This window comes from Arthrobacter sp. YD2 (assembly GCF_030410475.1).
Classification (GTDB): domain Bacteria; phylum Actinomycetota; class Actinomycetes; order Actinomycetales; family Micrococcaceae; genus Arthrobacter_B; species Arthrobacter_B zhangbolii.
In genome coordinates, this window is sequence record NZ_JAUHHB010000001.1 from 669,222 (window position 1) to 895,361 (window position 226,140).

General features: G+C 66.0%; 214 protein-coding genes, 5 tRNA genes, 1 pseudogene and 1 riboswitch (1 of these 221 cut by a window edge). Of the genes and pseudogenes, 140 read left to right on the forward strand and 80 right to left on the reverse strand.

Annotated features, from left to right (window positions below; translation table 11 throughout):
- Positions 1-1,845: the 5' portion of a choline BCCT transporter BetT gene (betT, locus tag QWJ37_RS03335; RefSeq protein WP_227902574.1), read on the reverse strand. The gene continues 264 nt to the left of window position 1, outside the view; the window shows 1,845 of its 2,109 coding nt (coding positions 1-1,845); the start codon lies at positions 1,843-1,845; its stop codon lies beyond the left edge, outside the window.
- A 437-nt stretch (positions 1,846-2,282) separates the two neighbouring features.
- On the opposite strand from betT, the gene QWJ37_RS03340 reads away from it, so the two are divergent.
- Positions 2,283-2,879 (forward strand): SRPBCC domain-containing protein, encoded by a 597-nt coding sequence (locus QWJ37_RS03340; protein ID WP_290244077.1) that lies wholly within the window; start codon positions 2,283-2,285, stop codon positions 2,877-2,879.
- A gap of 173 nt (positions 2,880-3,052) precedes the next feature.
- A complete protein-coding gene (gene clpB, locus QWJ37_RS03345; RefSeq protein ID WP_227902568.1) occupies positions 3,053-5,677 on the forward strand; it encodes an ATP-dependent chaperone ClpB in 2,625 nt (874 codons plus the stop codon).
- Positions 5,678-5,788: 111 nt separating this feature from the next.
- Here clpB and QWJ37_RS03350 read toward each other — a convergent pair whose 3' ends face one another.
- A complete protein-coding gene (locus tag QWJ37_RS03350) occupies positions 5,789-8,095 on the reverse strand; it encodes a septum formation family protein (RefSeq protein WP_290244080.1) in 2,307 nt (768 codons plus the stop codon).
- Positions 8,096-8,371: 276 nt separating this feature from the next.
- Between QWJ37_RS03350 and QWJ37_RS03355 the strand changes: the two genes are divergently transcribed.
- Positions 8,372-8,605, forward strand: coding sequence for a DUF3073 domain-containing protein (locus tag QWJ37_RS03355; protein ID WP_227902565.1), 234 nt, complete (start codon positions 8,372-8,374; stop codon positions 8,603-8,605).
- Between the two features lie 149 nt (positions 8,606-8,754).
- On the opposite strand, the gene purM is transcribed toward QWJ37_RS03355, so the two are convergent.
- From purM to QWJ37_RS03380, 5 genes are read right to left on the reverse strand one after another with little or no spacing between them, the layout of a single operon-like run.
- A complete protein-coding gene (gene purM / locus QWJ37_RS03360; RefSeq protein ID WP_227928555.1) occupies positions 8,755-9,873 on the reverse strand; it encodes a phosphoribosylformylglycinamidine cyclo-ligase in 1,119 nt (372 codons plus the stop codon).
- Complete coding sequence (gene purF / locus QWJ37_RS03365) at positions 9,870-11,438, reverse strand: amidophosphoribosyltransferase (protein ID WP_290244084.1); 1,569 nt, start codon at positions 11,436-11,438, stop codon at positions 9,870-9,872. The genes purM and purF overlap by 4 nt, the downstream gene beginning before the upstream one ends.
- A 50-nt stretch (positions 11,439-11,488) precedes the next feature.
- On the reverse strand, positions 11,489-11,833 hold the full coding sequence (locus tag QWJ37_RS03370) for a hypothetical protein (RefSeq protein WP_227902559.1): 345 nt from the start codon (positions 11,831-11,833) through the stop codon (positions 11,489-11,491).
- 9 nt (positions 11,834-11,842) lie between these two features.
- Positions 11,843-12,205 carry a sterol carrier family protein gene (locus QWJ37_RS03375; RefSeq protein WP_227902557.1) on the reverse strand — a complete coding sequence of 121 codons (363 nt, stop codon included), beginning with the start codon at positions 12,203-12,205 and terminating at the stop codon, positions 11,843-11,845.
- Between the two features lie 4 nt (positions 12,206-12,209).
- Positions 12,210-13,214 carry an asparaginase gene (locus QWJ37_RS03380; protein ID WP_227902554.1) on the reverse strand — a complete coding sequence of 335 codons (1,005 nt, stop codon included), beginning with the start codon at positions 13,212-13,214 and terminating at the stop codon, positions 12,210-12,212.
- A 324-nt stretch (positions 13,215-13,538) separates the two neighbouring features.
- Here QWJ37_RS03380 and purD point away from each other — a divergent pair, with 324 nt between their 5' ends.
- Both purD and QWJ37_RS03390 read left to right on the forward strand, forming a co-directional pair.
- Entirely contained in the window at positions 13,539-14,864 is a 1,326-nt protein-coding gene (gene purD / locus QWJ37_RS03385; protein ID WP_227902553.1) for a phosphoribosylamine--glycine ligase, read from the forward strand.
- A complete protein-coding gene (locus QWJ37_RS03390) occupies positions 14,861-15,763 on the forward strand; it encodes a phosphoribosylaminoimidazolesuccinocarboxamide synthase (protein ID WP_290244088.1) in 903 nt (300 codons plus the stop codon). Before purD ends, QWJ37_RS03390 begins: the two co-directional genes overlap by 4 nt.
- A gap of 145 nt (positions 15,764-15,908) precedes the next feature.
- Here QWJ37_RS03390 and QWJ37_RS03395 read toward each other — a convergent pair.
- The 3 genes from QWJ37_RS03395 to QWJ37_RS03405 all read right to left on the reverse strand — a co-directional run bounded on the left by QWJ37_RS03395 (position 15,909) and on the right by QWJ37_RS03405 (position 19,425).
- A tRNA-Pro gene (locus QWJ37_RS03395) sits at positions 15,909-15,985 on the reverse strand.
- Between the two features lie 162 nt (positions 15,986-16,147).
- A complete protein-coding gene (locus QWJ37_RS03400) occupies positions 16,148-17,089 on the reverse strand; it encodes a metallophosphoesterase (RefSeq protein WP_290244090.1) in 942 nt (313 codons plus the stop codon).
- On the reverse strand, positions 17,089-19,425 hold the full coding sequence (locus QWJ37_RS03405; RefSeq protein ID WP_290244092.1) for a transglycosylase domain-containing protein: 2,337 nt from the start codon (positions 19,423-19,425) through the stop codon (positions 17,089-17,091). The genes QWJ37_RS03400 and QWJ37_RS03405 overlap by 1 nt, the downstream gene beginning before the upstream one ends.
- Before the next feature lie 35 nt (positions 19,426-19,460).
- Here QWJ37_RS03405 and QWJ37_RS03410 point away from each other — a divergent pair, with 35 nt between their 5' ends.
- Genes QWJ37_RS03410 through QWJ37_RS03420 form a run of 3 tightly spaced genes read left to right on the forward strand, consistent with a single transcriptional unit; the run spans position 19,461 to position 21,002 of the window.
- Positions 19,461-19,619: a DUF4177 domain-containing protein gene (locus QWJ37_RS03410; RefSeq protein WP_227902544.1), complete on the forward strand. Its 159-nt coding sequence runs from the start codon at positions 19,461-19,463 to the stop codon at positions 19,617-19,619.
- Complete coding sequence (locus tag QWJ37_RS03415; protein ID WP_227902541.1) at positions 19,616-20,098, forward strand: RidA family protein; 483 nt, start codon at positions 19,616-19,618, stop codon at positions 20,096-20,098. Before QWJ37_RS03410 ends, QWJ37_RS03415 begins: the two co-directional genes overlap by 4 nt.
- Complete coding sequence (locus QWJ37_RS03420) at positions 20,091-21,002, forward strand: NUDIX hydrolase (protein WP_227902539.1); 912 nt, start codon at positions 20,091-20,093, stop codon at positions 21,000-21,002. Before QWJ37_RS03415 ends, QWJ37_RS03420 begins: the two co-directional genes overlap by 8 nt.
- A 99-nt stretch (positions 21,003-21,101) precedes the next feature.
- On the opposite strand, the gene QWJ37_RS03425 is transcribed toward QWJ37_RS03420, so the two are convergent.
- Positions 21,102-21,779: a Crp/Fnr family transcriptional regulator gene (locus QWJ37_RS03425; protein ID WP_146360700.1), complete on the reverse strand. Its 678-nt coding sequence runs from the start codon at positions 21,777-21,779 to the stop codon at positions 21,102-21,104.
- A gap of 224 nt (positions 21,780-22,003) precedes the next feature.
- On the opposite strand from QWJ37_RS03425, the gene QWJ37_RS03430 reads away from it, so the two are divergent.
- Positions 22,004-23,185: a MarP family serine protease gene (locus QWJ37_RS03430; protein ID WP_227902538.1), complete on the forward strand. Its 1,182-nt coding sequence runs from the start codon at positions 22,004-22,006 to the stop codon at positions 23,183-23,185.
- 54 nt (positions 23,186-23,239) lie between these two features.
- On the opposite strand, the gene aroQ is transcribed toward QWJ37_RS03430, so the two are convergent.
- The 3 genes from aroQ to QWJ37_RS03445 all read right to left on the reverse strand — a co-directional run bounded on the left by aroQ (position 23,240) and on the right by QWJ37_RS03445 (position 25,736).
- Positions 23,240-23,701: a type II 3-dehydroquinate dehydratase gene (aroQ, locus tag QWJ37_RS03435; protein WP_290244097.1), complete on the reverse strand. Its 462-nt coding sequence runs from the start codon at positions 23,699-23,701 to the stop codon at positions 23,240-23,242.
- A gap of 7 nt (positions 23,702-23,708) precedes the next feature.
- The gene (locus QWJ37_RS03440; protein ID WP_227902534.1) at positions 23,709-25,049 is read right to left on the reverse strand and encodes an MFS transporter; all 1,341 of its coding nucleotides are present in this window, start codon (positions 25,047-25,049) and stop codon (positions 23,709-23,711) included.
- Between the two features lie 90 nt (positions 25,050-25,139).
- Positions 25,140-25,736: a TetR/AcrR family transcriptional regulator gene (locus QWJ37_RS03445; RefSeq protein ID WP_290244101.1), complete on the reverse strand. Its 597-nt coding sequence runs from the start codon at positions 25,734-25,736 to the stop codon at positions 25,140-25,142.
- A 141-nt stretch (positions 25,737-25,877) separates the two neighbouring features.
- Between QWJ37_RS03445 and QWJ37_RS03450 the strand changes: the two genes are divergently transcribed.
- Positions 25,878-26,300 (forward strand): organic hydroperoxide resistance protein, encoded by a 423-nt coding sequence (locus QWJ37_RS03450; protein WP_227902531.1) that lies wholly within the window; start codon positions 25,878-25,880, stop codon positions 26,298-26,300.
- A 79-nt stretch (positions 26,301-26,379) separates the two neighbouring features.
- Here the strand turns inward: QWJ37_RS03450 and acs are convergent, their stop codons facing one another.
- Positions 26,380-28,365: an acetate--CoA ligase gene (gene acs / locus QWJ37_RS03455; protein ID WP_227928568.1), complete on the reverse strand. Its 1,986-nt coding sequence runs from the start codon at positions 28,363-28,365 to the stop codon at positions 26,380-26,382.
- Between the two features lie 300 nt (positions 28,366-28,665).
- On the opposite strand from acs, the gene QWJ37_RS03460 reads away from it, so the two are divergent.
- The 4 genes from QWJ37_RS03460 (at position 28,666) to QWJ37_RS03475 (ending at position 33,745) form a co-directional block, all read left to right on the forward strand.
- Positions 28,666-29,919 (forward strand): hypothetical protein, encoded by a 1,254-nt coding sequence (locus tag QWJ37_RS03460; protein ID WP_290244104.1) that lies wholly within the window; start codon positions 28,666-28,668, stop codon positions 29,917-29,919.
- Between the two features lie 74 nt (positions 29,920-29,993).
- Positions 29,994-30,791 (forward strand): endonuclease III, encoded by a 798-nt coding sequence (gene nth, locus QWJ37_RS03465; protein ID WP_227902527.1) that lies wholly within the window; start codon positions 29,994-29,996, stop codon positions 30,789-30,791.
- On the forward strand, positions 30,788-31,471 hold the full coding sequence (locus QWJ37_RS03470; protein ID WP_227902525.1) for a CoA pyrophosphatase: 684 nt from the start codon (positions 30,788-30,790) through the stop codon (positions 31,469-31,471). The genes nth and QWJ37_RS03470 overlap by 4 nt, the downstream gene beginning before the upstream one ends.
- A gap of 153 nt (positions 31,472-31,624) precedes the next feature.
- Positions 31,625-33,745 (forward strand): acyltransferase family protein, encoded by a 2,121-nt coding sequence (locus tag QWJ37_RS03475; protein ID WP_290244109.1) that lies wholly within the window; start codon positions 31,625-31,627, stop codon positions 33,743-33,745.
- Positions 33,746-33,751: 6 nt separating this feature from the next.
- Here QWJ37_RS03475 and QWJ37_RS03480 read toward each other — a convergent pair whose 3' ends face one another.
- On the reverse strand, positions 33,752-35,470 hold the full coding sequence (locus QWJ37_RS03480; RefSeq protein WP_290244111.1) for a bifunctional 3'-5' exonuclease/DNA polymerase: 1,719 nt from the start codon (positions 35,468-35,470) through the stop codon (positions 33,752-33,754).
- Positions 35,471-35,579: 109 nt separating this feature from the next.
- On the opposite strand from QWJ37_RS03480, the gene QWJ37_RS03485 reads away from it, so the two are divergent.
- Entirely contained in the window at positions 35,580-35,840 is a 261-nt protein-coding gene (locus QWJ37_RS03485; RefSeq protein ID WP_290244113.1) for a hypothetical protein, read from the forward strand.
- A gap of 104 nt (positions 35,841-35,944) precedes the next feature.
- Here the strand turns inward: QWJ37_RS03485 and QWJ37_RS03490 are convergent, their stop codons facing one another.
- Complete coding sequence (locus QWJ37_RS03490) at positions 35,945-38,377, reverse strand: alpha/beta fold hydrolase (RefSeq protein WP_290244115.1); 2,433 nt, start codon at positions 38,375-38,377, stop codon at positions 35,945-35,947.
- A 363-nt stretch (positions 38,378-38,740) separates the two neighbouring features.
- On the opposite strand from QWJ37_RS03490, the gene ssd reads away from it, so the two are divergent.
- The 7 genes from ssd (at position 38,741) to QWJ37_RS03525 (ending at position 44,300) form a co-directional block, all read left to right on the forward strand.
- Positions 38,741-39,793, forward strand: a complete 1,053-nt coding sequence (gene ssd / locus QWJ37_RS03495) for a septum site-determining protein Ssd (protein WP_290244117.1) — start codon at positions 38,741-38,743, stop codon at positions 39,791-39,793.
- 41 nt (positions 39,794-39,834) lie between these two features.
- A complete protein-coding gene (locus tag QWJ37_RS03500; RefSeq protein ID WP_356881500.1) occupies positions 39,835-41,082 on the forward strand; it encodes a TadA family conjugal transfer-associated ATPase in 1,248 nt (415 codons plus the stop codon).
- Complete coding sequence (locus QWJ37_RS03505) at positions 41,070-41,816, forward strand: hypothetical protein (RefSeq protein ID WP_290244119.1); 747 nt, start codon at positions 41,070-41,072, stop codon at positions 41,814-41,816. The genes QWJ37_RS03500 and QWJ37_RS03505 overlap by 13 nt, the downstream gene beginning before the upstream one ends.
- A complete protein-coding gene (locus QWJ37_RS03510; RefSeq protein ID WP_290244121.1) occupies positions 41,813-42,496 on the forward strand; it encodes a hypothetical protein in 684 nt (227 codons plus the stop codon). The genes QWJ37_RS03505 and QWJ37_RS03510 overlap by 4 nt, the downstream gene beginning before the upstream one ends.
- A 157-nt stretch (positions 42,497-42,653) precedes the next feature.
- Positions 42,654-43,151 carry a DUF4244 domain-containing protein gene (locus tag QWJ37_RS03515; RefSeq protein ID WP_290244122.1) on the forward strand — a complete coding sequence of 166 codons (498 nt, stop codon included), beginning with the start codon at positions 42,654-42,656 and terminating at the stop codon, positions 43,149-43,151.
- 242 nt (positions 43,152-43,393) lie between these two features.
- A complete protein-coding gene (locus QWJ37_RS03520) occupies positions 43,394-43,738 on the forward strand; it encodes a TadE family type IV pilus minor pilin (protein WP_227902506.1) in 345 nt (114 codons plus the stop codon).
- Between the two features lie 94 nt (positions 43,739-43,832).
- Positions 43,833-44,300, forward strand: coding sequence for a hypothetical protein (locus tag QWJ37_RS03525; RefSeq protein ID WP_290244124.1), 468 nt, complete (start codon positions 43,833-43,835; stop codon positions 44,298-44,300).
- Between the two features lie 154 nt (positions 44,301-44,454).
- Here QWJ37_RS03525 and QWJ37_RS03530 read toward each other — a convergent pair whose 3' ends face one another.
- Positions 44,455-46,794, reverse strand: a complete 2,340-nt coding sequence (locus QWJ37_RS03530; RefSeq protein WP_227928587.1) for a DEAD/DEAH box helicase — start codon at positions 46,792-46,794, stop codon at positions 44,455-44,457.
- Between the two features lie 81 nt (positions 46,795-46,875).
- Positions 46,876-47,529, reverse strand: a complete 654-nt coding sequence (locus tag QWJ37_RS03535) for a GNAT family N-acetyltransferase (RefSeq protein WP_227928588.1) — start codon at positions 47,527-47,529, stop codon at positions 46,876-46,878.
- An 85-nt stretch (positions 47,530-47,614) separates the two neighbouring features.
- Between QWJ37_RS03535 and QWJ37_RS03540 the strand changes: the two genes are divergently transcribed.
- From QWJ37_RS03540 to proC, 7 genes are all read left to right on the forward strand, one after another.
- Positions 47,615-48,508 (forward strand): rhodanese-related sulfurtransferase, encoded by an 894-nt coding sequence (locus QWJ37_RS03540; protein ID WP_227902498.1) that lies wholly within the window; start codon positions 47,615-47,617, stop codon positions 48,506-48,508.
- A 163-nt stretch (positions 48,509-48,671) separates the two neighbouring features.
- Complete coding sequence (locus QWJ37_RS03545) at positions 48,672-50,531, forward strand: FAD-binding protein (protein ID WP_227902496.1); 1,860 nt, start codon at positions 48,672-48,674, stop codon at positions 50,529-50,531.
- Positions 50,532-50,570: 39 nt separating this feature from the next.
- The gene (locus QWJ37_RS03550) at positions 50,571-52,193 is read left to right on the forward strand and encodes a methyltransferase (RefSeq protein WP_290244132.1); all 1,623 of its coding nucleotides are present in this window, start codon (positions 50,571-50,573) and stop codon (positions 52,191-52,193) included.
- Positions 52,194-52,370: 177 nt separating this feature from the next.
- A complete protein-coding gene (gene topA / locus QWJ37_RS03555) occupies positions 52,371-55,106 on the forward strand; it encodes a type I DNA topoisomerase (protein ID WP_227902492.1) in 2,736 nt (911 codons plus the stop codon).
- A gap of 27 nt (positions 55,107-55,133) precedes the next feature.
- Positions 55,134-56,180, forward strand: coding sequence for a Ppx/GppA family phosphatase (locus tag QWJ37_RS03560; protein ID WP_227902491.1), 1,047 nt, complete (start codon positions 55,134-55,136; stop codon positions 56,178-56,180).
- Positions 56,181-57,008, forward strand: a complete 828-nt coding sequence (locus tag QWJ37_RS03565; RefSeq protein ID WP_227928593.1) for a sugar phosphate isomerase/epimerase — start codon at positions 56,181-56,183, stop codon at positions 57,006-57,008.
- A 57-nt stretch (positions 57,009-57,065) separates the two neighbouring features.
- On the forward strand, positions 57,066-57,911 hold the full coding sequence (gene proC / locus QWJ37_RS03570) for a pyrroline-5-carboxylate reductase (RefSeq protein ID WP_290244136.1): 846 nt from the start codon (positions 57,066-57,068) through the stop codon (positions 57,909-57,911).
- 100 nt (positions 57,912-58,011) lie between these two features.
- Here the strand turns inward: proC and QWJ37_RS03575 are convergent, their stop codons facing one another.
- Together QWJ37_RS03575 and QWJ37_RS03580 are read right to left on the reverse strand one after the other, a co-directional pair.
- Positions 58,012-58,680 (reverse strand): TrkA family potassium uptake protein, encoded by a 669-nt coding sequence (locus QWJ37_RS03575; protein WP_227902487.1) that lies wholly within the window; start codon positions 58,678-58,680, stop codon positions 58,012-58,014.
- Positions 58,673-60,082: a potassium transporter TrkG gene (locus QWJ37_RS03580; RefSeq protein WP_227902485.1), complete on the reverse strand. Its 1,410-nt coding sequence runs from the start codon at positions 60,080-60,082 to the stop codon at positions 58,673-58,675. The genes QWJ37_RS03575 and QWJ37_RS03580 overlap by 8 nt, the downstream gene beginning before the upstream one ends.
- A gap of 151 nt (positions 60,083-60,233) precedes the next feature.
- Between QWJ37_RS03580 and QWJ37_RS03585 the strand changes: the two genes are divergently transcribed.
- The 5 genes from QWJ37_RS03585 to QWJ37_RS03605 all read left to right on the forward strand — a co-directional run bounded on the left by QWJ37_RS03585 (position 60,234) and on the right by QWJ37_RS03605 (position 64,128).
- On the forward strand, positions 60,234-61,442 hold the full coding sequence (locus QWJ37_RS03585; protein ID WP_290244138.1) for an acetoin utilization protein AcuC: 1,209 nt from the start codon (positions 60,234-60,236) through the stop codon (positions 61,440-61,442).
- A 53-nt stretch (positions 61,443-61,495) separates the two neighbouring features.
- Positions 61,496-61,975: a metalloregulator ArsR/SmtB family transcription factor gene (locus tag QWJ37_RS03590; protein WP_227902482.1), complete on the forward strand. Its 480-nt coding sequence runs from the start codon at positions 61,496-61,498 to the stop codon at positions 61,973-61,975.
- 107 nt (positions 61,976-62,082) lie between these two features.
- A complete protein-coding gene (gene gdhA, locus QWJ37_RS03595) occupies positions 62,083-63,423 on the forward strand; it encodes an NADP-specific glutamate dehydrogenase (RefSeq protein ID WP_227902480.1) in 1,341 nt (446 codons plus the stop codon).
- Between the two features lie 212 nt (positions 63,424-63,635).
- Positions 63,636-63,848: a helix-turn-helix domain-containing protein gene (locus tag QWJ37_RS03600; RefSeq protein WP_227902479.1), complete on the forward strand. Its 213-nt coding sequence runs from the start codon at positions 63,636-63,638 to the stop codon at positions 63,846-63,848.
- Between the two features lie 181 nt (positions 63,849-64,029).
- The gene (locus tag QWJ37_RS03605) at positions 64,030-64,128 is read left to right on the forward strand and encodes an AURKAIP1/COX24 domain-containing protein (RefSeq protein WP_003792170.1); all 99 of its coding nucleotides are present in this window, start codon (positions 64,030-64,032) and stop codon (positions 64,126-64,128) included.
- 188 nt (positions 64,129-64,316) lie between these two features.
- On the opposite strand, the gene QWJ37_RS03610 is transcribed toward QWJ37_RS03605, so the two are convergent.
- Positions 64,317-65,129: an HAD-IB family hydrolase gene (locus QWJ37_RS03610; RefSeq protein WP_227902478.1), complete on the reverse strand. Its 813-nt coding sequence runs from the start codon at positions 65,127-65,129 to the stop codon at positions 64,317-64,319.
- 66 nt (positions 65,130-65,195) lie between these two features.
- Here QWJ37_RS03610 and QWJ37_RS03615 point away from each other — a divergent pair, with 66 nt between their 5' ends.
- The gene (locus tag QWJ37_RS03615) at positions 65,196-65,447 is read left to right on the forward strand and encodes a glutaredoxin family protein (RefSeq protein ID WP_290244143.1); all 252 of its coding nucleotides are present in this window, start codon (positions 65,196-65,198) and stop codon (positions 65,445-65,447) included.
- On the forward strand, positions 65,447-66,205 hold the full coding sequence (locus QWJ37_RS03620) for a redox-sensing transcriptional repressor Rex (RefSeq protein ID WP_227902474.1): 759 nt from the start codon (positions 65,447-65,449) through the stop codon (positions 66,203-66,205). The genes QWJ37_RS03615 and QWJ37_RS03620 overlap by 1 nt, the downstream gene beginning before the upstream one ends.
- Here the strand turns inward: QWJ37_RS03620 and QWJ37_RS03625 are convergent.
- The 3 genes from QWJ37_RS03625 to QWJ37_RS03635 form a co-directional block, all read right to left on the reverse strand.
- A complete protein-coding gene (locus QWJ37_RS03625) occupies positions 66,202-67,473 on the reverse strand; it encodes a hypothetical protein (RefSeq protein WP_290244145.1) in 1,272 nt (423 codons plus the stop codon). The genes QWJ37_RS03620 and QWJ37_RS03625 overlap by 4 nt on opposite strands.
- 602 nt (positions 67,474-68,075) lie before the next feature.
- Positions 68,076-68,741 (reverse strand): hypothetical protein, encoded by a 666-nt coding sequence (locus QWJ37_RS03630; protein WP_290244146.1) that lies wholly within the window; start codon positions 68,739-68,741, stop codon positions 68,076-68,078.
- A gap of 231 nt (positions 68,742-68,972) precedes the next feature.
- Positions 68,973-69,512, reverse strand: a complete 540-nt coding sequence (locus tag QWJ37_RS03635; protein ID WP_290244149.1) for a YceI family protein — start codon at positions 69,510-69,512, stop codon at positions 68,973-68,975.
- A 161-nt stretch (positions 69,513-69,673) separates the two neighbouring features.
- On the opposite strand from QWJ37_RS03635, the gene QWJ37_RS03640 reads away from it, so the two are divergent.
- The 5 genes from QWJ37_RS03640 to ccsB all read left to right on the forward strand — a co-directional run bounded on the left by QWJ37_RS03640 (position 69,674) and on the right by ccsB (position 74,644).
- Positions 69,674-70,336: a histidine phosphatase family protein gene (locus tag QWJ37_RS03640; protein WP_227902466.1), complete on the forward strand. Its 663-nt coding sequence runs from the start codon at positions 69,674-69,676 to the stop codon at positions 70,334-70,336.
- 125 nt (positions 70,337-70,461) lie between these two features.
- Positions 70,462-71,025, forward strand: coding sequence for a TlpA disulfide reductase family protein (locus QWJ37_RS03645; RefSeq protein ID WP_227902682.1), 564 nt, complete (start codon positions 70,462-70,464; stop codon positions 71,023-71,025).
- Positions 71,026-71,029: 4 nt separating this feature from the next.
- Positions 71,030-71,827 (forward strand): cytochrome c biogenesis protein CcdA, encoded by a 798-nt coding sequence (locus tag QWJ37_RS03650; RefSeq protein ID WP_290244151.1) that lies wholly within the window; start codon positions 71,030-71,032, stop codon positions 71,825-71,827.
- A gap of 160 nt (positions 71,828-71,987) precedes the next feature.
- On the forward strand, positions 71,988-73,613 hold the full coding sequence (locus tag QWJ37_RS03655; protein ID WP_290244827.1) for a cytochrome c biogenesis protein ResB: 1,626 nt from the start codon (positions 71,988-71,990) through the stop codon (positions 73,611-73,613).
- Entirely contained in the window at positions 73,613-74,644 is a 1,032-nt protein-coding gene (gene ccsB, locus QWJ37_RS03660) for a c-type cytochrome biogenesis protein CcsB (protein ID WP_290244153.1), read from the forward strand. Before QWJ37_RS03655 ends, ccsB begins: the two co-directional genes overlap by 1 nt.
- A 142-nt stretch (positions 74,645-74,786) precedes the next feature.
- Here ccsB and QWJ37_RS03665 read toward each other — a convergent pair whose 3' ends face one another.
- Complete coding sequence (locus QWJ37_RS03665; protein ID WP_227928602.1) at positions 74,787-75,167, reverse strand: PLD nuclease N-terminal domain-containing protein; 381 nt, start codon at positions 75,165-75,167, stop codon at positions 74,787-74,789.
- Positions 75,168-75,252: 85 nt separating this feature from the next.
- On the opposite strand from QWJ37_RS03665, the gene QWJ37_RS03670 reads away from it, so the two are divergent.
- Positions 75,253-75,558: a DUF4229 domain-containing protein gene (locus tag QWJ37_RS03670; RefSeq protein ID WP_227902462.1), complete on the forward strand. Its 306-nt coding sequence runs from the start codon at positions 75,253-75,255 to the stop codon at positions 75,556-75,558.
- Positions 75,559-75,624: 66 nt separating this feature from the next.
- Here QWJ37_RS03670 and QWJ37_RS03675 read toward each other — a convergent pair whose 3' ends face one another.
- From QWJ37_RS03675 to QWJ37_RS03685, 3 genes are read right to left on the reverse strand one after another with little or no spacing between them, the layout of a single operon-like run.
- Positions 75,625-76,509, reverse strand: a complete 885-nt coding sequence (locus QWJ37_RS03675) for a 1,4-dihydroxy-2-naphthoate polyprenyltransferase (RefSeq protein ID WP_227902461.1) — start codon at positions 76,507-76,509, stop codon at positions 75,625-75,627.
- 39 nt (positions 76,510-76,548) lie between these two features.
- Positions 76,549-77,685 carry an AMP-binding protein gene (locus tag QWJ37_RS03680; RefSeq protein ID WP_290244159.1) on the reverse strand — a complete coding sequence of 379 codons (1,137 nt, stop codon included), beginning with the start codon at positions 77,683-77,685 and terminating at the stop codon, positions 76,549-76,551.
- A 7-nt stretch (positions 77,686-77,692) separates the two neighbouring features.
- The gene (locus QWJ37_RS03685) at positions 77,693-78,646 is read right to left on the reverse strand and encodes a 1,4-dihydroxy-2-naphthoyl-CoA synthase (RefSeq protein ID WP_290244161.1); all 954 of its coding nucleotides are present in this window, start codon (positions 78,644-78,646) and stop codon (positions 77,693-77,695) included.
- 127 nt (positions 78,647-78,773) lie between these two features.
- On the opposite strand from QWJ37_RS03685, the gene QWJ37_RS03690 reads away from it, so the two are divergent.
- The 9 genes from QWJ37_RS03690 (at position 78,774) to QWJ37_RS03730 (ending at position 89,842) form a co-directional block, all read left to right on the forward strand.
- Complete coding sequence (locus QWJ37_RS03690; RefSeq protein ID WP_290244163.1) at positions 78,774-82,493, forward strand: nitrate reductase subunit alpha; 3,720 nt, start codon at positions 78,774-78,776, stop codon at positions 82,491-82,493.
- Complete coding sequence (narH, locus tag QWJ37_RS03695) at positions 82,493-84,286, forward strand: nitrate reductase subunit beta (RefSeq protein ID WP_227902457.1); 1,794 nt, start codon at positions 82,493-82,495, stop codon at positions 84,284-84,286. Before QWJ37_RS03690 ends, narH begins: the two co-directional genes overlap by 1 nt.
- Positions 84,283-84,981 carry a nitrate reductase molybdenum cofactor assembly chaperone gene (gene narJ, locus QWJ37_RS03700; protein WP_290244166.1) on the forward strand — a complete coding sequence of 233 codons (699 nt, stop codon included), beginning with the start codon at positions 84,283-84,285 and terminating at the stop codon, positions 84,979-84,981. Before narH ends, narJ begins: the two co-directional genes overlap by 4 nt.
- Positions 84,981-85,793: a respiratory nitrate reductase subunit gamma gene (gene narI, locus QWJ37_RS03705; RefSeq protein WP_227902680.1), complete on the forward strand. Its 813-nt coding sequence runs from the start codon at positions 84,981-84,983 to the stop codon at positions 85,791-85,793. The genes narJ and narI overlap by 1 nt, the downstream gene beginning before the upstream one ends.
- A 35-nt stretch (positions 85,794-85,828) precedes the next feature.
- Complete coding sequence (locus QWJ37_RS03710) at positions 85,829-87,061, forward strand: MFS transporter (RefSeq protein ID WP_227902455.1); 1,233 nt, start codon at positions 85,829-85,831, stop codon at positions 87,059-87,061.
- Positions 87,062-87,122: 61 nt separating this feature from the next.
- A complete protein-coding gene (locus QWJ37_RS03715) occupies positions 87,123-87,863 on the forward strand; it encodes a histidine phosphatase family protein (RefSeq protein WP_290244168.1) in 741 nt (246 codons plus the stop codon).
- Positions 87,844-88,725 carry an NAD(P)H-hydrate dehydratase gene (locus QWJ37_RS03720; protein ID WP_341482028.1) on the forward strand — a complete coding sequence of 294 codons (882 nt, stop codon included), beginning with the start codon at positions 87,844-87,846 and terminating at the stop codon, positions 88,723-88,725. The genes QWJ37_RS03715 and QWJ37_RS03720 overlap by 20 nt, the downstream gene beginning before the upstream one ends.
- An 84-nt stretch (positions 88,726-88,809) precedes the next feature.
- Positions 88,810-89,571, forward strand: a complete 762-nt coding sequence (locus QWJ37_RS03725; RefSeq protein WP_227902452.1) for a CPBP family intramembrane glutamic endopeptidase — start codon at positions 88,810-88,812, stop codon at positions 89,569-89,571.
- Positions 89,572-89,671: 100 nt separating this feature from the next.
- Positions 89,672-89,842, forward strand: coding sequence for a hypothetical protein (locus QWJ37_RS03730; protein WP_290244171.1), 171 nt, complete (start codon positions 89,672-89,674; stop codon positions 89,840-89,842).
- A gap of 47 nt (positions 89,843-89,889) precedes the next feature.
- On the opposite strand, the gene QWJ37_RS03735 is transcribed toward QWJ37_RS03730, so the two are convergent.
- The 4 genes from QWJ37_RS03735 to QWJ37_RS03750 form a co-directional block, all read right to left on the reverse strand.
- On the reverse strand, positions 89,890-90,324 hold the full coding sequence (locus QWJ37_RS03735; RefSeq protein ID WP_290244173.1) for a VOC family protein: 435 nt from the start codon (positions 90,322-90,324) through the stop codon (positions 89,890-89,892).
- Between the two features lie 80 nt (positions 90,325-90,404).
- Positions 90,405-90,836, reverse strand: coding sequence for a hypothetical protein (locus tag QWJ37_RS03740; RefSeq protein ID WP_290244175.1), 432 nt, complete (start codon positions 90,834-90,836; stop codon positions 90,405-90,407).
- Between the two features lie 15 nt (positions 90,837-90,851).
- Positions 90,852-90,984, reverse strand: a riboswitch (SAM riboswitch).
- A 263-nt stretch (positions 90,985-91,247) separates the two neighbouring features.
- Positions 91,248-91,541, reverse strand: a complete 294-nt coding sequence (locus QWJ37_RS03745; protein WP_227928614.1) for a hypothetical protein — start codon at positions 91,539-91,541, stop codon at positions 91,248-91,250.
- Positions 91,542-91,586: 45 nt separating this feature from the next.
- Complete coding sequence (locus tag QWJ37_RS03750) at positions 91,587-92,606, reverse strand: LLM class flavin-dependent oxidoreductase (RefSeq protein WP_227902679.1); 1,020 nt, start codon at positions 92,604-92,606, stop codon at positions 91,587-91,589.
- Between the two features lie 91 nt (positions 92,607-92,697).
- Here QWJ37_RS03750 and QWJ37_RS03755 point away from each other — a divergent pair, with 91 nt between their 5' ends.
- The 4 genes from QWJ37_RS03755 to QWJ37_RS03770 all read left to right on the forward strand — a co-directional run bounded on the left by QWJ37_RS03755 (position 92,698) and on the right by QWJ37_RS03770 (position 95,161).
- Positions 92,698-93,249 (forward strand): alpha/beta hydrolase, encoded by a 552-nt coding sequence (locus QWJ37_RS03755; RefSeq protein ID WP_227902447.1) that lies wholly within the window; start codon positions 92,698-92,700, stop codon positions 93,247-93,249.
- A gap of 10 nt (positions 93,250-93,259) precedes the next feature.
- Positions 93,260-94,327 (forward strand): ATP-dependent DNA ligase, encoded by a 1,068-nt coding sequence (locus QWJ37_RS03760; RefSeq protein ID WP_290244179.1) that lies wholly within the window; start codon positions 93,260-93,262, stop codon positions 94,325-94,327.
- A 70-nt stretch (positions 94,328-94,397) separates the two neighbouring features.
- Positions 94,398-94,853 (forward strand): hypothetical protein, encoded by a 456-nt coding sequence (locus QWJ37_RS03765; RefSeq protein WP_227928618.1) that lies wholly within the window; start codon positions 94,398-94,400, stop codon positions 94,851-94,853.
- Positions 94,853-95,161, forward strand: a complete 309-nt coding sequence (locus QWJ37_RS03770) for a transcriptional regulator (RefSeq protein ID WP_227902444.1) — start codon at positions 94,853-94,855, stop codon at positions 95,159-95,161. Before QWJ37_RS03765 ends, QWJ37_RS03770 begins: the two co-directional genes overlap by 1 nt.
- Before the next feature lie 53 nt (positions 95,162-95,214).
- Here the strand turns inward: QWJ37_RS03770 and QWJ37_RS03775 are convergent, their stop codons facing one another.
- Positions 95,215-96,207 carry an SGNH/GDSL hydrolase family protein gene (locus tag QWJ37_RS03775; RefSeq protein ID WP_290244182.1) on the reverse strand — a complete coding sequence of 331 codons (993 nt, stop codon included), beginning with the start codon at positions 96,205-96,207 and terminating at the stop codon, positions 95,215-95,217.
- Between the two features lie 297 nt (positions 96,208-96,504).
- On the opposite strand from QWJ37_RS03775, the gene paaZ reads away from it, so the two are divergent.
- The gene (gene paaZ, locus QWJ37_RS03780) at positions 96,505-98,577 is read left to right on the forward strand and encodes a phenylacetic acid degradation bifunctional protein PaaZ (RefSeq protein WP_290244183.1); all 2,073 of its coding nucleotides are present in this window, start codon (positions 96,505-96,507) and stop codon (positions 98,575-98,577) included.
- 1 nt (position 98,578) lies between these two features.
- Here the strand turns inward: paaZ and QWJ37_RS03785 are convergent, their stop codons facing one another.
- Together QWJ37_RS03785 and QWJ37_RS03790 are read right to left on the reverse strand one after the other, a co-directional pair.
- Positions 98,579-98,719, reverse strand: coding sequence for a hypothetical protein (locus tag QWJ37_RS03785; RefSeq protein ID WP_290244185.1), 141 nt, complete (start codon positions 98,717-98,719; stop codon positions 98,579-98,581).
- Entirely contained in the window at positions 98,716-99,348 is a 633-nt protein-coding gene (locus QWJ37_RS03790) for a TetR/AcrR family transcriptional regulator (RefSeq protein ID WP_290244187.1), read from the reverse strand. Before QWJ37_RS03790 ends, QWJ37_RS03785 begins: the two co-directional genes overlap by 4 nt.
- Positions 99,349-99,601: 253 nt before the next feature.
- On the opposite strand from QWJ37_RS03790, the pseudogene QWJ37_RS03795 reads away from it, so the two are divergent.
- The 6 genes and pseudogenes from QWJ37_RS03795 to QWJ37_RS03820 form a co-directional block, all read left to right on the forward strand.
- A pseudogene (locus QWJ37_RS03795) lies at positions 99,602-100,282 on the forward strand (VTT domain-containing protein); the annotation flags it as partial.
- 1,104 nt (positions 100,283-101,386) lie between these two features.
- Positions 101,387-102,688, forward strand: coding sequence for an extracellular solute-binding protein (locus QWJ37_RS03800; RefSeq protein ID WP_290244189.1), 1,302 nt, complete (start codon positions 101,387-101,389; stop codon positions 102,686-102,688).
- A gap of 108 nt (positions 102,689-102,796) precedes the next feature.
- Positions 102,797-103,756, forward strand: a complete 960-nt coding sequence (locus QWJ37_RS03805; RefSeq protein WP_227902438.1) for a sugar ABC transporter permease — start codon at positions 102,797-102,799, stop codon at positions 103,754-103,756.
- Positions 103,753-104,700: a carbohydrate ABC transporter permease gene (locus tag QWJ37_RS03810; RefSeq protein WP_227902437.1), complete on the forward strand. Its 948-nt coding sequence runs from the start codon at positions 103,753-103,755 to the stop codon at positions 104,698-104,700. Before QWJ37_RS03805 ends, QWJ37_RS03810 begins: the two co-directional genes overlap by 4 nt.
- Positions 104,697-106,157, forward strand: coding sequence for a GH1 family beta-glucosidase (locus tag QWJ37_RS03815; protein ID WP_290244192.1), 1,461 nt, complete (start codon positions 104,697-104,699; stop codon positions 106,155-106,157). Before QWJ37_RS03810 ends, QWJ37_RS03815 begins: the two co-directional genes overlap by 4 nt.
- Positions 106,154-107,206 carry a LacI family DNA-binding transcriptional regulator gene (locus tag QWJ37_RS03820; RefSeq protein ID WP_341482206.1) on the forward strand — a complete coding sequence of 351 codons (1,053 nt, stop codon included), beginning with the start codon at positions 106,154-106,156 and terminating at the stop codon, positions 107,204-107,206. The genes QWJ37_RS03815 and QWJ37_RS03820 overlap by 4 nt, the downstream gene beginning before the upstream one ends.
- A gap of 82 nt (positions 107,207-107,288) precedes the next feature.
- Here QWJ37_RS03820 and QWJ37_RS03825 read toward each other — a convergent pair whose 3' ends face one another.
- Positions 107,289-109,466, reverse strand: coding sequence for a S9 family peptidase (locus QWJ37_RS03825; protein ID WP_290244193.1), 2,178 nt, complete (start codon positions 109,464-109,466; stop codon positions 107,289-107,291).
- A 147-nt stretch (positions 109,467-109,613) separates the two neighbouring features.
- On the opposite strand from QWJ37_RS03825, the gene QWJ37_RS03830 reads away from it, so the two are divergent.
- Entirely contained in the window at positions 109,614-110,036 is a 423-nt protein-coding gene (locus tag QWJ37_RS03830; protein ID WP_290244195.1) for a hypothetical protein, read from the forward strand.
- 2 nt (positions 110,037-110,038) lie between these two features.
- A complete protein-coding gene (locus QWJ37_RS03835) occupies positions 110,039-110,242 on the forward strand; it encodes a helix-turn-helix transcriptional regulator (RefSeq protein ID WP_290244197.1) in 204 nt (67 codons plus the stop codon).
- Between the two features lie 4 nt (positions 110,243-110,246).
- Here the strand turns inward: QWJ37_RS03835 and QWJ37_RS03840 are convergent, their stop codons facing one another.
- On the reverse strand, positions 110,247-110,852 hold the full coding sequence (locus QWJ37_RS03840; RefSeq protein WP_227928633.1) for a hypothetical protein: 606 nt from the start codon (positions 110,850-110,852) through the stop codon (positions 110,247-110,249).
- Between the two features lie 147 nt (positions 110,853-110,999).
- Here QWJ37_RS03840 and paaA point away from each other — a divergent pair, with 147 nt between their 5' ends.
- The 7 genes from paaA to QWJ37_RS03875 all read left to right on the forward strand — a co-directional run bounded on the left by paaA (position 111,000) and on the right by QWJ37_RS03875 (position 115,950).
- Positions 111,000-111,929, forward strand: coding sequence for a 1,2-phenylacetyl-CoA epoxidase subunit PaaA (gene paaA / locus QWJ37_RS03845; protein ID WP_290244200.1), 930 nt, complete (start codon positions 111,000-111,002; stop codon positions 111,927-111,929).
- Between the two features lie 2 nt (positions 111,930-111,931).
- Positions 111,932-112,312, forward strand: coding sequence for a 1,2-phenylacetyl-CoA epoxidase subunit PaaB (paaB, locus tag QWJ37_RS03850; protein WP_290244202.1), 381 nt, complete (start codon positions 111,932-111,934; stop codon positions 112,310-112,312).
- A complete protein-coding gene (gene paaC / locus QWJ37_RS03855) occupies positions 112,309-113,127 on the forward strand; it encodes a 1,2-phenylacetyl-CoA epoxidase subunit PaaC (RefSeq protein ID WP_290244204.1) in 819 nt (272 codons plus the stop codon). Before paaB ends, paaC begins: the two co-directional genes overlap by 4 nt.
- Before the next feature lie 5 nt (positions 113,128-113,132).
- Positions 113,133-113,636 carry a 1,2-phenylacetyl-CoA epoxidase subunit PaaD gene (gene paaD, locus QWJ37_RS03860; RefSeq protein ID WP_227902428.1) on the forward strand — a complete coding sequence of 168 codons (504 nt, stop codon included), beginning with the start codon at positions 113,133-113,135 and terminating at the stop codon, positions 113,634-113,636.
- A gap of 3 nt (positions 113,637-113,639) precedes the next feature.
- Positions 113,640-114,770: a 1,2-phenylacetyl-CoA epoxidase subunit PaaE gene (paaE, locus tag QWJ37_RS03865; RefSeq protein WP_290244209.1), complete on the forward strand. Its 1,131-nt coding sequence runs from the start codon at positions 113,640-113,642 to the stop codon at positions 114,768-114,770.
- A 9-nt stretch (positions 114,771-114,779) separates the two neighbouring features.
- Entirely contained in the window at positions 114,780-115,547 is a 768-nt protein-coding gene (locus QWJ37_RS03870; RefSeq protein ID WP_290244211.1) for an enoyl-CoA hydratase/isomerase family protein, read from the forward strand.
- 154 nt (positions 115,548-115,701) lie between these two features.
- Positions 115,702-115,950 (forward strand): DUF6480 family protein, encoded by a 249-nt coding sequence (locus QWJ37_RS03875; protein WP_227902425.1) that lies wholly within the window; start codon positions 115,702-115,704, stop codon positions 115,948-115,950.
- Between the two features lie 90 nt (positions 115,951-116,040).
- Here the strand turns inward: QWJ37_RS03875 and QWJ37_RS03880 are convergent, their stop codons facing one another.
- From QWJ37_RS03880 to QWJ37_RS03890, 3 genes are all read right to left on the reverse strand, one after another.
- Positions 116,041-116,280, reverse strand: coding sequence for an SDR family oxidoreductase (locus tag QWJ37_RS03880; protein ID WP_290244214.1), 240 nt, complete (start codon positions 116,278-116,280; stop codon positions 116,041-116,043).
- Positions 116,280-116,759, reverse strand: coding sequence for an SDR family NAD(P)-dependent oxidoreductase (locus QWJ37_RS03885; RefSeq protein WP_290244215.1), 480 nt, complete (start codon positions 116,757-116,759; stop codon positions 116,280-116,282). The genes QWJ37_RS03880 and QWJ37_RS03885 overlap by 1 nt, the downstream gene beginning before the upstream one ends.
- A gap of 107 nt (positions 116,760-116,866) precedes the next feature.
- Positions 116,867-117,316: an Lrp/AsnC family transcriptional regulator gene (locus tag QWJ37_RS03890; RefSeq protein ID WP_227902423.1), complete on the reverse strand. Its 450-nt coding sequence runs from the start codon at positions 117,314-117,316 to the stop codon at positions 116,867-116,869.
- Between the two features lie 188 nt (positions 117,317-117,504).
- On the opposite strand from QWJ37_RS03890, the gene pdhA reads away from it, so the two are divergent.
- The 5 genes from pdhA to QWJ37_RS03915 all read left to right on the forward strand — a co-directional run bounded on the left by pdhA (position 117,505) and on the right by QWJ37_RS03915 (position 123,667).
- Positions 117,505-118,677, forward strand: coding sequence for a pyruvate dehydrogenase (acetyl-transferring) E1 component subunit alpha (gene pdhA, locus QWJ37_RS03895; RefSeq protein WP_290244216.1), 1,173 nt, complete (start codon positions 117,505-117,507; stop codon positions 118,675-118,677).
- A 23-nt stretch (positions 118,678-118,700) separates the two neighbouring features.
- Positions 118,701-119,888, forward strand: coding sequence for a transketolase C-terminal domain-containing protein (locus QWJ37_RS03900; RefSeq protein WP_290244217.1), 1,188 nt, complete (start codon positions 118,701-118,703; stop codon positions 119,886-119,888).
- A 2-nt stretch (positions 119,889-119,890) separates the two neighbouring features.
- On the forward strand, positions 119,891-121,444 hold the full coding sequence (locus QWJ37_RS03905; protein ID WP_290244828.1) for a dihydrolipoamide acetyltransferase family protein: 1,554 nt from the start codon (positions 119,891-119,893) through the stop codon (positions 121,442-121,444).
- A gap of 61 nt (positions 121,445-121,505) precedes the next feature.
- A complete protein-coding gene (locus QWJ37_RS03910; protein ID WP_227902419.1) occupies positions 121,506-122,366 on the forward strand; it encodes an MBL fold metallo-hydrolase in 861 nt (286 codons plus the stop codon).
- A 41-nt stretch (positions 122,367-122,407) separates the two neighbouring features.
- Positions 122,408-123,667 (forward strand): MFS transporter, encoded by a 1,260-nt coding sequence (locus tag QWJ37_RS03915; protein WP_290244219.1) that lies wholly within the window; start codon positions 122,408-122,410, stop codon positions 123,665-123,667.
- Here QWJ37_RS03915 and QWJ37_RS03920 read toward each other — a convergent pair.
- A complete protein-coding gene (locus QWJ37_RS03920; protein ID WP_227928658.1) occupies positions 123,633-124,541 on the reverse strand; it encodes a phosphatase PAP2 family protein in 909 nt (302 codons plus the stop codon). The genes QWJ37_RS03915 and QWJ37_RS03920 overlap by 35 nt on opposite strands.
- Positions 124,542-124,627: 86 nt before the next feature.
- On the opposite strand from QWJ37_RS03920, the gene QWJ37_RS03925 reads away from it, so the two are divergent.
- A complete protein-coding gene (locus QWJ37_RS03925) occupies positions 124,628-125,653 on the forward strand; it encodes an o-succinylbenzoate synthase (protein ID WP_290244222.1) in 1,026 nt (341 codons plus the stop codon).
- A gap of 169 nt (positions 125,654-125,822) precedes the next feature.
- On the opposite strand, the gene QWJ37_RS03930 is transcribed toward QWJ37_RS03925, so the two are convergent.
- Positions 125,823-126,269, reverse strand: coding sequence for an ACT domain-containing protein (locus QWJ37_RS03930; RefSeq protein ID WP_290244223.1), 447 nt, complete (start codon positions 126,267-126,269; stop codon positions 125,823-125,825).
- 262 nt (positions 126,270-126,531) lie between these two features.
- Here QWJ37_RS03930 and QWJ37_RS03935 point away from each other — a divergent pair, with 262 nt between their 5' ends.
- The 3 genes from QWJ37_RS03935 (at position 126,532) to menD (ending at position 131,212) form a co-directional block, all read left to right on the forward strand.
- Positions 126,532-127,869 (forward strand): amidohydrolase, encoded by a 1,338-nt coding sequence (locus tag QWJ37_RS03935; RefSeq protein ID WP_290244225.1) that lies wholly within the window; start codon positions 126,532-126,534, stop codon positions 127,867-127,869.
- Between the two features lie 36 nt (positions 127,870-127,905).
- On the forward strand, positions 127,906-129,477 hold the full coding sequence (locus QWJ37_RS03940; RefSeq protein WP_290244227.1) for a solute carrier family 23 protein: 1,572 nt from the start codon (positions 127,906-127,908) through the stop codon (positions 129,475-129,477).
- 64 nt (positions 129,478-129,541) lie between these two features.
- Positions 129,542-131,212, forward strand: coding sequence for a 2-succinyl-5-enolpyruvyl-6-hydroxy-3-cyclohexene-1-carboxylic-acid synthase (gene menD, locus QWJ37_RS03945; RefSeq protein WP_290244229.1), 1,671 nt, complete (start codon positions 129,542-129,544; stop codon positions 131,210-131,212).
- Between the two features lie 64 nt (positions 131,213-131,276).
- Here menD and QWJ37_RS03950 read toward each other — a convergent pair whose 3' ends face one another.
- The 5 genes from QWJ37_RS03950 to QWJ37_RS03970 form a co-directional block, all read right to left on the reverse strand.
- The gene (locus QWJ37_RS03950; RefSeq protein WP_227902411.1) at positions 131,277-132,026 is read right to left on the reverse strand and encodes an amino acid ABC transporter ATP-binding protein; all 750 of its coding nucleotides are present in this window, start codon (positions 132,024-132,026) and stop codon (positions 131,277-131,279) included.
- A 5-nt stretch (positions 132,027-132,031) separates the two neighbouring features.
- On the reverse strand, positions 132,032-132,817 hold the full coding sequence (locus tag QWJ37_RS03955; RefSeq protein ID WP_227928667.1) for an amino acid ABC transporter permease: 786 nt from the start codon (positions 132,815-132,817) through the stop codon (positions 132,032-132,034).
- 71 nt (positions 132,818-132,888) lie between these two features.
- Positions 132,889-133,677, reverse strand: a complete 789-nt coding sequence (locus tag QWJ37_RS03960; RefSeq protein WP_227902409.1) for a transporter substrate-binding domain-containing protein — start codon at positions 133,675-133,677, stop codon at positions 132,889-132,891.
- A 154-nt stretch (positions 133,678-133,831) separates the two neighbouring features.
- Positions 133,832-134,614, reverse strand: a complete 783-nt coding sequence (locus tag QWJ37_RS03965) for a transporter substrate-binding domain-containing protein (protein ID WP_290244232.1) — start codon at positions 134,612-134,614, stop codon at positions 133,832-133,834.
- A gap of 186 nt (positions 134,615-134,800) precedes the next feature.
- Positions 134,801-136,150, reverse strand: a complete 1,350-nt coding sequence (locus QWJ37_RS03970; RefSeq protein ID WP_290244234.1) for an isochorismate synthase — start codon at positions 136,148-136,150, stop codon at positions 134,801-134,803.
- A gap of 120 nt (positions 136,151-136,270) precedes the next feature.
- Between QWJ37_RS03970 and QWJ37_RS03975 the strand changes: the two genes are divergently transcribed.
- The 4 genes from QWJ37_RS03975 (at position 136,271) to QWJ37_RS03990 (ending at position 140,541) form a co-directional block, all read left to right on the forward strand.
- Positions 136,271-136,969: a demethylmenaquinone methyltransferase gene (locus QWJ37_RS03975; protein WP_227902406.1), complete on the forward strand. Its 699-nt coding sequence runs from the start codon at positions 136,271-136,273 to the stop codon at positions 136,967-136,969.
- An 8-nt stretch (positions 136,970-136,977) separates the two neighbouring features.
- Positions 136,978-138,306: a geranylgeranyl reductase family protein gene (locus QWJ37_RS03980; protein WP_227928683.1), complete on the forward strand. Its 1,329-nt coding sequence runs from the start codon at positions 136,978-136,980 to the stop codon at positions 138,304-138,306.
- A gap of 49 nt (positions 138,307-138,355) precedes the next feature.
- Entirely contained in the window at positions 138,356-139,411 is a 1,056-nt protein-coding gene (locus QWJ37_RS03985) for a polyprenyl synthetase family protein (protein ID WP_290244237.1), read from the forward strand.
- 155 nt (positions 139,412-139,566) lie between these two features.
- A complete protein-coding gene (locus QWJ37_RS03990; RefSeq protein WP_290244239.1) occupies positions 139,567-140,541 on the forward strand; it encodes a hypothetical protein in 975 nt (324 codons plus the stop codon).
- Here the strand turns inward: QWJ37_RS03990 and QWJ37_RS03995 are convergent.
- From QWJ37_RS03995 to QWJ37_RS04010, 4 genes are all read right to left on the reverse strand, one after another.
- Positions 140,538-141,023, reverse strand: coding sequence for an HIT family protein (locus QWJ37_RS03995; protein WP_290244241.1), 486 nt, complete (start codon positions 141,021-141,023; stop codon positions 140,538-140,540). The two genes, QWJ37_RS03990 and QWJ37_RS03995, sit on opposite strands and share 4 nt — an antisense overlap.
- A 7-nt stretch (positions 141,024-141,030) precedes the next feature.
- On the reverse strand, positions 141,031-141,459 hold the full coding sequence (locus QWJ37_RS04000; protein ID WP_227902401.1) for a hypothetical protein: 429 nt from the start codon (positions 141,457-141,459) through the stop codon (positions 141,031-141,033).
- A gap of 94 nt (positions 141,460-141,553) precedes the next feature.
- Entirely contained in the window at positions 141,554-142,183 is a 630-nt protein-coding gene (locus tag QWJ37_RS04005) for a putative glycolipid-binding domain-containing protein (RefSeq protein WP_227928687.1), read from the reverse strand.
- Positions 142,184-142,205: 22 nt separating this feature from the next.
- Positions 142,206-143,615: a PucR family transcriptional regulator gene (locus tag QWJ37_RS04010; protein ID WP_290244245.1), complete on the reverse strand. Its 1,410-nt coding sequence runs from the start codon at positions 143,613-143,615 to the stop codon at positions 142,206-142,208.
- 148 nt (positions 143,616-143,763) lie between these two features.
- On the opposite strand from QWJ37_RS04010, the gene QWJ37_RS04015 reads away from it, so the two are divergent.
- The 3 genes from QWJ37_RS04015 (at position 143,764) to QWJ37_RS04025 (ending at position 148,424) form a co-directional block, all read left to right on the forward strand.
- The gene (locus QWJ37_RS04015) at positions 143,764-145,194 is read left to right on the forward strand and encodes a gamma-aminobutyraldehyde dehydrogenase (protein ID WP_227902398.1); all 1,431 of its coding nucleotides are present in this window, start codon (positions 143,764-143,766) and stop codon (positions 145,192-145,194) included.
- Between the two features lie 48 nt (positions 145,195-145,242).
- Entirely contained in the window at positions 145,243-146,598 is a 1,356-nt protein-coding gene (gene gabT / locus QWJ37_RS04020) for a 4-aminobutyrate--2-oxoglutarate transaminase (protein ID WP_290244247.1), read from the forward strand.
- A gap of 179 nt (positions 146,599-146,777) precedes the next feature.
- The gene (locus tag QWJ37_RS04025) at positions 146,778-148,424 is read left to right on the forward strand and encodes a CAP domain-containing protein (RefSeq protein WP_290244249.1); all 1,647 of its coding nucleotides are present in this window, start codon (positions 146,778-146,780) and stop codon (positions 148,422-148,424) included.
- A 127-nt stretch (positions 148,425-148,551) separates the two neighbouring features.
- Here QWJ37_RS04025 and QWJ37_RS04030 read toward each other — a convergent pair whose 3' ends face one another.
- Positions 148,552-150,405: a DUF222 domain-containing protein gene (locus QWJ37_RS04030; RefSeq protein WP_290244251.1), complete on the reverse strand. Its 1,854-nt coding sequence runs from the start codon at positions 150,403-150,405 to the stop codon at positions 148,552-148,554.
- Between the two features lie 157 nt (positions 150,406-150,562).
- Positions 150,563-151,420, reverse strand: coding sequence for an EamA family transporter RarD (gene rarD, locus QWJ37_RS04035; protein ID WP_290244829.1), 858 nt, complete (start codon positions 151,418-151,420; stop codon positions 150,563-150,565).
- Positions 151,421-151,804: 384 nt separating this feature from the next.
- Between rarD and QWJ37_RS04040 the strand changes: the two genes are divergently transcribed.
- Both QWJ37_RS04040 and QWJ37_RS04045 read left to right on the forward strand, forming a co-directional pair.
- Positions 151,805-153,226: an FAD-dependent oxidoreductase gene (locus QWJ37_RS04040; RefSeq protein WP_290244253.1), complete on the forward strand. Its 1,422-nt coding sequence runs from the start codon at positions 151,805-151,807 to the stop codon at positions 153,224-153,226.
- A 219-nt stretch (positions 153,227-153,445) separates the two neighbouring features.
- Positions 153,446-154,843 carry a GAF domain-containing protein gene (locus tag QWJ37_RS04045; protein WP_290244830.1) on the forward strand — a complete coding sequence of 466 codons (1,398 nt, stop codon included), beginning with the start codon at positions 153,446-153,448 and terminating at the stop codon, positions 154,841-154,843.
- On the opposite strand, the gene QWJ37_RS04050 is transcribed toward QWJ37_RS04045, so the two are convergent.
- Positions 154,840-156,555, reverse strand: a complete 1,716-nt coding sequence (locus QWJ37_RS04050; RefSeq protein ID WP_290244254.1) for a DHA2 family efflux MFS transporter permease subunit — start codon at positions 156,553-156,555, stop codon at positions 154,840-154,842. The genes QWJ37_RS04045 and QWJ37_RS04050 overlap by 4 nt on opposite strands.
- Positions 156,556-156,726: 171 nt before the next feature.
- Between QWJ37_RS04050 and adh the strand changes: the two genes are divergently transcribed.
- From adh to QWJ37_RS04085, 7 genes are all read left to right on the forward strand, one after another.
- Entirely contained in the window at positions 156,727-158,250 is a 1,524-nt protein-coding gene (adh, locus tag QWJ37_RS04055; RefSeq protein WP_227902391.1) for an aldehyde dehydrogenase, read from the forward strand.
- 59 nt (positions 158,251-158,309) lie between these two features.
- Positions 158,310-159,329 carry an alcohol dehydrogenase AdhP gene (gene adhP / locus QWJ37_RS04060; RefSeq protein WP_290244257.1) on the forward strand — a complete coding sequence of 340 codons (1,020 nt, stop codon included), beginning with the start codon at positions 158,310-158,312 and terminating at the stop codon, positions 159,327-159,329.
- Positions 159,329-159,742, forward strand: coding sequence for a DUF779 domain-containing protein (locus QWJ37_RS04065; RefSeq protein WP_227902389.1), 414 nt, complete (start codon positions 159,329-159,331; stop codon positions 159,740-159,742). Before adhP ends, QWJ37_RS04065 begins: the two co-directional genes overlap by 1 nt.
- 96 nt (positions 159,743-159,838) lie before the next feature.
- Positions 159,839-160,189 (forward strand): hypothetical protein, encoded by a 351-nt coding sequence (locus QWJ37_RS04070; protein WP_227902388.1) that lies wholly within the window; start codon positions 159,839-159,841, stop codon positions 160,187-160,189.
- A gap of 289 nt (positions 160,190-160,478) precedes the next feature.
- Complete coding sequence (locus QWJ37_RS04075; RefSeq protein ID WP_227902387.1) at positions 160,479-160,778, forward strand: DUF4193 domain-containing protein; 300 nt, start codon at positions 160,479-160,481, stop codon at positions 160,776-160,778.
- A 118-nt stretch (positions 160,779-160,896) separates the two neighbouring features.
- Complete coding sequence (locus QWJ37_RS04080; protein ID WP_290244259.1) at positions 160,897-161,511, forward strand: nucleotidyltransferase family protein; 615 nt, start codon at positions 160,897-160,899, stop codon at positions 161,509-161,511.
- 143 nt (positions 161,512-161,654) lie between these two features.
- Entirely contained in the window at positions 161,655-162,845 is a 1,191-nt protein-coding gene (locus QWJ37_RS04085; RefSeq protein WP_227902385.1) for a TerC family protein, read from the forward strand.
- A gap of 123 nt (positions 162,846-162,968) precedes the next feature.
- Here QWJ37_RS04085 and QWJ37_RS04090 read toward each other — a convergent pair whose 3' ends face one another.
- Positions 162,969-163,610 carry a hypothetical protein gene (locus QWJ37_RS04090; protein WP_227902384.1) on the reverse strand — a complete coding sequence of 214 codons (642 nt, stop codon included), beginning with the start codon at positions 163,608-163,610 and terminating at the stop codon, positions 162,969-162,971.
- A gap of 89 nt (positions 163,611-163,699) precedes the next feature.
- Between QWJ37_RS04090 and QWJ37_RS04095 the strand changes: the two genes are divergently transcribed.
- Complete coding sequence (locus QWJ37_RS04095) at positions 163,700-164,485, forward strand: glycosyltransferase family A protein (RefSeq protein WP_290244263.1); 786 nt, start codon at positions 163,700-163,702, stop codon at positions 164,483-164,485.
- Here QWJ37_RS04095 and idi read toward each other — a convergent pair.
- On the reverse strand, positions 164,476-164,997 hold the full coding sequence (gene idi, locus QWJ37_RS04100; RefSeq protein ID WP_290244266.1) for an isopentenyl-diphosphate Delta-isomerase: 522 nt from the start codon (positions 164,995-164,997) through the stop codon (positions 164,476-164,478). The genes QWJ37_RS04095 and idi overlap by 10 nt on opposite strands.
- Positions 164,998-165,074: 77 nt before the next feature.
- On the opposite strand from idi, the gene QWJ37_RS04105 reads away from it, so the two are divergent.
- Genes QWJ37_RS04105 through QWJ37_RS04130 form a run of 6 tightly spaced genes read left to right on the forward strand, consistent with a single transcriptional unit; the run spans position 165,075 to position 170,281 of the window.
- Positions 165,075-166,100, forward strand: coding sequence for a polyprenyl synthetase family protein (locus tag QWJ37_RS04105; protein WP_290244268.1), 1,026 nt, complete (start codon positions 165,075-165,077; stop codon positions 166,098-166,100).
- 3 nt (positions 166,101-166,103) lie between these two features.
- The gene (locus QWJ37_RS04110) at positions 166,104-167,024 is read left to right on the forward strand and encodes a squalene/phytoene synthase family protein (protein WP_290244270.1); all 921 of its coding nucleotides are present in this window, start codon (positions 166,104-166,106) and stop codon (positions 167,022-167,024) included.
- Positions 167,021-168,694 (forward strand): phytoene desaturase family protein, encoded by a 1,674-nt coding sequence (gene crtI, locus QWJ37_RS04115; protein ID WP_227902379.1) that lies wholly within the window; start codon positions 167,021-167,023, stop codon positions 168,692-168,694. Before QWJ37_RS04110 ends, crtI begins: the two co-directional genes overlap by 4 nt.
- The gene (locus QWJ37_RS04120) at positions 168,694-169,032 is read left to right on the forward strand and encodes a lycopene cyclase domain-containing protein (RefSeq protein ID WP_227902378.1); all 339 of its coding nucleotides are present in this window, start codon (positions 168,694-168,696) and stop codon (positions 169,030-169,032) included. The genes crtI and QWJ37_RS04120 overlap by 1 nt, the downstream gene beginning before the upstream one ends.
- A complete protein-coding gene (locus tag QWJ37_RS04125; protein ID WP_227902377.1) occupies positions 169,029-169,394 on the forward strand; it encodes a lycopene cyclase domain-containing protein in 366 nt (121 codons plus the stop codon). Before QWJ37_RS04120 ends, QWJ37_RS04125 begins: the two co-directional genes overlap by 4 nt.
- Positions 169,395-169,432: 38 nt before the next feature.
- Positions 169,433-170,281 (forward strand): prenyltransferase, encoded by an 849-nt coding sequence (locus tag QWJ37_RS04130; RefSeq protein ID WP_231709953.1) that lies wholly within the window; start codon positions 169,433-169,435, stop codon positions 170,279-170,281.
- Between the two features lie 124 nt (positions 170,282-170,405).
- On the opposite strand, the gene QWJ37_RS04135 is transcribed toward QWJ37_RS04130, so the two are convergent.
- Both QWJ37_RS04135 and QWJ37_RS04140 read right to left on the reverse strand, forming a co-directional pair.
- Positions 170,406-171,896, reverse strand: a complete 1,491-nt coding sequence (locus QWJ37_RS04135) for a catalase (RefSeq protein WP_227902375.1) — start codon at positions 171,894-171,896, stop codon at positions 170,406-170,408.
- A 53-nt stretch (positions 171,897-171,949) separates the two neighbouring features.
- Positions 171,950-172,405 (reverse strand): Fur family transcriptional regulator, encoded by a 456-nt coding sequence (locus tag QWJ37_RS04140; protein WP_227902374.1) that lies wholly within the window; start codon positions 172,403-172,405, stop codon positions 171,950-171,952.
- Positions 172,406-172,578: 173 nt separating this feature from the next.
- Between QWJ37_RS04140 and QWJ37_RS04145 the strand changes: the two genes are divergently transcribed.
- Both QWJ37_RS04145 and QWJ37_RS04150 read left to right on the forward strand, forming a co-directional pair.
- On the forward strand, positions 172,579-173,385 hold the full coding sequence (locus QWJ37_RS04145; protein ID WP_290244275.1) for an alpha/beta fold hydrolase: 807 nt from the start codon (positions 172,579-172,581) through the stop codon (positions 173,383-173,385).
- 65 nt (positions 173,386-173,450) lie between these two features.
- Positions 173,451-174,140, forward strand: a complete 690-nt coding sequence (locus QWJ37_RS04150) for an alpha/beta hydrolase (protein ID WP_290244277.1) — start codon at positions 173,451-173,453, stop codon at positions 174,138-174,140.
- A 40-nt stretch (positions 174,141-174,180) separates the two neighbouring features.
- Here QWJ37_RS04150 and QWJ37_RS04155 read toward each other — a convergent pair whose 3' ends face one another.
- On the reverse strand, positions 174,181-174,933 hold the full coding sequence (locus tag QWJ37_RS04155) for an MBL fold metallo-hydrolase (RefSeq protein ID WP_356881133.1): 753 nt from the start codon (positions 174,931-174,933) through the stop codon (positions 174,181-174,183).
- A 134-nt stretch (positions 174,934-175,067) separates the two neighbouring features.
- Between QWJ37_RS04155 and QWJ37_RS04160 the strand changes: the two genes are divergently transcribed.
- From QWJ37_RS04160 to QWJ37_RS04170, 3 genes are all read left to right on the forward strand, one after another.
- Positions 175,068-176,339 carry an MFS transporter gene (locus tag QWJ37_RS04160; protein ID WP_290244279.1) on the forward strand — a complete coding sequence of 424 codons (1,272 nt, stop codon included), beginning with the start codon at positions 175,068-175,070 and terminating at the stop codon, positions 176,337-176,339.
- Between the two features lie 163 nt (positions 176,340-176,502).
- Positions 176,503-177,375, forward strand: a complete 873-nt coding sequence (gene htpX / locus QWJ37_RS04165) for a zinc metalloprotease HtpX (RefSeq protein ID WP_227902369.1) — start codon at positions 176,503-176,505, stop codon at positions 177,373-177,375.
- 41 nt (positions 177,376-177,416) lie between these two features.
- Positions 177,417-178,094: a histidine phosphatase family protein gene (locus tag QWJ37_RS04170; protein ID WP_290244282.1), complete on the forward strand. Its 678-nt coding sequence runs from the start codon at positions 177,417-177,419 to the stop codon at positions 178,092-178,094.
- A gap of 99 nt (positions 178,095-178,193) precedes the next feature.
- Here QWJ37_RS04170 and QWJ37_RS04175 read toward each other — a convergent pair whose 3' ends face one another.
- Entirely contained in the window at positions 178,194-178,685 is a 492-nt protein-coding gene (locus QWJ37_RS04175) for a YajQ family cyclic di-GMP-binding protein (RefSeq protein WP_227902367.1), read from the reverse strand.
- Positions 178,686-178,800: 115 nt separating this feature from the next.
- On the opposite strand from QWJ37_RS04175, the gene QWJ37_RS04180 reads away from it, so the two are divergent.
- The 6 genes from QWJ37_RS04180 (at position 178,801) to QWJ37_RS04205 (ending at position 183,672) form a co-directional block, all read left to right on the forward strand.
- A complete protein-coding gene (locus QWJ37_RS04180; RefSeq protein WP_290244285.1) occupies positions 178,801-179,178 on the forward strand; it encodes a hypothetical protein in 378 nt (125 codons plus the stop codon).
- Positions 179,179-179,294: 116 nt separating this feature from the next.
- Positions 179,295-179,376, forward strand: a tRNA-Tyr gene (locus tag QWJ37_RS04185).
- Between the two features lie 95 nt (positions 179,377-179,471).
- Positions 179,472-179,939, forward strand: a complete 468-nt coding sequence (locus tag QWJ37_RS04190; protein WP_227902365.1) for a MarR family transcriptional regulator — start codon at positions 179,472-179,474, stop codon at positions 179,937-179,939.
- A 34-nt stretch (positions 179,940-179,973) separates the two neighbouring features.
- Positions 179,974-180,375, forward strand: a complete 402-nt coding sequence (trxA, locus tag QWJ37_RS04195) for a thioredoxin (RefSeq protein WP_227902364.1) — start codon at positions 179,974-179,976, stop codon at positions 180,373-180,375.
- 209 nt (positions 180,376-180,584) lie between these two features.
- A complete protein-coding gene (gene fdhA / locus QWJ37_RS04200) occupies positions 180,585-181,805 on the forward strand; it encodes a formaldehyde dehydrogenase, glutathione-independent (protein ID WP_227902363.1) in 1,221 nt (406 codons plus the stop codon).
- 274 nt (positions 181,806-182,079) lie between these two features.
- The gene (locus QWJ37_RS04205) at positions 182,080-183,672 is read left to right on the forward strand and encodes an ammonium transporter (RefSeq protein ID WP_290244289.1); all 1,593 of its coding nucleotides are present in this window, start codon (positions 182,080-182,082) and stop codon (positions 183,670-183,672) included.
- A gap of 1 nt (position 183,673) precedes the next feature.
- Here the strand turns inward: QWJ37_RS04205 and QWJ37_RS04210 are convergent, their stop codons facing one another.
- Entirely contained in the window at positions 183,674-183,964 is a 291-nt protein-coding gene (locus QWJ37_RS04210) for a putative quinol monooxygenase (protein ID WP_227902361.1), read from the reverse strand.
- Between the two features lie 117 nt (positions 183,965-184,081).
- On the opposite strand from QWJ37_RS04210, the gene QWJ37_RS04215 reads away from it, so the two are divergent.
- Complete coding sequence (locus QWJ37_RS04215) at positions 184,082-185,731, forward strand: AMP-binding protein (RefSeq protein ID WP_290244292.1); 1,650 nt, start codon at positions 184,082-184,084, stop codon at positions 185,729-185,731.
- A gap of 61 nt (positions 185,732-185,792) precedes the next feature.
- On the opposite strand, the gene QWJ37_RS04220 is transcribed toward QWJ37_RS04215, so the two are convergent.
- Positions 185,793-186,797, reverse strand: a complete 1,005-nt coding sequence (locus QWJ37_RS04220) for a 3-methyladenine DNA glycosylase (protein WP_290244294.1) — start codon at positions 186,795-186,797, stop codon at positions 185,793-185,795.
- A 125-nt stretch (positions 186,798-186,922) separates the two neighbouring features.
- Between QWJ37_RS04220 and QWJ37_RS04225 the strand changes: the two genes are divergently transcribed.
- Positions 186,923-188,302 carry a cystathionine beta-synthase gene (locus QWJ37_RS04225; RefSeq protein ID WP_227902358.1) on the forward strand — a complete coding sequence of 460 codons (1,380 nt, stop codon included), beginning with the start codon at positions 186,923-186,925 and terminating at the stop codon, positions 188,300-188,302.
- An 87-nt stretch (positions 188,303-188,389) separates the two neighbouring features.
- Positions 188,390-189,535 carry a cystathionine gamma-synthase gene (locus QWJ37_RS04230; RefSeq protein WP_227902357.1) on the forward strand — a complete coding sequence of 382 codons (1,146 nt, stop codon included), beginning with the start codon at positions 188,390-188,392 and terminating at the stop codon, positions 189,533-189,535.
- Here QWJ37_RS04230 and QWJ37_RS04235 read toward each other — a convergent pair.
- Together QWJ37_RS04235 and QWJ37_RS04240 are read right to left on the reverse strand one after the other, a co-directional pair.
- On the reverse strand, positions 189,532-190,002 hold the full coding sequence (locus tag QWJ37_RS04235) for a hypothetical protein (RefSeq protein WP_227902356.1): 471 nt from the start codon (positions 190,000-190,002) through the stop codon (positions 189,532-189,534). The two genes, QWJ37_RS04230 and QWJ37_RS04235, sit on opposite strands and share 4 nt — an antisense overlap.
- Positions 190,002-191,180, reverse strand: coding sequence for an amidohydrolase (locus QWJ37_RS04240; RefSeq protein ID WP_227902355.1), 1,179 nt, complete (start codon positions 191,178-191,180; stop codon positions 190,002-190,004). Before QWJ37_RS04240 ends, QWJ37_RS04235 begins: the two co-directional genes overlap by 1 nt.
- A 163-nt stretch (positions 191,181-191,343) precedes the next feature.
- Here QWJ37_RS04240 and QWJ37_RS04245 point away from each other — a divergent pair, with 163 nt between their 5' ends.
- The 3 genes from QWJ37_RS04245 (at position 191,344) to QWJ37_RS04255 (ending at position 195,552) form a co-directional block, all read left to right on the forward strand.
- Positions 191,344-192,633, forward strand: a complete 1,290-nt coding sequence (locus QWJ37_RS04245) for a glycosyltransferase 87 family protein (protein WP_227928735.1) — start codon at positions 191,344-191,346, stop codon at positions 192,631-192,633.
- A gap of 9 nt (positions 192,634-192,642) precedes the next feature.
- Complete coding sequence (locus QWJ37_RS04250) at positions 192,643-193,299, forward strand: MOSC domain-containing protein (protein ID WP_290244299.1); 657 nt, start codon at positions 192,643-192,645, stop codon at positions 193,297-193,299.
- A gap of 351 nt (positions 193,300-193,650) precedes the next feature.
- Complete coding sequence (locus tag QWJ37_RS04255; protein ID WP_269436326.1) at positions 193,651-195,552, forward strand: DEAD/DEAH box helicase; 1,902 nt, start codon at positions 193,651-193,653, stop codon at positions 195,550-195,552.
- A 152-nt stretch (positions 195,553-195,704) separates the two neighbouring features.
- On the opposite strand, the gene QWJ37_RS04260 is transcribed toward QWJ37_RS04255, so the two are convergent.
- Positions 195,705-197,099, reverse strand: coding sequence for a GAF domain-containing serine/threonine-protein kinase (locus QWJ37_RS04260; RefSeq protein WP_290244301.1), 1,395 nt, complete (start codon positions 197,097-197,099; stop codon positions 195,705-195,707).
- Positions 197,100-197,274: 175 nt separating this feature from the next.
- Here QWJ37_RS04260 and QWJ37_RS04265 point away from each other — a divergent pair.
- From QWJ37_RS04265 to QWJ37_RS04305, 9 genes are all read left to right on the forward strand, one after another.
- A tRNA-Thr gene (locus tag QWJ37_RS04265) sits at positions 197,275-197,346 on the forward strand.
- Between the two features lie 79 nt (positions 197,347-197,425).
- Positions 197,426-197,499, forward strand: a tRNA-Met gene (locus QWJ37_RS04270).
- A 243-nt stretch (positions 197,500-197,742) separates the two neighbouring features.
- Positions 197,743-199,140 (forward strand): ATPase, encoded by a 1,398-nt coding sequence (locus QWJ37_RS04275; protein WP_227903948.1) that lies wholly within the window; start codon positions 197,743-197,745, stop codon positions 199,138-199,140.
- 181 nt (positions 199,141-199,321) lie between these two features.
- Complete coding sequence (locus tag QWJ37_RS04280) at positions 199,322-199,888, forward strand: type 1 glutamine amidotransferase domain-containing protein (protein ID WP_227903946.1); 567 nt, start codon at positions 199,322-199,324, stop codon at positions 199,886-199,888.
- A gap of 81 nt (positions 199,889-199,969) precedes the next feature.
- Complete coding sequence (locus QWJ37_RS04285; protein ID WP_290244303.1) at positions 199,970-200,920, forward strand: DUF2797 domain-containing protein; 951 nt, start codon at positions 199,970-199,972, stop codon at positions 200,918-200,920.
- A 122-nt stretch (positions 200,921-201,042) separates the two neighbouring features.
- Positions 201,043-201,273 carry a hypothetical protein gene (locus QWJ37_RS04290; RefSeq protein ID WP_227903942.1) on the forward strand — a complete coding sequence of 77 codons (231 nt, stop codon included), beginning with the start codon at positions 201,043-201,045 and terminating at the stop codon, positions 201,271-201,273.
- Complete coding sequence (locus QWJ37_RS04295) at positions 201,270-201,719, forward strand: MaoC family dehydratase N-terminal domain-containing protein (protein ID WP_227903940.1); 450 nt, start codon at positions 201,270-201,272, stop codon at positions 201,717-201,719. Before QWJ37_RS04290 ends, QWJ37_RS04295 begins: the two co-directional genes overlap by 4 nt.
- 5 nt (positions 201,720-201,724) lie before the next feature.
- Positions 201,725-202,156, forward strand: a complete 432-nt coding sequence (locus tag QWJ37_RS04300) for a MaoC family dehydratase (RefSeq protein WP_227903939.1) — start codon at positions 201,725-201,727, stop codon at positions 202,154-202,156.
- A 5-nt stretch (positions 202,157-202,161) separates the two neighbouring features.
- On the forward strand, positions 202,162-203,226 hold the full coding sequence (locus tag QWJ37_RS04305; protein WP_290244831.1) for a UDP-N-acetylmuramate dehydrogenase: 1,065 nt from the start codon (positions 202,162-202,164) through the stop codon (positions 203,224-203,226).
- Between the two features lie 52 nt (positions 203,227-203,278).
- On the opposite strand, the gene asd is transcribed toward QWJ37_RS04305, so the two are convergent.
- From asd to QWJ37_RS04345, 8 genes are all read right to left on the reverse strand, one after another.
- The gene (gene asd, locus QWJ37_RS04310; RefSeq protein WP_227928744.1) at positions 203,279-204,412 is read right to left on the reverse strand and encodes an aspartate-semialdehyde dehydrogenase; all 1,134 of its coding nucleotides are present in this window, start codon (positions 204,410-204,412) and stop codon (positions 203,279-203,281) included.
- A gap of 10 nt (positions 204,413-204,422) precedes the next feature.
- Positions 204,423-205,133 carry a dihydrofolate reductase gene (locus QWJ37_RS04315; RefSeq protein ID WP_290244306.1) on the reverse strand — a complete coding sequence of 237 codons (711 nt, stop codon included), beginning with the start codon at positions 205,131-205,133 and terminating at the stop codon, positions 204,423-204,425.
- A 10-nt stretch (positions 205,134-205,143) separates the two neighbouring features.
- Positions 205,144-205,947: a thymidylate synthase gene (locus QWJ37_RS04320; protein ID WP_227928746.1), complete on the reverse strand. Its 804-nt coding sequence runs from the start codon at positions 205,945-205,947 to the stop codon at positions 205,144-205,146.
- A gap of 19 nt (positions 205,948-205,966) precedes the next feature.
- Positions 205,967-206,791, reverse strand: coding sequence for a DUF1648 domain-containing protein (locus QWJ37_RS04325; RefSeq protein ID WP_227928747.1), 825 nt, complete (start codon positions 206,789-206,791; stop codon positions 205,967-205,969).
- A gap of 67 nt (positions 206,792-206,858) precedes the next feature.
- Entirely contained in the window at positions 206,859-207,827 is a 969-nt protein-coding gene (locus QWJ37_RS04330; RefSeq protein WP_290244309.1) for an NUDIX hydrolase, read from the reverse strand.
- Positions 207,827-210,052, reverse strand: a complete 2,226-nt coding sequence (locus QWJ37_RS04335; RefSeq protein ID WP_227903926.1) for an RNA degradosome polyphosphate kinase — start codon at positions 210,050-210,052, stop codon at positions 207,827-207,829. The genes QWJ37_RS04330 and QWJ37_RS04335 overlap by 1 nt, the downstream gene beginning before the upstream one ends.
- Before the next feature lie 94 nt (positions 210,053-210,146).
- Positions 210,147-211,115, reverse strand: coding sequence for a mycothiol synthase (mshD, locus tag QWJ37_RS04340; RefSeq protein ID WP_290244311.1), 969 nt, complete (start codon positions 211,113-211,115; stop codon positions 210,147-210,149).
- Positions 211,116-211,168: 53 nt separating this feature from the next.
- Complete coding sequence (locus QWJ37_RS04345) at positions 211,169-211,873, reverse strand: response regulator transcription factor (protein ID WP_227903923.1); 705 nt, start codon at positions 211,871-211,873, stop codon at positions 211,169-211,171.
- 143 nt (positions 211,874-212,016) lie between these two features.
- Between QWJ37_RS04345 and QWJ37_RS04350 the strand changes: the two genes are divergently transcribed.
- The 4 genes from QWJ37_RS04350 (at position 212,017) to QWJ37_RS04365 (ending at position 215,235) form a co-directional block, all read left to right on the forward strand.
- A complete protein-coding gene (locus tag QWJ37_RS04350; protein ID WP_227903921.1) occupies positions 212,017-212,760 on the forward strand; it encodes a hypothetical protein in 744 nt (247 codons plus the stop codon).
- Positions 212,761-213,034: 274 nt separating this feature from the next.
- Entirely contained in the window at positions 213,035-213,634 is a 600-nt protein-coding gene (locus QWJ37_RS04355) for an FABP family protein (RefSeq protein WP_227903919.1), read from the forward strand.
- 45 nt (positions 213,635-213,679) lie between these two features.
- Positions 213,680-214,771, forward strand: coding sequence for a folate-binding protein (locus tag QWJ37_RS04360; protein WP_227903918.1), 1,092 nt, complete (start codon positions 213,680-213,682; stop codon positions 214,769-214,771).
- Positions 214,772-214,833: 62 nt separating this feature from the next.
- Positions 214,834-215,235 (forward strand): ankyrin repeat domain-containing protein, encoded by a 402-nt coding sequence (locus QWJ37_RS04365; protein ID WP_227903916.1) that lies wholly within the window; start codon positions 214,834-214,836, stop codon positions 215,233-215,235.
- Positions 215,236-215,281: 46 nt separating this feature from the next.
- On the opposite strand, the gene QWJ37_RS04370 is transcribed toward QWJ37_RS04365, so the two are convergent.
- From QWJ37_RS04370 to QWJ37_RS04390, 5 genes are all read right to left on the reverse strand, one after another.
- Entirely contained in the window at positions 215,282-215,998 is a 717-nt protein-coding gene (locus tag QWJ37_RS04370) for a GNAT family N-acetyltransferase (RefSeq protein WP_227903915.1), read from the reverse strand.
- A 99-nt stretch (positions 215,999-216,097) separates the two neighbouring features.
- Complete coding sequence (locus QWJ37_RS04375; RefSeq protein ID WP_290244313.1) at positions 216,098-217,129, reverse strand: 6-phosphofructokinase; 1,032 nt, start codon at positions 217,127-217,129, stop codon at positions 216,098-216,100.
- A gap of 76 nt (positions 217,130-217,205) precedes the next feature.
- Complete coding sequence (locus QWJ37_RS04380) at positions 217,206-217,442, reverse strand: PspC domain-containing protein (RefSeq protein WP_227928757.1); 237 nt, start codon at positions 217,440-217,442, stop codon at positions 217,206-217,208.
- Positions 217,443-217,556: 114 nt separating this feature from the next.
- Positions 217,557-217,961, reverse strand: a complete 405-nt coding sequence (locus QWJ37_RS04385; RefSeq protein ID WP_227928759.1) for a hypothetical protein — start codon at positions 217,959-217,961, stop codon at positions 217,557-217,559.
- Between the two features lie 2 nt (positions 217,962-217,963).
- Positions 217,964-219,445, reverse strand: coding sequence for a PspC domain-containing protein (locus QWJ37_RS04390; RefSeq protein ID WP_290244315.1), 1,482 nt, complete (start codon positions 219,443-219,445; stop codon positions 217,964-217,966).
- 134 nt (positions 219,446-219,579) lie between these two features.
- Here QWJ37_RS04390 and QWJ37_RS04395 point away from each other — a divergent pair, with 134 nt between their 5' ends.
- Together QWJ37_RS04395 and QWJ37_RS04400 are read left to right on the forward strand one after the other, a co-directional pair.
- Positions 219,580-221,016 (forward strand): ATP-binding protein, encoded by a 1,437-nt coding sequence (locus QWJ37_RS04395; protein WP_290244317.1) that lies wholly within the window; start codon positions 219,580-219,582, stop codon positions 221,014-221,016.
- Complete coding sequence (locus QWJ37_RS04400) at positions 221,013-221,675, forward strand: response regulator transcription factor (RefSeq protein WP_227928764.1); 663 nt, start codon at positions 221,013-221,015, stop codon at positions 221,673-221,675. The genes QWJ37_RS04395 and QWJ37_RS04400 overlap by 4 nt, the downstream gene beginning before the upstream one ends.
- 101 nt (positions 221,676-221,776) lie before the next feature.
- Here the strand turns inward: QWJ37_RS04400 and QWJ37_RS04405 are convergent, their stop codons facing one another.
- The gene (locus QWJ37_RS04405; protein WP_227903904.1) at positions 221,777-223,000 is read right to left on the reverse strand and encodes a pyridoxal phosphate-dependent aminotransferase; all 1,224 of its coding nucleotides are present in this window, start codon (positions 222,998-223,000) and stop codon (positions 221,777-221,779) included.
- Between the two features lie 307 nt (positions 223,001-223,307).
- Between QWJ37_RS04405 and QWJ37_RS04410 the strand changes: the two genes are divergently transcribed.
- The 5 genes from QWJ37_RS04410 to rplA all read left to right on the forward strand — a co-directional run bounded on the left by QWJ37_RS04410 (position 223,308) and on the right by rplA (position 226,020).
- Positions 223,308-223,380: transfer RNA gene (locus QWJ37_RS04410), tRNA-Trp, on the forward strand.
- Between the two features lie 83 nt (positions 223,381-223,463).
- On the forward strand, positions 223,464-223,745 hold the full coding sequence (gene secE, locus QWJ37_RS04415; protein WP_227903902.1) for a preprotein translocase subunit SecE: 282 nt from the start codon (positions 223,464-223,466) through the stop codon (positions 223,743-223,745).
- A 94-nt stretch (positions 223,746-223,839) separates the two neighbouring features.
- Positions 223,840-224,640 carry a transcription termination/antitermination protein NusG gene (gene nusG, locus QWJ37_RS04420; protein WP_227903900.1) on the forward strand — a complete coding sequence of 267 codons (801 nt, stop codon included), beginning with the start codon at positions 223,840-223,842 and terminating at the stop codon, positions 224,638-224,640.
- A gap of 129 nt (positions 224,641-224,769) precedes the next feature.
- The gene (gene rplK, locus QWJ37_RS04425) at positions 224,770-225,201 is read left to right on the forward strand and encodes a 50S ribosomal protein L11 (RefSeq protein WP_146361026.1); all 432 of its coding nucleotides are present in this window, start codon (positions 224,770-224,772) and stop codon (positions 225,199-225,201) included.
- A gap of 111 nt (positions 225,202-225,312) precedes the next feature.
- A complete protein-coding gene (gene rplA / locus QWJ37_RS04430) occupies positions 225,313-226,020 on the forward strand; it encodes a 50S ribosomal protein L1 (RefSeq protein ID WP_227903898.1) in 708 nt (235 codons plus the stop codon).
- Positions 226,021-226,140: the final 120 nt, after the last annotated feature.

A 226,140-nucleotide genomic window follows, 5' to 3' on the forward strand; every position in this document is an offset into this window, starting at 1 on the left:
GTACTGCACGGGGTAGATCTGGTATTTGAAAACGCGTTCCTCGGCCATTCCCACCTGCAGGTCCAGGTGATGGATGCCGTGCGGTGCCGCCTCGCCTTCGCAGAGCGCGACGTCGGCGCCGCGTTCCTTGAGTTCGTCGTGGACTTCCTGCAGGGCAGGGCGGGCAACGGTTTCGATGAAGCGTTCCACCTGCCGCGGACCCGGGTAGGTCATCACGCGGGAGAGTCGCTGGCGCCAGCTGCGTCCGCTGCGCGCGTCCAGGCTGCGGCCGGCAATGATGCTCGGCAGGGAGGCGCGGTAACTGTCCGTCAGGGAGTTCTCCACCCGCAGGGCCTTGTATACGCCCAGCATGATGAACAGCAGCAGGATGGACAGCGGCAGTCCCATGATGATGGTGGCGTTCTGCAGGGTGGTGACACCGCCAACCATCAGCATGGCCAGGGTGAGCAGGCCGGTCACCACGGCCCAGAAGACCCGCAGCCACTTGGGGCCGTCGGAATCCGCGTCCTTGAGGTGAGAGGTGAAGTTGGCCATGACCAGGGCACCGGAGTCTGCGGATGTCACGTAGAACAGCAGTCCGGTGAAGGTGGCGATGGCCGCTGTGGCCGGCGCCCACGGGTACTGCTCCAGCAGTCCGTAGAAGGCCCGTTCGGGCTGGTTCATGGCCACTTCGCCGAATGCCGCGTTGCCGCCCATCACCAGCTCCAGGGCGGAATTGCCGAAGATGGAGATCCACAGCAGGATGAAGGCGAACGGGACAACCATGGTGCCCAGCACAAACTGCCGGATGGTGCGGCCGCGCGAAATCCGGGCCAGGAACAGGCCCACGAACGGAGCCCAGGCAATCCACCAGGCCCAGAAGAACAATGTCCAGGAGCTGAGCCACGCGTCCGGACGGTCATAGGCCATGGTGTCCATGGTCATGGCGGGGAAACGGCTCAGGACGTCACCGATGTTCTGGACAATCCCGTCGAGCAGGAAGTTGGTTTTGCCTGCGATGAGCACAAACAGCATCAGGCAGACGGCGAGGATGACGTTGAGTTCGGACAGCCGCCGGATGCCCTTCTCAACGCCGGAAACCACTGAGACGGTGGCCATGATGACGGAAAGTGCAATCAGTGCGATTTGCACGGTCAGGTTTTCGGGCAGCCCGAACATAAAGCTCAGGCCGTAGTTCAGCTGGACGACGCCGATGCCGAGGGACGTGGCGATGCCGAAGATGGTGCCGAGCAGGGCGGCAATATCCACGCCGTGGCCGAGCGGACCATCGATTTTCCTGCCGAAGATCGGATACAGGGCCGAACGGATGCTCAGGGGCAGGTTGTGCCGGTAGGCGAAGTAGCCCAGTGCCAGGCCCATCAGTGCGTACAGCGCCCACCCGGTGATTCCGTAGTGGAACAGTGTCAGCACCAGTGCCTGCCGGGCGGCCTCCGCGGTGGCGCCGTCCCCGGTGGGCGGCGCCAGATACTGGGTGACCGGCTCCGAGACCGAGAAGAACATCAGGTCAATCCCGATGCCTGCGGCAAAAAGCATGGACGCCCAGGTGAAGACGCCGAACTGCGGTTTGGAGTGGTCAGGGCCCAGCTTGGTCTTGCCCACGCGTGTCAGTGCTGTGACCAGAACAAAAACCACAACGAGGCTGACCACCAGGAAGTAGTACCAGCCCATGTTCTTGGAGACCCAACCCACCATGGAGCCGATGACCGTCTCAGCGTTGTCGGCGGCCAGCATGGCCCACAGGGCGATGGCGAGGATTCCGGTAGCTGAACCGATGAAGACCGTCTTGTTTACCCGGGTTCGCGGCACAGCGGTCTCCGCTGTCTCCGGTTCCGCAAGTTTGCTCATTGGGGGGTCAGTCCTTCGGGTTGCTTTGGGGTTGTAAAAGGCGCTCCGGCAGCCGGGAAACACTGAATGTGGCCGCGGCAGCGCACCGGCCTGCTGCAACTCTGCGGCAGGACTCACGGTGGCAGCGGCAGTGGCAAAGCACATCCGGAGGCATTTTCGAATCTATCAAAGCCCTCGACGCCCCCTCGATTCCTTAGATATGGGTCACATTCCTCCACGTCAGGGCCGTCGGGCGAAGCCCTGGTCCCGGCTGGCTCCCGGCAGCCGGTGAGCCCTGTGCACACCCTGGTTTCCCTGCTACCGTTTTTTGGAAATGGCACTTTTGTGGCCAACACCACAAGCTGCTTCCACGGGAAATTCCGGCTGACAGCCTGTCGGCGCCGACGGCTGATGCCGGCTCTGGGCGGTTGCGGGTTGTTCGAAAGAGGAGTGGGCGGATGTCCGATCTGGACATAATTCTGGACAAAACGGAACGCTCCATGGGCCGCCGGCAGATCCAGGCCGGCCATGCGCTCATGGTGGTTATGGTGCGCGAAATCGGATGGCCCATTGGGGACGTATGGTCCGCCCTGACTGTCCCGGAGCGGTTGGGGCAGTGGCTGGGTACACCTGACGGGGACCTTCGCCGGGGCGGCACCTGGAATCTCCCGGATGGTTCCCACGGTGACATTCTGCGCTGCGATGCTCCCCGCCTGATGACCGTGTCCTGGGCCCGGGGGGAGAGGCATCCGGCGGAGCTTGAGTTCCGGTTGGCGGCAGAGGACAGCCGAACGCGGATTGAGCTCCGCTACGCATCAGTGCGCAAGGGGTTTGCCCTCACCTCCGACCCGGCCGGCGGGCTGTGGACCGGAGGGGCCGGGTGGGAGTATTTCCTGGACCAGTTGGAAGAGTATGTGGAGGGCCGGGTGCCGGAGAAGGCACTGGGACTGATGCCGGACCTCAGCCCCGACGAGGCAATGGGGGAGCTGTTCGAGGCGCGGAATGCGCGGTGGCGACGGGCCGCGGATGACTTTGACCAGGAGCATGCCCTCTAGTTTTCGGCTGGGACCGGTCCGCAAAATGGCGGAACCGGAGCACCCGCAGAAAACCCCGGTCCGCCGGTGGATGTGCTGTGGATAACTTTACTTTCAAAGTTGAGCTAATTAGACTCAACTTTGTTAGAGCAGCACCGCTAAAGCTGAATCTGCCCAGGTTTTGAGGAGCCACCGTGGACACCAAATTCACGAACAAGAGCCAGGAAGCGCTCTCGGCTGCGGCCATGAACGCGAACACTGCCGGAAATCCGCAGATCGAACCCTCCCATCTGCTCAAAGCGCTGATGGACCAGCGGCAGGGCGTTGCCGTCGCGCTGCTTAAGGCCGCCGGGGTCAACGTGGACACGGTCAGTGCCGGAGCCAGCAGCGCCATCCACCAGCTCCCTTCCTCCTCCGGATCTTCAGTGGCCCAGCCGCAGTTCTCCCGTCCCCTGCTCCAGGTTATAAACGCCGCACAGCAGGAGGCGGAACAGCTGGGGGACGCTTTCGTCTCCACCGAGCACCTCCTGCTGGGGCTGTCCCTCGACAGCGGGCCGGCGGGCAAGGTTTTGCGTGAGAACAACGCGGGCCATGATGCCCTCATCGCCGTGCTTCCATCCGTAAGAGGAGATCGTAAAGTGACCAACGCTGATCCGGAGAACACCTTCCAGGCACTGGAGAAATTCAGTACGGACCTGACCGAGATGGCCCGCTCGGGCAAGCTGGACCCGGTGATCGGCCGGGATGCGGAAATCCGCCGTGTCATCCAGGTCCTGAGCCGCCGGACCAAGAACAACCCTGTGCTCATCGGCGAGCCCGGTGTTGGCAAGACCGCCGTCGTCGAAGGGCTCGCCCAGCGCATTGTGGCCGGAGACGTGCCGGAGTCGCTGAATGGCAAAACCCTGCTGTCGCTGGACCTCGGGTCCATGGTGGCCGGCGCCAAGTACCGTGGTGAGTTCGAGGAACGCTTCAAGGCCGTACTCGAAGAGATTTCCAACGCTGAAGGGCAGATTGTCACCTTTATCGACGAACTGCACACGGTGGTGGGTGCCGGCGCAGCGGAAGGGTCCATGGACGCCGGCAACATGCTCAAGCCGATGCTGGCCCGGGGCGAGCTGCGGCTGATTGGCGCCACCACCCTGGATGAGTACCGGGAGAATATCGAGAAGGACGCAGCGCTGGAGCGCCGCTTCCAGCAGGTTTACGTTGGCGAGCCCAGCGTGCCGGATACTATCGGCATCCTCCGCGGGCTCAAGGAACGCTACGAGGCACACCACAAGGTTGCCATCGCGGACTCGGCCCTTGTCGCCGCAGCCACCCTGTCCAACCGGTACATCACCGGGCGGCAGCTGCCGGACAAGGCCATTGACCTGGTGGATGAAGCCGCTTCCCGGCTGCGGATGGAAATCGATTCCGCGCCGGAGGAAATCGATGAGCTCCGGCGTGCCGTTGACCGCCTGACCATGGAGGAACTGGCCCTGGCCAACGAAACCGACCAGGCCTCCATCGAGCGGCTGGAAGTGCTGCGTGAAGACATGGCCAACCGAAAGGAGCAACTGGCTGCCCTCAATGCCCGCTGGGAAGCTGAAAAGGCCGGCCTGAACCGGGTGGGCGACCTGAAGGCCAAGGTGGACGAACTGCGCGGCCTGGCGGAAAAAGCCCAGCGCGACGGTGACCTCACCGAGGCGTCGCGAATCCTCTACGGCGAGATTCCCGCCCTGCAGAAGGAGCTCGAAGCCGCCCAGCAGGCAGAGGCGAGCAAATATGGTGACGAGGCCCAGGAGCTGATGGTCTCCGAGGAGGTCACGGCGGACGACATCGCCGAAGTGGTTTCGGCCTGGACCGGCATTCCGGCAGGCCGGATGCTGCAGGGGGAATCCCAGAAACTGCTGGACATGGAAGAAGTCATCGGGTCGCGGCTGATCGGACAGACCAAAGCGGTGGCTGCAGTATCGGATGCTGTCCGCAGGTCGCGGGCCGGCGTCAGCGACCCGGACCGCCCCACCGGCTCCTTCCTCTTCCTGGGCCCCACCGGCGTGGGCAAGACCGAACTCGCCAAGGCGCTCGCAGACTTCCTCTTTGATGATGAGCGGGCCATGGTCCGCATCGATATGAGCGAGTACTCCGAGAAGCACGCCGTGTCCCGCCTGGTGGGAGCACCCCCCGGATACGTGGGATACGAAGAGGGTGGCCAGCTCACCGAAGCGGTGCGCCGCCGGCCGTATTCAGTGATCCTGCTGGACGAGGTGGAGAAGGCGCACCCGGACGTTTTCGACATTCTGCTGCAGGTCCTCGACGACGGACGCCTCACGGACGGGCAGGGCCGTACGGTGGATTTCCGGAACGTCATCCTCATCCTCACGTCCAACCTCGGCTCGCAGTTCCTGGTGGACCCGGGCATGAATGAGGACCAGAAACGGGAATCGGTGATGGCCATGGTCAACGCCAACTTCAAGCCCGAGTTCCTCAACCGCCTGGACGATGTCATCCTGTTCGACCCGCTGAGCCTGGAGGACCTGACCCGGATTGTCGACATCCAGGTGAGGGCGCTTGCCGCCCGCCTGCACGAGCGCCGGCTGGTACTGGACGTCACCGACGCGGCCCGTGAATGGCTGGCGCTTACCGGCTACGATCCGGCCTACGGTGCCAGGCCCCTGCGCCGCCTGGTGCAGCGCGAGATCGGCGACAAACTGGCCCGGGGCATCCTGGCCGGAAAGATCAGCGACGGTGACACGGTGCTGGTGGACCGGGCCACCGACGGACTGGACGGCGACGGCCTGGTGGCCGAGACCGGACTGACAGTGGCTGCGGCCGGCTAACGGCACGCCGGTCCGGCAGGGAACGACCTTATAAAAGACGAAGGGCTGCACGGCGGGTACTCCCGCTGTGCAGCCCTTTTTGCTGTGGTTCTCTGACGCTGCTCCGACAGGTTAGCGCAGCAGGGACCCGGTGATCTCCTGGCCTTCGGGTGCAAAGACGAAGCAGTCCAGCCGCCGGTCACCGTTGGACCAGGTCTGCTCTGTAGGGATGGACTTGGTCAGCTTCAGGTCCGGGTATTCAGCTGCGGCATCCGCGAAGTCCACGGCGTCGCAGACTTCATTGACGCGCTCTTCGAGGGCGGCTGTGCCGGGGAAGGCATCCCCGTCGGGGAAACTGTCCGTGGCTACCAGCTGGGCGTCGTGCGGGGTCTCACAGCTCACGACGTCGGCCCGGGAGTTCACATCTTCCCAGTCCTGAAGACAGGCGCCGGTTTCGAGGTCCACCGGGTTGACGTTCTCCTCAATCACGCCTTCACCCTTGTCATTGAACACGAAGACAAATAGCAGGATAGCGACGACGGCGGCCAGCACGATCCCGCCGATGATCACGGCGAGGCGGGTGTTGCGACCGGTCGAGCCGCCCTGTTTGGCTGCTGCGCCCGCTGCGGAAGGCCCGGCGGCTGCAGTTCCTGAGCCCGGCGTACCCGCAGCTGTTCCGGCAGGATTCTGCCGGGCGGCTGAGGCGCCCGCAGCCTGGCTTTCGGCAAGGCGGCGGGAGCGGCGCGTGTCAGCGGCCGGTACGGCACCCGTTGCCGGAAGCGCGGCATCTGCGGAGCCGGCACTGGTGCCCTCGGCGCCCGCTGCATCCGCGGCGGACGTCGCGGAAGATTCGGGCAGGGCGCCGGTTACGGGTGCTGCGGCCGCGATTCCGTGCAGGGGGTGATCCTCGCGGCTGCCATCGGGGACGTCGGTGGCGGTTTCGCCGGCTTCCTTCTCCGTGCCGGGTTCACCGGCTTCTCTTTCAGTATCGGGTTCGCCGGCTTCCGGTTCGGCAACTTCCGGTTCGGCAACCGCGCCGGCAGTTGCGTCGTCTGTTCCTTCGCCGTCAGCGGCAGCTTCACCATCGACAGCGGGGTCTGTCTCAGCGGAGGTCTCAGCCTGAGGATCTTCCTCAGTTGCCTCGGAGTCTGTCCCGGCGGGGCGATCTGCCTCCGCAACGGCCCCGGTTCCTGCCTCGGCATCAGGGGCAATCCCGTCCGCGGTTACCTCGTCCTCGATTACCCCGTCGGCTGACCCGGCCTCCGCTGCCTCGGTATCTGCCGCGGCTTCTGCATGGCCGTCTGCCGGAGCTTCCTCTGCTGCTGCTGCGCCGTCCGCCGCAGCTTCCGGCTCCGTCGTTTCGGCATCCGCGTCGACAGGAGTTTCTGCTTTCTGAGCGACATTGGTTTCTGCTGCGGCATCAGCCTCAACGGCTTCTGCCGTGTCCTCAGGAGATGCTTCGTCCTCAGCATGTGCCGGCGTGGCGCCGGCGCCCTCCATGTTCGGGGCGGCGTTGGCCGCCGGTGTGTCCTGCTCCGCCTGTTCCGCCTGCTCGGCGTCCTGTTGTGAACCCTGCTCAGTGTCCGAACCGGCAGTGTTGTCGGCAGGTGCCGGTGCAGGAATAGCTGTCCCGGCGGTCGCGGGATCGCCGGCATCCACGGTTGCGTCGTCGCCGTCGCCGTCACCGTCGTCGTCGCTGTCACCGTCGTCGTCGTCGTCGCCGTCGCCGTCGCCGCCCACGCTGTCGTCGTCGCCGCCCTCGCTGTCGCGGTCGCCGCCCTCGCTGTCGCGGTCGCCGTCGTCGCTATCGCCGTCACCAGCGCCGTCGCTATCAGTGGCTGCTTCGTCAACGGCCGGAGGTTCTGCTGCGTCCGCGACGGCGTCCTTGCCGACCTGGATCTCCGCGCCGGCAGGGGCGGGCTCAAGTCCGGAAAGCCTGCCCGCTTCCGCCGCATTCGCTTCCACAGCGGCCGCTTCAGAGACAACTTCCTCCAGCGAGGCGGCCTCAACTGCATCACTGCTCAGGGCCGGATCGGCCAGGGCGGGTTCTTCAAGCGTCAGTTCCTCGGGCGCCACAACCACCGGTTCCGGTGGAAGCACAACGTCGTCTGGAAGCACTACGTCGTCGGCCGGGGTGATGCCCGGTTCCCGCGCGGAGTCTGCTTCCTCGCCTGCCGGGCCAGTGCCAGGAGCACTGTCGGCCGGAGCCGCGGCGGGGGAACTGCCGTCATTGGCTGTGCAGTTGCCGGCGGACTCCTCCTCCGGTGCGTTGTCCGGGTTCTCGAAGCTGCGCTCCCATAGGCCGGTGTCGTGGCTTCCGTCAGCGGAGAGCCAAGCGGGGGAGTCCGACCGGGCGCTCAGATCTGGGAAGGCCGATGACGAACCGGCCTCCTCCGGTGGCGGTGAGTCCGCTCCCGGTGTATTTTTCTGATCGCTCATGGTGAACGCCTGTCCTCCCTATAGGTGGCGCCGCGAAGCGCCCCAAAACTGTCTCTACCCCTGACTTTAGCCAATATCCGGGGGCAGGCGCAGGAAACGGGGTGTCGGGGAGCTGTACTAAGTGGTTAGGCAATAGCTCCTGTCGGGGTGCCGGGGGCACAAGGCGGCGGGAAAACATGTAACCTGTACTTACGACAAATTGACCAAATATTCCGAGGCCTCGTTCATCTGCCCGAACGACCCACCTCCGGATCGACGCAAAAAGGGGGTCACGCCATGGGGCGCGGCCGTCAAAAGGCAAAAGCAACCAAGCAGGCACGGGAAATGAAGTACTTCACCCCTGCCACGGACTACTCGGCGCTCCAGCGTGAGCTCTCAGGACCCACGAGTCGTCCATCGAGCCGATACCCTGAGGAACCGGCTGAGCCGGACTACTCGGCGTATGAGGATAAGTACGCGGATCAATTTGGCGACGAAGACGATGATGAGGGTGACCGCCGCATAAGCTAGCGGCAGCCTCAAACGTTGGCCGATTGCCACGCATTCAGCGGATCACCTTCGGGTGGATCCGCTGAATGTCGTTAACACCGGTTCTCCGGACCCGCTACGGGTCCAGGGCCCCGGACCAGGTTTCACCGGTCCGGGGGCCTTTGCCGTTCTCAGGCGTAGTCGCCAACCAGCCGCACTGAGCCGCCGTCAACACCCTTGGCGCCCTGCACAAAATCAGGGTCCGAGCCTGCCGGAGTTTCCTCGGCGTCACCGATTGTGCCCATCACCCATGCCGGGACACCGCGGGAAGCGAGTTGCCGCAGCGCCGCGTCCGATCCCGCGGCGTCGACAATGGCTACCATGCCGACACCCAGGTTCAGGGTGCGTTCCAGATCCGGCCTGGGCACGTTCCCCAGTTCGGCGACCAGCTTGAAGACGGGAGGCAGCTCCCAGGTGGAACGGTCCACTGTGGCCTGCAGGCCCTTGGGCAGGACACGTGCCAGATTGGCCGCGAGTCCGCCGCCGGTGACGTGGCTGAAGCCATGCACGCCGGCCGGCTCATGGCGGGCCAGGTCAAGGCAGTCGGCTGCGTAGACGCGGGTCGGTTCGAGCAGTTCTTCGCCGAGGGTGCGGCCGAAGTCGGGGACCTGCCGTTCCAGCTGCCAGCCCGCGTGGTGGATCACGCGGCGGACCAGGGAGTAACCGTTGGAATGGATGCCGGAGGCTGCCATACCAATCACCACGTCGCCACGGCGTACACGCTCCGGGCCGAGGAGGTTGTCGGCTTCCACAACGCCGGTGGCTGCGCCCGCGACGTCGTACTCGTGCTCACCGAGAAGGCCTGGGTGCTCAGCGGTTTCACCGCCCACCAGTGCCGTACCGGCAACCTTGCAGGCCGCCGCAATGCCGCTGACAATGCCGGCAATCCGTTCCGGCACCACCTTGCCACAGGCAATGTAGTCGGTCATGAACAGCGGCTCGGCGCCCACCACAACAATGTCATCGACAACCATCCCCACCAGGTCGAAGCCGATGGTGTCATGGATGTCCAGGGCCTGCGCAATGGCGACCTTGGTACCCACGCCGTCAGTGGAGGTAGCGAGCAGGGGCTTCTTGTAGGTCAGGAGGCGGGAGACGTCATACAGGCCCGCGAATCCTCCCACGCCGCCCAGGACCGAGGAATTGTGCGTGGCCTTCACCGCGGCCTTCATCAGTTCAACGGCTTTGTCTCCGGCTTCGACGTCCACCCCTGCGGAGGCGTAGGTGATGGAGGTGTCAGGGGCGCTCATACGGCCTCTTTCTTGTCGGAATCGTTAAGCAGGTTCTCGAATTCGCTGTCCGGACCGGGATCGCAGCCGTTGGAGCCGCTGTTCTCGGCGGGATTGGCCGTACCCTGGGTTTCCAGCAGATTCTTGCCGAGCCGGTCCGCTGAGGGCAGCTCAATCGGATACACGCCGGTGAAGCAGGCAGTGCACAGCCGCTCTCGGGGCTGCATGGTGGCATCGATCATGCCGTCTTCGGAGATGTAGGCCAGGCTGTCGGCGCCGATGGACGCGCAGATTTCCTCGACCGCAGCACCGTTGGCAATGAGTTCGGCGCGGGAGGCGAAGTCGATGCCGTAGAAGCAGGGCCATTTCACCGGGGGAGAGGAGATCTTCACATGAACCTCGACGGCGCCGGCCTCGTGCAGCATCCTTACGATGGCCCGCTGGGTGTTGCCGCGGACAATCGAGTCATCAACAACGACCACCCGCTTGCCGCGGATCACCGATTCCAAAGCGTTTAGTTTCAGCTTGATGCCCAGCTGGCGCAGGGTCTGGCTGGGCTGGATGAAGGTGCGGCCAACATAGGAGTTCTTCACGAACCCGTGGGCGAACGGAATGCCTGATTCCTCGGCGTATCCCACTGCAGCCGGGGTGCCGGACTCGGGGACGGGAATCACGATATCTGCTTCGACCGAGTTTTCACGGGCCAGCTGACGGCCCATCTCCACCCGGGATTCGTAGACCGAACGGCCCGCAATGGTGGCGTCGGGGCGGGCCAGGTATACGTACTCGAAGACACAGCCGGCCGGGGTCGGCTCCCCGAAGGTTCGGCTGCGGACACCGTTTTCATCAATGGCGATGAATTCACCGGGCTTGATTTCGCGGATGAAGCTGGCGCCCACGGTGGCCAGTGCGGACCCCTCGGAGGCCACCACCCAGCCGCGTTCCAGCCGGCCGAGGACCAGCGGGCGGACACCGTAGGTGTCCCGCGCGGCGTAGAGGGTGCCCTCGTCCATAAAGACAAAAGAGAATGCGCCGCGCAGCTTGGGCAGCAGGTCCATGGCTGTGTCTTCGAGGGAGCGTCCGTCGCTGCCGTTGAGCAGTGCGGTGACCAGGGCCGTGTCGGACGTGTTGCCCTGGGCAATTTCGCCGCTGCGGGGGCGGCCCTCCCGTTCGAGGATCAGTTCATACAGTTCCGCTGAGTTGGTCAGGTTGCCGTTGTGGGCCAGTGCCACCGTGCCGCTGGCCGTGGCGCCGAGGGTCGGCTGCGCATTCGCCCAGTGGGATGCCCCGGTGGTGGAGTACCTGCAGTGGCCCACCGCGATGTGCCCCTGCAGGGTGTTCAGTGTTGTCTCGTCAAAAACCTGGGATACCAGGCCCATGTCCTTATAGACGCTGATGCGGCTGCCGTCGCTGGTGGCGATGCCCGCCGATTCCTGCCCCCGGTGCTGCAGGGCGTACAACCCGTAGTAGGTAAGCTTCGCTACCTCTTCGCCGGGGGCCCAGACTCCAAAGACTCCACAGGCGTCCTGTGGGCCTTTCTCTCCGGGCAATAGATCATGGGAAAGCTTTCCGTCTCCGCGTGCCATGCAAGCATTCTCTCACGCGTTGTGAGCCGGGCCGCCTGTGTGCGCAACCGTTACGGCAGAGGCTTTTCCGAGGCCGCGGATTCCTGCGGTGCGGAGGCTTCGGGGGCGTCGGCATCCACGCTTTCCACGGTTGCCCGGCGGGACTTGCGGACGCTCACCCAGTCCAGGGTCAGTGCAGTCAGTGCGCCGAGGACCAGGCCCGGCATAGCGAACATCATGGTGAAGAAACCGAGCGTTGCCTCGCGCGTGAAGTTCGGATCCTCGGCGCCGCCGTAGGCAACGAAGAGTGCAGCGATAAACCCGGCGATCACGCCCAGTGCCAGGAACGGGACGAAGCGGGGGGCGCGGCGGACTGTAATCTCGCGGCGCTCGGGGCTGTGCTGCTCGGAAACCATAGGTAGATTCTACCGGCCGGGAAACAGCGGAAGCACCTCGGATAAATCGGCACGCAGACCTGAGGCGGCCACCTTTCCCGCCTGCACTGCCTCCGACCAGGACTGCCGCCCCGAGATCAGCTCAAGCCAGGTGGCGCCGTCGGTCTCGATCACGTTCGGCGGTGTGCCACGGGTATGCCGCGGCCCGGCCACGCACTGGGTGACGCCGAAGGGTGGGACACGGACCTCCACGCTGTTGCCCGGGGCCCGTTCGGCGAGCTCCTCGAGTGTGTACCGTACGGCCGTTGCGGTGGTGGCGCGGTCCGCCCCGCCCGCTGCCACGGCCTGGAGGGCCGCGCGTCCATCCGCTGCGGAAATCCGGCGCCGGGCCATCGGGTTAACCCAGCAGCGCCGTGACCGGCGCGCCCAGCCGCAGGCTCCCTACCGGCTGTCCGCCGCCCAGGACAGGCTGGACGATTTTGTCCAGCACCTTCTCTACTGCCAGCGGGTCCACGGCACCGCTGGCTGCCAGCAGGGTCAGGCCCACCAGCGACGCGGCCCGGGTGTTGCCGTCCAGGATCTTCAGTGCCACGGACGCGCCCGTCCCGGTGCCCAGCACCAGGACTCCTTCGGCTCCGTTCTTGGCAATGATCCCGAGATCTTCCATCACAACGGAGTTCTCCCGGCCGTGGCCGTGGACGGCCCAGGGGTAGTCAAGCATGGCGGTGGCCACGGTTGCCGCGCGGGCGTTGCCGTGCTTTCCCGAGGGCGCCTTGGCGAGCCGGCCGATACCGCGTGCCAGTCCGGTGAGGGACACCGCCGCCAGCGGGGCGCCGCAGCCGTCCACGGCCCAGTGCTGGATGCTTTCGCCGGTGAATTCCTCGATCACCTCGGCTATCCGGCGCTGCAGCGGGTGCTCCGGGTCCAGATAGGTGGCATGATCCCAGTTGTTTTCGGTGCAGGCCCAAAGGAACGCGGCGTGCTTGCCTGAACAGTTGAAGGCCACCCGCTGCGGGCCCTTGCCCTCACGGATCAGTTCGTTGCGCGCCTCGGTGTCCTGCGGCCAGTCTTCCGGGCACTGCAGGTGCCCCTCGGTGACACCCGCGGCGGAGAGCATGCCCCGCACCACGTCCATGTGCTCGCGCGAACCGACATGGCTCGCGGCGGCCAGTGCCACCTGCGGGCCGCGCAGCGGCACCCCTGACTGCATGGCGGCAACCGCCTGGAACGGCTTGAGGGTGGAGCGCGGGAAGATGGGCGCGGTGATGTCGCCGAGTTCCGTGACCACGGTGCCGTCTGCGGCCATCACAACGGCAGAGCCGATGTGGCGGGATTCTATGAAGCCGTTGCGTTCGAGCACGGCCAGTTCAACGGCATCGGATGCGGTAAAAGTTGCGGGCATGTCATTCAGTCTAAAGGGCGGCGGACCGCGGGGGACGAACCGGCGATGGCGGCCCCGGCACCGCCGTCGATCTGCCGCCCCCCGCTGGCCTGCGGCGCCCTGCTGCCTGGCCCGGCGTCCGCAGTTCCACTATCGGGCTACCGGCCGGTTACCTGCAATGCTGTGCTGCCGTGCGGGTACTGTTCGGCCCAAAACACCTGTGAATACGGCACACCTTCTCCGGAACCGGGCATGGCCCAGGTAGCCGCGCCGGTCCCGCGCCACCGCGTCATGTAAGCGGTGATGCTTTCAGGCCCTCCCGGCCAGCAAGTACCCTGAACTACTGTGAAGGTACTCGTTGTTGGCCCAGGTGGCCGCGAACACGCCCTTGTCCGAGCACTCCTGGCCGATCCCTATGTCCGGGAGGTCCACGCGGCCCCCGGTAACGCAGGGATTGCAGAGCTGGTTCCCGTGCACCCCGTCGATGCAGGCTCGCCGGAAGCGGTGACCGAACTTGCCACCTCGCTCGGGTCCGACCTGGTGGTGATCGGTCCGGAAGCCCCGCTCGCCGCAGGCGTGGCGGACGCCCTGCGGGAGGCCGGCATTGCCGTGTTCGGCCCGTCCAGGGCTGCCGCCCGGCTGGAGGCCTCCAAGGCATTCGCCAAACAGGTCATGGCCGCAGCCAACGTGCCCACCGCCATGGCACGCGTGGCAAAAACACCGGAGGAAGCGGCTGACGCCCTGGATACCTTCGGAGCCCCGTACGTGGTCAAGGATGACGGGCTGGCCGCAGGCAAAGGCGTGGTGGTCACCGATGACCGGGACCAGGCGCTGGATCATGCCCGGGCCTGCTTCGATGCAGGCGGCAGTGTGGTTATCGAAGAGTTCCTGGACGGCCCGGAGGTGTCCCTCTTTGTGATTTCGGACGGCCGTCATGCGGTGCCGCTGGCCCCTGCCCAGGACTTCAAACGGATTTACGACGGCGACGCCGGCCCCAACACGGGCGGCATGGGCGCCTACTCGCCGCTGGACTGGGCGCCGGCAGGTCTGGTGGAAGACGTTGTCCGCCGCGTAGCGCAGCCGACCATCGACGAAATGGCCTCGCGGGGCACCCCGTTTGTTGGGGTGCTGTACTGCGGACTGGCACTGACTACCCGGGGCATGCGCGTTATCGAGTTCAACGCGCGGTTCGGTGACCCCGAGACGCAGGCAGTGCTGGCACGGCTCAAAACCCCGCTCGGCGGGCTGCTGATGGCCGCTGCGAAGGGCGAACTGGATGCCATGGAACAGCTGAAGTGGGATCCGCGCCCTGCCGTCGCCGTAGTGGTGGCGGCGGAAAACTATCCCGACACGCCCCGCACCGGTGACAGGGTCCGCGGGCTGAAGAAGGCCGGCCGCCTGGACGGTGTGCATGTGCTGCACGCAGGCACCCGGTTGGAAAAGGACAAGGTCCGCAGCGCCGGCGGCCGGGTACTCGCCGTCGTCGGACTGGGGGAGGACCTGGTCCAGGCCAGGGACCGTGCGTATGCCGGTGTGGACCTGATCAGCCTGGAAGGCTCACAGCACCGCACCGACATTGCCCTGCAGGCCGCACGCGGAGAAGTCCGGGTGCCCCAGGGCAGCGCAGGTACCGGCCTGGCGGGCGAACCGAGTGAAAAGGACCTGGCATGAGCGGCATCGGCACGGCACCGGAACTGCCCGGGTGGCGGCACGTTTACTCGGGCAAGGTCCGGGACCTGTACGTGCCGGCGGGGGACGACGGCGCCGGCAACCGGGTGCTGGTTGTCGCCAGCGACCGGATCAGCGCCTATGACCACGTACTATCCAGCATCATCCCGGACAAGGGCCGGATCCTCACGCAGCTCAGCCTCTGGTGGTTTGATCAGCTGGGGGAAATCCCCAACCACGTCATTTCCGCCCGGGTGGGCATCCCGGCCGCGGTGGCCGGGCGGGCCATGATCTGCAAAAAGCTGGAGATGTATCCGGTGGAGTGCATTGCCCGCGGTTACCTCACCGGATCCGGTCTGGCGGAATACCGGTCCTCGCAGACGGTCTGCTCCCTGCCGCTGCCCGCCGGGCTGGTGGACGGTTCCCGGATTGAGCCGGCCATCTTCACCCCCTCGGCCAAGGCTGAACAGGGCGAGCACGACGAGAACATCACCTACGAAGCCGTCGAACAGACCGTAGGCGCAGACACCGCCGAACAGCTGCGCACGCTGACCCTGGATATCTATACCCGCGCCGAGGCCATTGCCCGGCAGCGCGGCATTATCCTGGCGGATACCAAGGTGGAGTTCGGGCTGGATCCGGAAACCGGGGATGTCACGCTGGGGGATGAGGTGCTGACCCCTGATTCCTCGCGCTTCTGGGATGCGGCCCTGTACTCACCGGGCAGGGCTCAGCCGTCCTTTGACAAGCAGTACGTGCGCGACTGGCTCACGTCCCCGGCCTCGGGCTGGGACAAGGCCTCCGACGCGCCGCCGCCTGCGCTGCCCGACGACGTCGTGCACCGCACCCGTGAGCGCTACGTGGAAGCCTATGAGCGGCTTACCGGACAGGCGTTTGTCTAACACCGGCTGAGGCGGGAAACGACGAAAGGGGCGCTGCGGCGGTAAAGCCGCGGCACCCCTTTCTTTTGTTTTTGTCCTGCGAATCTCTTTGTCGGCAGGGTTAACGCAAAAGGCTCCGGTCAGATTTCTCTGACCGGAGCCTTGCTGGTCGGGGTGACAGGATTTGAACCTGCGACCTCGTCGTCCCGAACGACGCGCGCTACCAAGCTGCGCCACACCCCGTAACCATTGTTTCCCGAGTGTTTGACCACCTCGCGAAGCAACTTTACAAGGATACTAGAGAAACCCCGATTCCGCGAAACCGGCCCCAGCGGCGGTTACGTCACAGTCGTTTTCCCGCTGCCTGGCGTCCCGAAACCGGGCGCCGGGCGGGTGCTGCCGGAGTCAGGAATCCCGGGCTGCGAGGGTCAGCAGGACGGCCTCGGGCCGGCAGGCGAACCGGACCGGGGCGAACCGGGAAGTACCGATGCCGGCCGACACGTTCAGCGGGATGCGCCGTCCGCCGTGCGCCCAGGACGTTAGGCCGCGCGCCTGCCACGTGGGCAGGTCACAGTTGCTGACCAACGCTCCGTACCCGGGAATGCACACCTGGCCGCCGTGCGTGTGGCCTGCCAGGATAATCTCCGCGCCGCCGTCGGTGAACTGGTTGAGTACCCGCCGATACGGTGCGTGGGCAACTCCGATCCGAACCTCGGGAGCGGAGGAATCCGTTCCGGCCGGGAGGTCGTCAAAGCCGGGGTATTCGTCACGCGACAGGTGCGGATCATCCATGCCGGAAAAGTTCAGGCGCAGCCCGCCCAGCTCCATCAGGGCCGTGGTGTTGGTCAGGTCCTGCCAGCCGGCATCACGAAAGGCCGTAAACAGCAGGTTCCACGGCAGCTCCCGGGGGGTGTGCTTGTGCTTGGACGGGCCGGTGAAATACGTGAACGGGTTCTTCAGCACCGGTGCGTAGTAATCATTGGACCCGGGAACAAACACACCCTGGAACCGCATCAGCGGCTTCAGCGCCTCCAGCACCGGCGGGACGGCATGCGGGTGGCTGAGGTTGTCCCCGGTGTTTACCACCAGATCAGGTTCAAGATCTGCCAGGCTCTGCAGCCACCGGACCTTGCGCTCCTGGCCGGGAACGAAGTGGATGTCGGAGAGGTGCAGGATCCGTAACGGACTGCTTCCTGCAGGAAGCACCCGGACGGTTTCTTCCCGCAGGCCGAACAGATTGCGCTCGATCAGGGACCCGTAGGCGAGCGCGGCTGCGCCCGCCCCGGCTACGCCGCCGGCCAGCCAGGCCGACTTCCGTGCAGCGGAGGCAAGTGCTGAATCAGCCACTAACCGTTCCCTCCGCCGTTGTTGGCGCCGCCTTCACCGCCACCGTTGTTTCCGGCATCCCCACCGGGGGCGCCGCCCGCGTTGTTTCCGGCATCTCCGGCGGGAGCTCCGCCTCCGTTGTTGCCCTCGCTGCCGCTGTTGCCGGGCTTATCATCCTTGTCCGCGGCCGGCTTCTCCGGCGGAGTAGCCCGGGGCGGCGGCGCGGTATTACCGATGATGCTGGGCGGCGGTGCGGTGAACGCGTTGGCCTCGTACTGGCCGGCGATGCGCTGGACGTAGTTCTTCCATGAGGGCCCCGCAATGAGTGAACCGTCAATTTCCGGGTAAACCCGGCCGCCGATCAGCTTGTCCGACATGGTGGTGTTGTTGGCCTTCCAGTTGCCGATCCAGGAGGCGGTCGCCATGCCGGTGCTGTAGCCCATGAACCAGGTCTGGGAGCGGTAGTCATTGGTTCCGGTCTTGCCTGCAGTGGGCACACCGACCTGCAGGTTCAGGCCGGAGCCGTTGGTCATTACGCGCTGGGTCGCCATGTTGACGCCCTGGGCAACTTCCTTCTTCATCACCTGTTCACAGGACTGCTGCGGCACCGGGTACTCCGTGCCGTCGGCGCCGGTCACGGATTCAAGCGCGATGGGCTCGCACTTCAGGCCCTCTGCAGCGAAGGTGGCGAAACCGGTGGCCATGGACAGCGGCGAAGCGTCGCCGCCGCCGCCGAAGGTCGACGGCGGGTCGATGGAGAGCATTTGCCGCTCGCCGTCGGCGCTCTTGCCGTTGTGGATGCCGGCAGCGAAGGCCAGCTTCTGGAAGGAGCACAGATCCAGCTGGTTGATCTCAGCCAGGGTAATCGTGTTGTAGGACTGGGCCAGGCCGTCCAGAACCGTTGTGGTCTTGTAGTTGGTGTCGCCGTAGTTGATCGGCGTCCACGGCTCCAGCGCCACATACCGGCCGCCCGGCAGGCAGCTGGCGTTCCACGTGTGCCCGGCAGGGTAGGTCCGCTTGGAGCCGTTCAGGGTGGTGTTCAGCGTTTTGCCCGCGTCCAGCCAGGCGGCGACAGTGAACGGTTTATATGTCGAGCCAGGCTGGAAGCCGCCCAGCCCGTTGAGGTACTTGTTCGGGTCGCCGTTCTGGTTCACGTCCACGTTGAAGTTCTGGACAGAGTTACCTGCGGCAATTTCCGGTGTGTAGCGGGTGTTCTGGGCCATCACGAGGATCTTGCCGGTGCCCGGCTCCACGCTGACCATGGAGTGGCCGATCTCAGCGTCGGTAGTGTCCGGGTTGGCCGTCTCGTTGATTGCCGTCTGCGCGGCGTTCTGGAACGTCGGGTTCAGAGTGGTCTTGATGCTCAGTCCGCCGCGGTAGAGCAGCTTGGTGCGGTCTTCGTCGGTGGCGCCGAAGTTTTCATCGTTCAGGATCAGATGTGTGATGTAGTCGCAGAAGTACGGTGCCTGTTCGGCGCCGACGCAGTTGCTGGGCACGGGGGTGATCTGCAGGCCCAGGTCGGTGGCCACCGCGACGTCGTAGTCCTCCTGCGTGATGCGGCCCTTGTCCAGCATGGCCGCCAGCACCAGGTTGCGGCGTTCCAGGGCGCGTTCCGGGTTCAGCTCCGGGCTGTAGAAGGTGGGTCCGTTGACCACGCCGGCCAGCAGTGCCGACTGGGCGATATTCAGGTCCTTGGCATCCACGTTGAAGAAGTAGCGCGCTGCTGCCTGGACGCCGTACGTTGTGCCGCTGAACGGGACAATGTTGAAGTAGCCCTCAAGGATTTCCTCCTTGCTGAGCTCCTTTTCCACCGCAATGGCAAGCTTCATTTCGCGCAGCTTGTCACCGACCGTTTTACCGCCGCTGAAAACAACTTCCTCGTCGTTCTGCAGGTTGGTGTCGATGATGACGTTGTTCACGTACTGCTGGGTGATGGTGGAAGCACCGCGGGTGCTGTCACTGGTGGCGTTGGAGACCAGGGCGCCCATGATGCCCTGCAGGTCCACGCCGCCGTGCTCGTAGAAGCGGTCATCCTCGATGGCCAGCATCGCGTCCACCATGTTGGGCGAAACCTCTTCGAGGGTCACCGGCTGGCGGTTTTCCTCATACAGGGTGGCGATCAGCGAACCGTCATTCGCGTAGATCTTCGACGGGGTAGCCAGTGCGCCCCGCTCCAGTTCCGAGGGAAGCTGGTCGAAGAACTGGATGGAGCCGGAAGCGGCGGTGCCGGTTGCTGCGGCCGCCGGAACCAGGAGACCGGCTGCCAGAACTCCGCAAAGAGCACTGATGCCGAAGAACGCGACGAGCTTTCCGAGAGTGGTCGCCGTGTCGAAGAACGGTGATTTGCGTGCTGCCATGCGTGACAGTCTACAAGCACGTTACCCTTTCCCTTATGACCAAATGGGAATACTTCATTACACCACTTCCACTTCACACACCCGGGCAGGTGCTGAATATGCACGGCGATGAGGGATGGGAACTGGTCCAGATTGCTCCGGCGCCCAACGGGACCGGCTCCGTGGCCTACATGAAACGCGAAAAAACGTCGTGAGCGCGACTGCCGGGGCAGTTTCGGCCGTTGAGATCCGGCTGCGGGAGCTGGGCCTGACCCTGCCCGCCGTCGCGGCTCCGGTGGCTGCCTACGTCCCTGCGGTCATCACGGGGAACCTGGTGCACACCTCGGGCCAGCTCCCGTTCGTGGACGGTGCGCTGCCGGCCACGGGCAAAGTCGGAGCGTCCGTGGATCCCGCGGACGCCGCCTCTTACGCCGCCATCTGCGCCATCAACGCCCTGGCCGCGGTGAAGTCACAAATAGGTGATCTTGATCGCATCAGCCGGGTGGTGAAACTGGTGGGCTTTGTTGCGTCGGATCCCTCCTTCACCGGACAGCCTGCCGTAATCAACGGTGCCTCGGAACTGCTTGGGAAGGTATTCGGAGAGGCCGGAAGCCATGCCCGCTCCGCCGTCGGCGTTGCCGTCCTGCCGCTGGATGCGCCCGTCGAAGTAGAAATGATCGTGGAATTTGCCTAGCTCCACCGTCCGGCTTTTTCCCGTTGCCCCGGACCAGCGGGTAGCCGCGCAAAGCTGGTTCGAACGCCCTGACCGGACGCCCCGCAAACCGCGGCTGGCGTCCTCAGTGGTGCTGTTGCGGGACTCTCCGCGCGGGACGGAAACCTATCTTGCCTACCGCCGCGGTGAGTCGCCGCTGGGCAAGGTCGCTTTCCCGGGCGGAAGCGTTGAGGAGAACGACGACGCGCAGGGAACCTGGTACGGCCCGGCACCGTCGGCCTGGGCCAAGTCGATGGGGATCAGCGATGCCCGCCTGGCCCGCCGGCACGTTGTGGCCGCCATTCGGGAGCTTTTCGAAGAGACCGGCATCCTGCTCGCAGGTCCGGATGAATCAACGCTGCTGGAAAGCAACCGCGCGCCCGAGTGGATGGCGGCGCGCACAGCCATTGCCGCCCAGGACGCGTCCTTCCTCGAGCTGCTGGGCAAGCGGGGCCTTGGCCTGCGGACTGACCTGCTGCGGCCGCTGTCCAACTGGCACAGCCCGGATTTCGCCCTTCGGCGTTTTGATACCCGTTATTTCGCTGCGGTCCAGCCGCTGGGCCAGGATGCCACGCTGCTTGAGGGCAAAGGCGTCTGGGCGGCCTGGAAACCTGCCGGAGACGTCATTGCGGCGCGGGACACCCCGGAGCTGGGCGACGAAATCGGACGCCCGGATACCCAGGGACTGACTCTGGGGGAGCTGGTGGTGCCGCCGGTGGAGATCACCTTGGAGAAGCTTGCCTCGGCGCGCGGCTGCATTGCCTACCTCTCCAGCCGCCGGCCGGCAACGGTGTACCGGCCCGAGCTGGTGGACATCGACGGCGAGCCGCGCCTGGCGGTCAGCCCGGGAGGTGCGGCCGAAGGGTCGTCCCAGCACGGACGCTGAGGTTGCCCGCCGCCCGGAAATGACGGTGACACAAACAGCAACGGCGCCGGATCCCCCAGGGGAGCCGGCGCCGTCGTCGTGTGCTGTTATTACTGACAGTTAGCGGGAACGCTGCCGCAGCCGCTGCACGTCCAGGATCACCACGGCACGGGCTTCCAGGCGGAGCCAGCCGCGCTGGACAAACTCGGCAAGGGCCTTGTTGACCGTTTCACGCGAAGCGCCGACCAGCTGGGCCAGCTCTTCCTGGGTGAGCTCGTGTGCCACAAGGATGCCATCGGTGGCGGGACGGCCGAAGCGGTCCGCCAGATCCAGCAGAGCCTTCGCAACGCGGCCGGGAACGTCGGAGAAGACGAGGTCCGCCAGCGACTCGTTGGTGCGGCGCAGGCGGCGGGCCAGTGCCTGCAGCAGCTGCACGGAAACCTCGGGGCGGGTTTCAATCAGAGCGCGGAGGTTCTCGTGCCGCAGGCCGGCAAGACGGGTTTCAGAGACCGCGGTGGCCGTGGCGTTGCGGGGGGAGGGATCAAAGAGTGCCATCTCGCCGAACAGTTCACCCGGACCCAGGATGGCCAGCAGGTTCTCACGGCCGTCCGGGGCGGACCGCCCCAGCTTGATCTTGCCGGAGACGATGAAATACAGCTGGTCGCCCTGGTCGCCTTCCCGGAAAACGGAGGCCCCGCGTGAGAGGTCGACCTCAGTGAGCTCTTCGGTCAGAGCGGCGAAGACGTCGTCTCCCAGAGAGGCGAACAACGGCGCGCGGCGCAGTACCTCGATATCCATGAAATCTCCTGTAAATAGTGTTCTCTACCTATTATCTTGCCGCACGTCACTCCCTTGTGACACCTAAAGCACGTTTGTTCGCCGATGGATGAGAAAAAGAGCCTCAGCACGCGTATGGCGGGTGGAGGCGGATAGCGGGTTCTTCAGGTTGTCCGGATAAACTCGTCAACACCGAGCGGCCTACCCTCCGCCGGGACGCCTCGACTGAACTTTTGGAGCTCTTTGTGCTCGGATTGACACTTCTGGACATCATTCTGCTCCTTGTCCTGCTCTTTTACCTGCTGGCCGGTCTGCGTAACGGACTGGTAGTGACCCTCGGCGGAATCGTGGGATTTGTTGCGGGCGCAGTGGCGGCGTTTTTCGCCATCCCCCTTGTCGCGGGCTGGGTGCCCGACAACGGCTGGCGGCTGACCGTGGTGATTGCCACGGCGGTGGTCCTGGTGCTGGTGGGGCATGCCGCAGGCGCGGCGCTGGGCGGCATGATCCGGCGCTGGCTGAATTTCCCGCCGCTGCGCTTCCTGGACCGCCTGCTTGGCGGTGCGGTGAACCTGGTGGTCGCGGCCCTGGTGATGGCAATGCTGGCGTTCAGCGTGACCACGCTGGGTGTGCCCTTCCTTTCGCAGCAGATCGCCGCGTCCAGGGTGCTGGGCACCATTGACGACGCCACACCGGAACAGGTGAAGGCCTGGAGTGCACAGATCCGCTCCTTCACGGTCTCCGAGGGGCTGCCGACCATCCTGGACAGTGCGGCTCCCCAATCGGTGGTCCCGCCCAGCGCAGAAGTGGATTCCCCGGCTTTGCGGACGGCGTCCGCCTCGGTACTGAAGATCACCGGCACGGCGTACCAGTGCGGGCAGAACCAGACGGGGTCCGGTTTCGTGGTGGCCGATGACAGGGTGGTTACCAACGCCCACGTGGTTGCCGGCGTGAATGAACCCGTGGTGGAAGTGCCGGACGGAAGCGTGCTTCCCGGCCGGGTAGTGTATTTCGATTCGGCCCGGGATCTGGCGGTTCTTGCCGTGGACAACCTGGATGCCGCGGCGCTGCCGGTAGGCGAGGAGCTGGCCGCGGGCGCCACGGCGGCCTTTGCCGGGTATCCGGCCGGCGGCCCCTTCCGGCTGCAGGCCGCCAGTGTTGAGGGACTCTCCGACGTCGCCGTGCGGGACATCTATGGAACCGCGCCCGAGGTGCTGGAGGTCTATACCCTGGCCGCGAACGTGCAGCAGGGCAACTCCGGCGGGCCGCTGCTGGACATCGACGGGCGCATAGCCGGAGTGATCTTTGCCAAGACCACGGGGGACCAGCCCATCGGCTACGCCCTCTCACTGGCTGAAGCGGGCCCCGTTATCGAGGCTGCTCCCGGTTACAGCGAGCCTGTCTCCGCGGGCCAGTGCACCAGCAAATAGCCGGTTAGCGCCAGTGCAGGGTCTGCCCCTGTGGCAGCGGGCCGCAGCCGGATCCTAGGCTTTGGCCGCGGAGAGGGTTTCAATCAGGTAGTCCACGCCCATCCGGTAGCCGCTGATCCCTGCACCGCAGATAACCACGCGGGCCACCGCCGAGACGAACGAGTGGTGCCGGAACTCCTCGCGCCGGTGGATGTTGCTCAGGTGTACTTCCACTACGGGCAGCTCCACACCGGACAGGGCATCGGCGATGGCCACGGACGTGTGGCTGTACCCGGCCGGGTTGATGACAATGCCGTCAGCAGTGCCTCGGGCGCTGTGGATCGCGTCGATCAGGTCGCCTTCGTGGTTGGACTGCACGCAGTCCACTGTCCAGCCGTGGGCTGAGGCGGCGGCCAGTGCCGCCGCCTCGACGTCCTCCAGCGTGTCGCTGCCGTAGATGGCCGGCTCACGGGTGCCCAGCAGGTTCAGGTTGGGTCCGTTGACGATCAGGAGGTTGCGGGTCTGCGCTGTAGTCATGGCTTAACTATGCCGGAGCAGATACCTCTGAAGACGGCAGGTCGGCTGTGTTACGCGGTGTCATCCGCCGCGAAAGGAGCGCGCCGGCGATGGTAATCAGGGACATCGCGGCCAGGACGACGCCGGGATGCCACCAGGCGCCGTCGGTTTGGATGCCGAACCACGCGGTGATGGACGGGGTGAACCCGGACAGGATGCCGGCGAAACTGTAGGCCAGGGACATGGCCGTGAACCCGGTGCGGGCCGGGAACAGGTCGGCCATCAGCCCGCCCAGGGCGGCCCAGGCTGCTGTCGGGGCAATACCGCCGATCAGGATGGTGAGGATGTACACCGGCTCGTTGGCCTTGCTGATGATGAAGTACAGCGGGAAGGAAATCAGCAGGGTGGCCACCGCGCCGGCCAGGACCATGCGGGCTGAGCCGATCCGGTTGGCCAGGAAGCCGAAGGCGGGGATGGTTGCCAGTTGCAGCACCGAACCCACCAGCGCAGCGTTCAGGACCGTGGATTGGGACAGCCCCAGCTCAGTGATCCCGTAGGACTGGGTGTAGGTGGTCATCAGGAAGTAGGAGCCGATGCCCAGCAGGGCGGCTGAGGCGGCCACCAGCAGCGCCAGCCACTGCGTGCGCAGCACTTCCAGGACAGGAACGCGGATGACCTGGTGTGCCTTGGCTACGCCCTTGAAGACGGGGGTCTCATCAATGGCCAACCGCATGTACAGGGCAATGCCCATAAAGGGGAAGGCGAGCAGGAACGGAATCCGCCAGACCCCCGCTTCCATGGCTTCATCGGAGACCTGGGCCAGCAGCAGGAAAATGCCGGTGACCATGATGGTGCCTACCGGGGAGCCGATCTGCGGGATGGCTGCGTACAGGGCACGCTTCCGGGGTGCTGCGTGCTCGGTGGCGATCAGGATGGAACCGCCCCATTCACCGCCTACGGCCAGGCCCTGCAGGAGGCGGAGCAGGACGAGCAGCAGCGGAGCCCAGACGCCGATGGTGTTGTAGTCCGGGAGCAGGCCCACGGCACCGGTGGCAACACCCATCAGGACAATGGTGCCGATCAGGGAGGTTTTCCGACCCACCCGGTCACCGATGTGTCCGAACAGAATGGCTCCGAGCGGACGGGCCACGAAGCCCATGCCCAGCGTGAGGAAGGAGAGCAGGGTGCCGGTCAGGGGATCCACGTCCGGGAAGAAAATCCGGTTGAGGATCAGCGCTGCGGCGGTGCCGAAGACATAGAAGTCATAGGACTCCAGTGCGGTGCCTAGGAAAGATGCGCCGGCAACCTTGCGGGCCATCTTGGCTGATGAGGGGGCGTCCGGTGTGGCCGGTGTGAGTGAAGTAGACACGGAAAGGAATTGTCCTATCCGCCGTCACTTTCGCCAAGTTCCTGAGTCCAAGGTCACATTCACGCCGTTCCGCCGAGCGGAAGCTGCCCGCTACTCCCCGGAAATCCTGGCGCGGGCGGGGGAATCCTGCGGTAGCCGGGCGAGGATCAACGCGCGGCCGGCAGCGGTCAGTGCCGGGCCTACGGCCGCTGCGTCCTGCACGTACCCGTGCACCATGGCGCCGTCGCGCAGCATCAGCAGCTGGTCCGCCAGCTGCTCCGGGTCCGGGACCCCCAGTTGGGCGAGCCGGCCGGCAACCAGGCCGTGCAGCCATTGGCGGTGCGCGGAGACCACAGCACGGACCGGATGCTCCGGATCCGGATATTCGGCGGCCGCATTTATGAAGGGACAGCCGCGGAAGTCCGGAGTGCAGGCTTCGGTGCCCATGGCTTCTGCGAGCTGGCGCAGGCCGGTGCATGGATCCGGATCCAGCTGCTCGGCCTGCCGGCGCATGCCTTCGGACTGGTCCTGCAGGTAGGCAACCACCAGATCGTCCTTGGACCGGAAGTGACGGTAAAAGGTGACCTTCGTGGTGCCGGCTGCGGCAATGATCTTGTCCGCGCTGACGGCGCGTACGCCCTCGGTGTAGAAGAGGCTTGAGGCCCGGCGAAGGATTCGTTCGCGCACATCCGACGGTTTGGCTGCCATTTCCTGTTCCCCTGCTTCCGCTGCTGCTGTGACCTGCTGTGTCCACCTCTTGTGTCCATCTCTTGTGTCCATCTGTTGCGGTAGACGTACTAGTTAGTCTACCTTGAAGGGGACCGAGTTTTCCATCACGAAGGAGTTCCCATGAGCGCTTTGTACACCGCAGCTGCCACCGCCACCGGAGACGGACGCAACGGCGAAGCCCGCACCAGCGACGGCAAGCTTGAGGTCAACCTCTCCACTCCTACCGAAATGGGCGGTTCCGGTGAGGGCACCAACCCCGAGCAGCTTTTTGCCACCGGTTACGCAGCCTGCTTCCTCTCGGCCCTGAAGATGGTTGCCCGGATGGAGAAGGCAGCCATCGCAGATGCCGCAGTGACAGCGGACGTCAGCATCTACAAGCAGGACGAAGGCGGCTTCAAGCTCGGCGTGGCCCTGCACGTGGAGATGTCCGGCGTGGACGAGGCGACGGCGGACAAGCTGGTCCAGGCCGCGCACCAGGTCTGCCCTTACTCCAATGCCACCCGCGGCAACATTGAGGTGGAGCTGGACGTCACTGTCGGCTAATCACCGGCAACTGCCATAAACGCCACAGGCGCCCTCCCCGGTCCGGGGGAGGGCGCCTGTGCTGTTATGCCGGGAGCGGTTACTTCCGCAGTGATTCGGCGATCTGCTGCATCACCGTGTTGTCGGCCAGGGTGCTCGAGTCCCCGGCTTCGCGACCTTCCGCCACATCCTTGAGGAGACGCCGCATGATCTTTCCGCTGCGGGTCTTGGGCAGTTCGGGAACCACCAGGATGTGCCGCGGCTTGGCAATGGGGCCAATCTCCTTGCCCACATGGTTGCGGAGGGTGGTGACAATATCGTCGTCGTCCTTGGCGCTGCCGCGCAGGATCACGAACGCCACCACGGCCTCGCCGGTGGTGTCATCCGCCGCGCCGACGACGGCGGCCTCGGCCACCGACGGGTGGCTCACCAGTGCCGATTCAATCTCGGTGGTGGAGAGCCGGTGCCCGGACACGTTCATCACGTCATCCACGCGGCCCAGCAGCCAGATGTCGCCGTCCTCATCCTTCTTGGCACCGTCGCCGGCGAAATACATGTTGTCGAACCGGGACCAGTAGGTTTCCTTGAACCGCTCCGGATCTCCCCAGATGCCGCGCAGCATGGACGGCCACGGCTCCTTGACCACCAGGAAGCCGCCGGAACCGTTCGGAACCGGTTCGCCCATTTCGTCCACCACGTCCACCGAGATGCCCGGCACGGCTACCTGGGCCGAGCCAGGCTTGGTGGCCGTGACCCCCGGCATGGGGGCGATCATGTGCCCGCCGGTTTCGGTCTGCCACCAGGTGTCCACGATCGGAGCCGGGTTCTCCTTCTTTCCGCCGTTCGCGCCAATGACGTTCCGGTACCACATCCAGGCCTCCGGGTTGATGGGCTCGCCCACGGTCCCCAGCACCCGGATGGAATCCAGGTTGAATTTCTGCGGGATGTCCCGGCCCCATTTCATGCAGGTGCGGATGGCGGTGGGGGCGGTGTAAAGGATGGAGACCTTGTACTTTTCCACCAACTCCCACCAGCGGCCCTGATGCGGGGTGTCCGGTGTCCCCTCGTACATCAGCTGGGTGGCTCCGTTAATCAGCGGTGCATAGGCCACGTAGCTGTGCCCGGTGACCCAGCCGATATCCGCGGTGCACCAGTACACGTCCGTCTCCGGCTGCAGGTCAAAGGTGTTCCGGTGGGTGAATGCCGTCTGGGTCAGGAAGCCGCCGGTGGTGTGCAGGATGCCCTTGGGCTTGCCGGTGGTGCCGGAGGTGTAGAGGATGAACAGCGGATGCTCCGAGTCGTGTCCGACGGCGGTGTGTTCGGTGTCCGCGGTATCCACGACCTCGTGCCACCAGCGGTCCAGGCCGTCGGTCCACTCCACGGGTTCGCCGTTGCGGCGGACCACCAGCACGTTTTCCACGGTGTGGCCGGGCGCGGCGAGGGCTGCGTCAACGGCGGGCTTGAGTGCGCTGGGCTTGCCGCGGCGGTAGGAACCGTCGGCGGTGACCACCAGTTTGGCTTCCGCATCGTCAATTCGGCTGCGCAGGGCGTCCGCCGAGAAACCGCCGAAGACCACCGAGTGCACTGCACCGATCCGGGCACAGGCCAGCATGGTGATCACGGCTTCGGGAATCATCGGGAGGTACACCGCGACCCGGTCGCCCTTGGCCACGCCCAGGGACTCAAAGGCATTGGCTGCCTTCTTGACCTCTTCCGTGAGGGCTGCGTACGTGTAGGTGCGGGTATCGCCCGGTTCACCTTCAAAGTAGATAGCCACCCGGTCCCCGCGGCCCTCCTCCACATGCCGGTCCAGGGCGTTGTAGGCGGCGTTGAGCTTCCCGCCCACAAACCACTTGGCAAACGGGGCATCGGACCAGTCCAGGGCCTGGTCGAAGTCCTGGTCCCAGGCCAGAATGCTGCGGGCCTGCCGGGCCCAGAACTCCGGACCGTCAGCCGCATCCTCGTACAGGGACGGCTGCGCCACCGCAGCGGCCGCGAATTCGGCGCTGGGCGGGAAGCTTCGGCTTTCGTGCAGCAGGTTCTCGAAGGCGTCTCCGTGCTTCTTTGCAGGGGACTGATCAGACATAGTTGAACCCTTTCACTTCGCGTCAATCCATCACATGGTGATGGTGGATGGCTGGCATCCACACTAACGCCGGTTTTCCGCTGTTGTGGCAGCGGTCACACAAAGAGTTACAAAACGGCCTGATTATGCGGTGAGCGGTATGTCACTGCCTCGGGGCGCGCCGTTGCTCGGCTAGTCTGCCTCGCCGTCGTTGATTTAGGCTGTCTGAAGGAAGTAACCGCTTTTGTGCCGTATATGCGCACCTCCCGTTATCCGCAGGCCCGCAGGGCTCCGGCGCGGAGGTCGTGAATGGAGATCAGTATGAATAACCCACCTGTTGAGAACGAGACCAGCAGCACGGCCGGCTCTTCGGAAACCGGCGGCCATCCCTCCGCAACGGCACCCGGTTCCGCGGCGCAGCCGCACACCGGGACCGCCGGCCGCAGCACGCGCGAGGCGCTCGCCGGACCGTTCGGACTCCGCGACATTGTGGTGGGTGCTTCCGCACTCGTGATGCTTGTGGGCAGCGTGCTGCCGTTCATCACCGTTTTTAACCTGGGCATTGTGCGCAACCTGAACCTGTGGAACGGGTTCTCCCTGTTCTTCGTCGGCATCGGCATCCTGCTGCCGCTGCTGGTTGCCGGCCTGTTCGCCGCACGCCGGCTGGCTCCCGGGACGAAGCTGCGCGTGGGATCGCTATCCCTCGACCAGTTCGCCTCGGTCTCGGCCGTCCTGGCGCTCGCCTTCTTCTTCATCCAGACGGTGACGGACTTCGCCGTCGGTCCGATGATTGCCCTCATCGGGTCCCTGGGCATGGTGGTTGCGACCACGCTGGCTCCGCACCTTCCGTTCTTTGCCGCGGAGTTCAAGGAACGTCCCGAGGTTCCCGCTGTTCCGGCTGCACGTGAAACCCTGCCGCTGCGGCATCGTCCGGCCCGCCCCAAGACCGAGTCCGCCAACGCATCATCGCCGGCACCCCGCCGCTTCGAGAACCCCCTCCGCCGTCACAGCGGAGCGGGAACCGATGGCCCGGTAACCGAACGCGGCACCGGTGCTTCTGCCGGCACCGCGGCCGCCGCCGGAACCGCCGTCGTTGGTACTGCAGGCGCCACCAAGGCGCAGGGAAGCCAGCCGCAGCCTGCGCAGCCGGGCAACGTCACGGCACCGGCCGCTGAACAGCCCGCGGCCGCCCCGGCCACTCAGGCACAGGATGTCCAGGCGCCCGCGGCGCCTTCCGGCGGAAGTTCAGAGCCGCTGGCAGCGACCACCGTCAACCCCGTCGTGAGCAGCTCGGAGCCTGCAGCGCCTGCGGCCGGGGAAAGCGATGCCGAACCCATCACCGCCACCCGGGATGAGTCCGAGTCTGTCGTGGAGGCCTTCTGGTTCGCCGTGGGAACACCGCGGCAGATTGTTGATGAGCGCACCGGCCTGCCGCTGTTTATGTTCCACCCCGGAGACTGGGAACTGGGACTGGAAGACCGCGGCGACGAATTCCTGGTCCAGGACAAGCGCACCGGCCGGATTGGCGTGTTGCGGGACCTGAGCAACATCGAGCGCGTGGACACCGACCAGTAAAGCGGCTCCTGCCGGCACCGGCATCAGCAACGCGCTGCCAGCAGCGCACAACCGTCAGCAGAAGGACAGCAGCATTGGCTAAGGCAACCGGTAATGATCCGTCCCTCCTCGCCCTGAAGCGGAGGGCCCGGCGGATCAACCGGATGCTGGGCGAGGTTTACCCGTATGCGGTGGCCGAGCTGGACTTTGGGAACGCGTTTGAACTCCTCGTCGCCACGGTGCTGTCGGCGCAGACCACGGACATCCGGGTGAATGCGGTGACGCCGATCCTGTTTGCCCGGTACCCGGATGCCAGGGCACTCTCCGAGGCAGACGAGGAGACGCTGCAGGAGATCATCCGACCCACCGGGTTCTTCCGGGCGAAGGCGGCGAGCGTGAAGGCGCTGTCCGCCCGGCTGGTGGATGAGTACGACGGCGAGGTGCCGAACCGGCTTGAGGACCTGGTGACACTGCCCGGCGTCGGCCGGAAAACGGCCAATGTGGTGCTGGGCAACGCCTTCGGTATTCCGGGGATCACGGTGGATACACACTTCGGGCGGCTGGCGCGCCGGTTCGGGTGGACCACGTCCAAGGACCCGGTCAAGGTAGAAGAGGACGTGGCGGCGCTGTTCGAGCCCAAGGACTGGACCCCGCTGTCCAACCGGGTGGTCTTTCACGGACGCCGGGTCTGCCATGCCAAAAAACCTGCCTGCGGCGCGTGCGCCGTCGCCCAGCTTTGTCCCTCCTACGGGGAGGGCGAAACCGATCCCGAGAAGGCACGAAAGCTCCTCAAATACGAGCTGGCCCCGGGACGCGAGGAACTGCACGCCCGGATGATGGCGGCCGAAACCCGCGCGCAGCTGCGTGCTGCCGGATACGGACTGGAAGCATGAGCGCCGTAACGGACCTGGAAACGCTGGCCGCTGCTGTCGCTGCCGGCACCACATCCTTCAACGCCAACATCAACCTGCTGCGCCGCAGCGTCGACCCGGCAACCGCACGTCCGGCCGCCGTGCTGATCCTCTTCGGCGTGCTGGATGACCGGCCGGCGGACTTTTCCGCAGACGCGGTACCGGCCGACGTCGACGTCCTGCTGATCGAGCGGGCCGCTACCCTGAACGACCACCCCGGACAGGTCGCGTTCCCCGGCGGATCGGTGGACGCGGAGGACGCCAGTGCGGTGGACGCCGCCCTCCGTGAGGCACGCGAGGAAACCGGCCTGGACCCCGCCGGCGTCCGGGTCCTCGGGTCGCTGCCCCAGATCGGACTGCCGTTCAGCAACTTCCTGGTGACCCCGGTGCTGGGCTGGTGGGACAAACCCACTCCTGTGGATGTGGTGGACTACGGCGAATCGGCAGCGGTTTTCCGGGTCCCCGTGGCGGACCTGATCAATCCCGAAAACCGCCGGACCGCAGTCCTCCCGGGCCAGGGCCGGTCAACAGGCACCCCTGCCTTCCTGGTCAATGACGTCCTCGTATGGGGCTTCACCGGCATCATCCTTTCCAGCGTCCTGGATGAACTCGGCTGGGCACAGCCCTGGGACGAGACCCGGGAGATCGTCCCGGCTCTGTAAGAGGCCAACCCCTTCATCCCGTCACAACTCTGTGTCGGGGCCCGCGTACCCTCCCGGGCAGGGCTATTCTTTAGATGCCCGAAAAATCGGGCAGAGAAGCGATCCGCCCCGTCCAGGGGAATGCCGTCCGGCTATCAGGGGGAAACTATGGCCGTGGCGGCCACACGAGCGCGGCACCGGAGCAAAGCGGCACCACCGGCGGGTAAACGGTTCCGCACCGACATCCAGGCCATGCGTGCCCTTGCCGTGGTCCTGGTCGTACTGAACCATCTGTGGCCCCAGAGACTCCCCGGCGGCTATGTTGGCGTTGACGTGTTCTTTGTGATTTCCGGGTTCCTCATTTCCTCCCACCTGGTGCGCGAAATCGAGGCCACGGGAAGGGTGCGGCTTTCCGCTTTCTACGCCCGGCGCGCCCGGCGTCTCTTCCCTGCCGCGTTCCTGGTGCTGGCGGCGTCCATGGTGCTGGCGCTGCTGGTACTGCCCTACCCACGCTGGGCCGCGACCGCCCAGGAAGTGCTGGCCAGCGTTTTTTATGCCGAGAACTGGCTGCTCGCGGCCAAAAGCGTGGACTATTCCGCCATGACCGAGTCGGCGTCCGCAGTGCAGCACTACTGGTCGCTTTCGGTGGAGGAACAGTTCTACCTCCTCTGGCCGCTGACGTTGATCCTCTTCGCAGCCCTGGCACGCCGGTTCGGCATTCCGGTGCGGCGCCTGCTGACGGCAGTGGTGCCGGCGGTGGCCGTGCTGTTCCTGGCCTACAGCATCCATGTGACGGGGAGCTCTCCTGAACAGGCCTATTTCGTCACCCAGGCGCGGGTTTGGGAATTCGCCGTGGGCGCGGCGGTAGGGCTGGCAGCAGTGGAGCTGAAATCGCTGGTTCTGCGAAACGTCCTGGCCATTGCCGGCTTCGGCCTGATCCTCTTCAGCGCCCTTACCTTTGATGCCTCGACTCCGTTCCCCGGCGCGGCTGCCCTTGTTCCGGTAACCGGCTCCGCACTGGTGATTCTGGCCGGTACCGGTGTCCGCCGGCTGGGCCATGAGGTTCTCACGGGCCTGGCGCCGGTGCAGTTCCTGGGCAAAATCTCCTACTCGCTGTATCTCTGGCACTGGCCGTTGATTGTTGTTGCCCCTTACGCCCTTCGCACCGTGCCGACTGCCCCCTACAAGCTGGCCATCCTCGCCGTCGCCATCCTGCTGGCCTGGGGCACTAAGCGGTGGGTGGAAGACATCTGGATCAAGCCGGGCTCCGGACGGACCCGTCGGCATATTGGGCGCCACGCTGCACAGGTCCCGGGATTCCGGGCACCGGTCGCCGGTATGGCGGCCGTGGCCACCCTGGCGGTTTTGCTGGGCGCCGCTGGGACTGTGAAGGAAAACCAGTCCATGGAGCTGGCTGCCGCCGGTGCCGATGGTCCCTGCTATGGCCCGGCGGCGATCGGCAACCGCGACTGTGGAGACCCGTTTGATATCCCGGTGGCGCTGCCGCATATGGATCACCACAACGCCTACGCCATGACACCCGACGAATGCGCTCTGGCCGGGGAAGGCGAACTCGCGGTGTACAACGCCCCAATCATCTGCGATTACTCAGACGGCAACCCGGAGGCGGAAACCGTATGGCTGGTCGGCGATTCACATGGCCAGCACTGGCAGCAGGCCATCCTGAAGCTGGGGCAGGAACGGGGATGGCGGGTCAAGCTCAGCTTCCTTGGCGGCTGCCCCCTGCTGGATGCACCCGTCCACTCGTTCTACGGGGCCGAAGTGGCGGCAACCGCGGTCGAAAACTGTGCACGGTGGAACCGGCTCGTCTCAGAGGCCATTGAAGCAGACACCCCGGAACGGGTGTTCGTCAGCACGTTTGTCGCCGAAGAGGTTATCGATGACGGCACGGGCGATGCACAGCAGGTTCAGTACGCGAATGCACTGCGCCGAACCTGGCAACACTGGGTTGACGCAGGAATCACCGTGGTGCCCCTGGCCGATCTGCCGCTAAACGGCTCGGTACGCGATGAGGAATGCCTTGCCTTCAACGCATCCACCCCCGCCAACTGCGCGGTGGATCGCGAACTCGCGTTGGTCCCGAATCCCTTTATCGAGGCAGCAAAGGGATTCACTGAAGACGAGGTGAAACCGGTGGATATGACCGAGTTCTTCTGTGACCTTCACAGGTGCTACTCCGCTGTGGGCGGAGTGGCAGTGTATTACGACGCCAACCACATGAACGGACTGTACGCCGGGCAGCTGGCGCCGTATCTGGGCGCCCGGTTGGACTGACCCGGGTTACTTGGCGTCGGCGTAGGAATCCACGGGAGTGACGAGTACGGGAAACTCCAGCGGAATGGAACCGAAAAGCAGCCTGGTCGCCGCGGCGGCGGCGTCGGACACCAGGGCGCTGACTTCCTCCACCCGGTCCGCCGGGACGTGGAGCATCACTTCGTCATGCAGGAAAAAGACCAGTTCTCCCGCGGGGGAAGCGGAAGAGGCCGCGCGCAGCCGGCGCCGGATCTCTGCCAGCCAGCACAACGCCCATTCCGCGGCGCTGGCCTGGACGACAAAGTTGCGGGTGAACCGTCCGCGGGAGCGGGCCAGGGATTCCGCGCGGCGCTGTTCCTCCGCGCTGGCGCTGCGCTGGGTCTGCAGCCAGCGCTCCGACGGCGGCGGGCAGCTGCGCCCAAGATGGCTGCTGACCACCCGTCCGGCCTCCCCGGCCCGGGCGCCGCGCTCCACCACGCCGATGGCCTGGGGGTAGGCGCGGGTCAGCACGGGCATCAGGCGCCCGGATTCGCCGCTTGTAGCACCGTACATGGCACCCAGCATCGCCATTTTGGCCTTGGCCCGGTCGCCGTCGAAATTAACGTCCGCGATTCCCTGATAGAGGTCCTTGCCGCGGGCGGCCGCTGCCAGCGCCGAATCCTGCCCCAGGGCAGCAAGCACCCGGGGCTCCAGCTGGGCGGCGTCGGCCACCACAAACCGGTGTCCGGGATCGGGACGGACGGCATCGCGCACGGTTTTGGGAATCTGCAGGGCGCCTCCGCCGCGGGAGGCCCACCGCCCCGACACCACCCCGCCCACCACATACTCGGTGCGGAATCGGCCGCCCTCCACCCAGGCATCGAGCCAGGTCCACCCGTTGGCCGTGAGCAGCCTGGCGAGCTTCTTGTATTCCAGCAGCGGCCCGATAGCCGGATGGTGGTGTTGCTGCAGTTCCCACGAGCGTGTGCTGCGCACTTCTATACCGGCCCGGTGCAGGGCGCGCAGAAGCTCCTGCGGTGAATCCGGGTTGAACCCGGGGTTGCCCAGCAGCCGGCGCAGCTCGTTCGCAAGATCTTCAAGTTTCTCCGGGCGCCGTCCTTCCGGCGGACGCGGACCGAGCGCGTCCATGAGCATGGCCTCGTGGAGGTCACGCCGCCAGGGAATGCCCGCGTGCTCCATTTCCACCGCGATCATGCCGCCGGTGGACTCAGCGACCGTGAGCAGGGTGAGCTTCGCCGGGGCCTCGGACCGGGCCACGGCGTGAAGCTGGTCGGCCAGCTCCGCCGTGAGCTCGGCGATGCCGTGCCGGCGCGGACCCGCTGGCACATCATCCGGGGCATCCAGGGTGTCAAAGATGGAGGTCTGGTTCGGTGACTGCCGCAGCGGCGGCAGCTGCCGGGGCGCCAGGTCCGCTTCCACGTCCGGTGCCTCGGCCCGGAGTGTTTCGATGTACGGAGTCGGCGGGGCGGACTCGGCGAAGCGGAGGATGCCGCGGACGAGGTCCAGGTCATGGCACCGCTCGACCGTGATCCCCGTGGCCAGCAACGGAGCATAGGTGCGGCGGGCAGATTCCCACACCCAGCGGACGGGACGCTGCTCGTAGTGCCTGACGGCATCGGGCAGGTCCCTGGCCGGCACGGTGACCGCCGGCGCCAACGGGGCCCCGGCGTCGTCCGTTTCCTGAAGCGTCCAGTCACCCTCCGGCAGCCGGCCCGATGCCGGACCGGGAGCGAGGACGATATACATGCCTCTATTCTCACCCGGAACCGGGCTCCGGCGGTCCCGCCGGCGGTGCACCGGCGGGTCCCGTAATGGGGGAGACTGGTAGCTCACCAACTCTCAGGGCGGAAACCACGTGATCACTCTTGCGCAGGACAATGACGGCTTCATCCGGATGGAGCGGCACTTTCCCCTGTCCGCAAGCATCCGGATCAGCTTCAGCGACGGAAGCACCGGGGTGTTCACCGGCGCGCGGGTGAATCGGGCGTACGACGACGCAGTGGCCGTGTTCCGCGCAAAGAACCATTTGGACGCCAAGGGCTTCTCCCGGACGGCCAAGCTGCCCCGGAATGCCAAGATCAATGCGGTTCCGGTTTCCCCCGACATGGGGAAGTAAGCGTCCCCGGGGCCGCCGGGAGGGGCCCCGGCAGCCGGGACCCTCGCTCGGCTGGGCCCCAGGGGCTGCCGGATGAAAACAGGCTCAGCCGGAATGACGCAGTTTCAGCCGGAGGAAGCAGCGGATGCGTCGGCGCCCAGATGCCCGGAGACGTGCCGCAGCAGATCGGGCACCACTGCCGGATGGAAGTAATGCCCCATGCCCGGGATCGTCAGCGAGCGTGCGCCCGGGATGGCCGCAGCTGTTGCCGCGCCTCCGCTTGGATGCACAATCGGGTCCTTGTCGCCGTGGATTACCAGCGTGGGAGCCTTGATCCGTGCGAGATCGCCGGTGCGGTCTGCCGAGGCATTGATCGCACCCAGCTGCCGGGCGCGGGCAGTTCCGCCGTCCGGGTAGGCACCGCGGTCCCAGGCCTGGCCGGCCAGCTCCGCTTCGGTGGACGGGTCCGCCGGGTTGGCCCGCCCGGAAAGATGCCGCATCATTCCCACCCGGGCCCGGATGAATTCCTCGCGGGTCCGCGGCGGACGGGCTGCGAACCGGCGCTTGGTGGAGAACGCCGCGGCGCCGACGTTCCGGGCACCGGTTGTGGAGATCAGCGAGGTCAGCGTGAGCACCCGGTCCGGGTGGTGGGCGGCAACCGACTGGGCAATCATCCCGCCCAGCGACATTCCCACCACATGCGCCCGCTCCACCTGCAGATGATCCAGCAGCCCGATGACGTCGTCGGCCATGTCCTCAATCCGGTAGGCGCCGGGCATTGGCCGGGCCAGAGCCTGGTGCAGCACCGTGGGGGTGGGCGTATCCATCCGGTCGGAACGTCCGGCGTCGCGGTTGTCCAGGCGGATCACGCGGTGACCGGCCGAGGTAAGGCCCGCCACGAACGGGGCGGGCCACGCGGTCAGGTCCAGCCCCAGACCGGAGAGCAGAACTACCGGCTCACCGCCCTCGGGGCCTTCCACGCGGTAGCAGAGGCGCAGCCCTGACTCCAGGGTGACGAAGCGGTCGGTACCGTCCGGCACCTCGCCGGGCACCTGGCCCTGCGGCCCGCTGAACTGCAGGTATTTGTCCACCAATGCACCTTTTTGCAGGTCCCGGCGGTCGGCCAGGAAGTTCATTGTCATCAGCCATGGCGCCGCCATTCCCTGCCGGGGGAGTTCCGCCAGGCTGCGCTGGACGTACCCGGCGCCGAAATCCAACAGCGGCCTGGTGGGCATGCCAGAAGGCGCCACCGGCACGGCCGCGGCGTACTCCTGCCGGTCCATAGCCGTGAGCAGACGGGAGAACCATCTGGTCACCAGCCCGATCTTCAAGGTCCAGGAGGCATTGGTGTAACCGATGGCGAATGCCATGTTCGGGATACCGCTGAGCATCACTCCCCGGTAGGCAACGTGGTCGGTCAGGTCCACCGGCGTGCCGTCCAGGCGAAGGTCCATGCCGCCGAAGACCTGCACAGTGAATCCCGTGGCAGTCACTACGACGTCGGCTTCCACTTCCGCCCCTGAGGCCAGACGGAGGCCGCGTTCGGTGAATCCTGTGGTCTGTCCGGTGACCATGGTGGCTTTGCCGCTGCGCAGTGCGGCAAAGAAATCGCCGTCCGGAACGGCGCATAAGCGCTGGTCCCACGGCTGATACGGCGGGTTCAGGTGCTCCCGCTCGAAACCCTCCGGAACGGCACGGGACTGGATGCCGCGGATGACCTTGCGTGCCAGCTTCGGCCAGCGCCGGCAGAAGGACCAGATGGCCAGCTGGCGGCGGGCGCTGACCTCGGCCATGATCCGGCCGGTGCGTTCGGGGCCGACGACGCCGCGCAGCCGCCGGGCCACCGGGTCCGTTGCGGGAACGGGGAGGATGTAGGTGGGGGTGCGCTGGACCATGGTGACCTGCGCACCCAGTTCCGCCAGGGCCGGAACCAGAGTGACGGCGGTGGCTCCGCTGCCGATGACGGCGATCCGCCTGCCGGCGACCTCCAGGTCTTCGGGCCAGTGCTGCGGATGCACCACCGGCCCGGTGAACTGTTCCCTGCCGGGTAAATCGGGGGCATACCCCTGGTCGTAGCGGTAATAGCCGGCGGCGTTGAAGATCCAGTTGGCTGTCAGATGAAGGATCTCTCCGCTTTCCACCGGCTCGGCGGCACCGTCCGGGCCGGCTTCCGGGGTGCGGGTGCGCTCCACGGTCACGGTCCAGCGCGCATCCCTGGTGGACCAGTCAGCGGAAAGCACCTTGTGGTGGTAGCGAATCAGGGCATCCACGCCGTACTCGGCGGCAGTGCCCTTCAGATATTCCAGAATGCTGGCGCCGTCGGCTATGGCCTTCTCTTCCCGCCAAGGACGGAAGTCATAACCGAAGGTGTACAGGTCTGAGTCGGAACGGACGCCGGGATAGCGGAACAGGTCCCAGGTCCCGCCCGGGCGGCCCCGGGTTTCCAGGAGGGCGACGGAACGGCCCGGGTGGTCTTCGCGCAGACGGCAGGCGACCCCAATGCCGCTGAGCCCGGCGCCGATGATCAACACGTCCAGATGTTCCACGCCCGAATCCATGACTCCCCGTTTCCTCTGCGGGCACGCCTTTATGCCCGGTTACCGCGACCCTATCGGAACCCTCCCACGTTATCCGGTTGGTCTAACGTTTCACCCGCCACTCACCGGGTTTTGTCAGCACCGGACGGTGTGCGGCTCTTTCCCTCCACACCGGGTCACAGGCGCCGGGTTGTCCGCATTCCCTGTCGAGGGCGCGGGCGGCGCGGTGCTGCCTGTCAGGGTGGGCCGATGAACCTAGAACATGGCGCTGGGCATACGGCGCCGCCGGGAGACAGGTATACAGACGCCGGGGGCACCGTTTCCGGACGGCTCACGGGAAGGCAGGGCCGGAGAACGCTCCAGGGCGACGGCGGCCGGCCAGCGGTGGCAGCGGTCCTCGTGTCCGGCGACCAGGGGGTACAGGACGAAGTGGCACGGGTGGGCGCAGCAGCGGGAGTGGAAATCTCACTGGCCGTGGATATCGGTACCGCCCTGGCGATGCGACCCGAAGTGCTGCTGCTGGACAGCGGCCGGCTCCGTCTCCTGCCCGGCAGGGGCGGTGCAACGGCCGGAAGCGGGGCGGGAACCCCTGACGTCATAGTCGTAGGGCTGGCCGGGGACGCGGCTGTCTGGGACGTTGCGGCCTACAGTTCCGCGGCGCGGGTTGCTGTCCTGCCGGCCGCGGCGGGCTGGCTTGCGGGTTATCTGGGCCGCAGGCGCAACAACTCCGGCGGGGGAACGGTGCTCGGCGTGCTGGGAAGCGGCGGCGCCGGCGCGTCCACAACGGCCTGCTGGCTGGCCGCCGCCGCCGTCGAAACGGGAGCATCAGTTCTGCTGTTGGAAGCAGACCCGTGGGGTGCCGGACTTGAGTGGGCACTGGATGCCGGCGACCTGCAGGGTGTCCGATGGCCGGATCTGGAGGGAATCAGCGGCAGCCTGAACCCTGTGCAGCTGGCCGCCGGCCTGCCGGCTCTGGGCGGGTTTTCCCTGCTGGCACGCGGTCCGGGGCTGCTCCCCGAGGATGAAGCGGTGACCGGTGCAGTCCTTGACGCCGCGCGCAGCGGATTTGAGCTGACCATCGTGGACCTGGGCAGCAGCACCGGTACCGAGCCGCTGCTGCACCTCTGTGAGGAGCTTTTACTGGTGGTGCCCGGCCGGGTCAGCGGCGTCCTCGGCGCCCGGTCCCTGCTGCCCCGCCTTGGCAGTGCGAAACCTCACGCGGTGGTGCGGGGACCGCTCGGAGACGGGTTGGATGAGCTCCTGGTGGCCAATGCCCTTGGACTCCCGCTGGCAGGGTATCTTCCCTTCCTGCGCGCCACTGCCCGCTCAGAGGGTTCCGGCAGGGTGCTGGCCGACGCCGGACGCCCGCGGATCCGGCGGGCTGCGCAGCGGATCCTGGCCAAAGTATCGCCGGCCCCGGCAGGGGCGGTGACGTGAGCGTCGGGGAGAACGGCGGTCCGCCCCGCGGGGCCCGGCAGCTGCCGGGCGCCGACCCTCTGCTGGCCCGGGTCCGGGACCGGATGCTGGCACACCCGGAGCCGGTGACCGGGGCACGGCTGGCCGCCGCAGTGCAGGCCAGCGGACGCCTGCTGGGGTCCGAAGGAACGCTCCATGCAGTGGACCGGATGCGCGCCGAACTGCAGGGGCTGGGGCCTTTGCAGCCACTGGCGCTGCTCCCGGGGGTCAGCGACATCCTGGTCAACGGCCCGGACCGGGTGTGGGTGGACAGCGGCCACGGACTGGAACTCACCGGTATCCGGTTTGCCGGTGACGCCGAAGTCCAGTCACTGGCAACCCGTCTGGTCGCGGCCGGGGGGCGGCGTCTGGACGACTCCTGCCCCTGCGTTGATGTGCAGCTGCCGGGATATCGGGTGCACGCAGTGCTTCGTCCCGTGTCCACCGGGTCCACACTCCTGTCCATCCGGATTCACCGGACCCGGACCTTCACCCTTGCCGAGCTGACCCGGACCGGAACACTGGATATTGAGTGCGAACGGGTGCTCCGCACAATCATCAGACACCGCTTGAACTTCATGGTCAGCGGCGCAACGGGCACCGGCAAAACCACGCTCCTCTCGACGCTTCTCTCACTCAGCGGACCCCGGGAACGGCTGGTGCTGGTGGAGGACGCAGCGGAACTGGAACCGGACCATCCCCACGTGGTGGGCCTGCAGACCCGGCATGGGAACGTGGAAGGCACCGGGGTGCTGGATCAAACCGAGCTGGTCCGGCAGGCTCTTCGGATGCGGCCGGACCGGCTGGTGGTCGGGGAATGCCGGGGAGCTGAAGTCCGTGAACTGCTGGCGGCGCTGAACACCGGCCACGACGGAGCGGGCGGGACCATCCACGCGAACTCGGCATCAGGTGTTCCGGCACGACTGGCGGCGCTGGGAGCGCTCGCGGGAATGAGCCCGGAAGCGGTGGCATTGCAGGCTGCGGCAGCGCTGGACGTTGTGATCCACCTGCACCGGGCGGCCGGTGTCCGCACTATCTCCGAAGTTGCCGTCCTCATGCTTTCGAACGGTCAGCTGACCGCTGTCCCCGCCCTCCGGCGCGAAGGAGCGACCTACCGGCGCGGGAGTGGATGGGCGGAACTCGAACGCCGGCTCCAGCTGCGCGCTGCGGAAGCCAGTGATGGACCTGCTGCGGATGGACCGGCAGCGGACAGACCCGCAGCGGACAGACCCGCAACGGAAGGACCACGCGTGACGGCATGGCAGGCCTGACCATCACCATGCTGCTCGCCGCAGCTGCAGTGCTGATGTTCGGCAGGAGACCGGACCGGCAGATTCGCCGCCGGGGAAGAGGCCCAAATGGTCCTTCCCCGGGCAAAGCCCGAAAACGCAGGGACAGGACGGATGCGGATGCGCCGGCGCTGCTGGTCCGCGAACTTGCCGGCCTGCTGGCGGCAGGCCGTCCGGCGTACCGGATCTGGGCCGACGCGGCTACGCTCTACGCGGCCGGGGCGCCGCGGAACGCACCGGCTCATCCCTTTGCCGCCGTGCTGCAGGCAGCTGCGGCGTCGGCTGCCCTGGGACTCAGTCCCGTTCCGGTGCTGGCGGCAGCGGGGCGGGCAGATGACGGCGCGTCGGATCCGTTGCTGCGGGAGCTATGGGCGGGCCTGGCCGTCTGTGTCCGCGTGTCCGAGCGCAGCGGAGCACCCTTGTCCCGAGTGCTCACCCGCTACGCCGGTCAGCTGGACGCTGCCCGCGATGCAGCCTCGGACCGAGAGAGCGCATTGGCGGGGCCGCGGGCAACCATGCGCCTGCTGACCTGGCTGCCCGGTGGCGGGATCATCCTCGGGTACCTGCTGGGCGGCAACCCGCTGCAGATTCTGACAGCGACGCCGCTTGGCTGGTCCGCCGCCGCAGCCGGAGGCGGGTTCTGGCTGGCGGGCCGCGTCTGGTCCGGGCGGCTGGTCAGGGACGCCGCAAAGCCGGCTGAGGACGTACCGGGATGACTGGGTTGCTGGTCTTTGGGTTGCTCTCCGCATCTGCCCTTTTATTCGGTGGCGCCGGCAGAATCGCTCCGCTGCAGGATTCCGGGCCGCGCAGCGAACCGCAGGAAGAAGGATCGATCGGAGACCCGGCGCTGATGCTGGACCTGGTCGCCGCGATGCTTGAAGCCGGTCAGCCACTTGCGTCCGCCCTGGGGATACTCCGGGAGGGGGTGGACCCGGGCACCGCCCGGGGACTCGAGCGTTTGCTGCGGGCACTGGAACTGGGGATGCCCTGGGACGCCGCCTGGCAGTTATCCGCCGGCGCCGGTACCGGGCGCGTCCCGTTGCAGAGTCGGAGACAGCGGCTCCGCCAGCACCCGCACACAACCGAGCCGCCAGCGTCCGGCACACCGGCCGATCTACCGGCATCGGATGTGACTGGTGTGGTTGTACCTTCTTCGGCGGCGTTCAGGGCGCTGGGTCCGGCACTGCGGTTCACGGCACTGACGGGGGCCCCATCGGCAGCTGTGCTGCATTCCCAGGCGGATGCCCTCCGCCGGCGCCGGCAGGCGGAGGGAAGACGCAGGGCTGCCGCCCTTGGGGTCCGCCTGGTGGTACCGCTGGGGTTGTGCTCCCTTCCGGCATTTGTGGCACTGACTGTCGTTCCGCTGCTGATGTCCCTGTTGCCGGGCCGGTTGTGACTGCTTCCGGCATGACGGAACCGAGCCCGCCCCCCATGCTCCCTCCACAGGCCGCTGCGCGCCCGGCCTTGTCCCCGGCTTCCCTGCTCCAGGGGCCGGGAGCCGGCATAACCGGACAGGATCAGGTTCCGGACCTTTTCATTAGGAGGAAAAGCCCATGCAAACAAACACCAGGCTCGACAAGCACCGTCCCGCCGAGCCGAATCCGGCTGTGCAACCGTTTCCGCCCAGCCAACAGTCCGGCCATATCCCGCTGGCAGAAGGGGCCCGGGAACCGAACCGCAAGCACCCAGAGCGCGCCTATTGCCCCAATCCGGAATCGGACGGAACCCACGGGCTGCATGGTCTGACGGCACGTTCCGGTGCAGCCCGGCTGGCCCTGCTGACGGGGACGCTGCCGTCCCCGTTACCGGAAAAAAGGCCGGGCCGGCTCCGGCCGCCGCGGGAGCAAAAGCCGTTTTCCGGCACAGTTCCTGAGTCCCGGCCGGAGCCGTTGGCCGGTTCCGACCGGGAAGCAGGCATGGCCACCGCCGAATACGCCATCGCAACCCTTGCAGCCGTTGCTTTTGCGGGATTGCTGGCGGTTATCCTCGGCGGCGACGAAGTCCGCTCCATGCTGGTCTCGTTGATTCGTTCCGCGCTGACATTGGGATAGGGATAACCCTTGTGGACACGTCGGGAATGCGGGACATGTCGGACATGCGGGGACACCGGACAGGCCGGGGCGGACCCGCAGGCAGGAAGCACCGGGAGTTCCGGGCAAACCGGGAGCGCCGGGAAAGCCGGGAGCAACGGGTGAACCGGGAGCGCCGGGAAAGCCGGGAGCAACGGAAGCACCGGGAGCGCCGGGTAGTTGGGGGCCGCCCGGCAGGCCTGGATCCGCCGGAGAGGGGTGCCGTGACGGCCGAGTTCGCGACGGCATTGCCGGCCATCGTTTTGGTGCTGGTGTTCGGGCTGACCGGGATATCCGCAGGCATTACCCAGCTGCGGTTGGAAGAAGCGGCCCGCGCGGCAGCACGGGAGGTGATGCGGGCTGACACCACGGCGGCGGAGGCTGCAGTTCAGCGTCTGGCAGGCGGATCAGCTCAGCTGGTGCTGACCCGGGACGGGGAGTGGACGGTAGTGGAGGTGCGCAGTTCCCTGTCGCTTCCGGTGCTGAGCCTGCTGCCCCTGGAACTATCCGCGGACGCCGTGGCCTTCCCGGGGGACGGAGGTTATCCCGTTGGCACTCCGGCCCGGTGAAAGTCCCGCTGAGGAAGGAAAGCAGGAACCTGCTGATACGCCGCATGTCCGGCCGGTAAAGGACGTGAACAACAGGGGAGCGAATGGCAGGGGAATGAACGAGAGGGGAGCAGGGACAATCGCCGCAATGGGGATCTGCCTGGCGCTGCTGGGGTTTTCCATGACTGGCCTCATACTGGCCCAGGCCTCCGTTGCTGCTGTACGTGCCGCCACCGCTGCCGACCTGGCAGCGCTCGCGGGAGCGGATGCGCTGCGCGGGTTGGGGCCGGGCGGTGCCACACCGCTTTCGGGACGGAGCGTGCCGGGAATCGCAATGCTGTCCGGGAGTCCCCCCGGCGGAGACAGGTTGACGGAAACCGGCGCCCTGGCCAGTGCCCGCGTGCGCGGGGGAGGTGATGATGGGTGCGGTGTGGCACGTCGCGTAGCCCTGCGGAACGGCGGGGTGGTCAGCACCTGTGCCGCCGATGAGGCAACAGGCATCCTCAGGGTCGAAACGGAGGTGGCCATCCCCGCCTTGCCGGTTCCGGCGACCGGCAGGGCGCGGGCGGGTCCGCCCGGCTGAGCCGTCGGGCGGGCTGCCGGGGACCCGGTGATGTGAGAATCGGGCGCATGAGGCTCCAAGACGGCAATTTCACCGGCGGGCAGGCCACTTGCGAGCCCGGCAGGTGGCGGGCCAGGCCAGCAAGCCCGCCACCTGCCCGGCGCCGGGCCTGTGCCTAGGAAGTCAGCGCCAGGGCATCAGGGGCATGCTCCAGCAGAACGTTGAGCAGCGTAACGGCCCCCTTCTTGTCCAGCGGATTGTTTTTGTTGCCGCACTTCGGGGACTGAACGCAGGACGGACAGCCGCCCTCACATTCGCAGGCACGGATTGCATCCCGGGTCGCTGTCAGCCAGGTCCGGGCGGCCTCGTAACCGCGTTCGGCAAAACCGGCACCGCCGGGATGCCCGTCGTAGACAAAAATGGTCGGCTTCTCGGTGTCCGCATGCAGGGCAGTGGACACCCCGCCGATGTCCCAGCGGTCGCTGGTGGCCACCAGCGGCAGCATGCCGATGGACGCGTGTTCGGCGGCATGCAGGGAACCTGGGAAGTCCGCCGGGGCCAGTCCGGCCGAGACGAGGAACTTCTCATCAATGACAAACCAGACCGCCTTGGTGAAGAGTTCCTTGGCCTCCAGCTCCAGCGGTTCTTCCCCAAGGATTTCGTTGGATATGAGGGCCTTGCGCTGGTAGGAGACCACCTGAGTGGTGACTTTCACCGTGCCGAAACAGGCCTGGATGCCGTTCCACTCCTCTGTGCGTTCGGTCTCCAGCACCGCAACCTGGGTGATGTCCCGGGCCTGGGTGTAGAACTCGGGGTTGGTCCGGGTCACCATGGCGCAGTGGTCGGCTTCGTTCAGTTCGTCCACCAGATACGTGGTGCCCTGATGAACGTAAATTGCCCCGGTGTGGGCCTGGTACTGGGCCTGCGGGGAGTCCATGGTGCCCAGCAGGGTGCCGGTTTCGGATTCCACAATGTTGATCGGCCCGCCGCCGGCGGCGCGCAGGTTCACCATCGATGCGGCGCTTTCCGGGTGTGTCCAGAACCAGCCGGACGGCCGTTTGCGCAGGTATCCCTGCGCCACGAGCTGGTCCAGCAGCCCGGCCGCAGCCGGACCGAACAGTTCACGCTCGTCGGGCGTCACGGGCAGCTCGGCGGCCGCGGCGCACAGATGCGGACCCAGGACGTAGGGATTGGACGGGTCAAAAACCGTCGCTTCCACGGAAATGTCGAAGATGGCTTCGGGATGGTGCACCAGGTAGGTATCCAGCGGGTCGTCACTGGCCACAAACGCGGCCAGTGCATCCTGGCCGGACCGCCCGGCCCGGCCGATCTGCTGGAACAGGGATGCCCGGGTTCCGGGCCAGCCCGCCACCAGTACGGCGTCCAGTCCGGAAATATCAATGCCCAGCTCCAGGGCGGAGGTGCTGGCAATGCCCAGCAGCTCCCCGCTGCGCAGCCGCCGTTCCAGCTCCCGCCGTTCTTCCGGCAGGTAGCCCGAACGGTAGGCGGCCACGCGGCCGGGCAGGGAGGGATGCACCTCGTCCAGCAGGCGGCGGGTGATGGTGGAAATGGTTTCCGCACCGCGGCGGGACTTGATGAACGCGATGGTGCGCACCTGTGCGGCCACCAGATTCGCGAGCAGGTCCGCGGTCTCGGCCACCACGGTGCGCCGGGACCGGGCACCGTTCTCACCCTTGAGCTCAGTCAGCTGCGGCTCCCACAGGGCCACAGTGGTGGAGCCGTGCGGTGACCGGTCCTCCGTCACGGCGGTCACGGGAGCGCCGATCAGCCGGCTGAAGGACTGTTCCGGGTCGGCGGAGGTTGCCGAGGCGCCGATGAACACCGGGTCGGACCCGTAATACCGGCAGATCCGCCGCAGCCGTCGCATGAGGTTGGCAACGTTGGAGCCGAACACCCCGCGGTAGCTGTGCGCCTCATCGATGATGACGTATTTCAGCCGCCGGAAGAAGCGGGCCCACCAGGTGTGGTTGGGCAGCACACCGAAGTGCAGCATGTCCGGGTTGGCCAGGACCAGGTTGGCGTGGTCCCGGATCCAGCGCCGCGCACCGGTGTCCGTGTCGCCGTCGTACGTTTCCGCCCGGACCGTTGGCAGCTTCAGCGAATTGACTGCCGCCAGCTGGTCCGCGGCCAGCGCCTTGGTAGGGGCAAGATAGAGCGCGACGGCGCCGCTGGGTTCCAGCGTCGCCCGGTCATCGAGGGACGTCCGGTGGATGGCGTCCAGTACCGGCAGCTGATAGGCGAGCGACTTTCCGGACGCGGTGCCGGTGGCAATGATCGTGTGGCTGCCGCTATGCGCAGCTTCGGCCGCCTCCATCTGGTGCGCCCAGGGTTCCTGGATGCCCAGATTCCGGTAGGCGGCAACGACGTCGGGATGGGCCCACCGGGGCCACGGCGCCGTGACGGCGCGGCGGGCAGGGATCTGATGGACGTGCATCAGCTGCTCCGGCTCGGCGCCGCCGCCAAGCAGCGGGATCAGGGAATCATGTAGGGCCACGTGCCCATTCTCCCACCGGCAAAACGGCCCCGGGCCATGTTCACTGCGGGGGAAACCATGTCAACGGCTCCCGGCAAAAGCTCACATTCGGGGCTCGAACATCACCACGCTGGCCAGGGATTCCCACCCCAGATACCGGTACAGTTCCTGCCCGTCCACCGAGGCGACAAGCAGCCCGGCCTCGGCGTCGTCCTCCAGGGCCACGGCGGTCAGGGCGCGCATCACGTAGCTGCCAAGGCCGCGGCGGCGGAAGGCCGGCTCGGTGAGGATGCGGTCAAAGACGGCGTACCCGTTGACCACCGCCACGCTGCCCTGCGCAACCGGCGTGCCCCCCGAGAGAACGGTCACAGATCCGATGTTGTTTGCGTGGCTGGTCTCGGTGGAGAAGTCGTCCCACGGCTGCACTGGTGCCTCCACATCCTGGCCGGACATATCGGCCACCATCAGCACCTCATCGGTGGAACGGACCTGGAGCCCGTAGACGGTGGCGGCGCCGTATATTTCATTGGCGCGCGTGGTCACGATAGTGAACAGCCGGGTGGAGCTGTGCCGGGCGGACGAGGCCAGGGCGGCGAATTCGTCGTGCGAGGGCTCGAGGGCGAAGTACTCCCAGTCATTGGTCCGGTCATGCAGCAGTGCTGCCGGAAAACGTCCCTCGCGCCGCATCCGGTAGCCACGTGCCTGTGCCCAGCCCCTGACCCAGGTCTCCAGCAGATCATCGTCCAGCGCTCTCATAGGTGAACCCTAACGGTGCCTTCGGGGGTAAAGGTATGGATGCCGGGTGAAATGCACGTCCTGCGCAGCGGTCTACCCTAGTGATGTGGCACTGAACCGAATCGCACTGTATTACGCTTTCACCCCCCTCTCCGACCCCGACGCCGTCCGGCTCTGGCAGCGCACCCTGTGCGAGAAGCTGGGCCTGCGCGGACGGATCCTGATCTCCCGGGACGGCATCAACGGAACCGTGGGCGGCCCCCTCGACGCCGTGAAGGCCTACGTAAAGGCGACGCGCGAATACCCCGCCTTCAAGAAGATGGATGTGAAGTACTCCGAGGGCTCGGCGGAGGATTTCCCCCGGCTGAGCGTGAAGGTCCGCGAGGAAATCGTGAGCTTCGGTGCACCCGGCGAGTTGAAGGTGGACGAAAACGGCGTGGTTGGCGGCGGCACCCACCTGCGGCCGGAGGAACTGCATGATCTGGTGGCTGAGAAGGAAAAGGCCGGGGAGGAAGTGGTGTTCTTCGACGGCCGCAACGCCTTCGAAGCGCAGATCGGCAAGTTCAAGGGCGCTGTGGTTCCGGATGTGTCCACCACGCACGACTTCATCAGCGAGCTGGAGTCCGGGAAGTATGACGATCTCAAGGACAAGCCCGTGGTCACCTACTGCACCGGCGGGATCCGCTGCGAGGTGCTTTCCAGCCTGATGGTGAACCGGGGATTCAAAGAGGTTTACCAGATGAAGGGCGGCATTGTCCGGTATGGGGAAACCTACGGTGACAAGGGCCTGTGGGAAGGTTCCCTGTACGTCTTCGACAAGCGGATGCACACCGAGTTCACTGATGAGGCCGTGACCATCGGCCGCTGCGTCCGCTGCGAGGCGCCCACCAGCAAGTTCGAGAACTGCTCCAACCCGTCCTGCCGCAAGCTCACACTGTACTGCGCCGAGTGCGCCTCCGATCCGTCCACCCTGCGCTGCCCGGACGGCTGCGAGGACTAGCCGCCACACTTACTTAGCCGCTGCCTAAGAAAACTATGTACTTCCGCAGACCCCGCTGCTAGTCTCCCGCACACGGGCCGACGGCCCGCGACAGGCCCGAACGGTCCCGGTTTTCGCCGGGCGAGCCGGGAACGGGCGCGGCACGAGGCGGGGATGTGTAGAAGTGGCAGAAGCAGCGGTAAGCGAAGGCAACGGAAGCAACGGAAGCAACGGTAACGGGCAGGCGGCAGCGAAGCCGTCCGCCGGGACCCGGGCACGGTCGGCGCAGGGGCAGCAGGACTGGGACCGGATAGTCGATGTCCTGGTGGTGGGAACCGGCGCGGCCGCCCTGACAGCGGCGATCAAGGCCGCCGACGAGGGCCTGGACGTCCTGGTGGTGGAGAGCACCAAACTCTGGGGCGGCACCACGTCCATTTCCGGCGGAGGGCTCTGGATGCCCAATAATCCGCTGATGAAAAAAGCGGGTGTGCAGGACAGCCGGCAGAATGCGCTCACCTATATGGAAGAGGTGATTGCCGACGTCGGGCCGGTCTCCTCGCGCGAACGCAAGCTGGCGTTCCTGGACACCATCCCTGAGGTGGTGACGTTCCTGGGAAACCTGGGCGTGCAGTGGATGCGGTCCAAGGACTATCCGGATTACTACCCGGACCGGCCCGGCGGCATGGTGGGGCGTTCCCTCGAGGTGAAGGCCTTTGATACCAAGCTGCTGGGCCCTTGGTTTAAGCAGTCCCGGCCGGCGGCCTCCGGCATCCCGGCACCGCTGGCCACCGATGATGTCTGGGAGCTTTCCCGGGCCTGGTCCACTCCCAGCGGCTTTATCCGCGGTGCCCGGTTTGTCTTCCGCACCGTCGGCGGCCTGCTGCGCGGCAAGCGGCTCTACGGGCTGGGTGGCGCACTGGCCTCCTCGCTGATGTACATCGTGCGCAACCAGCAGACGCCCGTCTGGCTGTCGGCGCCGCTGACGGATCTGGTGCAGGACGACGACGGCGCCGTGCTCGGAGCGGTGGTCCGCCGGGACGGCCGGGACATCCGGATCCGGGCCCGCAGGGGCGTGGTGCTGGGGGCCGGCGGCTTTGCCCGCAACGCCGAGTGGCGCGAGAAGTACCAGGGCCTGGAAAAGGAGTACTCCTCGGCACCGGACGGAGACCTGGGCCAGGCTATCGACATAGTGGCCGCACGCGGGGGAGCCCTCGCCCTGATGGATGACGCGTGGTGGGGGCCAACCACCGTGGGACCGAAGGGCGCGGTCACGTTTACCCTGGCCGAACGGTCCATGCCGTTTTCCCTGGTGGTTGACGCCGCCGGCAAACGCTTCCTGAACGAGTCCGAATCCTATGTGGACTTCGGCCACCACATGCTCGAAAACAACCGCAAGGTCCCCGGGGATCCGGCATGGCTGGTGTTCGATGCCCGGCACGCCCGCCGCTACCTGTTCAACGCCCTGCTGCAGGGTCGCAAGGAATGGAAGAACCAGGGGCTGCTGCTGCAGGATGAATCGCTGACCGGGCTGGCCGGAAAAATGGGCGTCCCGCCGGCCGCCCTGCAGGCCACTGTGGAGCGGTTCAACGGTTTCGCGAAGACCGGGATTGATGAGGACTTCCACCGCGGCGACACGGTGTACGACACCTATTACAGCGATCCTCGCGTGAAGCCCAACCCGAACCTTGGCCCGCTGGAAAAGGGCCCGTTCTCGGCTGTCCGCCTCTATCCGGGGGATCTTGGCACCAAGGGCGGCCTGGTCACGGATGCTGACGCGCGGGTCCTGCGGGAGGACGGCAGCGTGATCCCGGGGCTGTACGCCGCCGGCAACACCACGGCGTCGGTGATGGGCCGCACCTATCCCGGAGCGGGGGCCACCATCGCCCCCGCCGTCGTCTTCGGCTACCGGGCGGCTCAGCATGCTGCAGGGCGGTCCGGCGGGACCGGCAGTGCAGGTACTGCCGGAATGCCCGCCGCAGCCGGCAGCGCCGCCCCCGCCGCTGGCAGCGCAGCCGGTGAGCCGCTGGAGCCGGCCGCGGGCTAAGCGGGCTTCGGCGCCTGCGGCACGTCCTAGACTGGGCTGGTGAGTGATTTCTCGTTTGTGCCCTCCGCGCCCCGCAGCCGGGATACCTGGCTGCTCAAAGCGCTTGCCGCCGATCTCGGGGAGGCCGGCTACACCGTTGACGGCGTAGCCGGTTTCCTCGGCGATGATGCATCGGCTGCGCTGCAGCGGGACCAGCTGGTTCCTGCACTGCTTGCCTGCCGGGCCGAAGCGGAGGCGGAGCAGCCCAGGCGGCTGGCCCTGCCGGTCCTGCTCTGGCTGCTGGGGGAGACCGTGGAGCGTGTGCAGCTGGATGCCGCCCTGCCCCGCACCGGTACGGAAGGCCTGCTGGAGCTGGGGCTGATTGAACGCGGACGCATCTTCGGCACCTTCCGCGCCGCCGTTGACCTGCGGCCCTACGCTGCGGACGACGGCGGAGCCGGCACGGCGGAGAATCCCGGCGGTGACCTGTGGGTCGCCAGCGACCTGGGCAGCCACCAGCGGCCCGGGGTGCTGCGACGCGACCACGTGCTGGGCATCGGCCAGGCATCGCTGAGCCTGGCGCAGCTCACCGTAAGGACCCCCGTGGACCGTGCCCTGGACCTGGGCACCGGCTGCGGCATCCAGACCTTCCACCTCCTGCGGCACGCCCGGCACGTCACGGCCACGGACATCTCCGAGCGCGCCCTCGCGTTTGCCCGGTTCAATCTCCTGCTCAACGCACCCCAGCTGGGTATCGATCCGGAACAGCCCGACGAGCGCTTCACGTTGCGCCTGGGCAGCCTGCTCGAACCCGTGCAGGGGGAATCCTTCGACCTGGTGGTATCCAACCCGCCCTTCGTTATTACTCCGCGCACCGGAACCGAAACGGACGCGGACCGGTTTACCTACCGCGACGGCGGCCTGGCCGGGGACGGCATCGTGGCCGCCCTGATGTCCGGCCTCGAAACGGTGCTGGCGCCCGGCGGCACCGCCCAGATGCTCGGCAACTGGGAAATCCCCGCAGGCCGCGAGGAGGCATGGTCAGAGCGGCTGGAGCAGTGGCTGCCCGAGGGGACGGATGCCTGGGTGATCCAGCGGGAGCGCCTCACCCCGCCGGAATACGCCGAAATGTGGCTCCGCGACGCGGCCCAGGGCCGGGACCGGGAGGACTACGTGGCGGCCTACGCCGGATACCTCGCGGACTTCGCCTCCCGGGACGTGGGTTCCGTGGGCTTCGGCTCAGTGTGGCTACGCCGTCGGCAGAACCCCGGGGCCGAAGCCCTGCGGCGTTTCGAGGAAATCACCCACCCCATTGAACAGCCGGTGGGACCCCACCTGCAGGCCGCCGTCGAACGCTTCGACTGGCTTGCCGGCAGCTCCGATCTGGCAGCGGCCCACCTTCTGGTGGCCGAGGACGTAACCGAGGAACGCCACCAGCGGCCCGGCGCCGAACACCCCGGCGTCATCCTGCTCCGTCAGGGCGCCGGACTGCGGCGGACCAACCTGATGAGCACCGAACTCACCGGGTTTGTCTCGGCCTGTGACGGTGAACTCTCCGCCGGCCAGATATCGTCGGCGCTGGCAGCGCTCCTGGACCGCACCGATGCCGCGTTCGCGCCGGACCTGATGCAGGAAGTGCGTAACCTTGTCTTGGACGGCTTCCTGGTTCCGGTATCCGGATAAGCGGTGCCCGGGAGGGCGTCGGAACGTACCTTCGGTGCTTTCCGGTTACCCTAGTGCTGGGGCATCGCGCATACTGTCTGTGGATGAGCCGGACTCGATGCCCGAATCGGAGATGCGCCGGACACCCGGGATTAAAGCAGCCCCACTCATTTGAACCACCCGTTACGTAGGAGAACAGTGCCAGTTAAGGCTACGGACAAGAAGACCGGCAAGAAGAAGCTTGTAATTGTCGAGTCTCCGGCCAAGGGCAAGACCATCGCCGGGTACCTCGGCGAAGGTTTCGAGGTGACGGCGTCCATGGGACATATCCGTGACCTTCCCCAGCCCTCCGACCTGCCTGCCGAGCTGAAAAAGACGGCTGTCGGCAAGTTCGCAGTGGACCTGGATAAGGACTTTGAGCCGTATTACGTGGTGTCCGCGGACAAAAAGAAGAAGGTGGCCGAACTCAAGGCCGCCCTCAAGGACGCCGACGAACTTTACCTCGCAACTGACGGTGACCGTGAAGGCGAGGCCATTGCGTGGCACCTCCTGCAGGTGCTCAAGCCCAAGGTTCCGGTTCACCGCCTGACGTTCCCCGAAATCACCCGTGAGGCAATCCAGCGCGCTTTGCTGGAGATGCGCGACGTCGACGTCGCCATGGTGGATGCCCAGGAAACCCGGCGCATCCTTGACCGCCTGTACGGCTACGAGATTTCCCCCGTGCTCTGGCGTAAGGTTGCCCGCGGTCTTTCCGCCGGCCGTGTGCAGTCCGTGGCCACCCGGCTGGTGGTTGAGCGTGAGCGTGAGCGCATGGCGTTCCGCCCGGCGTCGTACTGGGACCTGATCGGTACCTTCGCCACCGAGGCTGCGGAGAAGTTCAAAGCCCGCCTGGTATCCGTTGACGGCGCCCGCGTGGCCACCGGCAAGGATTTCACCGACCGCGGTGAGCTGAAGTCCAAGACCGCCGTCCACCTGGATGAGGCCTCGGCCGTTTCGCTGGCCGCCGGACTGGAATCGGCAGCGTTTACCGTCCGTTCGGTGGACACCAAGCCCTACACCCGGCGCCCCGCGGCACCGTTCACCACCTCCACCCTGCAGCAGGAAGCGGGCCGCAAGCTGCGGTTCTCCTCGCGGGTGACCATGCAGGTGGCCCAGCGGCTGTATGAAAACGGCTACATCACCTATATGCGTACCGATTCCCCGGCGCTGTCGGACCAGGCGATCAACGCTGCCCGCCGGCAGGCCTCAGAACTCTACGGTCCCGAATATGTGCCCGACGCGCGGCGTATCTACAAGGGCAAGTCCAAGAACGCCCAGGAAGCCCACGAGGCCATCCGCCCCGCCGGTGATTCCTTCCGGACCCCGGCGCAGGTGGCGTCCTCGCTGCGCGGCGATGAATTCAAGCTTTACGAGCTGATCTGGAAGCGTACCGTCGCCTCGCAGATGGCGGATGCCAAGGGCTCCACTGCTTCCGTGCGCCTCGGCGCCGTCTCCACGGACGGCCGCGACGCCGAGTTCTCGGCCTCCGGCACGGTCATCACCTTCCGCGGCTTTATGGCGGCCTATGAAGAGGGCCGCGACGCCGTGCGCGAGGACGACGACGCCGAGGGCACCGAGGGCGCCCGTCTTCCGGTGCTGAAGGCCGATGACCGGCTGACCGGCACGGACATTGCCGCCAACGGGCACGAAACCTCCCCGCCGCCGCGCTTCACTGAAGCGTCCCTGGTGAAAATGCTGGAAGAGCTCGGCATCGGACGTCCGTCCACCTATGCAGCCACCATTTCCACCATCATGGACCGCGGCTACGTCACCAGCCGCGGCCAGGCGCTGGTGCCGAGCTGGATTGCGTTCTCTGTGGTCCGCCTCCTGGAGGAGCACTTCACCGACTACGTGGATTACGACTTCACCGCCGAGCTCGAAGAGGACCTGGACCGCATTGCCCGCGGCGAGGCCGGACGCGTGGAATGGCTGAACCAGTTCTACTACGGCGACCGCGTCGAGACCGGCCTGCACACCATCGTCAACGACCTGGGCGAGATTGATGCCAAGGCGATCAACTCCATCGAGATTGCCGACGGCATTGTGCTGCGCGTGGGCAAGTTCGGCCCCTACTTGGAACGCCCGCTGCCCGCCGACGCTCCGGAGGGAACCGAACCGGAGCGGGCCAACGTGCCCGAGGACCTGGCGCCGGACGAGCTGACCGCCGCCAAGGCCATCGAACTCATGGAAACGGCAGCCCCCGAGGAACGCGTGCTCGGCACCGATCCGGAGACCGGCCGCACCATCGTGGCGCGCAACGGCCGTTACGGTCCGTACGTCATTGAGCTCATTCCGGAGCCCACTGAAGAGGAACTGGCCAACCAGCCGGTGGAGTACTACAAGAACGGCAAGCCCAAGCCCCCGAAGAAGCCGGTGAAGGTCAAGCCGCGCACCGGTTCGCTGTTCAAGTCCATGAGCGTGGAAACGGTCACGCTTGAGGAAGCGCTGAAGCTGATGAAGCTGCCGCGCGTCCTGGGCACCGACGCCGAGGGCAACGAGATCACCGTGCAGAACGGGCGCTTCGGCCCGTATCTGAAGAAGGGCACCGACTCGCGCTCCATCGGCACTGAAGAGGAAATCTTCACGATCACCCTGGAACAGGCACTGGAGATCTACTCCCAGCCCAAGCAGCGCGGGGGCCGGCAGGCCGCGGCACCGCTGGCCGAGTTCGGCACCGATCCCGTGTCCGAGAAGCCCATTGTGGTCAAGGACGGCCGCTTCGGTCCCTACATCACCGACGGCATCACGAACATCACGGTGCCCCGCTCCACCGCAATCGAGGAGCTCACCCGGGAACAGGCCATCGAGCTGCTGGCGGAGAAGCGCGAAAAGGGACCGGCCAAGAAGCCGGCCCGGAAGCGTGCGGCCCCCAAGAAGGCTGCGGCGAAGAAGTAGCGTGCGGGGTAGAGCGATAATGGGAACATGCGCCTAGGCGTCCTCGACATCGGGTCCAACACCGTCCACCTGCTGCTGGTGGACGCGCATCCCGGTGCCCGCCCGGTCCCGTTCGCCTCGCACAAACGCCCGCTCCAGCTGGTCTCCTACCTGGATGCGGACGGTGCCGTCAGCGAGGCAGGCCAGCTGGAACTGATCGGCTTCGTCAACGAAGCCTGGGACTTCGCCCGCCGGCACGGTGCGCAGGACCTGCTGGCGTTTTCCACCTCGGCCATCCGCGAGGCCGCCAACGGTACCCGGGTGCTGGACCGGGTACACCGGGAAACCCCGGTGCGGCTGGAGGAACTCTCCGGCGCGGACGAAGCAGCCATGACGTTCCTGGCAACCCGGCGCTGGTACGGCTGGGGCGCCGGAACCATCCTTGACCTGGACATCGGGGGCGGCTCCTTTGAGATGGCACTCGGGGCGGATGAACTGCCGGAGATCGCCCGGTCCCTTCCGCTCGGTGCCGGCCGGCTGACCCGGGACTGGCTCCCCGAAGACCCGCCCACCCCCAAAAGCATCAAGAAGCTGCGCAAGTACATCAGGGAACTGGTCCGGGAAGCGGCCGAGGAATTCGCGCCTTTCGGCCGGCCGGACCTGGTGACCGGAACGTCCAAGACCTTCCGTTCGCTGGCCCGGATTGCCGGCGCGGCGCCGTCCGCTGCCGGTCCCTTTGTCCGCCGCAGGCTCAGCCGCGATGACCTGTCCGTCTGGACCAAGCAGCTCGGCGCGATGAGTGCCCGGGACCGGTCCAGGCTGGACGGCGTTTCCGCGCTGCGTGCCCCGCAGATGCTCGCCGGTGCCCTTGTGGCGCAGGCGGCCATGGAAGCCTTCGACGTCCCCGTCCTGCGGATCTGCCCTTGGGCCCTCCGCGAGGGCCTGATCCTGCGACGCTTCGACACCCTGCGCTTTGAAACTCCCGGCGAGCTGCCCCGAGGCCCGGCCGAAGGCGAGGAATTCCTCGTGGCCGCCGCGGCAGCGCCCGCCCCGTCAGCTGTCCACGGAATTTCCCCCAACGGAAAGCCCAGCTAAATGCCCACCTCACCACTGCCAGCGACCGAGCCCGCCACCATCCCGGTGGCGCTCTCCAGTGCGTCGGTCTATCCGCTCTCCGTGCACGATGCTTTCGCGGTAGCCAACGACCTCGGCTACGACGGCGTGGAAGTCATGGTCACCAACAGCCAGATCAGCCAGAACCCGGACACCCTCCGCGGGCTCAGCGAACGGTACCAGCAGCCGATCATGGCAATCCACGCACCTACGCTCCTGCTGACCCAGCAGGTGTGGGGGAAGGCCTGGACCAAGATTGAGCTCTCCGCCGCAATGGCCGCAGAGGTCGGCGCCTCCACCGTGGTGACCCATCCGCCGTTCCGCTGGCAGACCGGTTACGCAGAGAATTTCGCCGAAGGTGTGCGCAACATCGCGGAGCAGTACGGCGTCACCATCGCCGTGGAAAACATGTATCCGTGGCGCGTCCGCGGACGGGAAGCCAAGGCCTACCTGCCGCACTGGAACCCGGTGCCGGAACCCTACGAGCACGTGACCTGGGACTTCTCCCACGCCGCAATCGCCGGAATGGACTCCTTCGAGGAAATCCGCAAACTTGGCGACCGGCTCAGCCACGTTCACCTCACCGACGGCACGCCCAACGGCAAGGACGAGCACCTGCTTCCCGGAGAGGGAACCCAGCGCTGTGCCGAAGCGCTCTCCTACCTGGCGGACAACGATTTCAAGGGGGTGGTGGCCATTGAGGTCAGCACCCGGAAGGCCAAGGGGGCCGGGGGGCGCGAGGAACAACTCAAGCAGACCCTCGAGTTTGCCCGGGAGCATCTGCGCCCCAAGGCGCCGGTCTCCCGCTAGTGACCCGGGAACGCCCCGGGGACACTCTCCGGAGCGCCGCATGACAGAATCGAAGCCATGGACAGCGCACAGAACCCCCGACTGACATTCCTGGGCTGCGGCTCGATGAACGAAGCAATTCTTGGCGGCATCCTTGCCGGCGGGCTGGCACCGGAGCAGGTCACGGCCACGGTCCGGCGCGCGGAGCGTGCCGCGGAGCTCAGGTCGGCCCACGGAGTCACGGTGCTGGCCGGGAGCGAGGATCCGGCCGCAAACGCCAAGGCGGTGGCCGGTGCCGATCTGGTGATCGTGGGCGTTAAGCCCGTCGGTGTGGCGGACCTGCTGCGTGAGATTTCCACGGCTCTTCCCGCAACCGCCGTCGTCCTCAGTGTGGCGGCCGCCGTGCCGCTGGTGCTGATGGAAGAGCTCCTTCCCGCGGGCCAGCCCGTGATCCGGGCCATGCCGAACACACCCTCGCGGCTGGGCCGCGGCGTGGTGTCGATTTCCGCGGGCAGCTCCGCCGGCCCTGAGGCCATGGAACTGGCCCGGCAGGTCCTCTCGGCGACCGGCACGGTGGTGGAAGTTCCCGAAGACCAGGTTGATGCAGTGTCCGCTGTCAGCGGCTCGGGCCCCGCATACGCGTTCTATCTGGCCGAAGCCATGGCACGGGCCGGCGTCGAACTCGGGCTGGACCCCGACCTTTCGGCCCTCCTGGCCCGCGAAACCGTGGCAGGTGCCGGGTACATGCTCGCTGAGCCCGATGCGGACGCTCCGGCTCTGCGGCGTGGTGTCACCAGCCCCAACGGCACCACCGAAGCGGCCATCAGGACCTTCGACGAGCAGGACCTGCCCGGCATTATTGAGGCTGGTGCCCGTGCGGCGGCGGCCCGTGCCGAGGAAATCACGGCCCAGCTCACCGCCTAGGGCGGACTCACTACCCGCGCCGGCTCACTACCCGCGCCGGCTCACTACCCGCGCCGGCTCACCACCGGAGTCGGCGGCCGGCGCGGTCGCCCGCAGCAGCCTAGGGCCGTGCGGCGAAGCGTTCCAGCAGGTCCACGTGGCCGGCCACAATCAGGGTGTCGCGGCTGGAGACCTTCGTGTCCGGCTGTGCGTAGGTGAAATCCTCGCCCGGGGATTTCACGCCGACCACGGTGACGCCGTACTTGGCCCGGACGTTCGCCTCGCCCAGGGTAAAGCCCTGGGTTTCCTTGGGCGGATGCATTTTGACAATGGCGAAGCCGTCGTCGAATTCGATGAAGTCAAGCATCCGGCCGCCCACCAGGTGTGCGGCGCGGCGTCCGGCGTCGGCTTCAGGGTAAATAACGTGGTTGGCCCCGATCCGGGTGAGGATCTTCCCGTGGGCAGGGGTGATGGCCTTGACCCACAGGTGTTCAATGCCCAGGTCCACCAGGTTTACGGTGATCAGCACGCTGGACTCGATCGAAGTGCCCACGCCCACCACGGCGGCGGAGAAGTCCTCGGCGCCCAGCTGCTTGAGCGCCTCAATGTTGGTGGCGTCGGCCTGCACCACGTGGGTGAGGATGCCGGAGGCCTTCTGTACCAGCTCGGGGTCGCGTTCCACGGCCAGGACTTCACGGCCCTGGCGGACCAGCTGCTCTGCGGTGGCGGCGCCGAAGCGGCCCAGTCCAATGACCAGTACCGGGGCGTTGTGGGCGGGTCTGTCAGCCAATGATCGGCCTTTCTTCGGGGAAGTGATAAAGCGTAGTGCGCTGGCGTACTGCCAGCGCCGCGGCGAGGGTGATGGTACCGACGCGGCCGGCAAACATAAGCAGGGCAAGCACGTATTTGCCCGACGGCGGCAGTATCTCGCTGAGCCCGGTACTCAGGCCCACCGTGGCAAAGGCGGAGATCACCTCGAACAGCACCGGCTGCAGGGTCTCATCGGTAATCACCAGCAGTGCCAGGGTGGCCACTGCCACCAGAGTGGCGCCCAGGATGGTTACGGAAATGGCCACGCGCATGGCGCTCTGCGGAATGGTCCGGCCGAAGGCACGCACATCGGCATCGCCGCGCGCCTCGGCCACAATGGCGAGGAACAGGACCGCAATGGTGGTGACCTTGATGCCGCCGGCCGTTGACGCCGAGCCGCCGCCGGCAAACATCAGCATGTCCGTGACCAGCAGGGTGCTGGAGTCCAGATCGGACATGGACACCAGGTTGAAGCCGCCGGAGCGTGTCATGACGGAAGCGAAAATGGCGTGGATGATTTTGTCCCCCACGGACAGGTCACCGATGGTGCGGGTGTTGAACCATTCGAAGGCGGCCCAGACCAGGGCTCCCACCACCAGCAGGATCAGGGAGACCAGCACGGTCAGCTTGGTGTGCAGGTTCCATTTGCTGATGCGGTGCCGGGTGCTGATGAGCACCATGATCACCGGGAAGCCGAGGGAGCCGATGAAGACGCCCACCATCAGGGGGATGAGGATCCACAGGTCCTCGTCATAGGGCACCAGGCCGTCGGAGTGCGGGGTGAATCCGGCGTTGTTGAAGGCTGAGATTGAGTAAAACACGGCGTGCCAGACGGCCTGGCCGAAGGATTCGCCCAGGATCATGAAGCGGGGCGCCAGGACCAGCGCCAGTGCCAGTTCAATGATGACGGCGGTGCTGAAGACGATGCGGAGCAGGTGGCCCACCTCGCCCAGCCGGCCGGTGTTCATGCCTTCCTGGGCAAGAAGCTTTCCACGGACGCCGAGGCGTTTGTTGACGGCCAGGGCCAGAAGGGATGCCAGGGTGAGGATGCCCAGTCCGCCCACCTGGATGGCGATCAGGATCATGACCTGCCCGAAGGCGGACCAGTACGTGGCGGTGGACACCACGGTGAGTCCGGTGACGCAGACGGCGGAGACCGCCGTGAAGAACGCGTCATGCAGGGGCGCGGGCTCGCCGCTGCTGGAGGCTGCCGGCAGGCTCAGCAGTGCGGTGAAAAGGAGGATGACGAGGATGAAGACAAACAGTGCCAGCCGTGCCGGCCGGCCGCTGAACACGCCTGCAGCGAAGTCCCGGATCCCGGTAAGGACCGCGGGGCCGGTGCGTTGCTCCGTGCGCAGCGGACGCTGCGGAGGCAATGGCATATTCAAGTCGTTCCAGTTCCAGTTCTTGTCCGCAGGGAGTGCGCACGGTTGAGAATTCAGCACAACAGATGGGGCGGGTAAAACTCCTGATCCGGCGGATGCGCGCGGACACCAATATCAGGGTAACCCCCACATCGCGTAGCCTGTCTGCATGATCAGTTCCGGGCTCAGCCTTCCCGTTATGCCAACGTGCATTGTCTGGGATGAATCCCTGCTGGCCTACAACTTCGGGCAGGGGCATCCGATGGCCCCGGCACGCCTTGAACTCACCGCCCGGCTGGCCCGGGAGGTAGGACTGTTCGACGTCGAGGGGGTGCGGCTGGAACAGCCCTACGTCGCCGCCGCTGCGGACCTATTGACCGTGCACAGTTATGAATACGTCAGTGCCGTACAGGCTGCCAGTGCGGATCCGGCCGGCAGCGACCAAGGCATGGGCCTGGGCACCGAAGACACTCCGGCGTTCGCCGGGATGCATGAGGCCAGTGCGCGGCTGGTGGGCGGGTCCCTGGCTGCAGCGGATGCCGTGCTGTCCGGCAGCGTGCTGCACGCAGTGAACTTTTCGGGCGGGATGCACCATGCCGGGCGCGCGAAGGCGTCCGGTTTCTGCATCTATAACGACGCCGCGGCCGCCGTCGCACGTCTGCTGGCCAAGGGCGTGCAACGGGTGGTGTACATCGACGTCGACGCCCACCACGGTGACGGCACACAGAACATTTTCTGGGACGACCCGCGCGTGATGACCATTTCACTGCATGAAAGCGGACTGACGCTGTTCCCCGGCACGGGGTTCGCCAACGAAACCGGCGGCAAGGGTGCCGAAGGCACTGCGGTGAACATTGCCCTGCCCGCCCGCACCTCCGACGCCGGTTGGCTGCGGGCCTTCCACGCCGTCGTGCCGCAGCTCACCGAGGCCTTCGCCCCGGAAGTCATTGTCAGCCAGCACGGCTGCGACAGCCACACCGATGATCCGCTGACCAGCCTGCGGATCAGTGTCGAGGCGCAGCGGCAGGCCGCCCTGACCATCAGCGATCTGGCCGGCAGGCTGTGTGATGGGCGCTGGATCGCCACCGGCGGCGGCGGGTACAACGTGGCCTCGGTAGTGCCCCGCTCCTGGGCGCTCCTGATGTCGGTGGCCGTCAACGGCACGGTGCGCCCGGCTACCCCGCTGCCCGCCGCCTGGCGCGATTATGTGCTGGAGAAGCACGGGGTCAGGTGCGGGGAGACGATGGGGGACGGGGTGGATCTCTGGTGGCGGTCCTGGGAAGTCGGATACGACCCCAATGATGAGATTGACCGGACCGTCATGTCCACGCGTAAGGAGTTGTTCCCGCTGCACGGGCTGGATCCCTGGTTTGATTAGACCCGCGTCACACCGGTATGCCGCGCCAGACATATGCGGTTAGGGTAATTCCCATGGTCTTTGACGATGTATTTGCAGTGATCGCGGAAGGAACGCGCCGGGAGATCCTGGGCGCCCTGCGTACGGGCGACAAATCGGTGGGAACACTGGTGGAGGAACTGGAGGTCAGCCAGCCCACCGTTTCCAAGCACCTGAAGGTGCTCCGCGAAGCCGGACTCGTCACCATGCGGGCCGAAGGCCAGCGGCGGTACTACTCCCTGCAGGCCGCGCCGCTGGAGGAGCTGGCGCTGTGGCTGCGCGCCTTCAGCCTGCCCTCCATGACGGAGCAGGCGCCCCGTCTGGCCGCCGTGTCCGCCGGTCCCGCACAGAGCGCCGCCGCTGCAGCTTCAAGTGCGCTGGTATCCGGTGCAGCCGAGCCCAGGCCGCTGCCGGTCGACGCCGGTGTCCACCTCGGCCGGACCGTGGGCCGTGCGGCAGAACGTGCCGCGGACCTTCTGGGCCAGCTGCCCAAGTTCCGCCGCCGCCGCCCGTAGGCGGGACTTTTGCGCGCCTTCGTTACGCCCCGCATCGCGCCTTGGCGGACGCGGTATTAGCGTAGTGCGTACCGGGGGAGAACCAGACGCATAAGGAGCAACAGCATATGGAACGTGTACTCACACGCGTGCGCGACGACGTATTCCGCCGGAATCCGGGCGAAACGGAGTTCCACCAGGCGGTGGTGGAAGTGTTCGACTCCCTCGCCCCCGTGCTCCGCAAGCATCCGGAGTTCGCCGAAGCGGCCATTCTGCAGCGGATCTGCGAGCCGGAACGGCAGATCATTTTCCGGGTGCCCTGGGTCGATGACAAGGGACAGGTCCAGATCAACCGCGGCTTCCGGGTGGAATTCAATTCAGCACTGGGCCCGTACAAGGGCGGGCTGCGCTTCCATCCGTCCGTTTACCTGGGCATCGTCAAGTTCCTCGGATTTGAACAGATTTTCAAGAATGCGCTGACCGGCATGCCCATCGGCGGAGGCAAAGGCGGTTCGGACTTTGATCCGCGCGGCAAATCCGACGCCGAAGTGATGCGTTTCTGCCAGTCCTTTATGACCGAGCTGTACCGGCACATCGGCGAATACACGGACGTCCCCGCCGGTGATATCGGTGTGGGCGGACGGGAGATCGGATACCTGTTCGGACAGTACAAGCGCATCACCAACCGGTACGAATCCGGGGTTCTCACCGGCAAGGGCGTGAGCTGGGGAGGTTCCCTGGTCCGTCCGGAAGCAACCGGCTACGGTGCCGTGATGTTTGTGCAGGAGATGCTTAAGACCAAGGGCATGAGCCTTGACGGGCAGCGGGTTATTGTCTCCGGTTCAGGCAATGTGGCCATCAACGCCATTGATAAGGCGCAGATGCTCGGTGCCACCGTGGTGGCGTGTTCGGATTCCTCCGGTTACGTGGTGGATGAAAAAGGCATTGACGTGCCGCTGCTGCGCCAGATCAAGGAAACCGAGCGCGCACGGATCTCCGAATATGCGCAGCGCCGCGGTTCGCATGTGCGCTACGTGTCCGGCGGGTCCATCTGGGATGCAGGAGCCGGCGTCGCCCTGCCCTGCGCCACGCAGAACGAACTGAATGAAGACGATGCGCTGGCATTGATCAAATCCGGTGTGCGTGCGGTGGCCGAAGGCGCAAACATGCCCTGCACCCCCGCGGCCATCAGTGCGTTCCAAAGCGCCGGGGTGCTGTTCGGACCGGGGAAGGCCGCCAATGCGGGCGGTGTCGCCACCTCGGCGCTGGAGATGCAGCAGAATGCCAGCCGGGATTCCTGGTCCTTCGAGCATACGGAGCGGCGGCTTAGCGAGATCATGGTCAACATCCATGAGCGCTGCGCCCGTACCGCCGAGGAATACGGGTCTCCGGGGGATTACGTGGTGGGTGCGAACATCAGCGGGTTCGTTAAAGTCGCGGACGCAATGCTGGCCCAGGGTGTGATCTAGGGTCTCTTCCGCCACTTGGCGGCTGACCCGGCGGGAGGAACTTCCACTATGGTTACTTCAGCCACTACAGTAGGGACAATACGGGGACATCTGTGACATACGTCGCCGGAAGTCCGGTGAAGTGTTTCCCCACAAGATGTCCCTCAGCCTCAGGCGTTCCGCGAATGCCGCTGCTGCGGGCAGCAGCTTAATGAGCAAAGGAACAGGAATAGATGGCAGACGAGGGGAACTTCTCGGATGTGCGGTTTCTGACGGTGTCGGAAGTCGCCGACGTCATGCGTGTTTCGAAGATGACGGTGTATCGGCTGGTCCACTCCGGTGACCTGCCTGCTGTCCGCTTCGGACGCTCCTACCGGGTGCCGGAGTCGGCAGTCCAGAAGGTGCTGCGTGACGCGGTCATAGACCGGCGGTCAGACACGGCCTAGCCGTGACGCTGCACGTATCCCGCCGTTCCGGCGCTCAGGCTCCCGCTGTCAATTTCTGCAGCAACGAAGCTGTACCCTGTTAAGGAACGTTTTCAATCGCAAGTAACTGCCGGTGTTCAACCCCTGCGCCCACGGCTGCAGGGAGAGGATCCGGTGACTCCTAATAGTTTGTGAGGACTCTGTGGGTTCAGTAATCAAGAAGCGCCGCAAGCGTATGGCCAAGAAGAAGCACCGTAAACTGCTTCGCAAGACCCGTCACCAGCGTCGCAATAAGAAGTAATAACTTCTTCTCAGCGACCGCAGTCAGTTGCCGGCCCTGCCCCGCGCAGGATCCGCGCAACTGCGCAAGAGCCCGTCAGTCCCTTGTGGATAGGCGGGCTCCGGTTTTTAAGCCCCGCGCCGTCGGTGGACCACTCACGGAGATGCCACCGCTAAGCGCGGGACGGGAGCAGGCCCAGACCCGAACGGTTAGCGCGAACGGACCCAGCCCAGGCCGCGCCACAGGCCGTAGGCCGCTCCGGCGACTGTGGCCGATTTCAGGCCCAGGGTCGCGGCACGGCGGCCGGAACGGAAGTCATAGATGGGCCAGTTCCGGTCCCGGGCGTGGCGGCGGAGCCGGGCGTCCGGATTGATGGCTACGGGATGGCCCACCAGGCTCAGCAGCGGCACGTCGTTATAGGAGTCGCTGTAGGCCCAGCAGTTCTGCAGATCCAGCCCTTCCTTCTCTGCCAGGGCCCGGACACCGGCTGCCTTCGCCGGGCCGTGCAGGAACTCGCCCACAAGGCGGCCGGTATACAGCCCGTCGGTGACCTCGCTGACCGTGCCCAGGGCGCCGGTGAGGTTCAGCCGGGAAGCGATGACGGAGGCAACCTCCACGGGTGTGCCGGTGACCAGCCAGACCGGCCGGCCGGACTTCATATGCTGTTCGGTCAGGGCACGGGTGCCGGGCCAGATCTTCGAGACAATCATCTCGTCATAGACCTCTTCGCCGAGCGTCCGGACATCTTCCGAGGACAGGCCGACAGCGAAGGCCAGCGCGGCGTCCCGAACGGAATGGACGTCCTTCAGGTTCTCGCCCTGCAGGATGAAGCGCAGTTGTTTCCGGGCGAAGCCCGCGGCTTCGCGGAGGGTAAAGACTTTGCGCTGGTACATCTTGCGGCCGACGTGGAAAAGGCTTGCTCCGCGCATGAGCGTGTTGTCGACGTCGAAGAAGGCGGCCTCACCCGGTCTGCCTGCCGCGCCAGTGGTTCCGTTGGCTCGGACAGCAGTGGATCGGGGCATAATCCGAGTCTACGCAAAACGCGGCCCGAGCGCGGAAAAACGGGACTTTGGGGCTATTTTGGATTCATGAGTGAATCCGCAGCACCGGAAGTTGTCCTCCTGACCAGGCCGGGCTGCCACCTGTGCGAAGATGCCCGGGTGGTGCTTCAGCGTGTGGGGCAGGATCTGGGAGTTGCCTGGCAGGAGCGCAGCGCGGATGACGAGCCTGAACTGGCCGCCCGCTTTGGCGAAGAGATTCCCGTGCTCTTCATTGACGGCATCCAACGTGATTTCTGGACCATTGACGAGATGCGGCTGCGGCGCCTTTTGGAGGCGTGATGGATCCTGACGAGGCCCGTTCCGGCGAAGCCGCCGGGTTGCAGCCCGTAGCAGCCGGCACTGGCAGGCCAGCGGCCGGCACGGCAGGGTCAAAGAGGCATATTCCGCCGGCTTCCCTGGCCCGCCTCACCATCTACCTGCGGGCCCTGTCCGTGATGCTGACCGACGGCATTGAGCGGGTTTCCTCGGAGGAACTCGCCGAAGCAGCTGGCGTGAATTCCCCGATGCTGCGTAAGGATCTGTCCTATCTGGGCTCCTACGGAACCAGAGGAGTTGGATATGACGTCTCCTACCTGAGCGGACAGATATCCGCTGCTCTGGGGCTAACCCTGAACTGGCGGGTGGCCATTGTCGGTGCCGGCAACCTTGGCCGCGCCCTGGCCGGGTACCCCGGGTTTGGCACACGGGGTTTCGAGGTGGTGGCCCTGTTCGACGCGGATCAGACGATGATTGGCCAGGAGGTCGGCGGACTGAAGATCCGGCCCGTTTCCGCGTTGGAAGCGGAGCTCGAGAAGACCGAGGCGAATATGGCGGTTCTTTCGGTGCCTGCCGAGGTTGCGCAGGAGCTCTGTGACCGGTTGGTTGCTTCAGGAATTACCAGCATCCTCAGTTTTGCTCCCGTGGTGCTTCAGGCTCCCAAGAATGTCCAGATCCGCAAAGTGGACATGGCCACGGAGCTGCAGATCCTCGCCTATCACGCGCAGCGGGCCCAGGTATCCGAGATCGCATCGGATGCCCGCGCCCGCCTGGCACGCTAGCTGCTGCCGCGTACGGTGCCTGTCTGCAGGGTGCGCGGACGGAACCAAGGTGCCGCTCCCTTTGTGAACGTTGCCGCCGCCCCGGCCGCGGCGAGGCACGCCGCGGCGAGCTGCCATCCCGTGCCCAGGTTGATGCAGTACAAAAGCGCGACAGCGGCCAGCACGGCGGAGGCCACCCGCGCCCACCGGCGTTTGTCCCGGACCAAGGAGGCAAGCAGCATCGCAATCCCGAAAATCACCACTGCGTAGGCGACGTCCACGGCCGCAAGGATCCGGCTATACAGGGATGCGTTGAAGCCGTAGCGCTCCAACAGGCCTAGATACGGCGGCAGGGTGTCACTGCCCGGGAGCCGTGCAACGGCCGCCAGCGTGGCCATCAGGTTCATGATGCCCGCGCCGGCGATCAGGGCATACGCGGCAACTATGACTGGAACGGGGTTGCCGGTATGGGCCGGAAGCCTGCGTTGCAGGCTGCGCGCCACGGCAACAACCCGCGTCGATGCCGCGCTGGCGCCGGCATGAACCCGCGCGGCTCCGGTGCGGGCAGTGTTGGACGCGCGGACGGCAGCTGCATGGGCACCTGCACGGACGCGGACAGCTCCGGCGTGGACGTGGTTGGCGGTGGTGCGTGCGCCGGTGCGGACTTTAGCGGCTCCGGCGCGGGCGGTGTTGGAGGTGCGGACGGAGGCTGCGTGGGCGCCGTCCCGGACACGGACGGCTCCGGCGTGAACGTGGCTGGCGGTGGTGCGTGCACCGGTCTGGACCCGGACAGCTCCTGCACGGGCGGTGTTGGAGGTGCGGACGGCAGCTGTGTGGGCGCCGTCCCGGACGCGGACGGCTCCGGCGTGGACGTGGTTTGCGGTGGTGCGTGCGCCGGCCTGGACCCGGAGGGCTCCGGCGCGGGCGGTGTTGGAGGTGCGGACGGAGGCTGCATGGGCACCGTCCCGGACGCGGACGGCTCCGGCGTGGACGTGGTTTGCGGTGGTGCGTGCGCCGGCCTGGACCCGGAGGGCTCCGGCGCGGGCGGTGTTGGAGGTGCGGACGGAGGCTGCGTGGGCGCCGTCCCGGACGCGGACGGCTCCGGCGTGAATGTGGCTGGCGGTGGTGCGTGCACCGGCCTGGACCCGGACAGCTCCTGCACGGGCGGTGTTGGAGGTGCGGACGGAGGCTGCGTGGGCGCCGTCCCGGACGCGGACGGCTCCGGCGTGAACGTGGCTGGCGGTGGTGCGTGCGCCGGCCTGGACCCGGGCACCCCCGGCGCGGACCATACCGCGACCCCACAGATACGCAGCACGCGCTCCCTCGCGGAACCACGCGTAGGCACTACCCAGCCCGGCCCCAACCCAGGTAAAAGCCGCATGCAGCCCGGTCCGGAACCAGGCGAAGGCTGAGCGCAGTCCCGCGCCGATCCAGGCGAAAGCGGCCCCCAGGCCTGCACCAAACCAGAGGAATGCAGTGCGTGGTCCACCGGCCGGCCAATCCGGCAGTACAGGTTCAGTCCGCTCCGGAGCGGCAGGAGGCCGTTTGTCCCCATCCACCGGTGTCCGAAGGTGGAGCGGGCGCCTCACGGCCAGGACACCTTCCCGGTCGCGCGCGGGAGGAGCGGGAGGATCGTGCTGCTGCGGCGCGTGGGGGAGTCGGGCGTCCTCTGCCGGCGTCTGGGAGTTGGGTGCTTGAGGGTTCGGAAGCAGTGCGGCCATGGTCATCCTTCACAGCGGAACGGCACCCTCCGGTGAACTTGGCTCTCACCGGGGGAGGACATAACGCTACGCGGGCATAACCGGCATGTGACCCCTCCGGGCTGCTTCCCGGGCCTGCGGAGGTGAAAACTCTCCATCGCCCTTTTGAGTTGTTTTGGCGACCGGCACCGTCAGTACGGGTAGGGCGGTGCAGAACGGAAGTATGGTCTTGACGCGGGCAGATAGAGCAGCACAATCCCGGCGATCCCCAACAGGCTGGAGAGCAGCGCCAGGAAGCCCAGGGGGGAGCTGAAATACGTGCCGGCGGTGGTGACGATGCTGATCAGGGAGAAGGCGGCAAAGACGGTTCCCAGGATGCGGGCCCAGTTCTTTCCACGCCGCACCATCAGCCCGATCAGAATGTAGAAGCCCAGGCCGATCACGGCTACCACAATGCCAAACGAGACGAGGAAGGAATTGACGCTCTGGCCATCCATTCCGCCGTCCGTGATGGTCTGCTGCTCCTCGGGAGTCAGCAAGGACGGAAGGTCGAACGAGGTAATGACGTTGTTGATGAAGCTCAGGGCACCGGCAGCCAAAATGAGCCAGGACCCGATAAGCACCTCGCGGGGCGCCGGACCCTTTGCAGGCTTGGCGGGGAAAGACGGCGAGACGTACCCGGATGGCTGGGCGGCCTGATAGCCGTAGGGGCCTGAAGCGTATTGGCCATATTGGGGCTCCGGCCGGTTTCCAATAGTGTTTCCGGCACCGTCGGCGCCTCCCGGGGGTCCCGGGCGGGGGTCGGGCGGGACCTGCGGATTGTTCCCGGGATCAGGGTTGTTCTCTGGTGTACTCATATCCACCTGCCTGCTGGTCGGTATCGAAGAGGCGGTCCGGTGGGAAAGTGCCGTCGGCACACAGGGGCCGGGCACCCCCGCAGCCAGATATCCAGCCTAGCGCGCCCGGCCGGCAAGGGTCAGGGGCCGCGGGAAGTTCATCCCCGGCCCGGGTGCCAAAAGACATCACAAAAAGAAACAGCACAGCCCCCGGCCGGATGGCGGGGGGCTGTGCTGAAGAGGGAGTGCTGCCTACGCGGCTACGAAAGCGGCGTCCACGGTGATGGTGACCTTGTCGCCCACGAGGACGCCGCCGGTCTCCAGCGCTGCGTTCCAGGTCAGGCCGAAGTCCTTGCGGCTGATGACGGTGCTGGCGGAGAAGCCGGCGCGGGTGGCGCCGAAGGGATCCACGGCCACGCCGTTGAATTCGGTATCCAGGACCACGGTGCGGGTGATGCCCTTGATGGTCAGATCGCCGGTGACCTTGTAGGTTTCGCCGGAGCCTTCGAAGCCGGTGGCGGTGAAGGTGAGTTCCGGGAACTGCTCGACGTCGAAGAAGTCGGCGCCCTTGACGTGGCCGTCGCGGTTGGCGTCATTGGAGTTGAAGGAATCGGCAGCGATCACAGCGGTGACCGTGGTGTCTGCGATGGTTTCGCCCACAGTCAGGGTTGCTTCAACCTTGTCGAACTTGCCGCGGACCTTGCTGATGCCGGCGTGCCGGACGGTGAAGCCGACTTCGCTGTGTGAGGCGTCGAAATTCCAGGTTCCGGTGGTGAGGCCGCTGGGGATCATGTGATTGCTCCTTCTGTGACAGTGTGGTGCGGAGAAGACCCCCGCAGCATTTGCATGCATTTGCATACAGTGTTGCATGGATTGGTTAAAGGTTCAAGTGAATCCCGGAGTCTGGTTTGGGGAATTTAGCGGCTGGCGCCATCTCTGCGAAACTGGGACACATGTCCCGCTCATCCATACATCTCGTGCGCCACGGTGAAGTCTTCAATCCGGACAAGGTCCTTTACGGGCGCCTTCCCGAGTTCCACCTGTCCGATCTGGGACGCCGGATGGCGGACCGCGTGGCCGGACACTTCGATGAACGGCGCAACGACGGCGCCAATCTGGTTTATCTCGTCGCCTCGCCCCTGACCCGTGCGCAGGAGACAGCTGCTCCGATTGCCGCCGCGCTGAAGCTGGATATCGCCACCGACGAGCGCATTCTGGAAGCTGAGAACCGCTTCGAAGGCATGTCCAACATTCAGAGCAGGCTTCGGAACCCGCGCTACTGGCCGCTGCTGCGCAATCCCATGCGTCCGTCCTGGGGTGAGCCCTATGCCAAGCAGGTGGCCCGGGTGATGGCTGCCGTCGACGACGCGCGGATGCGTGCCGTGGAGCTCGGCGGAGATAACGCAGAGGCTGTCCTGGTCAGCCACCAGCTGCCCATCTGGGTGACCCGGCTCGCCGCCGAAGGCAAAAAGCTCTGGCATGATCCGCGCCAGCGGGAATGCACCCTGACCTCGGTCACCACACTGGATTTTGACGGCGCAGAACTCGTAGGCGTCCGCTACGCGGAGCCCAGTGCCGACCTCCTTCCCGGCGCAGCAAATGTCCCGGGAGCATAATAGAATTACTACGCGTTGTAGAAGTGGCTTCCCCCTGCCGCGATGAAAGCTGGAAATCCTTGAAGAAAAGTCAGAGCTCTGACGCGGCCCTCGGGCGCCGCTCCTTCCTTCGGCTCGGTGCCGGACTGGCCGTCAGCGTACCGTTTGTCGCCGCTGCTGCCGGCTGCTCCTCGGATGATCCGCTGGCAGAACAGGCCAATGCAGGAGACAACAAGAACTACATTGCCGGTGACGGCTCAGTCACGGAATACGATCCCGCCGACCGCGGCGAAGCAGTGCAGCTTTCCGGCACGCTTTTTGACGGCACCGAAGTGAGCTCCGCGGACTGGGCAGGCGCCGTCGTCGTCCTCAACTTCTGGTACGCCGCCTGCGCCCCCTGCCGCAAGGAAGCCCCCGACCTGGTGGAGCTGCACAACACCTTCGAACCCGACGGCGCGCGTTTCTACGGCGTGAACATCCGCGACGAAAAGGCCACGGCCGAAGCCTTTGAACGGAACTTCAACGTTCCGTACCCCAGTTTTTATGACAAGGACGGCGGCGTGCTGCTTGCGATGGCCAACGTGGTTCCGCCGCAGGCCGTACCCACGACCCTGGTGCTGGACCGGCAGGGCCGTGTCGCAGCGCGCATCCTCGGACTGGCGGACAAGGGCACCCTGAAGGCCCTGATCAGCGACGCGCTGGCAGCGTAGGGACGTGTCCTTCCTTACAGCAGCGGTGAACCCGGCCACGGAATCCACCGCCAATGCCTTTGCGGACACCGTACTCAACGGCTCCGTGCTGCTGGCCATCCCCGTAGCTGCCCTCGCCGGGCTGGTTTCCTTTCTCTCACCCTGCGTCCTTCCCCTGGTCCCGGGATACCTGGGGTACGTCACCGGACTGACCGGGGTGGATCTGCAGAAGCAGCGCCGGGGGCGGATGTTCGCCGGCATCGGACTGTTTGTGCTCGGGTTTTCCCTGGTGTTCGTGGCGCTCGGTGCAGGCATCGGGCAGCTCGGGGCCTGGCTGAAGGGTTCTGAACAGGAAGGGATCACCCAGGCGCTTGGCGTGGTGGTGATCCTGCTGGGCATTGTCTTTATGGGCGGCATGAGCTGGTTCCAGCGCGACCGCAAGATCGAAGCCAAGCCGCCGGCAGGCCTCTGGGGCGCTCCGGTGCTGGGAATCACGTTCGGGCTGGGATGGGCACCGTGCATCGGCCCGACGCTCTCCGCTGTACAGTTACTCTCCTTCTCCGGCAGTGACGCCAGCGCCGCCAAGGGTGCACTGCTGACTTTTGTCTACTGCCTCGGGCTGGGACTGCCGTTCCTGCTCCTGGCCGTCGGCTTCCGGCGGGGAATGGGTGCCCTGGGCGTCTTCCGCCGGCACCGTCTCGCCCTGCAGCGTTTCGGCGGCGGAATGCTGATTGCCTTGGGCGTGCTGATGGTCAGCGGCGTCTGGAACGTGTGGATCAACCAGCTCCAAGGTTGGTTGGGTAACGTGACACTGCCGATCTGATGTACGAGCGAATGAACAGTGAGAACAGACGAAGCATGAGAACACCTTGACCCCGAAACCGGATGACGTGACTGACAAAGCCAAAAAGCCCGTATCCCCGTCCCGCCCGTCCAAGGCCGGCCGGGATGACGTGGCGCTGCCCGCGCTGGGCGTGCTGGGCATGCTCCGGTGGGCCTGGAACCAGCTGACCAGCATGAAGACGGCGCTGTTCCTGCTGCTGCTGCTCGCCGTCGCGGCAGTGCCCGGTTCGCTGTTTCCGCAGCGGCCCGCCGATCCGTCGGTGGTCACGCAGTACATCAAGGACAACCCCGAGACCGGGCCGTGGCTGGACCGGTTCCAGCTTTTTGATGTGTACTCCTCGGTCTGGTTCTCCGCGATCTACCTGCTGCTGTTCATCTCCCTGATCGGCTGCGTGATCCCGCGGGCCAAGGCGCACTTCAAGGCCATGCGCTCCAAGCCGCCGCGCACCCCCAGCAAACTGTCCCGGATGCCCGAGTACGGCACCCTCACCGTTCCGGCGTCCGCGTCCCTGACCCCGGCCGACGCCGTGCGCGACGCCGCGAAGGTACTGCGCAAGCGTGGCTACCGCGTGGATGTCCGGGGGACCGACACGGACCGGCCCTCGGTCGGTGCCGAGCGCGGGTTCGCAAAGGAACTGGGCAACCTGGTTTTCCATACCTCCATGATTGGTGTGCTGGCCTGTGTGGGTATCGGCGGGCTCTTCGGCTACAGCGGACAGAAGATCGTGGTGGAAGGCGAGTCCTTCGTGAACACCCTGGTCAGTTATGACACCTTCACACCGGGCTCCAACTTCACCGAGAACCAGCTGAGCCCGTACGCGCTCACCCTGGACAAGTTCGAAGTCGAATTCGACCGCGAGTCAGAGACCCACTACGGCCAGCCGCTGGACTTTTCCGCCTACATGACCGTGAGGGAGAGCCCCGACGCCGAACCGCGCGAGGAGCTGCTCAAGGTCAACTCGCCCCTCACGGTGGGCGGCACCCGCGTGTACCTGGTCGGCAACGGTTACGCCCCCACCGTGACGGTGCGCGACGGCGAGGGCAACGTGGCGCTGCAGGGTCCGGTCGTCGCGGTCCCCACCGACGGCGTGTACACCTCGCTGGCGGTGATCAAGGCCCCCGACGCCAAGCCGGACCAGCTGGGCTTTGTCGGCTTCTTCCTGCCCACCGCCATGATCGACGAGGCAGGGGTCAGCTACTCCGGGGACCCGGATCCGATCAACCCACAGCTGAACCTGAACTCCTACTACGGGGACCTTGGCCTGGATGAGGGCGTGCCGTCCAACGTCTACGTACTGGAAACCGAAGACCTCACCCCGTTGAACAACCGTGACCTGGACGCCGGGGGCATTGTGCTCGCCGCCAACCAGACCTACGAACTGCCGGAGGGCAAGGGGTCAATCACCTTTGACGGGCTGAAGCGCTACGCGGCCCTCGACATCCACCACGATCCGGGCAAGACCGGTGTACTGATCTTCTCTGTCCTGTCCCTCTCCGGCCTGGCAGTCTCGCTGTTCCTGGCCCGCCGGCGGGTCTGGGTCCGGGCCGGCCAGCATCCGGACGGCCGCGTGATGGTTGAGTACGGCCTGCTGGCCCGCGGCGAGGATGCCCGCCTGTCCAGCGAGGCGTCCACCATCCGGGGCCTGCTTTCGGAGAAGTGGCTGGCACAACAGGACACACACGGACACAATGATGGGCGGGTCAGCGTACCCGCAAACGCAGCGGCGGAGCGCAGCACCGCCGAAGAATCAGGTAAGGACCGGTAATGCCATCCATCGATTACACCCTCGCGAGTTACAGCGAGCTGTTTATGCTGCTGGCAGCATTCGCTTATACGGTCGCGTTCCTGGCCTTTTCATGGGATCTGGCCAAGAGCAGCAAGACCATTCAGGCGGTCGAAAGCCGGCTGGAGACCAAATCCCGGGTGCGGGAAACCGTTCCGGCCGGCGCTCCGAAGAACGGCTCCGCGCGGTCCTGGGACCCTGACGGCGGGCGCGAAGCCCAGACCGCCGACGCCGGCATGGGCTACACCGGTCCGCGCCGCAACGCCGCCCGCGTCGGCGTGGCGCTGACCGTGCTGGCTGCCGCCGTGCACGCAGCGGGCGTAATCACCCGTGGCATGGCTGCCCACCGCGTGCCCTGGGGCAACATGTACGAGTTCTGCACCACGGGCGCGCTGGTAGTGACCGTAGTGTTCCTGCTGGTGCTGACCCGCCGCGACCTGCGCTTCCTGGGCACGTTTGTCCTCGGTCTGGTGCTGATTATGATGATGGCGGCCACCATCGGCTTCCCCACCCCGGTGGCGCACCTGGTACCGGCCCTGCAGAGCTACTGGCTGATCATCCACGTGTCCGTTGCCGTGATTGCCTCGGCCCTGTTTACGCTCACGTTTGCCATGTCGGTGCTGCAGCTGCTGCAGGCTGACCGGGAAACCCGCATCCGCTCCGGACGCCCGGAACGTCTGCCGTTCCTGCGGATTGTTCCCTCCGCCCAGAGCCTTGAGAACCTGGCCTACCGCATCAACGCTGTTTCCTTCGTGCTGTGGACCTTCACCCTCATGGCCGGCGCTATCTGGGCCGAACAGGCCTGGGGCCGCTACTGGGGCTGGGACACCAAGGAAGTCTGGACCTTCGTAATCTGGGTGGTCTACGCCGGTTACCTGCACGCCCGCGCCACCCGCGGCTGGACCGGTACCCGTGCCGCCTGGCTCTCGATTGTCGGTTACCTCTGCGTGGTCTTTAACTTCACCATCGTGAACATGTTCTTCTCCGGCCTGCACAGCTACGCCGGCGTCTAACCCCGCCAGTGGAAAGGCCCGCCCCGGAATACCGGGGCGGGCCTTTTTATGTCTGGAGGGGAAGCCGTATTCAGCGGACTCGTGGCGGTGGAACGCCTGCTGCGGCAGCCGGCCGCAGCCAGCCGCGCCGCGCCGCGGGAGCCTAGGCCCCGGGCTTGCCGTCGTCGCTTCGGCGGTCCTGTTGTTCTTCGCGGGCCCGAAGCTCCGCCTCGCGGGCTTTGAGCTCGGCTTCCTTCTGTTCCTGCCGGCGGCGGATTTCGAGGTTACGCAGGAAATCGGGATCGTCGTCGGGCGCTGAGGGACGGCGGGGCTGCCGCGGTCCGGACCCGCCGGAACCGCCGGACGGCCGGCCGAAGAGGAACCACAGCGCAGCACCGATCACCGGTACCAGGATGATGGCAAGCACCCAGGAGACCTTCGAAATGCTCCGCACCTCGTTCGCGCGGGACATGATGCAGTCGATGACGGCGTAAATGATCACAGCAGCGACAAGGATGACGCCGAACAACACAAGACGAGGCATAGGCCCATTGTAGTTGAGCGGCCCGTCGGCAGGCTCCGGCGCCGCCAAGGAGCCGGCCGAACCCGCGTGCGCCTAGAATGGAGGCGTGGCTTTCTGGAAATTTACTGCACTCCGCCTGGGTTTGGTGGCCGTCTTCTTCGTGATCTGCCTGTGGATGGGACTGGGCGTCCTGGTCTCGGCGCTGGCCGCTGCAGTCCTGGCCTGGTGCGTTACCTACCTGTTTGCCCGCAACATGCGCGACGAAGCGGCCCGTACGGTTCAGCGCCGCTTCACCGAGGAACGGGCACCCAAGCGCAACCGTGCCGAACTGGATGACTCAGCTGCCGAGGACGGTTTGGTTGCCGGTAACCCCGATGTGCAGATCGACAACGACCGCCGCCGCGACGTCTAAAGCGCCGCCGGGAGGCAAGCCGCGCCGCCGGCCGGTCCGGCCAGACCGGGAGCCGGCCGGGGCCCGCTAGGCCAGTAACCGGGTGATGACCAGCCCGGCAGCGTAGAGCACGCTGAAGCCCAGGTTGATCAGCCCGGTCTGCTTCAGGACCGGGATCAGGCTTCCGCGCTTTTTGCCCGTCAACATCAGCCAGCACGGCATGATGCACGCCGGCACCAGCAGAAGCACCAGCAGGATCCACGGGTAGCTGCCGGCGATCAGCAGCGGCAGCAGCAGGGCCAGGGCCAGCATCATCACGTAGCTGATCCGCGCGGGGCCGTCGCCCAGCCGCACGGCAAGTGTCCGCTTGCCTGCCTCACGGTCCGTGGGAATGTCCCGGACGTTGTTGGCCATCAGCAGCGCCATGGCGATCAGCCCGGTGCCCACCGCTCCCAGCACGGCTGCGGTGTTGATTTCCAGGGCCTGCGTGTAGGTGGTGCCGAGGGTTGCGACCAGGCCGAAGAAGACGAAGACAAACACATCGCCCAGGCCCAGGTAACCGTAGGGGTTCTTTCCCCCGGTGTAGCCCCAGGCGGCGGCCACGCAGCCGAAGCCGACCAGGATCAGGTACCAGCTCGAGGCCAGGATCACCAGGGCGAAGCCGGCCACCATCGCGGCGCCGAAGCACACGAAGGCCGCGTATTTGACCTGCTTGGGTGTGGCCAGCCGGGAACCGGTGAGCCGCAGCGGGCCCACCCGGTTATCGTCGGTGCCGCGGATGCCGTCGGAGTAGTCGTTGGCGTAGTTCACGCCCACCTGCAGCAGGATGGCCACAATGGCTGCCAGCGCGGCACGGACCGGATGGAAGGCTCCGAGGTCGTAGGCGGCAGCCGAGCCGATAATGACCGGCGCTATTGCCATCGGCAGCGTCCGGGGACGGGCGCCTTCTAACCATTGGGCGGCTGTAGCCACAGTTTCAGTCCTTAGTTCTTCGGTTACGGGAAATCAGGTTCAGTGTTTAGCCGCGGCAAGCAGCCGCAGCAGCGTCATCCGGTCCGCTTTGCCGTTAGGCAGCAACGGCAGGGATTCGAGCAGCAGGACCACCTTCGGCACGGCCGCGGCTCCCAGCCGGGAGCGGACGGCCTCGCGGACCAGCTCCGGGTCAACGCTGCCGACGACGGCGGCGCCCACCCGGGAGCCCCACTCGGCGTCGTCGAGGCCCAGCACAAAGGCCTGTTCCACGCCGGCCACGGTTTCCACGGCCCCGGCAACCGCCTGAGCCGAGATCTTGATGCCACCGCTGACGATGACGTCGTCCAGCCGGCCGGATACATGAACCCGGCCCTGATCATCCACCGTGCCGGTGTCATCGGTGCGGAACCAGCGGCGTCCGGAATTGAACCGGAAGCGGTCCCGGGTCAGTTCGGGGCGGCCCATGTAACCGTCGGCCAGCACGTCGCCGGCAATCCACAGGCGTCCCTCCTCCCGGATGACGTCGATGCCGGGCAGCGGAACACCGTTGTAGACGCAGCCGCCGCAGGTTTCGCTCATCCCGTAGGTGGTCACCACGTTCAGGCCGTGGCTGCGTGCCTTCTCCAGCAGGGGAGCGCCCGCGGGGGCGCCGCCGAGCAGGATCGCGTTGAAGCGGCGCAGCACGCGGAGGGTTTCCGGTGCCGGGTCCTGCAGCAGCCGGTGCAGCTGGGTGGGCACCAGGGAGGTAAACCGGTTGCGGTCCGTCATGTCCTCGGCCGCCCGGGTAAATACCTCCGCGCTGAACGGAACGGACAGGTCCATAAACACCGGCTGCGTGCCGGCATAGAGGGACCGGATGAGGACCTGGACACCGGCAATGTAGTTCACCGGCAGCGCAGCCAGCCACTGGCCGTCGGCTTCCAGCGCCATGGCGGTGGACATCGAGGACGCGGCCAGTGCGTCCGTGGAGAGCATGGTCTGTTTCGGGGTTCCGGTGGAGCCGGAGGTACTGATCACCAGCGCAATGTCATCATTGGGCAGTTCGCCGTCGAAGGTCTGGCCGGGATCCGTGTGCGGTGCCACGGCGGGCCCCTCGCCGGCCAGCGCATCGGCCAGCGGGGCAAGGAGCATACCCGGATCGAATCCGGGGGAGATCAGGACTGGGAGCAGTTCCAAAGCGGTCCTAGAAGTAGTAGGGGAAGGAGGACCAGTCCGGCTCCCGTTTGGCCAGGAACGCCTCTTTGCCTTCCACCGCCTCATCCGTCATGTACGCCAGCCGGGTGGCCTCGCCGGCAAAGACCTGTTGTCCGGCCAGGCCGTCGTCGGCCAGGTTGAACGCGAACTTCAGCATCCGGATGGCCTGCGGGGACTGCCGGGCAATGTCCGCCGCGTATTCCAGTGCCACCTTTTCCAGGTTTTCATGGTCCACCGCTTCATTGACCGCGCCCATGGCCACCATGTCCTCGGCGGAGTATTCGCGGGCCAGGAAGAAGATTTCACGTGCTTTCTTCTGGCCGATCTGCCGGGCCAGCAGCGCGGAGCCGTAGCCGGCGTCGAAACTGCCCACGGTGGCGTCGGTCTGCTTGAATTTTCCGTGCTGGCGGGAGGCGATGGTCAGGTCCGAGACCACGTGCAGGCTGTGCCCGCCGCCGGCTGCCCAGCCGTTGACGACGGCGATGACCACCTTGGGCATGGTGCGCATCAGCCGCTGGACTTCCAGGATGTGCAGCCGGCCGGCGCGTGCGGGGTCAATGGTTTCCTTCGTCTCGCCCTCGGCATAGCGGTAGCCGTCGCGTCCGCGGATGCGCTGGTCTCCGCCGGAGCAGAAGGAGTGGCCGCCGTCCTTGGGAGAGGGGCCGTTGCCGGTGAGCAGAACGGTGGCGACGTCGGGGGTCATCCGGGCGTGGTCCATGGCCCGGTACAGCTCGTCCACGGTGCCGGGACGGAAAGCATTGCGCACCTCGGGGCGGTTGAACGCGATCCGCACGGTCGGCAGGTCACGTATGACGGCGCCGTCGGCGTCGCGCTCCACCTGGCGGTGGTAGGTCATGTCTGCCAGGTCCTCGAACCCGGAGACGAGACGCCACTGCCGCGGGTCGAAGATATCGGACACCTGTGCTGGAAGTTCTATGCTCACAAATCGAGTTTATCGCCCGGGTCCAAACCGGCCGGACACTGCCGCCGTCCGAAAAACTACCGGGTCGGGACTGCGATATGCGGGTTCCCCCTGTTTGCGCGGGCCGCCCTGTTCCAAGCTGGTACCTATGGCTGGCTCCGCTCCGGGGATCGATGGCCCCGCATCTGACGCAATGCTCAAACTCGGCCGGTTCTTCACCCGATGGGATGAGACCGCTGACGGACGGGCCGTGTTCCGGGAAGGCGGTCGGCAGGGGGACGCCTTCTACCGGAACCGGTGGAGCCACGACAAGGTGGTGCGCTCCACCCACGGCGTGAACTGCACGGGATCCTGCTCGTGGAAGGTGTACGTCAAGGACGGGATCATCACCTGGGAGGCGCAGGAGACCGACTACCCGAGCGTGGGACCGGACCGGCCCGAGTACGAGCCGCGCGGCTGCCCGCGCGGCGCGGCTTTCTCCTGGTACACCTATTCGCCCACCCGGGTCCGGTTCCCCTATATCCGCGGGGTGCTGCTGGAAATGTACCGTGCGGCCAGGGAGCGAACCGGGGACCCGGTGCTGGCGTGGGAAGAGATTGTGAATGATCCGCAGCGCCGGCGCACCTACCAGCAGGCACGGGGCAAGGGCGGACTGGTGCGCTCCAGCTGGGCCGAGGCACTGGAGATGACTGCGGCCGCACACGTCGCCACGGTGAAGAACTTCGGCCCGGACCGCTGCACCGGGTTCTCGCCCATCCCGGCCATGTCCATGGTCTCGCACGCGGCCGGTGCCCGGTTCATCAACCTCATCGGCGGGGTGATGAACAGCTTTTATGACTGGTACGCAGACCTGCCGGTGGCCAGCCCGCAGGTCTTCGGGGACCAGACCGACGTACCCGAATCCGGGGACTGGTGGGATGCCACCTATCTGATGATGTGGGGTTCCAATATCCCGGTCACCCGCACTCCGGACGCGCACTGGATGGTGGAAGGGCGCTACCGCGGCACCAAGGTGGTCTCGGTCAGCCCGGACTATGCGGACAACACCAAGTTCGCCGATGAATGGCTCCCCGCCGCGGCCGGCTCCGACGCCGCGCTCGCGATGGCAATGGGCCACGTGATCCTGAAGGAGAACTTCGTGGACCGGCGGGTGCCGTTCTTCGAGGACTACGTGGTGCAGTACACCGATCTGCCGTTCCTCGTCGCACTGGAGCAGGGCCCTGACGGAACCGTGGTTCCGGGCAAGTTCCTCACCGCCGCGGAGCTGGGGCGGAGCGAGGCCAAAGCCGCGGACGCCGCCTTCAAGACGGTGCTGCTGGACCGCGACGCCGGCACCCCGGTTGTGCCCAACGGTTCCGTGGGCTTCCGGTACAACGAGGCCGACGCCGGGAAATGGAACCTGGACCTGCAGGGCGTGGTGCCCGCCCTGTCTGTGGCCGATGCCTCGTCCTACAGCCAAAAGGTCAGCCGGGTGGACCTGCCCGCCTTCACCGACCCGTCCGGCGTCGGAACGGTGGTGCAGCGCGGCGTGCCGGTGATGGAGGTGGCCGGGCGGACGGTCACCACCGTCTTTGACCTGATGCTGGCGCAGTACGGGGTGGGCCGGGACGGGCTGCCCGGACAGTGGGCGGCCGGGTATGACGACGCCGCCAGTCCCTACACGCCGGCATGGCAGCATGAAATCACCAACGTCAGCCCGGAAGCCGTCATCCGCACGGCCCGGGATTTCGCCGCCAACGCGGAAAAATCCAAGGGCCGGTCCATGATCATCCTCGGCGCCGGCATCTGCCAGTGGTACCACGGCGATGTGACCTACCGTGCCATTTTGGCCATGCTGATGCTCACCGGCTGCCAGGGCCGCAACGGCGGCGGCTGGGCGCACTACGTCGGCCAGGAGAAGTGCCGGCCCATTACCGGCTGGGCAGCCATGGCCTCCGCCGGGGACTGGAACCGGCCGCCCCGGTTCATGATCGGCACGGCATTCTGGTACATGCACACGGACCAGTTCCGCTCCGATGGGTATTCCTCCGATGCCATGCAGTCCCCGCTGGCCACCGGCCACCTGCGCGGCATGCACACCGCCGATGTGGTTGCGAAGTCCACCCGGATGGGCTGGATGCCGTTCTTCCCCCAGTTCGATGCGCGCAATTCCCTGGACGTCGCCGATGACGCCGCGGCGGCCGTGGCCCGCGGGGAGGCGGACACGGAGGCAGCCTGGGTGGCACGGCAGCTGAAGGAGGAGAAACTGCGCTTCGCCGTGGAGGATGTGGACGCCCCAAAGAACTGGCCGCGGACCCTGATCCTGTGGCGCTCAAACCTCCTGGGCTCCTCGGCCAAGGGGGAGGAGTACTTCCAGAAGCACCTGCTGGGCACCCTGAACAACGTGATGGGCATGGACCACGCCGAAGCCCGTCCCAAAGACGTGGTGTGGCGCGAGGAAGCGCCGCAGGGCAAGCTCGACCTGCTGGTCTCCGCGGATTTCCGGATGACCAGTTCCACGCTGCTTTCCGACGTCGTGTTCCCAGCCGCCACCTGGTACGAGAAGTACGACCTGTCCTCCACCGACATGCACCCCTACGTGCATGCCTTCACGCCGGCCATCGCCCCGCCCTGGGAAGCCAAGACGGATTACGATCTGTTCCGGCTGCTCGCCGAGGAGTTCTCCCGCCAGGCGTTGACGCACCTGGGCGTGCGCAAGGACATGGTGGCCACGGCGCTGACCCATGACACCCCCGGAGAGATCGCCCAGCCCGGCGGCCACGCCCCGGACTGGAAGGGCACGGATATTCCCGCTGTCCCGGGGAAGAACCTGCCCTCCCTGGCGGTGGTGGAACGGGACTACACGGCGATCGGTGAAAAGTTCGTGGCCATCGGACCGTTGGCGGACAAGCTGGGCCTCACCACGAAATACGTCACCTACGATGTGTCCCGTCCGCTGGTCCAGCTGGCGCGCAAGCACGGCGTTTTTGACCGGGGGGCCGCGGCCGGGCGGCCGGCCGTGGACACGGATGCCCGGATGGCCGAAGCCATCCTGCTGCTCTCGGGCACCACCAACGGGGAGCTGGCCGTGCAGGGCTTTAAAACCCTGGAAAAGCGGACCGGGGTCCCGCTGGCGGATCTGGCCGAAGGTGCGGAGGACCGGCAGATCACGTTCCGCGACACCCAGGACCGGCCCACACCCGTCATTACCTCCCCGGAGTGGTCCGGGTCCGAGACCGGCGGGCGGCGGTACGCGCCGTTCACCATCAACATCGAACGGCTCAAACCGTTCCATACCCTGACCGGTCGGATGCACTTCTTCCTGGACCATGACTGGATCCTGGACATGGGTGAGGCGCTGCCGGTGTACCGGCCGCCACTGGATATGCACCGCCTGTTCGGCGAACCGCAGCTGGGGACCCGCGGCGAGCTGTCCGTTGCCGTGCGGTACCTGACCCCGCACAACAAGTGGTCCATCCATTCGGAATACCAGGACAACCTGCTGATGCTCTCCCTCTCCCGCGGCGGGACCTCGGTCTGGATCAGCCCGCAGGACGCCGCGCTGATCGAAGTGTCGGACAACGAGTGGGTGGAGTGTGTGTCCACCAACGGGGTGCTGGTGGGCCGGGCGATTGTCAGCAGCCGGATGCCTGCCGGGGTGCTGTACGTCTACCACGCGCAGGAACGCATCATTGACGTGCCCAAGTCCGAAGCCACCGGCCGGCGCGGGGGCATCCACAATTCGGTGACCCGGATCCTGGTTAAACCCACACACATGATCGGCGGTTATGCGCAGCTGTCCTGGGCCTTTAACTACCTCGGCCCCACAGGCAACCAGCGCGACATTGTCTCCGTCGTCCGGAAGCGTTCCCAGGAGGTGGCGTACTGATGCGAATCATGGCGCAGACGGCAATGGTGATGGCACTGGATAAGTGCATTGGCTGCCATACCTGTTCAGTGACGTGCAAACAGGCCTGGACCAACCGGGCCGGCACCGAATACGTGTGGTTCAACAACGTGGAGACCCGCCCCGGGCAGGGCTACCCGCGGCGGTATGAGGACCAGGAGAAATGGAAGGGCGGCTGGGAACTGAACAGCCGCGGGAAGCTGAAGCTGAAGGCCGGCGGCCGGCTCGCCAAACTCTTCGGCATTTTCGCCAGCCCGGTCCAGCCCGAACTGAATGACTACTACGAGCCGTGGACCTACGACTACGAAAACCTGATCAACGCGCCCGCAGGCAAGGACTTCCCCGTGGCCCGGCCCAAGTCCCTGATCACCGGCGAAAACATGAACATTGAATGGTCCGCGAACTGGGACGATGACCTGGGCGGTTCGAAAAACACCGAGCAGCAGGATCCCGTGCTCCAGAAGCTGCGGAGCGAGGCCGAAGAGAAGGTCAAGGCGGACTTCGACAACACCTTTATGTTCTACCTGCCCCGGATCTGCGAGCACTGCCTGAACCCGTCCTGCATGGCTTCCTGTCCCTCCGGCGCCATCTACAAGCGCGAAGAGGACGGCATTGTGCTGGTGGACCAGGACCGCTGCCGCGGCTGGCGGCAGTGCATCACCGGGTGCCCGTACAAAAAGATGTACTTCAACCACCGCTCCGGCAAGGCGGAGAAGTGCACCTTCTGTTATCCCCGCATCGAGGTGGGCCTTCCCACCGTGTGCGCCGAGACCTGTGTGGGCCGGCTGCGGTACATCGGGATTTTCCTGTACGACGCCGACCGCGTCACCGAGGCCGCCTCCACACCGAACGTGCAGGACCTGTACGAGGCCCAGCTGGACCTGATGATGGACCCCAATGATCCGGAAGTCATTGCCGGCGCCCGGGCCGAAGGCATTCCGGAGGACTGGCTGGACGCGGCCCGGCGCTCGCCGGTCTATGCCATGGCCAAAACCTTTAGGGTGGCGCTGCCGCTGCACCCGGAATACCGGACCATGCCCATGGTTTGGTACGTCCCGCCGCTGTCCCCGATCGTGGACGTGCTGAACGAACAGGGGCACGACGGCGAGAGTGCGGACAACCTCTTCGGCGCCATCGAGGCGCTGCGGATTCCGGTGGAGTATCTGGCCGAACTGTTCACCGCCGGGGACACGGACCTGGTCACCGGGGTGCTGCGCAAGCTCGCGGCCATGCGCGCCTACATGCGCGACATCACCCTCGGTGACGCACCGGATGAAAAGATCGCCGCCGACGTCGGCATGTCCGGAGAGCAGATCGTGGCGATGTACCGGCTGATGGCCGTGGCCAAATACGAAGAGCGGTACGTGATCCCCAGCGCGCACCTGGAGGACGCCCACAACCTGGAGGAAATCGGCTGTTCCCTGGATGTGGAAGGCGGGCCCGGGATGGGCCAGACCGGCGTCTTCGGTGAGGCCTCCGGCCGGCCCACCCCCGTGGCGGTGGAAAACTTCGAGGCACTGCAGGCCCGGCAGCGCGGAGACGACCCGACAGGGAACGGCGATCTGGGCGGACGGGTCAACCTGCTGAACTGGGACGGACGGGGATCACCCAAGGGCCTGTTTCCGCGGAACAACAACCGCGGTGCTGCGGACGCCGATGCCGGTGCGGATAAGGGTGCCGGATATGACCAGGCCGCCGGTGACGGACCGGCTCCCGCGACAGGGAACAGCGACGGCGGGGAACCCCCGTCCTCCGGGCCGGGGGTACGGCAGTGAGCCTGCTCGAGAAACTGCTGGGCAAACCGGGCAAGGGCACAGTGGCCCCGGAACCTTACGCGGACGCCCATCCTGCGCGCAGCCGGGTCATCCGGCAGGCGGCGGCGCTCCTGCTCGAGTACCCGGACCGGGCGCTGATGGACGCTCTGCCTGCCCTGCGGTCCGCGCTCGCCGAAGTCGGGGCCACCGGTTCCGAGCTGGAGGACCTGTTCAGCTGGTTCACCGACACACCGCTGCGCGAGGTGCAGGCAAGCTACGTGCAGGAGTTTGATCTTTCCAAGCGGCACAGCCTGCACCTGACCTACTGGACCGACGGCGATACCCGCCGGCGGGGGGAGGCCCTGGCCGCCTTCAAGGAGGTCTACCGCTCCCACGGCGCGCTGCCGGAGGGAAGCGAACTGCCGGACTACCTGCCGCTGGTGCTCGAATTCGCCGCCAAGGTGTCTCCGGAGGACGGCTACGAACTGCTGCAGCGTTACCGGCCCTCCGTGGAACTGCTGCGCCTGGCCCTGCGGGATGACGGGCTGCCCTATGAAGGGGTGCTGACCCTGCTCTGCACCACGCTGCCCGGGGTATCTCCGGAGGACAGGGCCGAGGTGATGCGGACGGCCGGGTACGGGCCGCCCACTGAGACGGTGGGCCTGGAGCCCTACAGTTCGCGGCTGCTGCCGGTGAGTGAAAGGAACAGCCCATGATGAGCCTGCCGCTGGATGTGCCGCCCCCAGGGAATGTACAGGTAGGGCTGGATGACGTGATGCTGTGGGGCGTCCTGCCCTACCTGGTGCTGGCCATCCTGATCCTCGGCTCTATTTGGCGCTACCGGTATGACCAGTTCGGCTGGACCACCCGCTCTTCGCAGCTGTACGAGTCGCGGCTGCTGCGCATTGCCTCGCCACTGTTCCATTTCGGCATCCTGGCCGTGATTGTGGGCCACTTCGTGGGTCTGGTGATCCCCAAGACCTGGATGGATGCCGCAGGGGTAAACGAGGACACGTACCATTTCTTTGCCCTCAGCGTTGGCATTATCGCCGGGGTAGCCACCCTGGTGGGGATAGTGCTGCTGATCTACCGGCGCCGCACCACCGGTCCCGTGTTTATGGCCACCACCCGGAACGACAAGGTGATGTACATATTCCTGCTGGCCGCCATCCTCGCCGGGCTGGCGACCACGGTCTTTTCCGTCTTCGACACGAAGATCGTGAACTACCGGGACACGGTCTCACCGTGGTTCCGCTCCATCTTCATCTTCCAGCCGGACCTCGTGGGCATGACGGCAGCCTCCATGTCCTTCAAGATCCACACGCTGACGGGCCTGGTGCTCTTTGCCCTCTGGCCGTTCACTCGGCTCGTGCATGCCTTCACCGCACCGCTGCAGTACCTGTTCCGCCCCTACATCGTGTACCGCTCGCGTGGAAAGCGGCCGGCTCCGGGTGTGGGAACGCCGCGGCGGGGCTGGGACCCGGTGGGCACCCCGGACCGGGACCGGCCCGGCGTGCCTCCGAAATGATTCCCTGACGGCACTTTCTCAGAAGCGAGGACACCATGCCGGCATCCCCGGTTACCCCGGCACCAACACCGGACCTGAAATCAGGCCAGCTGCGAAACCTGGTCGTGGCCACCATTGCCTCCACCATCGGCTTTTGGGCCTGGACGGTGATCGGCCCGCTGTCCAGCCGGTATGCGGCGGACATGGACCTGGGCGCCGGGCAGACCTCGATTCTGGTGGCCATGCCCATCCTCGTGGGCTCGGTTGCCCGCATTCCGGTAGGCGCCCTCACGGACCGGTACGGCGGCCGGATCATGTTCACTGTCATCCTGGGCGTCACGGCTCCGCTGGTTCTGCTCACCGGCATCGTGGGCGGGATGGGCAACTTTCCCTTCCTGGTGGTTATCGCCTTCTTCCTGGGCATCGCGGGAACAGTGTTCGCCATCGGCATCCCGTTCTGCTCGGCCTGGTATGACCGCAGCCGCAAGGGCTTCGCCACCGGCGTCTTCGGAGCCGGGATGGTCGGCACCGCCGTCTCCGCCTTTTTCACTCCGCGCCTGGTCACCGCCGTCGGCTACATGGGCGCCCACATCACCATTGCCGCCGTCGTGGCCGCCATGGCCGTGCTGAGCTGGCTGGTGCTGCGCGAATCGCCGGCCTGGTCCCGGCCCACCGAACCGGTGCTGCCCAAGATCACCCATGCCTTCACCCTGCGCGTGACCTGGCAGCTGTGCTTTTTGTACGGGGTGGTGTTCGGCGCGTTCGTGGCGTTCTCCAACTACCTGCCCACGTACCTGGGCAACGTGTACGACTACGACGCGACGGCGGCCGGAACCCGTACCGCGGGTTTTGCAGTGGCAGCCGTCATTGCCCGGCCCATCGGCGGCACTATCGCGGACAAGGTGGGCCCGAAACTGGTCACCCTGACCTCCCTGGCCGGAACGGTGGTGCTGGCCGTGATCGTGGCGCTGCGGCCCGAGGAGGAACGGGTCTACGGCACCGCATTCATCCTGATGGCACTGTTCCTGGGGCTGGGGACCGGCGGGGTATTCGCCTGGGTTGGCCGTGCAGCACCGGCCCAGGACGTCGGGACCATCGGCGGAATTATTGCCGCGGCCGGCGGCCTGGGCGGATATTTTCCGCCCCTGGTCATGGGAGCCACCTACGACCCGGCGAACCGGAGCTATTTTGTGGGGCTGATTCTGCTGGCAGCCTTCGCCGCCGTGGCGTTCCTGCTGACCTTCACCGTGCGCAACGGCGGCCGGGTGGATGAGCGGACGCGTACCTGAGATCCTGCTGCGGACCGCGTTTCGCTCCCGTGCCGGTGCAGGCGGGAGTAAGGTCACCGGCATGGGTGCAACCGAACTGATCCTGATCCGGCACGGTGAAAGCGCAGGCAACGTGGCTGCCACCCGCGCGAGCCGAGAAGGTGCCCAGCGCATCGAGATCGAATGGCGGGACCCCGACGTCCCGCTCAGCCCGGACGGGGAATCCCAGGCAGAAGCAGTGGGCCGCTGGTTCGCCGGGTTGCCTGTCGACGAACGTCCCGACGCCGTGTGGTGCTCGCCCTACCTTCGCGCCCGGCAGACCGCCGAACTGGCCGGACTGCCCGGCATCGCCGGGCAGATGCGCATCGATGAACGCCTTCGTGACCGGGAACTGGGCGTTCTTGACCTGCTCACCTCCGCCGGAGTCGCGGCCCGCTATCCGGAGGAAGCCGAACGCCGGGCCTGGCTGGGCAAGTTCGTTTACCGGCCGCCGGGCGGGGAGTCCTGGGCAGACGTTGCCCTGCGGCTGCGTTCGGTCTTCCGGGACCTGGACGAGGAATCGGACGGCAAGCGGGTGGCTGTGGTCTGCCACGACGCGGTGATCATGCTGATCCGCTACATCTGCGAACGGTTCTCCGAGCAGGAGCTGCTGGATACGGCCGCGGCCAACAGCGTGCGCAACGGCTCCGTCACCCGCCTCGTGCGCCCGTCGGGCACCGGACCGTGGGAGGTCCGCACCTTCAACAGCGTGCTGCACCTGCAGGACAGCGGAGCACCCGTCACCGAACACGCAGGAGATGAACATGACATCCACCCGCGCTGACCTGGTTACCCCGGACCTGCTCCGCGGCTGGCAGCTCTCCACCGACACCGCCGGCAAAAAGGAACGCGGAACGGTGCTGGTGATCGGCGGGGAACGCCGCACTCCGGGTGCCGCAATGCTGACGGGCCTTGCCGCGCTGCGCGTCGGGGCCGGCCGGCTGACCATGGGACTGGCCGAGTCCGTTGCCGTGAGTGTCGCCGTCGCCGTTCCTGAAGCCGGCGTCGCGGGACTCGCTGAGTCCGGCGGCTACATCGACGGCGGTGCTGCCGGTGCGGTCCTTGCAGCAGATCTGGACTCGGCCGCCGCCGTGGTGATTGGGCCGGGCCTGGCGGACGCTGAACAGACAGCGGCGCTGCTGGTGTCCGTGGTTCCCCTGTTGGGGGAAAAGACCCAGGTGGTGCTTGATGCCTACGCGCTCGGGGTCCTGCCCGGACAGCCGGAGGTGGCCAAGGTGCTGGCTGGCCGGCTGGTTCTGACGCCGAACCGGACCGAGATCCTGCACCTGCTGGGGGAGGAGGACACTGACGAAGAGTCTTTGGACATGGCTGACGCCTCGCTGGAGGTGGCGCGGAAGTACTCGGCAGTGGTGACGGCCCAGAACCTCATCACGGCACCGGAGGGTTCCAGCTGGGAAGTACCCGCCGGCAATCCCGGTTTGGGGACCTCCGGCTCCGGGGATGTCCTGGCCGGTGCGGTAGGCGGTTTCCTGGCCCGCGGGGCGACGCCGGAACAGGCGGCATGCTGGGGCACCTACCTGCACGCCGTGGCGGGGGACCGGCTCTCGGCGTCCCGCGGACCCCTCAGCTTCCTGGCACGCGAGTTGCTGGAGGCCATGCCGCCTGTGATTGCGGAACTGAACTAGGCAGCGGGCGCGTTTTGGCGGCCGCCGTACGCGCTGAACCAAGAACGGGCTGCACGGGGCGGCACGGCCTCTTATCCTGAGGTGATGACAGCTAACGAATACCGGACCGGCCCGTCGGGGCGGGCAGCGGCACAAATCCCGTGGCTTTCCTACCGGTTCACCCGCAGCGACGGCGTCGCGGCGGGCTTTTACGTCCTGTTCCTGCTGTTGCTGAGTTTTGTGCCCATCAACATTCCCGGGCTCTCGGTGCTGATTCCGGACCCGGTGGTGGCGGCCTACGTCATCAATCTGGGCTTCTATGCGGTCGCTGGAATTCTGGCCCTTATTGCCGCCCGGCGGTATGTTGCCCGCGAGACCCGGGTCCTTGCCACCCGGCCGGTGCTGACCGCTGCCCTGATCCCGATTGGCGTAATCCTCACAATCATCGCTTCCATGGTGGGCGTGATCATCGCCGGCCAGGCCGAAACCGCCGTGAACCAGGAGGCTGTGCAGGGGCTGGTCACCGAAATGTCTCCCTGGCTGGTGGTGCCGCTGGTCGTCATCCTGGCGCCCTTCGTGGAGGAGTACATTTTCCGGCACCTGCTCATCGGCAAACTCAGCCGCTACTGGAACATCTGGGCGTGCAGCATCCTGTCCGTCCTGCTCTTCGCCTCCATCCACATTGTGGGTAAGGAATCCCTGTCACTGCCGGTCCTGATGCCTTATCTGGCCACCGGTGCCGTCCTGGTCGGGCTGTACGTATGGGCAGGAAACAACTTCATGCTGTCCTACGGCGTGCATGCTGCGAAGAACCTGCTCAGCGTGGTGCTGATCTACGCCATTCCGCCGGAACTGCTGCAGCAGTAATCTCGCCGCGGGAATGCGGCCCCGGCAGGAAGCCATGCCCTAGCATCGGTGGCAGGACCGGACCCGTCCCGGGGCCGGCACACAGAATCGGGGGATCGGCGTGTCAGTAGGCTCAGGAATCGGCGCAGTGTTCGTAATTTTGTATTTCCTGTTGGTGGTCGCAGTGGCCGTCCTTGTGGTCTGGGCCCTGGTACTCGTGATCATTTTCCTCCGGCTGCGGATTGCCCAGCTGCGCGGAGAGTTGCGCGGAGACACCGGAACGGTTAACTGACGCGGCCGGGGGCCTGCGGCCTGCGCCGCCTGTCCCCGGCAACCCCGTCAGCTGATGCAGAACTCGTTGCCTTCGGGATCCGCCATGACGTACCAGGAGTGCGGCCCCTGGCTTGCTTCGGTCAGGAAGGACGCACCCCGTTCCTCCAAGGCGGCCCGGGCCGCGTCCTTATCCTGGCCCTGGAGCCGGACATCCAGGTGAATGCGGTCCTTGACGGTTTTGGGCTCGGGAACCGGCTGAAACAGGATGCGCAACCGGTCCTTCCGGCCCACCTCGTCGGCAGGACAGATGGCGGCGCCGTCCCGCCAGACCCGGACACCGTTGTGCTCGATAACGTCCTCCGGGTTCGCCAAGCCCTGGTCCAGCATGGACGAAATGAAGTCCTGGTCCACGGGCTCGAGCGTCCAGCCCAGGGTTTCGGCCCACCAATCCGCCTGTTGGTGGGCATCGGTGCAGTCAACGCAGATCTGTATATTCGTCATGGCATTGAGGCTAGAACCCGAACAGCACGGCCGTCATTGGTATGCGGACAGATGCAGTCCGCATATTCACCGGCCGGGAATCAGGCCTGGCCGTCAATCCGCTCGGTTTCGGGAGCCCGGACCGGAGAGCCGATGCAGGGCAGCACCCGCTCCGGCCGGGCCAAGTAGAAAAAAGAGCTCCGGGCATCCGAGCCGAAACCGCCGGGCACCATCAGTGTGGAGTATCGCTGGCACCACTGTGGTGTGTCGACGGCGGCGTCCAGGGCGGCGGCCACGGCGCCCACGTTGTGGAACCACATCAGCTGCTGCGTTCCGTCGATTACGAGGTGGATGAGGTCCAGCTCCGGGTCGGCTGCGACCTCGACGTCGGACCACTGATCCCACGCCTCGAGCCGGCGGCGGTGGATCCAATGGACGTTGTGGCCGGGCGCGAAACCGGAGCAGCTGCTGCTGATGGAGGAGTTGTTGAAATCGGGGTTGAAGCCGGAGTTGCTGACACTGGACATGCTCACAGTGGGTTCCTTTTCAGGTTGTCCTTGCCTGCACCGGTTGGAGCAGGCCGCTTCGTCATCCGAACCACCCGCCGAACAGTGGGGTTGGTGTGGGGCCAGTCGGAGCTTTTATGCCCGGCGAACCGGGCGGAGGCCACATCTCGTGAAGCTAGAAACTACTGTAACCGAGGGCACCGACATTTCGACAGAGACGCAATATCAGGGTCTGGTGTGGTCGTGCGGCGTCGGGCGGCGGTGCGCCGGGCGGACCGGGACGGCGGCAACGAAAACTCCCGCTCGCAGAGCTCGCGAGAGTTAATAAAGCCGCCTTACCCGGCCCGTCCGGCACACGGCATCTCGTCTGGGCGATGGCACCCTGACTTGCCTGTCAGGCACTAGCCTCAATCACCAATTCAGCTGGCAGTCTTGAGCCTACGGGTCGTGGAAGTACCCCGTCGCGGGGTCAATGGACGAGAGGAAATCGCGAATAGCGGCCACGTGCTGTTGATGCGTGGGCGGTTCACGCCTGCCGAGGGCGTTGAATCCATAACCATTGTTGGGTCCCGAGACCCAGTCATAGAGAATCGTTCCATCCTCGTCACGCCTGCGCACTGCAAACGTCTCGCCGTCGACGGTGATTGTCCCAAGGCCCGTATAGGTACTCGTGTCCGGCGGTGCAGGGGCAAACACCCACCCCTCATCTGCGGGGTGGCGATCGCTCTCCATACGTTTGATCCTACTGAGCAGGGAGCGATTCCTCACACCGCCCCGTTACCGCCAGCCGGCGTCCGGAGCCACGAGCTTGACGATGCTTTCGAGCAGGTGCGCGTTGTAGTCCACGCCGAGCTGATTGGGCACGGTGATGAGCACGGTGTCTGCGGCCTGCACGGCAGCGTCAGCGGCCAGTTCGGCAGCGATCACGTCGGGTTCGCCGATGTAGCTCTTGCCGAACCGGGCGAGGCCCCCGTCGAGGTGGCCCACCTGGTCACGTCCCTCGGCCTGCGCGCGAAGACCGAAGTAATGCCGGTCCTCCCCGGTCACCAGAGGGATGACGCTGCGGCTCACGGAGACCCGCGGCGTGCCCTGGTGGCCGGCGTCGGCCCAGGCCTTGCGGTAGACCTCGATCTGCTCGGCCTGCAGCTGGTCGAACGGAACTCCGGTGTCTTCGGTCAGCAGGGTGGAACTCATCAGGTTCATGCCCTGCTCACCGGTCCACTTGGCCGTGGCCCGGGTGCCCGAACCCCACCAGATGCGCTCAGGCAGACCGGGAGAAAGAGGATCGATGGCCATGGGGGCGGTTGTCCCGGTCATTGCCGGATCGGACTGGGCCACCCCGGCACCGGCAATGGCGGCACGGAACACCTCGGTGTGCTGGCGAGCCATGTCCGCGTCGGTGGAGTCCGGCCCCGGCACGTAACCGAAGGACTCATAACCCCGCAGGGCAGGCTCGGGGGATCCCCGGCTGATGCCCAACTGCAGCCGTCCGCCGCTGATCAGGTCCGCCACTGCGGCATCTTCCGCCATCGAAAGCGGATTCATGTAGCGCATGTCGATCACGCCGGTGCCGAGTTCGATTTTGCTGGTCCGGGCCGCCATGGCGGCAAGCGTGGGGAACGGGGCGGAGAACTGCGGCGCGAAGTGATGTACCCGCATGTACGCGCCGTCGACGCCGATTTCCTCCGCGGCTACCGCCAGCTCGATCTGCTGCAATACTGCGTCCCGGGCACTGGGCGTCCGGGACCCCAGTGCGTTCCGGTAGTGTCCGAAGGACAGGAACCCTATTCGTTTCATATCAGCCACAGCGCCGGAGCACTCTGCGGTATTCCCGGCCGTCCAGACCCGCGGCCGGGCGCCGCGAAACCACCGTAAGGAAACAGGCACAGTGCACATCACCATGGTCCCGGGTTACAACGGCTCACCACCCGACCAGTGGCAGAGCCGCTGGGAAGCGGAGCTGCCCAACGTCACCCGTTTCGCGCCGTCGTCGTGGGATGAACCCGAGCTGGAGGACTGGATGGCGGCGCTGGACCGGGCCGCCGGAGAGCGGCACGGAGACACCGTGCTCGTGGCGCACAGCCTGGGCTGCCTGGCTGCCGCAGAATGGCTGCTGCGAAATCCCGGTGGCGCCCGCGGCGTCTTCCTCGTCAGCCCGCCTGATCCCGCCGCCGCATCCTTCCCGGCACCGGCCGGAACCTTCCGTAATCCGCGGCTGCAGGAGCTGCCCGTTCCGGCTCTGCTCGTGGCCAGCGAAAGTGACCCGTACTGTGCGTTGCCGGCAGCAGAGGCGATGGCCGGAGCATGGAGGGTTCCCGTGATCTGCGCGGGGGAACTGGCCCACATCAATGAGAAAAGCGGCGTCGGCTACTGGGAACAGGGCAGGGATTTACTTACCGCCTTCCTCGCAGGGCTGGGGGAACGGGCTCCGCTCGGATAAGAATGGGCTCATGCAACTTCCGGTGATGCCTCCCATTGCGCCCATGCTGGCCAAAGCGGTCAGTTCCCTCCCTGAGGGGGACTATCTTTACGAGCCCAAGTGGGACGGGTTCCGTTCCATCATTTTCCGGGACGGGGACGACGTCGAAATCGGGTCCCGGAACGAAAAGCCCATTACGCGCTACTTCCCCGAACTCGTGGAAGCCCTTAAAGCCAACCTCCCGGAGCGTTGCGTGGTGGACGGCGAAATTGTCATGGTGGCATCGGACGGCAAACGGCTGGACTTCGAACTGCTGCAGCAACGCATCCATCCCGCCGCCAGCCGCGTGAAACTGCTCGCGGAAGAAACGCCGGTCCGGTTCGTGGCGTTCGATCTGCTGGCCCTGGGGGATACCGACTACACGGACAAGCCGTTCGCCGAACGGCGCGAGGCACTCGTGCAGGCGCTCAAGGCAGCAAAGGCTCCGGTGTCCGTGACAGCGGCTACGGACGATCCGGCGCTGGCCCGGGACTGGTTCGAGCGCTTCGAAGGTGCGGGGCTGGACGGGGTGGTGGCCAAACCGCTGGACGGACCCTACGCGCCGAACAAGCGCACCATGGCCAAGCTCAAGCACGAACGCACAGCCGACTGCGTGCTCGCCGGCTACCGGGTACACAAATCCGGCCCGGACCTGATCGGTTCGCTGCTGCTGGGGATATACAACGACGACGGCGTGCTCACCAACGTGGGCGTGGCAGGGGCCTTTTCCATGGACCGGCGTCGGGAGCTCTTCGAGGAACTGCAGCCCCTGGTCGCTGAGGAGGACGGCCATCCCTGGGCCGCACAGGAGCAGGAGGGCGGCACCCGCACGCCGCGGAACTCCGAAGGCAGCCGGTGGAGCGGGAAGAAGGATCTCTCCTTTGTTCCGCTGCGTCCGGAGCGGGTGGTGGAGGTGAAGTATGACCACATGGAGGGTGAACGGTTCCGCCACGTGGCCCGGTTTGTGCGCTGGCGGCCCGACCGCACACCGGAATCCTGTACGTATGACCAGCTGGAGGAGCCGGTGAAGTTTGATCTGGCAGAGGTGCTCGGGGCCTGACGGGGAGAGGGATTGGCGGATTTCCGCCGGGGTCTATACTTTCCGGATTGGAAAGTCTAGAGTTGCCGATATGGAAAGTCGAGATGTCACCCCGGAGACCGCAAGACACCACCTCGAGGCGCTGGACGCCGACGGGGCGGCAGTCAGCGGGTCCACCGGAGCTCCGTTCTGGTACGTGTTGCTCCAGTCCTGCTGCATATCGGGCTTTGTGCTCTCCTTCGGCCTGGGGCCCTGGGAATCCGCAGGGTTCGCCCTTTCCGCAGTTGCCCTGGTTTTGCTGGGGATGCTGCGTCCGCTGATCACCGGAACCCGGGCTGATCCGTGGGCTTACCCTGCGTCCGTGCGCGTTGCCCTGACATTCATTGGCTGTGCTGCGCTCGCAGTAGGGATCGGCATGGTTGTCTCCAAGTCAGGAGGCTCCATGGCCCTCCTCTTCGCGGCAGCCCTGCTGACCTTCGCAGCCACGCTGGTGCTCGGACTCCGGATGGAGCGGGCCCTGGTCCGGTCCATCCACGGGCAGCCCTGATGCCGGCGGCACGTTTTGACGAGGTAGTGCACGGCCCCGTCCGGCTGCGGGTCTGCGGACTGCTCTCACGGCTGGGGAGCACCGAATTTGCGCTGCTCCGGGACACCCTCGAAGTCAGCGATCCCACGCTGAGTAAACACCTGAAGCAACTCGAACAGGCCGGGTACGTCAAGCTGAGCAAGGGGCCCGGGCTGGCCGGACGGACCCACACCTGGGCGGAGCTGACCGTCAAAGGCAGGGCGGCCTTTGACTCTCATGTGGCCTTCCTGCGCGAGGTTATTTCCGGTCCGGAGGGCGACGGCGCCTGACCGGTTTCCTGCCTCCGGCCTTCTACGGGCAGGGTGGCAGGCCGTCCGCAGGTTCAGTGCCGGCCGCGGCATCCCGGGGCGGAGAACTCGCTGCCGGCGTCCGCGAGGATCGCTGCCAGATAGCCCTCCCGGTAACCCGTTTCGTTAGGGTGGAGGTCGAACTGGCCGCCTTCGAGCCGGATCCAGGAATCCGCTGCTCCCACGCCGTGCCCGGCAAACTCGTCCACCACGTCCACAAAGATGCCGCTTTCCGGAACCTGCCCGGCAATCACTGCGTTCAGGTCATCGGTGCCGGCATTAAACAGCGCCTGTGCCTCTGCGCTTAGCGGTCCCGCCGTGCCCGCTTCGAAGAGGTAGGGGTATCCCGTGACCACCAGGGTCGCCCGTGGTGCCAGCTCCGCGATCCGTGCGAACTGGGCCGCCAGCTGGGGCGCAAGGACCGTCGATGCATAGGTATTCGCCTGTTCCAGGGCGGGTGCACACGTGGCCGGCAGCTGCTGGCCGATGCACGCGGCCACCACCGTGCCGAAACGGATGTCGTTTCCGCCGATGGTTACCGTCACGACGTCGGTCCGGGCGTTGAGCGTGCCCCGGGCTGCGGCGTCGCTGATCTGCTCCGGGAGATCCACCGGCGCATCCGCCGGGGTAGTCAGGGCAGTGGCGCCGGCGCAGGTGGCGTCGGTCTCCAGATCCACCCGGTTCAAGGCGTCCAGCAGGGCGGGGTAACCCTGTGCGGTTCGCCCGCAGGCGTCCAGCAGCGGACCGCCGCCGAACCCGGAGGCATAGGAATCCCCGAAGGCTACATAATCGATGTCTCGGCCCCGGCCGTTGCCCCCGCCGTGCCCGTTGCCCCCGCCATGCCCGCTGCCCCCGCCGTGCCCGCCCCGGTGTTCGGGGGAATGGCCGTTCCCCGCGCCGCGGTTGGCCGGACTGTCTGCGGCGGCAGGCGCCACACCGCCGATCAGCAGGGCGGATACAGCCAGGGCCAGGACGGCAAGGCTTCCGCGACGTGATGTTCGGCGGGAGGGGTGTTGGACGGGGCTCATCTTTGCGCTCCTTCGGGACAGGGGACGGTCACACCAAGGGGAGCAGTCTGTCGCACCGCCGGCCCGGCAGCAATCCAAAACCCCACATCCGTCCTGTGGGCGGGCGTTTTTGCTGCAGCTTCCCGCTCCGCCTGCCGTTTGCCCCGGACCCTTCCTGTGACCGGCGGGGGTGTCGGGAGGGGTGCCGGGACGGCCGCTCTGCGCTACGCTGGCGATATACCGACCGCCTGTTCAGTAATCCATGATGTGCAGCCCGGCAATGCCGCCGGAACGCTGTTCCCCGCGAAAGGTTCCGAGATGACGGCAACGGCCCTCGACGTCGAGTACGTGCCCAGCTATGTCCGAGACGCCTGGTGGACACCCGGCGGCGGCGCCCCCGGCACCGAGGTGCGGGATGCCAGCACCGGGGAGCTGCTCGCCCTCGTCAGCAGCGACGGACTGGATGCGGCCGCTGCCGTCGAGCATGCCCGGACCACCGGCCAGGACGAGCTGGGAAAGTACACCTTCCACCAGCGTGCCCTGCTGCTGAAGGACCTTGCCACCTTCCTCAACGGACACCGGGAGGAGCTCTATGAGGTGTCCGCGCGCTCCGGTGCCACGCGCAGGGACTCGCTGGTGGATATCGACGGCGGGATCGGCGTGCTCTTCGCCTACGGGTCCAAGGGCCGGCGCGAGCTGCCCAACGCCACCGTAATCACCGACGGTGCAGTGGAAACGCTGTCCAGGGACGGTTCCTTTCTCGGGGAGCACCTCTACACCCGGCGCCCCGGGGCGGCCGTGCAGATCAACGCCTTCAACTTCCCGGTCTGGGGCATGCTGGAAAAGCTTGCCCCGGCATTCCTCGCCGGCGTCCCCACCATCGCCAAGCCGGCCACTCCCACCGGGTACCTCGCCGCCGCCGTCGTGCGCCTGATCATGGAGTCCGGCATCCTGCCCGCGGGATCGCTGCAGCTGATTTCCGGTTCCGCGCGGGACCTGCTGGATCACTTGGACTACCGCGACATGGTCTCCTTTACCGGCTCGGCGTCCACTGCGGACAAGCTGCGCGCCCATCCGAACGTCGCGGTGGGCGGAGTTCGCTTCACGGCGGAGACGGATTCCCTCAACGCGGCGATCCTGGGCCCGGATGCCGTTCCCGGAACTCCGGAGTTCGAGGCCTACATCAAGTCGCTGGTGACCGAAGTGACCGTCAAAGCAGGGCAGAAGTGCACCAGCATCCGCCGCGCACTGGTGCCCCGTGCCCTGGTGGACGACGTCGTTGCCGCCGCCGCGGAGCGCATCCGGCAGCGCGTGGTGCTGGGTGATCCGCGCGCTGCAGAGGTGACCATGGGTGCGCTGGCTTCCCTGGAGCAGCTGGAGGCGGTCCGCGCCGCCGTACGTTCCCTGCTGGAGGCCGGCGGTGAACTGGCGCTGGGCACGCTGGACGCGCCCGACGTCGTACTCGCGGACGGCCGTACCGGTTCCGCGCCGGACGGGGCATTTATGGCACCGATGCTGCTGACCTGGCCCGATGCCGACGCGGATGCGTTGCACACGGTCGAGGCGTTCGGACCCGTCGCCTCGGTAGTGGGATATGACAGCGTGGCCGACGCCGTGCGGCTGGCAGCCCGCGGCGGCGGATCGCTGGTGGCAACGGTGTGCACCAATGACCCGCAGGTGGCGGCCGAGGTGCTTACCGGCATTGCCGGCCACCACGGGCGGGTGCTCATCCTCAACCGGGAGGACGCCGCGAGTTCCACCGGCCACGGATCACCCGTGCCGCACCTGGTCCACGGGGGTCCCGGACGTGCCGGCGGGGGAGAAGAGCTCGGCGGCATCCGGGCGGTGCTGCACTACATGCAGCGCACAGCGGTGCAGGGCTCACCCAACATGCTCACCGCCCTCACCGGGATCTGGCACTCCGGCGCAGACCAGCGGTTCGACGCCGGACATCCGTTCCGCAAGCCGCTCAGTGAACTGCGGGTCGGCGATGCGGTGCGCTCCGACCTGCGGACCGTCGCCCTTGAGGATATTGCAGCCTTTGCGGAAACCACGGGCGACACCTTCTATGCGCATACCGACTCCGCTGCAGCTGAGGCCAATCCGTTTTTCCCCGGCATCGTGGCGCACGGCTACCTGCTGCTCTCCTGGGCTGCCGGGCTGTTCGTGGATCCGGCGCCGGGGCCGGTGCTGGCCAACTACGGGCTGGAGAACCTGCGGTTCATCACCCCGGTGGCTGCCGGGGATGCCATCCGGGTCACGCTCACGGCCAAAAAGATCACGCCGCGGGAAACGGACGAGTACGGCGAAGTGGCTTGGGACGCCGTGATCACCAACCAGAACGACGAGCTGGTCGCCACCTACGACGTCCTGACGCTGGTGGAGAAGTGACTCAGCAGTCTCCGGTACGTACCACCCAGCCGCAGGCCGTTTCCGGGCTCAGCACGTCGCTGACCCACACCACGCCGTAAGCGGCCAGGGCGAGGCCGGCGACTGCCACTACGGCCCACAGCCAGCGGCGCCGGTGTCTCATGAGCCGGAAGTCCCGCGGGTATGCAGTCCGTCAAAGACCATGGTGATGATGTTGTCCGCCAGCTTGTCCGCGGGCAGCGGGCCGCCGGGCCGGTACCATTCCACAATCGAGTTGATGGTGCCGAAGAGCAGCCGGGTGGTGGTGCGCGGGTCAATGTCGCGGCGCACTGAGCCTTCGCGCCGGGCCGCGTCCACCAGATCGGCCACACGGTGGTCGAACTCGCGGCGGCGGGTCAGGGCATTGCGTTCAATTTCCGTGTTGCCGCGCAGGCGCAGCAGCAGGGTCACGAAGGGCAGGCGCTGCGTAAGCACCTCGATGGTGCCGCGCAGGACGAATTCCAGCCGCGCATCGGCGGCGCCCGTGGACGCCAGCGGATCATCCAGAACCGCCTCCAAGCCATCCAGCGCATGGTCCAGGGCCAGGCGGAGCAGATCGCCCTTGGATGGCACATGATGGTAGATCGCCGACTTCGACAGCCCCAGGTTCTCGGCCAGGATCCCCATGGACGTGGCCTCGTAGCCGTGCCGGTTGAACACATCCACCGCCACGTTCAGCACCGTCTGCTGGTCATATCCCGGGCGGCCCCGGCGGGGCGCTGCGGCAGGGGGAGTGGCGTCGGCATCTGGCATGGCGCCATTTTCCCACGTCCGCACCCGCTTCCCCGCTACGCGGTGCCCGGTTCCTGTGCAGTGTCCCACAGTGCTTATGGTCAGCGGATCCCCGTGACACCGGACCGCAACCCCGCCGGGGACATCCCGATGCCGCAGCAGCGGCCCGCAGGCTCACGCTCAGCCCTCATGCCCGGGCACGGAACAGGCAGGTCAAGACCAGGCAGGGGAAGCCCGGAGGAGATACAGGATTTCCCAGAGGACGCCGCGGGGCATGGCGTACCCTGAGGAAGTGATTCTTTCTGCGGCCGCAGCCGCCTTCGGTCCCGTGCGGCCTCCCACTTCTTCCCTCCTCCCGGAGTGGCTGGATCCGCAGGTTTTCCTGGCTGATCCTGCGCTTGGTCCGTGGGTGGTGCTGCTGGTCTGCGGCATCGTATTCGCCGAAACCGGGCTCCTCATTGGCTTTTTCCTGCCCGGTGATTCCCTGCTGTTCACGGCCGGATTGCTGGTGGCCACCGGCACCATCAACATCAACGTGTGGCTGCTCGCCCTGCTGATTTTCATCAGTGCCTTCGTGGGCGACCAGACCGGCTATTACATCGGCAAAAAGACCGGCCCGGCCATTTTCAAACGCCCCAACAGCAGGCTGTTTAAACAGGAGAACGTCCGCCGTGCGGAGGTGTTCTTCGAGCGGCACGGCGGCAAGGCCGTGATCCTGGCCCGCTTTGTGCCCGTGGTGCGTACGTTCACCCCGGTGGTGGCTGGTGTCGCGCGGATGAACTACCGCACCTTCGTGGCATTCAACGTCATTGGTGCCTTCCTCTGGGGCGTGGGAGTCACCATGCTCGGGTACGTACTGGGGGACCGCGTGCCCTTTGTCCGGGAAAACCTGGATCTGATCTTCGTGGGCGTAGTGGTGCTCTCCGTGATCCCGATCGTGTTCGAGGTGCTGCGCCAGTCCCATAAGGCCGCAACCAAGGACGACGGCGAGCCCGCCGGGTCCGTCGCTCCCGCCGAGTCGGTCGCTCCCGCCGGGTCCGTCGCTCCCGCCGAGTCGGTCGCTCCCGCCGAGTCTGCCGCTCCCGCCGAGTCTGCCGCTCCCGCCGGGTCCGCTGCCGGCAGCGGACAGGCAGCTGATGCTTCCGCTCCCACCGCTCTCAACGCAGCCGAAACCTTCGCTCCCACTACTGCATCCGGTCAGGCCGTGCGGGGGTCCGCCGGTCCTGCAGGATCCGCAGGAGAGTCCGCAGGGCGCCCGGCCCGGCATGCAGCGGCCACTGATGGCCGCCGGTTCGCCGGACCCAAACCGAAAGTCGAAGGCGCCGGTTCGGCAGACTGAGCCTGAAGCCTGAAGCCTGAAGCCTGAAGCCTGAAGCCTGAAGCCTGAAGCCTGAAGCCTGAAGCCTGAAGCCTGAAGCCTGAAGCCTGAAGCCTGAAGCCTGAAGCCTGAAGCCTGAAGCTTGAAGCCAGAAGCCCGGCCCGGATCCCTCCACACCCACCGGTTTCGCTGCCATTCGGGCCGGCTCACTGCCCTTTTGGTGCGGGCCTTTATCGGTCTCGGGCTCGAGGCAGGTTCTCGGTTGTGGTCCCCCGGGGCCCTTTTCCTGCCTGGCTGCGTGGAGCGTCGCCTTCGGGCCCGCTTGGACACCGACCGGAACGCCCTGTATCTCCCCACCCCACCCCCGCCGCAAGGTTCGGCATACCTCCGGATGCACCGTGGCCGGCGCCCGCTTCTCCCGCCATGGTCGGTGCCCCAGCGCTAGCCAACGGCTCTTTCAGCGTGTTTGCCGGTAACGATTGAATAACAGGCTGGCTGCCAATATGCCGTCTGACCTGCACGTATACCAACGCACTGTTTTTGGCCGTCGTTATGGGAGCGCTCCCACTTGACTTGTGATCTGTCACACACCAGCATTTAGGCATTGCTTGTGGGAGCGCTCCCACCAGTAGGCGTCACCGCCGATCCGGGCACACAGGGCGCATCCGTTAGGCATCGGCACGGCAGGCGCGGAAAACCGCGGACGCACTCGTGCACTCGTCACAGACAAAGGAGTCAGCAATGAGTACCAAACCGACATTGGCCGCCCGTGCGCGCCGCCGCGGTCCCGCAGTTGCCGCATCTGTTGCAGCTGCAGCCCTTCTCCTGACCGCCTGCGGCGGCGGAGATGACGGAGCAGCCGGAGAAGACGGCCAGGTGACGCTCAGCGTCAGTACCTTCAACGAGTTCGGGTACGAGGACCTGTTCGAGGAGTACATGGCCGCCAACCCCGACGTGAAGATCGTTCATGACAAAAAGGCCACGTCCAACATTGCCCGCGACAACCTGAGCACCAAGCTCGCTGCCGGCTCGGGCCTTTCGGACATCGAGGGTATCGAGGTGGACTGGCTGCCCGAGCTCAAGCAGTACCCGGACCAGTTCGCCGATCTGGCCAGCCCCGAGGTGGAAGACCGCTGGCTGGAGTGGAAAACCGAAGGCGCAACCACCGAGGACGGCAAACTCATCGGCTACGGCACCGACATTGGTCCGGAAGCCATCTGCTACCGCTCGGATCTCTTCGCCGCTGCCGGACTGCCGACCGACCGCGAGGAAGTCGCAGCCCTGCTGGAAGGCGACTGGGACCACTACTTCGAGGTGGGCGAGAAGTTCACCGCGGCCTCCGACGTCGCCTGGTATGACTCGGCCATGGCCACCTACCAGGCCATGATCAACCAGGTGGAGAACGCCTACGAGGAGAATGACGGAACCGTCATCGCCACCGAGAACCAGGAAGTAAAAGACATTTACAACCAGGTCCTGGAGAATTCCGTGGACAAGGGCCTCTCCGCCCACCTGGAACTCTGGTCGGATGACTACAAGGCAGGCTTCCAGAGCGGCGCCTTTGCCACCACCTTCTGCCCGGGCTGGATGCTGGGCAGCATTGAAGGCAACGCCGCCGGCGTCGAAGGCTGGGACATCGCCAACGTCTTCCCGGGCGGCGGCGGCAACTGGGGCGGCTCCTACCTGACCGTGCCCACACAGGGCAAGAACCAGGAAGAAGCTATCAAGCTGGCACAGTGGCTGACCGCCCCCGAGCAGCAGATCAAGGCCTTCGAAGCCAAGGGCACCTTCCCCAGCCAGACCGAAGCGCTGGAATCCGAAACCCTGCTGAGCTCCACCAACGAGTTCTTCAACGATGCGCCGGTGGGCGAAATCCTGGCTGAACGTGCCGAAGCCGTCACCGTGACGCCGTTCAAGGGCGAGAAGTACTTCCCCATCAATGACGCCATGCAGCAGGCACTGAACCGCGTAGACGTGGTCAAGACCGATGATGCGGCCTCCTCCTGGGAGAAGTTCGTGACCGGGGTCAACGCCCTGCAGTAGCCCCCAAACCTCCGGTGCCTGTGGCCGCCGCCCGCGCGTAGTCCCGCGGGAAGGGCGCCACAGGCACCGGAACCAACTTCTTTCCCCTTGAACGTTAGGAAGATAGCCATGGCTGTCGCCGTCAAGCCGCCGCCGGTGCGCACGCCGGTCCGCAGGATCGGGTTCCGCAGCAAGCTCGCCCGCTGGGACGTGAAAGTCTCCCCGTACCTGTACATCTCACCGTTCTTCATCCTCTTTGGCATTGTGGGCCTTTTCCCGCTGATCTACACGGGCTGGGTTTCACTGCACAACTGGAGCCTCATCGGCGGCAACCAGGGTTTCGTGGGCGCGGAGAACTACACGTTTATCCTGTCGCAGCCTTATTTCTGGAATGCCGTGGGCAACACCTTCAGCATCTTCCTGATCTCCGCCGTTCCGCAGATCATCATCGCCATCGCCATCGCAGCGGTCCTGGACGCGAACCTGCGCGCCAAGACCTTCTGGCGGATGGGCGTACTGGTGCCCTACATCGTGGCGCCGGTGGCTGTGGGCCTGATCTTCAACCGGCTCTTCGCCGATGATTCCGGCACCATCAATGCCCTGCTCCTGGCCGTGGGCCTGGACCCGGTGGGATGGCACTCCAACCAGCTGGCCAGCCACGCAGCCATTGCCACCATGGTGAACTTCCGCTGGACCGGATACAACGCCCTGATCTTCCTCGCCGCCATGCAGGCGGTTCCCCGGGACATGTACGAGGCAGCCATCATTGACGGCGCCAGCCGCTGGCGCCAGTTCATCTCGGTGACCGTGCCGATGCTGCGGCCCACCATCATTTTCGTGGTCATCACCGCCACCATCGGCGGTCTGCAGATCTTCGACGAGCCGCGGGTCTTTGACATCACCGGACTCGGCGGGGCGGACCGGCAGTGGCAGACCCTGACCATGTACATCTGGGAAATGGGCTGGGGCCAGCGCAGCTTCGGACGCGCCTCGGCGGTCGCCTGGCTGCTGTTCGTCATCATTGTCATCATCGCCGCCCTCAATTTCCTCATCACCAGACGGATCGCCACTCAGGGAGGACGCAGATGACTTCCGTACCCATGGTTGAACAAACCGCCGGCCGGAAGGCCGCCGACGCGGCCAAACGACGCCGGGAACGGACCGGGGCACGCCCGCCGCGGCCCGGGCGCCCGGGACGCGGCCGGAAAACCGGCGGCTACAACCGGCGGCCCGGGTTCCTGACCTACGGGCTGCTGGGAGCGGTGATCCTCGGTTCGGCGCTTCCCATTCTCTGGTCCGTCCTGGTGGCCAGCCATGACAGTGACGCCCTGGCCTCGGGCATGACCCTGCTGCCGGGCGGCAACTTCTTTATCAACGCCGCCACCGTGCTGGACAGCATTCCGTTCTGGAAGGCGCTGGGCAACAGCGTCCTGGTGTCCACGGTGACGGCAGCGTCCGTGGTGATCTTCTCCTCGCTGGCAGGTTTCGCCTTCGCCAAGCTGCGTTTCCGGGGCAGCAAGGTGCTGCTGGTGTTCGTCGTCGCCACCATGGCCGTGCCCACACAGCTGGGTGTGGTTCCCCTGTTCATCGTGATGTCGAAGCTGGGTTGGACCGGCACCATGGGGGCGGTTATCGTTCCGGGCCTCGTCACCGCGTTCGGAGTGTTCTGGATGACGCAGTATCTGCGGGACGCGCTGCCCGATGAGCTCATCGAAGCCGTCCGGATGGACGGCGCGAACATGTGGCAGGCGTTCTGGCATGTAGCCCTGCCGGCGGGCCGTCCGGCAGCCGCCATGCTGGCGCTGTTTACCTTCGTGGCCACATGGACCAACTTCTTCTGGCCATTCATTGTGCTCAACGCCCAAAACCCCACCCTGCCCGTGGCGCTGTCCCAGCTTCAGTCGGCGCGCTTCGTGGATTACTCGGTGGTGCTTGCCGGTGTGGTGCTTTCCACCATTCCGCTGTTTATTGTCTTCGCCGTCGCCGGACGGCACCTGGTTGCAGGAATCATGCAGGGAGCGGTCAAAGGATGACGCAGAACAACAACGGCCAGTTCCCCCCGGGGTTCCTGTGGGGCGCGGCCACCGCTGCCTACCAGGTGGAGGGGGCAGCCTCCGAGGACGGCAGGAAGGACTCCATCTGGGACACCTTCGCCCGGGTTCCCGGTGCCGTGGCCAACGGCGACAACGGAGACGTTGCCTGCGACCATTACCACCGCCTCGACGAGGACGTCGCGCTCATGCAGTCCCTGAACCTGGCCTCCTACCGGTTCTCGACCTCCTGGGCGCGGATCCGGCCCGACGGCGGTGCCGTGAACCCCGCGGGACTGGATTTCTACAGCCGGCTCACCGACAAACTGCTGGACGCCGAAATCAAGCCCTGGCTGACGCTCTACCACTGGGACCTGCCGCAGGCACTGCAGGACGCCGGCGGCTGGGCCAACCGCGACACCGCCTACCGCTTTGCCGAGTATGCGCTCAGCGTCCACGATGTCCTGGGGGACAGGGTGCAGGCCTGGACAACCCTGAACGAGCCGTGGTGCTCGGCCTACGTGGGCTATGCCAGCGGGGAACATGCGCCGGGGCTGCAGGACCGGTCGCAGGCCGTTGCCGCCAACCACCACCTCCTGCTCGCCCACGGGCTGGCCGCGCAGGAACTGCGGGCACGGGATGCAGCGCTGGAGCTGGGGCTGACCCTGAACTTCACGGTTGCTGATCCGCTGGATCCGCAGAACCCGGATGACGTGGACGCTGCCCGCCGCATTGACGGTCAGTTCAACCGGGTCTTTGCCGACCCGGTGTTCCGTGGCCAGTATCCCGAGGATGTGCTGGCGGATCTGGCGCCCTACGGGCTCCAGGGCCATATTCGCGACGGCGACCTGGCCGCGATCAGCACCCCCATCGACTTCCTCGGTGTGAATTATTACCACGGTGAGGCGGTGACCAAAACCGAACCGGCGGTGGCCATTACCACTGCCGCTCCCTCTGCACGGCCCACGGCCAGCCCGTATCCCGCCGCGGACGGTGTATACACCGTGCCGCGCGGGCTGCCGGTGACCAACATGGGCTGGGAAATCCAGCCTGAGGGCCTGCATCGGCTGCTGATGCGGCTGCAGCGCGAATACACCGGCCCGGCCGGCGTGAAGCTGTACATCACGGAAAACGGTGCGGCGTTCGACGACGACGAGGTGGTGGACGGCGTGGTCCGGGACGAGGACCGGCTGGGGTTTATCGAAGCGCACCTGGCCGCGGTCCAACAGGCGGCAGCGGACGGTGTGGATGTCCGCGGCTACTTTGCCTGGTCACTGATGGACAACTTCGAATGGGCCTGGGGCTACGCGAAACGGTTCGGCATAGTCCATGTGGACTATGCCACGCAGCAGCGAACGCCAAAGGCCAGCGGCCGGTGGTTCGCCGAAGTTGCCCGTGCCAACGAGTTGCCGGAACGGTCCTCCGGAGCGGGGTCCCATGTCGTATCGTCAGTAGGGTGAGCAGCTTGGACCCCGGCACCCGCACCGCGCCGGTCAAACCCCGCAGGGCCAGCCCTACGCTGGAGGACGTGGCGGCGCTTTCCGGTGTCTCCCGCTCCACTGTTTCGCGGGCGATTAACGGCGGGGCACGGGTGAGCGCCCAGACTCAGGCCGCCATTGATGCGGCCATTGGTGAGCTGGGGTTCACCCCCAACCGTGCGGCCCGGTCCCTCGCGACCAGCCGCGCCGATTCCATTGCCCTCGTCATTCCGGAACCGGACGGCCGGGTGCTGGTGGACCCCTTCTTCGCCATGACGCTGAACGGCATCACGGAGTCGCTGAAAGACACGGAAGTCCAGCTGGTGCTGCTGATTGCCCGGCAGGGCGAGAAGGAAGGGCAGATCATCCGCTACCTGCGCAGCGGACACGTGGACGGGGCCATTGTGGTCTCCCACCACAAGGCGGACGCCCTGGAAACCCAGCTGGCGGATGCACCCCTGCCGGCCGTTTTTATCGGACGCCCCTGGCAGGACCGGGACGGATTGGTGTTCGTGGATACGGACAACCGCACCGGAGGACTGCTTGCTGCCCGGCACCTGGTGGAGCGGGGCTACCGCCGCATTGCCACTGTCACGGGACCGGCGGACATGACCGCGGCCCAGGACCGGACCGAAGGATGGCGGGCAGGGCTCGCAGAAGCGGGCCTGGCACCGGCGGGAATGGAAAGCGGCCAGTTCACCACCGAGGGCGGTGCGGCCGCGGCGGCCAGGCTGCTGGACACCAATCCGGACATCGACGCCATCTTCGCGGCGTCGGATCTTATGGCCCTGGGTGTGCTGAACGTGCTGCGCGAGCGGGGTCTTTCCGTGCCCGGCGATGTGGCGCTGGTGGGCTATGACAACCACCAGCTTGCCGCGTCCAGCACCCCGGGCCTGACCACCGTCATAAACCCCATGATCGAAATGGCCCGGCGTGCCTCCGAGATGCTGCTGCAGGAAATCGAGGAGCCCGGCTCCCGGCTGGAACCGGCGGTGTACCCGCCGGAACTGGTGATCCGGCAGTCCGCCTAGGCTACCGGGACATTCCGCCGCCCTTAGACACCTCACTCGTTCCTCGCTCGGCGATGCGGGCTACGCAGAATGTCCCGTTCGCCTACGCGGCGTCCTCCCGCGCGGCCGCCGGCAGCAGGTCCCGCGCACCGAGGGCGGAGAGGATGAAGGCGTAGTCCCACGCCCGGTCCTTCCATGCCTCGTACCGGCCGGAGGCCCCGCCGTGGCCGCCGTCCATTTCGATCTTGAGCACGATGGGTTCTGACCCGGTGGAGGTTTCCCGCAGCTGCGCCACCCATTTGGCCGGCTCCACGTACAGGACACGGGTGTCATTAAAGCTGGTGACAGCTGCGATCTTCGGATAGTCCACGGCGCGGATGTTTTCGTAGGGGGTGTATTCCTTCATGTACCGGTACACCTCGGGGTCGGTGATGGGGTTGCCCCATTCCTCCCACTCGAGAGCCGAGAGCGGCAGGTCCGGATCCAGGATGGAGGTCAGGGCATCCACAAACGGCACCTGCGCCACAATGGCCCGGTATTTCTCCGGTGCCAGGTTCGCTATTGCGCCCATCAGCAGGCCGCCGGCCGAGCCGCCCATGGCGGCGATCCGGTCCGGATCCGCCCAGCCCGACGCCGCGACCCAGTCCGTGGCATCCACGAAGTCGGTGAAGGTGTTCTTTTTGTTCAGCTTCTTGCCGTCGTCGTACCAGGCCCGGCCCATCTCGCCGCCGCCGCGGATGTGGGCCACCACGTAGACCACGCCGCGGTCCAGCAGGGACAACCGGGCAACATTGAAACCGGGATCCATGCTCACTTCATAGCTTCCGTAGGCGTAAACCAGTGCCGGGTTGCTGCCGTCCCGGCGCAGATCCGCCCGGCGGATGACCGAGAGCGGAATGCGGGTGCCGTCCGCCGCCGTCGCCCATTCACGTTCGGCCACGTAGTCCTCGGAACGGTAGCCGCCCTTGACCGGCGTCTGCTTCCGCAGTTCCAGGTCACCGGTGGACAGGACGTAGTCGTAAACCCGCGGCGGGGTGAGGAAGGAGGTGTAGCTGAGCCGGATGATCGGGGAATCGAATTCCGCGTTCGCTAGGTTGGCGGTGTACAGCTCCTCGTCGAAGGCCGGTTCCACCGCAGGCGCCTGTGCGGGAGTGCCGAGGCCTTCCAAGGGGAGGATCTGAACGCGTTCCGTCGTGTCCTTGCGGACGGAGACGAGCACATGGGTCCGGGTTACGGCGGCGCCGTTGACCCGCACGGTGTCGTCGTGGGCAATGACGGTCTGCCAGTGCTGATCGGCCAGCGGCTTAGCGAATTCCTCCTCCGCAACCAGGGAAAGCATTGAGTTCAGGGCCCCGTGGTTGTGCGTGAGCAGGTACTGACGGCGCCCGTCCACAGTGAGCGGTTCGGCTTCGTAAAGAATCCGTTCACTGCGCGGAATCAGCACGCGGACGGTGTCCGCGGGATCATCAAAGTCCAGCACCCGGTACTCGCTGTACTCGGAGCTGCTGATGCCGATGAGCAGCTGCCGGCGGTCTGCGGAAAGGTCAAAGCCGGTCCACATGGCAATGTCGTCCTCCTGGTAGATGACGACGTCGTCTTCCACCGGGGTGCCGAGGGTATGGGCCTTGACCTGGTAGGGGCGCCAGGAGTCATCCACCACGGTGTAGAACACGCGGTTGCCATCGGGGGAGAACGCAAGTGAGTAGAAGACATTGGGGATGCTGTCCGGCAGCAGGTCCCCTGTGCGCAGGTCCTTGATCCGCAGGGTGAAGCGTTCATCACCGGCGTTGTCCTCGGAGTAGGCCAGCAGGTGACCGTCCTCGGTTACGGCCAGGCCGCCGAGGGAGAAGAACGGCTTGCCCTGCGCTTCCGCATTGCCGTCGATCAGGATTTGTTCGCCCTCCACCGGTACTCCGGGCAGGACCGACGGCGGAGTCCAGTCGGCGGCCAGGTCACCGGTGTCCCGGGCGGCGGTGCGGCAGTGGATCGCGTACTGCTTGCCCTCCTCGGTGCGGGTGTAATACCACCAGCCCTTCTTGCGGGCGGGGACGGAGAGGTCAGTCTCTTCGGTACGGTTCCTGATCTCCTCGAAGATCCGGTTGCGCAGCTCTTCCTGGTCTGCGGTGACCGCGGCGGTGTACTCGTTCTCTGCGGTCAGGTGCGCCACCACCTCGGGACTTTCCTTCTCCCGCAGCCACTCATAGTTATCCACAAACGTATCGCCGTGGTGGGTGCGTTCAGTAGGGACTTTCTTGGCAACCGGGGGCTGGGGAGTAGTCATGATTCGAATATATCCATCCGCGGGGCGGTGTCGAAGGGCCGCACGCCGGGCTTATGCTCGCGGCTTAGCCGGCGGGTGTCCTGCAGCGGGCACTCCGGAATGTAAAGCACCCTTTACATTCGGCGGGGTCGGTGGCAGGCTTCGGCCATGGCGACGGAAACAGCGGGCAGGCGGACCCGCGGACTCAGGATTGGATTGAGCACGGCCGGCGGTGCCGCAGCGGGAGCGGCCCTGGGCTGGGCGGTGGCGCTGAGCAACGGAGGGGACCCGGCGCTGTACGTGCCGGTGTTTGCCGCGGCAGTGGGGCCCGTGGTGGGGGTTGCCTTCTGGATGCTGGTCCTGAATTCGGCGGAAACCCGCCGGATCGAGGCCGCAGGTGCTACCGACGTCGAACGTTCCTGGTCCCGGGATGCGGCTGCCGCCGCCTTCACCGATGTGATGGTGGTGGTGTCCTTGGGGGTTGTGCTGCAGGCTGTGGCGGGCTGGACCGTCCCGCTTCCGCTCTTCTGCGCGGCCGGCCTGGCGGCCTGGGCGCTGCGCTACACCGCGGCCCGACGCCGAAACGCCTAGGAATGGAGAACCGCGTGGCGCAGGAGCGGGTGCGGCTGGGATTGTCGCAGGTGCAGCTCGCGGAACGCCTGGGGGTCTCACGGCAGACGGTCATTTCCATTGAAAAGGGCAGGTTTAATCCCTCGCTGCCCCTGGCTTTTGGCCTGGCCCGCGTGCTGGGCCGGCGGATCGAGGAACTGTTCCTGCCGGAACAATTAGAGGGCTAGAGGGTTAGTCGCCCAGCAGCAACCAGGCACAGACGGCGCCAGCCGTCAGGAAGAGCAGCCAGTTCACTGCCACGGCCAGCAGGGTGGAAGCGAAGGGCCGGGGCGGCAGTTCGCTGCGAGGGCGCAGCACCGGGTCCGGAGCCGGGCCCTTGCGGAACTGGCCCCACAGGCTGGTGCCCAGCAAAACGGCACCGCCGCACAGGGCCAGCGGCAGGGCAGGCAGTGAGAAAAGGACCAGATGCGACGCCGCCAGGAACAGTGCGGCTTCCACCAGCAGGCAGGCGGCCAGCAGGATGGCCGGGCGCCGCAGCGAGCGCAGCGTTGGACGCCGCAGGTACAGCGGACTGATTCCGGCCACCACCAGCGCGGTAAAGGCCAGCATCAGCCCCGGGGCGGTGACGGCAACCGTGGCCGCTTCCGAGGTTACGGCGGCTGCTACGGCAACAAACCCAAGCAGGCCCAGGAGTGTTGGAACAATCAGTGCCGCTGCGGAGCCGGAGTGGGGAGCGGTGGCGGTATCAACGCCGTCCTTTTCAACCGGGTCCTCCGCGGGGCGTGCGGCAAGGGCGTCCACGGCCGGCGGTCCGGCGTCGGGCTCGGGGATACCCATATGACTCCTTCTGCGCTGAGGAAACTATCCAGACCACTAGTTTTCCATAACCGCGGGCGCCGGACGGGCGGCAGCGGATCCCTTGACGGTCCCATCCCGCGTCCATATCCTGAACGAACGGTCGGTAATTATTGAACGGGGTTAGGCATGGACGGGCAAGAGCAGTTCGAGGCATTGATCGCAGCTGATGCCCGGGTGGAACCGCGGGACTGGATGCCGGAGGGATACCGGAAGACCCTGGTCCGGCAGATCTCCCAGCATGCGCACTCGGAAATCATCGGGATGCAGCCGGAGGGAAACTGGATCTCCCGTGCCCCCTCGCTCAAGCGCAAAGCCATCCTGATGGCCAAGGTCCAGGACGAAGCCGGGCACGGCCTGTACCTCTACTCCGCCGCAGAAACCCTGGGCACCCCCCGGGACCGGATGACCGAGGACCTGATTGCCGGCAAGGCCCGCTATTCCTCGATCTTCAACTATCCCGCATTGTCCTGGGCGGACATGGGCGCCATTGGCTGGCTGGTGGACGGTGCGGCCATCTGCAACCAGGTCCCGCTGTGCCGCGCTTCCTACGGACCCTACGGCCGGGCGATGGTGCGGATCTGCAAGGAAGAGTCCTTTCACCAGCGGCAGGGGTTTGAAATCCTGCTCGAACTCGCCCGGGGCACTGACGCACAGAAGGAGATGGCGCAGGATGCCATCAACCGCTGGTACGCCCCGTCCCTGATGATGTTCGGCCCGCCCGATGATGATTCACCGAACTCGCGCCAGTCCATGGCCTGGAACATCAAGCGGTTTTCCAACGATGAACTGCGTTCGCGGTTCGTCGGAATGATCGTTGAGCAGGTGCAGGTCCTCGGCCTGACCCTGCCTGACCCGGCCATCCGCTTCAACGCGGAAACCGGACGGTGGGAGCACGGGCCGCTTGACTGGGAGGAGTTCCGCGAGGTCCTGGCCGGGCGGGGGCCCTGCAATTCGCAGCGGCTGGCCCGGCGCCGCGAAGCCCATGAGGACGGTGCCTGGGTGCGTGAGGCCGCAGCGGCCTATGCGCGCCGGCAGAACGCCACGGAGGTGGCCTAGCCATGACAGGTGGATCAACAACCGGCGACGACGGCGCCCTGGCACCCACGCCTGCGGTTTCCGCCCCTGCTGCCCCCGTGCCGGACGTGCCCGCAGCGCCGTCCGCGGTGTGGCCATTGTGGGAAGTTTTTGTGCGTTCCTCCCGCGGCCTTTCCCATGTGCACGCCGGGTCCCTGCACGCCCCGGATGCGGACATGGCGGTGCGTAACGCCCGTGATCTGTACACCCGCCGGAACGAGGGCATCTCGCTCTGGGTGGTTCCGGCGTCGGCCATCATCGCCAGTGACCCGGATGCCAGGGGACGCCTCTTCGAGTCCCCGCAGGGCAAGGACTACCGGCACGCGACCTATTACACAAAGTCCGAGGGAGTGAGGCACCTGTGAGTTCGGACAGCGCCACCCGCATCACCCCCGGCAATGCGCTGCGGCCCGAGGACATTGCCGCCGCGGGCACCCGGGCACCGGCCGACGCCGCGGCATATGCCCTCCGCCTGGGCGACGACGCCCTGGTCCTGGCCCAGCGGCTGGGCTGGTGGATTTCCCGCGCGCCGGAACTCGAAGAGGACGTGGCGCTGGGCAACATTGCCCTGGACCTGATCGGCCACGCCCGGTCCTTCCTCACCTACGCCGGCAGCGCAGACGGCCGCACCGAGGATGACCTGGCTTACTGGCGGAGCGAATCGGAGTTCCGTTCCGCCCACCTGATGGAGCAGCCGAACGGCGATTTTGCCCGCACCATAGCCCGCCAGCTGGCGGTCTCCTTCTACCAGTTCGGACTGTACAGCGCGCTGCAGCACTGTGCGGACCCCACGCTGGCGGCCATCGCGGCGAAGGCGGTCAAGGAAGTGGACTACCACCGGGACCACAGCGTCCAGTGGGTGCTGCGGCTGGGCCTTGGCACTGATGAATCCCGCCGGCGGATGATCCGCGCGCTGGAGCTGACCTGGCCGTACGTCGGTGAGCTGTTCGAGGACGACGACGCGGCGGTGGCAATGGGGGACCGCGCGGTCCTTTCGTCCAGCCTGAAGCCGGAGTTTGAGCGGAGCATCACCGCCGTATTGCAGGAGGCTGGGCTTCAGGTACCTGCGGTTCAGCCGGCTCCCGGCGGCGGCAGGCAGGGACGGCACAGCGAGCACCTGGGCTACCTGCTGGCGGAACTGCAGGTCCTGGCCCGCGAACATCCCGGTGCCACGTGGTGAGCCTGATGGCATCCTCCCTGCGGCCGGCAGATCCTGCGGCGGCCGCCGCCTGGGATGTAGCCGCGACGGTGTGTGATCCGGAGATCCCCGTACTGAGCATCGAGGACCTGGGGGTGCTGCGACGGGTGGAGGTTTCCGACGCCGGCGTGCAGGTGGCCATCACCCCCACCTACTCCGGCTGCCCGGCCATGGACGCCATCCGCCAGGACGTCACGGCTGCCCTGCACGGGGCGGGGTATGCCGAGGTGCAGGTTGCCCTGGAACTGGCTCCGGCCTGGACCACTGACTGGATGACCGCTGACGGGAAGGCGAAGCTGGACGCCTACGGCATCGCCCCGCCGTCGGGCAGTGCCGCCGCCGGTCCTGTCCGCGTGGGGCTGAGCGTGAAATGCCCGCAGTGCTCCTCGCTCAACACCCGGGAGCTGACCCGGTTCGGCTCTACCTCGTGCAAGGCGCTCTGGGTCTGCCGGGACTGCCTGGAACCGTTCGACTACTTCAAGGTGCTCTGATCCATGACCGTTCTTCCCGCCGCGCCTGTACGGCGCGCCGCTTTCCATTCCCTGACCGTGGCGGCAGTGCGCCGGCTGACCGAAGACGCCGTGGAGGTCACCTTCGCGGTTCCTCCCGAACTGGCGGACGCCTATGGCTACCTGCCCGGGCAATACGTTGCCCTCCGCACGGTGCTGGAAGGCACCGAACTGAGGCGCAGCTATTCCATCTGTGCCGAACCCCGTCCCGGAGAACTGAAGGTGGCCGTCAAGCGTGACCTCGGGGGCCTGTTTTCCTCCTGGGTCAACGAGCATCTGAAGGCCGGAGACATGCTGGACGTGATGTCGCCCGCCGGCAGCTTTACCGTGCGCCCGGTGCCGGGGATGGCGGCTGAACAGGCACGCGGCCAGGTCTTCGCTGCCGTTGCAGCCGGATCGGGGATCACCCCGGTGATCGCCATTGCCCGGTCCGTCCTGGCCTCCTCGGAGCACACCCGCTTTGACCTGGTGTATGCCAACAAGGCAGCCATGGACGTGATGTTCCTGGAGGAACTGGCGGACCTGAAGGACCGTTACCCTTCGCGGTTCGCCGTGCACCATGTGCTTTCCCGTGAGCAGCGGATCTCGCCGCTGCTCAGCGGGCGGCTCAACGCAGAGAAAATCACCAGCTTCATTGACACCGTCCTTCCGGCAGACGCGGTAGATGAATGGTTTCTCTGCGGTCCGTTTGACCTGGTCCAGCTTTGCCGCGATGCGCTCGCGGAACGCGGCATTGATCCGGCCAGGGTCCGGTTTGAGCTGTTCACCACCGGCCGCCCGGACCGGCCGGAGGGCTCCGCCGGACGGCCGGTGGTTCCGGACAGTGCGGGTGCCAGCTACGACATTGCCTTCCGCCTCGACGGGCTGCAGGGAAAAGTTTCCAGCCCGGTGCATGCCCGGGAATCAGTGCTGAACGCCGCCCTCCGTGTGCGTCCGGATGTTCCCTTCGCCTGCGCCGGCGGGGTTTGCGGCACCTGCCGGGCCAAGCTCGTCACCGGGACCGTGGAGATGGAGGAGAACTACGCCCTGGAACCGGAGGAGCTGGAGCGCGGCTACATCCTGACCTGCCAGAGCCGGCCCACCAGTCCATCAGTCACCGTGGACTACGACGCCTAGGAGCACGCCATGATTGATTTGGACATACGGGACGGCATCGCCGAAGTGGTGCTGAACGCCCCGGCGAAACTCAATGCGCTCAGCGAAGAGGCACTCGGGGAGCTTTCACAGGCCTACGACGACGCCGGGGCCGCCGGCGTGCGGGCCCTGCTGCTTCGCGGCGAGGGCCGCGCTTTCTGCGCCGGTAGGGATCTGACGGGTGTGTCACCGGAAAATGATGATGCCCGGACCTATCTGGTGGATGCCCTGCGGCCCCTGCTGAAGAAAATGGCTGACTTTCCCGTGCCGACCTTCGCGGCCGCGCACGGTGCGTGCCTGGGGGTGGGGCTCGGCCTGCTGGCTGTCACCGACGTCGTTTATGTTGCCGACGACGCGAAGATCGGCTCGCCCTTCGCCAATCTGGGTGCCGCCCTGGATTCGGGCGGGCACTGGCTGTTCACTGAACGGCTTGGACCGCAGCGGACCTTGGACCTGATCTACACCGCCGAACTGATGAGCGGTGCGGACGCCGTGGCGGGGGGACTGTTCAGCCGGGCGGTTGCCCCGACGGAGCTGCTCGCGAAGACGCGCGCCGCCGTCGCCAAAGCAGCGTCCGGCCCTACCCAGGCGTTCGCGGCCTCCAGGGAGCTCGTGGGGCAGATCAGGGACCACCGTATGGGCTATTGGGATGCCCTCGATGCTGAAAACGAGGTACAGGTGCAGCTGAGTAAAACACCGGATTACGCCGAAGGATTTACCGCCTTCCTGGCCAAGCGGAAGCCTGTTTTCCGCGGCTGATCTCCGTCCGGGCAGCTTCTGCGCGGGTGAAACCTGAAGACTCCGGCTTGAGATGTGCCCGGACGGGGACTAGGTTGGAAGGCAACTCGTAAGCATGCTTAGTACGATGCTTGCCAAGGCTGGTGAACGCGCAGAGATGCCGAGGAGGCAGAACATGGCCGAGAGCTACAACCCGAACAATGACCCGGCAAATCCGGATAAGCCCAAGGACGCGCAAAAGGGTGCCGGCACGCAGGAGGGGACGGGCAACCACGCGCACAGCGAGGCGAAGGCGGACAGCCCCAACCCGGACCCCGCCGAGGGGAACATCACCGGACTGGAGCCGGGCGGCGGAGTTCCCCCGGGAGAGACCCCGCCCGCCGAAGGCCAGATGAGCAGCGACCAGGGCCACGACGAGAACTGAATCGCCGCACAACCGGACAGCACCCGCAGCAATTGCTGCGGGTGCTGTCTGCATTTGCGGGGGTTGCCGGGCGTTGCCGGGCAGGAACGGTTACCAGCGGCGGAAACCGCCCTCGGTATTGAGGACCTGTCCTACCATCCAGCGGCCTTCGTCACTGACCAGCCAGGCGATGAGCCTGGCGGGGTCGTCGGGCTCGCCGAACCGTCCGCCCGGGAAATGCGCCAGCACGCTCTTTAGTTCCGCCGACGGCCGGTCCGCCGTTTCCTCATTCAGGTAGCCGGTGTTGACCGGGCCCGGGTTGACGGTATTGAGGATGATGCCCTGACTCATCAGGCCACCACGCGCCCGCCCTCCCGGCCGTCGTGCTGCTCCGCGAAATAGCGGGTGGCCAGCAGGGTGGAGCGCGTGTTGACCTGCCAGTGGGCATCCAGGTTTTCCGGTGTCATGTCCAGCAGTCCGCCGTCGCTGCCGCTCTTGGCATGGTTGCAGCAGAGGATGTCCAGGTGGCCCAGTGCGGATTGTGCGCGCTGAATGAGTTCGGCAGCACCGGCCGCCGGCGCGAGGTCGATCCCGGCGTGTTCCACCCGGACGCCGTCGGGCAGGGAAGTCTGCAGGTCCCGGACCAGCTCCGGAATGGAATCGGCACCCCAGGGCTGCGCCTCGTCGTGGGGCACATGATGCTGCAGGAAAAGGTTGGCTCCCATTCCGCCCAGCCGCCGGGCAATGGCGAAGCCGATTCCCTGGCGGCGGCTCACCCCGGTAATAACAGCCGTGCGTCCGGACAGGGGGAGGGGAGGGTGCGTGTGCATCCGCCCATGGTAAGTGTCGGGAGCATCAGGGCACGTCCCTGTCCGCGCCGGCACGACACCCGGCAGCCGTTCGGACGGGGCACACGGGCGGCAGCGTGTCGATCCGGTCAGCGGGTGTCGCGTTCCTCGAAGACCAGGAACGTCTGGGTGTCCAGCACTCCGGGCATGGACTGCAGCTGGTCGAAAATAACCCGGCGCAGGTGGACGTTGTCCTCGGCCCGTACCAGCACAATGACGTCGAAGGACCCTCCCACCAGGGCGATGTGGTGGATTTCCGGCACCTCGCTGAGGCGGTCCTTCAACTCCCGCCAGGCGTGCTGGCGGACTTTCAGCGTCACATAGGCCGAGGAGCCCAATCCTGCCTTTTCCGGATCCACCAATGCGGTGAAGCGGCTGAGTACGCCCGATTCGGTCAGCCGGGCAATCCGCGAATAGGCATGCGCCCGAGAAATGTGTACCGCCTGCGCAACGGCCGTAAAGGATGCCCTCCCGTCGGAGCGCAGCACTGCCAGGATTTTCCGGTCTGTTTCATCCAGTACCGCCGGAGCTGCTGTCATAATGTCCACGCTTTCCCCAAGTAATCTGCGTCACATTTGCAAGGTGTCCATCAGAGTACCCGCAGCGGAGCTTTCCGTCCAAGATTTCCGGGAATGCTGGCCCCTGATGAGCGCCGGTCAGCATACTGGCTAGACAGTAGTACCCGCGTGCAAAGGTGCCGCAGGCACTCACGGACGGAGGCTCTCTGATGACCATCTCGACGCCGCGGCACACCGGGTTTCCCCCATCCCGGGGATTCGCCGCAGACACCGGACTTCTTCCGTCCCCGGTTCCCGTCCGGCTGATTGATGCCGACGGGGCGGAGCACAGCGATGAACGCTATCCGCTGCCCTCCGGCGACAGCTTGCTGGACGCCTACGCGCGGCTGGTGGCCGGGCGGCGGGTCAACGACCAGGCCAACGCCCTGGTCCGGCAGGGCCGGCTGGCCGTGTACCCGTCCTCGCACGGGCAGGAGGCATGCCAAGTGGCAGCCGCCGCCGTGCTGCAGGCCCGGGACTGGCTTTTCCCCACCTACCGGGATTCCGTGGCCGTGATGTCCCGCGGCGTGGATCCCCTGCAGGTGCTGACCCTGCTCCGCGGGGACTGGCACAGCGGGTATGACCCCTACGAACACAGGGTGGCCCCGCAGGCGACGCCGCTGGCCACCCAGCTGCTCCACGCCGTCGGCGTTGCCCACGCAGCGAAACTGAAGGGTGAAGACACCGTGGTGCTGGCCCTGTGCGGTGACGGTGCCACCAGCGAGGGCGACTTCCACGAGGCGCTGAACTTTGCCGCGGTCTTCCATGTGCCCGTGGTGTTTTTTGTCCAGAACAACGAGTACGCGATTTCCGTGCCGCTGCGCAGCCAGACCGTTGCCCCCTCCCTTGCACATAAGGCAGTGGGGTACGGCATGCCGGGAGAGCGGGTGGACGGGAACGACGTCGCCGCCCTCCTGGCCGTGCTGGGCGCTGCAGTGCGGCGGGCACGCGAAGGCGGCGGTCCGTCGCTGGTGGAGGCCCACACCTACCGGATGCAGCCCCACACAAACGCCGATGACGCCACCAGGTACCGCACGGCCGACGAGGTGCAGCGGTGGGAACCCCTGGACCCGCTGCTGCGGATCCGGACCTTTCTGCGCTCGTCGGGTCTGCTCGACGACGCCGCCGAGGCCCGGCTGGCAGCCGACGCCGAGACCGTCGCGACGGCCATGCGCGACGGGTTGAATGCCGACGTCGAGCCGGAACCGATGGCCCTGTTCGAGCACGTTTACAGCCGCCGGACTCCCCAGCTGGCGGAACAGGCCGAGCTGCTGCGCAGCGAACTGGAACGCGACGCCGCAGCCGTGGAGCCGGACACCCGCGACACCGGCGCCACGCGCTGACTCCCCACGGAAGGGCACACATCATGGCAGCAACAACAACGGAGGCGCGGCCGGGCACCCGGCAGGCCGCCGACACCGCGGACAGCACCGACAACGCGCCGCTGACGTTCGCGAAGGCACTCAATACCGCCCTCGCTGATGAGATGGCTGCCGATTCCACGGTGGTGATGTTCGGCGAGGACGTGGGGCCGCTGGGCGGGGTCTTCCGGATCACGGATTCCCTGACGGCGCGGTTCGGGGCCGAGCGCTGTTTCGATACCCCGCTGGCTGAATCGGGCATTGTGGGGATGGCCGTGGGAATGGCCATGAACGGGTTGCGCCCGGTGGTGGAGATGCAGTTCGATGCTTTTGCCTATCCCGCGTTTGAGCAGATAGTCAGCCACGTGGCCAAAATGCCGAACCGGACCAAGGCCCGGATCAAGCTTCCGATGGTGATCCGGATTCCCTATGCCGGCGGGATCGGCGGGGTGGAACATCACTGTGATTCCTCCGAGTCCTACTACGCCCACACCCCGGGCCTCACCGTAGTGGCCCCCGCCACCGTGGCGGATGCCTATTCGCTGCTGCGCGAAGCCATCCGCCTCGATGACCCGGTGATTTTCCTGGAGCCCAAAAAGCTGTACTGGACCAAGGAGAGAGTGGATCTTGCCGGCCTGCGCCGTGCGGCGGATGATGCGGTGCAGACGGGCCGGAGCGCTGCCGGCGGCATCGGTACTGCGGCGGTGGCCCGGCCGGGTACCGATGCCACACTGATTGCCTACGGACCCTCCGTATCCACAGCCCTGGCGGCAGCGGCTGCTGCCGAGGTTGAAGGCCGGTCCCTGGAAGTGATCGACCTGCGCTCGATTGTTCCGTATGACGACGCCACCGTGGACGCCTCGGTCCGACGCACGGGCCGGGCCGTGGTGATTGCCGAAGCGCCGGGTTTTGCCTCCGTTGCCTCCGAGATCGCAGCCCGTGTCTCCGAACGCTGCTTCCATTCCCTGGCCGCCCCGGTGCGGCGCGTGACCGGATTCGACGTGCCGTACCCGGCTCCCAAACTGGAACACTGGTTCCTGCCCGGCGTGGACCGGATTCTGGACGCGGTGGATGAGCTGCAGTGGGATGAACCGGGCGACGGCGCGGATGTGCTTGCCGGGGATTCCCTTGCCGGGGGTTCCCTTGCCGCGGGTACCGCGGCTGTGGATACCGGTTCGGAGGGCCACCTGTGAGCGTGCGAACCTTCCTGCTGCCGGATCTGGGCGAGGGGCTGACCGAAGCCGAGCTGGTCAGCTGGCTCGTTGCGGTGGGGGACTCCGTCGCGGTGGACCAGCCCGTGGCTGAAGTGGAGACGGCCAAATCCCTGGTCGAGGTCCCGTCGCCGTATGCCGGCCGCGTGGCGCAGCTGCACGGCAATGCCGGCGAAAGCATGGACGTTGGGCGGCCGCTTATTTCGGTGGACACTGCGCCGGCGGACACTGCGCCGGCGGACACTGCCCCGGCGGACACTGCGCCGGGCGGTGCTGCACCGGCCGCCGGGCTGGAAACCGCCGCTGCCGTGGGAACCGTGGAAGCGGCGGTGTCATCGGCAGGGGAGGCCTACCGGCAGGAGGAGAAGGCGGGTTCCGGGAACGTGCTGATCGGCTACGGGACTCCGGAAGCAGCGAAGACGGCACGCCGTACCAGGCCTCCGAAAAGTCCCCCACGGCCTGCCCTCCAGATGAATCCGCCCCAATCCGCCGCACCGCGCTGCATCTCGCCGCTGGTCCGGAGGATGGCACGTGAGTCAGGCCTGCGGCTGGCCGATCTCAGCGGCAGCGGCCCGGACGGACTGATCCTGCGCCGCGACGTCCAGGCAGCACTGCGCACGGTACCCGTCCAGGGTGAGTCGTCATTCCGGACGCCGGCGGGGGTTTCCACGACCGCGCTGGTCGGCGCCGTCTCCGGGCCGGCCGACACCACGGCATCCGGCCCGGTCGACACCACGGCATCCGCGGCCGGGACCAAGGTCTCCGGCCCGGACGGCAGCGCCGCACCCCTTGACCCGCGGACCGGGCTGCAGGTCGTTGCCCGCACCCCCGTGCGCGGCGTGCGCCGAACGGTGGCTGCGAACCTCACCCGCAGCCGTGCCCTGATCCCGGAGGCCACCGTCTGGGTGGACGTGGACGCGACGGCGCTGATGGAGCTGCGCAGCGACCTCGGACGCGGCGGCGGCGAGGTCCCCTCGCTGCTGGCCTTCCTAGCCCGCTTCACCCTGGCCGGCCTGCGCAGATTCCCGGAACTCAACACCCGATACGTTCCCGGTGGAACGGGCACTGACGGCCTTTCCGCCGATGCCCCCGACGCCGCCATAGAGGCCTTCGAGGGTATCAACCTGGGCATTGCTGTCCAGGCCGGCCGCGGACTGATGGTCCCCGCAGTCCGTCGCGCGGACAGCCTGTCCACCCGAGACCTGGACACCGAAATCCGCAGGCTCACGGCAGCGGCGCAGGCGGGCCGGGCCACCGCTGCCGAGCTGACCTCGGGCACGTTCACCCTCAACAACTACGGAGTGTTCGGTGTGGACGGCAGCGCAGCAATCATCAACTACCCGGAATCCGCAATTCTCGGCGTCGGCCGCATCATCGACAAACCGTGGGTGGTCCGGGGCGAACTGGCCGTGCGCAAGATGACGGAGCTGACTCTGGTCTTCGACCACCGGGTGTGCGACGGCGGTACGGCCGGAGGCTTCCTGCGGTACGTGGCGGACGCCGTTGAAAACCCGGGCAGGGTCCTCGCAGACCTGTAATACGTGCCCCGAATCCCTACCCGCGGTAGGTTGGAGAAGGCCGGCGAAAGGGAAAGCTGACATGACCGAAACACCGCACCAGCCCGCAGTGAGCACCGCGGGCTGGATGGAAATTGCCCCCCGGATCTGGGTGCGGCGCAACGAGGCGTACGCCGTGAACACCGGCCTGGTGATCGGCGACGAGCGTGCCCTGCTAATCGATACCGGTGCCGGCCCGGTGATGGCAGAGGAAATCCACGCGGCAGCACGGCAGCTGACGGATCTGCCGCTGTCCGCAGTGAACACGCATGCCCACTTCGACCACTACTTCGGGAACACGCTGATGCTGGCCCGCGGCGTCGAGGATATCTGGGGCACCGCCGGGTGCGCCGCAAGCATCCTTGAAAACGGTGAGGACCATCGTCCGCAGGCCGCCGACACGGAACCGGAAATGGCCTCGGCCATGGGCGAGCACACTGCCATCACCGGGCCTACCAAGCTGGTGGAAAACGCCCCGGTGGATCTGGACCTGGGTGGCATTTCGGTGACGCTTTTCCATCTGGGACGCGGGCACACGGACCACGACCTGCTGGTGGGGGCGGGCGACGTGCTCTTCACCGGGGACCTGGTGGAGCAGGGCGCCGATCCGCAGTTCGAGGATTCCTTCCCGAAGGAATGGATCCGCACCCTGGGCAAGGTCACCGCGCTGGAGGACCTGTATACGGTCTTCGTGCCGGGCCACGGCAAACCCGTCACCGTGGATTTCGTGTCCACGCAGATGAACAAAATGCGCACCGCCGTCGCCGTGACCCGCAGCGCCATGGACCAGGCGTCAGTGGACATGACCAAGGCCATTCCCATCCTGCCGTACGGCCCCGAACAGTCCCGCGCGCTGCTCACCCGGCTGCGGACCCTGGCGAAATGGAAATGGCTGAAACGGTAGTCCGGACAGGACACTGCCGGTGCGGGGGATAGTCTGAGGCCGTGCCAGCGGATGATTTCAGCCTTCGACGTATTGCCGTTCCGGCCTACGGGCCTACCCTGCTCTACGGACTGGCAACCGGAGCCATCCTGCCCGTAGTGGCACTCAGCGCCCGGGGCCTCGGCGCCACCGTAGCCCTGGCCGCCCTGGTCATTACCCTCACCGGCGTGGGATCGCTCCTGACCAACGTCCCGGCCACGGTGGTCACCACGCGGTTCGGGGAAAAGTGGGCCCTGGCGGCCGCAGCAGCGTGGTGCGCCCTCGCCATGATCCTGGCGGCATCGGTTCCCGTCCTCTGGGTCTTCGCACTCGCCGTTTTTATGACCGGTATGGCCGGATCGGTCTTCGGGCTCGCCCGCCAGAGCTACCTGACGGAGGCCGTACCGCTGCATTTCCGTGCACGGGCGCTGTCCACCCTGGGCGGGGTGAACCGGATCGGGGTCTTCATCGGTCCCTTCGCAGGTGCCGGAGCCATCCACTTCCTCGGTACCGCGGGCGCCTATTGGGTGGGGGCAGCCGCCGCCGTCGGTGCCGGGCTCCTCAGCCTCACCGTGCCGGACCTGTCCGTTCGTGGGTCCGCCAAGCGAAATGGCACCCGGCCCGGCCCCGGCACCGCCGCGGCGGCCGCGTCAGCGCCCACTCCCACCGTCCGGGCGATCCTGCGCAGCCATGCCCGGGTGTTCCGAACCATCGGCATTGGCATACTGCTGATCGCCGCGGTGCGGGCCACCCGCCAGGCAGTCATTCCGCTCTGGGGGCAGCACATTGGCCTGGACCCCACCCAGACGGCGCTGATCTACGGGCTGTCCGGCGCCATCGACATGCTGATCTTCTACCCCGCAGGCAAAGCCATGGACACCTGGGGGAGGCGTTCGGTGGCGGTGCCGTGCATGCTCGTTATGGGCGTGGGGCTGGGACTGCTGCCACTGGCCACCGACGCCACCGGCCTGCTGCTGGCAGCCCTGTTGATCGGCTTCGGCAACGGTATCGGCTCGGGGATTGTCATGACCCTCGGAGCGGACTTTTCACCCTCGCCGGGCCGTCCGCAGTTCCTGGGCATCTGGCGGCTGCTGGCCGATCTGGGCAACATGGGCGGGCCGGGAATCCTCGCCGGTGTGACCGCACTGGTCTCCCTCTCCGCCGGCATTGCGGCCACCGCACTGCTGGGACTGGCCGGCGCCGCCGTCCTGTGGTGCTGGGTTCCCAAGGGAAAACCCGGCAGGTCCGCTAGCGCCGCGCCGGATCGCCGGCCTGCTGGCTGAAAAGCCAGCAGGCAAGGGCGCTTATCAGCAGGCCTACGCCCGCTATCAGGGCCAGGCCCGCCCAGAAGTACAGGGGTGCGGCGGTGGCAATGGGCGCGGCATCCCAGCGGGCGTAGAAATACAGGCCAAGGCTGGCCAGGGCGGCGAGGGTCCCGGGAATGGCGCAAAGCAGCGTAACCGCCCGTGCCGTGCCCTGTCCCCGACCGGACGCGGGCCACAGGTTCCACTCCGGGTTGGTCCGCATCATGACCAGGCCCCCGATCAGGGTCCAGGCCGAGACCACCAGGAGCGAGGCGACGACGTCGGCCGGCCGGTGCCAGCTGTTGAGGAACGTGGCGGCGCCCGCGAGGATCGCGTAACAACCGCCCCAGAACGCTGCCAGCGGCCGCCAGCGCGGGGCGGCCAGCAGGAAGACCGCCGCTGCTGCCGATGCAGCCAGCGTGGTGTGCCCGGAAGGCAGGGAATTAAAGTCCAGCGTCAGGACGCCGCGGTCCGGCCGGTCCAGAACCAGCCGCTTGAGCAGCTGGCTGCTGATGTTTGCCGCCGCGAATGTGCCCAGCGCAATGACCGCCGGGGAAAGGCGCTGCCGCAGGATGGACACGAACACCACCACTATTCCGGCGATGAACACCGAGATCAGGGGCAGATTGTCCAGGAAGCTGATCACCGGCAGATGATTGCCGGCAGCGATCAATTCGGCTTCCTGAAACGCCGACTCGTCAGCCAGCTGCCCGGTGGTTGTCCGGACAAAAAACCAATACGTCACGGCTACGCCTGCAGCGCAGCACAGAGCGGCAAAGAGGAAGAGCGCCGGATTATGCGCAGCCGGGCGTTGTGCCCGGGAGCGCTGTGCCAGCAAATTGCGAGTATCCATTGGTTCCAGATTGCCACATCATCTTGGTGGTTGCCTGAGCGGCCCGGCCAGGGCGGGTGCAGGGCGGCAAAGCGTAGGCTGGCAGGGTGTCGACTTGGATAAATCCGGAGCCCTCCGTCCTGCGTGAAAGCGCCCGTGTGGTTTCCATTCCTATGCGGGTAAAGTTCCGCGGCATCCTGCACCGAGAGGCCCTGCTGCTGCACGGACCGGCCGGATGGGGCGAGTTCTCCCCGTTCCCGGAATACGCGGATGCCGAAGCTGTTCCCTGGCTGGCATCCGCCCTCGAAGCCGCGCAGCAGGGGTACCCGGAGCCGTGCAGAACCTCCATTCCGGTCAACGGGACCGTCCCGGCGGTGGATGTGGGCCGGGTCGAAGCGGTGCTGGCCCGGTTCGGGTCAGTGTCCGCCGTCAAGGTGAAGGTGGCCGAAGCCGGACAGTCCCCGGCGGAGGATCTCGCCCGGGTGGCGGAAGTGCGCAGGTTACTGCCCGGGGCCGGGATCCGCGTGGATGCCAACGCAGGCTGGGACATTCCCACCGCCGTCGATACGCTGAGCCGGCTGGCCGAGGCCGGCCTGGAGTACGCGGAACAGCCGGTGGCCGGCATAAACGGGCTGCGCGCGGTGCGCACAGAGCTGCGCCGCCGCGGTGTACCGGTCCTGATCGCAGCGGATGAAAGCGTACGCAAGGAAACGGATCCGCTGAAGGTTGCGCGGGAAGACGCCGCGGACCTGATTGTCATCAAGGCTGCCCCGCTGGGCGGAGTGCGCCGGGCAGTGGAAATAGTGAAGCAGGCGGGGCTGCCGGCAGTGGTGAGCTCGGCCATTGACACCTCCGTGGGCATCCGCACCGGCGTCGCTCTGGCTGCCGCGCTGCCGGAACTGCCCTACGCGTGCGGGCTGGGCACCCTGTCCCTGATGGCCGGTGATGTGACCGATGAACCGCTGCTGCCCGACGGCGGGGCCCTGGCCGTGCGGGATGTTCCGGTTTCCGGAGACCTGCTGGAACGTTTCGCCGCGTCACCGGAACGCACCCGGTGGTGGCTGGACCGCCTGGACCGGGTCCATGCGCTGCTGGTGTCGGGACAGGCCAGCCCGGCAGACGGGCAGGCCTGACCGCCGTCACATCCGGTTCCCCGGTTCCCCGGGTGTCCCGGTTCCCCGGGTGTCCCGGTTCCCCGGGTGTCCCGGTTCCCCGGGTGTCCCGGTTCCCCGGGTGTCCCGGTTCCCCGGGTTACCCCGGTGACGCTGGTTGCCCCGGTGCCCCGGCTTAGTTACCGGTTAGTTACCCCGCCGCCCCGGACGTCCCGGCCTCCAGGTTCCGGCGGAGTATGTGGCCTGCCGCGAGCAGCAGGTCGCAGGCCCGGGCGTAATCCGTTGACGGAACCAGCAGGATGTCTCCGTCAAAGGTGGAAACCACAAATACCGGGCAGCCTGCGGCGGACAGCGGCGCCACCAGCGACGTGACCACCCCGGTCAGGCCGAAAGGCATGGGACCGGCTGCGTAGAGGGCTGCCCAGGGGCCGTCGGTCTCGGCGTCCGCCGGGGCCAGCGCGGCAGGGCAGACCAGCGAAAGCTCCTGCGGGGTCCGCGTGACCGATACGAATCCGGCCCGGGGATCCGGCGCGGTCAATGCCGCAGGAACCTCTGCTGTCACGGGAAGCCGTGCGATTACGTAGTCACCGGCAAGGGCGTGCAGCTCCACGGAGGGTGCGGGGGTTGAAAGGGTCATGGCATGTCCTGGTTTGTCCGTGCGGAAGGCCCGTGCAGCAGGGCCGCGCTCATCGCACCCCGCCATCATGCCAGAAGCTTCCGTCAACGGATGAAGCGGCGGGACAGCCGCCGGATGAAGCGTCATGACGGCCGTCGGCCGGATCCCGCCGGGGCGGGGAACACAGTCGAAACAAAACAACACGCACCGGAAACATGTGTCTGCGAATCTCTGTCCAACGGCGTCCGGAACGCCGGATTGATCGAGATGGAAGGCGCTATCCGTGAGTTTGGGTCCAGAAGATGTCGCAGTAATAAACGGTTATGTCCTGCCGATGAACAACCGGGCCCCCATACCGGACGGCGTCGTCACCTTCAGCGGCGGGGTCATTGACCGGATCGGCACTGCGGGATCCGTTGATGTCAGCGGCGCCGGCCGGATCATAGATGCCCGCGGCGGAGCGATCATGCCAGGCTTCATCAATTCGCACACGCACAATGCCTCCAACATGCTCCTGCGCGGCCTGGATGAAGACGCCGAGCTGTGGTCCTGGCTGGAGTCCATGTGGAAGCTGAAGCAGAACTTCGACCCGGAAACGCTTTACTGGGCGAGTCTCTGCGGCCTCATTGAAATGGTCCGCTCCGGAATCACCTGCTTCAACGAGCACTTTGACGCCTACGCCGTGGAACCGGAGGTCGAGGCGCTGAAAGTTATTCCGCTCCGCGCCACCCTCGGCTACGGGTTTGCGGACCGCGGTATCTACGAACCCATCTCGGAATGGTCCTGGAAGGCTTTGGAGAACTTCGGCGAGAAGGTCGCTCGGCACCATATGAGCGCCGACGGCCGGATCCAGGTGGCCCTGTCTCCGCATGCCCCCTATTCGGTGGGAGCGGAAATGTGGAAACTCACCCGGAAAGTGGCGGACGACCACGGGGTTTCCATCCACACCCACCTGGCCGAGGGCATGAATGAAGTGCGGTATATGCAGGACACCTATGGCACCACCAGCGTGCAGTGGCTGGAGTCCATGGGCTTCCTCGGCCCAGACGTCACGGCCGCGCACTGCACACGGCTGAACGACGTCGACCGGCGGATCATGGCCGAACGCGGCGTGAAGATTGCCCACTGTCCGGTCAGCAACGCGAAACTGGTCTCCGGCACCCTGGACCTGGGGACGGTCACGGACGCGGGAATCACTGTGGGCCTGGCAACGGACGGACCGGCCAGCCACAACACCATGGATCTGTTCCAGGAAATGAAGTTCGCCGGCCTCATCCACAAGGACCGCACGCAGGACCCGCTGTTCCTGCCGACCCGGCAGCTGCTCAACCTTGCCACCACCGGATCGGCGGCGGTGATGCACCGGCCCGAGCTTGGCCGGCTGGCGCCCGGGCATCCTGCGGACATTGTGGTGGTGGACTTCGATACCGCCCACACCATGCCCGTTTACGATCCGGAATCCACACTCGCGTATGCCAGCCGTGCAGACGATGTCCGCTTCACCATCGTGGCGGGGGAGGTCCTGCTTGATGACAAACAGATTCCCGGCGTGGACGAAACCGAGGTCCGCCGCCGCTTCCGCGAAAGCGCCCTCGCACTCCGGGCACGGAGCGGGGCCTGAACCATGAAGAAGACCAATCCAGTGAAAGGAACGGACATGTCCGCAGCGCTAACCGGAGTCGATGAAAAGCTCCCGCCGGCCAAGCTGGTACTGGCAGGGGCCCAGCACCTGCTCGCCATGTATGCGAGTATCGCGGCGGCGCCGCTGGTGCTTGCCGTGGCCCTGCAGCTTCCGCAGGAACAGGTCATTTACCTGCTGGCCGTCACCGCCCTGACCAGCGGGGTGGCGACCATCCTGCAGTCCGTGGGCATCTGGAACATCGGAGCCCGGCTGCCCATTGTCCAGGGCACCACGTTCACCGCGGTGGCACCCATGATCCTGATCGGCGGGGAGTGGGGGCTGCCGGCGATCTTCGGCTCGGTGATTGCAGCCGGTCTGTTCACGTTTATTGCCGCCCCGTTCTTCAGCAGGGTGCTCTTCCTCTTTCCACCGGTGGTCACCGGGACCACCATTGCCGCGATCGGCATTTCGCTGATCCCGATCGCTGCCAACTGGATGGTGGGAGGGGACCAGTCAGTTACTGCCATCTCAGGTCCGAACCTGTTGCTGGCGGTCTCCACCCTGGTCATCATCCTTGCCGTGTCACGCATCTTCTCCGGTTTCCTGGGGCGGATTGCCGTGCTGGTGGGTCTGGTCCTCGGAACCTTGATTGCCATCCCATTCGGGCTGGTGGACTTCTCCGGCGTCGGCACCGCATCTGTTTTCGAGTTCCCCGCCCCCTTCGCCTTCGGCCTGCCGACCTTCCACTTCTCCGCCGTCCTCGCGATGATCATCGTCATGCTGATCACCATGGTGGAAACCACCAGTGATGCGCTGGCCATCGGAGACATTACGGGGGAGAAGGTGGACGAAAAACGCGTTGCCGCCACCCTGCGGGCGGACGGCCTGTCCACGATGCTGGGCGGAGTGTTCAACTCCTTCCCGTTTACCGCCTACGCCCAGAACGTTGGCCTCATCCGGCTCTCCGGAGTGAAGAGCCGGTGGGCCATCACCGCCGCCGGGGTGTTGCTGGTTCTGATGGGGCTTTTCCCGCAGATTTCCGCGGTTGTGGCAGCCATTCCCATGCCGGTGCTGGGCGGTGCCGCGATGGTGCTCTTCGGCGGCGTGGCCGCAGTGGGTATCGGCATCCTGGGCCGGGTGAACCTGAACGATTCCCGCAACATCCTGATTGTCAGCGTCAGCCTCGGCCTGGCCATGGTCCCGGTGAGCAAACCGGGGATATTCAGCGGCTTCCCGGCGTCACTGCAGATAGTTGTGGAGAACAGCATTGTCCTGGCCTGCCTGTCCGCCATTGTGCTCAACCTGATCTTCAACGTTGCGGGCAGGAACAAGGCCGGGCGGGGCGGGGACGCTCCGGACACCGGAACGGCGCCGGCAGAGGGGCCTGTTTTGAGCACCGGGACTATGCCTGCGCCGACGTCCGTTCAGCCGGCGGGGGAGCCGGCCCAGCCGGTGGGTACGTCCGTTCAGCCGGTGGGAGAGCCGGCCCAGCCGGCGGGTACGTCCGTTCAGCCGGTGGGGCAACAGGCGGGTGGACCCGCTCAGCCGCTGGGCAGGCCTGCCCAACCCGCGGCGCAACCGGCGCGGTCCGTAGGGGAGCCTGCCTGACCCGCAGCGGCAGGATGGGGCCGGCGGACCAGATGGTGCGTCCGCCGGCCCCTAGGATGGAAGGGTGACTGGATCCCTGAGTTCCCTGCAGGCCGCCCGCTCCGCCGTCGCCGCACTTGCGGAGGCCGGAGTACGCGACGTCGTGATTGCCCCCGGCTCCCGCAGCGCCCCGCTGGCCTACGCACTGGCGGAGGCAGAACTGCAGGATCGGATCCGCGTGCACGTGCGCATTGATGAACGGGTCGCCGGATTCACCGCCCTGGGCCTGGCCCGCGGCGGACGCCGGCCGTCCGCCGTAGTGACGACGTCGGGCACGGCCGTGGGAGAACTGCTCCCGGCAGTGATGGAAGCCCACCATGCCGGAGTTCCGCTGGTGGTCCTCTCCGCGGACCGGCCCGCCGAGCTGCATGGCACCGGAGCGAACCAGACCACCGTGCAGCCGGGCATATTTTCCGGCTTCCCCACCGCCGCCGTGGACGTCGAAGCGGGCACCGATCCGGCAGAGGTCATTTCCGCCGCCCTGGCCCAGCTGGGCAGCGGTGTTCCCACCGGCCCGGTGCACGTGAACCTGCAGTTCCGCGATCCGCTCACGCCCGATTCCGGCGATCCGCTCTTCCTCGATGCCCCGGATGCCCGGGCCACCCTTCCCGCCGAAGCTTCGCCGGCGGACCGGGTCCCCGCTGAAGCCGCCCCCGCCCGCGGTACCCACCGTACGGTCGTTGTGGCCGGTGACGGGGCGGGGGAACTGGCAGCTCTTTTCGCGCTACGGACCGGGCTGCCGTTGCTGGCCGAGCCGTCCTCAAACGCCCGGTTCGGCCCGAACGCTGTCAACGCGTACCGGCTGCTGCTGCCGGAACTGGGCCCGGACATTGAACGCGTGGTGGTCTTCGGGCGTCCCACGCTCTCCCGTCCGGTAGCGGCGCTGCTGGCACGCAACGACGTCGAGAAGGCACTGTACCTTCCCCGGCCGGTGAACTGGTTTACCCCCGGGCGTCGGAGCGAAACCATCATCACTGACATCCCCGGACTCCTGGCCTTTGCCGGTACAGGCGCCCCGGGCTGGCTGGAACGCTGGCAGACCGCCTCCGAGGCGGCGCAGAGCGCGCTCACCAACCTGCTGGAGACACAGACGGAGCTGACCGGGCTGCAGGTGGCAGACCTTCTCTGGGATGCCTCCGACACCAATCTGGTGCTTGGCTCCTCCAACGTCATCCGCGATATGGATCTGGTGGCTTCCCCCGACTGGCATCCGTTGGACGTGTACGCCAACCGCGGACTCGCCGGCATTGACGGGACCATTTCCACAGCTGCCGGCATCTCCCTCGCCAACGGGATTCCGACCCGGCTGCTGTTGGGGGACCTGACGTTCCTGCACGACGTCGGCGCGCTGCTCCTGGGCCCGGGGGAAACCGAACCGGATCTGCAGATAGTGGTGCTGAACGATTCCGGCGGCGGCATTTTCTCGGTACTGGAACACGGCGCCCTGGGCGAAGACCCGAAATACACCGCACTGGTGGAACGGTTCTTCGGTACCCCGCACAACGCGGACCTCGCCGCGTTGTGCCGGGGTTACGGGGTGCGGCACCAGCTCATCCGCTCGGCTGCCGAACTGGAAAGTGCCCTGGCAGCTCCGGTGCAGGGCCGTTCCGTACTGGAAGTACCCGTGGCACGCGACGCCCTTCGCGGCCTGCACACCCGGGTGCAGGCGGCGGTGGCCACTTCACTTCGGGGTTAACAAAGCAACAAAAAAGCGCGGTCCGCACCTGCTGGTGCGGACCGCGCTTTTTAGCTCTGCTGCTCTAGAGGACCTTGGAGAGGAACGCACGGGTGCGTTCATGCTGGGGGTTGCCCAGGACATCCTCGGGGCGTCCCTGCTCCACCACAACGCCGCCGTCCATAAAGACAACGCGGTCTCCCACCTCGCGGGCAAAGCCCATTTCATGGGTGACCACCATCATGGTCATTCCCTCTTCGGCGAGCTGGCGCATTACTTCGAGCACATCGCCCACCAACTCGGGGTCCAAGGCACTGGTGGGCTCGTCAAAGAGCATCATGTCCGGATCCATGGACAGGGCACGGGCAATGGCCACGCGCTGCTGCTGGCCGCCGGAAAGCTGGGCGGGGAATGCCTCGGCGCGGTCCGCCAGGCCCACCTTGGCCAGGTTCCGGCGGGCGGTTTCCTCCGCTTCGGCCTTGCCGCGGCGCTTGGCCCGGCGCTGGGCCAGGGTCAGGTTCCGCAGCACGTTCAGGTGCGGGAACAGGTTGAACTGCTGGAACACCATGCCGATCCGGGTGCGGACCTTGTCCAGATCCGTCTCCGGGTCAGTGATGTCCACGCCTTCAACCATGATGGTTCCGCTGGTGGGATCCTCCAGTCGGTTGACGCACCGCAGCAGGGTGGATTTGCCCGAGCCGGACGGCCCGATGACGCAGACCACTTCGCCCTGGTCAACGTGGAAGTCGATGCCCTTGAGGACTTCGTTGCTGCCGAAGGACTTGTGAAGGTTGCGGACCTCGATGGCAGGGGCGGCGTTCTTCTCGACGCTCATGACTGCTACCTGCCTCTCTGGTTGTGTCGTTCAAGCTTGGCCACCAGCTGGGTCAGCGGCAGCGTAATGATCAGGTACATCAGCGCGGCAAGGACCAGCGGGGTGGCGTTGGCCGTCTGGGAGACGGAGTCGCGGGCAAAGGTGGTCAGTTCGCGGTCCTGCAGTGCCATGCCGGCGATGAAGAGCAGCGAGGTGTCCTTGATCAGGATCACCAGCTCGTTGGTCAGCGGGGGAGTGATGATCCGGAAGGCCTGGGGGAGGGTTACCGAGATCATGGTCCACATCGGGCTCATGCCCAGCGAACGGGCGGCTTCGGCCTGGCCTGCGGGAACCGCCTGGATGCCTGCACGGATGGTCTCGGCAATGTACGCGCCGGACACGATGATCAGGGCCAGCAGGCCGGCACCGGCGCTGCCGCCCGGCGGACGCCAGTTGAAGGCAATGGGGACGGCGAAGGCGAAACCGAAAATCACCAACAGGGCCGGAAGCCCGCGGAACAGTTCAATGTATGCCGTGGCAGCCCAGCGGTACGGTGCCACCGGGGAGAGCTTCATCAGGGCCAGCACCAAACCGAGCAACAGGCCGCCGGCAAAGGCGATTACCGTGTAGATGATGGTGTTTTTGACGGCCACCGTGATGATGGTCGGGAACGCCTCGCGGGCCACCTCGGGGTCGAAGAAGTTCTCGCCGATGGCTTCCCAATCGGCAAGCAGTGCAACGGCTGCCAGGGCAAGGACAAAGATGGCATACAGGACACCTTGGAAGAGGCGTCTGCGGGTGGAGGGTTTCAAAATGGGGCCTTCCGGGGAAGAAAAGGGGTCGTCCCGGGCACCCGGCCCGGGACGACTCGATTGTCTAGGCGTTATTCGGTGAAGTACTTGTCGTAGATCTCCTGGTACTTGCCGTTGTCCCGCATCTCAGTGAGCTGCTCGTTGACGGCGGAGACGAGTGCGGTGTTGTCCTTGTCCATGGCGAAGCCGTAGGACTCGTCGGTCTCGTATTCCTCGGCGATCGTGAAATCGCCGTCTTCGGTGTGTCCAATGTTAACCGGCAGGTCCTGAAGCACGGCGTCAACGTTGCCGGACTGGATGGCCGGGAACAGTTCGGCATCGCTCGGGTAGGCGAAGATCTCCGCGCCGGTGGCATTGTCCCGGGCATAGGTCTCGCCGGTGGTATTGCCCTGGACGCCGAGCTTCTTGCCGTCCAGGTCCTCAATGCTCTTGATATCCGAATCAACGGGGACCAGCAGCGACTGCAGGGAGTCGTAGTACGGCTCGGCGAAGCCCATGGCTTCCTGGCGTTCCTCCGTGATGGTGATGGCACTGGCCGAAAGGTCGCACTGGTTTGCCGCCAGCACCGTGCCGCTGGCAATGCCCTCGAAGCCGGCATCCTGGACCGCAAGTTCCAGGCCTAGCCCCGAGGCAATCTCCTTGACGATGTCCATGTCGAAGCCGGTGTATTCACCGTTCTCTTCGTACTCGAACGGCACGTACGGGATGTCGGAGCAGACCGTCAGGGTCCCTTCGGAGACCAGATTGAATTCTGAGCCTGCATCGTCAGAGGCGGCGGAATCGTCGCCGCCGCAAGCGGTCAGCGAAAGTGCGCCGATGGCCAGGAAGGCAAAGGCGGCGGTACGGGCTTTGTGCGGCATTGTTTTACAACCTTACGTCGGACGGTGTGAGCCGGGTCGTTGTGACCCGGCTCACCCTTTACTGGTATTGGGATGCAGTCTAGAGCGTACGCACCGCATATTTCGGTAACATGTCCGCTGCCCGCCGCAAAGGTGCCTGCCCTCGGTGCGGGTGCTACTCCGTGAAGTACTTGTCGTAGAGCTCCTGGTACTTACCGTTCTCCCGCAGGCTGGCAAGCTGTTCGTTCACCTTGGCGGCCAGTTCGGCGCTGCTGTCCTTCTTCATGGCGAAGGCGTATACCTCGCCGGTTTCAAAGGTGGCGGTGACAGCGTACTTGCCGTCCTCGGTGTGGTCCTGGTTGACCGGCAGATCCTGCAGCACGGCGTCGATGCCGCCGGCCTGGAGGGACTGGAAGAGTTCCGCGTCGGTCTGGAAGGACATGATCTCTGCACCCTCAGGGGCGTTGTCTCGGGCATAGCTCTCACCGGTGGTGCCCTGCTGAACGCCCACCTTCTTGCCGTCCAGGTCAGCCAGGGAGGCGATGGACGAGTCGGCGGGGGTCAGGATGGACTGCAGGGAATCGTAGTACGGGTCGGAGAAGGCGAGCTTTTCGGCACGTTCATCCGTCACGGTCATGGCCGCAGCAATCATGTCGCACTGGCGTGCTGCCAGTACGGTGCCGCTCTGCAGGCCGTCAAAGCCGACGTTCTGCATTTGGTGGTCAAGTCCCATCCCGGTGGCGATTTCGCGGGTGAGTTCAACGTCGAAGCCGGTGAATTCGCCGTCCACTTCGTATTCAAACGGTTCAAAGGGGATGTTGGAGCAGACGGTGAGGGTGCCGTCATTGACCAGTGCCAGACCGGATTCATCGGCATCGGTTCCCCCGCCGCAGGCGGTCAGGGACAGCGCGCCGGCGGCCAGGGCGGCGACAACGGCGGTGCGGGCTTTATGGAGCATGGCGATTCAGAACCTTAGGTCGGTAGGAAAGGGTTCGGCCGCAGGCGGAAACCAATCCGTCTCCAGGCGGCAGCTAACAGAAACGGGCCCCAACCCGCTTCCGAGTTTCTATTCTACCTAATGTAAATTTATGCAAAGGACCAAACGGCTATGCAGTGACATCCGGCGGCGCCGGTGATCGGCTGGTCAGGACGCGGCGGGCGCAGAGGCAAACTCCGACGGGCGGCGCGGAACCACGCGGGGCCGGTCCAGTCCCAGGGCCTCCAGCATGGGCCGGAATTTGCTCCAGGTTTCCTCTAGTTCCGCGGCAGGATTGGATCCGGCGACGATCCCGCAGCCTGCATAAAGCCGCACTTCAGTAGGGGTTTCAACCACTGCGCCGCGCAGGGCAATGCCCCATTCCCCGTTTCCGGCGCCATCCATCCAGCCCACCGGACCGGCATAAGGGCCGCGGTCCATGTGTTCAAGCTCACTGATAAGTTCGCCTGCCACGCTGGTCGGGAAGCCGCAGACAGCGGCAGTGGGATGAAGCGCCTCGATGAGGGTCAGTGGCGTGGGGACCGCTCCGGTTTCATCCGCCGCAAGCTCAGCTCTGACATCGGAGGCCAGATGCCAGACGTTGGGCAGTTCCAGGACAAAGGGCTCCGAATGCGAGGTCATGGAGGAGGTGAACGGTTCCAGGGCGCGGGTCAGCGAATCGATGGCGATCTGGTGCTCATGCTGCTGTTTCGCGGACCCGGCGAGCACCCGCTTGGCGTAGTCGGGCTCGTCGTCCGGTGCCGTGGCGCGGTCCAGGGTGCCGGCCAGGACGCGCGCTTCGGCCGTGCCGCTTTCCACCCGGATCAGCATCTCGGGTGTGGAACCAATCAGGCCGTCAACGGAGTAGGTCCAGCAGTCGCGGTACCGGACGGCCAGCTCGCGCAGCACCTGGGAAGCGACCAGCGGACTGCCGAGTTCCACGGCGATGTCCCGGGCCAGCACAATCTTGCTCAGGTCCCCGGCGGCAATGTGGGCCACGGAGCGTGCCACCGCATTCTTCCATTCGGATTCACTGAGCATCCCGGGCATGATCCGGTCCGCGGGGTCGCTCTGGCGGTACAGCGGCAGATCATCCAGATAGCGGGCGAGGGTGTCCACGGCTGTTTCGGCCGTGACCTCTGCCTCGGGATCGGAGGTTGTATAGGTCACCCATGCCTCGCCGTCGCGCAGGCCCACCACAATCTCCGGAATCACCAGGCGGGATTCAAAGGGCGACCGCTTGGAGAAGGCAAAGGAACCGAAGGCAACCAGTCCGGTGCCGGGCTGGGTGAGGGGATTCTCGACGTCGGCTCCGGCCAGGGCGGCACGCCACCACTGCTGTGCGAGGGCGAAACGCTCCGGACCGCTGGAGGTGAAGCGGGCTGCTTCGCCGAAGCCCACCAATCCCTCCTGCCGCCGGATCCAGCACAGTTGTTCATCAAGAACCAGATACTCCAAGAGGCCGATGGTGGCGGATCGCTCACCGACCGGCACTGTTACAGAACGCAGGGTGGTCATAGTGATTCCACACTACTCCGCCCCCGGCACGGGCCCGCCACCACACGCCTCAACCTGAGAGCAACACGACAGGACGGGGGCCGGTTCGGCCGCAACTGCATTGTTTGAGACAATGACTGGGTGAACCGCGCATCGTTGGAAAAACGCCCGGATGAAGTTGCTGCCATGTTTGATGACGTGGCACCTAAATACGACGTCGTTAATGACGTGCTGTCCCTGGGACAGACACGCCGTTGGCGCCGCATCGTAGTGGACGCCGTAGGGGCCGTTCCCGGACAGCGGGTCCTGGACCTGGCCGCCGGTACGGGTACCTCCAGTGAGCCCTATGCCGACGCGGGTATCGACGTCGTGGCGTGCGACTTCTCCCTCGGAATGCTTAAGGTGGGCAAACGCCGCCGGCCGGACATCGATTTTGTTGCCGGTGATGCCACGAACCTGCCGTTCGCCGACAACTCCTTCGATGCCTCCACCATTTCCTTTGGCCTGCGCAACGTCAACGAGCCGAAGAAGGCGCTGGCCGAGATGCTCCGGGTGACCAAGCCCGGCGGACGGCTGGTCATTGCCGAGTTCTCCTCGCCGGTGATTCCGGTGTGGCGAACCATGTACACCGAGTACCTGATGCGCGCGCTTCCCCCCATTGCCCGCAAGGTGGCGTCCAACCCTGACGCATATGTCTACCTGGCCGAATCCATCCGTGCCTGGCCGAACCAGGACAGCCTCGCAGCCTGGATCGCCGAGACCGGATGGTCCGATGTGGCCTACCGGAACCTGACCGGCGGCATTGTTGCCGTTCACCGCGCCGTAAAGCCCGGGAGGTAACCGGCAGCGTGAAGGTCCTCATTGTCGGAGCCGGTCCCGCGGGTTCCACTGCCGCCTACTACCTCGCCTCGGCGGGCGTGGATGTCACCGTCCTGGAGAAAACCGCTTTCCCCCGCGAAAAGGTCTGCGGCGACGGGCTCACACCCCGGGCCGTGCGTGAGGTCCAGCTGCTGGGCCTGCCGCACGATGAATCCGAGGGCTGGCGCCGGAACAAGGGGCTGCGCCTGATTGCCGGCGGCCGGACACTGGAACTGCCCTGGCCCGTGCTTTCGGACTTCCCCGACTACGGCTTGATCCGCACCCGGCTGGGCTTCGATGAAGCGCTGGCCCGCCATGCCCAGGCCGCCGGAGCAAAGATCCTCGAGCGCCACACCGTGGTCTCCGCACTCCGGGCTGCCGACGGCCGGGTGGAAGGCGTCGTCGCCAACATCCTGGACGAAAACGGGCGCCGGACCGGTGACCAGCGGACGTTCCTGGCCGACGTCGTGCTCGCTGCGGACGGCAACTCCACCCGCACCGCTCTGAGCCTCGGCATTGAAAAGCGCGACGACCGCCCCATGGGCGTGGCCGTCCGCACGTATTTCGAAAGCCCCCGCACCAACGATGAGTGGATGGAAGGCTGGCTCGAGCTTCCCGACGCGTCCGGAAACCCGCTGCCCGGTTACGGCTGGGTCTTCGGCGTGGGGGACGGCACCTCCAACGTGGGCCTGGGCATCCTGAACTCCTCCAAGGAATTCGGCAAGCTGGACTATCGGAAGGTGCTGCGCGACTGGACCGCGGGCATGCCCGCCGAATGGGGCTTCACCCCGGAAAACCAGGTGGGCGAAATCCGCGGTGCAGCGCTGCCGATGGGCTTCAACCGCACTCCGCACTATTCACCCGGCCTGCTGCTGCTTGGCGATGCCGGAGGCATGGTCAGCCCCTTCAATGGCGAGGGAATCTCCTACGCCATGGAATCGGCACGGTTCGCCGCCGAACACATCATTGAAGGTGCCGGCGCCGCGCTCAGGCCGGGGCTGCTCTCCGCGCAGGCAGCGTTCGACGTCGAGCTGCAGGCCTACGCGGAGCAGGTGCGCGGGGAGTGGGGCAGCCACTTCACGCTGGGCCGCATTTTCGCCGCCATGATCGGTCGCCCGGCCGTAATGAAGCTGGCACTGCGCACCGGAATGCCCATTCCCGTGCTGATGCGGTTTGTTGTGCGCATGCTGGCCAACCTGACGGACCGGAACTCCAAGGGTATTGAGGATAGAGTGATTGCCTTACTGGAAATGCTGGTCCCGGCGGCAAGCAACCAGGGGACACCGGTAAGCTCCCGGAAATCCCCGCCGCACGCATGACGACGATGCCGTTTGCCCACCCGTTCCGACAAATAGTTAGTCTTGAACAGTGACTGAATCCACCAACACCAGCCCGGACACCGGGTCAAGCACTTTCGCGCTGCCTCCGGGGTTCGCCCTGCTGGCAGAGGACCCCAGGCTTGGCCCCTCCATGGTCTCGTCCCTGGAGCAGGTTGAGGTGCAGCTGCGCGAGGCCGTTGCCAACTCCGATCCCTTTGCCGACACCACGTCGCGGCATCTGGTGGAGGCCGGCGGTAAACGTATCCGCCCGCTCCTGACGCTGCTGGCCTCCCATCTTGGCCCGGAGGAAGCCGGGGAGAAGGTCATTCAGTCCGCCGTTGTCGTGGAACTGACGCACCTGGCCACGCTGTACCACGACGATGTGATGGATGAGGCGCCCTACCGCCGCGGTGCACCGACGGCGCATGAGATCTGGGGCAACTCAGTGGCCGTGCTGACCGGAGACCTGATCTTCGCCCGGGCTTCGAGCCTGGTCTCGGCTCTTGGCGGTCCGGCACTGGCCATCCAGGCACGCACCTTCGAGCGGCTGTGCCTGGGCCAGCTGCATGAAACCGTGGGTCCGGCCGAGGGCCAGGACCCGTTGGAGCACTACCTCTCCGTCATCGCAGACAAAACCGGTTCGCTGATTGCCGCCTCGGGCCAGTTTGGTGCCCTGTTCTCCGGAGCCGGTCAGGACGTCATCGACATCATGGTCGAATACGGCGAGAAGGTAGGTATTGCCTTCCAGCTCGCGGACGACGTTATTGACGTGACCGGGCTGCAGGAAAAGTCCGGCAAGACGCCCGGTACCGACCTGCGCGAAGGGGTACCGACGTTGCCGGTCCTGCTGCTGCGCCGCGCGGCTGCGGGCGGGGACGCGGACGCCGCCGCCGTGCTGGAACTGGTGGAACGGGACCTGTCCTCGGATGAGGCGCTGGCCGAAGCCGTTGCTGCGCTGCGGGCCAGTCCGGTCACGGACGAAGCCTGGGCCGTTGCCCGGGGCTGGTCTGAGGAAGCCGTGCAGGCTCTCGCCCCGCTGCCTGACTCCGTGGTGAAGGAAGCCCTGGCATCCTTCGCACGGGCCGTAGTCAACCGCGAGGTGTAGCTTCCCGGCGTCTGCCGCTTAGTCCCTCCAGCAGTTTCTGGCAACCGTTATCCCCGGTTAGGGGGTATTTTTCCGCCGCAATGGCTGGTTTTCCGCGTTCCGTGCGATTCTCGGCACTTATGGGAGGCGTGGCTGAAATCCGGAGGGGGAACAAAATGTCCCAGATTATGTCGACGCACCGGAAAGCGCCGAACGGACGTACGGGCGGCGCAGCCGTGCCAACCGGTACGGAACATACCCTGTGGTGGGTGCTCACGGTGCAGCCGGTTCGTCCGGAGATCTGCGACGCCGTGGTGCGGCAGATCGTCACGCCGCTCATCGGCCAGGCCCGGGTGTGGGGGGCGGAACGCTGCTTCTACCGGTGCCTCGACAATGTCTCCCCGCACGTCCAGGTGCATTTCCTGGTCCGTAACGGCGTTGCCGGCCGGCTGAAGCCCTTCGCCCAGGCGCTTGCCGCGCAGTGCGCACCGGAGCTGGGCGAGGTGCGGATCTCGGAGCAGAATGCCGGTGCGTATCCGCCCCGCCGGGCCGAACCGGCGTCGCCTGCCGTCGAAGAGGCGCTGGCACTGTTCGGCGGCCCGGAAGGCATCGCCCTGACCTGCGATGTGGAGGAGCTTTCCTCCGACCTTGGTGCGTGGGCGCTCGGCCGCTTTACCACTGTCGATTCCCGTTCACCGTTCGCCGCGCTGCTGCTTTTCGACACCGCGCACGCCATGATGCACGGTCCGCGGTCCTCCCTGTGGCCGGACCGCCGGGCTCCGAGCTGGGGCTACTACTGGACCACCCACCTGAACAGCTGCACCGTGTCCTTTGGTCCCCTGGCGGAACGTGCACGGATTGCCCTGAAGGCCCGGACGGTTCCCCGGATTGTCCCGGCACACCGGCAGATGGCCGCGATCGCCTCGGAGCCGTCCGTGGACGCCTGGCGCAAGCGGTGGACCCGTGCCATCGATACCTATTTGTACCGGGCGGACAGGGCACGGATCAGCCGCAGCGCGCAGTTCCTGGCCGTGTACCAGAGCCGCCAGCTGCTCAACCGCTTTGGTATTTCCCCCACGGAGGAAGCAGTACTCGGCCTCCACGCATATGCCTGGAGCAAGGAGCCGGAGCCCGGGTTGCCCCGCGGTTAGAGGACGGCGCGCAGTTCAGCGGCCTTGCGGGCACGCACCGCCGGCGGCACGATGGGCCGTTTTGGCGTGAAGTAGAGCCCGTCATCGGTCCAGCGCGGCAGGATGTGCTGGTGGTAGTGCCAGACATGCTGGCTGCCCGCCGGTTCGTTGTGCTGGCGGGTGGTTACGCCATCGGGGGACCACGCCTTCTTGATCGCCACTGCCATATCCCGCGTCACCACCATGATCCGGGCGGCGACGTCGTCGGGCAGTTCGTAGAGCAGTTCATAGTGGGCCCGCGGCGTGACCAGCACGTGGCCCGGCTCCGGATCGAAGCCGTGGGATGCAATGAAGGCGAGCACCAGGTCATCCGAATAGATCAGGTCTCCGGCCTCGCAGAGGTTCCCGGCGAAGCGAAACTCTCCGGACGCGAGATCGCAGAACGGGCATTCATAACCCTGCGGAGCGTGGCTCTTCCAGACGGTTTCACTCGCTTCCCTCATCGAATGCTCAGTCCTCGTCCTCATCCTCTTCGAAAATCCACTCGAACATGTCCAGCACGTACTCGCTGAGCGTGCCTTCCTCGCTTTGCCAGTCTCCGCGGGCATTGTTGCGGCGCCACACAATCGGATCCGGCACATCCAGCTGGTCCTCGCGGATACCCCAGACAAACTTCTCATCCTCGTCCTCGAGGAAAAGCAGGTAGCCGTCTTCAATTTCAAGCTCATCCGGATCCCAGAAGAAGTGGAAGGCCTCCATCAGGTCTTCGCAACCGCCCAGCGCCAGGTAGAACTCACGCAGGACCAGCGGGATACGGAAATCGTGCTCAGCCAGCATCGCATCGAGCTCCGGCTCGGGGATGCCGTCTTCCTCGCGCCAGTTGTCCTCAAGGTACTTGGGGACCAAGGCGCGGAATCGATCCAGGAAAATTTCACTCATGTGGTCTCCAAGCGTGCGGTGAGTGGGTGTATTCCAATCCTAGCCGTGCCGGGGGACAAGCTGAGCCGAAACTGCACTGCCACGGAGGTGATGCCTAGGGCAGGCGGGTCGCCATCCCCGGGTAGTCGATGACGGTGCCGTCGGAGTCGACTTTCAGCTCGGCGGTAAATCCGTGGCTTTCCGAGCTGTAGAGCACGACGGCGTGTCCGGCCTCGGGGGAATATGCCCGGACCTGGGAGTAGACCTGGCGGCTCGGCACCACCCGCAGGCTGGGCATTTCCACCCACGCCATGGTCAGCTGCGTCTCGTCCGGGGGAGCGGACTCATTGAGCAGGTCCAGCCGCAGGATGGGCATGGTGTTTGTGGCGGGGCACAGCGCAACGTCGCAGTCCTGCGCCTCATCGAGGCTGCGTGGGTCGCTGATGCCCGGTGCCGGCAGATCGACGGTGCCGTTCTGTGTTGTCTCCGCTGACCAGCGTCCCTCAATGCTGCGTTCGAGGCGCAGGGTGCGGGACCAGCCGTCTCCGGTGACGGATACGGAAAGCTGGCTGGTGACCCAGCCCGGAATGGTGGACAGCGTCCAGGATGCTGTGTACTCCGCGCTGACGGACGTCCCCGCGGCGGCGAGCTCCCGGTCGCGGAAAGACAGGACAGCAGTGTCCGTTCGGTCCGGATCATCCTGTCCCTGCCAGCGGATGGTCCTGGCCAGTGCGGTGCTCGTCATTCCTTTAGGCTAACGGCAAGTCTCAACTGCCAAGGCGGCGAACGTTCAGCGCAAGGTACAGATGGACCCGGTCCGCAGTAACCGCCGGGTCATGCCCGGTGAGTTCGGCAACCTGTGACAGCCGGTACCGGACCGTGTTGCGGTGCAGTCCCAGATCCGCTGCCACGGCAGCCACTGAGCCGTTATGCAGCAGGTACGCCTCCAAAGTGGGAATCAGCTGTGCACCGTGTGTGCTGTCAAACGCTTCCAACGGGTCCAGGGCTTCGGCAGCCAGGTCCGCCAGCGGAACATCACGGCTGGACATCAGCAGGGACGGCAGGCTCAGGCGTTCGGGTTCGTTGACGGCGGCCCCGCGCTGGAGCGCCTCACGGGCCTCGTAGTAACTCCAGCGCAGTCCGGCGGGTCCCGTATAGGCCCCGCCTATCCCCACTGTGGCCGTCAGTCCCGCGGCGAAAAGATAGGTGCTCAGCGCCTCTGCCAGGGACACTGTTTCCCCGGCCGGCACCACCACGGACAGCTGCTGGTCATGAATGGCGGATGGGGTGGCCTCGAAACCGGCAGGCAGCGGCAGGGCGGGAAGCTCGCGCACCTGCCCCGATGCAACGGCTACCAGCAGCACGGCGTGCCGCCGGTCGGTATCAATGCCGGCCGGACGCAGCCGTGCCGCTGCGTCAGGTCCGGACAGCCGGCCGTCCACTACATCGTTCAGAAGCCGGCCGGTGACTTCCCGTTCGCTGGCGCGGTGGACCGCCCGGTTATTCAGCTCCACGCCGACCAGGCTCCGGGCATACTCCACGATGTCCGGCTGCACAAAGGGCTCGGCTATGGCCAGGGTGCAGCGGTCCCGCCGTCCGGTGGCCACGGGGAAACGCCGCCAGCTGGCGTCCGGCTCAGCGGTGGCAAAAACGCACGCTCCGTATTGGAAGAGTGCCACATCAGCGGAGACCAGCAGCGCGAGTTCCTCGAGCAGGCGGGACAGTCCCTTGCCGCTGAGCAATGCACCGGCCAGGACCTGGTGCCCGGAAAGCAGCCGGTGCAGCTGGGACACATGGTCCGAGGAAAGGGAATCCGCGACAAGCTTCCCCAGTGCCATAAACGGGGTGTTGTAGGGGACTTCGAAAACGGGGATGCCCAGCCGGTCCGCTTCCCGGAGCAGGCCGGCGGGTACCGCACTGTGGCCCAGTCCGGTGCCGAATCCAATGCCCAGCGCGCCTGCTTTCGCCACGTTCTGCACGAAACTGCGCTGGACGTTCCCGCTGGTGTGCCGCACTCCCGTAGTCAGCACCACCTCACCGCCACCCAGGAAGGGAGAAGGATCCTCCAGTTCCGTCACGGCTACCCATTGGATGGGCTCCCGGGGAAGCGGGGCCGAGCCGTGGCGGACCAGGTGCAATCCGCCGGCAGTCAGCAAATCAGCGAGTGTGATGGACATGACCCAACTATAAGAGTGAAGTCCTTGGGCAACTGCACCGAATGGCGGCCATGCCCCTGTGCGGATGTCTCTGGATGTGACCTGAGCCGCACAGTAGGTTGGGGATACTCCGGGGCACGCCCGGACCGCTTGTGAAAGGACCTCCGGCATGGCACAGACTCTGCAGAACTTCATCAATGGCGAGTTCGTCCCCTCCCGGGGCACGAACGTGGTGGACATCGTCAACCCGACCAACGGAGAAGTTGTGGCCGTGTCCCCGGTGTCCGTCCAGGCCGACGTCGATGCCGCCATGAGCGCCGCCGCTGATGCGTTCACGGCCTGGAAGCGGACAACGCCCAGCGAGCGCCAGCTGATGCTGCTCCGTCTGGCCGACGCCTTGGAAGCCAACTCGGAGGAGCTGGTGGAGGCCCAGCATCGCAATACGGGCCAGGTCCGTTCGGTGATCGCTGCCGAGGAGGTTGCCGTTGGTGCCGATCAGCTGCGGTTCTTCGCCGGTGCCGCCCGGCTGCTGGAGGGCAAGTCCGCCGGCGAATACCTTGAAGGGCACACCTCCTTTGTCCGTCGCGAGCCAATCGGCGTCGTCGCCCAGGTTGCACCGTGGAACTATCCGCTGCTGATGGCCGTCTGGAAGATCGGTCCGGCGCTCGCCGCGGGCAACACCGTGGTGCTCAAACCTTCGGATACAACGCCCGAATCCACGCTGGTGCTTGCCCGTCTGGCCGGGGACATCTTCCCCGCCGGCGTGCTTAATGTGGTGCTGGGGACCGGCGAGACCGGTGCGCTGATGGTGGAGCACCCCGTGCCCGGGCTGGTCTCCATCACCGGGTCGGTGCGGGCCGGCATCGCCGTTGCCTCCGGTGCCGCCAAGGGCCTCAAGCGCGCCCATCTGGAACTGGGCGGCAAGGCTCCGGCCGTGGTCTTTGCCGATGCTGACCTGGACCGCACCGCACAGGCAGTGGCCGAGTTCGCGTTCTTCAACGCCGGCCAGGACTGCACCGCCATTACCCGGGTGCTGGTGGAAGACGCTGCCCACGATGCTCTCGTGGAAAAGCTCGTTGCTGCTGCCCGGGAGCTGAAGACCGGAAGCGACAACGACGAAGACAACTATTTCGGCCCGCTGAACAACATCAACCACTTCAATGCCGTCAATGCGGTTATTGAAGCACTCCCGGCGCACTGCACGGTGGAGACCGGCGGCAAGCGGGCCGGTTCCAAGGGCTTTTTCTTCGAACCAACCGTCATCACCGGTGCCCGTCAGGAGGATGACATTGTGCAGAAGGAAACCTTCGGGCCGGTCATCACCGTGCAGAGGTTCGGCAGTGAGGAAGAAGCCGTGGAGATGGCCAACGGGGTGGAATACGCTCTGGCCTCCAGCGTCTGGACCACTAACCACGGCAGGGCCATGCGCCTGTCCCGCGATCTGGACTTCGGAGCGGTCTGGATCAACACGCACATCCTCCTGACCGCCGAGATGCCGCATGGCGGTTTCAAGAATTCCGGCTACGGCAAGGATCTCTCGATGTACGGCGTGGAGGACTACACCCGGATCAAGCACGTGATGACCGCCCTGGATGCCTGAGTCCAGCACCCTTTTGATGTTCACAGCACTTTCCTGAGAGGCCGCGCCATGACCACGCCCATCATCACCCCGACTTACCGCATCGAGCAGAAGCGCCGGATCAGCGGTTCCTTTCCGGGTCCGAAATCCGCCGCGCTCGAGGCGCGCCGTGCGGCCGTCGTGGCCCGGGGAGTCGCTTCCACCGTTCCCGTCTATGCTGCCGACGCCGACGGCGGGATTGTTGTCGACGTTGACGGCAATGCCTTTATCGATCTGGGGTCCGGCATTGCCGTGACCAGCGTGGGCGCCTCGGACCCCGCCGTCGTCTCCGCCGTGCAGGAGCAGGCGGCGCACTTCACCCACACCTGCTTTATGGTGACTCCGTACGAGGGTTACGTGGCTGTCGCGGAGCGTCTGGCGGTGCTGACGCCGGGGGACTTCGATAAGCGGACCGTGCTGTTCAACTCCGGCGCGGAAGCGGTGGAGAACGCGGTAAAGATTGCCCGTTCGGCCACCGGCCGCGACGCCGTGGTGGCTTTCGACCACGCCTACCACGGGCGGACCAACCTCACCATGGGTCTGACGGCCAAGGCCATGCCCTACAAAACCGGTTTTGGTCCGTTTGCGCCGGAAATCTACCGGATGCCCATGAGTTATCCGTACCGCGAGGAAAACCCGGAGATCACCGGGGCAGAGGCTGCCGACCGCGCCATCCTCTCCATCGAGAAGCAGATCGGAGCCGACCGGCTGGCGGCACTGCTGATTGAACCTATTCAGGGTGAAGGCGGCTTCATTGTCCCTGCCGAAGGGTTCCTGCCGCGGCTGGCAGAGTGGGCTCGGGCCAACGGCGTGGTGTTTATTGCCGATGAAGTGCAATCCGGCTTTTGCCGCACGGGCGAATGGTTCGCCGTGCAGCATGAAGGGGTGGTGCCGGACCTGATCACCATGGCCAAGGGGATTGCCGGCGGGCTGCCTCTTTCGGCGGTCACCGGGCGTGCCGAGCTGCTCGATGCCGTGCATCCCGGAGGGCTTGGCGGTACCTACGGCGGCAACCCTGTGGCATGTGCCGCTGCCCTGGCCGCGATGGACACCATGGCGTCCCAGGATCTTGCCGGCAGGGCACGGCGGATCCAGGACCTTGTCCTTCCGCGACTTGCCGGCCTGGCGGAAGAGACCGGGATCATCGGGGATGTCCGCGGGCGCGGTGCGATGCTCGCCATGGAGCTTGTGGTGCCCGGTTCCAAGGAGCCCGACGCCGGTGCAGCGAAAGCAATAGCGGCGGCCTGTCTGCAGGCCGGCGTCATTGTGCTGACCTGCGGCACCTACGGCAATGTCATCCGGCTGCTGCCGCCTTTGACTATTGGGGAGGACCTGCTGCTGGACGCCCTGGACGTGTTGGCGGGAGCGGTGCGTACCGTCGCTTGAGAACTGCGGGGATCCGTTCGGCTGCTTCTGTTACAGGAGTTGCTGGTGTTGTTGGTGAGGCCTGACTGGTGTAGATTCGCTGGGCACCCCTTGGAACGGAAGGGGTGTTCCGCGGGTCGTCCGTTAGGGCCCCGCGTACTTAACCAGGACCCTGCGGGTCCGGACTCAGAGGACTCGTAGTGCGTGTAAGGAAATCTGTCAGTGCCCTGGCAGTTGCCCTGATCGCCGTAGTGAGCGCCCTGGTGGCGCTTCCCTCGGCATCGGCAGCGACCACGGAAACACAAGCGGCCAACCGGATATACAGCTTGATCAACAGCCACCGTGCCGATTCGGGACTGGCACCGCTGGCCTGGAATCCGCAGATCAGCGCTGTGGCGCAGGACTGGACTGCGGGATCCGCGGTCACTGCGGAGCTGGCCGGCGCGTACACCTTCGACCACAATGGCAGGCTGCCTGCTGGCTATCCTGCGGGTACGCAGGGCTGGTCAGAGAACATCGTCTGGAACAATAACGTGGACCAGGCATTTTCCTGGTGGGTTGGTTCCCCGGCGCACAACGCCAACATGCTGAATCCTTCCTTTACAGACGTTGGCATCGGCGCTGTCCGTCTGACGGCCGGCCCTAACAGCGGTTCCTACCTGATCACCGCCGACTTCGGAGCGTACCCGGCCGGTTCCGGCGGCGGGCTGCCGATAGTCAGCGATGCCGAAAAGGCAGAAGCTGAGCGGAGTGCCGCCGAGAAGGCTGCTGCTGAGAAGGCTGCGAAAGCTGCAGCGGACAAGGCTGCGGCTGACAAGGCTGAGGCTGACCGAGTTGCCAAGGCTGAGGCTGACCGAGTTGCCAAGGCTGCTGCGGACAAGGCAGCAGCGGAGAAGGCTGCGGCCGACAAGGCTGAGGCTGACCGAGTTGCCAAGGCTGCTGCGGACAAGGCAGCGGCGGAGAAGGCTGCGGCAGACAAAGCTGCGGCCGGCAAAGCTGCACAGAATTCTGAGGTAGACAAGGCAGCAGCAGAGAAGGCTGCCGCCGAGAAGGCTGCCGCCGAGAAGGCTGCGGCTGAGCGGATTGCCGCCGAGAAGGCCACGGCGGACAAGGCCGAGCGAGTTGCCGCCGAGAAGGCCGCAGCAGAGAAAGCAGCGGCCAAAGCCGAGGCTGACCGCGTCGCCGCGGAGCAGGCCGCCGCAGAGAAGGAGCGGCAGGCTACTTCGCCCGTACCTGCGACAACGCCTGCAGCACCGTCGGAGTCTCGGGCCAATAGTGAACCCGCGGCTGCCACGCAGCCCGAAGTCGAGGAAAGCGCCAAGGAACCGGTTGTGGAAGCAGCGCCGGCCGCCGATCCCATGGACCCGGCAGTGCTTAACGACTCTGCCCGCGGCAGCTTTGCCGCCGCGGCACATGGAAGCCTGTTGACGCTCAAGGGCCTGACCCCGAACGCTTCCTACCGTGTTGTCCTGCACTCCACCCCCGTGGACCTGGGCCTGATGACCGCGGACTCCCAGGGCATGATTGCGTTGGAGATTCCTGCCGAGCTCCCCGCCGGTAACCACCGAGTGGCCCTGTCCAGCAACGGTGAGTTCGCCGGTTGGCAGGCATTCTCCGTTGAAGCTCCGGTCACTGTCCTGGGTTCAGCCGCCACGGCTGCCACCGCGGATACGCAGGGTCAGCCGCACGGCACGCCTGCCGCCGCGGGCGCGGGCGACGCAGAAGGCCAGCTGGCCGCCACCGGCCTGAACTCCTGGCAGCTGATGACGGCTCTGCTTGGTGCGCTGCTCGTCGTGGCAGGTACCGCCGCCGTCGTGGCCGTCCGCAGGCGGACCGTTCAGGCATAGGCCACAGGCCCGGCCTCAATAACGTAGGCTCCTGGAATGCCCCACCCTCCGGTTTTCTTCGGCAGGGTGGGGCATTTCGTGTCTCAGCCGTGGAATGCGCATTAGGCTGCCCCGACCTTCCAGACTCTTAGCCCGGTTGGAAGTAGGTGTTCCGCAGGAGTCGCCGGTCAGGATCGACATAATCCGGAGGCCGGAACCACGGAATGCCGGACTGCATGGTCACCTGCCAGTTCCCGCGATGCACCAGATGATGGTGGAACGAGCACAGCAGTGCTCCATTCGCTATCCCGGTTCCGCCTCCGTGTTCCCAGAAGGTGACATGGTGCGCTTCCGTCCATGGCCCCGGAATAGTGCAGCCCGGAAAGGTGCAGCCATGGTCGCGTGCGAACAGTGCCTTACGAATATGCGGCGGAAACAACCGCGCAGACCTTCCCAGCTCCAACACCTGTCCCGATGTTCCCAGCACTGCCGGAATCAGATCGGCATCGCAGGCCAGTCTGCGTATGTCCTCAACCGGTAAAGGTCCCGAGAAGGCGGCCGTTCCCGGACGCGGAGTGTGTCTCTCCGGCCGTGCCTCTGGGGTCCCGGGGAAACCCACCTCGCCGTCCCCGGCCCGGACCCCGCCGCCTTCCTCCAGCTTTCCGCCGCTTCCGTCCCGGTTGCCGGCGACGGGTGTGTCTTCTACAGTGGCTCTACCCTGGTTGGTGATTCCTGCGAGTAGAGCCTCGTGACTGATATTCACCATCACCTGCGGGCGCAGACCGCCCGCGGCGGGTACCCCGCCCGAAGCGAGACCGGCACGAACTGCCCCGAGAAGGCCGTTCAGCAGTTGCTGCGGCCGGGTTGGCCCCGACACCGGCGCTGAAGCGGAACCCAGGACAGTCCCGGCTGGATTGGAGTTGTTTTCCGATGCTCCCTGCGGATCCGGTGCTCCCTGCGGATCCGGTGCTCCCTGCGGATCCGGTGCTCCCTGCGGATCCGGTGCTCCCTGCGGTTCCGCTGGTCCAGCCGCGGCCGGGCCGGTATCAGAGGTGGCGAGATTTCCTCTGCTGCAGTCGGCGGCGTCCTCGTTGGAGGGGATCATACGGGCTGCCTCAGCACGCGGATTTGCTCCGCTATTCATGGCCGTTGTGAGCGCCTCATGCTGTTCGCCGGTGCAATAAATATGCAGGTGGTTCAGTCCGTTCCTGCGGCGGCCGGGGAAAATCCCTTGGAATCGGGTGAGCTCCTTTTCGTCGGGAGGGGTTTCCTGGTCCAAAAGGGCGAGCCAGTGCTGCGCGGTACGGAACAGGAAATCATGGTCCTGCCTGGCCCCCACCGCAGCCAGCTGCTCCTCCATGGATTCCAGGGCATCAGCCTCCAGGCGCGGCTCTGCCTGCTCCAAGGACTGGACGATGAGCTCGGCCGCCGATATGGACAGCAGACCGCGGGAACACGTATCCGCCAGCAGGGGAAAGGGCGGCGGCAGAGGATGGCCGGTGATGCTGCTCCCCGGCAGGATGGCAGCGGCGAGGCCAAGACGCCGTTTTGCTTCGCCCCGGGATATCCGCAGGCGGGCCCGCAGAAAATCTGCCGTGCTCCGAAACTCCCGAAACTCACGGGACCGGCCTTGCGACGCGGTGCCTGCTGCGCCTACGGCAGCCGAGGCACCGGAATGACTATCCGTATCCGTGGCCCGGAGTTCCGAGGCTGCGGTGCCCGGCGGAGCGGGCGTTGTGCCCAGAGTCTCTGCGGGGCGATGCCGTTCAATAGCGCCCGCCAGAAGCAGTTGCAGGTACCCGGTGATACGGGACAGGTCTTCGACCAGGGAAGCTGCTTCGGCCGCCTCAGCAAGATTCAGAAGGCGCCATTCCCCGGACATGGACTCAGCAAGCCCCCGTGCCGCAGCGAGCAGAGCGGCCACATCGCCAACCGCGTCAGCTCCGGCTGGAGCCGCGCAGGGGTTCACCTGCTCCACCTGGGCCAATAGGTCTGCCGTCATGGGAGCAGTCTGCCCGGCAGCCGCTCAGGCCGGAAGGAGAATGTACCCAGTCTGGGCATAACCCGCGAGCCGCTGCGAAGATTTATCCGCTGTGGAGGCAGAGTGAGGCGGGATCCCTCGTCCCTGGACAGGCGAGCCCCCGAAAAACGGTCTGTACCTAAGCAGCGGCAGCAGCGGCACGCAGCCGGCGGTTGCGCCGTGGTCCGCCGATCATGTCGACGGTCAGGAGCACCAGTGCCAGCCAGACCAGCCCGAAACCGGCCCAGCGCTCGGGAGGCATGGCTTCCTTGAATACGGCGAGGGCGATGATGAACTGCAGCGTGGGTGCCAGGTACTGCAGCAACCCCACCGTCGAGAGCGGAAGACGGCGGGCCGCAGCACCGAAGAAAATGAGCGGGACGGCGGTGATGACACCGGAGGCAGCGAGCAGCCAAAAGTGTCCGGACCCGTTGGAGGTAAGCGTGGCCGCGCCGGTCACCGACAGCCAGATCATCACACCGGCGGCAATGGGAGTCAGTACAGCGGTTTCAATGGTCAGGCTGGACACGGCGTCGACTCGGGAGCCGATACCCTTCTTCACCAGTCCGTAGAAGCCGAAGCTGAACGCCAGCGCCAGGGCAATCCAGGGCATGTTGCCGTAGGCCAGGGCAAGGACGAGAACAGCTGTGAATCCCACGCCCATCGCGGCCCACTGGAGAGGGCGCAGCTTCTCCTTGAGCACAAGGACACCCAGCAGCACGGAAACGAGCGGATTGATGAAGTAGCCAAGGGCCGCTTCCACCGCGTGCCCGTTCAGGACGGCCCAGGAATAGGTGAGCCAGTTCAGGGCAATCAGCACGGCTGCCCCGGTCAGGGTACCTACTGTGCGGGGATTGCGGCCGGCAGCGAGCATTGGCTTCCAAGCACGCATGACTGTCAGGAGAATGGCGCAGAACGCCAGGGACCACACCACCCGGTTGGCCACGATCTCCACCGGTCCGGCCGGTTCCAGAACCATGAAGTACAGGGGCATCATGCCCCACAGGCCGTAGGCGCCGACACCAAACAGAATGCCGGGAAGGTTCTCGCGGCCGGTCGCCGGGGCAGTTGCAGACCCGGCACCCGCGGAGCCGGCGGTCCCCCCGCCGGACCCGGCAGAACCGCCGGACCCGGCAGATCCGCCAGACCCGGCAGATCCGCCCATGCGGGCTGCAGCGGCGTCGGGCTCGGCATTACGCACGCCGCGGAGGGCGGGGACAGGCTTTGAGAATGGCACGTGCTCGTTAACACACAATCTCGGGACCCTATTCCCGTGTCCGTTCGCGCGACCGTTTAGACGGCGGGGAAGCGGGCATTTAGAATAAATAACTGTGTGTTAATTGCGCACCTACGGACCTTTCGAAGAGAAGAAGGACTATCAGTGACTAACCCAGCCGCGGAGAGCGCCCAGCGTCCCTTGAGGGTCGCCATTATCGGTGCAGGCCCCGCCGGTGTTTACGCCGCCGACATCCTTACCAAGGCCGAGCGGGACTTCGAGGTCAGCATCGACCTCTTCGACCAGTACCCGGCGCCCTACGGCCTGATCCGGTACGGTGTCGCGCCCGACCATCCGCGGATCAAGGGCATCGTCAATGCCCTGCACAAGGTCCTGGACCGCGGTGACATCCGCTTCCTTGGCAACGTCAATTACGGCCGCGACCTGACGCTGACGGACTTCCGGCACTTCTACGACGCCATCATCTTCGCCACCGGTGCCATCAAGGACGCTCCGCTGAACGTACCCGGCCTAGAGCTGGAGGGTTCCTTCGGCGGCGCGGACTTCGTCTCCTGGTATGACGGACACCCGGACGTCCCGCGCGAATGGCCGCTGGACGCCAAGGAAGTAGCGGTGATCGGCAACGGCAACGTGGCCCTCGACGTCGCCCGCATCCTCTCCAAGCACGCAGACGATCTGCTCACCACCGAAATCCCCGCCAACGTCTACGAAGGCCTGAAGAAGTCTCCGGTCACGGACGTGCACATCTTCGGCCGCCGCGGTCCGGCGCAGGTGAAGTTCACTCCGCTGGAACTGCGCGAGCTCTCGCATTCGCGCGACGTCGACATTGTGCTTTACCCGGAGGACTTCGAGTTCGACGAAGGCTCCGACGAAGCGATCCGCACCAACAACCAGACCAAGACCATGGTCAACACGCTGACCAACTGGCTGGTGGAAGAACAGGACACCGGTGCCTCCCGCCGCCTGCACCTGCACTTCCTGCACAGCCCGGTGGAGATTTACGACGACGCCGAACATCCGGGCAAGGTCGCGGGCATGAAGTTTGAGCGCACCGAACTCGACGGCACCGGCAACGTCCGCGGCACCGGCGAAATCGTGGACTACCCCGTCCAGGCCGTGTACCGGGCCATCGGCTACTTCGGGTCCGAACTTCCCGAGGTGGGCTACGACGAGCGCCGCGGCGTGATCCCGAACGAGGGCGGCCGCGTGATCAACGAAGACGGCACCCCGGTACCGGGCATCTACACCACGGGCTGGATCAAGCGCGGCCCCGTGGGCCTGATCGGGCACACCAAGGGTGATGCCCTGGAGACCATCGGGTTCCTGTTGGAGGACCGGTTGAACCTGCCCGCGGCCTCGCACCCGGATCCCTCCTCCATCATCGAACTGCTGGAGGAACGCGGCGTTCCCTACACCACCTGGGAAGGCTGGCTGAAGCTGGACGCCTACGAGCGCAGCCTCGGCGCCTCCTACATCCACCCGGACCCGACTACCGGTGAACTCGTACGTGAGCGCGTGAAGGTAGTAGACCGTGAGGAAATGACCCGGATTTCCCGGGGAGAGTAAAGGCGCGGCTACTCTGGCCCCCGCCCGTCCGCGCATGGGAGCATGACATCCAAGAGTTGTGTTCCCTGACAGCGTCCGTCATGGACGGTGTCTGTTTATCAGCGTGGATAGGCGGGGGCCGTGCGCATTGCAGCGCAAGACGAGAAACCGGGCAGGCAGGACACCAGGCACTCCGGTGTCCTGCCGACAACGCCCGCGGATACCCTGCGCCACAACGCCATCAGGGCCCATGAATCGCTCGGATCGGGAACCGGCTGGCTGGAGCGGCTGAGGCCCTCGGTCCGTGAGTCCTGGCAGCGGTCCCTGCTGCACATTCCGGACCCCGACGTTTCCGGTGCGGAATTGGTGTTCGACGACGACGCCCTCCTTGGCTACCGTGCCGCCCACCCGCTCGCTGCCGTGATGCCGGTGATCCGCCGCCTGCTGGTGGAGCCGGGACAGGATGCCGGACTTTTGGTGGCCGTAGGCGATGAGCTGGGCCGGCTGATGTGGGTGGACGGCGACGCCGGCCTGCGCCGCCGGGCGGAGGGGATGCTGTTCGTCGCCGGAGCGGACTGGTCCGAAAGGACAGTGGGTACCTCCGCACCCGGCACGGCATTGGCCACGGCCGCAGACGTGCAGATAGCCGGGCCGGAGCACTTCAGCCGCCTGGCCCACTCATGGAACTGCACCGCCGTGCCTGTCCGGGACCCGGACACCGGAGTGGTGCTGGGCGTCGTGGACATCACGGGCGGGCCGGACGCGGTGGCGCCGCAGACGCTGGCCCTGGTGCGGGCAGCTGTGGCCGCAGCTGAGGCGCAGCTTCAGATCCAGCGGCTGCAGTTACGGCAGGGCCCGCTCCGGACGGCCCCCGTACCGGGTACCGCCCCGAACGGAACCGATCCCAACCGCACCGCCCCAAGCCGCACCGCCCCAAGCCGCACCGCCCCAAGCCGCACCGCCCCCCACCCCGCCGCTTCACGCCGCACCGCATCCGGCCCGCCGGCGGGAACCGGAGCGGACCACCTTTTTACGGACACCTTGGAAGTGCTGGGCCGGGATCACGCCATCCTGCATACCGGCGGCCGCTCCGTGGAACTCAGCTCCCGCCACGGCGAGCTGCTGACGGTGCTGGCCCTGCACCCCGAGGGGTTGACGGCCGGGGACCTGGCGGTGCTGGCGTACCCCGAAGGGTGCCCGGCGGGGACAGTCCGTGCCGAAATACTGCGCCTGCGCAATCTTATGGAGTCCCTGGCACCGACGCCCGCCACTGACGTGCTGGTTCCGCTCTCGCGTCCGTACCGGCTGTCCCGCCCACTGGTGGTGGACGCTGCGCAGGTTCTGCGCTTCCTGGAGCGGGGAGCGTACCGGGTTGCCCTGCGGATGTACCGGGGCCCGGTGCTTCCCCGCTCGGAATCCCCGGCCGCCGTCGGACTCCGCACCGAGGTCTCGGCGGTGCTGCGCGAAGCGATGCTCTCGGACGCCGGTGCGGATACCCTGTTGCAGTATCTGCAGCTGCCCGAGGCCGCGAATGACGTCGGGGCCTGGCAGCTCGCGCTGCGTCTGCTGCCCCCGCGCTCGCCCCGCCGCTCCGCCGTCGTCACTGCTCTGGAACGGATCGAGCGGGACCTGGCCTAACGCTCCCTGCCCGGCTGCGGCTGAATCCGCCGACGTGTGGTTTCTGGTTTCCGGCCCGGCTCCGCGGCGGTTCCCCCGGAGGCAGGCGGGGCCTCCGGGCGCCCGGAATCGTCCTTCCCAACGCCCTCATCTTCGGCCGGAACCGGATGGATCCTCAGGCTGGTGAGCAGCCCGATAACCAGCGCCCCGGCGGCAATCCAGCCGGCCAGCGAGGCTCCGTTGGTCATGGCGTCGCGGGCGGCGTCGGCAATGAATGCCGTGGCCGGGTTCTCTGCGAGCACGCTGATGGTGCCGCCGGAGGAGGCATCAACGGAGTCCACTGCCGGAGCCAGAGCCGGTGAGGCCGCCACTGCGTCGGCGGTGCCGTCCCGGGTACCGTCGCGCAGGGTGGTGAAAAACGCGGTGCCAAGGACGGCGATGCCCAGGGCGGAGCCGGTCTGCCGGGCGGTGCTTTGGGTCGCTGAGCCCTGCCCGCTGCGTTCGACCGGCACTTCGGCGAGGATCACCGAAGTCAGCTGGGCCGTGGCAAGACCCACGCCAAGACCGTACACAAAGAGCAGCGGCGAGGTAAGCCATGCCGTGCTGTCGGGACGGATCAGCAGCGCCAGCACGGCAATGCCCAGTACTTCCAGGCTTAGCCCGATGCGCACCACAATAATCGGGCTGTACCGCCGGGAGAGCCCCGCAACCGCACCGGAGGCCAGGAATGAGCCGGCCGCCAGGGGAAGGAGGGCCAGCCCGGCCTGGAACGCGGAGTAGCCCAGGACGTTCTGGAACCACAGCGGCAGGGAGAGGATCAGCCCGAACTCGCCGAAGCTGACGATCAGCGCGGTGAGGTTTCCGTTGGCAAAGGATCGGATGCGGAACAGGGACAGGTCAAGGATGACTCCCTGTCCGGCAAGTGTCCGCCGCCGCTGCGCGAGCACAAAGGCGGTAAGGGAGAGTACTGCGATCAGGAACACCCACGGAACAGGGGAGAGGGAGGCGACCGTGAAGGGCGCGTCTTCGGTGGGGGACCACCAGCCGTAGCTGCGGCCTTCGATCAGGCCGAACACCAAGGCACCGAAACCCAGAATCGAAAGCAGTGCCCCGCCGACGTCGAGCCGCTGGTCACGGCCGACCGTGGATTCCGAGGATTCAGCCACAAAAAGCAGCAGTCCCGCGATGACCAGTGCCCCGACCGGCAGATTGATGCCGAAGGCCCACCGCCAGCTGGCATTTTCAATCAGCCAGCCGCCCAGCAGCGGTCCCACCGCGGCCATGCCCCCGATGGTGGAGCCCCATACGGCGAACGCGATGCCGCGTTCACGCCCCTGGAAGTTGGCATTCAGCAGCGCCAGCGTGGTGGGCAGGATCATGGAACCGCCCAGGCCCTGCAGGGCACGGCCCAGGATCAGCAGCCCGCCGGAACCGGCGAGCGCACACATCAGGCTCGCGCCCACGAAAATGACGACGCCGAGGAGCATGATGCGCCGCCGTCCCACCCGGTCCGCAATCCGCCCCCAGGTCAGCAACAGGGCTGCAAAAAGGAGCGTGTAGATTTCCTGCACCCACTGAATCTGCGTGCTGGAAATGCCCAGGTCGCCCACCACGGAGGGAATGGCCACGGACACAATCGTGGCGTCCATGATGATGGTCGCTACCCCAAGGCTGATCGCCAGCAGCCCCCACCATCGATACCTGACATAGCGGCTCTGCTCGGGTGTGCCCACGGACGTCCTTCCACCGGGCCGCACGGCCTGCGGCTGAGGGCGGGCCGTCCGGATCCGACTGTCCCGCGTGGCCATAGTAGGGCCTGTGTGATGCAACGTACATGCAACGTTGCGCTGCCTACTCTCTCACTATCAGCACCGACACCGATGTCGATCACAGAAGGAGCGGAAATGAGTGTTTACGCGCAGCCCGGTACCGAGGGATCCAAGGTCAGTTTCAAGCCACGCTATGAGAACTGGATTGGCGGCGAATGGGTAGCCCCCGTCAAGGGCCAGTATTTCGAGAACGTCACTCCCGTCACCGGCCGCGTGTTCTGCGAGGTGGCCCGGGGAACCTCCGAGGATATTGACCTGGCACTGGACGCGGCGCATAAGGCTGCAGGCGCCTGGGGTAAAACAGCTGTGGCCGAGCGTGCACTGATCCTCAACCGCATCGCGGACCGGATTGAGGAGAACCTCGAGATGCTCGCCGTCGCCGAAACCTGGGACAACGGCAAGCCGATCCGCGAAACCCTCGCAGCGGACCTTCCCCTGGCGGTGGACCACTTCCGCTACTTCGCCGGAGCCATCCGCGCACAGGAAGGATCCCTCTCCCAGATTGACGACAACACCACGGCCTACCATTTCCACGAGCCGCTCGGTGTGGTGGGGCAGATCATCCCCTGGAACTTCCCCATCCTTATGGCCACCTGGAAGCTGGCACCCGCACTGGCTGCCGGCAACGCCATTGTGCTCAAGCCCGCCGAACAGACCCCGGCCTCCATCCTGGTGCTGATGGAACTCATCGCGGACCTGCTGCCGGCAGGCGTCCTGAACGTGGTCAACGGCTTCGGCGTGGAGGCAGGTAAGCCTCTGGCATCCTCGAACCGGATCCGCAAAATCGCATTTACCGGAGAGACCACAACCGGCCGGCTGATCATGCAGTACGCCAGCCAGAACCTCATTCCGGTCACGCTGGAACTGGGCGGCAAGAGCCCGAATATCTTCTTCGCTGACGTTGCCCGGGAAAACGATGCGTTCTACGACAAGGCGCTGGAAGGCTTTAATATGTTCGCCCTGAACCAGGGCGAAGTCTGCACCTGCCCCTCCCGGGCACTGGTACAGGACTCCATGTACGACTCCTTTATGTCCGATGCCCTGGCCCGCACCGCACAGATGGTGCAGGGGAACCCGCTGGACACCAACACCATGGTCGGTGCCCAGGCCTCCAACGACCAGTTGGAGAAGATCCTCTCCTACCTGGACATCGGCCGGCAGGAGGGAGCCAAGGTTCTCACCGGCGGTGAGCGCGCACATCTCGACGGCGACCTGTCGGAGGGCTTCTACGTGCAGCCGACCGTCTTCGAAGGCAGCAACAACATGCGCATCTTCCAGGAGGAAATCTTCGGACCCGTCGTCTCCGTGACCCGATTCTCGGACTACGGCGAGGCCCTGGCCATCGCCAATGACTCGCTGTACGGCTTGGGCGCCGGTGTCTGGTCCCGTGACGGCAACACTGCCTACCGGGCAGGCCGTGACATTCAGGCCGGCCGGGTCTGGGTGAATAACTACCACGCCTACCCGGCCCACGCCGCGTTCGGCGGGTACAAGTCCTCCGGCATCGGGCGGGAGAACCACGCCATGATGCTGGACCACTACCAGCAGACCAAGAACCTCCTGGTCAGCTACGCCGAAAACAAACAGGGCTTCTTCTAAGCAGCAAGGGACGCGCCTACGCTGGACTACCACGTACCACCGATCGAATTGAGGATCGAATGGCCAGCATGAAAGCAGCAGTTGTGAACGAGTTGGGCAAAGGGCTTTCCGTTGAGGATGTGGCGGTCCTTGAACCCGGACCGGGACAGGCGCTGGTCAAGCTCGTTGCGACCGGTGTGTGCCACACGGATCTGCACGCAGCGGACGGAGACTGGCCCGTTAAGCCGACACCACCGTTCATTCCCGGGCATGAGGGCGTGGGGGAAGTGGTGAAGGTGGGCGAAGGGGTCACGGATCTGAAACCCGGCGACATGGTCGGCAACGCGTGGCTGGCCTCCGCCTGCGGAGTCTGCGAATACTGCAGGACGGGCTGGGAGACGCTCTGCGAGGACCAGACGAACAGCGGCTATTCGGTGGACGGGTCCTTTGGCCAGTACATGCTGGTGGATGCCCGGTTCGCCGCGCGCATTCCGGAGGGGGCGGACCCGCAGGAAATAGCACCCGTCCTCTGCGCCGGTGTCACGGTCTACAAGGGATTAAAAGTCAGCGAGGCGCGCCCCGGACAATGGGTGGTCATTTCGGGGATCGGCGGCCTCGGCCACGTCGCAGTGCAGTATGCCAAAGCCATGGGCCTGCGCGTGGCCGCCGTCGATATCAGCGATGACAAGCTGGAGCTTGCGAAGAAATACGGAGCCGAGGTGACGGTCAACGCCAGCACCGAGGATCCTGCGGAAGCAATCCAGGAAAAGGTGGGCGGCGCACACGCGGTGTTGGTCACCGCGGTGCATCCGGCCGCTTTCGGGCAGGCAATCGGCATGGCCCGCCGCGGCGGAACCATCGTTTTTGTCGGGCTGCCGCCGGGGGATTTCCCTGCCCCGATTTTTGACATCGTGCTCAAGGGCCTGACCATCCGCGGTTCCATTGTGGGCACCCGCCAGGATCTGGCTGAGGCGATCGATTTCTACGATAGGGGCCTGATCCATCCCAATGTGAGCATCCGCAGCCTGGAGGAGATCAATACGGTGATGGATGAGTTGCGCGGCGGCCACGTCGACGGCCGGGTGGTGATCGGGTACTGATGGATACTGCTCCTGTTTCAACGCTCGACGCCGGTGCGGCGCTGCCCGGGGAGGATTTCTCCCGGGTGGCGCTCAGCCCCGCTGCGCAGGAACTGCTGCGGAGCCTGGTCAGGCAACACGGCCCGCTGATGTTCCATCAGTCCGGCGGCTGCTGCGACGGTTCCTCGCCGATGTGCTATCCGAAAGGCGAGTTCCTTACCGGGGACGCGGATGTCCTGCTGGGGGTGTTCAACCTGGACGGCGAGGACCTGGAATTCTGGATGTCCCGGGAACAGTTTGCCTACTGGAAACACACCCATCTCACCGTGGATGTTGTAGCCGGACGGGGAAGCGGGTTTTCCGTCGAGGCACCCGAAGGCAAACGCTTCCTGATCCGTTCCCGCCTGTTTGGCCAAGATGCGGATCCGTCCTGAAATAGTAAGCTGGCTGTTGAACCTGCCGTTCCGGCGGTAGGGTGCAAGTGGACGGAACTTATCGAGGCCCTGTGAGGGCAGGAGAAGAGGAAGACCATGGTAAAGAAGTTTGTATTTCTGGCCGGCATGGGCGTGGGCTACCTGGTGGGCTCCAAGGGCGGCCGCGAAAAACTGATGCAGCTCTGGAAGGACCCGAAGGTCCAGGACACGGTATCCCAGGGCACTGACTGGGCCAAGGAGAAGGCTCCGGGCCTGCAGGACAAGGTCACCGGCGCGGCCAAGGACGCTGCCTCCAAGGTCACCGGGTCATCCTCAGGATCCGATTCAGCTTCGGCGACGGCGGGCTCCGGCTCGTCTGCTGCAGGAAGCTCCGCCGGTGCCTCCGGCGGCTACACCTCCGGGGGAGACCACAAGATGTCTCCCGCTGAGCCGCAGCCGGAGTCATAACCGCACGGCACTGCGCAGCAAAAATTCATGCAGAAGGAGCGGACGGGCCCGGCCCGTCCGCTCCTTCTGCATGAGGCGCGAAAAAGGAACTGTGAACAACGGAACCTGTACGGGTACAGGCACGTTGGGAAGGCGGAGGTATTTTTGGGGGCCTGCGTGCGGAACCTGACGAAAAATGACTGCCGGAGCAGCTGATGGGAATACCATGCAGCGGAACAGCAGTTATGTTCGGCTAGTATCGAGTGCCCGGAAAGAACACAACTACGGATTTGGAGTGTGAGCCGAGAACATGGCTACAGATTACGACGCACCGCGCAAGACTGAGGAAGAAGCCGGCACCGCCTCCATCGAGGAACTCCAGGCCCGGCGCAGCGACAAGCAGTCTGCCGTAGTTGACGTCGATGAAGCCGAAGCAGCCGAAGGATTTGAACTTCCCGGCGCCGACCTCTCCGGCGAAGAACTGCTCGTACGCGTGGTGCCGCCCCAGGAAGACGAGTTCACCTGCAACTCCTGCTTCCTCGTCCGCCACCGCTCCCAGCTGGCCGTGGAAAAAGACGGCGTCGCTTACTGCAAGGATTGCGAGGGCTGATCAGCCTTGCCGCACGGTGCAGCCGCCCCGCTCCAGCCTGCGTGGCGGCTGCAGCGTTTTCAGCGTAGGAATCCCGGGTCCGTCCGGCCGCTGAGGGCGGCTACGGAAAGGGAAGCCGATGGGTGAGCCGGCGACGACGGCGGTACTGCTGGCTGCTGGGGCCGGCACCCGCCTGGGCCGCGGGCCGAAGGCATTGCTGCCCTTCCATGGCCGGCCCTTGGTGGAGCACCAAATCAGGGTCCTGCTGGCCGGGGGATGCAGGGACGTACTGGTGGTGCTGGGGGCCGGCAGCACCCGGATCCTGGCGGAAGCCGATCTGGCGGGTGCCAGTCCGGTGCTGAACCCGGACTGGCAGCACGGCATGGGCACCAGCTACCGGCAGGGTATGGCTGCCGCCGTTCAGCTGCGGCCCTCGGCGGTGCTCGTGGCACTGGTGGACCAGCCCGGCCTGACCGCGGCGGCGGTTTCCCGGCTCCGATCGTCCTGGCGGTCCGGACGGATTAACGCCGCCGGATACCGGGACGGTGATGGCAGGCTGCGGCGGGGCCATCCCGTGCTCTTTGATAGATCGCTCGCCGTCCGAAGCCTGGAATCCGGCGTGACGGGAGGGCAGGACACCGGCGCGCGGGCATTTCTGGCGTCCCACCCCGAGCTCGTGGACGTGACCGACTGCTCCGACCTCGCCGACGGACGTGACGTGGACACAAAAGCGGATTTGGTCCTGTTAGACTGAAAACTTCGTAGGGGAGTATCCCGAAACGCCGATATCCGTCAACACGTGGAGCACCGACGCTCCGCCGGGTTCAGCGGCCAGCATCATTTTGCTGGTGGGAGAGACCTATGCTCCTTTGGCGTACCCTACGAAAGCAGACCTTCATGACTGTTTCCCCCCTAGTCTGGGGAGTGACCATTGTTGTCATTCTGGGCCTTCTGGCCTTCGACTACTTCTTCCATATCCGCAAGGCCCACATCCCCACCCTGAAGGAAGCGGCCATCTGGTCCGCCATCTACGTGGGCCTGGCCATCCTGTTCGGCGTTGTTGTCTGGGTTCTGGGCGGCACCCAGATGGGCACCGAATACTTCGCCGGCTACATCACCGAGAAGGCCCTGTCGGTAGACAACCTGTTTGTCTTCCTGATCATCATGGCCAGCTTCCGGGTACCGCGTGAGGACCAGCAGAAGGTACTGCTTTTCGGCATTGTCTTCGCCTTGATTGCCCGCACCGGGTTCATCCTTCTTGGCGCCGCGCTGATCAACTCCTTCTCCTGGGTCTTCTACCTCTTCGGCCTGATCCTGCTGATCACGGCCGGCAATCTGCTCAAGCCCGAGAGCACCGAAGGCGACGACGAAGCGAACAACTTCGTCATTCGCCTGGCACGCAAGATCTTCCACACGTCGGATAAGTACGACGGCGACAAGATGTTCACCATCGAGAACGGCAAGCGCGTTCTCACCCCGATGCTGCTGGTCATGGTGGCCATTGGCGGTACCGACATCCTCTTCGCCCTCGACTCCATTCCCGCTATCTTCGGGCTGACGCAGAACGTCTTCATCGTCTTTACGGCCACGGCCTTCTCCCTGATGGGCCTGCGCCAGCTCTACTTCCTGATCGACGGGCTGCTGGACCGCCTCATCTACCTCAGCTACGGCCTCGCCACCATCCTGGCCTTCATCGGCGTCAAGCTTGTCCTGCACGCCCTGCATGAAAACACCCTGCCGTTCATCAACGGCGGCGAGCATGTTCCGGTCTTTGAAATCAGCACCGGCCTTTCCCTCTCCGTCATTGTGGGCGTCCTCGCGGTCACCGTGATTGCTTCCCTGGTCAGCCCCGCAGGCAAGGCCATGGCCGCCGTCAACAACGCACGCCGCCACGCCGACGCCTACCTGGACCTGTCCTACACGGCCGACCCGGGTGAGCGCGAGCGCGTCTACAAGGCTCTGTGCGACGAGGAGCAGGACATCATGAAGATGGACATCAAGTACCGCGACAAGGTCAAGGACATCGAAGAGATCCGTGAGACCGTGGCCCGCGCACATAGCGAGCACGAGCGTTACCTTTCCCGCTAGGGGCAAATACCTGCACTCACGTACCTAAAGATACGTACCTAAAAAAGAGGCATCCCGGGCAGCTGCCCGGGATGCCTCTTTGCTTTTTCCCCGCTGTCCGCGGGTCCGTCAGCGGCCGCGGGATCAGTGGTCAGTGTTCTGCCGCGGATCAGACTTCTGTGCCAGCCGGCCGTCCGCGCCTGCCCCGGAACGCCGGACCGCGGCGCCCAGGAATATCCCGGCGGCCAGGGCGCCAAGTCCCCCCGCAGCCAAATCGGCCATGGTGTCTTCGTAGCCCACGTTGATAGTCGCGTCCACGAAGGTGTGGCCCCACCATTCAGCCATTTCCCACAACACACTCAGGCCCAGGCCAAGTGCCAGAACCAACACCGGAACCACCAGCGGCAGGGACCGGGAGGAGCGGTGCGGGCGCCGGACCCCGGGGACCGCACCGAATTGCACCAGGAGGAAATAGGTCATCACGGCCAGGACTCCGGTTGTGGCGCAGTGGATCACCAGGTCCCACCAGGAGATACGGGCGTACAGGTCCGCAACGCTGCTCCAGGCCGCCAGCAGCAGCACCAGTCCGTAGACGGCATCAAAGCCCGGCAGCACGGTCAGGGCCCGGGCCACCAGCATGCCCAGCATCACCAGCAGGAACAGCGAGGTTTCCACCGGCCCGAGCAGTACCACCGCCGCCAGGATACTCAGCAGGCCCAGCACCCGTACGACGTCTGCGAGCAGTTCCTTCCGGCTCTCCGGGGCGCGGAGCAGTGCATCGATCATCCTCATACGGTAGCCCGGGAAGGCGGCGGGCAGGAGAGGCGGCGGAAACCCCGGGGGCTCCTTCGGCCCTCCCACGCTAAACTCAGCCCATGCCATCACCGCGTACCGCAGCGCTTCCTGCGGTGTCCGTAGTCATTCCGTGCCGCGACGACGCCGCCCTGCTTGAGGCCTGCCTGCAGTCTCTGGCGCAGCAGAGCGTCCCACCAGCGGAAATCGTGGTGGTGGACAACAACAGCACCGATGCCAGCGCGGACGTTGCCCGCCGCTACGGTGCCCGTGTGGTGTTTGAACCCGTCCCCGGGATCCCCGCCGCGGCCGGCGCGGGTTACGATGCCGTTGCCTTTGGCGCGGACGCAGCGGATCTCATCATTGCCCGATGCGACGCGGACTGTGTCCTGCCGCCGGATTGGATTGCGCGCATAGCTGAAAAATTCGCGGCTAATCCTCAGCTGGAGGTCCTCAGCGGTCCGGGAGTGTTCTACGGGATGCCGCCATGGGCCGGCAGGCTGCTCGCGGGCCTGTACCTGGGCGCCTACTTTCTGGCGATGGGTTCCGCGCTGGCCCGTTGGCCGGTTTTCGGCTCGAATATGGCCATGCGGGCAGGCACCTGGCAGGACATCAGCAACGAGGTGCACCGGGATGATGCGCAGATGCACGACGACGTTTGCCTAAGCTTTCACCTCGGTCCCCGGCGGCGCTGCCGGCTGGACCGGGAGCTGGTGGTGGGAATGGCACCGAGGGCGGTGCAGACCGGGGCCAGCCTAAGCCTGCGCTTCCGCCGGGCCTTCCACACCCTCGCCGGCCATTGGCCGCAGGAGTACCCGTGGCGGCGGTGGGAGCAGCGGTTTCGCCCGGTCGGTGATGGTCAGGGGTAGAGCAGCGGCAGTTGAAGGACCAGCCACGGGCTGAATGCCCAGGGCGTCAGCCGCACAGCGGGGACCAGTTGCGCCGGATCAGCCCACTCCCAGTCCATAACCTCGTCCGCGGCGGGCACCGGGTCGGCGTCCGCTACAGCCGTATAGACCGGGCAGATCTCGTGTTCGACAATCCCGGACGCATCTACTGCGCGGTAGCGGAAATCGGGAAGATGCAGCGTCAGATCCCGGATCTCCAACCCAAGCTCGCGCTGTGCGCGGCGGCGGACGGCGTCCTCTGTTGCCTCGCCGGGCCCGGGGTGCCCGCAGAAGGAATTCGTCCAGACGCCAGGCCAGGTCAGTTTGGACAGCGCCCGTCGGGTCACCAGCAGGCGGCCGTCGGGGTTGTACACGTGCGTGGAGAACGCCAGATGCAGCGGCGTGTCGGTGGTGTGCACGGTGGCTTTGTCATGGGTACCCAGCGGGCTGGCATCGATGTCAACCAGAACAACCTGCTCCGGGCGGCCTGTCATTTCTTCCCTTTGTCGCATACGTGTTTACTTTACCTATGGAGACGCACCCCCCGCTCGATCTATCTGCCGGCCAAGGCATGGTTGAGGATGTCCTCGACCGGTTCTTTGAACGAGCCAAGGCCCGGGCCGCGAAGCTCGGACCCAGCTACCTGTCCCTGTGGCAGACCCTCGAGGATTCCACCGCCGGAGGCAAAAGGGTGCGGCCGCGGATCCTGCTGACCGCCTATTTGAATCTCGGGGGCACCGATACCGCTGCAGCGGCCGGCGTCGGCGCCGCGTTTGAACTTCTGCACACGGCGCTGATTGTCCATGACGACGTTATCGACCTGGATTTCACCCGGCGCGGCCAGGAAAACGTCTCGGGCGTGTACCGTGAGCTGGCCTCCTCCGCCGGGGCCGAAACCGGTGCCGCCCGGCACCGCGGACTCTCAGCAGGCGTTATCGCCGGCGACCTGGCGCTCACCGGTGCTTTCCGCCTGCTTGACCGCTCTCCCGTATCCCCGGAGACACGGTTGCGACTTGCCGAAATCCTGGACGACGCAGTGTTTGCGTCAGCTGGCGGGGAACTGATTGACGTCGATTTCTCGTTCCACCCCGGGGCGCCGCCCATCGACGAAATACTGCACATGGAACGGCTGAAGACAGCCGTCTACTCCTTTGAGGCCCCGTTGCAGGCAGGTGCCGTGCTGGCCGGGGCGCCTGACGAGGTTGTGTCGACCCTGGGCCTCTACGGGCGGGATATCGGCATTGCCTACCAGGTGGTTGATGACCTGTTGGGCGTTTTCGGATCGGAAACCGCCACCGGCAAGTCCACGTTCTCGGACCTGCGCGAAGGCAAGCGCACCGTCCTGATTTCCTATGCCTCGGACAAACCCGAGTGGGCTGAACTTTCGGATTTGATCGGCAGCCCCTCGCTCACCGCCCGTGGGGCGGCCCGGGCACGGGAGTTGCTGGTTTCCTCCGGAGCGCGGGACCACGCCCGGGAACTGGTGCGCGAATATGCTGACCGTGCCCGCCAGCGCCTGGACTGCCCTGCCGTGACGCCGGGCCTGCGGGCAGCCTTGTCCGCGGTGGTCGACGACGCCGTGAACAGGGGACGCTAAGACATGGCGGCAGAACAGGGTCTCGCCCTCTACAACACCGTGGCCGGAGAGACCTCAGCGGTGCTGATCCGGTCCTATTCCACATCCTTCGGCCTGGCCTCACGCCTGCTCCCGGCGCGGACCCGCAGGCAAATCGAAACCATCTACGCACTGGTGCGGCTGGCCGACGAGATCGTGGACGGCGTGGCCCTTGCGGCAAAGATACCGCGCGGGGACATCGGCGCGCTCCTGGACGAACTGGAAGCGGACACGGAGCGCGCGCTGCGCACCGGGTACAGCGTGAACCTTGTGGTGCACGCGTTTGCGCTGACCGCCAGGGCCACCGGCATCGGGCCTGAACTAACTCGGCCCTTCTTCGCATCCATGCGCGCGGACCTGGAACAGGCCGAACACACCGAAGCCAGTTTCAATGAGTACGTCTACGGATCAGCCGAAGTGGTGGGGCTGATGTGCCTGCAGTGTTTCCTGCAGGATCTCGCCATCCCGGAAGACCAGTCCAAGCGGCTGCGCGAGGGCGCCCAGCGACTGGGGTCAGCGTTCCAGAAGGTCAATTTCCTGCGCGATCTTGCCCAGGACTTTGAGACCCTCGGCCGCAGCTACTTCCCCGGCGTCACGGTCGATGCCTTCACGGAGACGGACAAAAACAGGATCCTGGACAGCATTGACGCGGATCTGCTGGTCTCGGGGGCTGCTGCCGCCGAGCTTCCGGCCGGCTGCCGTGCCGCCGTCGTCCTCGCCCAGGAGCTCTTTACCGAACTGGCCCGCCGGCTGCGCGCTACTCCTGCCGCCCGGCTGCGCACCACCCGCGTCCGTGTCCCGAATCCAGTCAAGGCCCGCATCGCTGCCCGCGCGGTCCTCACGAGGCGGGCCACCGTCCCGGCCACAGCCCCTATCAGCCCCGAACCGAACGGACCGCATCCATGAGCACCCAGCCGCGTACCGCCGTCGTTATCGGGGGCGGGATTACCGGACTGGCCACCGCGGCCCTGCTGGCCCGCGAAGGCTTGGAAGTCACGGTGCTGGAGAAGCAGCCGGAAACAGGCGGCCGCGCCGGCAGCTGGGAAACCGGCGGGTTCCGCTTTGACACCGGTCCGTCCTGGTACCTGATGCCCGAGGTATTTGACCACTTCTTCCGTCTGCTGGGGACCTCCGCGGCTGAGCAGCTGCAGCTGGTCAAACTCGATCCGGGGTACCGGGTGCTGTTCGAAGGACAGACCGGTCCCGTGGACATCGCCGCGACCCGGGAGGAAAACATAGCCCTCTTCGACTCCTTGGAACCCGGTGCCGGGCAACGCCTGGAGGAGTACCTGGAGTCCTCGGAAGAGGTCTACGCCATGGCGAAGAAGCGGTTCCTGTACTCGACCTTCGCGTCCTTCCTGCCGCTGCTGCGTCCGGACGTGCTGCGGCGCGGACCCCGTCTGGCCCGCCTGCTGCTGGAACCGCTGAGCAGCTTCGTGGCCAAGCGCTTCACTGACCCAAGGATCCGGCAGATCCTGGGATATCCGGCGGTATTCCTTGGCTCCTCGCCGTTCACTACGCCCAGCATGTACCACCTGATGAGCCGGCTGGACCTCGCCGACGGTGTGCTGTACCCCATGGGCGGTTTCCATCGGATCGTTTCCGTGATCGGGGATCTGGCGCAGGCCGAGGGTGCCCGGGTGGTTACCGGCGCGGAAGTCACCTCGATCCGTACGGAGGTCTCCGGCCGCAAAACCCGGGCCACCGGTGTGCAATACCGCAGCCCGGACGGCACCCTGGAGTCACTGGATGCGGACCTGGTGGTCTCCGCCGCGGACCTGCACCACACCGAAACCGAGCTCCTGCCACTGGAACTGCAGACCTATCCGGAAAAGTACTGGCAGCGACGGGTTCCGGGTCCGGGCGGGCTGTTGCTCCACTTGGGCGTACAGGGGACGTTGCCGCAGCTGCAGCACCACACCCTGCTCTTTACCGAAGACTGGAAAGCGAACTTCGAGAAGATTTTCGGCAAGGACACTTCGGTTCCGGATCCCGCGTCGCTGTATGTCTGCCGGCCCAGCGCCACGGACCCGGACGCTGCACCGGAGGGCCATGAAAACCTTTTTGTGCTGGTTCCCGTGCCCTCAGATCCGTCCCTGGGCGCAGGCGGGATCGACGGCGCCGGGGATCCGCGCATCGAGAAGATGGCGGATGCAGTGATCGCCCAGATCTCGTCCTGGGCCGGTATCCCGGATCTGGCCGAGCGCATCATTATCCGCCGCACTGTCGGTCCGCAGGATTTTGTCACCGACCTCAATTCGTGGCGCGGTACCCTGCTGGGCCCGGCACATATCCTGAAGCAGAGCGCCTTCTTCCGCGGCTCGAACGCCAGCCGCAAGGTGGACGGCCTGCTGTACGCCGGCGGGTCCACGCTGCCTGGCATCGGCCTGCCCATGTGCCTGATCAGTGCCGAACTGATACTCAAGCGGCTGCGCGGTGACACCGGCACCGAGGCGCTGCCTGAACCCGCCCCGTGGTCCGCCACGGCGGACAGTCGGCCGGAAGGTGCCGGCCGCGCCGCGGGCGGGGATGCGAAGCCCCTGCCCGCAGAGCCTTCCTCCGGGGACGGCGCCTGATGGGCGTGCTGTATCTGCTTTTCCTGCTGCTCTCGCTGGGGTGCATGGCCCTGTTGGACCACAGGTTTCGGCTGTTCTTTTTCGCAGATGCCCGCCGGGCTGCCCTGGTGTTGCTGATCGGCGTGCTGTTCTTCACCGGCTGGGACCTCGGCGGGATCGGCGCGGACATCTTCTACCGAGGTGAGACCCCGTTTATGCTCGGCCTGACCCTGGCTCCGCACCTGCCCGTGGAGGAAATCTTCTTCCTTGCTTTCCTCTGCTATCTGACGATGGTGGTCTTCGGGCTGGTGCGCCTGGCGGCCGGGAAAGCTGCAGCAAGGGACAGGGTGAAGCAGTGACCTATTGGACCCTCAACGCCTTTTTCCTGGTCCCGGCCGCGCTGGTGTTTGGAGCGGCGCTGCTGGCCCGGCGCCGCACGCCCGTGTTCTTCCGATCCGCAGCCGCCGTCACCGCGGCGGTCCTGCTCGGACTCACCGCCGTCTTTGACAACCTGATGATCCGGGTTGGCCTGTTCTGGTACAACGAGGACCGCATTTCGGGAGCCTTCATCGGAACGGCTCCGCTGGAGGATTTCGCCTATCCCGTCGCCGCCGTGCTGCTGCTGCCGGCACTCTGGGTGCTGTTGCCCGGTCGGGCGCCTGAACCAGTTGCTGCCAGGCGGGCTGCACAAAGTACACCGAATACCAAGGAGAACCAGTGAGCGGCACCGCCACCCGTACGGCCGGCACCACCCTGCGGATGCTGCTGGTTTCATCCCGTCCGTTGTCCTGGGTCAACACCGCCTATCCCTTCGCAGCGGCGTACCTGCTGACCGCCGGCCGGATCGACGCCGCATGGGTCATCGGAACGCTGTTCTTCCTGATTCCCTACAACCTGGCGATGTACGGCATCAACGACGTCTTCGACTATGAGTCGGACCTGCACAACCCGCGCAAGGGTGGTGTGGAAGGTGCCGTCCTGGACCGCAGCTTCCACCGCACCACGCTGTGGGCAGCGCTGGCGACAAACGTTCCCTTCCTGGTGGTCCTGGTGGCGCTGGGCAATGCTCTGTCCGTGCTGGTGCTGGCCGTGAGTGTTTTTGCGGTGATTGCCTACAGTGCACCCAAACTGCGGTTCAAGGAGCGTCCGTTCCTGGATTCGATGACGTCCAGCACGCACTTTGTCAGTCCCGCCGTTTACGGGCTGGTTCTCGCCGGCGCGGAGTTCACCCCGGGCCTGTGGGCCGTGCTGGGGGCGTTCTTCCTGTGGGGCATGGCAAGCCAGGCCTTCGGCGCGGTGCAGGACGTGGTGCCGGACCGCGAGGGCGGCATCGGGTCCATCGCTACGGTGCTCGGCGCCCGGACGGTGGTGTGGGTGGCCGCAGCCGCGTACCTGGCCGGCGGCCTGCTGATGCTGCTGACCCCGTGGCCGGCAACACTGGGCGGGCTGCTGGCCCTGCCCTACATCCTCAACCTCGTACCGTTCCTTCGGATTACCGACGCGGGGTCGGGAGCTGCGAATGCCGGCTGGAAACGCTTCCTGAAACTGAACTTCCTCACCGGTTTCCTGGTGACGCTGCTGATCATTGCCTACTGGCCCAACCGATAGCCGCAGCGGGCAGCGGGAGAATAAACAGCAGCGTGAATAAAACAGCAGCGGCCGACCCCCGAAGGGGCCGGCCGCTGCTGTTATGCGGAACTACCGGAAACCGGCGTCAGCGTAAACGGAGAAATTACTCCGCAACGCCCACGAACTCGGCCTTTTCGTTGGCCGTGGTCTCGCCCTGGGCCAGGGAGAGGCGCAGCTTCTCGCCGAGGGTCGCGTCAACGTTGGTCCAGTACTGGATCGCCGCTTCGCGGATGTGCGGGCGCTGCACACCGGAGATGGCACCGGTGATGGTCTCCAGGAAACGCTCCTTGGCGGCGTCGTCGTAGACCTCGCGGTACAGGGTACCGGCCTGGACGAAGTCGCTGTCCTCGGAGTGCAGGGTCTGCGCGGAACGCACCAGGGCACCGTCGCTCTCCCAGCTGCCTGCGCCGGCCAACGCGGCGTCGGCCACAGGGCCGCCGAGCGTGTTCGGAGCGTAGACCGGGGTCTCCGGGGAGTTGTAGGAGAAGCGCATGGCGCCGTCCTGGGAGTAGTTGTTCACCGGAGCCTTCGGTGCGTTGACCGGCAGCTGGTTGTAGTTGGCGCCTACGCGGTAACGCTGGGCGTCCGGGTAGGAGAAGATACGGGCCATCAGCATCTTGTCCGGGCTGGCATCAATGCCGGGAACCAGGTTCGCGGGGGAGAGGGCAACCTGCTCGATCTGCGCGAAGAAGTTCTCCGGGTTGCGGTTCAGGGTGTGGGTACCCACCTTGATCAGCGGGTAGTCCGCGTGCGGCCAGACCTTGGTCAGGTCAAACGGGTTGAACCGGTAGGTCTTGGCATCTTCGTACGGCATGACCTGAACGTGCAGGTCCCAGGACGGGAAGTTGCCCTCGGCAATGTTCTCGTACAGGTCGCGGCGGTAGTAGTCCGCATCCGCACCGGCAATGCGTTCGGCCTCGGCACCGGTGATTTCGTGGTTGCCCTGGTTGGACGTGAAGTGGTACTTCACCCAGAAGCGCTCGCCCGCGGCGTTGATCCACTGGTAGGTGTGCGAGCCGAAGCCGGGCATTTCACGCCAGGAGCGCGGGATGCCGCGGTCGCCCATGAGGTAGGTGACCTGGTGGGCGGACTCGGGGGAGTTGGTCCAGAAGTCCCACTGCATGTCCGCATCGCGCAGGCCGGAGCCCGGCAGGCGCTTCTGCGAGTGGATGAAGTCAGGGAACTTGATGCCGTCGCGGATGAAGAACACCGGGGTGTTGTTGCCGACGATGTCGTAGTTGCCCTCGGTGGTGTAGAAACGCAGAGCGAAACCGCGGACATCGCGCCAGGTGTCGGGGGAACCCATTTCACCGGCCACGGAGGAGAACCGCTGGACGGTCTCGGTGACGGCGCCGGGCTGGAAGACGGCTGCACGGGTGTACTTGGAGACATCCTCGGTGACTACGAACTCACCGAATGCGCCGCCGCCCTTGGCGTGCACGATGCGCTCCGGAATCCGCTCCCGGTTGAACTGGGCCAGCTTCTCGACCAGGTAACGGTCGTGAAGGGCAATGGCGCCGTCGGCGCCGGCGCTCAGCGAGTGTGCGTCGCTGGCAACCGGGGTACCGGTCTGCGTGGTGGTGAAGTTGGACATACTTGTTCTTTCTCTGGTGCTGACAAAAGGGTGGAGGAAAGTCTTCGGGCGGGCTAGGAGGCTGCTGCTTCGGCGCAGTCGGTGCAGAGCCCGCGGTAGAGCACATCGGCAATCTGGATTGTCATGCCGTGGGTGTTGCCCGGGGTGAGGCACGGGGCGTGGCCGACGGCGCAGTCCACGTCCTCGATCCGCCCGCAGCCGGTGCACACCGCGTGGTGGTGATTGTCATTCACGCGGGTTTCATACCGGGCAGGGGAGTTGGGCGGTTCAATCTTCCGCACCAATCCGGTTTCCACCAGGTCCGCGAGGATGACGTAGACAGACTGCAGGGTGATGTCCGGCAGGTCCGTCCGGACGGCCGCCACGACGTCGTCCGCCACCGTGTGCGGTGCGGTATCGACGGCGCGAAGCACGGCCAGGCGCTGCTTGGTGACCCGGCGGCCGTGCGTGCGCAGCTCAGCGGACCACCTGGCGGTGGTTTCCTCAGTTGCTGCTGTTGTCCCGGTCATGGCATCCACCATACATGCTTAATCTGAGTTACTCATAATAAGTCTCGCCTTACCTGCCGTGCCGGTACGCTGGGCGTTGGTCCCGGGAAAGATCCGCAGCGGGGAGACAGCAGGGCAGCACGGTGTTGAAGCAGCACAGCGATGAAGCAGCACAGCGATGAAGCAGCACAGTAATGAAGCAACACAGGGAAGGCAGGGAAGCAGTGCCGGCAGTTGCACAAACTCAATTCCAGCACGTGGCGGTGGGGGATACACAGGTGGACCTGCGCACCTACGACGACGCCGGGACGCCGGAGCGGCCCGATGCGGGATCAGAGGTGGTTCTGGTGCACGGAATCGGGGCATCGGAGCGGTACTTTGGCCGGCTGATCCGCGAACTGGTGCACACCTCCACAGTCCACACCCTTGAGCTGCCCGGTTTCGGTAGCGCCCCGAAACCGGCAAGGCAGCTGCAGATGCAGGATTTCGGACGGATCGCCGTGCGCGCCCTGGAGTCGGCCGGCATCCAGGGCGCCCAATGGGTAGGGCATTCCATGGGCTGCCAGGTGGTGGTGGAAATGGCGCTCGCCGCTCCCGGGGCAGTGTCCTCCGTGGTGCTGCTGGCCCCCACCATCAACAATGCCGAACGCTCAGCACCGCTGCAGGCTTTGCGGCTGCTGCAGGACTCCCTGGGCGAGCCGGCCGCGGTTAACGCCATGCTGGTCAGGGACTACCTGCGGGCCGGGCCGCGCTGGTATCTCTCCACCCTTCCGGCCATGATCCGGCACCCGATCGAGGAGCGAATCCGGGACGTGCAGGCCCCGGTGCTGCTGGTGCGCGGCGGCAGGGATCCGGTGGTCCGTGCAGACTGGGTAACCCGTCTGGCAGCGGCCCGGCCGGGCGCCCAAACGGTGGAGCTGCCCGGCCAGCCGCACGTCATGATGTATACCCGTCCCGTGGAAACCGCCGCCGTGCTGCGCTCGGCGGTTCCGGCACGGTGACGCGGAAACCGGAGAGCCGGGTCCGTGAAACGCCGCCCGGTGTCCGCCCGCGGCGGAGCGGCCGGATGTCCCGATGGGCCCGGGAAGCCGGCGCCTGGGCCTCGGACTATGCCTACGTGGCCTACTGGCAGCTGCGCAACTTTTTCCTCCGCCGCGACCCGTCTGTCTATCTGCATCCCGGGGAACCGGAGCGGGCCCCGGTGGTACTGATCCCCGGTGTTTATGAGAACTGGCAGTTCCTGCGCCCGCTGGCCGATTATCTGTTTGAACGCGGGCATCCGGTCCACACCGTGGCCCCGCTGGGCTACAACCGCGGCGGCATCGGCGACGCAGCCGTGCTGGTGGAGCGCTACCTGGTGGAGAAGGATCTCCACGGAGTAGTGGTGGTGGCGCACAGCAAGGGAGGGCTGATTGGCAAGCAGCTGATGACCCTGCCGGATGGCGGCGGCCGGGTGGATCGGATGATCGCCGTCAACACCCCGTTTTCCGGTTCCGTCTGCGCCAACCTGTTTCCGCTGGCCAGCATCCGGGCGTTCTCGCCCCGGAACCTGTTCCTGCAGCAGCTGTTGCGCAATGAGGGCGTCAACGCCCGGATCACCTCGGTCTACAGCAGTTTTGATCCGCATATTCCCGCCGGCAGCCACCTTGCCGGCGCACGGAACATCCAGTTGGAAACCATGGGACACTTCCGGCCCATCGGCGACTCCCGGCTGCTGGTGGTACTCGAACAGGAGCTGCTGGACGCCGACGGGTAGCTGTCCGGCATCAGAGGAGGCTTTTGTCGGGAGGGCCTGGTCAGGAGGCTCCGCGTGCCAGTGCCTGTTCCACGGCGGCGGCTGCGCCGTCCCGCCACGGCTCGCCGTGCCCGGTGAGGAGCAGCGGCGCGGCTGTTTCAGCCAACAGAGAGAGCGAGTCGAGCGCCTCGGGGCTGTTGGCCGTTGCTGCCCCGGAGACGATCTGGGGCCCGGTGGTGCCGGTGTAGGGGTTCAGTGTCACCAGTGAATCGCCGCAGATCAGCACTCCCCGGTCCGGGAAGTGCAGGGCCACATGCCCGGCAGTGTGTCCGGGGGTGTGCAGGATCCGGGGCCTGCCGGGAAGGGCGTCCCCGGAATCAGTGGTCAGGCTGTGGACGTCCGTCACGCCGCGGACGTTCAGGGCCCCGGCCCCGGTCATGGTGCCCAGGACCGGAATCGACTTGGGGTACCGCAGCGGATACAGGAAGCGGTTGTTCTCATGCTCGTAGCGGTAGGGATGCGCGGCAATGTAGCGGTCCGCATCGTGGACGAGGATGGGCGTGCGGTACTCCTGGCGCAGCCGGGCAGCAGTGCCCACATGGTCAAAGTGGGCATGAGTGAGCACAAGCGCCCGGATATCCCCGGGGCCATACCCCAGTTCATCCAGGGCGCCGGTCAAATGCGGCCACATGCCGGGGAGGCCGGCATCGATCACCGCCACGCCGTCGCCGTCCTCCACCAGATAGACGTTGACGTAGGCGTGCTCAATGCGGTGGATTCCATCGGCTACGTTGCGGGTAAACACGGTGATCACTCCTTGAGGCGGAACGGCGTGCGGATCGGGACGGCAGCGAAGAGCCGGCCGTTCATCCCATCCTAAGCATGCTTCCAATTCCGTTGCGCGCGTGGTGCCCCGAATCCGGCAGTCCGCGGCCCTAGACTGCTCGGGTGCCAAGACTGCTCGCCGACCTCACGCCGCTGCGCGAAAGCCCGGACTATCGCCGGCTATGGACGGGAACGGCACTCTCTGCAGTCGGCACCCAGCTCACCCTCGTGGCTGTGAGCCTGGAGGTCTACGAACTGACGCAGTCCAGCCTCTATGTGGGGCTGCTCGGACTGGTGGGCCTGGTGCCGCTGGTGCTCGCAGGGCTCTATGGCGGTTCCGTTGTGGATGCCTATGACCGGCGCAAGGTGGCACTGTTTTCCTCCGTGCTGCTGTGGGCCAGCACCATTGGTATTGCCGCGCAGGCGTGGGCGGGCGTGGGTAACGTCTGGCTGCTCTACGTGCTGGTGGCGGTGAATGCCGGTGCGGGCGGCCTCAACCAGCCGGCCCGCAGCGCCATCATCCCGCGGCTGGTCCGCCCGGAGCTCCTGCCCGCCGCCAATGCGCTGAACATGATGACCTTCGGGCTGGCCATGACCGCAGGCCCGCTGCTGGCAGGCGTGCTGGTGGCCCGCGTGGGGTACGGCTGGACCTACACGATCGACGTCGTCACGTTCACGGCCGCCATGTGGGCGCTGTACCGGCTTCCCCCGATGCCCCCGGTGGGCCAGGTGCAGAAGGCCGGGCTGGGCTCGGTGCTGGAGGGGTTCCGCTTCCTGGGCACCCGGCCGAATATCCGCATGACGTTTGTGGTGGACCTGTGCGCCATGGTGTTTTCCCAGCCGCGGGCACTGCTGCCGGCCATCGGTGCGCTGATGCTGGGAGGCGGCGCCACCACGGTAGGGGTGCTGCTGGCAGCCACCGCTGTGGGGGCGTTCCTCGCGGGCCTCTTTTCCGGCCCCCTTGGCCTGGTCCGCCGGCAGGGGCTGGCGGTGCTCTGGTCCGTGGCGGCCTGGGCGCTTTCCGTCACGGCGTTCGGTGTGGTTGTGGTGCTGGCCGGGCACAACGACGGCGAGGTCCCCTCGGCCTGGCTGGTTCCGGCGGCGGTGGCGATGGCATGCGCGGGGATTGCCGACTCGATCAGCGGGGTGTTCCGCTCCACTATTTTGCAGTCGGCTACGCCGGACGCCATGCGCGGCAGGCTGCAGGGCGTTTTTGTGGTGGTGGTTGCAGGGGGACCGCGGCTGGGAGACCTGGTTGCCGGCGTGAATGCCTCCTTCGCGGGCGAGGGGTGGGCCGCAATCCTCGGCGGGCTGATCTGCCTGGCACTTGTGGCCGTGCTGGCCCGCACCCAGCCGCGGTTCGCCCGCTACGACGCACTGCATCCCGAGCCCTGAGCCCCTGGGCCTCCGGGAGGGGGCGCCTCGAGCGAACAAGGTCCCGAACCTTGAGGGAATGAGGCCCGGGCGCATCAGGAACACCCCGGGCGGGTTGAACGTTGAAGTGTATGGACTCACCATACTGATGCAGGCCCAGTGTGGCCTGACTGAAAGGACCCTCGTGCATCACCATTACAACGGCCTCAAGACTGCGGCGCTGTTCGGTGTGCTCTTCGCCGTGCTGCTGGGTATTGGCGCCCTCCTTTCCAGCGGAACGGGCAGCCCCGCATATATCTGGATTTTCCTGCTCATCGGCCTGGCCACCACGGCGTACAGCTACTGGAACAGCGACAAGCTCGCCATCCGCGCCATGCGTGCGGTGCCTGTCACGGAAGCGCAGGCTCCGGAAATGTACCGGATTGTCCGGGAACTCTCTGCCAAGGCCGGCCAGCCCATGCCGCGGCTGTATGTCTCTCCCACCATGGCTCCCAATGCCTTCGCCACCGGGCGCAACCCGCAGCATGCAGCGGTGTGCTGCACCCAGGGAATCCTTGCCCTGCTCAATGAGCGGGAACTGCGCGGCGTGCTCGGCCATGAGCTGATGCACGTGTACAACCGTGACATCCTGACCTCCTCGGTGGCTGCTGCCATTGCCGGCGTCATTACCTCGCTGGGCCAGTTCCTGCTGTTCTTCGGCGGCGGTGACCGGCGGAACTCCAACCCGCTGGCCACTATCGCCATGGCCCTCCTGGCCCCGCTGGCAGCGTCGCTGATCCAGATGGCCATCGGCCGCACGCGTGAGTACGACGCCGATGAAGACGGTGCCAGGCTCACCGACGATCCGCTGGCGCTGGCATCGGCCCTGCGAAAGCTGGAAAGCGGAACCCAGCGTGCACCGCTGCCGGACACTGACCAGAAGCTTGCCAATGCCGCCCACCTGATGATTGCCAACCCGTTCCGCTCCGGCGTGCGCGGCCTCCTGGCCACCCACCCGCCGATGGCTGACCGCATCCAGCGGCTGGAGCGGATGGCCGGCCGGGCGCTGGGCTCCTAGGCAGGCCTGCCGGAATGCAGGGGAGGAAGTAGGCTTCGGGAATGCGCCTTTTACTCATCCGGCACGGCCAGACCCCGTCAAACATCGGGCACTTCCTGGACACCGGTGTCCCGGGCCCCGGGCTGACCGAACTGGGACTGGAGCAGGCAGCCGCCCTGCCTGACGCCCTGGGCGCCGAACCCATTGACGGGATCTTCGCCTCCAACCTGACCCGCACGCAGCTGACCGCCGCGCCCCTGGCGGCTGCCCTGGGCCTGCCGGTGCAGATCCGGGACGGCCTGCGCGAAGTCTCGGCCGGGACGCTGGAAATGCGCAATGACCGCGACTCGATCATCACCTACCTGAAAACGGTGTACCGGTGGGTGCAGGGCGATACCGGCGCGAGGATGCCCGGCGGTCCCGACGGGGCTGCCACGCTGGCCCGCTTCGACGCAGTGGTCCGGGAACTGGCCGGAGCCGGCCTGAAGACGCCGGCGATCTTTAGCCACGGCGCCATCGTCCGTGCCTGGGCCACCGCCCGTGCGGAGAACGTGGGGGCGGACTTTATTGTGCAGAACGCACTGAGCAACACCGGGGTGGCTGTCATGGAGGCGCCGGAGCTGCCCGGCGGGGGACTGGGCCCGTGGCAGCTGCTCACCTGGATGGGCGAGCCCGTGGGCGGGGAGGCACTGCAGGACTTCGGTGAGGACGGCCCGGCGGCGGACAACGTCGCCCTGTAAAACCACAGGTCTTCACACGCGAACGGCGCCGTCTCCAGTGAACCGGAGGCGGCGCCGTCGTCGTTGACCCGGGACTGGGAACGCCCCGGAAAACCCGCTTTAGCGGAAGTTGATGAACTGCAGGTCCACTTCCAGGTCTGCACCCTTCAGCAGTGCCATGGTGGCCTGCAGATCATCGCGGGACTTGGAGCTGACGCGCAGCTCATCGCCCTGGATCTGGGACTTGACGCCCTTGGGGCCTTCGTCGCGGATCAGCTTGTTGATCTTCTTCGCCTGGTCCTGCGCGATGCCCTCCTTCATGGAGGCTTCGATCCGGTATTCCTTGCCGGAAGCGAAAGGCTCGCCCGCATCCAGGGACTTCAGCGAGATTCCGCGCTTGACCAGCTTGGACTGCAGCACGTCCAGGACCGCCTTGACCCGGTCCTCGGAGTTGGCCTTCATCAGGATCTTCTCGCCGCTGAAGTCCACCTCGGCTCCAACGCCCTTGAAGTCATACCGCTGGGCAATTTCCTTCTGCGCCTGGTTCAGGGCGTTGGCTACTTCCTGTTTGTCGATCTTGCTGACTACGTCGAACGTGGACTCGCTGGCCATCTCTGGACTCCTCGGGTTGGTGGCTTTTCCTGGTACTTAGCGTAGTAGGTTCTCCGCACGGATGTGCCCGGTTCCCAGCCTGTATCCAGTAAACGCCCGGTGATGTCACAAGGACATGGGACAGGCTAAGGGGGTGGAAAACCAGCAGTTACCAACTCCCCGCCCTTCACCCGGCCCTTCACCCCGCCGTCCCGCCGCGCTGCGGTTCCGCACAGCCGCCGCCGGGTCATTCCTTGCGGCAGCCTCTGCGGCCGGACTGGGGGCCGCGGCTGCCGCACCGGCCCGGGCGGCCGAAAGCAGCCCCGTGTCCGCCCATGCGCCGTGCCCCTCGGCCCTGCCGGAGCCCGACGTCGAACGCGCCGACAGCGCTGCCGAACGGCTGGGAGGTGTCCGCACGGATCTGGCGAACGCGGTGGAATGGGGATCCGTGACGCAACTGCAGGCGGACCGCTTTTATGCCCAGGTCCAGGCCCGGATTGAGCGCGGGCTGTAGGCAGTTTTGCGGGTCTGCAGGCGGTGTGGAATCCCCGATTCGTAACTTCGGAGAATCTTCGGTAAAGTTGTCTTGCCCGCAGTTACTGCGGACAAAGTCTTCACTTGAAGACGTTCGGCAGATTACCCGAGCGGCCAAAGGGGGCTGACTGTAAATCAGCTGGCAACGCCTACGGGGGTTCGAATCCCTCATCTGCCACCGGCTAACCCGTCCTCGCCTAACCGGTGAGGGCGGGTTTTTCCGTATCCCGGGTGCTTGCGCCCGCCACCCCGAAGACATTAGGGTCCCTAAATATGAAGACCGATCCCGCACTGGATGAACTCGCTGAGGGGTTTCGCGAATCGCTCCGGCTGGCACTGTACATTGCCCGCAACATGGATGCGGATACAGACCTGAGCTCCAGTCAGATCAGCGTCCTGAGAATGGCCGCCGGTGACGGCATGCGGGTTACCGGAATAGCCCGGAACCTCGGGGTGAAGGTGCCCAGTGCCACCGAGCAGATCATCCGGCTCGAAGCCGCCGGACTGCTGCTGCGCAGTCCCGATCCCGCTGATTCCCGCGGCGTCCGGGTCACCCTGACCCCCGAAGGCGCCAAGGCGCTGGCAGAAGGAGACCGTAACCGGACCGCCCTGATGGCAGACCTGCTTCGGCAGCTGAGTCCGGAGGACCGGACCGCGCTGGCGGCTGCATTGCCGGTGATCCGCCGTCTGACGGAGCTGCCTCCGGCCCAGGGCCCGCTTCACCGGTCAGCGAACAGCTAGAGACATTGCCCCTCAGCCCCGTTAGCGTTGGAGGATGGCTACTATCGACATCACCGAAGCAACCTTCCCCGAAACCATCGAGGAAAACGACATCGTCTTCGTGGACTTCTGGGCGGATTGGTGCGGACCCTGCAAACAGTTCGCGCCGGTCTACGACTCCGTTTCGCAGCAGCACGAGGACATCACCTTCGCCAAGGTGGACACCGAGGCCGAGCAGGGGCTCGCAGCCGCCGCAGGCATCACCTCCATCCCCACGCTGATGGCGTTCCGCGAAAAGGTACTTGTCTTCTCCCAGCCTGGCGCCCTCAATGCCAGCCAGTTCAGTGAACTGGTGGACGCAGTGAAGGGCCTGGACATGAAGGCCGTGCACGAGCAGATCGCAGCGCAGGAACGCGAGGGTGCCGCAGGCTCCAACGGACAGCCCACCCAGAGCTAGCTCCCGCAGCTTTCCCCGGAAGGCAGGCACCGCACAGGGTGCCTGCCTTCCGTCGTTTAATCAGGTAGCCGCGGGCTGAGAGGACCGCTGCCTTCCGCTACTGTCTACCGCCGCCGCCGTGCCGGTTGTAACCTCACTCGCAAGGGCGATCTGCCCGGGGGAGGAACGCCTGCATGCAGTCAACGACGACAAGAGACAGCGAGGCCGCCATGAGTTCCAATCGAGGAGTTGCCTACATCGAACCCGGTGTAGTGGAAGTGCAGGACATCGACTACCCCACCTTCGAACTACGGGACGGGCCGGGAGTGAATCCCGCCAACATCGGACGGAAGCTTCCCCACGCAGCGATCCTGAAGGTGGTCACCACCAACATCTGCGGATCGGACCAGCACATGGTGCGCGGCCGGACGACGGCGCCGCCGAACCTTATCCTGGGGCACGAAATCACCGGTGAAGTGGTGGAAACCGGACCGGATGTGGAATTCATCAACGTGGGGGACCTGGTTTCGGTCCCGTTCAACATTTCCTGCGGCCGGTGCCGCAACTGCAAGGAACGCAAAACCGGCATCTGCCTGAACGTGAACCCGGACCGGCCCGGCAGCGCCTACGGATACGTGGATATGGGCGGCTGGGTAGGCGGACAGGCGGAGTACGCCCTGGTTCCCTATGCGGACTGGAATCTGCTGCGTTTTCCGGACAAGGACCAGGCCATGGAAAAGATCCTGGACCTGACCATGCTCTCGGACATTTTCCCCACCGGTTACCACGGAGCGGTCACGGCAGGAGTGGGCGTCGGTTCCACCGTCTACATCGCCGGCGCCGGCCCGGTGGGGCTCGCGGCCGCGGCTTCGGCCCAGCTGCTGGGCGCCGCAGCCGTGATCGTGGGTGACCTGAACCAGGAGCGGCTGGAGCAGGCCCGCAGCTTCGGCTGCGAAACGGTGGATGTGTCACTGGGGGACCCGAAGGACCAGATCGAATCGATCCTGGGCGTTCCGGAAGTGGATTGCGCAGTGGACGCCGTGGGCTTCGAAGCCCGCGGGCACGGTTCCGGTTCCAGCACCGAGGCGCCGGCCACGGTCCTGAATGCGCTGATGGACGTCACGGCGGCCGGCGGCGCGCTGGGGATTCCGGGCCTCTATGTGACAGGGGATCCGGGCGGAATCGACGAGGCGGCCCGCAAGGGATCACTGAGCCTGGACCTGGGGACGGGCTGGGCAAAGTCCCTGTCCTTCACCACCGGGCAGTGTCCGGTGATGAAATACAACCGGGAACTGATGATGGCGATCCTGCATGACCGCGTCCAGATAGCCAAGGCAGTGAACGCAACCCCCATCAGCCTGGACCAGGCACCGGAGTCCTACCGCGAGTTCGACTCGGGAGTGGCCCGAAAGTATGTGATTGATCCGAACGGCATGCTCTCCGGACACTGACGGACGGCCGCTGACGGACGCTGAGGGGCGGCCGCTGGCGGACGCTGACCGACCTGCAACGGCCGGCGGGACCACACTAAATCGGTCCTTCCGGCCGTTGTCTGCGCCTGCACTCTTCTGATGCCCATCTGCCCGGCGGTACGCTCATCTGGCCATCGGAGCCGGATTCCGCGGCCCCGGCCACCTGAATACTCACAGCTGATGAACGAGTCGGAAGCGGGGACAGCATGTGCCGTAGCAGCGGAAAGAACCGGATTATGGCGGGAGGCTCCTCATGAACGGAGCGGATACCGCCTGGGTGCTGGTCTGTGCCGGACTCGTTCTTTTTATGACACCGGGACTGGCACTTTTCTATGGCGGCATGGTGCCTGTGCGCAACGTGCTGACCATGATGATGCAGAACATCATTCCGCTAGGGGTCATCTCGGTTACCTGGGTCCTGGTGGGGTACACGCTTGCCTTCAGCAACGAGGGCAACTCCGTGCTCGGCGAGTTTGACGCGTTCGCCCTCATCGGCGTCGATACGCCGCAGTTCCATACCGTGGCCACCGGCGTGACCATTCCGGCGCTCGCCTTCGTGGCGTACCAGATGATGTTCGCCATCATCACCCCTGCCTTGATCACCGGCGCCACGGCGGGACGGCTGCGATTCGCCGGCTGGGTGGTGTTCCTGGCGGCCTGGTCCATCCTGGTCTATCCCCAGGTGGCCCGCTGGCTGTGGCATCCGAAGGGCTGGCTGGGCCAGCTCGGTGCCCAGGACTGGGCAGGCGGCATGGTGGTCCACGCCTCAGCCGGTGCCGCCACGGTTGCGGTGCTGCTGGTGGTGGGCCGCCGCCGGGGCTGGCCCAACCTGAAAACCTCGCCGAACAACCTCCCGCTGATGCTGGTGGGCGGCGGCATTCTGTGGTTCGGCTGGTTCGGCTTCAACGCCGGGGACGGCCTGCAGGCGGACGGGATTGCCACCCAGGCACTGATCAACACCCATATAGCCGGCGCCGCTGCCATGCTGACCTGGCTGCTGGTGGAACGCCTCACCAGCGGTCACAGCACCCTTGTGGGCGCTGTTTCCGGCGCAGTGGCCGGGCTGGCAACAATCACCCCCTGCGCCGGTTTTGTCGGCACCGGGGCGGCCCTGCTGATCGGGCTGATCGCCGGATGTGTGTGCGTGCTGGCCGTACGGCTCAAGCAGGTTTTCCGTTACGACGACGCCCTGGACGTGATTGCCGTGCACTTTGTGGGCGGCGTCCTCGGCTCGTTCCTTCTGGGGTTTTTCGCGGACAGCACGGTGAACCCGGTCAGCGCTGACGGCGTATTCTCCGGCGGCGGCGGATCGCTGCTGTGGCACCAGGTGGTTGCCATTGTCTGCGTTGTGCTGTTCTCGTTCGTGCTGAGCTGGATCATCGCGGCCATCATCTCCCGCACTATGGGGCTGCGCGAGCCGGGGCCGGAGCAGGAGGACCTGGACCACGTCCAGCAGGGCGCCTCGGCCTACTCGCTCAACGGCATCACCTCACGGCCCACCGCGGCGGGCAGGGCAGCAAGCGGAGGTAGCTCCGACGAGGCGCGGAAGCATCCCCGGCCCAACCATTTGGTCAGTGCCGTGGTTAATACCGAACGCCTCGACGGGCTCCGTGACGCACTGCTGATGGCAGGAGCGCGTTCCCTGGAGCTGGCGGAGGCGTCCGTATACACCGGCAAAATCCGCACCGAAGCCTTCCGCAGCGAAAAGCGGCGGATGGACTTCGATGACTGGCTGCGCGTGCAGGTAGCCGTGGATGACGACCACGAGGAGGCCGTCGTCGCGGTGCTCAAGCGCTTCGGCGCAGAACCCGACTCGATCTACCGCGTGGCCATCACGCCGTACTGAGTCAGCGGACCTGCTCCACCTTCAACGGTTCGGCGAGCAGGGCGCTCAGCGATTCCTGCAGGTCCTGGAAGGCAGGACCGCGGGCATGGCGGTCCAGGTCCTCTTTGGAGGCCCACCGTTCGGCAAGGACTATCTCCTGCTCTGAATCCTCGACAACTTCGTAGCGCAGGCAGCCGGGCTCGGCGAGCACCTGTTCCACGGCAATGTCCAGGGCAAGCCGGACCCGGGTGCGCTCGCCGGGGTTCGGGACCAGGGTGGCACGGAGTTCAATGGGGTTGGTGGCATCAGTCATGTCCCTACCTTAGGACCCCGCCTGCTGCCGTGCGGCTGCCCCCACGCCGTCTCTTCGCAGGAAGCGGAACTCTTGGTAGCGTGACGGCACTACGTTCCGCAGCCGAAGGAGTCTGCCTTGCCCTCATATGCCGCTTCCGCTTCCGATACCCCGCTGTTGGACGAGACCATCGGTGCCAACCTGGAACGCACCGCGCAGCGCTTTCCGCAGGCCACTGCCGTGATCGACGTCCCCACCGGCCGGACGTGGACGTATGCCGAATTCAACGCGGAGGTCAATGCAGTAGCCGCGGGGCTGCTGGCGCGGGGGATCGGGGCGGGGGACCGGGTGGGCATCTGGTCACCGAACTGTGCCGAATGGACCGTGGCGCAATACGCCACCGCCAAGGCCGGGGCAATCCTGGTGAACGTGAATCCGGCATACCGGCAAAGCGAGCTGGACTTTGTGGTGCGGCAGAGCGGGATGCGTATGCTGCTCACCGCCCCGAGCGAGAAGCGCAGCGACTATGCGGCCATGGCGCAGACCGCGCTTGAAAGCGGCGGGTCCCTGACCGAACTTGTGCACCTGGCCGGTGATGGGGCCGGGAGCTTCAACGCCCTGGCGCGCGCGGGGAGGGCCGCCGGAGCGGCAGGGGAGGCCGCCGTGGCCGAACGGATGGCCGGGCTCCTGCCCGGGGACCCCATCAACATCCAGTACACCTCCGGGACCACTGGCTTCCCCAAAGGTGCCACCCTGACGCACGCAAACATCCTGAACAACGGATACTTCATCGGCGAACTATTGGACTACACGGAAGCGGACCGGGTGGTCCTGCCGGTGCCCTTCTATCACTGTTTCGGCATGGTGATCGGGAATCTGGCAGCCCTCTCGCACGGAGCGGCCACCGTGATTCCCTCCCGCACGTTCGACGCCGGCGCTGCCCTTGCCGCGGTCCAGGCGCACGGAGGCACCTCCCTGTACGGGGTGCCGACGATGTTCATTGCCGAGCTGGGCCTGCCGGACTTCGACCGGTATGACCTCTCCACGCTGCGCACCGGCGTGATGGCGGGCTCGCCCTGCCCGGAGGAGATCATGAAGCGCGTCATTGCGGAAATGAACATGAACGAAGTGGCCATTTGCTACGGGATGACTGAAACCTCCCCGGTTTCGACGATGACACGGGGCGGGGATTCACTGGCCCGCCGCACCCGGACAGTGGGGCGTACCATGCCGCATCTGGAAAGCCAGGTGGTGGACCCGGGGACCGGGGAACAGGTTCCGTTCGGAGCGATCGGTGAATTGTGCACCCGCGGCTACAGCGTGATGACCGGGTACTGGAACCAGCCCGACGCCACGGCCGAGGCCATTGACGCCGACGGCTGGATGCACACGGGCGATCTGGCCCGGATGGATGAGGAAGGCTATGTCAGCATCGAGGGCCGGATCAAGGACATGGTGATCCGCGGTGGAGAAAACATCTATCCGCGCGAGATCGAGGAGTTCCTCTATACCCATCCGGACATCCAGGACGTGCAGGTCATCGGCATTCCGGATGAGCGCTACGGCGAGGAACTCATGGCCTGCATCATCCCCGTTCCGGGCGCACCGGCACCGGACACCGCCTCTATTGCGGAGTTCTGCAGCGGAGCGCTGGCGCACTACAAGATTCCCAAATACGTGCAGATCCGGGGCAGTTTCCCGATGACGGTGTCAGGGAAAATCCGGAAGGTCGCCATGCGGGAGGAAGCCGTCGGCAGGCTGGCCGGCACCGGGCCGGCAATGCCCTAGCGAGCGGGTTCTCCTGTCGCACCCGGCAGTGTCCCGGCCGGGGTGGGTGCACGAACCGGACTTAGCGGCGGCGGTGGTCCATCGGCGCCAGCTTCGGCCCGTAAACGGGCTTGCGGTACCCGCTGAGCATGATCATCCGTACTACCCGCTGACGGTGCCCGCGCCAGGGTTCAAGCAGTTTCAGCATGCCTGCGTCATCGGTTCGGCGGCCGGTCAGGGCGGCTCCCACGTAGGCGGCGAGATGATAATCGCCCACGGATACCGAGTCCGGTGCGCCGTGCGTGCGCTGGGTGATTTCCGCAGCACTCCAGGCTCCGATGCCGGGGACCGAGCAGAGTTTCGAGGTCAGGTTCTCCCCAAGCGGGACACCCGCCAGGCGCTCCAGACCGGATGCCAGTGAGCAGGCCCGGAGGATGGTGGTGGAACGGGAATGGTCAACGCGGGCCTTGTGCCAGTCCCAGCTCGGGATCCGCCGCCACGTCTGCGGCGCCGGTGCCGCCTTCATGCCGGCGGGCGCCGGTCCCGGGGCGTCCGTTCCGTAACGGGTCACCAGATAGCGCCACGCGTAGTACGCCTCCAGCACCGTGACCTTCTGCTCCAGGACCACGGGAATCAGGGAATCCATGATGCGGCCCGTGCTGGGCAGGCGGAGCGAGAGGTTCCGCCGGCGGGTTTCGCGCACCATGCGCGGCAGGCCGGCACGGAAATCCTCGTCGTCGAAGCCGGACCAGTCATCCTTTTCACCCAGCAGGTCAGGCACCGACGCGAGCGCGCAGCGTGCGCCGGGACCCCATGCCCGGGCCTGTATCCGGGCACCGGGAGCGGGCACGGGTTCTTCCCGCAGATTCAGAGTTGCCGGGCCCTCAGGAGTAAGGAAGGCCAGCCACGCAACGCCGTCACCGAGCCGGATGGTGGGATCCTGTGTGCCGCGGACCAGGATGCGCAGCGAGGTCTGCAGGCAGTACGGTGCCGGTGACTCCCAATAAGCAGCCGCGGCGCCGGACGGACCCGAAGGCAGCGGCCGGAGTGCAGCCGGCACCACGGGAACAGCTGCGGTGAAGGACATGCACCTATGGTTGCACGCGCGGCCCCCGGTCCGGGCCTCCCGCAGGGCCGGACCGGGTGTGGGATTTGCTACGCTGCGTTCCGCCCCGGCTGTCCTGATTCGGGATAAGAAGTAACGTGGGGCACATGAAGTATGCGAACACCGTCCTGGACCTGATCGGCAACACGCCCCTGGTGAAGCTGCACAACGTAACCGAGGGAATCAGCGCCACGGTCCTGGTGAAACTCGAGTACCTGAACCCGGGCGGCTCCGTGAAGGACCGCATTGCCGTAAAGATGATTGATACGGCGGAACGCGAAGGCAAGCTGAAGCCCGGCGGCACGGTAGTGGAGCCCACCAGCGGCAACACCGGCGTCGGCCTGGCCCTGGTGGCCCAGCAGAAGGGCTACAAATGCATCTTCGTCACCCCGGACAAGGTGGGCGTGGAAAAGCGTGACGTGCTGCGGGCCTACGGTGCCGAAGTAGTGGTCACCCCCACCGCGGTTGCTCCGGACAGCCCGGATTCCTACTACGGTGTTTCGGACCGGCTGGTACGGGAGATTGACGGTGCCTATAAACCGGACCAGTTCTCCAACCCGTCCGCGCCCGCAAGCCACTACGAATCCACCGGGCCCGAGATCTGGGCGGACACGGAAGGCCGGGTCACGCACTTTGTGGCCGGTGCAGGTACCGGTGGCACAGTCACGGGCACGGGGCGCTACCTGAAGGAAATCTCTGCGGACCGTGCCTCCGGGCCGGTGCGCGTGATTGCCGCTGATCCGGACGGCTCCGTCTATTCCGGCGGCACCGGACGCCCCTACTTTGTGGAGGGCGTCGGCGAGGACATGTGGCCGGACAACTATGATCCGTCCGTCCCCGATCAGGTGGTTGCCGTGAAGGACGCGGACTCCTTCACCATGACCAGGCGCCTGGCACGGGAGGAAGGGCTCCTGGTAGGCGGTTCCTCCGGCATGGCTGTGGTGGCCGCGCTGGAGGTGGCCCGCGGCCTGGGGCCGGACGACGTCGTGGTGGTCCTGCTGCCGGACAGCGGCCGGGGCTACATGGGCAAGATCTTCAATGACGACTGGATGCGCTCCTACGGGTTCCTGCAGGACGGCGACGGACAGGCCTGCGTCCGGGACGTCCTGGCCACCAAGGATGGTTCGCTGCCTGACCTGGTGCACACCCACCCCAATGAAACGGTGCGGGATGTCATTGCCATCCTTAATGAATACGGCGTCTCCTATCTGCCCGTCCTTTCCCAGGAGCCGCCCGTCGTCCTCGGCGAAGTCCTGGGCTCGGTGGATGAGCGCTCGCTGACGGAGAAGCTCTTCCGCGGCGAGGCCAAGCCCACTGACCGGATCACCGAACATATGGGTCCCCGGCCCGCCCTCATAGGCGCCGGTGACTCCGTGGAGGCAGCCCGGGCGAAACTGCAGGACGACGACGCCGTGATGGTTACGTCCGATGGCGCTGCCGTTGGCATGCTCACCCGGCACGACCTACTTTCGTACCTAAGCCTTTAACCGGGCACAGCCGCTACGTTCCGGCGTGCCGGAAGGCTGCGCCTACGCACCGACCGCCGGCCGCGCCGCCGGCTCCAAGGAGTAACCATGACGAGCTTCAGCACCCGCGCCATCCATGCGGGGCAGGCACCCGATCCCACCACCGGCGCAGTGATTCCGCCGCTCTACCAGAGCACCACCTATGCCCAGGACGGAATCGGCGGACTGCGCAACGGCTATGAATACGGCCGCGGCACCAACCCCACCCGTGACTCCCTGCAGGAGCAGCTCGCTGCCCTGGAGGGCGGCAGGCATGCCTTCTCGTTCAGCTCCGGGCTCGCTGCGGAGGACGCCCTGATCCGGGGCCTGCTGGCACCGGGGGACCACATTGTGCTGGGCAATGACGCCTATGGCGGCACCTACCGCCTGATCAACAAGGTGCTGGGCGCGTGGGGGATCACCAATGCCGCCGTGGACATGTCGGATGCGCAGGCCGTGGCCTCGGCCATCGCGGCATCGAACACCAAGCTGGTCTGGCTGGAAACACCATCGAACCCGATGATGAAAATCTCCGACATTGCCGCCACTGCCCGGGCGGCGCATGATGCCGGCGCGCTGCTCGTCGTCGACAACACCTTCGCGTCCCCCTACCTGCAGCAGCCGCTGTCGCTCGGCGCGGACATTGTGGTGCACTCCACCACCAAATACATCGGCGGGCACTCAGATGCCGTGGGCGGCGCGGTGATCCTGAACGACGATGCCATGGCGGAAAAGATCGGCTTCATCCAGTTCGCCGTCGGCGCGGTGTCCGCCCCGATGGAGGCCTGGCTGACCACACGCGGGCTGAAGACCCTTGCGGTGCGGATGGACCGGCACTCTTCCAACGCCATGGCCGTGGCCCGCTGGCTGCGCGACCAGCCGGCGGTGGAGAACGTGCTGTATCCGGGGCTGGAGGATCACCCGGGACACGAACTGGCCAAGGCACAGATGAAGGATTTCGGCGGCATGGTGTCCGTGTCCTTCAAGGGTGGCGAAGCCGCGGCGCGCAAGGTGGCAGAGTCCACGCGGCTGTTCCTGCTGGCTGAATCCCTGGGCGGCGTGGAGTCGCTGATGAACTACCCCTCGGAAATGACGCATGCCTCGGTCAAGGGGACGGACCTGGCCGTTCCGGAGAACCTGCTGCGCCTTTCCGTGGGCATTGAGGACATCGAAGACCTCATCGCGGACCTGGACTCCGCGCTGGGGCAGCTCTAGCGCTTGCCCCCGCCGGGGGGAAGGGCCCGGCGGGGAATGCGCGTCCCGGCCGGACGCTTCCTGGGATCACGCTGCTGAAAGAAGCGGTTGCTCGCCGGCATCCACAGCAGTGCCGCGGAAGCCAGGAGTATCACTCCCACGGCAATCAGTGCCGGCCCGCGGAACAGCAGCGGGAACCCGGCGATCAGGGCGATGGACGTCAGTGTTTCCCGTGCACTCCGCTTACCCGCCCGCAGCCGCAAAACGCTGTACACGCTGACTGCGGACAGGACCAGGACCAGCGCGCCGAGCAGGATCAGTGCGGTGCTGTCCTGGTGCTGGGTGCGGGCGGACACGATAAACGAGACGCCGGCAGTGCCCAGCAGGGCGGCGGCAACCAGCCACGTAGCGGCAGCGATCCGCAGGATCGGGGGCGGGGGAGTGCGCACGGGGGTCCCGGAGGCCGGAGAGGTGTTGCCTGTACGCATCAGCGGGGCGCCACCATCTGCTCGCGGGCGTCCTCGTCATAGCGGTAGACCTCCCGGCCGCCGATCCATACCTTCAAGGCGCGCTGCATGACGTCGAGGGGATCTCCGCTCCACAGCACCAGATCGGCATCCTTGCCCTGTTCCAGTGAACCGAGTCGGTCCGCGAGGCCGAGTACCCGGGCCGGATTAATGGTGACCGCCCGCAACGCATCATCCCGGTCCAGGCCTTCCTTCACTGCCAGGGCAGCCTGATAGATCAGGAAGTTGATCGGTACCACCGGATGGTCGGTAATGATGGAAATCTCCACCCCGGCAGCTGCCAGCCTGCCGGGATTGGCCATGCTGCGGCCGCGCAGCTCCACCTTGGAGCGGGTGGTGAACAGCGGACCGATCAGCACCGGAATGCCGCGCGCGGCCAGGATGTCAGCGAGCAGATGCGCCTCGGTTCCGTGGTCCAGCACCAGGTCATAACCGAACTCGTCCGCGAGCCGCAGCGCCGTAGCGATGTCATCGGCACGGTGGGCGTGCTGCCGCCACGGGATTTCGCGTCGGAGCACCATGGCCAGCGCTTCCAAATGCGGGTCCCGGGTGTCCGGGTCCGCCTTGGCAACATAATTCTGCGCATCCATAAACGCCTGCCGGATCACCAGGGCAGTACCCAGCCGGGTGGACGGTGTCTGCTTCTTTTCGCTGTAGATGCGTTTGGGGTTCTCGCCCAGAGCGGATTTCAGTCCGCTGGGTGCCCGCAGAATCATTTCCTCCAGATAGCGGCCGTGCGTATGCAGGGCCACGGCCTGCCCGCCGATCGGGTTGCCGGAGCCGGGATTGATATTGGCTGTGGTCACCCCGCCGGCAAGGGCGTCGTCGAATCCCGTGTCGAAGGGATTCACGGCGTCCAGCGCTCGCACACCTGCCATCACCGGGTCCGTCATCTCATTGGAATCGTTTCCGGCCCAGCCTTCCCCTTCTTCATGGACGCCAAGGTGGGTGTGGGCATCCACGAGGCCCGGCAGCAGCCACTTCCCGCCGGCGTCGATCACTTCCGCATCTGCCGGCACCGCCACGTCCGGACCAAGGTCCCTGATGCGCCCGTCCTCGATCAGCAGCGTGCCCTCGAAGGGCGGATGGGTGACGGGAACCACATGGGCATTGGTGAGGGCCAAAAGCGCGGGGGACATGGCGTACCTTTCGCTGCATTGTTCGTCTTCGGCCAGCCTATCGCCTGCCCACGCGGGGAGCGGTCCGGGACAGCCGGCCGGTAGACTAAGGCCACATCAAGATCGCACAAATACACGCTGTGTGGCGCCACATGCGCGGCCTGCGGTGCTAACAGGGAGAACAATGGGCCAGATCCACCGATCCGCCATCGTGCGGACCGCTGCGACCCTGGGAGCGCTTGCGGTTGCCGGGCTGCTCGTATGGACAGCTTTTGATTTATCGCCGCGCCACGGGCTGGATTTCCGCGTGTACCTTTCCGGCGGGCAGAGCATTCTGGACGCCACCGGGGAGCTGTACACCAAATCGGTCCAGTACGACGCCGACAGCAGCCTGCTTTTTACCTATCCGCCCTTTGCCGCGCTGGTTTTTGCCGTGCTTGCCCCCTTCGGCCAGAGCCTGGGCATCAACATTTTCACGGGCATCTCCCTGGCCATTGCCGCTGCCACATCGGTCTGGGCCGTTCGGTACGTCTTCCGCCGTGAGAGTGTCCGGGACGTGCTGCGCCAGCCCTGGCTTCGCGCCCTGGCCATCGCCGGAACCGGATTCATCATTGTGCTGGGCCCCTGGCGCGAGACGCTGGCTTTCGGGCAGATCAATATCCTGCTCTTTGGCCTGATCATGGCGGACTTTGTGAACAAGCGGGAAGGCTGGCCAACCGGACTGCTGACCGGGGTTGCGGCCGGCCTGAAGCTGACGCCGCTGGTGTTCGGACTGTATTTCCTGGTACGGGGGGACTGGCGCGGGCTGCGCAATATGGCCTACGGCTTCCTGGCGACCTTTGGCCTGGGGTTCCTTATCCTTCCCCGCGAGTCGCGGACCTACTGGACGGATCTGCTGCCGGATACCTCCCGCATCGGCGGCGCGGGGTACGTGGACAACCTCTCCATCAAGGGTGCCATTCTTCATTTCGGCGGCCCCGACTTTCCGGTTGATATCCCCTGGCTCATCCTGTCGCTGCTGTGTGTGGCGGCCGCCGCCGTGGTCATCCGCATTGCCGGAAACCGCGGGCAGACCTTCACCGCCCTTGCCGTCACTGCGCTGCTGATGCTGCTGATCTCGCCCGTTTCCTGGTCCCACCACTGGGTGTGGGTGGCACTCTTCATTCCCGTCCTGGCCCGGAACCTGCTGGATCTGGGCAGCGGACAGCGGAATCTGAAGATCACCGGCCAGGTCCTGCTGGTGTCCTCGCTGGTCATTTTCATTTATTCGCCCAAGAGCATCGGTGAACTGTTCAATTCACCGAACCTGGACTCACAGATCCCTGAACCGTGGCTGATGGCATCCAGCATTGGTGTCTTTTGGGGGATGGGGCTGCTGGCCTGGTGGCTCGCTGCCTGCTGGCGGAGCCGGCCGCGGAACTGGTGGCGCAACACCCCGCCGGGGCTGATGCGGACAACCGAACCGCAGTCCTAGACTGCTGGCATGAGAACCGGTTCGCTGCTGGCAGTGTGCCTTGTGCACGGACTGCTGCCTACCAAGGACGCCACCGGCGTCACCGCCATCGACAAGCGTCCGGTGGCCGGAGCCGTGCAGGTGCATCCGCTGGGGCTGACCGGGGATCTGCAAGCCAGCCGCAGGCATCACGGCGGGGAGTCCAAAGCGGTTTATGCCTATTCCCAGGCCGATGCCGACTTCTGGGCGAGGGAACTGGGCCGGGACATTCCGCCCGGTCTCTTCGGGGAGAACCTGCGCCTGGCCGGCATTGATGCCACCGAGGCGCTGATCGGGGAACGCTGGCGGATCGGGACCGACGTTGAGGTGGAAGTGACCTGCCCGCGCACCCCCTGCCGCAATTTCCAACGCCGTATGGGTGTGCCCAACTGGACGCGCCGTTTCGCAGAGGAAGGCCGGGTGGGAGCCTACCTTCGGGTCCGCCGCCGCGGCAGCATCTCCGCCGGTGATCCGGTGGAGGTCCTGAGCCGGCCCGCCCACGGGGTCCGCATCCTGGACGTTTTCCACGGACCGGACCAGGACCAGGCCGCTGCACTGCAGGCGTCCGCCAAAGCAGGGGAGATCACCCTTTCCCCGGAAATCCGCAAAGTCCTGCGCACCCTGTCCGCGAGGGCGGCAGCCGTCTGAGGCCCGTCAACCGGCCGCTGTGCCCAAGCTCACCGCCCCCGAATGGCCACCTGTTGCCCCGATGCCGTACAGTGGAACGCATCCCCCACTCCGGTATTCCCTTATTTTCCTACGGGTCATCGAATAATCGCTGAAACCGTACGGTACGTTGTGTTGGGGCCTGCATCCTATGCGGGCAGATTCATCTTTTGGGGAGCGCCGGCAAAGAAATCGTCACACCGGTCGTAGGCACAATCCAGTGAAATCGGCCCACAGCTGTGACGGAAAGTCCTGCCTGGGATTGCAACAGCGCCGGACTTACGTCCCGCAGCCGCATGGTTGCCCGGTCCCCGATTGAATGAGGATTACCTCTTGTCTGAAGCCACGCTGGAAAACACCCAAAACGCCGAGAGCACCGCTGTCGCCCCCGAAGCCGAAGAGAACACCGTTCTGTTCAGCGACTTCGGACTGGACGAGCGCGTCCTGGCAGCCCTGAAGGATGTCGGCTACGTCAAGCCGTCGCCCATCCAGGCAGCTACCCTTCCCCTGCTGCTCGAAGGCCGCGACGTCGTGGGCCTGGCACAGACCGGTACCGGCAAGACCGCCGCCTTCGCGGTTCCCGCACTGTCCCTGCTGGCCGGACGGCCGGCGACCAAGGACACCCAGGTCCTGGTGCTCGCACCGACCCGTGAGCTTGCCCTGCAGTCCGCGGAAGCCTTCACTTCCTACGCCACGCACATGGATGGCATCACCGTGCTGCCCGTTTACGGCGGTTCCGCCTACGGCCCCCAGCTCGCCGGCCTGCGCCGCGGCGCCCAGGTTGTAGTGGGTACCCCCGGCCGCGTGATCGACCACATTGCCAAGGGTTCCCTTGACCTGTCCAACCTCGAGTACCTGGTGCTGGACGAGGCCGACGAGATGCTGCGCATGGGCTTCGCCGAAGACGTGGAGCAGATCCTGTCCTCCACTCCGGCCGAGAAGCAGGTTGCCCTCTTCTCCGCCACCATGCCCCCGGCCATCCGCAAGATTGCCAAGAAGTACCTGAACAACGCCGCGGAAATCACGGTCAAGTCCAAGACCACCACCGGTGCCAACACGCGTCAGCGCTACGTGCAGGTCATGGGCCCGCACAAGCTCGATGCCATGACCCGCATCCTGGAGACCGAAGACTTTGACGGTGTCATTGCATTCGTCCGGACCAAGGCTGCCACCGAGGACCTGGCCGACAAGCTGAAGGACCGCGGCTACAGCGCCGCCGCCATCAACGGCGACATCCCGCAGCAGCAGCGCGAACGTACGGTCGAGGCACTGCGTGACGGCAAGATCGACATCCTGGTTGCCACGGATGTTGCCGCCCGCGGTCTCGACGTCGAGCGCATCAGCCACGTCGTCAACTACGACATCCCGCATGACACCGAGTCCTACGTGCACCGCATCGGCCGTACCGGCCGCGCCGGCCGCACCGGCGACGCGATCCTGTTCATGACCCCGCGCGAGAAGTACCTGCTGCGCGCCATTGAAAAGGCCACCCGCCAGCCCGTAGAGCACATGCAGCTGCCCAGCGTTGACGTGGTCAACGAGAAGCGCCTGGCCAAGTTCTCCGAGAAGATCACCGAAACCCTCGCCTCAGAGGACGTTTCCATCTTCAGTGACCTGGTCACCAAGTACATCGCCGAGCACGATGTTCCCGCGGAAAAGGTTGCCGCAGCCCTGGCCGTTATGGCCCAGGGCGGGCGTCCGCTGCTGCTGCAGGAAATCCCGCAGGCTCCGGCCCGCCAGCGCGAACGGTCCGAAGGCCGGGGCGACGGCTTCGGCTCACGCGGCCCGACGCGCCCGCTGACCGAAGGCAATGCCACGTACCGGATCGCCGTGGGACGCCGCCAGCGTGTTCTGCCCGGCTCGATTGTGGGTGCCATCGCCAATGAGGGCGGCCTGTCCTCGGCCCAGATCGGCGGCATTGATATCCGTGCCGACCACACTCTGGTGGAACTGCCCGCGGACCTTTCCAAGGACCAGCTGCGTGCCCTGTCCCGCACCCGGATCGGCGGCGAGCTGATCCACTTGGAACTGGACAAGGGACGCAAACCCTCGCGTGAACGCGAAGGTGGAAGCTTCAACGACCGTGCCGACCGCGGGTTCAAGAAGGACTTCAAGAAGCGCGACGGCGAGCGGTCCTTCGGTGACCGCGGCAGCGACCGCCCGTACAAGAAGCGTGAAGGCGGATTCCGCGACAGCGCCGGTACCGGTGCCCGCAAGCCCCGTTTCCGCGACTAGGAAACACCCGGCGCCGGGACTCCGGCGCCGGTCCGGGCAGTAGGCCGGACAAACAAGGAAGGGCGCCTCCCGCTTCGGGAGGCGCCCTTCCTGCGTATCTGCTTCCGTGCGGGGTACGGCCGGTGCCCGCTGCATGGCTACCCGTTGTACGGCTAGCCGGCTGCGGGCTCCACGGGGTGGACCGCCCGGCGGCTCTCGAGTCGCAGTTCCAGATCATTCATGACAATGGCCGCCAGGTCCGCGAGCGTACCGGCCTCCTCGGCGGAGAACCGGCGGGGTTCGGTGTCCAGGATGCAGAACGTGCCCAGGTTGTACCCGTCACTGGTTTCCAGCGGTACGCCAGCGTAAAACTGCAGGCCGAACTCGCCGGCAACCAGCGGGTTGGACAGGGTCCGGGGATCCTGCCGGGCATCGCCGACCACATAAACACCGTCCTGGAGGATCGCGGAGGCACACAGCCCCGGGTCCCTGCCGATTTCGGTGACCTCCGTGCCGTGGTGGGACTTGAACCAGATCCGGTCCGTGTCCACCACACTGACAATCGCCACCGGAACGTTGAATATCCTGGCGGCCAACGCGGTGACCCGGTCGAAGGCGCCATCCGGGGGAGTGTCCAGCAGCTCGTAGCGGCGGACCGCGTCCATCCGCTGCGCCTCGTTGGCCGGCAGCAGCTCCGGGGCAACACGGTGCCGTCCCCGCGCGGCGATGATCATGTCATACAGGACCTGGGAGACGTCGTGGGCGCTGGGCCGCTGTGTGGCGTCCTGCGCGGTCATGGCACGCAGCAGGCCCTCCCAGTCGCCCCCGAGATCGGCGGGGATCTCCGGGTCGCGCAGAAGCCGCGCCAGGGCACTTTCGAGGGCAGGTCCGGGGAAGGCAGGCTTTCCGGTCAGGCACTGGAGCAGGACGAGCCCCAGCGAATACACGTCGCTGGCCGGGACGGCCTCCTCGCCGCGTGCCTGTTCCGGACTCATAAAAGCAGCCGTGCCGGAGAAGGTGCCACGCTGGGACAACGGGTCGCCGGCCACCATCGCCACACCGAAGTCCGTGAGCTTTGCCCGGATCCGCGAATCGTCGGAGCGGTAGTCGAACAACATGACGTTTGCCGGCTTGACGTCACGGTGCACTACGCCGTTTTCATGGATGTAATCCAGTCCCAGGGCGAGGTCATAGCCCAGGAGCGCCACCTGGCGGCGCGGCAGCGGCCTCTGCCGGAGCCGCTCGCGCAGGTCGATGCCCTGGACCAGTTCCATGACCAGATATACCAGCGGGTGTTCGGGATTGGCTGCGTCGGAACCGGCATCCAGGAGGGTAACCAGGCTGTGATGGTTCAGGCGGGCGAGGATCTTGGCCTCTGTGTCGCTGCGGCGAAGGTCCATGCTGCCGACAACGGACTGCCGGATGATCTTGACCGCGACGTCGCGGCCCAGGAACTCGTCCCGGGCCCGGTGAACGGTGCCCATGGCACCGGCCCCGATTTGATTCAGCAGGCGGTATCTTCCACCAAGGAAGAGCCCCTCTGAATCGTGGTTCGGCACTATGCTCACATGTTCCCGCTTTCTCGTAGGATCAGCATACTTATAAATGGGGGCGCGAGTTTACACTTCAGACGCAGCGCAGGCATGGCCGGTGACGCCAAAAGTGGGCTTCATCACCTTCCGCGGAAATGGCCGCTTTTCGATTTCTCCTTCCGGAAAAGTGCTGGTAGAGTTTTATGTCGTTGCCCCGATAGCTCAGTGGTAGAGCGCCATCTTGGTAAGATGGAGGTCCCGGGATCGATTCCCGGTCGGGGCTCTCAATGGGAGGGCCCGCGTTGCTAAGGCTGTTTGTTTTGCAGAGGCCATTTTAGATGACGCGGGCTTCACTCATTTATGGCGGTGTAGCTCAGTTGGTTAGAGCGCACGACTCATAATCGTGAGGTCGGGAGATCGAGCCTCCCCACCGCTACACATCAGGGCAGGCATGGAAGTTGTAACTTCCATGCCTGCCCTTTTTGTTTGCCCGGATTACGCCTGCTTGCTGCGGTGCGGGTGGCCCGTGACCTGTAGCACCACCACCGTGCTCACATCTCAATACATTGGAAACATCCGAAACATTGGAAACATCCGAAACATTGGAAACAATGGATCACAGGGCCGGGCCCGTCCAGATCAATCGCCACCCCCACGGAACGAAAGACGAAGACCATCCATGACTGAGAATTATCCCCATCCCGCCGACGGGAATGACCTGCCCACCCGGCGCGGCCTGCGTGCCCGGACGGTCACGGACAGCAGTGCGGAGTGGTGGAACCAACCGCCCCAGGGCGGGGACGGCGAAGCATTCGAAGGCCGAGACGCGGCGGCGGGGGACGGCGTGGACGATTTCGAGGGTGGAAACCTGGCCGGCGTGGGGGCGTACGGCGTTGGTGGCGGCAAGGATGCCGGGGGATTTGCGGGCGCAGGCGTCAGCCCGGTCGAATCGGTGCCCGTGCTGCCTCCCCTGCCGGCGGGCATGCCGGAACCGGCGCGTCTGCCCGAAGCAGGGCGTAGCCCCGATCCGCTGCGGGACGCCTACCCCGCGGGTGAAGCAGAGCCGCCAGCCTCCGGTGATTGGACGGATGAAACGGCGGAGACAACGCACCAGCCGGTCAGCCGTGCGGAGGCGCGCACTGAACGCAGCCACCGGGAGGGACGCCGGGCGTCCTTCCTGGACCTGCAGCCCGCTGCCATCCCGGCGACCAAGGGTTTCCGCGGTCTGCTGGCCGGCCTGGGCATGCGGGTGGCCCCCTCGGCTGACGAGCTCGCAGAACGCCGGGACATGCGGGCGGTCAGCCAGCACTGGCCCGGCCCCCGGACCGTCTCCGTGGTCAACGGCAAGGGCGGGGCCAATAAAACACCCAGCACGGTTATGCTCGCTGCCGTATTCGCCCGCAACGGCGGCGGCCCGGTGCTGGCCTGGGACAACAATGAAACCAGGGGCACCCTGGGCTGGCGTACCGAGCAGGGCCCGCATGAAGCAACGGTCATGGACCTGCTGCCGCAAACCGCCGATCTGCTCTCGCCGTCGGCCCAGTCCGCCCTCCTGGCACGCTTTGTCCATCATCAGGTGGAGGACAAGTTCGACGTCCTGCGGTCCAAGCCGGACGTCCTGGCCTCGGAGCAAAAGATCACTGCCGAGGACTTCGATGCCTTGCACGAAGTCGCTTCCAAGTACTTCCGCCTGAACATTGTGGATTCCGGCAATGATGAAAGCGCCGAGCGGTGGCTGCGAATGATCGACCACACGCACCAACTGGTCATCGCAACCACCACCGTCGAGGAGCATGCCGAGGCCGGTGCACTGTTGCTTGAAGCCCTGGCAGCCCGTGGCGGCCGCTATGCGGAACTGGCGCGGAACGCCGTCGTCATTGTCAGTCAGTCGGACCGGAACGGGACGGACAGCCAGGCCCGGCGCGTGGCTGACGGGTTTGGCGAGCTGGCCCGCGCCGCCGTCACCATCCCGTATGACCCGGCCCTGCGCAAGGGGCAGATCCGCTACGATTCCCTGAAGCCGGCGGCCCAGCGTGCCTGGCTGGCGGCAGCTGCTGCTGTTGCCGAGGGGTTGTAAACAGCCGTTTCGGACACATTCGGCTGCAGCAGAGTTCTCCCAGAGCTAAATAAGGTTGCTGATTATCAGCAACCTTTCATAGGGTGGGGGACAGCGGAAGCCGCAGGGCTTCCGAAACCGTAAAGCACCGCCGCTGCCACCGGATCACTACGGTGCGCGGCTGAATGAACGGAGACACACCATGGCACAGCACGATATTTCCGGCAAGAAGGTCGCCTTCCTCCTCACCGACGGGGTGGAGCAGATTGAGCTGACCAGCCCGTGGGAAGCCGTGAAGGACGCCGGCGGGCAGCCGGTCCTCGTCTCGCCCAAGCAGGACACGGTCCAGGGCTTCGACGGCGTGGACAAGGGCGAAACCTTTACGGTTGACCTCAACGTTGCCGATGCCAAGGCCGAGGAATTCGATGCACTGGTGCTTCCCGGCGGCGTCGTGAACGCAGACTTCCTGCGCGTTGACAAGGATGCCCAGAAGTTTGCGCGAGCCTTCTTCGAAGCGCACAAGCCGGTGGCCTCCATCTGCCACGGTCCCTGGCTGCTGATCGAGGCGGATGTGGTCAAGGGTCGCGACATGACCTCCTACCACACGCTCGCCACGGACCTGAAGAACGCAGGCGCCAACTGGAGCGACGAGGAAGTGGTGGTGGACCAGGGTCTGGTCACCAGCCGTAACCCGGACGACCTCCCGGCCTTCAACGACAAGCTCGTTGAGGAAATTGCCGAAGGTGAGCACGAGGGCCAGCACGCCTAACGGCCTGCCGGTTCACCGCCAAGGGGTGGGGTAACGTGAAAATCGTTACCCCACCCCTTGGCGTTTCGGAGGCTTCTTCCCGTGACTGACGCAGAACCGGCAGCGGAGGATTCCGCGGCAGGGAGGTTCCTCTGCTCCGGCACTGCCTGGGACACCTCCGGGGCCAGGCTGACGCTGCACACCCCCGCCGGGGAAGCCCGCGCACTGCGGCTGGACCCGGGCACCGAACTGCGGTTTCGGATCCTGAACGGACCGGACAGCCCAGGGCGTTTTTGTCTCGGGTTCTGGCAGGTCACCGGCGACGGCGTCCAGGTCCACACTCCGTGCCCGGCACAGGCAGCGGCCGGGCGCGGTTACCAGTGCGGTCCCTGCTTTGCACGCGACGAGGTCCGCGGCATCCACAACAGCCACCGCTCGCCCACCTTGCCTGAACCACTGCGACGCTATCTCGACCAGCCGCACTGGCTTTATGTGGCCACTTTCGCTGACGGGGCCACGAAGGTTGGTACTGCCGCGAACCCGCGCAAGCAGCTGCGCCTCATTGAGCAGGGCGCCGTCCGTGCGTCCTTTGTGGCCCGCGCCGCTAACGGACTGACCGTGCGGGTGCTCGAAGACGCTGTCACCTCGCTGGCCGGGCTTCCCCAAGCCGTCCGTGCAGGCGCCAAAACCGCAGCCCTGACCCGGCCGCTGGCGGTCACCGCGCTGGAAGCCGTCAATGCAGAGGCCTCCGAATCAGCGCGCGCGGTGCTCGACAGCACCGGAATGGACGGGTTCTCCGCCGTGGAGGAGCAGTGGGTGCCGCCTGCACAGTTCGCCACCGTGCTGGAGACGCCCTGCGAGCCCTATCCCACCGATCCCGGCGCCGGGGAGCACGGCATGATCATTGAAGCGGTCCTGGGGGCCACGGCCCTGGTCCGGGTGGACGGCGAAAGCGGGTTCTTCGCAGCGGACCTGTCCCGGCTGAAGGGCCGGCGTCTGGAGACGGGCGCCTACCGCACCCGCATGCCCGCGTTGCAGACGGCACTGTTTTAGCCGGCAGGAGGCAAAACAGGGCGGCCTGCGTCAGGGCCGCACTGCCGGACGCCGGGCGGAGGCTGCCTGAGGAGCCGGTGCCCCGTTCCGGCCCGCGGCGCCCGTCCCTGTATTCTGAAGACATGCTAAATACCCCCTGGGAAACCGGCTCGCCCCTGTATCGGAAACTGGTAGTAAGCGCGCTGGCGATCAGCGGTGCCGGGGTGCTCCTGGTGCTGCTGGGCGCCGTCATGGACAACCAGGTGATGATGTACATCGCCCTGCCGTTGATAGTTGTGGGACTGAGCACGCACCTGAGCGGTATGGTGGTGCGGGCCAGGGACGCCCGCCGCCGAATCAAGGGAACCAAATGAGCATCAACCCGGACCTGCAGGGCCGCACCTACCCGGCAGGGGAGGTATACCAGGTGGGCCGCGAGAAGATCCGTGAGTTCGCCGCTGCCGTCAAAGCCACCAATCCCGCGCACTTCGACGTCGCCCGTGCCCGTGAACTGGGGTACACCGACGTCGTGGCACCGCCTACCTTCGCCGTCATTGTGGCCCAGCGGGCAGACGCCCGGCTGGTGGCCGATCCCGACGCGGGCATCGACTTCTCCCGCGTGGTGCATGCCGACCAGCGGTTCACCCACCACCGTCCCATCGTGGCCGGAGACGAACTGGTGGCAGAGTTGCACGTCGATTCGGTCCGGGCGATGGGCGACGGCGCCCTGATCAGCACCCGTGCCGAGATTTCCACACCTGACGGGGAACGCGTCGCCACGACCCTTTCATCCATCCTCGTCCGCGGAGAGGGCAAGTAACCCACATGTCGATTGCCTTGAGTGAGCTTTCCACCGGCACCGAAATCGGATCGGCAGTGCTGGAGATTTCCCGCGCCGATCTTGTCCGCTACGCCGGTGCGTCCGGTGACTTCAACCCCATTCACTGGAATGAGCGGTTTGCCCGCCAGGTGGAGCTGCCCGGCGTGATCGCCCACGGCATGTTCACCATGGGTGCCGCCGTGCAGATGGTCAGTGACTGGATCGGCGATCCGGGAGCCGTGATTGATTACCAGACCCGCTTCACGCGCCCCGTTACGGTGGAGGACACCGACGGCGCCCCCGGTGCCGTAGTGAACGTCACCGGCGTCATTGGTGCCATTGACCTGGACAATTCCACCGCCCGGGTAGACCTGACGGTGACCTTCAACGGCCAGAAAGTGCTGGTCAAGGCCCAGGCAGTGGTGCGGATCTGGTGACTGCACTGACCCGGATGCCGCTGGCGTCCCTGACGACCGCCCGCGTGGGCGGACCCGCCAGCCGCTACCTCGAAGCGGAGACCGAAGACGAACTGATCATCGCCATCCGCGCTGCGGACGAGGCCCGCGAGCCCCTGCTGATCATCGGCGGCGGCTCCAACCTGCTGATCTCTGATGAGGGCTTCGACGGCGCCGTGATCCGTATTGCCACCCGCGGCCTGCAGATCAACCGCACCGGCGGCGGCCAGGCCGTCCTGCGGGCTGAAGCCGGACAGCCGTGGGACGAACTGGTGGCGTACACCCTGGCTGAGGGCTACTCCGGTCTCGAGGCCCTTTCCGGAATTCCCGGGCTCGCCGGCGCGACGCCGGTGCAGAACGTGGGTGCCTACGGCGCCGATGTGTCCCAGTCCATCCGATTGGTGCGTGCCTGGGACCGGACCGAACGCACCGTGGTGGAGTTCAGCAACGCCGCACTGGAGTTCGGGTACCGGGACTCGCTGCTCAAGCGCAGCACCGTCAACGGCTCGCCGCGCTATGTGGTGCTCAGTGTGGAGTTTGTCCTGACCGAAGGCCACACCAGCGCTCCGGTGCGGTACGCCGAGCTGGCCCGGGCACTGGGCGTCGGAATAGGTGAATCCGCCGACGCCGTGGACGTGCGCCGGGAGGTGCTGCGGCTGCGGGCGGGCAAGGGCATGGTGCTGGATGCCTCCGACCCGGATACCTACAGCACCGGTTCCTTCTTCACCAACCCGATTGTCGACGCGGAAACGGCTGACCGGCTGCCAGAGGACGCGCCGCGGTACCCGGTGGAGGAACCCGGCCGGGTGAAGCTCAGCGCGGCCTGGCTGATCAGCCACGCCGGTTTCCGGAAGGGCTTTGGCCTGGCACCGGAAGACGGCACCGGAGGACGCGCCTCACTGTCCACCAAGCACACACTGGCCGTCACCAACCGGGGCACAGCCTCCGCGGGGGACCTGCTGGCTGTTGCCCGGGCCGTGGCCGACGGCGTGGAGAAGTCCTTTGGTATCCGGCTGCATCCTGAACCGGTTCTGGTGAACTGCTCACTTTAGGCACGGCACGCCTGCGCGCTGCGGTGGCAGGGCGCAGGCGGCGGTCGGGCGCCTACAGGTTTCCGGTGGCGATGCGCAGCATCCGGCGCAGCGGTTCGGCAGCGCCCCACAGCAGCTGATCACCAATGGTGAAGGCGCTGATGTACTCCGGACCCATTTCCAGCTTGCGGATGCGTCCCACCGGGATCTGCAGTGTTCCCGTCACGGCCACCGGCGTCAGCCCGGCCATGGTGGCTTCCTTCGTGTTGGGCACTACCGTGGCCCACTCGTTGTCAGCGTCGATGATCTTTTCGATCTCCTCCACGGACAGGTCCTCCGTCAGCTTCAGCGTCAGGGCCTGGGAGTGGGACCGCATGGCACCGATGCGCACGCACAGCCCGTCGAACGGAATACGTCCGGAGGAATCGCGGCCGAGGATCTTGTTGGTCTCAGCCCCGCCCTTCCATTCCTCCTTGGACATACCGTTGCCCAGGTCCGCATCAATCCAGGGAATGACGGAGCCGGCCAGCGGCACGCCGAAGCGGGACGAATCCATCTCCGGGTTCTTTTGCTGGGCCAGGACGGCACGGTCAATCTCCAGGATGGCCGACGCCGGGTCCGCCAGTTCCGAGGCCACGGCACCGTTGAGCGCACCGAACTGGTTCAGCAGCTCCCGCATGTGACGGGCACCACCGCCGGAGGCCGCCTGATAGGTCATGGACGTGCCCCACTCCACCAGGCCGTTGCGGAACAGTCCGCCCAGGCCCATCAGCATGCAGGAAACCGTGCAGTTGCCGCCCACGAAGTTCTTCACGCCCCGGGCCAGCCCTGCGTCAATCACGTCGCGGTTGACCGGATCCAGCACGATGATGGCGTCGTCTTCCATCCGCAGTGTCGAGGCGGCATCGATCCAGATCCCGTCCCAGCCGGCTGCACGCAGCTTCGGGAACACTTCGGCGGTGTAATCCCCGCCCTGCGCCGTGACGATGATGGGCAGCTTTGCCAGTGCATCGACGTCGTAGGCGTCCTGCAGCGGTCCCGCGCCGGCAGCGAAGGACGGGGCGGCACCTCCGGCGTTGGAGGTGGAGAAGAACACCGGGTTGATCAGGTCAAAGTCGCCCTCGTCCTGCATGCGCTGCATCAGGACGGAGCCAACCATGCCGCGCCAGCCGACGAAGCCTGCAGTGGGAACGGAGGAAGAAGTCATGCGTTCCAGTTTAGGTCAGCGGTGCCCCGGCGTCGTGGTCGGTTACGTCACTCCTGGCCGGGTCGCGGGTCCACAACGCAATCCGGTAGTTGGTGCCGTTTGCAGCCGTGTACCAGCCGGCAGCCGGGCTGACACCTGCGAAGGTCCAGTCTGCGCCCAGATGCGGGGCATAGGTGTCGCCTTCGGCAGCGGTGTCAATCACGGTTACCACCGCCGTATGCGCCACCGGGACCGCTGCCTCATACAGCTGGGCGCCTCCGATGATCCAGATTTCCTCACTGCCGGGGCTGGTCCGGGCAACCTCGAGCCCCTCCTGCAGCGAGCGGACCACGACGGTGTTTTCGGCGGTATCCGCCAGGCCGGAGTGGGAGGAGACGATGATGTTCGTCCGCCCGGGCAGCGGACGGTACGCGGCCGGGAAGGATTCCCACGTGCGCCGGCCCATGATGACGGGGTGGCCGGCAGTGGTCTTCTTGAAGTGCGCCATATCTTCAGGCAGGTGCCAGGGCATCCCGCCGTCCCGCCCGATCACACCGTCGGCTGTCTGCGCCCACACCAGGCCAATAACCGGTCCGTTGCCGGGAGCACTGCCGCGGGCCCGGAGGACCTGGTGCAGGTCCGCGCCCCGGGCATCGGTGCCGCCGCCGACGGGGTAGTAGAGCGTGGAACCGGCCGGGGCTGCAGCGGTCTCTGGCGTTGCGGTGCCGGGGAACTCAGTCATAAACGTCCTTTCAGACGGCAATGGGTGCTTTGATACCGGGGTGGTGCCGGTAATCGAGGACCTCGAAGTCCTCCAGGGCGTAATCGAAGATGCTCTCCGGGGTCCGGCGGATGTGCAGCTTGGGGTAGGGGAAGGGTTCCCGGCTCAGCTGTTCCCGGACCTGGTCGACATGGTTGTCGTAGATGTGCACATCGCCGCCGCTCCAAATGAACTCGCCGGGTTCAAGACCCGTCTGCTGGGCGACCATGAGGGTCAGCAGGGCATAGGAAGCGATGTTGAAGGGCACGCCCAGGAAAGTGTCTGCGGAGCGCTGGTAGAGCTGGCAGGAGAGCCGGCCGTCAGCAACGTAGAACTGGAACATCGCGTGGCACGGCGGCAGGGCCATGTTCTCCACCTCTGCCGGGTTCCAGGCAGTGACGATGTGCCGGCGGGAATCAGGGTTCTTCCGGATCCCCTCCACCAGCTTCTCGATCTGGTCAATGTGCCCGCCGTCGGGGGTCGGCCAGGAGCGCCACTGGACACCATAGACCGGTCCCAGTTCGCCGTCGTCGTCCGCCCATTCGTCCCAGATACTGACGCCGCGTTCCTGCAGCCAGCGGACGTTGGAGTCACCGCGCAGGAACCAGAGCAGCTCCAGGGCCACTGACTTGAAGTGCACACGCTTGGTGGTGATCAGCGGAAAGGACTCGCTGAGATCAAAGCGCATTTGGCGGCCGAACACGCTGCGCGTGCCGGTACCGGTGCGGTCGGACTTCTGCGTGCCGTTGGCCATGACATCACGCAGCAGGTCTTCATACGGGGTAGGAATGCTCACTCGGCCAGTCTAGAACAGGTCAGCCCGCAAACAGGGGGAAAGCGATGCCGGCCACAAGGCCTGCCACGCTGATCAGGGCGATCGCCAGATAGAAAGCCAGCCCGGCGGGACGGCCGGCATTCAGTGTCACGCCCACGCCTATCCGTTTCGGGACCAGGACCCGGGGATCAGCGCGGTTGGTGTAGATGCCGGCGCGGTAATTGCTGCTGTCGTACACGGGATCCCCGTCCGCGGGTTCTCCGGCGGCGGCTGCCCCGGCCGCCGTGCCGTCAACCGTTCCGTCAACCGGCCGGCCTGCCGCGGCAACGTCCCGGCGGTACCGGCGCAGTGCTGCGAAACCCAGGCCCGCCATGGCGAGCAAAAACGCCACGGTGGGAAGGAGGAATTCGGCCGTGGAGCCGTCCGGCGGAAGGAGCCAGCCCCGCAGCGCCAGCCAGGCGAGCAGCAGGCTGAGCGCGAAGGTGGTGCCGCCCAAAAAGAACCGGGTTGCCCGCAGATTGGCGGCATGCGCTGCCGCATCATCGCGCACCTGCCCGGACCACTGTGCCAGCCGCGGGGCGAGCGCGGCAGTGCCCAGCAGGAACAGGATCAATCCGAGGGCTATCAGCGGCACCGCAAAAACGGACAGCAGGGACTTCTCTGCGAAACTGTCCGCCTGCCCGGCACCGTTCCAGTGCACCGGCAGGGACTGAGGCAGCCCCGGGTAGAGCCAGGCGCCGATACCGGCGGTGGCAATCGTCACTGCGACGGATGCCAGATACCAGGTATAGGCCAGATACCAGGTATAGGCAGGGCCTGATCGGACCGTTGACGCAGTCCTGCCGTCCTCTGTTGTACCCGTCATAAGCTTTCCCCCTTCACCAGGGGACAGCGTAACAAAGGGGCATCCGCGGGCACCCGGCCCCGGCCTCTCAGTCGTCGAACGCCCGGTACTTTTCCAGGGAAAGAATCCGGCCTTCATCGGCGTGGCTGACCTGGCAGATCACGGCCTCGCCGGGGGCAAGGTAGGGGTCCTTGTCCGGAAGCCCGGAGGCCATGTCCGCGGGCATGTGCGCGGCCAGGGTGTCAAAGACCAGCGGCAGCACGGGGCGGTGCGTGCACACCGCCACCGGCTTGGCCTTGTCGAACAGCGCTTCAATGGCGCTCCGGGCCTTGCCCGGCTTGCGCCGTGCGTTGTGTTCGGTCAGCGCGTCAACGGTCTTGAACTTGGTCCCCTGCGCTTTTACATAGGGCCGCACGGTCTGCACACAGCGGAGCCACGGGCTGGACACCACGCGTTTGGGCCGCCAGGCCACCAGCAGGCGGGAGACGGCCAGTGCCTGCCGCAGCCCGCTGGCCACCAGCGGACGTTCTCCCTCAGCACGGGTCCAGGAGGAACGCGGTTTGGCCTTGGCATGCCGGACGATGATCAGCGGCCAGCTGTGCAGGCGCTGCTCGTCATAGGCGAGCACCAGTTCCTGCAGCGGCAGCCGGTCCGTGGGGTTGGTCAGCGACTCCCCGGCTTCCTCCGGGCTGCACCAGCGGACCCCGTCCACCTCCCTGCCGTCCGGGGTGGGCTTGTCTGAGTCAACCCGTGAGGCCCAGTAATGCACGATCTTCATCCCGGAGGCCACCGGGTACACGGTCGCCGGCAGCGGAATGCCCAGGGTGATGTTGATGCCTACCTCTTCGCGGACTTCCCGCACGGCGCATTCCGGGGTGGTTTCACCGGCGTCAAGCTTGCCCTTGGGCCAGGACCAGTCGTCATAGCGGGGACGGTGGATCATCAGGACCTGCAGCTTTCCGTCCCGCACACGCCAGCACAGGGCGCCCGCTGCCACCACCTTGAGTGGGATGTCCTCCTGCGCCGCGGACACGGTCCCGGGTTCGGTTGCTTCCATCAGCGGCGGGCCACGGAGCGCTGGCGGGACCGCGACGCGAGCAGCCAGGACTGCACATCCTGCAGCGGGTTGCCTTCCGCGTCCTTGTGGTAACGGGTCCAGATGCCCTCCGGGTCCAGATGCCAGCTGGCGGTGCCGGGATCCATGTACCGGTCCATCAGTGCCACCAGATCCGCAACATCCTCCTTGGACGCCAGCTGGACCAGTGCCTCAACCCTGCGGTCAAGGTTGCGGTGCATCATGTCAGCGGAACCGATGAACACCACCGGGTCGCCGCCGTTGGCGAAGGCGAACACCCGGGAGTGTTCAAGGAAACGGCCCAGGATCGAGCGCACTGTAATGTTTTCGCTCAGACCCGGCACGCCGGGCCGTACCGAGCAGATGCCACGGACAATCACGTCCACCTGCACTCCGGCCTGCGATGCCCGGTAGAGCGAGTCGATGATCGCTTCGTCCACCATGGAGTTGACCTTGATGATGACCCGGGCGTTGAGGCCGGCCTTTTTGTTCGCGATTTCCCGTTCAATCCGGTCGATCAGGCCCGAGCGGACCGAGCGCGGAGCAACGAGCAGGCGCTTAAAGGTGGACTTCGGAGCGTATCCGGAGAGCTGGTTGAACAGTTTGGTGAGGTCCTCGCCCACCTGTTCGTTGGCGGTGAGCAGTCCCAGGTCCTCGTAGTAGCGGGCCGTACGGGGGTGGTAGTTGCCGGTACCGATGTGGCAGTAGCGGCGCAGGCCGTCCACCTCCTGCCGGACCACCAGGGAGAGCTTGCAGTGCGTTTTGAGGCCCACGATGCCGTACACCACGTGCACCCCGGCCTGCTCCAGCTTGCGTGCCCAGGAGATGTTCGCCTGTTCGTCGAAGCGCGCCTTGATTTCCACCAGTGCCAGGACCTGTTTGCCGGCCTCGGCGGCATCAATCAGGGCGTCCACAATGGGGGAGTCGCCGGAGGTACGGTACAGGGTCTGTTTGATGGCCTGCACACGCGGATCGGCCGCAGCCTGCTCCAGGAAGGCCTGCACCGAGGTGGAGAAGGAATCGTACGGGTGGTGCAGCAGGATGTCCCGGCGGCGCATCGCGGCGAACACGTTGGCCGGCTTGGAGGTCTCGGACTCCTTCAGGTGGCGGTTGGTGTGCGGGACCTGCTTGGGGTAGTGCAGGTCCGTCCGGTCAATCCGGCTGATGCCGGAGAGGCCGCGCAGATCCAGGGGCGCCGGCAGGACGTACACCTCGTCCGATTCCACGCCCAGCTCGCGCTCGAGCAGTTCGCGGATGTTCGGGTTGATGTCCGGGGTGACTTCGAGGCGCACGGGCGGACCGAACCGGCGGCGCAGCAATTCCTTCTCCAGCGCCTGCAGGAGGTTCTCGGCGTCGTCCTCTTCCACCTCGAGGTCTTCGTTGCGGGTGACGCGGAAGGTGTAGTGCTCAATGACGTCCATGCCGGGGAACAGCTGGTCCAGGTGCTGGGCGATGATGTCTTCGAGCGTAATGAAGCGGGCGGTGCGCCCTGCCACGTTGCCCGCACGCGGGCCGTCGACCGAGATGAGCCGCGGCAGCTGGTCCGGGACCTTGACCCTGGCAAAGAACTCCTTGCCGCTGACCGGGTTGCGGACCACCACTGCCAGGTTCAGGGAGAGGCCGGAAATGTAGGGGAAGGGGTGGGCCGGGTCCACGGCCAGGGGAGTCAGGATGGGGAAGACCTTGGCGGCGAACTGTTTGTGCAGGTTCGCCTTGGCGGCCTCATCCAGTTCATCCCAGCTGAGCAGGTAAATCTGTTCCTCGGCCAGGGCGGGGCGGATCTGCCGGGCAAAAACGTCGGCGTGGCGCTGCTGCAGCCGGTACCCGGCTGCCACGATTTCCTCCAGCTGTTCGATCGGACTCATCCCTGCCGCGGAGGGGACCGCGAGTCCGGTGGCGATGCGGCGCTTGAGGCCGGCAACGCGGACCATAAAGAACTCGTCCAGGTTCGAGGCGAAGATGGACAGGAAGTTCACCCGCTCCAGCAGGTACAGCTCCGGATCCTCCGCCAGTTCCAGGACGCGGGCGTTGAAATGCAGCCAGCTGATTTCCCGGTCCAGGAACCGCTCCGGCGAGATGTCCCCGCTGGGCAGCAGGGCAGGGCCAAAGTCCGGGATGTCGATGCGGTCCTGGGTTGCCCGCGGCGCCGACATGGCCTCGGCAGACCCAAAGGTCGAACGGGGCTCGGCGGCGGTATCGAAATCCATAGTGTCTCCCTGAGGTACTGGCGGCGGGGCAGGGCCAACGGCGCGGATAACCCTGCCGGGCCCTGCTTCAACAACATTACAAGCTGCGGGCGCGCTAGGCGGGGGCGTACATCACGTCCTGGTCCCAACGCACAAATCCAAGCCGCTGGTACAGGGCCACGGCGGCTGTATTGTCCGCGTCCACGTACAGCATCACGGCATCAAGTCCGGCCCGGTGCAGGTGCTCGATTCCGGCGATGGTCAGTGCCTTGCCCAATCCCATGCCCTGGGCGCGGGGACTCACCCCCACCACGTACACCTCGCCGATGGCCGGGTGTCCGGCGGTGCCCGGGTGCACCTTCGTCCAGTGGAAACCCAGGATTCCGCCGTCGCCGTCCACGGCCAGAAGGAAACCGGCCGGATCGAACCAGTCCTCCTGCATGCGGGCCTGCAGGTCCGACAGGCTCATGCCGCCCTGCTCAGGGTGATGCGCGAAGGCGGCGGCGTTGACCGCAAGCCACGCCTGCTCGTCCTGGCCGGGCACAAAGGCACGCAGTGTGACGCCCTCGGGAAGCACGGGCTCCGGCAGCGATTCCTGCAGCGCCGAGCGGCTCAGGCGCATCTTCCACAGATCGCGCACCGGCCGGTATCCGAACCGGGCAGCGAGTTCCACAGCTGCCTCATGGTTTCCGTGTGACCAGGCAGCGGGCCGGGCATCGGCCGCGCCCTGCACGGCTGTTGCCAGTGCCGTGCCCACCCCCTGGTTGCGGTAGTTCGGGTGCACCACCATTTCCAGCACGCCCGGGCCGCCCGGTGTATCGGAAACAAGGACGGCGACGCCGGCCAGCCAGCGGCCGCTGCCGGTGTCCGAACCGCCGTCGTCGGCGTAGGTGGTGAATACGGCCAGTGAGCCGGGATCGGCATCCGCGGAGCGCAGGTCAACGAGAGTCTGCTCGGACAGGGGCGGATTGCCATCCGAGTCCTGTGCTGCGGACGCCAGCTCCAGGATGTCTGCCAGCGCCCCGGGTTCGGGGGTGCCGCGGGTTTCAAGTACCGGCCAGGCTGTCTGCTGTTCTTCACTCATGTCGAAAGCCTAGCGCGGGAGCAGCCTGCGGGCGCGGGTCGGAGCCCGCAGGATCACGCATCCTGGCTGGCAGAGGCAGCGGTTTCCGCACGGGAGCGGGTGAAGCGGTACCCGACGTTGCGGACCGTGCCGATGAGGGTTTCGTGGTCCGGGCCGAGCTTGGCCCGCAGCCTCCGCACGTGGACATCCACCGTCCGGGTACCCCCGTAGTAGTCGTACCCCCACACCTCGTGGAGCAGCTGGTCGCGGGTAAACACGCGGCCGGGATGCTGTGCCAGGTACTTAAGGAGTTCAAATTCCTTGTACGTCAGGTTCAGGGCGGTCCCGCTGACCCGGGCGGTGTAGCTCGCCTCGTCAATAACGACGCCGGAGGCGTGGATTTCGGAGGAGGCTTCCTCTGCCTCCGAACGGGTGCGGGCCGAGGCGAGGCGGAGCCGGGCTTCGAGCTCGGCCGGGCCGGCAGTGTCCAGGATGACGTCGTCGGAGAGCCAGTTCGGCGCGACGGCGGCCATCCCGCCCTCGGTCAGGATCAGGATGAGCGGTGTGCCCAGGCCGGTAGCCTTGAGCAGCTGGGTCAGCGAACGGGCCCCCACCAGGTCCCGGCGGGCATCCACCAGGATGACGTCGCAGGGGTCGGTGTCCAGCAGGGCCGTAGGCTCGGCGGGAACAACGTGCACCTTATGGTTCAGGAGTTCCAGGGCAGGCAGGACGTTCACTGACGAACCGGAACTGTTGGTCAGGAGCAAAATGTGCGACATAGGTCCTCCGAATGTTGGGCGCACATCATTGGGCACAATCTTCGCCGATCCGCGTGGCAGGAAGTGATCGAAAGTATACCCATCGGGTGTTCGCGGGCCTGTCGCTTTTCACCTGTGCTCCGTAATAAGGCAGGATAACTAGGGTGAAACTATGGAGCTTAGCGGTGCCGGCGGCGCTCGCCATTATCGGTATCGTGGGTGCTTCCTACCTGTCCGTGCCGGTGGTGGCGGTCTTCTGCGGGCTGGCCGCGGCCCTCACGGGAATCTGCTGGCCGCATCTGATCGGCGTACCGGCGCGCAAGACCCAGGGCGCTGTGCTGGCCCTGGTCGGGGCCGGCGCCGTGGCCGGGGCATACTTCGCGCCCGCCGCCGCCATGCTCACCTGGCTGCCGGCAGCCGTGGCCGTGGGGGTGGGGGCTGTTTTCCTTATCCAGCTCCTCCGCGGCACCGGACAGGCGCACCGTCTGGAATCAATCGTCGGCATCATGTCCGGTGTCCTGGTAACCGCCCTGGCCTCCGGCTGGGTCGCAGCGGACCGGCTGGCCGGAACCGCAGGTAATCCTGCCCTGCTCACCGTCACCGGCAGCGCCGCACTGGCCGCAGTGGCCGTGTCCCTGATACCCGTCCCGGACCGGATGGCTGCACCCCTGGGCGTGGTGGCCGGAGCGCTGACTGCGGCGCTGGCAGCACTGGTGGTTTCCGGCGTGGCGTGGCCGGTAGCTGCGTTCTCCGGCCTGGTGGTCGCCGCCGTGGTGATGGCCTTCCGCCGCCTGGTCCTGTCACGCGACGGGCAGACCAACGCGGCCGGGCAGCTGGCCCTGGGCCTGGCGCCGGTGCTCGTGCTGGGATCAGTAGTGTATTTCCTGGGCAGCCTCCTGCTCTCCTGACATACCCCGTCAACCCGGGTCCGGTTTTTGCCCGGGGACGCCTGCCGTGATCGAATGGCAGGAAGGAAACTGTTCCTCCCGCGCGTTAGGATGTAGCCATGCTTGCACTCGAAATCTTCTTCATCGCCCTGCTGGGTGTCACCGGCCTTGGTATGGCTGCCTTCGCTGCACTGGTTGTCTCCCGCCTGTACAAGGGCCAGAAGTAACTCCCTGTCACGCGTAGGAACTGCGTAGTACCGGCCCCCGCCCGCAATACCGAAGGACAGGTTGCGCCATGCCCATGGAGATCCCCACAGATCTGACCCCCGAACTGGTTCCCCTGTCCTGGCTGATCGGCACCTGGGAAGGTTCCGGCCGGCTGGGTGAAGGCGAAGCCGACTCGGAGCACTTCACCCAGAAGGTCACCTTCACCCAGAACGGCCTGCCGTACCTGCAGTACACGGCCGAAAGCTGGCTCACCGATGAACAGGGCACAGTGCTGCGCCCGCTCGCCGTGGAGACCGGATTCTGGGCCCTGGACCGGCCCCTGAACGACGCCGACGGCGGGCCCGGGCTGGTTCCCGCGGACATTGTGCCGGCCCTGCGCAGTGCTGACGAGGTCGAAGAGCTGCGCAACGATGCCGGCGGCTTCGACATCACCGCCACCATCGTGCACCCCGGCGGTATCTCCGAACTCTATTACGGCTCCATCAAGGGCCCGCAGATCCAGCTGGCCACTGATCTGGTGATGCGCGGCGTCAACTCCAAGGAATACACCGCCGCCACCCGGATCTACGGGCTGGTCAACGGCGATCTCTACTGGCGCTGGGACGTGGCCTCCTCCGGTGAAACACTCAAGGCCCACGCTTCGGCCATCCTGAAGAAGACGGCCTAGACCCTTCCCGGAATAGGCCGGCATGGAAAGGACGTTGCACCCTTTATGACGTACTCCAGCCCCCTGCTTTCCCGCCACGGTGCCGTTGAAGCCGCCGGACTCGACGCCGGAACAGCGGCCCACTACGGCGACCCGCTGCGCGAACAGCGCGCCCTGGCCCGCGGCACCGCCGTCGTTGATCTTTCCTACCGCGGCGTGGTGACGGTCAGCGGCGAGGACCGGCTCAGCTGGCTGAACACCCTGTCCTCCCAGCAGGTGGGCAACCTGCAGCCCGGCGTCAGCTCCGAGCTTCTGCTGCTCACGGTGCAGGGCCGGATTGACTACGATGCCCGGATCATCGATGACGGCACCACCGCCTGGCTGCTGGTGGAGGCTGCCGAAGCGCCGGGCCTGACGGAGTGGCTGCAGCGGATGAAATTCATGCTCCGGGTCGAGGTCACCGATGTCTCCGACCAGTGGGCAGTGGCCGGCACCACCGCCGAGGTTCCCCAGTGGGAGCAGTACCTGCGCTGGACCGACCCGTGGCCGCACATCGCCCCCGGCGGATTCGCCTATACGGCAGTGCCGGAGGAAACCCACCCGGGCCTTGAGCGTCCGTGGTTCGAATACCTCATCCCGCGCGGTGAATTCGAAGCAGCCATTGCCGCTTCCGGACGGACGCTGGCGGGCTCCATGGCGGCCGAGGCGCTGCGCATCGCTGCCTGGCGGCCCCGGCTCGGCGCGGAAACCGATGAGAAGACCATTCCGCACGAGCTGGATCTGATCCGCACTGCTGTGCACCTGGCCAAGGGCTGCTACAAGGGCCAGGAAACCGTGGCCCGGGTGCATAACCTGGGCCACCCGCCGCGGAGGCTGGTATTCCTGCAGCTGGACGGCTCCCAGCACACGCTGCCGGCGGCCGGCAGCCCCGTGATGCTGGGGGAGCGGACGGTGGGAACACTCACCTCAGTGGGCGGACACTATGAAATGGGTCCGGTGGGCCTTGCTGTGATCAAGCGTTCCGTTGATCCGGCGGCCACGCTGGTGGTGAACGACGACGGCGAACTGTACGCCGCCGCGCAGGAACCCATCGTGGCCCCCGACGCCGGAGCCGTGGTTGGACGCGCCACCGGTTTCCTGAAGGCGCCCCGCCCCTAGCCGCTGACGTGTCCGGCACAGCGGCACGACGTATAGACAAACCTGCCTTTAGAGGAGATGTAATGAGCACCCCGGAATCCCGTCCAGAGATCGACAACGACATCATTGAGCTCGCCGGGCTGGTGTTCGATGCCGCGCGGGCCGGAGATACCGCCGGGATCCGCGGCTATCTGGATGCCGGTGTGCCGGTCAACCTGACCAACGGCTCCGGCGACACCCTGATTATGCTCGCGTCCTACCACGGGCATGCGGAACTTACCGGACTGTTGGTGGAGCGCGGTGCAGATGTGAATACCCGCAATGACCGCGGCCAGACACCGCTGGCCGGAGCAGTGTTCAAGGGCTATCAGGAGATTTTCCGCATCCTGCTCGATGCCGGAGCAGATCCGGACTCGGGTTCCCCCACGGCCCGCGAAACTGCGGGCTTCTTCAAACGCCAGGAAATGCTGGACCTGCTGGGCTGATCCGCCGCTGAAGAAGCGGGCCGCAGAACCCGTTCCCGGCCCGGCGTCAGGCGGAGAGGGACACCGAGGTACGGACGCCGGCCGGGATGAAACCGGAGCCCATGGCGGTCCTGGCCGCGCCGACATTGTCCAGAGGCGCACGCCACTGGGGAATGAGTCCGCCGGCCATGGCATCCTCTAGGGCTACGGAGCTGATGTAGCTGCCCAGGCCGCGCAGCCGGTGGCCGGGTGCGGTCAGCACGCTCATGTCGGCCAGAATGCCGTCGGTGATGCTGTAGCCGGCCCCGGCGACGGGCCGGGGATCGTCCTCCGAATCGTCAACAAGGACAAATACGTCTTCCTTGCCGGCGAGTCCGGCCTCCGCGACGTCGTCCGGCGGGCACAGCCGCTCCAGTGCCACGGCAAGGTCCGGGTCATTGGCCACCGCGAGGTCCTCGAGCGGGGCCAGTGCAGGGAAGGCGTCGGCAAAAAAGAGCTGTTCGGCGCCAAGTGCCCGGCCGCCGAATTCCATGGACATCTGCATCAGGCCGGAATGGCGGGTCAGTTCCACGGCTGATTTGGTCCGTGCCCGTGCGGCTGCCCATTCGGGGCCGCTGAAAACCTCCGTGCCGAAAAGCCGCAGGAAACAGACGGTTTCCGACTGCTCGCGAACGCTGTAGATACGCTCGTCGGCGTCGGTCGCCGCGAGGGCGTCATCGGCAAGGCCCAGATGCCGTGAGAAGGCCAGCTGGATGATCGCGATGGTTCCCGGGTCCAGATTCATTTTTTCAACCTACACCCGGGTAGGGAGCCCAAGGCAAACGCCGGTCCGCACCGGAAAGAGCCTGTGAAGGCCTGGTTCCGGTGCGAAACGGCTATATGGCTAGCCGAAAAGAATGGCTGCTTCGTCGTAACGGCTTTCAGGAACGGTCTTCAGGTTGCCCAGTGCCTTTTCAAAACCGACATGCACAATATCCGTACCGTGCAGCGACACCATGGTTCCCCAGAGTCCGTCCACCACCGAGTCAACGGCAGCCATGCCCAGCCGCGTGGCAAGAACCCGGTCATAGGCAGTGGGAACACCGCCGCGCTGGATATGGCCCAGAACAGTGGCCCGGGTTTCAATCCCTGTCCGCGCCTCAATCTCGGGAGCAAGGAGTTCCCCGATACCGCCCAGACGGGGCCGGCCGAAACTGTCCAGGCCGCGCTCGGAGTGGGGGGATTCCATATCGGTGGTGACAAAGCCTTCCGCCACCACTACCAGCGGCGCACGTCCGCGGTCATGGGCCTCGTTCACCCACTGGGCAATCTGGTCCAGGCTGACCGGGTGTTCGGGAATCAGGATGGCGTGGGCCCCGGCAGCCATGCCGGAGTGCAGGGCAATCCAGCCCACGTGCCGGCCCATCACTTCGGCCACCATGCAGCGGTGGTGGGATTCGCCGGTGGTGCGCAGACGGTCGCAGGCCTCGGTGGCAATTTCGACTGCGGTATCGAAACCGAAGGTGTAGTCGGTGGCATCGAGATCGTTGTCCACCGTCTTCGGCACACCAACAATCTGCAGCCCGGCGTCGGTCAGCCGCTGTGCCGCAGCCAGGGTGCCCTCGCCGCCGATCGCTATCACGGCGTCGATGCCCAGCCGCTTCAGCGTTGCCTTGATCTTCTCCGGACCGCCGTTGGGGCCTTCGAACGGGTTGGTCCGGGAGGTTCCGAGAATGGTGCCGCCCTGCTTGGAGATTCCGCGGACCCTGGAGCGGGGCAGATCCATGATGTCGCCATCAACCACTCCACGCCAGCCGTCACGGAATCCGACAAACTCAATGTCCTCGTATTCCTTGATGCCTTTGAGGACAGCACCGCGGATCACCGCATTAAGGCCGGGGCAGTCGCCTCCGCTGGTGAGAATACCGATCTTCATGTGAATACCCCTGGATCTGGTTGCGGCTGTTGGGTGCTGTCTATGATTCTAGCCAGCGATGTGAGCTGCGCTAAGTTCAGGGGCTCACCAGACGCTGCAGGAGGATGCTTCCGTCCTGTTTCGGCAGCAGCAGCCAGGCCACCACGTAGGTGCCGATGCCCACAAAAGGCAGCAGGAAGCTCAGGAGAACAGCAATCCGGACCAGCGAGACATCCCAGCCGTAGGTCGCTGCGATGCCGGCGCAGACGCCGCCGAGCCAGCCTTTGCTCCGTTTGACGGGGGAGGAACGGAGGACCGAGAAGAACTTTTCCATGGATCAAGCCTTATCTGATAGTGGCGAAATAGGGAAACCAGTGCCGGAATAGGGAAACGGAACCGGGCGGGTTCCATGCTGCGGGGTGGGGGCGGCGGGGGTGGGGAGGGGTAACTAGCGGCCGCGGTTTTTCGCCATTGCTGCCAGGAAACCGCCCGCCAACAGGGCGAAGCCTGCTCCGAGGGCAACCCCGAGGATAACCAGCACCGGATCCACCGAAAGGTTCACGGTGGTGGCCAGCAGCAGAAGAACCGCGAGGGTCACCAGTACCAGGCCCCAGACCACGGTACCGACCTGCAGCTGGCGGGGTGCAGTCCCCGCTGCTGTGTCCGTTTCCGCTGCGGTGTCCGTTTCGGGTGCCGGAGCCCGGGTATCCGCGCCCGGAGGGGTTGGGGCCGGGTCCCCGGCAGTACCGCCGTCGTCGGGAAGGGTGGGGGACTGATACTGGTTCGCCGACGCATCCGAACCGCCGGTGGCGTACTGCCGGCCGAGGTAGTCCCTTTCACTGTCCTGCTCCATGGCTACAGATCGCTTTCTTCAGTGGTGACAAGTACGTTGCCGGCAACGCTGCGGATATCGATGATGATCCGTTCGCCGGCGGCATCGTTGTTGAGGGTGTGTTCGGTGGAGGCCTGCCACAGTCCGCTGTAATCCCGGCTGTCCGTGCCGTCATGTGTTTTCACGTTTCCGGCGACCGTGGAAAACCGAACGGTGACCGGTGAATCCTCAGGCACCAGGACACTGATGTTCCCTGCCGCAAGGCTTACCGGAACCTCGTAGTCTCCCGACACCTGCGTGTCGCGCAGATCCACCGTGCCGTTGCCGGCAATGGCGGTATAGCCGCCGGATGCCTGGGCTGCATCCCGGGGCGACCAATCGCCGTTGCTCATAACGGCCAGGTTGGAGTGGGTCATGCCGGGCTGGGCCAGGAAGGCGATAACGAGGGCAGCCGCGGCGGCAGATCCAACCCCGCCCGAGTGCCGGCCCACCAAGCCAAGGATCACGACGCCGATACCGAGAACTGCCGCCGTGGCTGCCAACGCCACGGACAGCGGGGCCGCCAGATCCAGGACATTGACGTAGTCCAGCGCCAGCACGGTCCCGCCGGTCAGCAGTGCCGCACCGAACAGGGCGGCCAGATAGGCGCCGGGTGCACCGGGAACCTTGGCGGGACCGGAGCCGTCCTTTTGCATGGACGGCACGGATGACCTGGATGTCGCCGACGCCGACGGCGCCGCAGAGGTCCCCGGCGCCGCGGAGGTCCCCGGCGTCGCGGCCGGGCCGGTTGCTGCAGCCGACGGCGGGACTGTTTCACCGGACGGCGTGGCCGCCCCCGCATTGGTCCCGGCGGGAGGCATGCCGGTCTTGGCCAGCGTCACGGGAGTCCCGGCCGGGGATGCAGCGGGTGCATCGGCGGACCCGGACCCGGTCCCGGTCCCTGACCCGCCGCGGCCGGCAGCGCCGGACATAAAGTGCTGCAGCTGTGCTTTGCCCTTCGGGGTGGACGCCCAGTACAGGGCGCCAATTCCGGCGGCGATCCAGAACAGTGTCCACACTGTGGCTCCGAACCAGCTGTCCATGCCGAGGAAGGAAATGCTGGGACCGCCTGTGCCAAGAACGGCAAAAACCACGGCCCCGGTCATGCCGGCGGACCAGTTGCCGCGGATTGCATCCTCGGCATGGATGCGGCCGTCCGGTTCGGGCAGCAGCGCCCAGCCCACCCCGTAGATGAGGAACCCGACACCGAAAATCCCCATGACAATAAACAATCCGCGGATCAGCACCGGGTCCAGTCCGGTCCGGGCAGCAATTCCCGAGGCCACGCCGCCAAACCAGCGCTCGTGGCCGCGGATGATTCCAAATGAACGGATCCAGTCGAAGAACCCGTTGTGTCCTCCGCGGGACACCGGAGTGCCGGAAGCGGTGCTCCCGGCCGCAGGATGTGCCTGCGGGGCAGGTTCCGGGCGCTCGGCCCCGGGATCGGGTGATGGTGAAGGATTCATGTATCCAGTCTTCCGCCGTCGGAGCCCCGCCGCATCAGGGACTACCCTGAGATACCCCTGAAGAGTCCGGCCAGGAACCCGGATCTTGGCTCAGGAGCCGGTGAACACGGCTCCGATCGTGCTTGGATAGCATCATGAGAGAACCGTTGGTGCGTCCCCGGGACCGGATTGTGGCCGGTGTGTGCAGCGGGTTGGCTGCGCACCTGGGCTGGCCGGTCAAGCTGACGCGTGCCGTCATGGGCGCCATGATCCTTGCCGGCGGGACCGGGCTCCTGCTTTACGGCTGGCTCTGGATAATGGTTCCCACCCAGGAAGAGCAGGAAAAGAAGGAGCAGGTCCAGGCCGGTCCGCTCAGAATTGCGGATAACTATGAACGGCAGGCCCGTGAGGCTGCCGCGCCGGCCTCCAGTGCTTTCCACGGACTGGGCAAGGCGGGCCAGCGCGAGGTGGCCGCCGGAATTGTGCTCCTGCTGGTTGCCGCCGTGTTTATTGCCCAGCGCCTGGGCGCAGACCTGAACTGGGGCCTCTTTGTCCCGGTGGCAGCCATTGCCGGCGGGGCCGTGCTGGCCTGGACGCAGCTGGATGAGAGCCGACGGGCAGGTCTGGTTAACAGTGCCGGGGCGGACCGTGCTTCCGGGATCATCCGGCTGTCCGCGGGACTGCTGCTGGTGGTAGCCGGTGTGCTGGTGGTGGTTTCCGGTTCCGTGAGCTGGGACGTGCTGGTAGCCGGGCTGCTTGCCTCCGCGGCGGTCCTGGCCGGTGTAGCCCTGGTGTTCACACCGTGGGCCGTAAAGCACTGGCGGGACCTGGAAGCGGAGCGGGCCGGACGCATCCGGCAAACGGAGCGGGCCGAAATTGCTGCCCACCTGCATGACTCGGTCCTGCAGACCCTCGCCCTGATCCAGAAGCGTGCCGGCTCCGAACAGGATGTCATCCGCCTGGCACGTGCGCAGGAGAGGGAACTGCGCCAATGGCTCTACACGGACCGGGCACGGGCGGAAGACCATCTGGTGGAGTGCCTGCGCCGGATTGCCGCGGAAATCGAGGACGCGTACGGCCATCCCATCGAACTGGTAGCGGTCTCCGATGCGGAACTCGATGAGCGCAGTGAAGCGCTGTCCTCTGCCGCGAGGGCGGCCATGCTGAACGCTGCCCAGCACGCCGGGGGGACCGTTTCGGTGTATGTTGAGTGCCGGCCGGACCAGCTCGAGGTCTTTATCCGTGACCGCGGTCCCGGTTTTGACCTGGCCGATGTCCCCGAAGACCGGATTGGTGTCCGCGGGTCCATCATCGGCAGGATGGAACGCGCCGGCGGCAGCGCCGGAATCCGCAGTACCGCAGATGGCACCGAGGTCCGGCTGGTGCTTCCGTTGCACGGCGGCGCCGAGAACCAGGCACCGGCCGCGTCCGGTCCTGCCGCCCGGAGCGCGGCGAGACCGGCTTCGGCGGGACCTGCAGCTAGGAAAACCGCCCCGGCCGCCAACGGTTCCTCCGCATCCCGCAACGCCCCGCCGGACGGGGCAGCCCCTTCGACCATCCGCGTATCCAGTGACGGAGCAAGCCACACATGACCGACCTTTCCCACCAGCCGATCAGCGTCGTCGTGGTGGACGACCATGCGATATTCCGTTCGGGGCTGCGGGCGGATCTTGATACCCGGCTCCACGTGGTGGCTGAGGCGGACAGCGTGGAAACCGCCATCGAGGCGATTACCCGCGAGCAGCCCGCCGTCGTCCTGCTGGACGTTCACCTGCCGGGAGGCAACGGCGGAGGCGGCGCCGAGGTACTGGCCGGCTGCGCAGCACTGCTGGGGAAAACCAGGTTCCTGGCCCTGAGCGTGTCCGACGCAGCCGAAGATGTGGTGACGGTGATCCGGGCCGGCGCCCGGGGCTATGTCACGAAAACCATCTCCGGCGCCGAGATTTCCGACGCCGTGGTCCGGGTAGCCGGCGGTGATGCCGTCTTTTCGCCCCGGCTCGCGGGGTTTGTGCTCGATGCCTTCGGCACGGCCAGCGTGGCATCCGTGGACGACGAACTGGACCGGCTCTCCGCCCGTGAGCTGGAGGTCATGCGGCTGATTGCCCGCGGCTACAGCTACAAGGAGGTGGCCAGGGAGCTCTTTATCTCGGTCAAGACGGTGGAAACCCACGTGTCCTCGGTGCTGCGCAAACTGCAGCTTTCCTCACGGCACGAACTCACGCGCTGGGCTGCGGACCGCCGCCTGCTCTAAGCGCCGGCCTGCTCTAAGCCCCCGGCCGTCCGGACATGTGACCCCGGTTCTGCCCGCCGCCGGAGCAGACGGCGGGCAGAACCGGAGCAGGCGTGGCCTGCCTAGCGGACAGCCTGACCGAGGAAGTCCTTCAGGCGCTGCATACCCGTGGCCAGATCCTCGTCGCCCAGGGCGTAGGACAGGCGCAGATAGCCTGACGGGCCGAAGGCTTCACCCGGGACCACTGCCACCTCAACGGTGTCCAGGATCAGGGCTGCCAGCTGGGCGGAGGTCTGCGGCCGGACCGGGCCTTCCTTGCCCGGGAACTCACGGCCGAGCAGGCCGCGGACGTCCGCGTAGGCGTAAAACGCGCCTTCCGGCATGGGGCACTCGACGCCGTCAATGGAGTTCAGCGCCTCAACCATCGCCCGGCGGCGGCGGTCGAAGGCCTGCTTCATTTCATCCACGGCGGTCAGCGGACCGGAGACGGCGGCCAGGGCGGCCATCTGGGACACGTTGGAGACGTTCGAGGAGAGGTGGGACTGGAGATTGGTCGCAGCCTTGATCACGTCCGGAGCCGCGATCATCCAACCCACCCGCCAGCCGGTCATGGCATAGGTCTTGGCCACGCCGTTGAGCACCACTACCTTGTCGCCCAGCTCAGGGGCGGCCGTGGCGATGGAGGTGAAGGGCACGCCGTCGTACGTGAGGTGTTCGTAGATTTCGTCGGTGATGACCCACAGGCCGTTGGCGGCAGCCCAGCGGCCGATCTCAGCCACCTGCTCCGGCTGGTATACGGCGCCCGTGGGGTTGGAGGGGGAGACAAACAGCAGGACCTTGGTGGAGTCGGTCCGGGACGCTTCGAGCTGCTCCGCGGTGACCAGGTAGCCCTGCTCGGGACCGGCGAAGACCTCCACCGGCACACCCCCGGCCAGCCGGATGGCTTCCGGGTACGTGGTCCAGTAGGGCGTGGGGACAAGGACTTCGTCGCCGGGGTTCAGCAGCGTGGCAAAAGCCTCGTACACCGCCTGCTTGCCGCCATTGGTCACCAGGACCTGGGCCGGATCCACGGCGTAGCCGGAGTCCCGCAGGGTTTTCTCCGCTATGGCCTTCTTCAGCTCCGGCAGCCCGCCGGCAGGGGAGTAGCGGTGGAAGCGCGGCTGGCGGGCAGCCTCCACGGCGGCGTCGACAATGTAGTCCGGGGTGGGGAAATCGGGTTCTCCGGCTCCGAAACCGATCACCGGGCGGCCGGCAGCCTTGAGCGCTTTGGCCTTGGCATCAACGGCGAGAGTCGCGGACTCTGCGATGGATGCGATGCGCTGTGAAATACGGCCGGTGGAAGACATGGGATTCCCGTCTGATGTGTGGCGGCAGCTAACGTTGCCCCGTGCCCGCATGCTCGCGGCCGACGGCGGCGTTCCCCAGTTTATGCGGTTCCCTGCCGCCGGCGCAGTCGTGTGTCATTTGTCCCGGAATCCCGTCCCGGCAATCCCCATTGCGGCGCGGGAACCGGCCCCGGTTCGACGGAAGCGGAAAGTTTGCGTAGACTGGTTCTTCGTGTTGAAGTCACCACGCTGACTTGTGCCCTTTGACCGGAATAATTCTCCGGTTAGGTGCGGATACAATAGTCGCGGTAGGGTGTATTTCCTCCATAGGGTAGTGGCGCAATTGGTAGCGCAGCGGTCTCCAAAACCGCAGGTTGCAGGTTCGAGTCCTGTCTGCCCTGCGCAGAACTGTCATCCGGCAGCTCAGCAGTCTTTTCATGGAAGCAGCAGTCCCAGCGTGTGCTGCGACTGTGAACCGACACAGATGAGTGAGGCGAAGGTGACCGAGACAGCTGCCAGCAGCTCCAAGGGACACCCCTCCAGCGGGCCCAAGAAGCGCGGCTTCTTCGCGGCGATCGCGCTCTTCCTGCGCCAGGTGATTGCCGAACTGAAAAAGGTGGTTACCCCCACCCGCAAGGAACTGCTCAGGTACACGCTCGTGGTCCTCGCCTTTGTGGTCGTGATGATGCTGATCGTGATTACCCTCGATTTCGTCTTCGGCGCCGGCGCACTGTGGATCTTCGGTGAGGGCGGCGGCGAAAGCTAGCCCAGGGCCGCTGTTCCGCCCCGGGTCCCGGGACCGGAGACCATGAGCTAGTGCCACAACCGATAGTGCTCTGAAGAAGAAAGCAGGAATCTACGTGTCCGAGCAAGAACTCGAATCACAGGTCAATGACAATGCCGCTGATCTGGATACCGAGGATGAAATGACCGCAGCCGACGTCGACGAGGCGCCCGCTGCTGTTGATGCATCGGCAGACGAAGCAGACGCCGCCGTTGAGGCTGCCGACGCTGATTCCGACGTTTCCGGTACTCCCGAGGCCGAAGAAGAACCCGAGGAAGACCCGGTTGTTGCCTTCAAGGCCAAGCTGCGCCGCCAGGAGGGTGACTGGTACGTCATCCACTCCTACGCCGGCTACGAAAACCGGGTGAAGTCCAACCTTGAGACCCGTATCCAGACGCTGGATATGGAAGAGGACATCTTCGAGATCCAGGTCCCGATGGAAGAAGTCGTCGAGATCAAGAACACCACCCGGAAGATCGTCAACCGGGTACGCATCCCCGGTTACGTCCTGGTCCGGATGAACCTGACCGACGAATCGTGGGGCGTCGTTCGCCACACCCCCGGTGTCACCGGCTTCGTGGGCAACGCCCACAACCCGACGCCGCTGAGCCTGAACGAAGTGTTCTCGATGCTCGAGCACACCGTCGTCTCCCCGAAGGCCGAGGCCGGTAAGCCTGCTGCGCAGCAGTCCTCGAACATCGCGGTGGATTTCGAAATCGGCGAGCCCGTCACGGTCAACGAAGGCCCCTTCGAGACCCTGCAGGCCACGATCTCCGAGATCAAGCCCGAGTCCCAGCAGCTGGTGGTCCTCGTGACCATCTTCGAGCGCGAGACTCCGGTGACCCTCGGCTTCGGCCAGGTCACCAAGCTCCAGTAGCTTTTAGACTTCGCTGTCCGCAGGTCCGCTTTAACCTGCAGGCAGCGTCCGGCCACCAAGCCATGGCGGCCACCAACCCGGATGGACGCTCCTGTTCTTCGGGAACATAATTTAGAGAAGGACCCTTTCATGGCCCCCAAGAAAAAGGTCACCGGCCTCATCAAGCTGCAGATCAACGCAGGTGCCGCCAACCCGGCTCCTCCGATCGGTCCGGCACTTGGCCAGCACGGTGTCAACATCATGGAATTCTGCAAGGCGTACAACGCTGCAACGGAATCCCAGCGCGGCAACGTTATCCCGGTTGAAATCACCGTTTACGAAGACCGTTCCTTCACCTTCATCACGAAGACTCCTCCGGCCGCACAGCTGATCAAGAAGGCTGCCGGTGTTGCCAAGGGTTCCGCAACCCCGCACACCGCCAAGGTTGCCAACCTGACCCAGGCACAGGTCGAAGAGATCGCCACCATGAAGATGGAAGACCTCAACGCCAACGATGTCCAGGCAGCTGCCAAGATCATCGCCGGCACCGCCCGTTCGATGGGTATCACCGTAGAGGGCTAAAGCCCCCTGCACTTCAATTTCACATAAATGCCGGAACCCCTGAGGGGGAACGGCGCGTGGCAGGGCCGGGCGCGGTCCGACAGACCACAACTGCACAAGGAGAAAAAGCAGATGGCAAAGCGCAGCAAAGCATATGAAGCAGCTGCAGCCAAGATCGATGCGGACAAGCTGTACGCACCGGTCGAGGCTGTAGAGCTGGCGAAGGAAACCAATCCTTCCAAGTTCGACGCAACCGTTGAGGTGGCTTTCCGCCTGGGCGTTGACCCCCGCAAGGCTGACCAGATGGTCCGCGGCACGGTCAACCTGCCCAACGGCACCGGCAAGACGGCCCGCGTCCTCGTTTTCGCAACCGGCGAGAAGGCAGAAGCAGCAATCGCTGCCGGCGCCGACTTCGTTGGTTCCGACGACATGATCGAAAAGGTTGCAGCAGGCTGGACCGACTTCGACGCCGCAGTGGCTACCCCGGACATGATGGGCAAGGTCGGCCGCCTGGGCCGCGTGCTTGGCCCGCGTAACCTGATGCCGAACCCGAAGACCGGTACGGTTACCCCGAACGTCGCCAAGGCTGTTTCGGACATCAAGGGCGGCAAGATCGACTTCCGCGTCGACAAGCACTCCAACCTGCACTTCATCATTGGCAAGGTGTCCTTCGACGCCCAGAAGCTGGCTGAGAACTACGCAGCCGCCCTGGAAGAGGTTCTTCGCCTGAAGCCGTCGGCAGCCAAGGGCCGCTATATCTCCAAGGCCACCGTGTCCACCACCTTCGGACCGAGCATCAGCGTTGACCCCAACGTCACCAAGGTTCTCGCAGACGCATAGTCTCTGAGCACTTCCGGGGATTCCCTGGGCAGGAAGCGGCCGCAGCTTACGCTGTGGCCGCTTTTTTGCATTCCCGGCGGGGACGGATGCCGGGCGCCGCCGTCCCGCCGTGGCCGGCTG

What these genes read in the sequence shown, in the direction of transcription:
- rplA (WP_227903898.1), top strand. Translation starts at nt 225,313, where the DNA reads ATGGCAAAGCGCAGCAAAGCATATGAAGCAGCTGCAGCCAAGATCGAT.
- QWJ37_RS03410 (WP_227902544.1), top strand. Translation starts at nt 19,461, where the DNA reads ATGACCAAATGGGAATACTTCATTACACCACTTCCACTTCACACACCC.
- QWJ37_RS03870 (WP_290244211.1), top strand. Translation starts at nt 114,780, where the DNA reads ATGATTGATTTGGACATACGGGACGGCATCGCCGAAGTGGTGCTGAAC.
- QWJ37_RS04245 (WP_227928735.1), top strand. Translation starts at nt 191,344, where the DNA reads ATGGGCCAGATCCACCGATCCGCCATCGTGCGGACCGCTGCGACCCTG.
- QWJ37_RS04065 (WP_227902389.1), top strand. Translation starts at nt 159,329, where the DNA reads ATGGATACTGCTCCTGTTTCAACGCTCGACGCCGGTGCGGCGCTGCCC.
- QWJ37_RS04280 (WP_227903946.1), top strand. Translation starts at nt 199,322, where the DNA reads ATGGCACAGCACGATATTTCCGGCAAGAAGGTCGCCTTCCTCCTCACC.
- QWJ37_RS04180 (WP_290244285.1), top strand. Translation starts at nt 178,801, where the DNA reads ATGGGACAGGCTAAGGGGGTGGAAAACCAGCAGTTACCAACTCCCCGC.
- idi (WP_290244266.1), bottom strand. Translation starts at nt 164,997, where the DNA reads ATGACAGGCCGCCCGGAGCAGGTTGTTCTGGTTGACATCGATGCCAGC.
- QWJ37_RS04300 (WP_227903939.1), top strand. Translation starts at nt 201,725, where the DNA reads ATGTCGATTGCCTTGAGTGAGCTTTCCACCGGCACCGAAATCGGATCG.
- QWJ37_RS04355 (WP_227903919.1), top strand. Translation starts at nt 213,035, where the DNA reads ATGCCCATGGAGATCCCCACAGATCTGACCCCCGAACTGGTTCCCCTG.
- QWJ37_RS03380 (WP_227902554.1), bottom strand. Translation starts at nt 13,214, where the DNA reads ATGCCCGCAACTTTTACCGCATCCGATGCCGTTGAACTGGCCGTGCTC.
- QWJ37_RS03640 (WP_227902466.1), top strand. Translation starts at nt 69,674, where the DNA reads ATGTCCCGCTCATCCATACATCTCGTGCGCCACGGTGAAGTCTTCAAT.
- QWJ37_RS04015 (WP_227902398.1), top strand. Translation starts at nt 143,764, where the DNA reads ATGGCACAGACTCTGCAGAACTTCATCAATGGCGAGTTCGTCCCCTCC.
- QWJ37_RS03510 (WP_290244121.1), top strand. Translation starts at nt 41,813, where the DNA reads ATGACTGGGTTGCTGGTCTTTGGGTTGCTCTCCGCATCTGCCCTTTTA.
- asd (WP_227928744.1), bottom strand. Translation starts at nt 204,412, where the DNA reads ATGACTTCTTCCTCCGTTCCCACTGCAGGCTTCGTCGGCTGGCGCGGC.
- QWJ37_RS04290 (WP_227903942.1), top strand. Translation starts at nt 201,043, where the DNA reads ATGCTAAATACCCCCTGGGAAACCGGCTCGCCCCTGTATCGGAAACTG.
- QWJ37_RS03715 (WP_290244168.1), top strand. Translation starts at nt 87,123, where the DNA reads ATGGGTGCAACCGAACTGATCCTGATCCGGCACGGTGAAAGCGCAGGC.
- QWJ37_RS03690 (WP_290244163.1), top strand. Translation starts at nt 78,774, where the DNA reads ATGGCTGGCTCCGCTCCGGGGATCGATGGCCCCGCATCTGACGCAATG.
- QWJ37_RS04360 (WP_227903918.1), top strand. Translation starts at nt 213,680, where the DNA reads ATGACGTACTCCAGCCCCCTGCTTTCCCGCCACGGTGCCGTTGAAGCC.
- QWJ37_RS03590 (WP_227902482.1), top strand. Translation starts at nt 61,496, where the DNA reads ATGGTCTTTGACGATGTATTTGCAGTGATCGCGGAAGGAACGCGCCGG.
- QWJ37_RS03480 (WP_290244111.1), bottom strand. Translation starts at nt 35,470, where the DNA reads ATGTATATCGTCCTCGCTCCCGGTCCGGCATCGGGCCGGCTGCCGGAG.
- QWJ37_RS03765 (WP_227928618.1), top strand. Translation starts at nt 94,398, where the DNA reads ATGGAAAGTCGAGATGTCACCCCGGAGACCGCAAGACACCACCTCGAG.
- QWJ37_RS04190 (WP_227902365.1), top strand. Translation starts at nt 179,472, where the DNA reads ATGAAGACCGATCCCGCACTGGATGAACTCGCTGAGGGGTTTCGCGAA.
- adhP (WP_290244257.1), top strand. Translation starts at nt 158,310, where the DNA reads ATGGCCAGCATGAAAGCAGCAGTTGTGAACGAGTTGGGCAAAGGGCTT.
- QWJ37_RS04145 (WP_290244275.1), top strand. Translation starts at nt 172,579, where the DNA reads ATGAAGCAACACAGGGAAGGCAGGGAAGCAGTGCCGGCAGTTGCACAA.
- QWJ37_RS03995 (WP_290244241.1), bottom strand. Translation starts at nt 141,023, where the DNA reads ATGAGGGAAGCGAGTGAAACCGTCTGGAAGAGCCACGCTCCGCAGGGT.
- QWJ37_RS04240 (WP_227902355.1), bottom strand. Translation starts at nt 191,180, where the DNA reads ATGTCCCCCGCGCTTTTGGCCCTCACCAATGCCCATGTGGTTCCCGTC.
- proC (WP_290244136.1), top strand. Translation starts at nt 57,066, where the DNA reads ATGGACAGCGCACAGAACCCCCGACTGACATTCCTGGGCTGCGGCTCG.
- QWJ37_RS04150 (WP_290244277.1), top strand. Translation starts at nt 173,451, where the DNA reads ATGTCCCGATGGGCCCGGGAAGCCGGCGCCTGGGCCTCGGACTATGCC.
- purM (WP_227928555.1), bottom strand. Translation starts at nt 9,873, where the DNA reads ATGAGCGCCCCTGACACCTCCATCACCTACGCCTCCGCAGGGGTGGAC.
- mshD (WP_290244311.1), bottom strand. Translation starts at nt 211,115, where the DNA reads ATGAGTGAAGAACAGCAGACAGCCTGGCCGGTACTTGAAACCCGCGGC.
- QWJ37_RS04080 (WP_290244259.1), top strand. Translation starts at nt 160,897, where the DNA reads ATGGGTGAGCCGGCGACGACGGCGGTACTGCTGGCTGCTGGGGCCGGC.
- QWJ37_RS03370 (WP_227902559.1), bottom strand. Translation starts at nt 11,833, where the DNA reads ATGGTTTCCGAGCAGCACAGCCCCGAGCGCCGCGAGATTACAGTCCGC.
- QWJ37_RS03450 (WP_227902531.1), top strand. Translation starts at nt 25,878, where the DNA reads ATGAGCGCTTTGTACACCGCAGCTGCCACCGCCACCGGAGACGGACGC.
- QWJ37_RS03960 (WP_227902409.1), bottom strand. Translation starts at nt 133,677, where the DNA reads ATGCCGCACAAAGCCCGTACCGCCGCCTTTGCCTTCCTGGCCATCGGC.
- purF (WP_290244084.1), bottom strand. Translation starts at nt 11,438, where the DNA reads ATGGCACGCGGAGACGGAAAGCTTTCCCATGATCTATTGCCCGGAGAG.
- QWJ37_RS04345 (WP_227903923.1), bottom strand. Translation starts at nt 211,873, where the DNA reads ATGTCGCACATTTTGCTCCTGACCAACAGTTCCGGTTCGTCAGTGAAC.
- QWJ37_RS04295 (WP_227903940.1), top strand. Translation starts at nt 201,270, where the DNA reads ATGAGCATCAACCCGGACCTGCAGGGCCGCACCTACCCGGCAGGGGAG.
- QWJ37_RS04395 (WP_290244317.1), top strand. Translation starts at nt 219,580, where the DNA reads ATGAGAGAACCGTTGGTGCGTCCCCGGGACCGGATTGTGGCCGGTGTG.
- QWJ37_RS04010 (WP_290244245.1), bottom strand. Translation starts at nt 143,615, where the DNA reads ATGTCCATCACACTCGCTGATTTGCTGACTGCCGGCGGATTGCACCTG.
- QWJ37_RS03805 (WP_227902438.1), top strand. Translation starts at nt 102,797, where the DNA reads ATGGCTGTCGCCGTCAAGCCGCCGCCGGTGCGCACGCCGGTCCGCAGG.
- QWJ37_RS04235 (WP_227902356.1), bottom strand. Translation starts at nt 190,002, where the DNA reads ATGCGTACAGGCAACACCTCTCCGGCCTCCGGGACCCCCGTGCGCACT.
- QWJ37_RS04375 (WP_290244313.1), bottom strand. Translation starts at nt 217,129, where the DNA reads ATGAAGATCGGTATTCTCACCAGCGGAGGCGACTGCCCCGGCCTTAAT.
- aroQ (WP_290244097.1), bottom strand. Translation starts at nt 23,701, where the DNA reads ATGACTACAGCGCAGACCCGCAACCTCCTGATCGTCAACGGACCCAAC.
- QWJ37_RS03470 (WP_227902525.1), top strand. Translation starts at nt 30,788, where the DNA reads ATGAGCGCCGTAACGGACCTGGAAACGCTGGCCGCTGCTGTCGCTGCC.
- QWJ37_RS03900 (WP_290244217.1), top strand. Translation starts at nt 118,701, where the DNA reads ATGGCAGCAACAACAACGGAGGCGCGGCCGGGCACCCGGCAGGCCGCC.
- QWJ37_RS04210 (WP_227902361.1), bottom strand. Translation starts at nt 183,964, where the DNA reads ATGACTGATGCCACCAACCCCATTGAACTCCGTGCCACCCTGGTCCCG.
- QWJ37_RS03340 (WP_290244077.1), top strand. Translation starts at nt 2,283, where the DNA reads ATGTCCGATCTGGACATAATTCTGGACAAAACGGAACGCTCCATGGGC.
- QWJ37_RS03745 (WP_227928614.1), bottom strand. Translation starts at nt 91,541, where the DNA reads ATGGAGAGCGATCGCCACCCCGCAGATGAGGGGTGGGTGTTTGCCCCT.
- QWJ37_RS03445 (WP_290244101.1), bottom strand. Translation starts at nt 25,736, where the DNA reads ATGGCAGCCAAACCGTCGGATGTGCGCGAACGAATCCTTCGCCGGGCC.
- rplK (WP_146361026.1), top strand. Translation starts at nt 224,770, where the DNA reads ATGGCCCCCAAGAAAAAGGTCACCGGCCTCATCAAGCTGCAGATCAAC.
- acs (WP_227928568.1), bottom strand. Translation starts at nt 28,365, where the DNA reads ATGTCTGATCAGTCCCCTGCAAAGAAGCACGGAGACGCCTTCGAGAAC.
- crtI (WP_227902379.1), top strand. Translation starts at nt 167,021, where the DNA reads ATGAGCACCCAGCCGCGTACCGCCGTCGTTATCGGGGGCGGGATTACC.
- QWJ37_RS03580 (WP_227902485.1), bottom strand. Translation starts at nt 60,082, where the DNA reads ATGCCATTGCCTCCGCAGCGTCCGCTGCGCACGGAGCAACGCACCGGC.
- paaE (WP_290244209.1), top strand. Translation starts at nt 113,640, where the DNA reads ATGACCGTTCTTCCCGCCGCGCCTGTACGGCGCGCCGCTTTCCATTCC.
- QWJ37_RS04075 (WP_227902387.1), top strand. Translation starts at nt 160,479, where the DNA reads ATGGCTACAGATTACGACGCACCGCGCAAGACTGAGGAAGAAGCCGGC.
- QWJ37_RS03750 (WP_227902679.1), bottom strand. Translation starts at nt 92,606, where the DNA reads ATGAAACGAATAGGGTTCCTGTCCTTCGGACACTACCGGAACGCACTG.
- QWJ37_RS04140 (WP_227902374.1), bottom strand. Translation starts at nt 172,405, where the DNA reads ATGACCGGGACAACAGCAGCAACTGAGGAAACCACCGCCAGGTGGTCC.
- gabT (WP_290244247.1), top strand. Translation starts at nt 145,243, where the DNA reads ATGACCACGCCCATCATCACCCCGACTTACCGCATCGAGCAGAAGCGC.
- QWJ37_RS03785 (WP_290244185.1), bottom strand. Translation starts at nt 98,719, where the DNA reads ATGAGACACCGGCGCCGCTGGCTGTGGGCCGTAGTGGCAGTCGCCGGC.
- QWJ37_RS03460 (WP_290244104.1), top strand. Translation starts at nt 28,666, where the DNA reads ATGAATAACCCACCTGTTGAGAACGAGACCAGCAGCACGGCCGGCTCT.
- QWJ37_RS03525 (WP_290244124.1), top strand. Translation starts at nt 43,833, where the DNA reads ATGAACGAGAGGGGAGCAGGGACAATCGCCGCAATGGGGATCTGCCTG.
- pdhA (WP_290244216.1), top strand. Translation starts at nt 117,505, where the DNA reads ATGACCATCTCGACGCCGCGGCACACCGGGTTTCCCCCATCCCGGGGA.
- QWJ37_RS03560 (WP_227902491.1), top strand. Translation starts at nt 55,134, where the DNA reads ATGCGCCTAGGCGTCCTCGACATCGGGTCCAACACCGTCCACCTGCTG.
- QWJ37_RS03735 (WP_290244173.1), bottom strand. Translation starts at nt 90,324, where the DNA reads ATGACGAATATACAGATCTGCGTTGACTGCACCGATGCCCACCAACAG.
- QWJ37_RS03600 (WP_227902479.1), top strand. Translation starts at nt 63,636, where the DNA reads ATGGCAGACGAGGGGAACTTCTCGGATGTGCGGTTTCTGACGGTGTCG.
- paaZ (WP_290244183.1), top strand. Translation starts at nt 96,505, where the DNA reads ATGACGGCAACGGCCCTCGACGTCGAGTACGTGCCCAGCTATGTCCGA.
- rarD (WP_290244829.1), bottom strand. Translation starts at nt 151,420, where the DNA reads ATGATGCCCCTGTACTTCATGGTTCTGGAACCGGCCGGACCGGTGGAG.
- QWJ37_RS03535 (WP_227928588.1), bottom strand. Translation starts at nt 47,529, where the DNA reads ATGAGAGCGCTGGACGATGATCTGCTGGAGACCTGGGTCAGGGGCTGG.
- QWJ37_RS03615 (WP_290244143.1), top strand. Translation starts at nt 65,196, where the DNA reads ATGAGTGAATCCGCAGCACCGGAAGTTGTCCTCCTGACCAGGCCGGGC.
- QWJ37_RS03840 (WP_227928633.1), bottom strand. Translation starts at nt 110,852, where the DNA reads ATGGGTATCCCCGAGCCCGACGCCGGACCGCCGGCCGTGGACGCCCTT.
- QWJ37_RS04135 (WP_227902375.1), bottom strand. Translation starts at nt 171,896, where the DNA reads ATGTCCAACTTCACCACCACGCAGACCGGTACCCCGGTTGCCAGCGAC.
- QWJ37_RS04070 (WP_227902388.1), top strand. Translation starts at nt 159,839, where the DNA reads ATGGTAAAGAAGTTTGTATTTCTGGCCGGCATGGGCGTGGGCTACCTG.
- QWJ37_RS03910 (WP_227902419.1), top strand. Translation starts at nt 121,506, where the DNA reads ATGACCGAAACACCGCACCAGCCCGCAGTGAGCACCGCGGGCTGGATG.
- QWJ37_RS03375 (WP_227902557.1), bottom strand. Translation starts at nt 12,205, where the DNA reads ATGGCCCGGCGCCGGATTTCCGCAGCGGATGGACGCGCGGCCCTCCAG.
- QWJ37_RS03770 (WP_227902444.1), top strand. Translation starts at nt 94,853, where the DNA reads ATGCCGGCGGCACGTTTTGACGAGGTAGTGCACGGCCCCGTCCGGCTG.
- QWJ37_RS04390 (WP_290244315.1), bottom strand. Translation starts at nt 219,445, where the DNA reads ATGAATCCTTCACCATCACCCGATCCCGGGGCCGAGCGCCCGGAACCT.
- QWJ37_RS03800 (WP_290244189.1), top strand. Translation starts at nt 101,387, where the DNA reads ATGAGTACCAAACCGACATTGGCCGCCCGTGCGCGCCGCCGCGGTCCC.
- QWJ37_RS03790 (WP_290244187.1), bottom strand. Translation starts at nt 99,348, where the DNA reads ATGCCAGATGCCGACGCCACTCCCCCTGCCGCAGCGCCCCGCCGGGGC.
- QWJ37_RS03825 (WP_290244193.1), bottom strand. Translation starts at nt 109,466, where the DNA reads ATGACTACTCCCCAGCCCCCGGTTGCCAAGAAAGTCCCTACTGAACGC.
- QWJ37_RS03875 (WP_227902425.1), top strand. Translation starts at nt 115,702, where the DNA reads ATGGCCGAGAGCTACAACCCGAACAATGACCCGGCAAATCCGGATAAG.
- paaB (WP_290244202.1), top strand. Translation starts at nt 111,932, where the DNA reads ATGACAGGTGGATCAACAACCGGCGACGACGGCGCCCTGGCACCCACG.
- QWJ37_RS03720 (WP_341482028.1), top strand. Translation starts at nt 87,844, where the DNA reads ATGACATCCACCCGCGCTGACCTGGTTACCCCGGACCTGCTCCGCGGC.
- QWJ37_RS03970 (WP_290244234.1), bottom strand. Translation starts at nt 136,150, where the DNA reads ATGACCACCCTGCGTTCTGTAACAGTGCCGGTCGGTGAGCGATCCGCC.
- QWJ37_RS03835 (WP_290244197.1), top strand. Translation starts at nt 110,039, where the DNA reads ATGGAGAACCGCGTGGCGCAGGAGCGGGTGCGGCTGGGATTGTCGCAG.
- QWJ37_RS04325 (WP_227928747.1), bottom strand. Translation starts at nt 206,791, where the DNA reads ATGACGGGTACAACAGAGGACGGCAGGACTGCGTCAACGGTCCGATCA.
- QWJ37_RS03505 (WP_290244119.1), top strand. Translation starts at nt 41,070, where the DNA reads ATGGCAGGCCTGACCATCACCATGCTGCTCGCCGCAGCTGCAGTGCTG.
- QWJ37_RS04330 (WP_290244309.1), bottom strand. Translation starts at nt 207,827, where the DNA reads ATGGAAGCAACCGAACCCGGGACCGTGTCCGCGGCGCAGGAGGACATC.
- adh (WP_227902391.1), top strand. Translation starts at nt 156,727, where the DNA reads ATGAGTGTTTACGCGCAGCCCGGTACCGAGGGATCCAAGGTCAGTTTC.
- QWJ37_RS03620 (WP_227902474.1), top strand. Translation starts at nt 65,447, where the DNA reads ATGGATCCTGACGAGGCCCGTTCCGGCGAAGCCGCCGGGTTGCAGCCC.
- QWJ37_RS04005 (WP_227928687.1), bottom strand. Translation starts at nt 142,183, where the DNA reads ATGACGAGCACCGCACTGGCCAGGACCATCCGCTGGCAGGGACAGGAT.
- QWJ37_RS03760 (WP_290244179.1), top strand. Translation starts at nt 93,260, where the DNA reads ATGCAACTTCCGGTGATGCCTCCCATTGCGCCCATGCTGGCCAAAGCG.
- QWJ37_RS04250 (WP_290244299.1), top strand. Translation starts at nt 192,643, where the DNA reads ATGAGAACCGGTTCGCTGCTGGCAGTGTGCCTTGTGCACGGACTGCTG.
- QWJ37_RS03815 (WP_290244192.1), top strand. Translation starts at nt 104,697, where the DNA reads ATGACGCAGAACAACAACGGCCAGTTCCCCCCGGGGTTCCTGTGGGGC.
- QWJ37_RS03655 (WP_290244827.1), top strand. Translation starts at nt 71,988, where the DNA reads ATGCTCCGGTGGGCCTGGAACCAGCTGACCAGCATGAAGACGGCGCTG.
- QWJ37_RS03390 (WP_290244088.1), top strand. Translation starts at nt 14,861, where the DNA reads ATGAGCGGCATCGGCACGGCACCGGAACTGCCCGGGTGGCGGCACGTT.
- QWJ37_RS04110 (WP_290244270.1), top strand. Translation starts at nt 166,104, where the DNA reads ATGGCGGCAGAACAGGGTCTCGCCCTCTACAACACCGTGGCCGGAGAG.
- trxA (WP_227902364.1), top strand. Translation starts at nt 179,974, where the DNA reads ATGGCTACTATCGACATCACCGAAGCAACCTTCCCCGAAACCATCGAG.
- QWJ37_RS04090 (WP_227902384.1), bottom strand. Translation starts at nt 163,610, where the DNA reads ATGATCGATGCACTGCTCCGCGCCCCGGAGAGCCGGAAGGAACTGCTC.
- QWJ37_RS03710 (WP_227902455.1), top strand. Translation starts at nt 85,829, where the DNA reads ATGCCGGCATCCCCGGTTACCCCGGCACCAACACCGGACCTGAAATCA.
- QWJ37_RS03490 (WP_290244115.1), bottom strand. Translation starts at nt 38,377, where the DNA reads ATGGATTCGGGCGTGGAACATCTGGACGTGTTGATCATCGGCGCCGGG.
- QWJ37_RS03515 (WP_290244122.1), top strand. Translation starts at nt 42,654, where the DNA reads ATGCAAACAAACACCAGGCTCGACAAGCACCGTCCCGCCGAGCCGAAT.
- QWJ37_RS03425 (WP_146360700.1), bottom strand. Translation starts at nt 21,779, where the DNA reads ATGGATATCGAGGTACTGCGCCGCGCGCCGTTGTTCGCCTCTCTGGGA.
- gdhA (WP_227902480.1), top strand. Translation starts at nt 62,083, where the DNA reads ATGGAACGTGTACTCACACGCGTGCGCGACGACGTATTCCGCCGGAAT.
- QWJ37_RS03610 (WP_227902478.1), bottom strand. Translation starts at nt 65,129, where the DNA reads ATGCCCCGATCCACTGCTGTCCGAGCCAACGGAACCACTGGCGCGGCA.
- QWJ37_RS04205 (WP_290244289.1), top strand. Translation starts at nt 182,080, where the DNA reads ATGAACGGAGCGGATACCGCCTGGGTGCTGGTCTGTGCCGGACTCGTT.
- QWJ37_RS03885 (WP_290244215.1), bottom strand. Translation starts at nt 116,759, where the DNA reads ATGCACACGCACCCTCCCCTCCCCCTGTCCGGACGCACGGCTGTTATT.
- QWJ37_RS03920 (WP_227928658.1), bottom strand. Translation starts at nt 124,541, where the DNA reads ATGGATACTCGCAATTTGCTGGCACAGCGCTCCCGGGCACAACGCCCG.
- paaD (WP_227902428.1), top strand. Translation starts at nt 113,133, where the DNA reads ATGGCATCCTCCCTGCGGCCGGCAGATCCTGCGGCGGCCGCCGCCTGG.
- QWJ37_RS03630 (WP_290244146.1), bottom strand. Translation starts at nt 68,741, where the DNA reads ATGAGTACACCAGAGAACAACCCTGATCCCGGGAACAATCCGCAGGTC.
- QWJ37_RS04405 (WP_227903904.1), bottom strand. Translation starts at nt 223,000, where the DNA reads ATGTCTTCCACCGGCCGTATTTCACAGCGCATCGCATCCATCGCAGAG.
- fdhA (WP_227902363.1), top strand. Translation starts at nt 180,585, where the DNA reads ATGAGTTCCAATCGAGGAGTTGCCTACATCGAACCCGGTGTAGTGGAA.
- QWJ37_RS04370 (WP_227903915.1), bottom strand. Translation starts at nt 215,998, where the DNA reads ATGAATCTGGACCCGGGAACCATCGCGATCATCCAGCTGGCCTTCTCA.
- narI (WP_227902680.1), top strand. Translation starts at nt 84,981, where the DNA reads ATGAGCCTGCCGCTGGATGTGCCGCCCCCAGGGAATGTACAGGTAGGG.
- QWJ37_RS03830 (WP_290244195.1), top strand. Translation starts at nt 109,614, where the DNA reads ATGGCGACGGAAACAGCGGGCAGGCGGACCCGCGGACTCAGGATTGGA.
- QWJ37_RS03950 (WP_227902411.1), bottom strand. Translation starts at nt 132,026, where the DNA reads ATGAGCGTCGAGAAGAACGCCGCCCCTGCCATCGAGGTCCGCAACCTT.
- QWJ37_RS04365 (WP_227903916.1), top strand. Translation starts at nt 214,834, where the DNA reads ATGAGCACCCCGGAATCCCGTCCAGAGATCGACAACGACATCATTGAG.
- narH (WP_227902457.1), top strand. Translation starts at nt 82,493, where the DNA reads ATGCGAATCATGGCGCAGACGGCAATGGTGATGGCACTGGATAAGTGC.
- QWJ37_RS03625 (WP_290244145.1), bottom strand. Translation starts at nt 67,473, where the DNA reads ATGGTCCGCGCCGGGGGTGCCCGGGTCCAGGCCGGCGCACGCACCACC.
- QWJ37_RS03940 (WP_290244227.1), top strand. Translation starts at nt 127,906, where the DNA reads ATGTCCGCAGCGCTAACCGGAGTCGATGAAAAGCTCCCGCCGGCCAAG.
- QWJ37_RS04170 (WP_290244282.1), top strand. Translation starts at nt 177,417, where the DNA reads ATGCGCCTTTTACTCATCCGGCACGGCCAGACCCCGTCAAACATCGGG.
- QWJ37_RS04120 (WP_227902378.1), top strand. Translation starts at nt 168,694, where the DNA reads ATGGGCGTGCTGTATCTGCTTTTCCTGCTGCTCTCGCTGGGGTGCATG.
- QWJ37_RS04130 (WP_231709953.1), top strand. Translation starts at nt 169,433, where the DNA reads ATGCTGCTGGTTTCATCCCGTCCGTTGTCCTGGGTCAACACCGCCTAT.
- secE (WP_227903902.1), top strand. Translation starts at nt 223,464, where the DNA reads ATGAGTGAGGCGAAGGTGACCGAGACAGCTGCCAGCAGCTCCAAGGGA.
- QWJ37_RS03890 (WP_227902423.1), bottom strand. Translation starts at nt 117,316, where the DNA reads ATGACAGCAGCTCCGGCGGTACTGGATGAAACAGACCGGAAAATCCTG.
- QWJ37_RS03990 (WP_290244239.1), top strand. Translation starts at nt 139,567, where the DNA reads ATGTCCCAGATTATGTCGACGCACCGGAAAGCGCCGAACGGACGTACG.
- QWJ37_RS04315 (WP_290244306.1), bottom strand. Translation starts at nt 205,133, where the DNA reads ATGACTGAGTTCCCCGGCACCGCAACGCCAGAGACCGCTGCAGCCCCG.
- QWJ37_RS03810 (WP_227902437.1), top strand. Translation starts at nt 103,753, where the DNA reads ATGACTTCCGTACCCATGGTTGAACAAACCGCCGGCCGGAAGGCCGCC.
- QWJ37_RS04220 (WP_290244294.1), bottom strand. Translation starts at nt 186,797, where the DNA reads ATGTCCTTCACCGCAGCTGTTCCCGTGGTGCCGGCTGCACTCCGGCCG.
- QWJ37_RS04175 (WP_227902367.1), bottom strand. Translation starts at nt 178,685, where the DNA reads ATGGCCAGCGAGTCCACGTTCGACGTAGTCAGCAAGATCGACAAACAG.
- QWJ37_RS04225 (WP_227902358.1), top strand. Translation starts at nt 186,923, where the DNA reads ATGAAGTATGCGAACACCGTCCTGGACCTGATCGGCAACACGCCCCTG.
- QWJ37_RS04385 (WP_227928759.1), bottom strand. Translation starts at nt 217,961, where the DNA reads ATGGAGCAGGACAGTGAAAGGGACTACCTCGGCCGGCAGTACGCCACC.
- QWJ37_RS04030 (WP_290244251.1), bottom strand. Translation starts at nt 150,405, where the DNA reads ATGACGGCAGACCTATTGGCCCAGGTGGAGCAGGTGAACCCCTGCGCG.
- QWJ37_RS03635 (WP_290244149.1), bottom strand. Translation starts at nt 69,512, where the DNA reads ATGATCCCCAGCGGCCTCACCACCGGAACCTGGAATTTCGACGCCTCA.
- QWJ37_RS04230 (WP_227902357.1), top strand. Translation starts at nt 188,390, where the DNA reads ATGACGAGCTTCAGCACCCGCGCCATCCATGCGGGGCAGGCACCCGAT.
- QWJ37_RS03665 (WP_227928602.1), bottom strand. Translation starts at nt 75,167, where the DNA reads ATGCCTCGTCTTGTGTTGTTCGGCGTCATCCTTGTCGCTGCTGTGATC.
- paaA (WP_290244200.1), top strand. Translation starts at nt 111,000, where the DNA reads ATGGACGGGCAAGAGCAGTTCGAGGCATTGATCGCAGCTGATGCCCGG.
- QWJ37_RS03965 (WP_290244232.1), bottom strand. Translation starts at nt 134,614, where the DNA reads ATGCTCCATAAAGCCCGCACCGCCGTTGTCGCCGCCCTGGCCGCCGGC.
- QWJ37_RS04085 (WP_227902385.1), top strand. Translation starts at nt 161,655, where the DNA reads ATGACTGTTTCCCCCCTAGTCTGGGGAGTGACCATTGTTGTCATTCTG.
- QWJ37_RS03775 (WP_290244182.1), bottom strand. Translation starts at nt 96,207, where the DNA reads ATGAGCCCCGTCCAACACCCCTCCCGCCGAACATCACGTCGCGGAAGC.
- QWJ37_RS04095 (WP_290244263.1), top strand. Translation starts at nt 163,700, where the DNA reads ATGCCATCACCGCGTACCGCAGCGCTTCCTGCGGTGTCCGTAGTCATT.
- QWJ37_RS03585 (WP_290244138.1), top strand. Translation starts at nt 60,234, where the DNA reads ATGATCAGTTCCGGGCTCAGCCTTCCCGTTATGCCAACGTGCATTGTC.
- QWJ37_RS03350 (WP_290244080.1), bottom strand. Translation starts at nt 8,095, where the DNA reads ATGAGCGATCAGAAAAATACACCGGGAGCGGACTCACCGCCACCGGAG.
- QWJ37_RS04105 (WP_290244268.1), top strand. Translation starts at nt 165,075, where the DNA reads ATGGTTGAGGATGTCCTCGACCGGTTCTTTGAACGAGCCAAGGCCCGG.
- ccsB (WP_290244153.1), top strand. Translation starts at nt 73,613, where the DNA reads ATGCCATCCATCGATTACACCCTCGCGAGTTACAGCGAGCTGTTTATG.
- QWJ37_RS04380 (WP_227928757.1), bottom strand. Translation starts at nt 217,442, where the DNA reads ATGGAAAAGTTCTTCTCGGTCCTCCGTTCCTCCCCCGTCAAACGGAGC.
- QWJ37_RS04335 (WP_227903926.1), bottom strand. Translation starts at nt 210,052, where the DNA reads ATGGATTTCGATACCGCCGCCGAGCCCCGTTCGACCTTTGGGTCTGCC.
- QWJ37_RS03355 (WP_227902565.1), top strand. Translation starts at nt 8,372, where the DNA reads ATGGGGCGCGGCCGTCAAAAGGCAAAAGCAACCAAGCAGGCACGGGAA.
- QWJ37_RS03405 (WP_290244092.1), bottom strand. Translation starts at nt 19,425, where the DNA reads ATGGCAGCACGCAAATCACCGTTCTTCGACACGGCGACCACTCTCGGA.
- QWJ37_RS03880 (WP_290244214.1), bottom strand. Translation starts at nt 116,280, where the DNA reads ATGAGTCAGGGCATCATCCTCAATACCGTCAACCCGGGCCCGGTCAAC.
- QWJ37_RS04400 (WP_227928764.1), top strand. Translation starts at nt 221,013, where the DNA reads ATGACCGACCTTTCCCACCAGCCGATCAGCGTCGTCGTGGTGGACGAC.
- QWJ37_RS04000 (WP_227902401.1), bottom strand. Translation starts at nt 141,459, where the DNA reads ATGAGTGAAATTTTCCTGGATCGATTCCGCGCCTTGGTCCCCAAGTAC.
- QWJ37_RS03565 (WP_227928593.1), top strand. Translation starts at nt 56,181, where the DNA reads ATGCCCACCTCACCACTGCCAGCGACCGAGCCCGCCACCATCCCGGTG.
- QWJ37_RS04275 (WP_227903948.1), top strand. Translation starts at nt 197,743, where the DNA reads ATGACTGAGAATTATCCCCATCCCGCCGACGGGAATGACCTGCCCACC.
- QWJ37_RS03930 (WP_290244223.1), bottom strand. Translation starts at nt 126,269, where the DNA reads ATGACCCTTTCAACCCCCGCACCCTCCGTGGAGCTGCACGCCCTTGCC.
- QWJ37_RS03725 (WP_227902452.1), top strand. Translation starts at nt 88,810, where the DNA reads ATGACAGCTAACGAATACCGGACCGGCCCGTCGGGGCGGGCAGCGGCA.